This is a genomic window from Streptomyces sp. VRA16 Mangrove soil (assembly GCF_017377775.1).
Taxonomy (GTDB): domain Bacteria; phylum Actinomycetota; class Actinomycetes; order Streptomycetales; family Streptomycetaceae; genus Streptomyces.
In genome coordinates this window covers 115,344-346,029 of sequence record NZ_JAFVLN010000004.1, presented here as the reverse complement: position 1 = coordinate 346,029, position 230,686 = coordinate 115,344, and the positions used below count along the sequence as shown (strand labels likewise).

Below are 230,686 nucleotides of genomic sequence, written 5' to 3'. Positions count from 1 at the left end.
CATCGCTCTGCAGCTCGGCGGCCCCACGGTCTCCATCGGCACGCTCGTCGCGTTCGTCTCGCTCCAGCAGGGTCTGTTCCGGCCCACCGTGAGCCTGCTGCAGACCGGTGTGCAGATGCAGACCTCGCTCGCCCTGTTCCAGCGCATCTTCGAGTACCTCGACCTGCCGGTCGACATCACCGAGCGGCCGGACGCCGTCCACCTCGACACCGTCAAGGGCGAGGTCCGGTTCGAGGACGTCGAGTTCCGCTACGACGTCACCGACGACCGGCACGGCCCGATCCTCGACGGCATCGACCTCACCGTCCCCGCCGGCGGCAGCCTCGCCGTCGTCGGACCCACCGGCTCCGGCAAGTCCACGCTCAGTTACCTGGTGCCGCGGCTCTACGACGTCACGGGCGGCCGGGTCACGGTCGACGGGGTCGATGTGCGCGACCTGGACTTCGACACCCTCGCGCGGGCCGTCGGCGTCGTCTCCCAGGAGACGTACCTCTTCCACGCCTCGGTCGCGGACAACCTGCGGTTCGCCAAGCCCGACGCCACCGACGAGGAGATGCACGCCGCCGCGCGCGCCGCGCAGATCCACGACCACATAGCGTCGCTGCCCGACGGGTACGACACGGTGGTCGGCGAGCGCGGTCACCGGTTCTCCGGAGGCGAGAAGCAGCGCCTGGCCATCGCCCGCACCATCCTGCGCGACCCGCCGATCCTCATCCTGGACGAGGCGACCAGCGCCCTGGACACCCGCACCGAGCACGCGGTGCAGGAAGCCATCGACGCCCTCTCGGCCGACCGCACCACGCTCACCATCGCGCACCGCCTCTCCACGGTCCGCGGTGCCGATCAGATCGTGGTCCTGGACGGCGGCCGGACGGTCGAGCGCGGCACCCACGAGGAACTGCTGGAGCGCGACGGACGGTACGCGGCCCTGGTGCGGCGCGACGCCGAGATGGAGGAGACGGCGGCGTGAGCGGCGCCGCCCGCAGGCACTGGCCCACCCGGGGCCGGTGCGGGCCCCGGCGTGAAGATATGCCGTAAATGCCCAAAGATGCGGGTTACCGTTCCCGCATGCTGAACGAGACTCCGCGACGGAGCACGATCCGACTCACCCGCAGAGGGCGCATCGTCCTGCTCGCGACCGGGGCCGTCGTGGCGGCCGCCGCCGTCGCGGTGCCGCTGACCCTCTCCGGCGACGAAGGCCGCCCCGAGGCGCTGACCATCCCCGAGGGCTGGCGCGCAGGTCAGGTCTACGACGCCGTCGACCAGGCACTGGAGGTCCCGGCCGGTACCACGAGGAAGGCCGCGGCCAAGGCGAACCTCAAGCTGCCGAGCGACGCGAGCGGCAACCCGGAGGGCTACCTCTTCCCGGCGACGTATCCCCTCGACGACAAGTCGACACCGCAGTCCGTCCTGGCGTACATGGTCGCCACGGCCAACCAGAAGTTCAACGGGCCGAAGACCACGGCCGGCGCACCTCAGAACGCGACGAGCCAGTACCAGACCGTCACCATCGCGAGCATCGTCGAGGCCGAGGCCGACAACAAGGAGGACATGGGCAAGGTCGCCCGCGTCATCTACAACCGGCTCGACCACGGCATGCCGCTGCAGATGGACTCCACTCTCAACTACGGGCTCGGCCGCTCCACCCTGACCACCAGCAAGCAGGACCTGAAGAGCGACAGCCCGTACAACACGTACGCGCGCATGGGCCTGCCCCCGTCACCGATCGGCAACCCCGGCGAGCAGGCGATGAAGGCGGCGGCCAACCCGACGCCGGGCGAGTGGCTGTACTTCGTCACGGTCAAGCCGGGCGACACCCGCTTCACCGCGGACTACGCCGAGCAGCAGAAGAACGTCGCGGAGTTCAACAAGAGCCAGGCCGCCGCCAAGAGGGACGGCTGAGCCCGGTACGTCCCCGTTCCCCGCGACACGGCGGGCGCGGCTCACCCCGCCGCGCCCTCACAGGGCGTTCAGGCCGCGACGCCCGCGTCCCGGCTGAGCAGTCGCTGGATGTCCCGGACCGCGGCCCGCCCCGCACGGTTCGCGCCGATCGTGCTCGCCGACGGTCCGTACCCCACGAGATGGACCCGCTCGTCCAGTGCCGCCCGGGTGCCCTCCATCCGGATCCCGCCGCCCGGCTCGCGCAGCTTCAGCGGCGCCAGATGGTCGATCGCCGCCCGGAACCCGGTGGCCCACAGAATCACGTCGGCCGCCACCTCCCGCCCGTCGTCCCAGGCCACACCCGTCGGCGTGATCCGGTCGAACATCGGCAGCCGGTCCAGGACACCGTTCGCACGGGCCTCGCGGATCGCGTCGTTCAGCGGCAGCCCGGTCACCGACACCACACTCATCGGCGTGAGCCCCTGCCGCACCCGCTCCTCGACCAGGGCGACCGCGGCCCGGCCGCGCTCTTCGTCGAAGGGGCCCTCCCGGAAGACGGGTGGCCGCCGGGTCACCCAGGTCGTGGCGGCGGCGTACGGCGCGATCTCCATCAGATGCTGCGTCCCCGACGCGCCCCCGCCGACCACCACGACCCGCTGCCCGGCGAACGCCTCGGGCCCCGGGTACTGCGCGGTGTGCAACTGCCGCCCCTCGAACAACTCCTGCCCCGGGTAGCGCGGCCAGAACGGCCGGTCCCACGTCCCCGTCGCGTTGATCAGGGCCCGCGTCGCCCACACCCCGTCGGAGGTCTCGACGAGCAGCCGCCCCTCCGGCCCCTCCGTGACCCGCCGTACGTCCACGGGCCGCCGCACCCGCAGCTCGAAGGTCTTCTCGTACGTCTCGAAGTACTCGCCGATGACCTGCGACGAAGGCCGCGCGGGATCGGCGCCGGTCAGCTCCATGCCCGGCAGCGCGTGCATCCCGTGCACCTTGCCGTACGTGAGCGAGGGCCACCGGAACTGCCAGGCACCGCCCGGCCGGGGCGCGTGGTCGAGCACGACGAAGTCCCGCTCCGGCTCGAAGCCCACCCGGCGCAGATGAAAGGCGGCGGACAGCCCGGCCTGTCCCGCACCGATGACCACCACGTCGACATCGACGTGGTGGTCCGCGTCTCGTACCCCGATCTCGTTCACGTTTCTACCAACTCGACCGGGGCCCGGGATCTTCCCGCCTCGCGAGGATTCAGCGACCGCCCGCGACCAGCAGCGGCGCACCGCCCCCGGCCGGGACGGGCGCCACGAGGCCACGGGCGGCGAGCTCCGGGATGACGCCCTCGCCGAACCAGTACGCCTCCTCCAGATGCGGATAGCCGGAGAGCACGAAGTGCTCGATGCCGAGCGCGTGGTACTCCTCGATCCGGTCGGCGACCTCGGCGTGGCTGCCGACCAGCGCCGTGCCCGCCCCACCACGCACCAGACCGATGCCGGCCCACAGGTTCGGCGAGATCTCCAGGCCCTGCCGCTCGCCGCCGTGCAGGGCGAGCATCCGCTGCTGCCCCACCGACTCGCTGCGGCCGAGCGCGGCCTGCGCCGCCGCGACCGTCTCGGGGGAGAGGTCGTCGAGCAGGCGGTCGGCGGTGGTCCAGGCGTCGCGCGCCGAGTCGCGTGAGATCGTGTGCAGCCGGATCCCGAACCGCACCGTCCGCCCCTCCTCGGCGGCGAGCGCCCGGATCCAGTCGATCTTCTCCTTCACCTGCTGCGGCGGCTCGCCCCACGTCAGATAGACGTCCGTGTGCCGTGCGGCGACCGGGCCGGCCGCGGCCGACGAACCCCCGAAGAAGATCTCCGGCACCGGCTCGGGCGGCAGCGCCGAGAATCCGCCGTCGACACGGTAGTGCGCGCCCTCGAAGTCGTACGGACGCTGTGCGTCGGCGCCCCACACACCGCGGACGACGGAGAGGAACTCGTCGGTGCGGGCGTACCGCTGATCGTGGTCGAGGTGATCTCCGTAACGGCGCTGCTCCGTCGAATCGCCGCCGGTGACGACATTGAGCAAGAGCCGTCCCTGGGTGAGGCGTTGATACGTCGACGCCATCTGGGCGGCGAGCACCGGCGAGATCACGCCGGGCCGGAACGCGACGAGGAACTTCAGGCGCCGGGTGTGCTGGGCCAGCGCGACGGTCGTCAGCCAGGCGTCCTCGCACCAGGTGCCGGTGGGCGTCAGCACGGCCTCGAAGCCCAACTGCTCGGCTGCCATGGCTATCTGGACGAGGTAGCCGAGATCAGGAGCGCGTACCCCGGCGATCGCCCCGCCCGGAGTGCGGCCGAGCGCGCCGGCGCTGAAGGCGTGCCGGTCGACCAGGGTACGGCCGTCGCCACCGGTCGGCAGGAACCAGTGCAGAGATACGGTCATGGGGTCAGGACTCCTTGGCGTAGGTGCGCGGGGCGGTGGTCGATGCGGGCAGGTCGCCGTTGAACCGGGTGTCGACGAAGTCGGCGAAGTCGACCTTGCGGGGAATCAGCTTCAACGTGCTGAAGGTGTCGGCGATCTGCTGCTCCGAGGCGATCACGCCCTGGTCCACGGCGACGCTGACGCGCGTGCCGTTCGTCCGCCTCACCGCGTCGAGTGCGACGTCGTAGGGCAGTCCGGTGTCCTTCGCCCAGACCTTCGCCCAGGACTCGGGGTGCCGGTACACCCAGTTCTGGGCGCGCCGCAGCCGGTCCAGGTAGTCCTTGATGGCCGCGGACTTCTTCTTGTCGGAGAGCGCGGTGGGGGAGGCGACCTGGAACGCGAGCCCGTTGGTCACCCCGTCCCCGTCGGTGAGCACCCGCCCCTGCTTCGCACGCAGCACCTGCGAGGTGTACGGGTCCCAGACCGCCCACGCGTCGACCTTGCCGCTGGTGAACGCGGCCAGTGCGTCGGCCGGCTGGAGGTACTTCACCTTCACGTCCCCGAGTCCGAGCCCGGCCTTTTTCAGGGAGGCGACCAGCTGGTAGTGGGCGGACGAGCCCTGCGCGACCGCGACGGACTTTCCCTTCAGCTGGTCCGGGGTACGGAGCGTGGAGTCGTTCGGTACGAGGAGGGCGTCGCCCTTCGCCGTACCGTGACTGGCCGACACGACCTTGATCTTCGAATCGGCGCCGGCCGCGAAGACGGGCGGGGTGTTGCCGACGCCGCCGATGTCGACGGCCTTGGCGTTGACGGCTTCGAGCAGGGGCGGTCCCGAGGTGAAGGTGGACCAGCGGATCTTGTAGGGCAGGTCGTCGAGCTCGCCGGCGGCACGCAGCACGGCTTCCGAACCGCCCTTCTGGTCACCGACGTTGAGGGTGATCGATCCCTTGCCGTCGGTCCCGGACCCGCCTGAGCCCGCGGTGGACGTACTGGCGGACGAGGCACCGGAGCAGGCGGCGAGAAGCAGGGCGAGCGGGGTGAGCAGGGCGGGGAGGGGGAGGCGTCGCATGGGTGGGTGTCCGTTCGTGGGAGGCGGGAGGCGGGGGACGGGAGATGGGAGACGGGAGACGGGAGACGGGAGGGGGCGGGAATGGGATCGAGAGGGGGATGACGTAAGGGATCAGCCGTCGCCCCGTTGGCTGTCGCTGTCGCTGTCGCTGTCGCTGTCGTCGACGCCGAGGCGGTGGAGCAGCTCCGCGCGGAGTTCGGCGAAGCGGGGGTCGCTGATGTCCCGGGGCCGGTCCAGGTCGATCCGGGTCTCGTGCGCGATGACACCGTCGTCCATCACGAGAACCCGGTCGGCGAGCAGGACCGCTTCCTCGACGTCGTGCGTGACCAGCAGCACGGCGCAGCCCCGCTGCTGCCACAGGCGGCCGACCAGTCGCTGCGCCTTGATCCGGGTGAGCGCGTCGAGCGCCCCGAACGGCTCGTCGAGGAGCAGCAGTTCGGGCTCGCGGACCAGTGCGCGGGCGAGGGACGCGCGCTGGGCCTCGCCGCCGGAGAGCGTCTTGGGCCAGGCGTTCGCACGGTGCGTGAGACCGACCTCGTCCAACGCCCGCTCGGCGACCTCGCGGCGGGGCTTGCCGGGCAGCCCGAGCAGGACGTTGCGCCACACCCGCTTCCACGGCATCAGCCGGGGCGCCTGGAACGCGACGGCCTTGCGGCGCGGCACCAGGACGGTGCCGCGGACGTCACGGTCGAGCCCGGCGAGTATCCGCAGAAGCGTCGACTTGCCGCAGCCGCTGCGCCCGAGCAGGGCGACGAACTCGCCCTCGCGCACGTCGAGTTGCAGGTCGTCGATGACGTCCCGCCCGTCGAAGGCCCGGGTGAGCCCTGAGACGCGTACGGCGGAACGGGCGGTGGGTGCGGGCGGGGTCACCGGCCGGTGAACGTCGGTCGCCATTGCAGCAACAACCTTTCGAGGGTGCGGACGACGAAATCGGCGAGGAGGCCGAGGAAGGCGTAGACGATCAGGCAGACGACGATGACGTCGGTGCGCAGGAAGTCACGGGCCTGCACCATGAGGAATCCGATGCCGGCGTCGGCGTTGATCTGCTCGGCGAAGACCAGGGCCAGCCAGGCGATGCCGAGCGAGTAGCGCAGGCCGGTCATGGCACCGGGCAGCGCCCCCGGCAGCACGACATGGCGGACGAGTCCCCAGCGGCTCAGCCCCAACGACTCTCCTGCCTCGACGAGTTGGGAGTCGACACCGCGGATGCCGGCGTAGACGTTCAGATACAGCGGGAACGAGACGCCCAGCGCGATGATGGCGATCTTCGGTGCCTCACCGATCCCGAACCAGATGATGAACAGCGGGATGAGCCCCACGAACGGCACGGTCCGCAGCATCTGCACGCTCGCGTCGACGAGATCCTCGCCGATCCGGAACAGCCCCGACAGCAGGGCCAGACCGACGCCGGTGACCACACCGAAGAGCAGCCCCAGGGCGACGCGTTGCAGCGAGACTCCCATGGCCGTGGGCAGCGAGCCGTCGGCGAACAGGTCCCCGGCGACGCGGGCGATCGTCGCGGGCGGTGCCAGCACGTCGGGCGTCAACAACCGTGTGACGCTGAGGAGTTGCCACAGGGCGAGGAGCAGGAGGGGGCCGGAGGCGCGGCGCACCCACCGGGGGACGTGCGTGCGACGGTTGGAGGACGGGACGAGCTCTTCGAGTACGGGCCCGGACGATTCCGCATCGGCAGCGCTGTCCTGAGTGCCTGACTTACCGGAAATATCGCTCGAAGGTGGCTGGGGCGGGGCATGACTGATGCTCATGGCACTCCACGGCAGGGGAGGAGGCGCTCCGGTGGCGGCGGGCGTGCGTCAGCGACGCGTCGGCGCGTGCGCGGACCGAAGCGGAAAGGAGGAACGAAGACGAGAAATCGTCGAGGAGAGGCGAAGAAGGGCGTCAGCAGCCGCGGCGACACGCGGCGGAGGCCACCCGCAGCAGGTCGATGTGACCGCGCGTGGTGAGCAGGGCTGAACGCAACATGCGCCAGAACGTAGCCAGTTGTCGACGCACGGTCAATCGCGTCTCGGTGGGTGGACTCTGTGTCCCGAAGGTCGGGAACGGGCCGGTCGGGCGTCCGCCGTGCGCCGCCTCCGGTGGGCGACAATGGCCCGTATGTCCGATGCCTTCACGACCCGAGTCCTGAACGTCACCACCGGCTCCTCCGAGCGGGTCGTCGACCTCACCCGCGACTGCGAGTCCTTCCTGCGCGAGGTGGCCCGCGACCGGGACGGCCTCCTCAATATCTTCGTCCCGCACGCCACCGCGGGCATCGCCGTCATCGAGACGGGCGCCGGCAGCGACGACGACCTCCTGGCGGCCCTGCACACCCTCCTGCCGGCCGACGACCGCTGGCAGCACCGCCACGGCAGCCCCGGCCACGGCCGCGACCACGTCCTCCCGGCGTTCGTCCCGCCGCACGCCACGTTGCCCGTGGTCGGCGGCGGGCTCGAACTGGGGACGTGGCAGTCGGTGTGTCTGGTCGACACCAACGTTGACAACAACAACCGTCACGTTCGGCTGAGTTTCTTCGGCGGGTGAGCCGAGCCGGCTGCGGGACAGTTGGAGCGCCCGGCCGCACCGACCGGGTCATCGAGCCGCGTGCCCGAACCTGCCACCCACGCCTGCAGCAGCCCTGCTCGGGCGTTTCTCTGTCGGAGGCGGTCGAGGAGGTCTACCGGAAGCTGATCCGCCCGGTGATCCGGACCGGTGCGACCGTCGTGGACGGGATCTTCGGCACCCCGCCGACTCCGGCGTCACCCACACAGCCAAAGGGCGGGTACCCGATGGAGTGCCGTCCCTCTGACCTGTTGCGGAGCGGAAATGCGCGTGCGTAGGTCGTCCGCCGGGCCCGGACAGGTTCTTGACGGCTTCTTCATAGGTTCTTCAAAGGGGTGCTCGTACGGTCGTCGCGGTTCGGGCACACCGGGTCCGGGCCGCGACGACGGCTACGTGAGGAGCTCTTGGGGATGGGTGCACGCCAGAGGTTCGGGGGCCGGGTTCTGCTCGGAGTGGTGGCCGTGGTGGCGATGACCGCGACCGGATGCGGCGGTGGCGGCGACAAGAGTGACGAGGTCGCCTCTGCCGGGGGTGGCAGGACGAGCGCCGACACGTCGAAGCAGGCGTCGAGTGAGTTGTCCGCATACGTGGAGGGGCAGCGTAAGTGGGTCAAGTGCCTTCGCGATGCGGGGTTCGACGCCCCGGATCCGGACGCGAAGGGCAAGGTCGACCTCGGTGACGCGTCCAAGTGGAAGAAGGATCCGACGGCTCTGAAGGCGCAGGAGAAGTGCGCGGACCAGGTGCCGCCGCTGCCGGAGAGCGTGGAGAAGGGGCAGCAGCCCGAGCTGTCCAAGGCCGAGATCGCCAAGAACCAGACGTACGCGAAGTGCATGCAGGAGCACGGCGCCCCGGACTTCCCGGACACCGACGAGACCGGGCACTTCCGCGATGTCACGTGGGATTCCACCTCGGCCGGCGGCAAGCGGGCCACCCGGGAGTGCGCCTCCGTCATCGGGATCCCCGCGGACGCGCCGTCGCCCAAGGGCTGAGCGTACGGAGTCGGCCGGAGGAGGGACGAAAACGTGGGTGGGGTGCAGATGGCGGACGGTGACATCGAGGAAGGGGTGTACGCCGACGGCTCGGGGGCGCGGCGGCGCGGGCGAGGACCGCTCCTGATCGCCGGAGGATTCGTCCTGGTCGCTGCGGTCAGCGCGGTCGGTGCGCTCGGTCTCGGCGGTGGGGGCGGAACGGACCGCGACGACGGTGCGGCGCGGAGCCGCAGCGACCAGACGGTGGCGGTCCAGAGGGGCACATTGACCCGGCAGACGGAGATCGACGGCCGGCTCGGGCACGGCCAGGAAGTGCCGTTCCCCGTCAAAGCGGAGGGGACGGTCACCTGGCTGCCGCAGACCGGCACGACGGTGCGGCGTGGTGAGACGGTACTCCGCGTCGACGACCGGCCGGTGGTGCTGCTGTACGGCAGCCTGCCGATGTACCGGGAACTGGGGGTGCGCCGGCCCGAGACGGACCCCTCGTCCACGACGGGCGCGGGTCAGGAGTCCGACGCCAAGAGTACGGACGATGCCGGAGCGGACAGCTCGCCGACCGCGCGGCCGAGCACCGGCACTCAGGCGCCAACTCCGCTGCACGGTATGGATGTCAAGCAGTTCGAGAGCAACCTCAGCGCACTCGGCTACACGGGCTTCACCGTCGACGAGTCGTACACCCGGCTCACCGCGAACGCGGTCAAGCGGTGGCAGAAGGACCTGGGCCTGCCACAGACGGGGCGGGTCGCCGCAGGTGACATCGTGTATGCGCCCGGCGCCGTACGCATCGCCGGAACCAGCGTGCGGGTCGGCGCGGGGGCGTCGGGAAATTCGCTCACCTATACGAGTACGGCGCGCATGGTAACCATCAACGCACCTGCCGACGACATGAGTTGGGCCGCAACCGGTAGTGGTGTCACGGTCGATCTGCCCGACGGCCGCTCCGTCAAGGGCGAGGTCGCAGGCGTCGGCAAGGACGCCTCCGGCGGCGGAGCCCCGGGAGACGGTGCGGGAGAGGGCGGGGGCACGGATGGCGGCGGTGACGGGGGCACGGATGGCGGCGGTGCCGGAGGCGAGGGCAAGGCGGCCACGGTGGCTGTCGTCGTCACCTTCGACGATCAGGGCGCGCTCGGCACACTGCAGAGTGGCCCGGTGAGCGTCCGGTACGTCGAGAAGCGGCGCAAGGACGTACTCCATGTGCCGGTCGCCGCGCTCGTGGCCCTGGCGGAGGGCGGATACGGCCTTGAAGTGTCGGACGGTGAAGGTGACCGCGCCTCTGACGACGGCCGCTTCATCACGGTCAGGACCGGACTCTTCGCGAACGGGCAGGTCGAGGTGAGCGGGCCCGGTGTCCGTGAGGGCCTGAAGGTGAGGATCCCCCAGTGACCCACACAGCCCGAGGGCGCCAGTTGGGCCACATGCCCTCCCCTGTCGTCGAGTTCACTGAGGTGAGCAAGGCGTACCCGGGGCGCGTCACCGCGGTGAACCATGTCGATCTGACCATCCGCTACGGCGAGTTGGTGGCCATCGTGGGCCACTCCGGCTCCGGCAAGTCCACCATGCTGCACCTGATGGGCACGCTCGACCGCCCTTCCAGCGGCCGGATCGCGGTGGCGGGCCACGATGTCGCGGAGCTGTCCGACCGGGAGCTGTCGGCGTTGCGCGCGCAGCGCATCGGTTTCGTGTTCCAGCAGTTCCATCTGGCTGTCGGCGTCCCGGTGTTGGACGCGGTGGCGGACGGGCTGCTGTACGCCGGAGTGCCGATGCGGGAGCGGCGCCGTAGGGCGGCCCGCGCACTGCGGCGCGTAGGACTGGGGCCACGCATCCACCACCTGCCGCACCAGTTGTCCGGCGGTGAGCGGCAGCGTGTCGCCGTGGCACGGGCCGTGGTCGGCGAACCGCCGCTGCTGCTGGCCGACGAGCCGACCGGAAACCTCGACTCGACGTCCGGCGCCGCGGTGCTCGACCTGCTGAGGGAACTGCACGCTTCGGGCACGACGGTCGTGGTCATCACCCACGATCGCGAGATGGCCGCGGTGCTCGACCGGAGGGTGGAGATGCACGACGGCCGGATCGTCGCCGACAGCGGCCCGGCCCCTGCCGGTGTCGCCGGAGCGAGAACGGAGGCCCGTCGGTGAGCCGCACCCGGCACCGTGGAGCGCGTCGTGGACGGGACGCCGGACGCGGACTGCGCCCGGCCCGTCTGGGTCTCGCCGACATCGTGCGCCTGGGCGGCACGGGACTGCGTACCCGACCGCTTCGAGTCTTCCTCTCCGCGCTCGGCATCGCGATCGGTGTCGCCGCGATGGTCGCGGTCGTCGGCATCTCCAGTTCCAGCCGCGCCGAGGTGGACCGCCGCCTAGACAGCCTGGGAACCAACCTCCTGCGTGTCGCGCCGGGGCAGACTCCCGACGGCAAGAAGACGCGCCTGCCCAAGGAGGCTTTGGCGATGATCGGGCGGATCGGCCCGGTGGACCTAGTGGCGGAAGTCGGAACGGTGCAGGGCGCGGCGGTCTACCGCAACGAACACATCCCGGTCGGCCGCACCAGTAGCGTCGAAGTCGCGGCCGCGGGGCGGGAGTTGCTGCCCGCTGTCGGCGGCACGGTGCGCAGCGGCCGATGGCTGGAGGAGGCCACCGAGGAGTACCCGGCCGTGGTGCTCGGCGCCCAGGCGGCCCGCCGCCTCGACGTGTACACCCCCGGCACCCGGCTGTGGCTGGGCGGCCAGTGGTTCTCCCTGGTGGGTGTCCTGGACCCGGTTTTGCTCACCCCGGAGATCGACAGCATGGCACTCGTGGGCCGACGGGCCGCCGAGACGTACCTGCACTTCGACGGCCACCCCTCGACCGTGTACATCCGGGCACGCGACGACCGTGTCACCGCCGTACGAGACGTGCTGGCCGCCACCGCCAACCCCGAGAAACCGAGCGGTGTCCTGGTCTCCCGCCCCTCCGACGCCCTGGCCGCCCGTGAGGTCACCGAGTCCGCGCTCTCCGGGCTGCTGCTCGGCCTGGGTGGTGTCGCGCTCCTGGTCGGTGGCGTCGGCGTCGGCAACACCATGGTCATCTCGGTCCTCGAACGCCGCCCCGAGATCGGCCTGCGCCGGGCCCTGGGTGCCACCAGCGGTCAGATCCGCGGCCAGTTCGTCTCCGAGGCGCTGCTGCTCTCGGCCCTCGGCGGACTCGGCGGCACCGTCCTCGGGACGGTGATCACCGCCGGGTACGCGTACACCAGGGGCTGGCCGACCGAGGTGCCGGTGTGGGCGGCCGCTGCCGGCATCGCGGTGACCCTCGTCATCGGGATGCTGGCCGGTCTCTATCCCGCGGTACGGGCAGGCCGGCTGGCCCCGACGCAGGCGCTGGCGGGCACGTAGCGCCCCGCGCGGGGAGGGCGATGGTGAAGGTGGTGCCCACTTCGACGGTGCTCTCCACCTCGATCGTTCCGTCGTGGTCGGCGACGATCTGCCGGGCGATGGCGAGCCCGAGCCCGCTGCCGCCGGTGGCCCGCCCGCGCGCGGCATCGGCCCGCCAGAACCGGTCGAAGAGGTGCGGCAGATCCTCGGCCCGGATGCCCGTACCGGTGTCCCGGACCTCGACGACGGCACGGTCACGACGCGCGCCCAGGGCGAGGGTGACGGTTCCCCCGGGGGCGGTGGCCCGCAGCGCGTTGCGTACCAGGTTTCCGACGACCTGCCGCAACCGGTCCGCGTCACCGTCGACGTACGAGGGCTGTTCGATGGCCAACTCCAGTCGTACACCGCCTTCTTCGGCCCGGGGCAGATGCGCGGTGCGGCACGTGCGGAGCAGCTCGCGAAGATCGACGGGGGCCCGGTGGTAGGTGAGCGAACCGGCTTCCGCGAGCGCCAGATCCTGGAGGTCGTCCACGATGCGCTGCTGCAGCATCGCCTCACGGTGGAGGGAGTCGAGCAGTTCGGGTGTCGGCTCCACGACCCCGTCGCGCAGCGCCTCCAGGTATCCGCGCAGATTGGCCAGTGGAGTGCGCAGTTCATGGGCGATGTCGCTGGTCAGGCGGCGCTGTCGCGCTTCGGCCCGCTGCAGGGAGGTGGCCATGCCGTTGAACACCCGCCCCAGTTCGGCGATCTCGTCCCGCCCGAACTCCGGTACCCGGTAGGTGAGATCGCCCTGCCCGAGCCCGCGCGCGGCCGAGGTCAGTGCCCGGATCGGGCGCAGGACCGTGCGGCTCAGCAGGAAGCCGCCGAGGACGACCGCGACGGCGACTCCACCGGCGACGAGCACCGTGGGGGCGGCGGCCAAGGAAGGCGGGGACTCGTGGAGCACACCGATCCGGACCTGCAGCCGTGACGGAGCGAAGGCGGCGGCCCGTTCGGCGAAGGCGCGACGCAGGCAGGTCCGCAACTCCCGTTCCGTGCCGCACTTCGAGACTGCCTCGCTGTCCTGCGAGATCTGCTCACCCGCGTCTGCCGCGGCCTTGAGCTTCTCGCACTGCCCCACCTTGCGACCAGCGGTGATCCGGGGGACGCCGAAGCGGTTCGGCTCCGTGGTCACTTCGGCATCCGCATGGGTCAGACAGGTGGCATAGGAGACCGCGCCGCGGTACTCGCCCAGGGCGGTCACCGTCGCCTTGACCGAGGCCAGCGGCACCTTGCCGTCCGGAAACCGCAGGCGGGGGCGGGGGTCGACCAGAACGGGAGGCTGGTCGCTCACCGGGCGCACGGAACGTCCGGCCAGCGCGTCGGAGTCGGCGAGCAGGACGTCCGCGTCGGTGAGCACACGAATCCGCTGGCCGGTCTGCCGTGCCAGCTCGCCGACCAGAGCGGAAACTCCGTCCCACGTCCCGTGCGTATACCCGTACGTGTACAACTCGCCGGTGATCCGGGACGTCTCCGCCCTGCCCGCGCTCACCGACTCCCTCACCTGGCCCGTCGCTTGCCGCCACGTCAGCCACGCGGTGGCGACCGTGGCGGCGACGGCGACCAGCAGGAGCAGTCCGAGCGCCCGCAACCGGAAACTCACCGTGCCTCACCGGTCCGCTCGGTGAGGCGATAACCCCGCCCGTACACGGTCTCGACGTACGGCACCGTGTCATCGGTCCTGGCCAGTTTCCGCCGCAGATTCATCACATGGGCGTCGACGGTGCGTTCCATGACGTTCTGGTCGAAGCCGAAGACCCGGTCGATGATCTGGCTGCGCGTGAACACCCTCCCCGGCTCGCCCGCGAGCAGGCCGAGGATGGCGAACTCCTTCGCCGTGAGCGCGACTTCGCCGCCCGCAACCCGCACCACATAGCGGGCGAGATCGATCTCCAGGCCGTCGATCCTGAGGACGGTGGTCTCCTCCCGCCCGCTCGCCGCCTTGGCCCGTCGCAGCAGGGCCCTGACCCGGGTGGTCAACTCCCGTGGGCTGTAGGGCTTGGTCATGTAGTCGTCCGCGCCGAGGTCGAGTCCGAGCAGCATGTCCTCCTCGGTCGTTCGTGCGGTGAGCAGCAGGATCGGTACCTGTGACTCGGCACGCAGGATGCGGCAGACATCGAGCCCGTCGACGTGCGGCATCATCACGTCGAGCACGATGAGGTCGGGCCGCGCGACCCTGGCCCGGTCGATCGCGCTGCGACCGTCGGGGACGACCTGGACCTCGTTCCCCTCCCGTTCCAGGTAGATGCGTATCAACCTGGCCTGCATCTCGTCGTCCTCGGCGACCAAGATCCGTGCACCCACAGGGCCTCCTTCTGCCTGAGGCCCTCAAATTACTGGGGCTGCGGCGGAAGGAGACGGCAGCCCCCGGGGGAATCCGTGGCCTGACGTCGTCGAGGGGCGGTCTCTTCGCGCGTGAGACCGCCAGTGGTGGTCCAGCTTCCGCCCGGAGCGGGCGATGCCGTTGAGGGCACAGCCCGTGCCGGAACCGCTGCGCTCGTTGGCCCCGTCAGCCGCGGCTACACCATGCCCGTGGCCCGAGCGAGGCGTTCACCCTCCTTGAGGCGGGCATGCGCCTCCTCGCCGAGGGCCCGCACCAGCCCCGCCACCACCGTCTCGATCACGGCCATCGTCGGCACCAGGCTGTCGTACGGGGAAGGCGCGGTCACCTGGGTCGCCAGCACCACTTCGGAGTGGGCGGCGGCGGGCGACAGCCACGTGTCGGTGAAGAGGACGACCCGCCCGCCGCGTTCGCCGAGCAGCTCGGCGAACGCCGCCTTGTCCGGCTCGTAGCGCCGGTAGTCGAAGACGACCAGGACGTCACGGCGGCCCCAGCCGGTCAGGGCGGCGGTCCGCTCGACGGTGCGCTCGGACAGCACCGAGACGCCGTCGCGCAGCTGCATCAGATGGAGCGCCAGATACTGGGCGAGGTGGTGCGTGAAGCGGCCGCCCGTCAGGGTGATCCGGCGCTTGGGGTCGCCGAGCAGCTCGATCGCGCGCTCCAGGTCGTGCGGGGGCAGCTCGTCGTAGGTCTGCGCCAGTGCTGCCGTGAAGACCCGACGGCCCTGGTCGAGGAGGCTCTCGTCGCCCTCCTGCTCGCTCGCGCCGCGGTCCGAGGCCTCGTAGAGAGAAAGGGGAGAGGCGCTGCGTTCGTCGAGCTCCGCGCGCAGACCGGCCTGGAAGTCGGGAAAGCCGCGGAAGCCGAAGCGGCCCACGAACCGGAGCACCGTGGGGGCGCTGACGCGGGCACGTTCCGCGACGACGGCCACGGTCTCGAAGCCGGCGGCGGGGTAGTCGGCCAGGAGCACCCTGCCGACCCGGCGCTCCGCGGGGCTGAGTTCGCCCAGCTGCTGGCGGATGCGGTCGGCGAGGGTGCCCATGGCCATGAGACGGTTCCTTTGCGGGACGAGCGGTTTGTCGACCTTAGCGCTGTGCGGCGGAGTCCGGTCGGTCGGCGTCGATGTCCAGCCGCAGGTCCAGCAGCGTCTGCGGCGTGCGGCCGTCCGCGCTCAGCGGACGAAAGCCGCGCGGTTCGGTCAGGGTGACGGTGAACCGGGGGTCGTTCTCGTACGTCGTCGCTGTGGCGGTGCGCCGGGTGGACGCGGCCAGCGCGCGGGCTGTGCCGCGCAGACTGTACGGCGTGCCCTCGACGTTGGCGGGGGAGTAGAAGACGTCGGTGTTGGGCGGCACCGGAGCGTGGGACGTCGGGGCCAGGCGGTGCTTGTCCGGGGTGGCCGCTCTGCCGGTGCGCGGGTCGTAGCTGTCGCCCGAAGTCAGGTACGTGTAGCGGGCGTTGTGCAGGTGCCAGCCCGTGGGCCCGTCGCCCGCGTGGGCGCCGGACAGGTCCAGCACGCTGACGCCCTGGCTTCCGATGACCTTGACCCGCTCACGTGCGCTGCCCGCGTCGTCGACCACGAGGGCCGTGTCCTCGTCGAGGGCGTAGACGAGGTCGTGACCGGTGTCGGCGGCCAGGCGCAGGGAGCGGCCTTCACGTCCGTTGGTGCCGGTGTGGGTGTCGAGCAGCCCCGAGCGCAGGAAGCCGAAACCGCCCCGGGGGAGATAGCCGAGAACGGTCGGATCGTCGAAGTAGCCGGGTCTGCTGCCGTCGCGAAGGCCCGGGTAGGAGTCGCCGCCGGTGAGCATGTCGGGGCCGGAGGCGATCTGCGCGCCCGCGCTGGAGCCGGCGACGACGGCCCCCGCCTTCAGCTTGGCGCGGATCGCGGCGAGCACCTTGGAGTCGGTGTGCTGCTCGCCGTGCAGCAGGCTGGTGACGTACCGGTACTGGTCGCCGCCGCCGAAGAAGAACCCGGTCATCGAGTTGATCTGCGCGACCACCGCGTCGGAGTCGGCGTTGGCGATGTGGTCCAGGTCCACCGGGATCCACTGGGCGTCGGCGGCGCCGTGCCGCTTGAACAGGTCGGCGTAATAGGCCCCGTTGCACGCGGAGTTGCTGCACGTGTCGGGGTCGTCCGCGTTCGGGTCCTGGCTCGCCGGGACGGAGGCCGCGGTGAGGACGCCGATGCGGGCCTGTCCGGGGCCGCCCGCGCGGCGGATGATCTCGCCGTAGACCTGCGTGTTGTCGTCCTTGAGGCCGCCGCCGACCAGCACCAGTGACCCATGGCCGACGCCTGAGGGGGTGACGGAGGCGGGCGCCGGGGCGGCGCCGAGCACGGCGAGACACACGGCGATGCCCGCCGCGCCGGCGCCGCGCCGCATGCCGCGCGAGGGGCGAGGGGAGTGTGCGTGAGCGTTCATTGCGGGACTCCTGAAGGGGTGTCGACCTCGTGCCGCGCGTGGCGGCCGGAGACCATCCGGTGGTGCGAGGGGTACGCCTCGTCGTGGCGCGGCCGCGCCACGACGAGGGCAGGGATCACGCGGCCGAGGGGCCGTGGGTGTCGCCCGACTCCGCGATGAGGGCGGCCAGCAGGGCGATCCGCCCCGGCACGGAGGACACGTCCAGCCACTCGGCCGGGCTGTGATCGCCCCCTCCGACGGGACCGAGCCCGTCCAGGACCGGAATCCCGGCCCCGGCGATGATGTTCGCGTCGCCGACGCCGCCGGTCGCGGCCGCGCCCACGGACAGGCCCAGCCCGGCGCCCAGGCGCAGCGCGGTCGCGGCGAGCTGCCGGACCCGTTCGGTCTCCTCCATCGGCGGGCACACGTCCGTCACCTCGACCACGGCACGTGTACCGGCGACCCAGGGGGTGCGGGCCAGGTCCTCGACGGCCCGGCGGCAGTCGTCCAGGGAGCGCGCCTTCGAGGACCGGATCTCGACGTGCAGCTCCGCCTCCGCGGGCACGATGTTGGGCCGCGAACCGGCCCTGACCACACCGACGTTGACGCTCACGTCCGGGAACCGGCCGTTCAGGTTTTGCAGGGCGATGACGAGATGCGCCGCGGCCAGGGCGGCGTGGGAGCCCCGCTCGGGCTCGATCCCGGCGTGCGCGGCGCGCCCGGTGACGGTCACCCGCAGATCGGCCACGCCCTTGCGCGCGATGACCAGGTCGCCGTTCTCCCGGGCGCACTCCAGCGCGAGCGCGCAGTCGGCCGCGGCTGCGGTGGCCTCGGTCACCGGCCTGCTGACGGGGGAGCCGATCTCCTCGTCCGGCGTGGCCAGCAGGACGAGCTCGGCGTACTGGTCCCAGCCGAGCGCGTCGAGTGCCTCGATCGCGTGGATCCCGGCGAGGAGCCCGCCCTTGTCGTCGCTGACCCCGGGACCGTGGGCGCGGTCGCCCTCCATGGTGAAGGGCCGCAGGCGCGCGGTCCCGTCGTCGAAGACGGTGTCCATGTGGCCGGCCAGCAGGATCCGGCGGGCACCGTCCGCGGCGGCCAGAGCGCCCGTGCGGCGGGCCACGAGGATGTCGCCGGAGCGCTGTCCGGTCGGCAGCGTTCCTCCGGAGATCCGCTCGACGGTGAATCCGAGCCGGTGCATCCGGCCCTCGACCCAGTCCGCGACCCGGTTGATTCCGTCGGGACTGTATGAGCCCGAGTCCACGGAGACGAGCTGTTCCAGCTCGTCGAGGTAGCGGGGCAGTGCCGCGCGGGTGTGTGCCAGCAGACCGTCCGTCGCGGGACGGCCTGCCACCGGGGCGCTCACAGGACCTTCGACAGGAAGGCGCGGGTGCGCTCCTGCTGAGGCCGGGTCAGGACGTCGCGGGGGCTGCCCGCCTCCACCACGACGCCGTCGTCCATGAACACCGCGGTGTCGGCGACCTCGCGCGCGAAGCCGATCTCGTGGGTGACCACGACCATGGTCATCCCGTCCTCGGCGAGCGCACGCATGACGTCCAGGACATCGCCCACCAGCTCGGGGTCGAGGGCGGAGGTCGGCTCGTCGAACAGCATGAGGCGCGGCTTCATGGCCAGCGCACGGGCGATCGCGACGCGCTGCTGCTGGCCGCCGGACAACTGCGCGGGGTGGTGATGGGCCCGGTCGGCGAGACCGACCCGGTCGAGCAGCTCCATGGCCTCCTCGCGCACCTGGGCCCGCTGCCGCCGCGCCACCCGCACCGGTGCCTCGGTGACGTTCTCCAGAGCGGTCAGGTGCGGGAAGAGGTTGAAGCGCTGGAACACCATGCCGATGGAGCGCCGGTGCTCGGCGACCTCGCGTTCGCGCAACTCGTACAGGCGGCCGTCGCGTTCGCGGTAGCCGACCGGAACGCCGTCGACGGTCAGCCGTCCGCCGTCGATCTTCTCGAGGTGGTTGATGCAGCGCAGGAAGGTCGACTTCCCCGACCCCGAGGGGCCGAGCAGACAGCACACCTGACCGGCCTGGACGGTCAGGTCGATGCCCTTGAGCACCTCCAGACGGCCGAAGTTCTTGCGGACCGCCTCCGCGCGCACCATCGGCTCCGCCGTCGTGGACGCGGTGTCGGGGGCGGTCTGTGGAGCAGTGGTCATGCCGGGTCCTTCACGGTCTTGGACGGGTCGGCCTGGACGGTCGCCGGCTTGCGGATGAGGGCGCCGGCGGAGAACAGACGGGCCAGGGGCGAGGGACGTCCGCCGGACGAGCCGCGGCCGTAGCGGCGCTCCAGCCAGGCCTGCGGCAGGCTCAACAGGCTGACCAGGGCCAGGTACCAGATGCTGGCCACCATGAGCATGGGGATGACCTGGTAGTTCTGCGCGTACACGTCCTGGATGTTCGACATCAGGTCGTGGGCCGCGATCACCGAGACCAGCGCGGTCATCTTGAGCATGTTGATGGTCTCGTTGCCCATCGGCGGGATGATGACGCGCATCGCCTGCGGCAGCACGATCCGCCGCATGGTCAGGGCGGGACGCATCCCGAGCGAGTGGGCGGCCTCGGTCTGCCCCGTGTCGACGGACTGGATGCCGGCGCGCACGATCTCGCTCGCGTACGCGGCCTCGTTCAGGCCCAGGGCCAGCAGCGCGGCGACCGAGGGGGTCAGCAGGGAGTTGGTGTCCCCACTCAGGAAGGTGATGTGGGTGAACGGGATCCCGATGAGCACCTTCTTGTAGAGGGCGGCCGCGTATCCCCAGAAGATGATCTGGACGAGCAGCGGGGTGCCGCGGAAGACCCAGACGAACAGGGTCGAAAGGCCGTAGAGCACCGGGTTGTGCGACAGGCGCATCACGGCGAGCAGGGTGCCGAGGGCCAGACCGAGCGCCATCGCCGCGGCGGTGAGCCACAGCGTGGTGACCAGGCCGTCGAAGATGAGCCCCTCGAAGAGGTAGTCGCCGACGATGTCCCAGTGCAGGTTGGCGTTGCGGGCCAGCGAACCGATGAGGCCGCCGACGGCCAGCAGGGCGGCGAGCGCCGCGATCCAGCGGCCCCAGTGCCGGACCGGCACGATGCGCGGCTCGTCGGGGGGCGGGGCGTCGGCGCGGGACGTGCCCGCGGTGACGGATGCGGTGGTCATGCTCAGTCCACCGCCGCGTTCTTCGTGGCGCTCTCCACGGCGATGGAGGCGACCCCGTACTTGGCGAAGATCTTCTTGACGGTGCCGTCGTCGATCAGCGACTGCAGTGCCTTCTGCACGGCGTCGGTCAGCTGCGGCAGCTTCTTGGAGATCGCGATGCCGTTGGGGGAGGCGTTGTAACCGCCGGGCGCCTGGGCGTCCTCGACCAGGTCGAAGGTCTTGCCCGCGTCGGCGGTCTTCGCGGTCCAGCCGGCGGCCGGCTTCGTCAGGACCTCGGCGTCCACCTTGCCGGAACGCAGCGCCAGTTGGGCGTCGGAGTCCTTCGGGAACGTCTGGATGTCGATGTTCTTGCCGCCGCACTCCTTCTGGTGCGCCTTGAGCAGCTTCAGCTGGTTGGTCGCGGCCTGCACGGCGACCTTGCGGCCGCACAGACCGTCAAGGTTCGTGATCTTCTTCGGGTTGCCCTTCGCCACGAGGATGCCGGAGCCCGACTGCGAGTAGTCGACGAAGTCGACGACCTGCTGACGCTCCTTGTTGTCGGTGATGGCCGACATCGCCGCGTCGAACTTGCCGGCCTGGATCGCCGGCACGATGCCGTCGAACTTCTGCGGCGTGAAGGCGAACTTCACCCCGAGCCGGGCCCCCAGCGCCTGGCCCAAGTCGTAGTCCAGGCCGGTCAGTTCGCTCTCGCCCTCCTTCACGAACATCTCGAACGGCGCGTACGGGACGTCGGTCGCCACGCGGACCGTGCCGGACTTCTTGATGGCGTCCGGAAGCGCCGCGTGCAGCTCGGCGCTCTTCTTCACCGTGACCCCGGCGATCTTCAGGGATGCGGGGGTCTTGGCGTCGGCGGTGTCCGAGGCGCTGTCGCAGGCGCCGAGGAGGCAGACGAGCGCGGTACTCGCGGCGGCCACGACAAGGTGGCGTGATGCGGATCTGGGAGTCACGGGAGGGTTCCTCACGCTTGCGGCGGAGCTGATGGAGTGTTCGAGCAGGGAAATTACATCCAGAGCGTCTCTGTGCATAGATGTATCGCTCGTTACGTTCAGGTAACGCGAGGCGACGGCGCGTGCGAACGGCGAAAATCCATAACTTTCAGGGCATTGCGGGCTGCTCTGGGGCAGGCTCCAGGGGAACCTCGGATTACATATAGCGCTACCGATGAGCTACTTGTATGTTCCGAATCCGCCTCAAGGTGTGGCCGGCGTAACGACGCCGGGCCAAGAGGCCTGAGCGGAAGGAGACTTCGTGAAACCCCTCTCCCTCACCCGTGGTGGGCTGCGCTCGGCGCTGCTCGCCACGGTTCTCGCCCTGACGGTCGCCGGGCTGGCCGCCCCGCCCGCCGCGGCGCGGGCCGACCGGATCCGTCTGGGCAGTTCCAGCGACGTCAGCCGCAGTGCCTGGTCGGGCCCGGCCTTCACCATGAACGGCGACGGCGGTGTCGTGGCCGCGTCGATGGGGCGGGCGATCGACACCATCCGCGGCGCGAGCGGCAGCCTCGACGTCGTGGTCCTGGCGGGCTCGGCCCCCTCGTCCGGCAGCGCCACGCCCGAGTGCGACACCGTGATGCGGCTCGCGGGCGTCAACTCCTGTACGACCTGGACCCTCACCGCCGCGTCCGACGGCAACAACACCCAGGTCAACCAGGACATCCGCAACGCCGAGTTCGTCTACTTCGCCGGCGGCAACCAGTGCCGTTACGTGGCCTGGAAGGGCACCGCCCTCCAGGCGTCGGTGCAGTCCGTCGTCGCCAAGGGCGGCGGAGCCGGCGGCGGCAGCGCCGGCACCCACATCAACAGCTCTGTCGTCTACGACGCCTGCAAGGGCAGCATCACCAGCAGCGAGGCGCTCGCCGACCCCTACGACTCGTACGCCACCTTCACCACCGGCATGTTCTCCTGGCCCCACTACGGCGACACGATCAACGACTCCCACTTCGTCGCCCGCGACCGGATGGGCCGCCTGATGTCCTTCGCCGCGCGGGCCGTCAAGGACGGCCTGACGGCAGGGGGCAAGGCGTGGGGCGTCGGCGTGGACGAGGGCGGCGGATCCCTCTACCTCGACGCCCAGGGCAAGGCCACCCTCTACGGAGCCGACGCCTATGTCGTCCTCGCCGACCACCAGCCCGAGAAGGCCGTGGCAGGACAGCCCCTCACCTACAAGGGCTTCAAGATCTGGCATCTGAAGCCCGGCGCCACCTTCGACTTCGCCCAGCGCCCCACCTGCGGCTACTACCAGCGCAGCGTCACCGACGGCCGACCGGACACCGGCCTCTACGACGGAACACCGTCCGCCTGCTGAGCCCGGCCCATCGAGGAGCGGGCTCCCGTCGCGGGGCCCGCTCCCCAGGCGCGTCACACCGACCCCACTGCCCAGAAGGAAGCCCATGCTGAGACCCGCCGTGCTCCGGTACGCCGTCACGCTGCCTCTGGCCGCGCTCTGCTCGCTCGCGATGACCGCGTGCGGCGGCAGTGCGGACCCCGGGCCCGGGAAGGCCCCGGCCAAGGCCCAGAAGATCGCGTCAGGGGTGACCGTCAAGGCCGACCCCGCGCTGCACGCGGGCCTGAGCGAGAAAATCCGCTCACGCAAGGTGGTGCGGGTGGCGACGGATGTCCCGTACCCGCCGTTCGAGATGTTCACGAGCGTGGGAAGCCACGACATCACGGGCATCGACCACGACCTCGGGCGGGCCATCGGCGCTCGGCTCGGCGTCACGTTCACCTTCACCCCGCAGAAGTTCGACGGACTGCTCCCCGCCGTCCAGGCCGGAAAGTTCGACGTCGTGATGTCCGCCATGACCGACAAGAAGGAACGGCAGCAGGCGGTCGACTTCGTCGACTACCTCAACGCCGGGCCCGGCTGGCTGGTCAAGAAGGGAAACCCCATCGGACTGAGCAAGATCACTGATGTGTGCGGGCGGACAGTAGGGGTCCAGAGCGGTACCCACCATCAACAACTCCTGAAGGACCGTCAGGCCACGTGCGAAGAGGCAGGTCTGCCGCCCATCAAGGTGCTGGCCTTCGCCAAGGACTCCGAGGCCCAACTCGCGCTGCGCAGCGGCAAAGTCGTCGCCGACTTCCTCGACGAGGTGACCGCGGCATGGGTCGCCTCGACCACCGACCACGGGAAGACCTTCTCGACCGTCACGGGCGACGCCGCGGTCGGCCCCCACAGCCCCTCACCCATGGGCATCGCGGTCGCCAAGAACGACCCCCGGCTCTCGCGGTCGATCCAGCGAGCCCTGCAGTCCCTCATGGACGACGGCACCTACCTCAAGATCCTCAAGCACTACCACGTCCCGGGAATCGCGATCCCCAAGGCCACCGTCAACGCGGGGTGACGGCGGGCGGCCTCGCACGGACCAGCCGTGGCGCGCGGCCGGGCCATGCGGCCGAACCCGTGCGCCACGACCGGCCACCCGTGCGTGGCGCACAGGCGGGCGCCGATCCCTACACGCTCTCCAGCAGAAGCTGCGAGCCGGCACTGATCAGACCCGGCACGATGAACCGCAGCCGGACGTCGCGGCTGCCCCGCGGCGGGACGGACAGGGTGGCCAGGGTGTCGCGGGGCTCCGTCGGCCGTACGTAGCCGGTCACGATCTCTTCCGGCCCGTCGTCGACCGTCAGGCCGAGGGCTCCGTTCCAGGTGTCACCGGGAACGTCGGTGGCGGCGGTGATGTTGGAGCCGAACGTGACCCGCACCGTGCGGGGCTCGCAGGAGGTGTTGCGCAGGCGGAGCCCGATGTCGTACCAGGAGCCGTAGTTGCCCCAGCTGCGTTGCGAGGAGTCCGTGAGAGCGGCGGTCGCGGGCGCCGTCTGGTCGAGGGAGGGCACCTGGCGGCCCGTCACGTTCACCGCCAGACCCAGGTGGTGGCCGGCGGCCGGTACGTCGACGCGGCTGCGTCCCGCGTCCCAGAACGAGTGGGCGTAGACGCCCGACATGCGGCCGTACGTGGTGGGCGTCTGCGAGATGACGTTGCCCGGTGCGGTGGCCGTGTCGTCGAGGGCGTACCGCCGGGCGGAGTCCGTGCTGCCGTCGAGGGTGACCACGGTGTACGTGTGCACGCCGGAGGCGGCGGTCACCTCGAACAGGCCGTCCGTGATGGAGCCGGTCATCGGGATCCGTGCCGCCTCGATCAGCGCGCCGGGTTCGACGGCGGTCGAGGGGAGCCACTGGCGCAGGTTTCCGGTGAGCCAGTCCTCGGAGGTGGCGTAGCAGGGGCCGGTCCCCGCGCGCTGCGCCGGGTCCTGGATCAGGGGTTTGTCCTTGTTGGTCCACGCCGTGCCGCGCAGCGACACGCGGGTGCGCTCGGCGCCGGGGTTGGCGATCAGGATGTGGAGGTAGGCGGTCTGGCCCGTGCTGTTCTGGTGGTACAGGTACAGCGGGAAGCGGCCGGACAGGGCGCGGGCCGTGCCGCCGCGGGTGACGGTCGTCCGTGCGTGCTGCATGAGCCAGCCGGGGCCCGTGACGGTCTCCGGATTGTTCGAGACGACGATCTCCGGTCCGGCGTACGCGCCGGGCAGCGGGTGCAGCAGTTCGCGCACGACGGTGGGGCCGGGAGCGGTGGGCTCCCCGGCCGTCCAGACGTCCTCGCCGAACACACCTGTGGTCCGGTCCACTCCTTCTGATATCACCGAGTGGTCCGTAGCTCTTTCGGGGGATCGTGACGCCTGCGCGGAGGCGCGGCCTGCCGAGCCGCCGATCGCCAGACCCGCCGCCGCGAGCGGTGCGGCTGCGAGCAGGGTGCGGCGGGGGAGAGGGCGAACGCTGCCTGTTATGGCCTCAGTTTCGGTCATGACGGCCATGAAGACACGAAGTCGGGCCGAGGGCAAGAGGGTTGGACGAGACAAGTGGGCTCGTTGTGCCGCTCGTCGAAGGGGGCCTCGATGCGGAATCGAGACCTTCAAGGGTTGACGCCCCGGGGGTTCGTCGGGACACTCATGCCATCAAGTGGTACGGACCACTTGCTCAACTTCCGCCGTACCAGCCGGATTTCATCGGGCACCACGCATGCCCGGATCTTCCCTAGGAGCCTCATGCCCTCCTTCAGAGGTCTGCGCCTCGCCGCGGCCGTCGCCGTGGTCGGCTCGCTCACCGCCGCCTGCGGTCTCGGCGGTTCGTCGGACAGCGCGGACGGCTCGTCGTCCGCCGCCGGCAAGGGGCCCCTCAAGGGCACCATCACCTTCGAGACGCTGCAGCTGAAGCCGACCTTCACCAAGTACGTCAACGGCGTCATCGACGGCTTCGAGAAGAAGAACCCCGGCGTCAAGGTCAAGTGGATCGACATCCCCTTCCAGGGAGCCCAGGAGAAGCTGACCACCGACGCCACCGCGGGCACGCTGCCCGACGTGGTGAACCTCAACCCGCAGTTCGCGCAGCCGCTGGAGCAGAAGGGGCTGTTCGTCGACATGGACAGCGCCGCCGCGAAGATCAAGGGCGACTACATACCCGGCGCATGGCAGGCCTTCACGGTGCCCGGCAAGTCCGGCTCGTACGGCATCCCGTGGTACCTCACCTCCGAGGTCACCATGTACAACAAGAACCTCTTCAAGAAGGCCGGGCTCGACCCCCGGAAGCCGCCGGCCACGTTCGACGAGCTGCTGGCGGACGGCAAGAAGCTCTCCACCGCCGGCAAGGGTTCCTTCTACGGGATCCACCCCGCCCTGGAGAACCGCTTCATCACCGACCTTGCCAAGCAGGGCGTCCCGCTGCTCGACGACAGCGGGAAGAAGTGGATCTTCAACACCCCGGACGCAGCGGCCTACTTGGGCAAGCTCGTCAAGGCGTACAAGGGAGGTGTCTACCCGAAGGACTCGCTGACCCAGGACCACAGCAAGGAGACCGAGGCCTACCAGGCCGGAACCGTCGGCCTGCTGCCCTCCGGCCCCAACTTCCTGACGATCATCAAGCAGAACGCGCCGAAGGTCGCCAAGGCCACCGGTGTGGGACCGCAGATCACCGGCTCGGACGGCGTCACCAACATGTCCGTCATGGGGCTGCTGGTGCCCAAGTCGAGCAAGAACCAGCGCGCCGGCCTCGCGTTCGCGAGCTACATGGCCAACAGCGACAACCAGCTCGCCTTCAGCAAGATCGTCACCGTGCTGCCCAGCGTCACCGAGGCGCTCAAGGACCCCTACTTCACCGCCGACGGTGACGGATCGGTCGACGCACAGGCGCGCAAGATCTCGGCCGAACAGATCGCCAAGGCGCAGAACCTCGTCCCCGTGCAGTTCGACGACCGGGTCAAGCAGGCGGTCCTCGCCAAGATCCAGCTCGCCCTCCAGGGCAGGCTCAGCCCGCAGAAGGCGCTCGACCAGGCGGTCGAAGCCGCGAACGCGATCACGAACAGCTGATCCCTGCGGCCCGGGCTCCTCCTCCCCGGATCCCGGGCCCGCCTCCCCTCCCCTTCCTTCCCCATCCACCGACGTCCCAGAGGAGGACGCGTGACCGGCCGACGCTGGTACGTTCCCTGGCTGTTCCTGGCCCCGGCGCTCGCCGTCGCGATCACCTTCTTCATCGTGCCCTTCGGCAACACCGCCGTGCTCTCGCTCACGGACGCGAGCACCCTGGGCGGCGGCCACTTCACCGGATTCGCCAACTACCAACGCCTCGTCCACGACGGCCAGTTCTGGCTCTCGGTGCGCAACACCGCCCTCTACCTCGTGGTCGTCGTCCCGCTGATGGTGACGCTGCCGCTGCTGGTGGCGATGCTCGTGCAGCGTCGCGTCGCGGGTGTCGGCTTCTTCCGGGCCGTCTACTACTCGCCCGTCGTCGCCTCCATGGTCGTCGCCGGCCTCATCTGGTCCTGGCTGCTGTCCAGCGACGGTCTCGTCAACTCGGCGCTGCGCGGCCTGCACTTGATCAGCTCACCACTGCCGTTCCTCACCGACGCCCACTGGTTGCTCGCCGGCGCCATGGCGATGACCGTGTGGAAAGGACTCGGCTACTACATGGTGGTCTACCTCGCGGCCCTCGCCAACGTGCCGAAGTCGCTCCTGGAGGCCGCCGAAGTCGACGGCGCAGGCGCCGTGCGCCGCTTCTGGCACGTCACCGTACCGACCCTGCGGCCCACGATGATCCTCGTGGCGACGCTCGCCGCGATCGCCTCCGCCAAGGTGTTCGCGGAAGTCTTCACGCTCAGCAACGGCAGCGCGGGGCCCGGCGGCGAGGCCCGCACCCTCGTCTACACGATCCGCGAGACCGGCCTGGGCCTGGGCGGCGAGGCCGGCTACGCCTCCGCCATGAGCATCGCCCTGTTCGTCGGAACCCTCGGCCTGTCCGTCCTCGTCACCCGGCTCAACTCCCGCGAGGAGCAGGCATGAAGACCGCCACCGCCACCCCCGACCTCGCGCCCGGCTTCCCGGCGCCGCTTCCTGCACCGCCTGCCGCCGCACCACCGGGACGCTCACGCCGTGCCGTCGCCGGACTCGTCGTGCGCTACCTGCTGCTGCTCGCCGTCCTCGCGCTGACCGTCGGCCCGTTCCTGTGGCAGCTGTCCACCTCGCTGAAGGGAACCGGCGAGAAGGTCTTCGGCTACCCGCCCCAACTGCTGCCCCACCACCCGACGCTGTCCCACTACGCCGACGTGGTGCGCACCGTCCCGGTCTTCCGCTACGGCCTCAACTCCCTGCTGGTCGCCACCGGCAGCGCCGTGTCCAACTGCCTGCTCGGCTCACTGGCCGGATACGCCCTCGCCCGGATGCGGTTCCGCTTCCGTGGCGTCGCCGTGGCGGTCTTCCTCGCCACGATGATCATCCCGTTCGAGTCCATCATGGTCTCGGAGTTCTTGATGATGCGCTCCCTGCACCTGAACAACACCCTCCTCGGCGTCGCGCTGCCCACCGCCGTCACCGGCCTGTCCGTCCTGCTGTTCCGCAACGCGTTCCGCGGCCTGCCGCGCGAGATCGAGGAAGCCGCCGTCCTGGACGGGGCGGGGGAGTGGCAGCGGTTCACCCGCATCGCCCTTCCCGCGGTGCGCGGCACCCTGTCCGTCGTCGCCATCTTCAGTTTCGTCTTCTCCTGGGACGACTTCCTGTGGCCGCTGATCGTCCTGTCCGACCCCGGCCACTACACGCTCACCGTCGGTATCCAGTACCTGTCCGGCACCTTCACCAACGACCAGCGGGTGATCGCGGCGGGCACCATGATTGCCGTGATACCGCTGATGGCCCTCTTCTTCAGCCTCCAGCGGTTCTTCTTCCGGGGCGTGGGCGAAGGGGCGGTCAAGGGATGACGGCGATGCAGAGCGACGAGAGCACGGCGGGGCAGACGGCTGACGCGCTGCCGCAGACGGCTGACGCGCCGCCGCCGGGGCGCGGCGGCGAGGACGCCACGAGCGCACAGGAGCCCAAGCACGAGACACTCCGCGCCGAGCTGCTCACCCTCATCGAAGGGCTCACCCCGCACGAAGCGCTGCCCAGCGAACGAGAACTGATGCAGCACCACAACGTCAGCCGGATGACCGTGCGCAGGGCCATGGAACGCCTGGTGCAGGAGGGGCACGTCTACCGGGTCCAGGGCTCGGGCACCTTCGTCGCCGAACCCTCCACCATCAGCAAGTCGCTGCGCCTGACCTCGTTCTCCGAAGACATCCGCGGCCGCCGCATGGCGCCCGGCAGCAGGCTGCTCCTCCTGGAGCGGACCCAGGCCGACCTGGCCTGCGCCCGCGACCTCTTCGTGGCGCCCGGCACACCCGTCGTCCACCTGGAGCGGTTGCGCCTGGCCGACGATGAACCCATGTGCCTGGAGAACGTGTGGCTGCCCGAGCACCTCGTCCCCGGACTCGCCGACAGCGGCGAACCACACTCCCTGTACGACTGGCTGGACCGGGCCGGAGCCGCCCCCGACCGCGCCGACCAGACCATCAGGGCCACCGTCGTCGACAGCCGCCAGGCCGAACTCCTCGGCGTGCCGCCGCACTTCCCGGCACTGCACGTCGAGCGCGTCACCCGCGACGTACGCGGCCGCGCCGTCGAGCGCGCCGTCAGTCTCTACCGCGCCGACCGCTACGACTACCGGCTGACCATCCACAGGGAGCCACGACCGTGAACCCGGCACACGGAACCGACCGGCGTGACCCGGCCCCGAGCGATCCTTCGGCGCCGCGCACCGCACCGTACGGCACTGCACCGGGCGTCGGCAGCGGCACCCTGCCGCGCGGGACCGCGCTGCTCGGCGTCGACATCGGCGGCACCAAGGCCGCCGCCGTGCTCTTCGGCCCCGATCACACGGCACTGGCACGGCTCACCGCCCCCACACCGGCGGTCGACGGTCCCGACGCGGTCCTCGGTGGCGCGCTGCGTCTCGCCGGGCAGTTGCTGGCCCAGGCCCGTGAACGTGACCTGACCGTCCCCTGCCTCGGCATCGGCACGGCGGGGATCGTGGCCCCCGACGGCCGCCGCATCCTCGCCGCCACCGATGCCCTCCCCGGCTGGGCCGGCACCCCGCTTGCCGACATCGCCGAACGGCGCCTGGGTCTTCCGGTGCGGGCGCTGGGCGACGTACAGGCCTTCCTCGTCGGCGAGTCGGCGTCCGGCGCGGCGGCCGGGGCGGCCACCGCCGTCGCGGTGATGGCGGGCACCGGGATCGGCGGCGCCGTCGCCGTCGGCGGGCACACGCTGCTCGGCGCCAACGGTGCCGCGGGCAGCCTCGGACACATACCCGTCGCCGCCGCCCTCGGCCGGCGATGCCCGTGCGGGGCGCGCGGACACGTCGAGGCAGTGGCGGGCGGGCCCGCGATGGCGGCCCGGTTCGGAGCCTCTGACCTGCGCACCGTCGCCGCCGCGGCGCACGAGGGGCACGAAGCCGCCCGGGCCGTGCTGGCGGCCGGCGGCGCGGCCCTCGGCGAAGCGCTCGCGGGGGTGGTCGCCACACTCGACCCCGATGTCGTCGTCGTGGCGGGCGGCGTCCTGGACTCCGGGCCCTGGTACCTCGACGCCCTGCGCGCAGAGCTCGCCGCCCGCACCCTGCCCGCCCTGCGCCGCATACCGGTGCGTGCCGCCACGCTCGGCGCCGATGCCGTCGCCCTGGGCGCCGCCGTGCACGCCGGGCGGTGTGCGGCGGCGCCCGGGCCGGTGTGACCGGTCGCGCCTGCCGCACCGCGCTGCTGCCGCTGCCGCCTCCTTGTTCCCGGACCGCCCGTCCTGTCCGTCCCACCCGACCTGTCCGTCCCACTCGTCCCACCTGTCCTGCCCGTCCCACCCGTTCCATCCGCACCATTCAGAGGACCCATGCCGTGAGCACTCAGCGTGAACCTGCGACCGCCGCTCGCCGCGAGTCGGTCGCGGCCGTGGACGCGGGCCCGCTGCCGCAGCGCGCGCTCCCCGCAGCGGAGACCTCCGCGTCCGGCTCGGGGAGCGGCGTTCCTCGCGGCGATGCGACCGTCATCGCCCTCCTGCCCCTCGACGAGCGTCCCGCCTGCGCCGTGCTGCCCGCCCAGGTCGCCGCCGTCGCCGGTGTCACGGTCCGTACCCCGCCCGCGTCCCTCATGCCGCGGCTGCGTACCCCGGGCGACGCCGATGCTCTCGGCGCCTGGCTGGAGCAGGGCACCAAGGGCGTCGACGCGGCCGTCGTCAGCCTCGAAACCCTCGGCCACGGCGGCCTCATCGCCTCCCGTACGAGCGACACGACGAGCACCGACCTCGCGCGGATCACCGCCCGTCTGGATGTCCTGCGCCGCGTCGCCGTCCAGGGCGTCCCCTTGCACGCCGTCACCCTCGTCACCCGCACCCCGGACTCCGCCGACGCCATGGAGGAGCCCGTCTACTGGGATCCGCACGGGCCCGCCCTGCACCGCCTGTCCGCCGCCCTGCACCGCACCCAGAGCGGCGCGGAACCGGACCCCGGTGCACTCGCCGCCGCCCGCACCGCCCTGCCCACCGCCGTACGCGGCGATTTCCTGCGGCGCCGGCTGCGCAACCACAGCGCGAACCTCGCCGCCCTCGCCCTCTGTGCCGAAGGCGTCCTCGACACCCTCGTCGTGGGCGCCGACGACACCGCGCCCTGGGGCCTCGCCACCGCCGAGCTGACCGAACTGCGGCGCTGGGCCGACCGGTTGGAGTGCGGCGAGAGCGTCGCCGTGCGGCCCGGAGCCGACGAGGCGACCACGACCCTCGTCGCCCGCACCCTGACCGGCCTGTACGGGGCCCGCCACGGTACGGCGCCGGTCACCGTCCGTGTGGAGGCCGTCGTCGCGGACGGCCTCGCCCGCGTCGCCCCGTACGAGAACATGCCGGTCGACGACACCGCCTCCGGACAGATCGCGGCCTGCGGCGCCCGTCGCACCGAGCGGCCCGACGCCGACGTGGTGCTGCTCGTGCACACCCCGGACGGTGCCGGCGACTGGGCCATCGCGCCCCCGGCGCACCGCGCCCCGGACGCCGCGCCGACCGCGGCCGCCCTCGCGGAACGAGCCGCCCGGCTCCTCGACACCGGACATGCCGTGGCCGTCGCCGACTGCGCACAGCCCAACGGCGCCGACCCGCTGCTCGTCCGCGCCTTGCTCGAACGCGGTATCGCCCACCGGCTCATCGCGTACGCCGGATGGAACACGGCGGGCAACACGCTGGGCACCGTCATCGCCCATGCGGTCGCCGCCCGACTCGCCCAGGGCGTCGGTACGTTCGACGCCGCCGCCCACCGCGAGCTGCTCGCGCACCGGTTCACCGAGGACTGGGGCTACATGACGCAGGTCCGCCGGCGCGCCCGCGCCGCCCTCGCCACGGTGCCCGGCCGCCACGACCACGTACCCGAGGGGCACCCCGTGCTCACCGAGATCGCCGAAGGGCTCGCCGAACACCTCGCCGCCCTGCCGGAGTTCGGTCTCACGGTGGCACCGGACAGCGTCCGGCTGCCGTGGCACCGCACGTTCGAGGCGGACTTCCGACTCGAACCCGCCCCCGACACCCATCGGCCGTCAGCCGCCCGACGATCCACGGAGAACGCATGACCACGCCCCGCGACCGTATCGACGCCGATGTGGTGGTCGTCGGCTCAGGGCTCGGCGCCGTCGCCGCCACGCTCGCGGCCGCCCGCGCCGGCCGCCGCGTCGCCCTCGTCGCAGGCCGCGGCCGCCTCGGAGGGCAGGCCACGACGCAGCTGGTGCCCGCGCTCGACGAGCACCCGTACGTCGAGACCGGCGGCGTCTCCCGCTCCTACCGCACCTTCCGCGCCCTGGTCCGCGCGCGCTACGGGGGTCTCGCGAACCCGGGGGGCGGCTGGGTCAGCCGCCTGTGCTTCGAGCCCTACGCGGCGGAGGAGGCGCTGGAGGACATGCTCGCCGCGCACGTGGCCGAGGGCCGGCTCACCGTCCTGCGCGGGCTGTCACCCACCGCCGTCCACCTGAGCGATGAACGCGTCGACGCCATCACCTTCGTCCCTACGGGCTCACGGGAGACGGCCGCCGACGTCGTCCCGCGGCGCCGGTCCGACAACCCCGACGACCTGACCGCACGCGTCCGCGCGATCGTCGTCACCGGCCGCGTCTTCTGCGATGCCACCGAGGCCGGTGACCTCCTCCCGCTGGCCGACGTGCCCTGGGTGTGCGGATCGGAGGGGCAGGACGCCTTCGGTGAATCCCTCGCACTGCCCGGACCGGAACAGCCGGACGCCGTGCAGTCCTGCACCGTCGGCTTCCTCGTCCAACGCCTGCCCGACGACGTACCACCGCCCGCCCCGGGCGCCGCCCCCGAGGGCTACGAACGGTGGCGGGACGCCCAGCCGTTCACCCTGGACATCGCCGGCTGGGACGATCGCGCCCACCGGTACCGGATGTTCGAGAACGGCCCCGACGGTCACCTGCCGTTCTGGACCTACCGCCGACTCCGTGACGCCGCAGCCGTCGGCGGAACCGACGTCGCACTCATCAACTGGGCGGGCAACGACTACGCCGACCGCTCCGCCCTGGCCGACCCCGAGCATGCCTACGCCGAGGCGAAACGGTTGTCCGCGGCGTTCCTGCACTGGCTGCGCACCGAGTGCCCGCGCGACGACGGCGGCACCGGCTACCCCGAATTCGTCCTCGCCCCACAGATCGCGGGCACCGCCGACGGCTACGCGGAGGAGCCCTACCTGCGTGAGTCGCGCCGCCTGCGGACCCCGCAACCGGTACGCCAACAGGACCTCGAACCCGTACCCGGGCACGCCCGCGCCCGCGCCTTCACCGACTCGGGCGGGATCGCCCTCTACCACATGGACCTGCACAGCAGGGTCGGTCATCCACGCAGCGCGTACGCGCCGACCGCCCCGTTCCAGGTGCCGCTGTCCGCACTGGTCGCGCCCCGGCCCGGCAATCTGCTGGCCGCCGCCAAGAACCTCGGCGCCACCCAGGTTGCCGCGGCCGCGTACCGCGTCCACCACGGCGAGTGGGCCGTCGGCGAGGCCGCCGGAGCGCTTGCCGCGCAATCCTGCGAACGGAACATCGCTCCTGCCGCCGTCGTGGCCGAGCGGGCCGAACTGACCCTGCTCCAGGCCCGGTTGGCGCACCACGGTGTCCCGCTCGCCTGGGCCCTCGACGTGCCCGACGACCACGCCGACTTCGTCGGCGTCCAGTTGCTCGGCGCGGCAGGCGCGCTCGACGGCGACCGTGCGCACGACCTCGACGTCCGCCCCGACGAACAGGCCACCGAGGAGTCCGTACGCCCGCTGCGCGCCGCCGCCGAGCATCTCGCGGGCGGCCCGCTGCCCGCCCTGCCCGCGCGTCTGACCTGGGCGCAGTCCGCCACGGCGCTGTGGCACCACGTCGCCCGCACCCTGCCCGGTGCCCCGTGCGCCGCGCCCTCCGCAGCCGCTCCGGCGGTGAACGCATGACCGAAGAAAGGCCCGCCGTGCAGCCCGCACCCGTTCCGGTCGCCCCCGACGCCACCGCCGACGCCCTGACCCGGCTCGGCGGCGGTCTCGTCGTCTCCTGCCAGGCCCTGCACGGCGAAGCGCTGCACGGCGCCGACATCATGGCCCGCATGGCCCGCGCCGCCGTGGACGGTGGCGCGGTCGGCGTGCGGGTCAACACGCCCGTCGACGTGGCGGCCGTACGCGCCGCGGTCGGCGTGCCCGTGATCGGGCTGTGGAAAGACGGCGAGCGCGGCGTCTACATCACGCCCACGCTCGACCACGCCCGCCGCATCGCCGCGAGCGGCGCGGACATCGTGGCCCTCGACGCCACCGACCGGCCGCGCCCCGACGGCCGCAGTCTCGCTGACACGATCCGCGCGCTGCGCGCCGAGGGCATCGTCGTCCTCGCGGACGTCGCCACCGTGGAGCAAGGGATCGCCGCCGCACGCGCGGGAGCCGCCGCCGTGGCCACGACACTGTCCGGCTACACCGACGACGTCCCCGGTGACGGCGCCTGCGGCGCTCCCGGCCCGGGACCCGACTTCGCGCTCCTGGCCGCCCTCGTCGCGAGACTCGACGTGCCGGTCGTGGCCGAGGGCCGCATCTCCACGCCCGAACAGGCCGCGCACGCCCTGGCCCTCGGGGCGCACACGGTCGTCGTCGGCGGCGCCATCACCCGCCCGGCCAGCATCACCGAACGCTTCGTGGCGGCCCTGCCGTCGTCGCCCTCCGCCCACCGCACCGCCCGCGAGGAGTTCCCCGCATGACCACCTCCGCGACATCCGCCCCGCAGACGTCCGCCGCCCCGGAGACGTCCGCCGCCCCGGACGACCGTGCCATGCGCGCCGTGGGAACCACCGCCGTGGACGCCGCCGTCTGCCACGTCGTCACGCACGTCCACTGGGACCGCGAGTGGTACCGGCCCTTCGAGGCGTTCCGCGCCCGGCTCGTCGAACTCGCCGCCCGGGTCTGCGACGAGCTCGACGACGGCCGGATGGACACCTTCCACCTCGACGGTCAGACCATCGTCCTGGCTGACGTCGCCGCGCTGCGCCCCGACCTCGCCGACCGCCTGCGCGCGCACGCCGCGGCCGGGCGGCTCACCGTGGGGCCCTGGCACGTGCTCGCCGACAACCAGCTCGTCTCCGGCGAGAACCTGATCCGCAACCTCCTCGCCGCCCGCCGTCATGCCCCCGGCACGCCGGCCGGCGTCGGGTACTCCCCGGACGCGTTCGGCCACCCCGCCGACCTGCCCCGGCTGCTGAACGGATTCGGCATGGACACCGCGCTCGTGTGGCGCGGCGCCCCGGAGGGAGTGGCCCGCTTCCGCTGGCGCTCGCCCGACGGCAGCGAGGTGTTCGCCGTCAACCAGGGGTACCACGGCGCCGAAGTCCTCTGGGGCGACGACGCCGAGGCCGCCGCCGAGCGCCTGGCGGGCTTCCTGGCCACCGAACGCGACCGCCTGCCCGGCGGCCCCTGGCTGCTGATGAACGGCGGCGACCACCTCGCCCCCACCGACCCCGCCCGCCGCCTCGCTGAGATCGCCGCAACCGACGTCGTCCGTGCCACCACCGTGCGCCACAGCACGCTGGAAGAGTTCTTCACCCACGCCCGCGCGGCCGCCGACCCCGCGGACCTCCCCCTGCGCGAGGGTGAACTCAGAGATCCAGCGGGCTACTTGACGTTCATTCTGCCCGGCACGCTGTCCGCCCGCACCGACCTCAAGCAGGCCAACATCGCCGCACAGAACCTGCTCGAACGCTGGGCCGAACCGCTCCTCGCCCTGCACGCCCCCGACGACGCGACGCTGCGCGCCGACCTCGACCACGCCTGGGAGCTGCTGCTGCGCAACGCGCCCCACGACAGCATCTGCGGGTGCAGCGTCGACGAGGTCCACCGCGAGAACGCCGTCCGCTACGAACGCGTCACCCAACTCGGCGACCACGTCGTGACCCGCGCGCTGGCCGCCGCCGGCCTCGACGTACGCGCCTATGGGGATCGTTGCGAGGACATCACGCACCTGGTCGTCGTCAACCCGCACGGTGACACGGCCACCGACCTCGTCGAAGTGGACCTTCTCACCGCACCCGGCCGCCACCCTGTCGAGATCAGCACCGCCGACGGCACCCCGGTCGCCTTCGAGGCCGAGACGCTGGGCGAGGAGACGGCGTTCGAGGCGGACATCGACCTGCTGCCCGACTCCCGCCCTTCCCTGCGGCACCGCCTGCGCGTGGCCGCACCGCCGGTTCCGGGCCTGGGCCGCCGTGTCCTGACGGTCCGTCTCGAAGCCCTCGCGAACCAGGACACGGACACCCACCTCACCGCCGCGCGCGACGGCGTCACGCAGCACGGTGGCCCACCCGCTGCCGACGCCCTGCCGGGTTCGGACGCCCGGTCGGCCCCCGGCGGGCTGCCGCATGCGGGGAGCCGACCGGTTCCTGGCGGTGCCGCGGGCACTGTCGCGCTGCCGGGTTCCGGCGACACCGCTGCCCTCGACGGTCTGCCCGCACCCGTCCAGACCTCCGCATCCGTCGGCATCACCGCCCCCGACGGAGGCCGTCTCACCGCGGCCGCCGACGCCTCCCTCACCTGGCATCGCGCCGACGGCACGACACTGCTGGGCCTCGGCCTGCTCACCGACGGCGGCGACGCGGGGGACACCTACAACTACGACCCGCCCGTCGGTGACATGACCGTACGGCCCCGGCTCGTCCGGGTCCGAGCCCGCAGGTCATCCGTGCGCGAGGTACTGGAGATCGACGCGGTCCTCGACCTGCCGGCCGGCCTGACCCCGGACCGCACCCGCCGCACGCGCGACACCGTCGCCGTACCGGTCCGTGTCACCGTCTCGACGCGTCCCGGCGACCCGCTGCTGCGCTGGGACGTCGAGATCGACAACCGGGCCCGCGACCACCGCCTGCGCCTGCACCTGCCGACCGCGCACGGCGCCGACACCTGGACGGGCGACGGTCACTGGTCCCTGCTGGAACGGCCGGTGGCCGCCGACCTCGGCCCCCTCCCGGACGCACGCGGGCACGAGGCGGTCTGCGGCTCCGCCCCGGTGCAGAGTCTGGGCGCCGTGGGCCGCGGGGTCCATCGCAGTGCCCTGTTCGCTCCTGGCCTGCCCGAGATGCGGGCGCTCGGCGGCGCGGAGACGGCCACCGGCGCCGACCAGGAGATCGTGGTGACGCTGCTGCGCTGCGTGGGCTGGCTCTCCCGCTTCGACCTGCGCTCGCGGACCACCGGCGCCGGACCCATGCTGGCGACACCGGACGCCCAACTGCCCGGCGTGCACCGATTCCGGCTGGCCGCCGCGTTCGGGCACGCGGTTGCCGACGACACCGATCTCGCCCGCCTCGCCGCTGCGTACCGGACGCCGCTGCGTGCCTGGCAAGCCCGACCGGGCACAGTCCCTGCCGACGCCGACGCGGCGGTCCGCGTCGAAGGCGCGCTCCTGACCGCCCTCAAGCCGGCCGAACCCGGCGGCGCGGGCGTGGACGGCGGCGCGTTGATCCTGCGCCTCACCAACCCCACCGCCTCCCCGGCGCGGGCCCGCGTCCACGCCCCGCCCGGCGCTCTGCTCGTCCCGGCCCGCCTGGACGAGAGCCCGACCGGTGAACCCGCCGTCCGGGCGACGGCCGAGCCGAGCGTGTGGCCGCTGGCGCCGTACGCCGCCGTGACCGTGCGGATCAGCCGATGAGAGCGCCTCGGACGGGCCTGGACCGAAGCGACGAGCGGTCGTCAGCCGGAGCGATCCACTTCAACGGCCGCACCCTGTGACCGGCGAGCGCAGCGTGGAGGCCCCCGAGCCCGCTCGTCACCTCACCTACCGCTCCACCCGCACCCCGGCGTCATGCCCCCGCTCAGGCACTCGTCGGTGTGCTCACCACGTCCACCGACGCGTCCGCCGTCACGAAGATCAGCCGATCGAGATCGAGATCGGGCGCTGGGAGCCGGACAACCGTCACGTTCAGTTGAGTTTCGCCGGTGGGTGAGCCGAGCCTGCTAGACGATACTCGGGCGGCAGGTTCGGGCACACGGTTCGATTGTCCAGTGACCTCGACCGCCGTCGACGGCGGGGACCGGATGCGCCCGGCCGGCCTGGTTAATCCGTCCCGGACGAAGCAGAGGGTCCTGATGATGGGCGCCGTGGACTCCCGATCTGCGCGGGTTCATCGGACGCGTCGGCGACCCGTTGTCAGACGATCGTTTGCCGGCGGAAGATCTTGGGGCATGCCGCTACGTGGATTCTGGGGCGCTGTGCGGGCGCTGTGCGGGTGCGGTGAAGCGGCGCGATACTGAGGATCCAAGATCCAGCACTTTGCGAACGGGTGTCATCGCGATGAGCATCAAAACGGTCCTGATCACGGGAACGTCCTCGGGAATCGGTCTTGCCACCGCTGTCGCCGCAGCCCGCAGTGGCTGGCACGTGGTCGCCACCATGCGCGACACCGGGAAGTCCGGCCCCCTTCGAGCGGCGGCCCAGGATGCCGGTGTCTCCGTGGATGTCCGGGCGCTGGACGTGACCGACCCCGTCTCCGTCGAGGCGTGCCTGGCCGGCCTCGACCGGTTGGACGCTCTGGTCAACAACGCCGGTGCCGGGCACGTGGGCACTCTGGAGCAGGAGAGCGTCGAGGACGTACGTGCGGTGATGGAGGTCAACTTCTTCGGCGTGCTGCACGTCACCCGGGCAGCCCTGCCGCTCCTGCGTGAGAGCAAGGGGCGCGTGCTCACGGTGACCAGTGTCGGCGGCGTGGTCGGACAGCCCTTCAACGAGGCATACTGCGCGGCCAAGTTCGCGGTCGAGGGGTTCATGGAATCTCTGGCACCGGTTGCGGCGACCACCGGTGTATCCGTGAGCGTCGTCGAACCGGGCGCTGTGGCCAGCGAGTTCGTCAGCAATGTGGGTCTCGACGACAACATGCCGGACATGGGACCGTACGCCCCGGCCCTGTCCGCCTACCTCGAACGCACCCGCAACGCTTTCGCCAACGCGCAGACGCCGATGGATGTTGCTCAGACTCTGGTCGACCTGCTTGCCGTCGAGCAGCCCGCCTTCCGTGTGCTGACCTCGGACAGCGCGCGCGCATTCGCCGGCACGAAGATCAAGGACCTTGACGGCTCAGCAGTGCAGAACCTGACCGAAGCATGGGTGTCCTAGCCGGTCCTGCTTGCCGACGCCTTCTTCCGAGTCGGATTCCTCGACCGCAGCCTGTGGTGGGTGCGCGCGGCTGTCACGATCCATAGGGGGATTCGGGTCAGGGGACGACGATCAGTTTTCCGACGTGGCTGCGCCGGGCGAGTTGTGCCTGGGCCTCGCGTACCTGTCCGAGTGGGAAGGTCGCGGCGACGACGGGGCTGATGTCGCCGCGTCGGGCGATCTCCACCAGGTGGTCGAAGATCCGCGGTGTGTGCATGGTGGAGCCCACCAGCGAGAGATTGGCGAGGTAGAGCCGCCGCACGTCGATGGTGACGGCCCAGCCGTCGAGGGCACCGGCAACCACCCAGCGTCCCCCGGACCGCAGCAACCCCAGTCCGGGGCCGAGGACTGCGCCGGCGACGACGTCGATGACCGCGTCGTATCCCTCCGGTGCTGCCGCGACCGCGTCGGCGAGCACCTCGCCCCGTCGCCGGTCCACCACAGCGTCGGCGCCGGCGCTGCGGACGGCGTCTGCCTTGTCGCCGCTGCACACAGCGACGACCCGGGCCCCACGGGAGTGGGCCAACTGGACCGCGGCAAGACCGACACCGCCCGAGGCGCCCGTGACGAGCACGGTGTGGCCCTTCAACACGGACCCGCGATCGAGCATGCCCAGCGCGGTGCCATAGGCGATGGGAAGGGCAGCCAGTTCCACGTCCGTGAGGGGCGACCCCTCGACGGAATGGGCTCGGGCACTCGGCACCACGACGTACTCGGCGAACCCCCCGTCCCGCTCGCTGCCCAGCACGTCGGCCGGGCGCGCGTCCGGTCCCGGGCCGTCGTACTCGGCCGGGTCCACCAGCACCCGCTTCCCGACCAGTGCGGTGGCTTCCTCATCGCCGCAGGCCACCACCGTGCCGGCCACGTCGGCTCCCTGGATGCGCGGGAAGTCGAGCGGACCGAGCCATCCCGTCCTGACATCCGGGTCCTCAGCCGCACCGTAGGAGCCTTCGCGGGTCCACAGATCGGTGTTGTTGCACCCTGCCGCATGGACCCGGACCAGTACCTCGCCCGGCCCCGGACGCGGTACCGGCACCTCGCGCTCCTCGATCACATCGAGGTCTCCGTGGCCGGTGATGACGACGGCTCGCATGGTACGAGGAAGAGACGATGGTAGAGGAACGGATGCGGGCGGAGAAGTCGGTGACATGGACGCAGGATCCCATGCAGCCCCGCCTCCCCCGTGTGCACCGGCCCGGTTCCCGGCGTTTCGGTACTCGCAGGGTGAGAGCAATCTCTTTACGGGTCCTGCCTTGTCGTCGCCTTCGGTACCAGCAGCCTGCAACCGGATCCGCTCCCGCGCGGCCCTCCCCGCGTCGGTCAGCCCACCGCCCTACGCGCATCTCACTTCCCAGGAGCCACTGGGGCGAGCAAGCCGCTGTCAGGCGAACCGTCCCGACCTAACGGAGTTGCGCGGACACCAACGTCGGCAACGCCGACCGCCACGTCGGTTGGGTTTCTTCGGCGGGCAAGTCGCTCTGGCTGCGCCAGGGGGTCTCCCTCCCGCCCAGGTGGACGGTGTCCGGCGAGGCGGATCCTTCACAGCCAGCCGTTGCGCTGCGCGTGCAACGCCAGCTGGAAGCGGTTCGCGGCGCCGAGCCGGGCCATGAGGATCTGCAGGCGGCGGAAGAGGGTGCGTCGGCTGATGCCCAGTTCGCGGGCGATGGTCTCGTCGCTCGCGCCGCCCGCGAGGAGCCACAGCAGACGGCGGTCGGCGGGCGGTGGGCCGCCCGGGGTCGTGGTGCGGCCGTGGAACGGCAGAGCCTGGCGCCAGCACTGCTCGAACAGGGCCACCAGCGCGGACAGCAGCCCGCACGGCTGCACGACCAGCGTCGTGTGGTTCACGTCGGCCTCTTCGATGGCCAACGACACCAAGGCGTACGCGTCGTCGATGATCACGAGCTTCACCGGTACCGAGGGGAGTACTCGGGCCTGCTCGCCGGCGTTGATGCACGGTTCGATGGAATCCCTCAGGCGGCCTGGATGCTCCAGCGACTCGCGTGAATAGACGACCCGCTGGGTGACGCCGCGGGCGAGCGTGGCCAGCGCGTCGTCGGTGGACTCGGGCATGGGGGTGTACGGCGGGGACTCCAGCTGGCGGATCTGCTCGCGGGCACTCGCCCAGGCCTGTCGCGTCCGGGGGCCGACGGCATCGCCGGTGACGACCTCGACGAGCGTGTCCCGGTGCGTGGCGAGCCGTCGGCGCCGGAACGACTCGAAGGCACCGCCGACGGCGACCCGCGACTCCTCGACCTCCGCCGTCCGGTGCCGGGCGAGCACCTCCAGCGCGGCGGCCGGCGGCACCGGCGCCACCGGATCCCCGTCCGGCCCTGTGGCCATGGCAAGACCCAGGTCGACGAGCGCGCCGTACGCCGCGTCCGCGTCGTCGGCCCCGCCCAGGCCCGCCGCCGCGGCGATCTCGCCCAGCGGAGCGGGAGCCAGGTCGAGCAGCGCCGGATAGAGCCGGGCCGCCGCGTCGTCGAGGCCGAGCAGCCGGAGGGCCGCACCGAGTTTCGCGTTCGTCATGAAGCGCATTATCGGCGCCTTCCGGAGCTCGTGCGTGGCTGATCCGTGCCAGTGGCACTGCTGGGCACCACGGGGATGCCGAGCGGACTACGGTGCGCGACGACCGCTGCCGACAGCGGAACACCCCGAGCACCCACAGGATTGGAAGGCGTACGTCATGGCGGAAGGCCGCAGGAACGGGCTCTACTCCGGGATCTCCGAGGAACTGTCCACCCTGATGCGTACGCGCTGGGCGGACACCGAGCGGCGCGACCTGACGCTCGACGAGCAGGCCCCGTACGCGGCCGCCCGGCGCACCGCGCTCTCCGCGCGCTTCCCCGGAGAGCGCCTCGTCATCCCCTCGGGGAACCTCAAGGTACGGTCGAACGACGACACCTACCCGTTTCGTCCGTACTCGGCCTACGTGCATCTGACCGGGGACCAGGCCCGTGACGGCGCGCTGGTGCTGGAACCGCGCGCGGACGGCGGCCACGACGCGTACTGCTACCAGCTTCCGCGCGACAGCCGCGACGACGACGGGTTCTGGACGGGTGCCACCGCGGAGCTCTGGATGGGCCGCCGCCGTTCCCTCGCGGAGGCCCGGAGCGTACTCGGCATCGAGTGCCGGGACGTCCGTACGGCCGCTGCCGACCTGGCTGCCGGCGGTGCACCCACCCGCATCGTCCGCGGAGTGGATCCGGCGTTGGAGGCCGCCGTCACCACGGACGCCGCCCGTGACGCCGAACTGGTGACGGCGCTCGACGACCTGCGCCTCGTCAAGGACGCGTGGGAGATCGCCGAGATCCGTGGCGCGGTCGACTCGACCGTGCGGGGATTCACCGATGTGGTCGGGGAGTTGTCGAAGGCGGTCCAGACGTCCGAGCGGTGGATCGAGGGAACCTTCTTCCGCCGCGCCCGCCTCGAGGGCAACGCCGTCGGCTACGGCAGCATCTGCGCCGCCGGCGAACACGCCACGATCATGCACTGGACCGACAACGACGGCCCGGTGCGCCCCGGCGACCTGCTGCTCCTCGACGCCGGCGTGGAGTCACGGACCCTCTACACCGCCGACGTCACCCGCACGCTGCCGATCAGCGGCCGCTTCACGCCCGTCCAGCGTCAGGTGTACGACGCGGTGTACGAGGCCCAGGAGGCGGGCTTCGCGGCGGTGAAGCCCGGCGCCGCCTACCGGGACTTCCACGAGGCGGCGCAGCGCTGTCTCGCGGCCCGGCTCGTCGAGTGGGGCTTCATCGAGGGACCGGCCGAGCGCGCCTACGAACTCGGTCTCCAGCGGCGCTTCACCATGGCGGGCACCGGCCACATGCTGGGCCTCGACGTCCACGACTGCGCGCAGGCCCACACCGAGGAGTACGTCGACGGAGTCCTCGAACCGGGCATGGTGCTCACCGTCGAGCCCGGCCTGTACTTCCAGGCCGACGACCTGAGCGTGCCCGAGCAGTGGCGCGGCATCGGCGTGCGGATCGAGGACGACCTGCTCGTCACTGCCGAAGGCCACGAGAACCTGTCGGCGGGCCTGCCGCGCTCGGCGGACGAGGTCGAGGCGTGGATGGACCGGCACGCGGGCTGACCCGGCGGCAGGCGCCGACCAGGAGGCACCGGCCCTACGGCGCCGGCCAGCGGCTGGGGGCGCAGCCGAAACGGGCGCGGAACCAGCGGGAGAAGTTGCTCGGTGCCGAGAAGGAGAGGAGCTCGGCGATCTCGGTCTGCGAGTATCGCCGGCTCTCCAGCAGCCGGACCGCGAGCTCGGCCCTGGTGTCGTTGAGCACGGTCGTGAACGTCGCGCCGTGCTCGGCCAGTTGGCGGTGGACGGTCCTGCGGTCTACGCCGAGGCTGTGGGCGACCTGCTCCATCGGATCCGATCCGACCGGTGCCCGGTCGTCATGGTCAGGTGCGGTTCTCCAGCATCCACGTCGTGCGGACCCGCCGTCCGCGAACTGCCCGCCACGGAGCCGGACCGGACGGCACGGGACCCCTCATCAGGGTCTCCGACGCCACCTCTCGGGCCCGGAGGCCAGTGGTCCTCCTGCAAGTCCGTGAGACTGCGTGCTCCCGAGGGGAGTTGAGAGCGGCGGCCGTCGGCGTACCCCGGCGCAACGTCTAGACCGAGGCCGCGCCCCGGGGCGAGCGGAGTACGAGCAGGGTGATCTCGCTCGGGGCGAAGACGCGGAAGGGCGGGCCCCAGAAGCCGGTGCCGCGGCTGGTGTAGAGGAGGGTGCGGGCGCCGTGGCGGCTGAGGCCGGCGAGGGCCGGCTGGTCGATGCCGACGAGGTGGTGGAAGGGCCAGATCTGGCCGCCGTGGGTGTGCCCGGACAACTGGAGGTCGATGCCGTGGGCCGCCGCGCGGTCGACGAACTTGGGCTGGTGGGCGAGGAGCAGGACGGGCAGGTTCGGGTCGGCGCCGTCGAGGGCCCCGGCGAGGTGGGCGCCGTGGCCCGCGAGCCCGGAGGACTCGGCCGTGACGTCGTCCACGCCGGCCACCACGAGGGTGTCGCCGCCGCGTTCGAGCAGCAGATGGCGGTTGCGCAGCGGCTCCCAGCCGAGTTCGTCCATCAGGTCGACCCAGCCCTGGGCCTCGCTGTAGTACTCGTGGTTGCCCGTGACGTAGACCCGGGCCCGGGTGGCGCGCACGGTACCGAGCGGCGCGGCCTGCGCGCGACGGCGCTCTGCCGTGCCGTCCGCGATGTCGCCGGTGTGGCAGACCAGATCGGCCTCCAGGGCGTTCACCTGCTCGCAGACCCGCTCCGACCAGCGGGCGCGGTCGAGCGGACCGTAGTGGGTGTCGGTGATGAGGGCGACGCGGACGCCGTCCAACCCGGCGCCCAGGCGCGGGAGTTCGACGTCGAGCCGCCGAACCCGTGGCACCCGGCGGGCCTCGGCGTACCCCCAGCCGAGCAGCACGGCGGCCGTGCCGAGGATCGCCCAGGTGACGATCCGGGCCCGGTCCTGGCCGTCGCCGACGCCCGCCACGGTCAGGGCGAGGCGCAGCAGGACGCCCAGGATGACGGACCAGGTGAACAGCACCCAGATGGTGCCGAGCAGGCTGTCGCCGATGATGGCCGCGCGGTCCTGCTGCCTGCGGCCGTGCCCGCGCACCATCGCGAGCGGCATGCCGCACAGGCCCAGGACGAACAGACCGGTGCAGACCAGCGTGACGGGGAGCGGCCAGTGCTGGCCCGCGTACAGCAGCAGCCAGCACGGCACGGTCCACAGCAGGACGGGCGCGATCAGAGGGATGTAGCGCATCAGGCGCTGCAGGCGGCTCCGTGGCGCTCGTGGTGTCTCACCGGCGACGGGCCGGTCTTCGCTGGTCTCGGTGGTCTCGGTCACGTTTCCCCTCCTGAGGTCCGTCCGTCGATCGTGCCCTACGGCGGAGCGGGGTGACGACCGGATGCCGAAGGGTCACGAAGGCGGGGCCGGTGCTGGACCCAACGGCACGCTCCAGTCCAGCACCGTCCCCGACGGGCTCCCGTCGCAGACGGCGAACGTCCCGCCGAGGCTCTCGGCCCGGGTGGCCATGTTGGCCAGACCGCTGCGGCGGGTGGTCCCGGGTGCGAGACCGCGGCCGTTGTCCGCGACGCGCAGCCGCAGCCGGTCCCGGGTCGCCTCGGCCGAGACCTCCACGGCGGTGGCCCCCGCGTGCCGGGCGACGTTCGACAGCGCCTCGCGGACCACGGCGAGCAGGTGCTCGGCGTGCTGGTCGGGCACGGACGTGTCCAGCAGGCCGCTCATCCGCAGCGCCGGAGTGAAGCCGAGGGTCTCCGCCGCCCGGTTGATCTGGGTGACCAGGCGGGCGCGCAGGCCCGCGGAGTCCGCGTGGTCCGACTCGCGCAGCGCGTAGATCGTGGAGCGGACGACCTTGATCGTGTCGTCCAGGTCCTCCACCACGCGGCGTACCCGCTGCGCGGTCTCGGGCTGGTCGGAGAGGCGGTTGAGCACGGACTGCAGGCTCAGCCCGCTGGCGAACAGCCGCTGGATGGCCAGGTCGTGCAGGTCGCGGGCGATCCGGTCCCGGTCGTTGAGGACCAGCAACTGCTCGGCCTCGCGGCGGTGTTCGGCGATCTCCAGGGCGAGCGCGGCATGGTCGGCGAAGCCGGTGATCATGGCGACGGTCGCGTCGGGGAACGTCGGCCGGCCTTGGAGGTTGGCGACCTGGAGGACGCCGCGCACCCGGTCGCGGGTGCCCAGCGGCACGAGGAACGCGGAGCCGAGGCGCGGCGCCGAGGCGGGCGCCGGCTCGTCCCGGATCCGGTCGTCCAGGGCGGGGCTGACGATCGTCTCGCCCGAGCTGTACACCTTGGCGGCCAGGCTCGTGCCCCCGGGCAGGGCCAGGCCCAGCTGGTGCTCGGCGTCGACCCCGGCGGCGGCCTCCACGACGAGATCGCCCGCGTCGCCCACCGGGACCGCCAGCGTGACGAGGTCCGCGTCGGACAGCTCGCGGACGGTCGCCGTGAACGAGTGCAGCACCGCGCCCGGGTCCGCCCCCGACAGCAGGGTCCGGGTGAGTTCGCTGCTCGCCGCCAGCCAGCGTTCGCGGCGCCTCGCGTCGTCGTAGAGACGGGCGTTGGCGATCGCCACGCCGGCCGCGGTGCCCAGCGTGCGCAGGACCGCCTCGTCGTCGGCGTCGAACGGGCGGCCGCCGTGCTTCTCCGTGAGGTACAGATTGCCGAAGACCTCGTCGCGCACCTGCACGGGCGTGCCGAGGAACGTGGTCATCGGCGGGTGGCCCGAGGGGAAGCCCACGGAGTCCGGGTGCTCGCTCAGGTCCGCGAGGCGCAGCGCGCGCGGATCGCGGATGAGCAGCCCGAGGATGCCCTCGCCGTGCGGGTAGTGGCCGATCCGCTCGATGGTCTCGGCGTCGATCCCGACGGTGATGAACTGCTTGATGCCGCCTTCCTCACCGACCACGCCGAGCGCCCCGTAGCGGCAGTCGACCAGATGGATCGCCGACTCCACGATCTTGTTGAGCACCACGTCGAGGTCGAGATCGCTGCCGATGGCGAGCACCGCGTCGAGGAGCGTGTGCACACGGCTCTGGGTCACCCTGACCCGTTGCACCTGCTCCTGGAGCTCCTCCATGAGGGTGTCCAGACGCAGCTGGGGTGCCGACGAGGCGAAGCCCGCATTCTTGTCCGGACCGTGCGCGTGCTGCGCCATGCCTCTCCCTCGGTCGTCGGCTCAGGGGCCCATGATGCCCGATGGGCCGGGGCAGCCGTCGAGAGCGTGTGCAGGTGAGAGGCGGGTGCGGCGGCTGGGGCGGCCGCGTGACGGGTGGGCGGGGCGGCCCGCGCGGTGGGGCGGGCGCGGTGCGCGGGTTCAGGCGGGCCGGTGGCCGAGTTCGCGGCCGGTCAGCATCGCCGGCTCGATCCGTACGAGGACGCAGTCGTCCCCGACGGCCCAGGACCGGGGCCCGGCCTCGGACAGCCGCCCGGCCTCGGCGGGGTCGGTCACCACCGTGGCGTGACCGGTGACGACCACGCTCCAGCCCGACTCCCGCTCGGCGTCGAACTCGTCCACCTCGAAGGCGACCACGACACCGTCGACGACCTCGGCGAGTTCCGAGTCGGCCGACGTGCGGATCAGGACGGCGTGGTCCGTGTCGAGCGCGAAATTGACCGGGAGGACGGCGGGCAGCGCCTGCCGGGTGTACACCACCCGGCCCACCGGCACCTTGGCCAGCAGCCGCAGGCACTCCTCGCGGTCGAGGGCGCGGACTCTGTTGCTCTGGAACATACATCCATCGTTCCCCGACGGTCCCGAAGGATGTAGGGCCTTATGGCCCATCGCGCGCCACCAAACCCCCGCCCCGGAGATCCACCCGCGACGGGAAGCCTCCGTACGGCCCCCGACGGTCTGTACAGGTAGGGCCGACCGGCCCTGGACCTTGGTCCCGGAATGGCGAAAGATCGGGAGTGGGTCGAACATCCGACCGGCCCGGCGGGCGCCCGGTGGCCCGGTGCGCCACACCGACGACACAGGAAGAGGAGCCGTGTGATGGCGGACAGTGATCGGCGCGCATCCGGGACCCCGATCAGGGTCTTCCTGCTCGACGACCACGAGGTCGTCCGCCGGGGGGTGCACGATCTGCTGGAGGACCAGCCGGACATCACGGTCGTCGGCGAGGCCGCCAACGTGGCGCAGGCGCTGGTCCGCGTACCTGCGCTCCGCCCCGACGTCGCCGTCCTCGACGTGCGGCTGCCCGACGGCGACGGGGTGACGGTCTGCCGCGAGCTGCGCTCGACCCTGCCGGACCTGGCCTGTCTCATGCTGACCTCGTTCGACGACGAGGAGGCCCTGCTGGACTCGATCATGGCCGGCGCGTCCGGGTACGTACTGAAGCAGATCGAGGGATCGAACCTGGTCACAGCCGTGCGCACGGTCGCCTCCGGGCAGTCCCTGCTCGACCCGAGCGCCACGGCGAAGCTGATGGCCCGGCTGCGCGGCGAGGGGGCCGAGGAGGTGGAGCCGGACGCGCTGGCCGGCCTGACCGAGCGGGAGCGGCAGATCCTCGATCTCATCGGGGAGGGGCTCACCAACCGGCAGATCGGCGCGCGTCTCTACCTCGCGGAGAAGACGGTCAAGAACCACATCTCCCGGCTCCTGAACAAGCTGGGCGTCGAGCGGCGCATCCAGGCCGCCGTGATCGCCACCGAGTCCCGCGGACGGCAGGGAAGCTGACGGAGACCCGCACGGACCGGGTCAGTCCCGGTCCGCCGCCCGTGCGGTCAGCCGGCTGACCACCCCCAGTACTCCGTCGCACCGCCACGCCAGCCGGATCGCCAGCGGAATGTCGGTCCGGCGCGCCACCTGCCCCCGCAGGGTGACCACACCGTTGTCGACACCCACCGCCACCGACGCGGGAGTCAGGCCGAGCGTCCCGCGCACCACCTCGTCGGTCACGTCCCGCCGGATCTCCTCGTCGCCGCGGAGAAAGACCCGCAACAGGTCGCGGCGGGTGGCGATGCCGATCAGACGGTCCTCCTCGTCCACCACCGGCAGCCGCTCGATACGGTGCCGCTCCATGACCCGCGCCGCGTCCGCGACCCGGGCCTCGGGATGCACGGTGACGGCCGGGCTCGTCATCAGCAGGCCCGCCGTGCCGGGCTCCGTCCCGGCCGGACGCCGACGCGTCGCGTGCCTCCGCCCGCGGTGCCCGGAACCCCGCCGTGAGCACGCCGCCTGATGGCGTATCAGATCGCTGCCGGAGATCACCCCCTCGACCTTGTCGTCCAGGTCGACCACCGGCAGACCGCCGATCCCGTGCCGGTCCAGCAGCACGGCGACCTTCTTCAGCGACGTGTCCCGGTGCGCCGCGACGACCGGGGACGTCATCACCTCACCGACGATGCGGGATTCCACGGCGGCTCCTCTCCTCGTTCCGTTCCGTTCCGTTCTGTTCCGTGCCGTGCCGGCGGGCCCGGTCACAGCCTCCGCCCGGGGCGCGGGCGCGGTGCAGTGCCCCACGGCCCCGGCCGCCGGGCCACTCGTCCCCGATCCGCGCGGCGCCCCTCCTGATCAGGGCCTGCCGGAACCCCGAACAGGGCCGACCGGCCCATGCCCGGCACGACCGAGCGGCCGAGTCTGAAAGCAGGCATCGTCCGCCCACGCACGAGGAGGCGCGGTCATGACCACCACCACGACGTCCTGTACGTCGAGAACCCTGCCCGCGGACCAGCGGGACCGACTCATGAGCGCGGCCCGCCCGGTCAGCCTGGAACCGGGGGTCCGCCTGTTCGGCGAAGGCGGCCGCGCGGACCGTTTCTGGATCATCCGCAGCGGCTCGGTCACCCTCGACATGAAGATCCCCGGACGGCGGCCCGCCGTCATCGAGACGCTCGGCTCCGGTGACCTCGTCGGCTGGTCCTGGCTGTTCCCGCCGCACGTGTGGCACATGACCGCGCGCACGTCGAGCCGGGTGACCGCCTGGGAGTTCGACGCCGAGGCCGTCCGACGGATGTGCCGGGACGAGCGCGACCTGGGGGAGGCGGTGGCCCTCTGGGTCGGCCGGGTCCTCGCCCACCGGCTGCACGCGGCCCGCACCCGGCTGCTCGACCTGTACGCCCCGTACGGCAGCGGCAGTTGAGGACTCCGCACCCGGGAGCGGGGCCTTGGGCGTCCGAGCGGCCCAGGGCACATGGGGCCCAACAGCCCCTCCCGCAGGGGCTGTTCAACCCTCCGGGCGCGGCCCACGCGGCACACGCGCCCCCGGCGCACGGCCGCCAGAGTCGAGGATGCGGGGACGGGCGGTCGTCCCCGGCCGGGTCAGGTGCGGACCGTCCGTCCGCCACCTCCCGCACGCCACCCCGACCCTCCCGGAGGCGACACCATGTCCCGCACGATCACCGTGGGCCTCGACGGCTCTCCCGAGAGCCGCGCCGCAGCCGAATGGGCCGCTCACGAAGCCGAGTTGCGCGATCAGCCGCTGCACCTGGTGCACGTCCGGCAGCCCGTTCCCGAGCCCCTCGCCCAGGCACCCCTGGTCGGCCCCGAGGCATACGCGCACTGGACCGGACGCATCCTCGGCGAAGGCGCGCAGCGCCTCGCGGCGCACCACCCTCGGACGCCGGTCACCACCGAGCAGCGCACGGGCGTGCCGGCCCAGGAGCTGACCGCGGCCGCGCACGACGCCGGTCTGCTGGTCCTCGGCTCCCGCGGTCTCGGCCGCGTCGCCGGGTACGCCGTCGGTTCGGTGAGCCTGTCGGTCATCGCCCACACCCGCGTCCCTGTCGTCCTCGTCCGCACCGCGCAACAGCCCGTCCCCGCGGACGCCCAGCACCCCGTCGGCGGCGCCGGCGCGCCGCACCTGCCCGTGATCCTCGGCCTCGACCCCGAACGCGCCGACGACCGGCTGCTCGACTTCGCCTTCGACGAGGCCGCGCACCGCGACACCGCGCTCCGCGTCGTCCACTGCTGGGACCTCTCCCCGTACTACGTCTACGGGCTGCCCGCCGACCCGGCCCTGCGCAGGAAGCTGGGCGCACAGCAGGCAGCGGGGCTCGCCACGGCCCTGGAGCCGTGGCGCCGCAAGTATCCCCACGTCCCGGTCATCGAGGACTCCCGCTACGGCCGCCCGGTGCACCACCTGGTGGACATCGCGCGCGAGGGCTCGCTCCTGGTCGTGGGCCGCCGCGTCCACCGGCGCCCCTTCGGCACCCACATCGGCTCCGTCGTCCACGCGGTGCTGCACCACTCCACGGTCCCGGTGGCCGTGGTCGCCCACGGCGCGCAACCGGCGGGGTAGCGGACGGCGACGCGGCCACTCCCGGCCTCAGGAGTCCCAGGCGCCACCGTGCTCACGGGCGGTGGTGACAACGCCGTGCCGGGGCGGCGATGATGGTGCGGCCATGGCGACTTCGGCCCCCGTGCCCCGCCTGCGCCGCTCCGGCAGTGTGCCGGGCGCGGCGCGGTTCGTCGCTGGGCAGGCGGCTCTGTGGGCCCTGGTCAACACGGTGCTCGCGATCGTTGGCCGGCATGCCGCCTTCGGTGCGTCGCCGCAATGGTGTCTGCGCGGCGTCCTCGCCCTCGTCCTCCTGGTCCCGGCCGTGCCCCGCGACACCCGAGAGGGCGCGGAATCAACGGTGTCGACCCGGCTGGTGGCCGTCCAGGCGGCGGGCGCCTTCTGGTTCGGCGCGCAGACGGTGTCCGGCTCCGCGCTTGCCGCCGGCCTGCCCGGATCGTCCGGGCAGTGGATGCGGGGCGCGGCGCACGCCGTGGCCGCCGCCCTGCTCGTCCTCCTGCTGCACGCGCTGCGCCGGCCCGGCCGCACCCCCGCGCTCTGGGACGCCGCCCTCACCGAACTGCGCCGCGTGTGGGCCTGGTGGTGCCGGCTGCTCGGCCCGCGCGTGCCCGAGGAGCGGACCCGTGTCACCCCGCTCCCGATGGTCAGGTCCGGCGCCCCCGCACGGGCCTCACCGCGCCGGCTCCTGCTCGTGGACTGTGTCGTACGCCGGGGTCCCCCGCTCGGCGTGCCGCTCGCCGCCGCCTGACGTCCGACCTGACCGGGTGGTGGCCCGAGCGGCCCGCGCGCCGCACGTCACCGTCCGTCTCGCAGACAGCCCCGTCCCGCGCGTCGTCGCCGGATCCGGCTGTCGTCAGGGGGGAAAACATGTCCACGTCCGCCACGTCCGCCACGACCGTCACCAGGACGGTCGCCGTCATCGGGGCGGGCCCCTACGGCCTGTCCACCGCCGCGCACCTCAAGGCGCGCGGCCTGCACGTCAGGATCTTCGGCTCACCGATGGCCAGTTGGGCCGAGCACATGCCCGCGGGCATGCTGCTGAAGTCGCCGCCGGACGCCTCGGTGCTCTGTGCGCCGCGTCCCGGATTCACGCTCGCCGACCACGTCCGCGGCCTGGGGGAGACACCGCCGCGCGGCCACGACCCCGTGCCCGTCGAGATGTTCGTCCGCTACGGGCGCTGGTTCGCCGAGCAACTGGTGCCCGAGGTCGAGAACGTCCGTGTCCTGGGCGTCGTACGCGAGGCCGAGGGCTTCCGGGTCAAGCTGGCCAGCGGCGAGGAGCTGACCGCGGGCAGCGTGGTCGTCGCCAGCGGCATGGACGGCTTCGCGCACGTCCCCCGGCCGCTGGTCCCGTTCGTGGACGAGGGCGGCGAGGGACTGGTCTCGCACAGCTCGCACCACGCCGACCTGTCCCGCTTCGCCGGACGCGACGTGACGGTGATCGGCGCGGGCCAGTCGGCGCAGGAGAGCGCGGCCCTGCTCGCCGAGGCCGGGGCCCGGGTCCAACTCCTCGTCCGTGCCAAGGGCCTGGTGTTCGGCGCGGCGCCCGGCCGGCCGCCGCACTGGCGGCCCGACACCCCGCTGGGCCGCTCCTGGGGCCTGTACGCGGTCGTGCACCACGCGGCGGCCTTCCCGCGTCTGCCGGAACGCGCCAGGCTGCGCCTGGTCAAGCGGGTGCTCGGACCGTTCGGCTCCTGGTGGCTCGCACCCCGCCTCGAAGGCGTACCGGTCCGTGCCGGGCAGCACCTGACCGACGCCCGGCGCGCCGGCGACCGGCTGCTGCTCACCACCCGCGACGCCGCGGGACGCACCGCGACCCTCGACACCGGACACGTGCTGGCCGCCACCGGCTACCGGGTGCGCCTGGACGCGCTGGACTTCCTCGCCCCCGAGCTGATCGCCGCCCTCGGCCGCACCGCCGGCTACCCCGCGCTCGACGCAGGGTTCCGCTCCTCGGTGCCCGGCCTGTACTTCACGGGCATCCAGGCCGCGGCCACCTTCGGGCCGCTGATGCGGTTCACCTGCGGGACACGGTTCGCCGCGCCCCGGCTGGCCGCGGCGGTGGCGGCGCGCACCTGAGCGGCGGGAGTCCGCCGCCCCGCGCGCAGCGGCGGACTCCCGTACGGCCGGCCCGGACCACATGATCGGGTTTCCCCGACAACCGACCAATCCTTCGCGCGAACGGCTCCGGATCAGAGGTGACAGCCCTGATCCAGCTTCGCGGAGGAGACCATGACGCGCACGTCCCCGGCGGCGTCGCAACGGGCCAAACGCACCGCTGTGGTGGGGAGCGGGGTGGCGGGACTGACCGCCGCCCACATCCTCGCCCGCACCCGCGGCGTCACCCTCTACGAGGCCGACGACAGGCCGGGGGGACACGCGCACACGCACACACTGACCTCGGCGCACGACGGCCGCACCCGCCACGTCGACTCCGGTTTCATCGTGCACAACCGCCGTACGTACCCGCACCTGCTGCGCCTCTTCGACGAACTCGGCGTCGCCACGCAGGAGTCGGAGATGAGCATGTCGGTGCGGTGCGAGGGCTGCGGCCTGGAGTACGCGGGCGCACGCGGCCCCGCAGGGCTGTTCGCGCAGCCGAGCAACCTGCTGCGCGGACCCTATCTGCGGCTCCTGACGGAGGTTCCCGCCTTCCACCGGGCGGCCCGCCGACTGCTGGCGGCGGGCACCGACGACACGCTCACCCTCGGCGCGTTCCTCGACCGGGGAGGCTTCTCCCGCTACTTCCGCGCCCACTTCACGACACCGGTCGTGTCGGCCGTCTGGTCCTGTGACGCCGCCACCGCCGAGCAGTACCCGGCCGCCTACCTCTTCCGGTTCCTGGAGCACCACGGACTGCTGTCCGTCGGCGGCTCACCGGTGTGGCGCACGGTGCGCGGCGGTTCACGCACGTACGTGGACCGGATCGTCGACCGCGTCCACGACGTCCGCACCGGCACCCCCGTCCGCGCCGTGCGACGGCACGCCGACGGCGCCGAGATCACCACCGGGGACGGCACCACCGCCTCGTACGACTCCGTGGTGATCGCGGTCCACCCCGACCAGGCGCTGCGCCTGCTCCCCGACGCCACCCCGCTGGAGAAGGAAGTCCTCGGCGCGTTCCCGTACTCCCGCAACTCCACGCTCCTGCACACCGACACCGCCCTGCTGCCGCGCGCCCGCGGGGCACGCGCCTCCTGGAACTATCTGATGCCGTCGTGCGCGGCGGGCGCCGACCGGGTCCGGGTCAGCTACGACATGAACCGCCTCCAGCGCCTCGACGCCCCCGAGACGTACGTGGTCACCCTTGGCGGCGACGACCGCGTCGACCCCGCACGGGTGCTCGCCCGCATGGAGTACGAACACCCCGTCTACACCCCCGCGTCCGTCGCCGCCCAACGCCGCCTGCCCGAACTCACCGGCCCGGTCTGCGCGTTCGCGGGCGCCTACCACGGCTGGGGATTCCACGAGGACGGCTGCCGCTCCGGCGTCGAGGCCGCCGCCGCGCTGGGAGCGATCTGGTGAGCACCGCACCCGCCCTGTACGAGTCCACGGTCACGCACGTGCGGACCGCGCCCGAGCGGTACGCGCTGCGGCACCGCACCTACTACTGGCTCGTCGACGTCGACGCCCTGCCCCGACTGCCGTGGCCGCTGCGGCCGTTGGCCCGGTTCGACGCCCGCGACCACTTCAGCGGCGACCGGCCCACGATCCGCGCCGGACTCGACGCCTTCCTCACCGCGCACGGCGTCAGGCCCGACGGCGGACGCGTCCTGATGCTCACCCACGCGCGCGTGCTCGGCCACGTCTTCAACCCGCTCTCCCTGTACTGGTGCCACACCGAGAGCGGCGACCTGCGATGCGTCGTCGCCGAGGTGCACAACACCTACGGCGGACGCCACGCCTACCTGTTGCGCCCCGACGGGACCGGCACCGCCCGCACCGACAAGCGGTTCTACGTCTCGCCGTTCTTCCCCGTCGACGGCGGCTACCGCATGCGGCTGCCCCGGCCGGGACAGCGGCTCGACCTGACCGTGCACCTCGACCGCGAGGGCGGCCGGGCCCTGACCGCGACCGTTCGCGGCACGCGCCGCGCGGCGACCTGGCCGGCCCTGCTGCGGGCCGCGCTGCGCCATCCCGTGGCCCCGCTGGCCGCCTCGGCCGCGATCCGTTTCCACGGCGTCCGCCTCTACCTGCGCGGGCTGCCCGTCCAGCCCCGTCCCCACGACCACCGCACCCCGGAGAACGTGACATGACGACCGCACGGATCCCCACCGCGCCGCCCCGGCCGTCGGGCGGCGCCGCCGACCCCGCGCGCTGGCCCGACGTCGCCGCGGTGCCGCACGCCTCGTGGGCCCGCACCGCCGTGACCGAGGCCGTCGTCGGGCGCGCCCTGCGCGAACTGCCGCTGCGGGTCCGCCTCGCCGACGGGCGCACGCTCGGCCTGGGCGGACCACTGATCGAGGTGCACGACCCGCGGGCCTTCCACGCCCGGATCGGCCGGCACGGCCTGGTCGGCTTCGGCGAGTCCTACATGGCCCGCGAGTGGGACGCCCCCGACCTGGTGGGCGCGTTGACGGTGCTCGCCGCGCACGCCGGCGAACTGGTCCCGGTCCCGCTGCAGCGGCTGCGCCGCCTGTGGGCGCTGCGCCGGCCCCGGAACGAACGCAACACACCCGACGGGTCCCGTACCAACATCAGCCGCCACTACGACCTGTCCAACGACCTGTTCGCCGTCTTCCTCGACGACACCCTCACCTACTCCGCCGCGCTCTTCCGGGGCTTTCCGGCCGACCAGAGCCTGCTGGCCGCCGCCCAGCACCGCAAGATCGACCGGCTGCTCGACCTGGCGGAGGTCCGCGACGGCACCCGGCTCCTCGAAATCGGCACCGGATGGGGCGAGTTGGCGCTGCGGGCCGCCGCCCGCGGCGCCCACGTCACCTCCCTCACCCTGTCGCGGGAGCAACAGGACCTGGCGCGCGCCCGGGTGCGGGCCGCGGGCCTCGACGACCGGGTCTCGATCGAACTGTGCGACTACCGCGACGCGCGCGGCACGTACGACGCCGTCGTCAGCGTGGAGATGATCGAGGCGGTCGGCGACGAGTTCTGGCCGGTGTACTTCCGCACCCTCGACCAGCGCCTCGCTCCCGGCGGACGGGTGGCGCTGCAGGCCATCACCATGCCGCACGAGCGGATGCTCGCCACCCGCGCCACCTTCACCTGGATCAGCAAGTACGTCTTCCCCGGCGGCCTCATCCCGTCCGTGCGGGCCGTCGAGGCGAACGTACGCGACCACACCGGGCTCACCGTCACCCGCCGGGACGCCTACGGCGCGCACTACGCCGAGACGCTGCGGCTGTGGCGCGAGCGGTTCACCGAACGCGCCGCCGACGTGGACGCGCTCGGCTTCGACGAGACCTTCCGGCGCCTGTGGACCTTCTACCTCGCCTACTCGGAAGCCGGATTCCGCTCCGGCTACCTCGACGTCCAGCAGTACCTGTTCACCAAGGCCACCGCGGCCCCGCCGAAGGAGACCCCCCGATGAGCGCCCCGCAGACCGTGGCACCGCCCGGCGCCGCCCACCGCCTCGCCGCCCTCGCCGAGCGCGCCCTCGGCGGCCCGCTGCCCGTCCGGCTGCGCGCCTGGGACGGCAGCGAGTCGGGCCCCGCCGGCACCCCGGTGGTCGTCGTCCGGTCCCGGCGCGCCCTGCGCCGCCTGCTGTGGAACCCCGGCGAACTGGGCCTGGCCCAGGCGTACGTCACCGGTGAACTCGACGTCGAGGGCGACCTGCGGGACGGGCTGCGGGGCATGTGGGCCGCCGCGCGCGAACGGGGACTGCACGCGCCCCGGCTCACCCCGGCCGACCGGGCCCGCGCCCTCGCCACCGCCGTACGGCTCGGCGTCCTCGGGCCACCGCCCGCCGCGCCCGCGGCCCAGGCGCGACTCCGCGGCGGCCTGCACACCAGGGCCCGCGACCGGGCCGCCATCAGCCACCACTACGACCTGTCCAACGACTTCTACGCCCTGCTCCTCGACGAGACCATGGCCTACTCGTGCGGCTACTGGGCGAGCGGGAGACCGGACGTCGCGCCGGCCGACGCCCAGCGGGCCAAGCTGGAACTGATCTGCCGCAAGCTCGGTCTGCGGCCCGGTTCCCGGCTCCTCGACATCGGCTGCGGCTGGGGCTCGCTCACCCTGTACGCGGCGCGCCACCACGACGTACGGGTCACAGCCGTGACGCTGGCGAGCGAACAGGCCGCGTACGTCCGTGCACGGGTCCGCGAGTACGGCCTGGAGCAGCGGGTGGAGGTGCTGTGCCGGGACTACCGCGACATCGAGGGCGGCATGTACGACGCCGTCGCCACCGTCGAGATGGGCGAGCACGTCGGCGACGCCGAGTACCCCGCGTTCGCCGCGGCCCTGCACCGGCTCGTGCGGCCGCGCGGGAGGGTGCTGGTGCAACAGATGTCGCGCGGCCGCGACGCACCCGGCGGCGGCCCCTTCATCGAGGCGTACATCGCCCCCGACATGCACATGCGCCCGCTCGGCGAGACGACGGCCCTGCTGGAGGGGGCCGGCCTGGAGGTGCGGCACACGGAGTCGCTGCGCGAGCACTACGCCCGCACGATCGGGGCCTGGCACCGCACCCTGGAGGAGCGCAGGGACGCGTTCGTCCGGCTGGTGGGGGAGGAGACGGTACGGGTGTGGCGGCTGTACCTCGTCGGCGGTGCGCTGGCGTTCGAGGAGGGCCGCATGGGCGTCGACCAGATCCTGAGCGTCCGGCCGGGGCCGCGGGGCGACGCCGCGATGCCGCTGACCACCGCGCCCTGGTACGAGGGTTTGGACCGGCGGTGAACGGGTTCCCGTGGGGCGCGTTCGCCCTCAACCTCGGCTGGGCCGCATGCGCGGCGCTCGCCGTCGTGCTCGGCACGTTCGCGCTCGCCGTGCGCCGCGGAGTGCACCGGATCGTGGACATCGCGTGGGGCGTCGCCTTCACCGCCGTCGCCGCCACCACGTCGGTGGCCTCCGCCGGACACGGGGACCCCGCCCGCCGCGCCCTGGTCACGGCGCTGACGGCGCTCTGGGGGCTGCGGCTCGCCGTGCACATCGCGCGCCGGGGCCGCGGCCACGGCGAGGACCCGCGCTACGAGAAGATGCTGGCCAGGGCCCCCGGGAACCGGAACGCGTACGCCCTGCGAATGGTCTACCTGCTCCAGGGGGCCCTGGTGTGGCTCGTGTCCCTGCCCGTCCAGGCGGCGCAGTACGTGCCCGGCGCCATGGGGCCGTTCGCGGTCGCCGGGACGGCGCTGTGGGCGGTCGGCCTCGCCTTCGAGGCCGTCGGTGACGCGCAGCTCGCCCGGTTCAAGGGCGATCCGGCGAACCGCGGCCGGATCATGGACCGCGGCCTGTGGTCGTGGACCCGGCACCCCAACTACTTCGGCGACTTCTGCGTCTGGTGGGGCCTGTTCCTGTTCACCTGCGACGCTCCCGCGGCCGCCGCCGTGTCCGTCGTCTCCCCGGTGGTGATGACCCTGCTTCTGACCAGAGGCAGCGGAAAGCGCCTGCTGGAACAGCACATGCGTGACCGGCCCGGCTACGCCGCGTACGCGGCACGCACCAGCGGCTTCTTCCCGCGCCCGCCGGGGCGAGGATGAACGGATGAGCGCCCCACTGTTGTCCGTACGGGCCCCGGAGCGGCCCCGGGCCGCCGTGCTGATGCTGCACGGCGGACGCGAGGCCGACCTCGGTCCGTCCCGCCCCTGGCACCTCGCCGCCCTGCGCCTGCGCCCCTTCGAGCGGGCCATCACCGCCGAGCTCCCACGGGAGGACGTCCTGCTGGCCCGGGTGCGGTACCGGGTGCGCGGCTGGAACGGGGAGCGGGCCGACCCGGTCCGCGACACCCTCGCGGCGCTCGACGAACTCACCGCTCTGGCCGGGCCGTTGCCCACGGTGCTGGTCGGCCACTCCATGGGGGCCAGGGCCGCCCTGCACGCCGCCGGGCATCCGCAGGTGTACGGCCTGCTCGCGCTGGCCCCCTGGTGGCCCCGCACCGAGCCGACCCGCCAGTTGACGGGCCGTCACGTCGTGGTCCTGCACGGCACGTCGGACCGCGTCACCTCGGCCCCGGAGGCCGCCGTCTGCGTACGACGCGCACGCGGCACCGCCGCCGGCGCGGCGATGGCCCTGATCCGCGACGGTGATCACGCGATGCTCCGGCGCGCCCATGTGTGGCACCGCACGGCCGCGGCCGTCGTCGCCCATCTGGTCGACCCCGAGGAACACGGGGACCCGCTGCCGCCGGAGAGTTCGACGGCAGCGGGCGTTCCGGTGCTGTGAGGGGTGCGGGCCGTCTCAGGCCGGGAAGGGCATCAGGGCGACCGGCGCCGACGTGGGGTGGGCGGACCCACCGGCCGGTTCGACCGTGACCCCCATGCCCGAAGCGCCGTCGACGCGGCCCTTCAGCAGTACGGCCTGGTCGGACCTGCCGGGGTCCATCAGACCTGCCGGGCGCATCGTCCCGGCGTCGTCGAACCACAGCTGGTAGACCCGGCCCCGGGCGGGGCGCGCCATCCCGGAGACGACGAAGACGGCCCTGTCCCTGGTGCGGGACACGACGACCGTGCCCGTGGCGCCGTCCCCCAGCGAGGCGGCCCGCGTGGTGGCGTCCGGCGAGGCCAGCACCGCGGCGATGCCGTCCGCCGTGGCCTGTGCGCGCCGCGCCTCGCGCGCCGCGTCCCGGGCCTCCTGGTGCTGCTGCACGGCGGCGCCGCCCAGTACGGCGGCCCCGGCGAGGCAGGCGGCCAGCGTCCACCGGGACAGGAGGCGGGTGCGCAGCCGGGCCCGGCCGTGGTGCGACGCTCGCGCCGGGCCCGGGGGCTCCTGGCGCACCGCGGTCACACGGCGCAGTACCTGGTCGCGCATGGGCGCGGGCGGTGTCACGGTGGCGGCGAGCCCCAGCCGGGCGGCGGTCGCGGACAGCTCGGCGACCTCCCGGGCGCACGGGCCGCAGCCCGCCAGGTGGCGCTCGACGGCGACGCGCTCCTCGTCGGACAGCGCGTGCAGGGCGTAGGCCCCGGTCATCAGGTGCAGATCGGTGGTCGTCACGCGGTCACCCCCAGGCAGTCGCGCAGCCGGATCAGGCCGTCCCGCAGGCGGGTCTTCACCGTGCCCAGCGGAAGCGTCAGCGCCTCCGCCACCTGGCGGTGGGTGAGCCCGCGGTAGTAGGCGAGGGTGACGGCCTGGCGCTGGATCTCGGTGAGAGTGCGCAGACAGCGGCGTACCTGTTCGCGCTCCAGACGGGCCTCGACCTGTTCGGTCACCTCGTCGAACTCGGGTGTCCGGTCCAGCAGGGCCGCCTTGTGGTCGCGGGCGGCCGCCGCCTCGGCGGAGCGGACCCGGTCGACGGCACGACGGTGGGCCAGGGTGAGGATCCAGTTGATGGCCGTCCCGCGTTCGGGGCGATAGCGGGGAGCGGTGCGCCACACCTCCACCAGAACTTCCTGGGCGACCTCCTCGGACTGCGCGTGGTCGCGCAGAACGGCCCGTACGACGCCGAGGACGGAGCCCGCCACGGCGTCGTAGACCGCCCCGAACGCCTCTTCGTCGCCCAGCGCCACGCGGTCCACGAGCTCTTGCAGGCTCGGTCCGGACGAGGGCTTCGTGCCGATGTGCACGGCTTCTTTCACAACGCGGCCTCCGCGGTCGGTGATCTCGGAGGTAATCCGTTTCCGACCCGTCGACGGATTGGTCGATCACCGACGAAAAAAGTGTCCGGCGCCGTCCCTGCGGCCGCAGCCGGTACACCGTGCCCCTCGGTGGCCCGGCCATGCCGGAGGGCGGCCAGGACCGCGGGGACGGAGAAGTTGTCACTCGTTCGAAGGACGGACCAATCCATCAGGAGAACGGGCCCGGATTACCGGCGATGAGGGCAGAACGCCTTCACGAACCGAACGTTGAGGGATCGACATGCAGACTCGAGTCCGTCGTGCCGCCGTGGCCGTCGTAGCCGCCGCCCTGCTGCCCCTGGCCCTGACCGCCTGCTCCGACAGCGACACCAAGGACACCGCGTCCGGCAGCGCCTCCGCGTCGAAGGACACGGACAAGTCCAGCCCCGCGCAGGACGCGTCGACGGCGAGCGAGCCGTTCGGGCCGGCCTGCTCCTCGGTGCCCAAGGAGGGCGCGGGGTCGTTCGACGGCATGGCCAAGGACCCGGTCGCCACGGCCGCCTCGAACAATCCGGCCCTGTCCACCCTGGTGACCGCGGTGAAGAAGGCCGGCCTGGTCGACACGCTCAACAACGCCCAGGACATCACCGTGTTCGCCCCGACCAACGACGCCTTCGCCAAGATCCCGAAGGCCGACCTGGACAAGGTCCTCAACGACAAGGCCCAGCTCACCAAGATCCTCACGTACCACGTGGTGGGCCAGAAGCTGGCCCCGAAGGACCTGGAGAACGGCTCCTTCGACACCTTGGAGAAGTCCAAGCTCACCACGTCGGGCTCGGGCGAGTCGTACAAGGTGAACGACAGCGCGAACGTGGTCTGCGGCAACGTGAAGACGGCCAACGCGAACGTCTACATCATCGACACCGTGCTGATGCCCAAGAGCTGACCGGGCCGCGCCCGGTCTCCCGCGGGATCCGTCCTGCCGTGACCACCTCACGGCAGGACGGATCCCGCGGGGTGAGAGAATCACCCGAGTGACGGCAAGCAACAGTGATATCGAAAAGGCAGCCGATGTGCTGCGGGCCGGCGGTCTGGTGGCCCTGCCGACCGAAACCGTCTACGGCCTGGGCGCCGACGCCGAGAACCCGGCCGCGGTCGGCCGCATCTTCCAGGTCAAGGGGCGGCCCTCCAACCATCCGCTGATCGTCCACATCGGCAGTGCCGAGCTGCTGGACGACTGGGTCGCCGAGGTCTCCGACACCGCGCGCCTGCTGGCCGAGCGGTTCTGGCCGGGACCGCTGACGCTGGTGCTGCCGCGCGGCCCGCGCGTTCCCCTGGAGGCGACCGGCGGCCTGGAGACGGTGGCCGTGCGCGTGCCCGCGCACCCGGTGGCCCGGGCGCTCCTCACCGCCTTCGGCGGCGGGGTGACGGCCCCGTCCGCCAACCGGTTCGGCTCGGTCAGCCCCACGACGGCCGACCACGTCCGCACCGAGCTGGGCGACGCCGTCGACCACGTGCTCGACGGCGGCTCGTGCGACGTCGGCGTCGAGTCGACCATCGTCGACGTCACCGGCGACACCCCGAGCATCCTGCGGCCGGGCGGCGTGACCCGTGAGGAGCTCGAGGCGGCGCTCGGGCGCCCGCTCGCGGTGCCCGGGGCCAGCCCGATCCGGGTGCCCGGCCAGCACCCCTCGCACTACGCGCCGCGCGCGCGGGTCGTCCTCGTCGAGCCCGGCGAGGTCGTCGCCGAGGCGGAGCGCGCCCAGGACCAGGGTCTGCGGGTCGGCGTCTTCCTGCCCGCCGCCCTCTCCGGCACTCCGGTCAAGGCGCACGCCGTGGTGGAGGTCCCCGCCTCGGCCGCCGCCCACGCGCGCGGGCTCTACGGATTCCTCCGGGAGCTCGACGAGCAGGGCTGCGACCTCATCATCGCGTCGCTTCCGCAGGAGGAGGGCCTGGGCGTGGCGATCGCCAACCGCCTCGGCCGCGCCGCCGGACCCCGCCCCGCAGGGGACGACCGGTCCTGACGGCGCGGTCCCGCCACAGCGGCTGCGACGGCGCGGGTCCGCTCAGCCGAGCTTCTTGAGGAGCTCGGCCGCGAGCGGGCCCGAGGAGGCCGGGTTCTGGCCGGTGACCAGGTTCCGGTCGACGACGACGTGCGGCGCCCACGGCTCACCCACGACGACGTTCACCCCGGCCTCGGTCAGCCGGTCCTGGAGCAGCCACTTCGCCTTGTCGGCGAGGCCGCCCTGCGTCTCCTCCTCGTTGGTGAACGCGGCGACGTCGTAGCCCCGGAAGGTGTTCGCGCCGTCCTCACCGGTCGCGGCGAGCAGCGCGGCCGGGCCGTGGCACACCACACCCAGCGGCTTGCCGGAGGCGAGGGCGCGGGTCAGCAGCGCGCCGGACTCGGCGTCGACGGCGAGGTCCTCCATGGGGCCGTGGCCGCCCGGGTAGAACACGGCGGCGTAGTCGCCGAGATCCACCTCCTCCAGCTTCAGCGGGGACCGGAGCTCCGTCATCGCCGCGAGCGCGGCCGCGACCCGGTCGGCGCCCTCCTGCCCGCCGTTGAACTCGGGCGCGAGGCTGCCCCGGTCGGGGGTGGGGACGACGCCGCCGGGCGTGGCGACGGCGATCTCGTGGCCCGCGGCCCGGAACGCCTCGTACGGGACGACGGCCTCCTCGGCCCAGAAGCCGGAGGGGTGCCGGGTGCCGTCGGCGAGCGTCCAGTGGTCGGCTCCGGTGACGACGAAAAGAATCTTCGACATGAGGGCTCCGTGTTCCGCGATGGGGTGCTGGGTGCAGTGATCCCGACCGTAGAACCGGTGGGCACGCGGAATCCAATAGGCGCGGACATGTCGGCGATAGGGCATCCGATGGCACGCGGCGGACCGTCGCCGCGTCACATGCGTTCGGCGCCCGCCCTGATGGCCTCGCGGATCCGGACGTAGGTGCCGCAGCGGCAGACGTTGCGGATGCCGTCCAGGTCGTCGTCCGTGATCGTGCGGCCCTCCTCCTTCACCCGGCGGACCAGGGCGACGGCGGCCATGATCTGGCCGGGCTGGCAGTAGCCGCACTGCGCGACGTCCCGCTCCAGCCACGCCTCCTGCATGGGGTGCAGCTCGGCGCCCACCGTCGCGGGCAGCCCCTCGATGGTGGTGACCTCGTCGGTCTCCTTCAGGGCACCCACGGGGATGGAGCACGGGTTGGCGGCCTTGCCGTTGACATGGCTGGTGCACGCCTTGCAGACGTTGATGCCGCAGCCGTACTTGGGCCCGGTGATCCCCAGGATGTCGCGCAGCACCCACAGCAGACGCTCGTCGTCGTCGGCTTCGACGGTGACCTGCTCGCCGTTGACGCGGAAGGTGTGGTGAGGCAAGAGAAGACTCCAGAAGTCAGCGCAGGTGGTCGAGGCCGTCGGTGGGCGACGCGGGGACGGGCGGTACGGTCGGCTTGGGCTCGAAGGAGAGCGTGCCGTGATGGATCGGGAAGCTGGTCGGCGTCGTCCCGGTGGCCCGCCCGTAGGCACAGGCCACCGCCGCCATGGAGGCGGCCACCCCCAGCTCGCCCGCCCCGCCGGGCTCGCCCGTCGTCGTCGGCATCACGACGATGTCCAGGTCGGGCGGGGTGTTCCACTGCCGCGTGTAGAAGTAGTTGTCCCAGCTCGCTTCCAGGAACGCGCCGTCGCGCAGGTGCAGGCCGGCGGTGAGCGTCTGGGCGATGCCGTCCATCACACAGCCCATCATCTGGGCCTCCAGACCGCGCGGGTTCACCGCGAGGCCGACGTCGACGGCGAGCACCGCCTTGGTGACGCGCGGCCCGGTGATCCCGTCGCGCACCGGCCGGTTCACCGTCTCGGGGCGGCAGTCGATCTCCACCAGGACCGCGCTCGCCGCGTGGTACTCGCCGTGGAAGGCGATGCCCTGGGCCGTGCCGGAGGGCATCTCCCGGCCCCAGTTCCCCTTCTCGGCGACCGTGTCGAGCACGGCGACGGCCCGCTTGTCGCGCAGGAAGGAACGCCGGAACGCATACGGGTCCTTGCTCATCTTCCGCGCGAGCCGGTCGACGATCAGTTCCCGGGCGCAGGTCACGTCGGGGGAGTAGACGCCCCGCATGCTGCCGGTGTTGAAGCCCTTGTCGGTCTCGTTCAGCAGCCGGCTGTACGCGCCGAAGTCGTACGGCATCGACTGGGACAGCTGGAAGAACGTCTCCGCGAACCCGATGTCGCCGACCGGCAGCTGCGCCGCGAGCGCGGTCAGCACCTCGCCGAGCCCGTGCCCCAGGTCGGTGGCCACGCTCGTGTGCCGCTGCTTGTAGGAGAGCACCGAGCCGCCGAGATGCGTGGCGCGCACCCGGGACGTCGCCATGGGGTGGGCGCGGCCCTGCCGGGCGTCGTCCGCGCGGTGCCACATCAGCTTGACCGGCTTGCCCATCTTCTGCGAGATCTCGGCGGCCTCCAGCGCCGCGTCGAAGAACAGTTTCCGCCCGAACGAGCCGCCGCCCTCGGTGACATGGACGGTCACCGCACTCTGCGGCAGCCCGAGCCGTGCCGCGATGGCGCCCTGCGCGACGATCGGCGACTTCAGCCCCGACCAGACCTCGGCCCGGTCCGCGCGCACGTCGGCGACGGCGCAGTTGGTCTCCAGGGCGCTGTTCCCGCGGAAGTGGAAGGTGAACGTCTCCTCGACCGACGGCGTCAGCGGCGGCAGCAGCCCCATGGGCAGTTCGGCCTTGCGCAGCTCCTCGCGCACGCTGTCGTCGGACTTCCCCTCCGCGGTCCCCGCCCGCCACGCCACCTTCAGCGCGCGCACCGCGTCGATGCACCGCCCGAACGTCCGCGCCCGCACCGCCACCCCGGTGGAGACGACGGCGACATCGGTGACGCCCGGCATGGCACGCACCTCGTCGAGGTTGGCGACCGAGCCGACCTTCCCGTTGAGCGTCGGCGGCCGGCACACCATCGTCGGGCGGGCGCCCGGCACGTCGAGGTCCATCGCGAACTTCTTGCGTCCGGTGACGGCGGCGAGCGCGTCGATCCGGTTGCGCGGCGTGCCGATGACGGAGAACTCCGAGCGCTCCTTGAGCTCCACCGACACCTGCTGCGACGCGCCGCTCGCCGCCTTTCGCGCGAGCTCGCCGATGCCGATGGCGTTGCCGACCAGGTCCGTGACGACCCCGGCCCTGATCGTGAGGTTCTCGACCAGCGCGCCGAGTTCGATCGCCGCCGCGTCGAGCAGCCGCCCGCGCGCGACGGCGGCGGCGACCCGCACCGGGACGTACGTAGAGATCGTCGTGTTGGAGGCGCCGGTGAGCTGGTTGAACAGCAACTCGGGTCGCGCGTCGGCCAGTTCGACCCGCACCTGGTCCAGCGGGACGTCCAGCTCCTCCGCGATCAGCATCGCCGTGGAGGTCGTGATGCCCTGCCCGACCTCGGCGCGCGGCAACGCGAACGACACCGTGCCGTCGCCGTGGACCTCGACCTTCACCAGGTTCGCCGTCGGCTTCGCGGCCAGCGTCAGCACGTCGTTGAGGTCGACGATGTCGGTGACGTCCAGCGTCGGGACACCGTCCGCCGCGGCCGACTCCGCCGTACCGATCTCCGCGGCGGTCACCAGCGTCGGCGCCGCCACCACGTAGCCGAGGAACCGCCGACGTCCCACGACGCCCGTACGTCGCCCATCACTCGTCACCAACGCCCTGCCCACCCGCCCCGCTCGCCCGCCCTGTCTCACAGCTGTGCTCGGGCAGCATGCCATCCGGGCCGGTGGCGTTGATCGTGGACCGGTGAAGATTCGGGGTGGGGTGCGCGGCGGCGGAGGGTGCTACGCCTTGCCGCCGAACCGGGCCCGGCGCCGCAGCCTGGGCGGCCACTTCCTGGTGTCGCGGGGCTCCACATACGGTTCCTGGCCCTCGGGGAGACCGCCTGAGATGGCGCGCTGGCGGGCCAGTTCGGCGTCGAGCTCCAGGCCCAGCAGGATCGCCAGGTTCGACAGCCACAGCCAGATCAGAAAGATGACGACGCCCGCCAGCGCGCCGTACGTCTTGTTGTACGAGCCGAACCCGGCCACGTACAGGGCGAACCCGCCCGAGGCCACCAGCCACAGCAGCACCGCGACCACGCTGCCGGGGCTCAGCCACCGAAAGCCCGGACCGCGGACGTTGGGCGCCCGCCAGAACAGCAGGGCCACCATCAGCACCACCAGCACGAGCAGCACCGGCCACTTCGCGATGTTCCAGGTGGTGACCGCGGCGTCGCCGACGCCGATCGCGTCACCCGCGCGCCGCGCCAGCGGCCCCGTGAAGACCACGATCGTCGCGCTCGCGGCCAGCAGCGCCATCAGCCCGAGCGTCAACGCCAGGCGCAGCGGGGTGAGTTTCCACACCGGACGGCCCTCGGGCAGGTCGTACACGGCGTTCGCGGTGCGGATGAACGCCGCGACGTAGCCCGACGCCGACCACACCGCCGCCGCCAGGCTGACCCCGGCGACGACCCCGCTGGCGCCGCCGGTGCCCTGCAACTCCCGTACGGCGTCGCCCAGCAGATCACGTACGGGGCCCGGCGCCAGATGCCGCAGATTGTCGAGCACGGTCCGCGTCGCCGTCTCACCGATCACCCCGAGCATCGACACCAGCACCAGCAGCGCGGGGAACAAGGACAGCACCCCGTAGTAGGTGAGGGCGGCCGCCTTGTCGGGGAGGTCGTCGTCGAGGAACTCCTTGGCGGTGCGGCGCACCACGGCCGCCCAGGAACGCGCGGGCAGTTCGGTCGGATCCCGCGGCTCGGGGGCCGGCTCCGCCGCTGCGGTGTCGCGGTCCATGACGCCTCCTCGGCTGCTCGGGGACAGGCTCGTACGGACCGTCGAGTTCCCGCGAAAGCACTGTTCACGCAGCCCGTGCGCGTCACACCGACGCCTGGACGACCGGATGCGGATCCGGATGGCCGGCCGGTGCGAGACGGTGGTGCCCGAACCGGAGCACCCCGTCCGCCGGGTGGTGGACGACCCGCTCGCGCGAGCTGCACCCCTCGATGTCGTGGCCGAGCCACCCGTCACGGAACGGCGCACTCACCTCCAACAGGTGCTTCACCACAGGAGAGTCGGCGATGTCGTCCCGCCGGGGCCCGGCCTCCGCGCGGAACTCACGTCTCGCCCGAGGCGGCGGCCGGCGGACCGCTCGCGCTCGTCGAGGACGGCGCCCCGGTCACCTCGACATCGCCGCGCTCACCCTGCGCCTCGACGTCCCGGACGCGGTCCTGGAGGCCCGCCGGACCGCCCGCGACAAGGACGGCTGCCGCCCGCGGCGGCGCGAGCGCACCGTGTCGGTCGCCCTGCGCGCGTACGCGGGGTTCGCGCGGTCCGCGGACAAGGGGCGGTACGGGAGATCCCGTCAGAGCCCGGCGCGGGCCTCCGGATAGGCTGCCCGCCATGGCGGACTGGGAGATACGACCTGCTCAAGCGGCCGACGTCGAGCCGATCGTCGAGCTGCGGGCCGTGGTGATGCGGCCCGATCTGGAACGGCTCGGACGGTTCGACCCGCACCGGGTGCGGCAGCGGTTCCGGGACTCCTTCGTGCCCGCCTACGCGTGGGTGATCGAGGTCGGCGGCGTGTTCGCGGGCAGCGTGGCGCTGCGCCCGGACGGCGACTGCCGCTGGCTGGAGCACTTCTTCCTCTCGCCGGACCTTCAGGGCAGCGGCATCGGCACCGCCGTCCTGCGGCACCTCCTCGACCGGTCCGACCGGGACGGCGTCGTGGTCCGCCTGAACGTGCTGCAGGGCAGCCAGGCCCAACGCCTCTACGCACGGCACGGGTTCACCGTCGAGTCCGAGGACCCGGTCGACGTCTTCATGGTCCGAGCGGTGGGCGGCGATCAGGCCGCGTCCTGATCCCCAGGCTCCCCCAGGTGGATGCCGAGGCCGTCGCGGCCCGGCGCGAGCGCGGGCCGCAGCACGAGCTCCTCGTCGTACGCGTCGCCCGCCTCGGCGCGGTACGCCAGCGGCTCGGCGTCCGGCAGCGTGCGCAGCCGCTCCACCAGCGCCGCCGACGTCCGGGCGTACTCCGTCGCGTCGTGCCGGTCCGCGCCGTACACCACGAACGGCGCGAGCGGGGCCATCCCCGTGTACCAGGCCGTCCCGTGCAGCAGCGGGAACAGCACCTCGTCCATCCGTCCATGGATCCCGCGCGGCCCGAACCCGGAAGGCCGGGCCCCCACCGACGTGACGACCAGCGCGCGCTTGCCCGCGAGGCCGCCGTCGCCGTAGCGGCGGGTGTGCCCGTCCGGCGCCTTCACCCCGAACCCGAAGCCCTGCACCAGGACCCGGTCGAGCCAGCCCTTGAGGATCGCCGGCGGCCCGAACCACCACAGCGGGAAGTGGAACACCACGACATCGGCCCACACCAGCTTGTCGATCTCGGCGCGGATGTCGGCGCTCAACTCGCGCTCCGTGTACGCGCGTTCCTGCGCGGCCCCGACGAGCAGCCGCTCCCGCCCGGCCGGCGGGCGGCCGAAGTCGTCGGCGTCGAGCACCGCCTTCCACTTCATCAGGTACAGATCGGACACCCGATACGCGTGCCCGGACTCGTCCAAGGCGTGCAGCGCGTCTGTCATCAAGGATCCGTTGAGGGAACGCTGTTCGGGGTGGGCGAAGATCCAGAGGACGTTCATGCCCTCGATCGTCGGCTACCGGGCCCCGCCGGCGTCAGTGGCCGGATGGCCACGGTGCGAAAGGATCTGGCCGTACGTGTCGGATCAGGCGACCGGCTCGTCCGCCAGGTACGGCGGCGCCGGGTCGTACTGGAGGGCGCGGCGCACGGTACGGGCGTGGTCGCGGCCGTGCAGCCGTCCGACGAGCCACAGCGCACTGTCGATCCCGGCCGAAACGCCCTGACTCGTCAGCAGGTCGCCGTCGACGACGTATCGCGCGTCGCGCACGACGGTGACATCGCCCAGCGCCGCGAGCCGGTCCTCGTGCTGCCGGTGCGTGGCGACCCGGCGGCCCCGGGCGACCCCGGCCGCGTGCAGCAGGAAGGCGCCGGTGCACACGCTGTGCGTCCACCGCGCGGTCGCCGCGTTCTTCGCGATCCAGCCGGTGACCGCGGCGTTGTCCCGCTGCACGGTGCGGGCGCCGACGCCGCCGGGCACCAGCACCACGTCCAGCGGCGGATGGTCGTCGAGCGTGTGGTCGGGCAGCAGCCGCAGCCCCTTCGCGCACCGCACGGGGCCCGGCCGCTCGGCGACGAGCACCGCGCTGTCCACGCCGTCCCGCAGCTGCGCGGAGGTCGCGAACACCTGCCACGGTCCCACGACGTCCAGGTCCTCGGCGTCGTCGAAGACCAGAAGCCCGTACACGGTCATGATGAACTCCCTTGTGCAGAAGGTCGGTCGAATCCCTCGGCGGACGCCGAGGTGGAGCGGAACCGGGCCCGGTACTCGGACGGCGCCACCGCGAGCCGCCGGTGGAACGTGCGCCGCAGCGTCTCCGCCGTGCCGAAGCCGTGCCGCCGCGCGATCGCCTCCACCGGCTCGTCCCCCTCGGCGAGCGACCGCTGCGCCGCCTCCACCCGCACCCGCTCCACGTACGCGGCCGGCGTCACGCCCACCTCGGCGGTGAAGCGGCGCTGGAGATGGCGCGGACTGAGCGCGGCATGGGTGGCGAGGTCGGAGACCGTGTGCGGCGCGCCCGGGTCCGCGTGGATCGCGGCGACCGCCGCCCGCACCGGATCGGTGTCCGGCGCGCGCGTCGCCAGGGCCACGCTGAACTGCGCCTGATTGCCCGGCCGGCGCAGAAAGAGCACCAGCTCGCGGGCGACGGCATGGGCGACGTCCCGGCCCAGGTCGTCCTCGACGAGGGCGAGCGCCAGATCCATTCCGGCCGTCACCCCGGCCGACGTCCAGATGTGCCCGTCGCGGATGAAGATGGGCCCGCAGTCCGCCTCGATCTCCGGATGCTCGGCGACGAGCTGCCGCTCGCGGGCCCAGTGCGTGGTGACCCGCCGCCCTTCGAGCAGCCCGGCCGCCGCGAGCAGGAAGACCCCGCTGCACACCGAGGCGACGCGCCGGGCCCCGGCCGCCGCCTCGCGGACCCAGCCGACCAGCTCGGGGTCCTCGCGGGCCTGGTCCACGCCCCGGCCGCCTGCCACGACGAGCGTGTCCACGCCCGCCGGGTCCCGCCCGGCCACCGCGTGATCGGCGACGAGGTGCAGCCCGCTGCGCGAGCGGACCCTGCCGGCCGCGGGGGCGACGACCTCGCAGGCGTAACCGCCGCCGAGCCGCGACGCGTACTGGAACACCTCGTACGGGCCGACGAGGTCGAGCGACTGGAACCCGTCGAAGATCACGAAAGCGATGCGGCGCTGTGTCACCCCTCAACCATCCGTCCGGGGCGCGGATGGCGTCAACGACACGCATCCCACGGATCGTGCCATCGGCCCGTCTCGCGCAAGCGGACGGACCGATGGGGGAGGGGGCGTGCGTCACGGGGTGGCGCGGACTCCGCCGAAGGTCACGGCCAGCGTGCCGTCGGACGCGAACGACCAGCCCAGGGCGCCCGTGTACGAGGAGCAGCGGGAACCGTTCGTCCCGGACCAGAACTGGTTCGAGCTGTCGGAGTCACCGATGATCCGGTCGTTGGTGCCGCTGGCGGTGGTGCGGCAGGAGGTGTTGTCGCGGAACACCGAGGTGCCGCCGTCGAAGCTGAAGTTGCGCTCCGTGTTGTCGACGGCGACGTTGTTCGAGACCGCCAGCGTGCCCGGGTTGCTGTTCCAGGTGAAGCCGTGCTTGCCGTTCTTCACCGCGAAGCTGCGCCGCACGATGTGATCGACCGCGATGTCCTCACCGCCCAGCTTGAAGCCGTTGCGGTCGCCGTTGCCGGCCTGCGAACCGTCGCTGAGCGTGCCGTTGTCGTACGACAGCGAGTCCTCGATGGTCACCGGGCCGATCGCCCCGGTGTCCGACTTCGTGTACAGGTCCCAGCCGTCGTCGATGTTGTTGTGCGAGACGGCGTAGCGGAACACGTTCCCGGTGCCGGTGGTGAGCTTCGCGGCGAACCCGTCCGCGTCCTCGCCGTCGGAGTCGGCGTTGTCGTGGGACTCGGCGCTCAGGATCAGGTTGTCCGACGGCCAGTCGGACGCGGGCGTGGACGACGCGGTTCTGCCGAGTTGCAGGCCGGTGTCGCGGTTGAAGCGGGTCTCGGTGCGCTCGATGACGTTGTGGCTGCCGCCGACGTAGATGCCGTTGTCCCCGGCGTGCTCGACGGTGATCCCGTAGACGTGCCAGTAGTCGCCGAACAGCTGGAGCCCGCGGTTGGACGAGCTCTCGCTCTGCGCCGAGAAGTTGAGCACCGGCTTCTCGCCCTGGTAGGCGGAGAGCGTGGTGCGGGCACCGGACGTCCCGTCCTTGCCGTCGGGGACGGTGACGGTCGAGGAGAAGGCGTAGGTGCCGCCGCGCAGGTAGATCGTGCCGCCCGCGGTGACCCGGCTGATCGCGGAGGCCAGCGTGGTCGGCGCGTCGACGGTGCCGGCCGCGCCGTCCGTGCCGCTCGGCGCGACATAGATCGCACCGCTCGCGGGCGGGGTGGTGGAGTCGCCGGACGTCTCCACGTCGACGGCGTCCACGTTGGGCAGCCCGTCGGCGGTGGTGGGGTCGAGGCGGATCGTGTTGCTGCCCGCGCGCACCGGCACGGTCAGCGTCTTGGTGGCCCAGGTGGTCCAGGCGCCGGTGCCCCCGAACGAGGCGGTCGTGACGGTCGTGCCGTTGACCACGACGTTCGCCGGGCGCGCCGTGGTGGTGCCGTTGGCGAAGCGCACGGTCAGGGTCGCCGTGCCCGATGCGGGTGCGGACACGGTGACCTGGGCGTACGCGCCGACGGCGTTGGTGGTGTTGCAGTACCCGCTGCCCGAGTAGCCGGACCACTCGGTCTCGACCACGCCGGTGCAGACCGCGGGGGAGGTCTCGGTCTCGTAGCGGGTGGTCGCCGCCTGGGCGGCGGTGCCCAAGACGGCGACCAGCGCACCGGCGACGAGGCTCGCGGAGGCGAGGGCGGGAAGGAGGCGTAACGTCATCGTTCATCTCCAGATGCGTGAACATGGCTGGTTCGGATCCATGAACAAGGCGGCACGAGGCCGCCATAATCTCGGGGGAAAGCCCTTTCTTCGGACGGTAGAGCGGCTGCCATGTTCACGTCAATGACTACGTATGTGATCGTTGTTCATAGACATGGACAAGCGATGGGGTGGCGCGGACCGCGTGAACGAGGGGTTCGGTGCCTTCCCGGCTACTCCGCGGGCGGCCGCGCCGGAGCCGGCTGCGGCGCGGCCTCCTCGCGGCGCGCGATCAGCTGACGCTCCAGCTCGCCGCGGACCGGCTGAGGGATCGGGCCGGTGCGCGGATGGTCGACGAGCATCCGGGCCACCTGCTGCACCGGGATGTCGGTGCGCATGGAGACCTCCCGCAGCACGTCCCAGGCCTCGGCGGGCGTCATCCGGCCCAGCGCGAGGATCACCCCCACGGCCTGGTCGATCACGGCGCGGGCGTGCAGTGCGGCGCGCAGCCGGGCAACCTCGGCCTCCAGCTCCGCCAGCTGCCGCGCGGGTGAGTGCGGAGCGTCGGATCCGGGTTCGGGATCACGGGCGTCGGGCTGCACTGCGCTACCTCCGGGGACCAGGGGGGGTGGGCGTCGAGACGGTGTCAGGGAACTGTCCGGTGCTCTGATGCTCGCTGCACGGCCGTTTCATGCACCGGAGCACCGGAGCACCGGAGCCCGGGCCGTGCGACGCGCGTCAGCGGCCGGTCAGGGTGTGGTGCGGCGGCCGGCCGTAGGTGTCACGGTAGAGCGTCGCGAACCGGCCGGGATGGTAGAAACCCCAGCGTGCGGCCACCGAGGTCACCGTCACTCCCGTGCCCGGATCGGCGTCCCGCAGCTCGGCGTGGGCCCGTGCGAGGCGGACCCGCCGCAGATGCGCGAGCGGCGTGGTGTCCATGTGCCGGCGGAACGCGTACTGCAGGGCTCGTACGGTGACATGCGCCGCCGCGGCGATCTCCGCCACGGTGAGCGGCTCGTGCGCGTGGTCCTCGATGTGGTCGACGGCGCGGCGCAGGGTGCCCGAGTGGGAGTCGTGGCGGTCGGTGCCGGTGGGTTCGGTGAACGCCGTGTTCGGGAAGGCGGCCAGCACGCTCGCGGCCAGGTGCTGCGCGGCGGTCGACACGATCAACGGCTCGGCGGCCACGGCCGGATCGGCCAGCACGTGATCGCGTACGTGGATGATGGTCCGCTGCAGATGGCCGGCCGCGGCGGCCGATGTCGGCCGGTGCCCGAGAAGCCGGACCGGTCCCGGCTCGGCCCGCGGATCGGTGGCGGCGACCCGGGTCAGCAGCTCCGGATCCAGCATCGTGATGTTGTAGCGGGCACCGCAGATCCGCCCCTGGTACGGCAGTTCGGGCGGGGCGAACGAGACCATGTCGCCGGGCCCGAAGGCGTCCTCGACATCTGAGAACGTGTGGTCCCTGATGGTGCCTTCGTGAACCAGGCACAGACAGATCTTGCCCAGCGGTGTCACCGAGTAGCTCATGTCGAGGTCGAGCTCGTCGACCGTCACGCCCGGCAGCGCGTCACGCCTGATCCGGGCCCGGCTGCTGCCCGGCGTCCCGTTGCCGATGCGCATCCGGGCGTAGGAGCGGGAGAGGAAGTCCTCCGTCACCTCGAGATCGCTGCTGTCGAAGAGCAGGGTGTCCATGTCGCCTCGCCTTGTGCGTTCACCGCAGTGTCTCCGCAGGCAGAGTAAGGCTGACGGCCCCCGCGCCGCCACGGAACAAGTCCCTGAGCCCGTCAGCGGATTCGTCGTGCGGACAGCCGCGGCTCGCGGTGTTCGTCTGCCGTGTCGTGGCGGCGGCCGGGGGCGGAGCACAGTGAGAGGTGGGCCGCGGGCCGGGGCGACGCCGATGCGTGCCGCGGACCCCGCCGACCCGCTCGACGCCCGCCGCCGTCCCCGGGAACAGGCCCGGCAGCAGGGGCGCGGACCCGGCGGCGGCGAGCCCGCGCACAAGCGCCTTGCGAGTCAGGGGGCGTGGACGGTTCCCGCGGGGCGGGACCGGCGCGGGGCGTCACCTCTGCGCGCGGGCGCACGGGTGCGCCAAGGGGTGGAATGCGCTCCCCGGGGCGCGGCTCAGTCCAACTGCCGCCGCATCAGGGTGAGATCGAGCCACCGCCCGAACTTCGTGCCCACCTCGCGCACCGTCCCCGCGTGCTCGAACCCGTGCCGCTCGTGCAGCCGGACCGACGCCCCGTTGCCCGCCTCGATCCCGGCGATCATCACGTGCAGGCCCGTCGCCGACGCCGAGGCGACGAGCGTGCCGAGCAGCGCGGAGCCGATACCGCGGCCGTGGTGGCCCTCGGCGACGTAGACCGAGTTCTCGACCGTGTGCCGGAACCCCGAGTAGTCCTTCCAGGGGCCGTAGACGCCGAACCCGACGACCGTTCCGTCCCCCGTGTCCTCGGCCACGTACGCCGAGCCGCGCCCGAGGTGCGCGCCGAGCCACGCCGCGCCCTCGTCACGGGTCTGCGGGGTGTCCGTCCACAGCGCCGTGCCGTGCTCGATGGCGTGGTTGCGGATGGCGAGAATCGTGTCCAGGTCGCCCTCGTGCGCCGCGCGGACCTTCACGGACCCCGGCGGCGTCTCATATCGTAGATCCATGTCCAATATCGTAGACCCGCTGGTGGCGCGGATCGGCGCCCGGATCCGCGCCGAGCGGGACCGGCGCCGCTGGACGCTCGCGGAGCTGGCCGAGGAGTCGGGCGTCTCGCGCGCCATGATCCACCGGATCGAGCGGGGCGAGAGCAATCCGACCGCGGTGGTGCTGGGCAAGCTCTCGGCGGCGTTCCGGCTCAGCGTCGCCACGCTCCTCGACCCGGACGGGACGGGGCGGGCGGAGGCGGAGCGCGTCCGGCGCGCCGAGGAGGCGCCGCGCTGGCTCGACCCGGAGACCGGGTACACGCGCCGGCAGGTCTCCACGCCGGGATTCCCGGCGGAGGTGGCCGAGATCCGGCTGCCCGCAGGGGCCCGAGTGCCGTACCCCGCCGCCGCGTTCGCGTTCCACCGGCAGATCATCTGGGTGCTCGACGGGCAGCTCACCTTCCACGAGGGCGCCACGGTGCACGAGCTGGAGGCCGGGGACACCGTCGAGCTGGGCGCCCCAGCACCGTGCGTCTTCGTCAACTCCACCGAACGGGAATGCCGTTACGCGGTCGTCCTCGTGCGCGGGGAGGCGCCGTGAGCCCGGCCCGCGGCGGCGTCCCGCTGCTCGCCTGCACGGCGGGGATCGCCCTGGCCAACAACTACGCCGTGCAGCCCGCCCTCGGCGACCTCGCCCGCGACACCGGGACCTCGGCCGCCGCCATCGGCCTCGTCACGACCGCCGCGCTCGCCGGATGCATAGCCGGCTTCGCCTTCCTGCTGCCGCTCGTCGACCGCGCGGCGCCGCGCAGGCTCGTCACCGGCCAGCTCGCGCTGTTGGCCGGCGGGCTCCTGCTGGCCGCGAGCGCGCACGGCCTCGGGCAGCTGCTCGTCGCGTACGTCGTCGTCGGCGCCGGAGCGAGCGTCAGCGCGATGGCCTCGGCGATCGCGGGCCGCGGCGTCCCGGGGGAGCGCCGCGGCGCCGCCGTCTCGCTGGTGGCCGCGGGCATGTCGGCGGGGATCCTGCTCAGCCGGCTCGTCGGCGGCGCGCTGGCCGGGGCGCTGGGCTGGCGCGGCATGCTGCTTGTCTTCGCCGCCGCGGTGCTGGTCTGCGCGGCCGGGGCGTGGTGGCGGCTGCCCCGGGAGCGGCCCGCGCCGCAGGGCGGCTACCTCGGCACGCTCGCGGCGCTGCCCGGTTTGCTGCGCCGCCATCGCACCCTGCGCCGGGCCGTGGCACAGGGCAGCCTGTGGTACTTCGCCTTCAGCCTCGTCTGGGTCGCGCTCACCGTGCGGCTCGCGCAGCCCCCGTACGGCCTCGACGCCGCCGCCATCGGCCTCTACAGCCTGGCCGGGGCGCTCGGCTTCGCCGCGCTGCCGGTGGCCGGGCGGCTGGGGGACCGGTACTCGCCGCGGGCCGTGATCCGCGTCAGCATGGTCGTCGCGGCAGTGGGCGCGGCGCTGCTCTGCACGGGGTTGTCACGGCCCGTGATCACCGCGGTGGGGCTGGCTCTCGTCGACGCGGGGTGCTTCACGGCGCAGGCCGCGAACCAGGCGCGCATCCTCGGGATCGACCCGCTGCGGGCCGGGAGCCTCAGCGGGGTCTACCTGCTGCTGTACTTCGTCGCCGGTGCCGTGGGCGCCGGCGTGGCCGCGCCGCTCGTCGCCGGCGGCGGGTGGGGGGCCGCTTCCGCTGTGGTGCTGGGGGCGCTGCTGACGGCCGGGGGCGCGGGGCTGCTGCCGGGCCGCGGACGCGTGGCCGGGCGCGGGTGGCTCGTGGCCTGCTGTGCCCGCGCGGCGCAACCGCACGGTGAGAGGGCCCCGCGCCCCTGAGGGCCTGGGTCCGAACCCCCGTCCGCGCCCCGGCGTCCGGCACGCACGCTCGGGGTTCTCACGCAGGCGCTGAGACGCGCACCTCCGGCGCGGCATCTCAGCGGTCCTGGACCGGCACCCGGCGACGGATCAGTCCTGGTCCCGGCGGGCCCGCTTCTCCGCCTGCTCGGCGTGGAGCTTCTTCACGCGGACGTTCTCCTTGCGGACGTCGGCCTGCGTGGCGCGCTCCTGCCGCAGCCACTCGGGGTTCTCGGCCTTGAGCGCCTCGATCTGCTCGGTGGTCAGCGCCTCCGTGACGCCGCCGCGGGCCAGGCCCGCGATGGAGACGCCCAGCTTCTGCGCGACGACCGGGCGCGGGTGCGGGCCGTCGGTGCGCAGGGCGACGAGCCACTGCGGCGGGTCGGCCTGCAGCGCGGCCAGCTCGGCGCGCGAGACGACGCCGTCCCGGAACTCGGCGGGCGTGGCATCGAGGTACACACCCAGCTTCTTCGCCGCGGTGGCGGGCTTCATGGTCTGGGCGCTCTGGTGCGAACTCATGAGGTCAAGGGTATCCAGCCGAACGGAGAGGTCCGACCACGCCGGGTAGCCTGGCGGCGTGACAGGCACGGAAGAAACCCCCGCACCGACGCCCGCGGCCCCCGGGTTCAGGCTCGCCTACGTTCCCGGAGCGACCCCCGCCAAGTGGGTGCGGATCTGGCACGAGCGGCTGCCCGACGTCCCGCTGACCCTCGTCCCCGTGCCCGCCGACGAGGTGTCCGACGTCCTGCGGCGCACGGACGCCGACGCGGGCCTGGTCCGGCTGCCCGTGGACCGTACGTTCTTCAGCGCGATCCCGCTGTACACGGAGACCACCGTCGTCGTGGTCCCCAAGGACCATGTCGTCGCCGCGGTCGAGCAGGTCACCCTCGCCGATCTGGCCGAGGAGATCGTGCAGCACCCGCTGGACGACGTGCTGGAGTGGCCCGAGGGGCAGCCGCCCGGGCAGGCCGCCTTCGAACGGCCCGCCACCACCGCCGACGCCGTCGAGCTGGTCGCGGCCGGAGTGGGGCTGCTGATCGTGCCGCAGTCGCTCGCCCGGCTGCACCACCGGCGTGATCTCACCTACCGGACGGTGACCGACGGGCCGGAGTCGAGTGTCGCGCTCGCCTGGCCCGAGGAGCGCACCACCGACGCGGTCGAGGACTTCATCGGCATCGTGCGCGGCCGCACCGTCAACAGCTCGCGGGGCCGCACCAAGCCCGCCGACGAGAAGGCCGGCAAGCGGGCCCCCACCAAGAAGGCCGCGGGGCAGGGCGGCAAGGGCGGATCGGGTCGGCCGAAGACCGGCGGGGCCGGAGCGCGCAAGCAGGGCGGCAAGCCGCAGGGTGCCAAGCAGCAGGGCGGCAAGCAGCAGGGCGGTAAGCGGGGCAAACCCCGGAAGCGGTCGTAGCGGTCGTAGCGGTCGTAGCGGTCCTGCGGCGGACCCCGGTCAGCGGGGCGCGCCCGCGCGCAGGCCCGCCGTCACCAGGTCCAAAAGCCGGCCCGCGCGGGACTGCCAGTCGCTGCGCGGGTCGATCTGCCACAGGCCCGCGATCGCCAGCATGAAGTCGTCGGGGGTCACACCGGGGCGGATCGTGCCCGCTCTCTCGTTCGCTTCGAGCAGCTGCGTGACCGCGCCCACGAGGAGATCGTGGGCGATGCTCTTGAACGTGCCGGGCGCCGTCGTCGCCTCGCGCAGTGCGTTCGCCAGCCCTGCCTTCGCCATCGCGTACTGGGCGAGCCGGTCCATCCACTCGCGCAGTGCCACCTCCGGCGGGCGGCTGCGCAGCAACTGGGCCGCCGTGTCGGCGACTTGCCGCACCTCGTACCGGTACACCTCCAGGACGAGCGCCTCGCGGCTGGGGAAGTTGCGGTAGAACGTGCCCTGGCCGACCCCGGCCTTCTTCGCGATCGCGCTCAGCGGCGCGTCGGCGGACCGGGTCAGCTCGGCCAGGGCCACCTCCAGGATCCGCTCGCGGTTGCGCTGGGCGTCCGAGCGGAGCGGGGCCTGCTTGTCCGGGTGCCGCACACGTCCTCCTCCGGCCGTGGCTCGGAAACGTCCTTGATGGGCGGACAGTTGTCCACTACGGTCGAGGACCGTAGAACGGACAGGTGTCCGCTTCGGCCCCACCCTAGTGGGCACGCGGCGTACCCGAACCGGAACGTACGCCGACCGCCCCACCTTCCTGCGTACAACGCCGATTCTCCTCGCACCAGAGCAACGCATCTGCGAAAGAAGGCTGTTCATGGCTTCGGCCGACCACCTCGCCACCTCGGCGTCCAGCACTGTCACTCTGCACGTGAACGGGGAGAAGCACACCCTCCCCGTCGACCATCGCACCACACTGCTCGACGCCCTGCGCGAGCGGCTCGATCTGACCGGCACGAAGAAAGGCTGCGACCAGGGGCAGTGCGGTGCCTGCACGGTGCTCGTGGACGGCCGCCGCGCCGTGTCCTGCCTGACTCTCGCCGTCGCCTCCGAGGGCCGCGAGATCACCACCATCGAGGGGATCGCCGAGGGCGACCGGCTCCACCCGGTGCAGCAGGCGTTCCTCGATCTCGACGGATTCCAGTGCGGCTACTGCACGCCCGGCCAGATCTGTTCGGCGCTCGCCGTGCTCGACGAGCACGCGGCGGGCTGGCCCAGCGCCGCGACCGAGGACGTGCGCCCGGACGCCGGACCGCCACCGCTGACCCCGGAGGAGATCAGGGAGCGGATGAGCGGCAACCTGTGCCGCTGCGGCGCGTACGGTTCGATCGTGCGTGCCGTGACGCAGGCCGCCGCGCAGTCGGCCGACGGGTCGAAGGAGGTTGTGGCATGAGGGAGTTCGGATACGAGCGGGCGCTCGACGTCTCCGGTGCCGTGGCGGTCCTCGGCGCCGACCCCGAGGCGCGCTACCTCGGCGGCGGCACCAACCTCGTCGACCTGATGAAGGCGGGCATCGAGCGCCCCGCACGCCTGGTCGACGTACGGGAACTGCCGCTGGACCGCATCGAGGCGACCCCCGAGGGCGGCCTGCGGATCGGGGCCACCGTCACCAACAGCGACCTCGCCGCCCACCCCGAAGTACGCCTGCGCTACCCGGCGTTGAGCCAGGCCGTGCTCGCGGGCGCCTCCGGGCAGCTGCGGAACATGGCGACCGTCGGCGGCAATCTGCTGCAGCGCACCCGCTGCGGCTACTTCACCGACATCAGCAAGCCGTGCAACAAGCGCGAGCCGGGCAGCGGCTGCCCCGCCGTCGACGGCGAGCACCGCAACCACGCCGTGCTCGGCGCGAGCGCGCACTGTGTGGCCGTGCACCCCTCCGACATGGGTGTGGCGCTGGCCGCTTTCGACGCCGTCGTCACCTACGAAACCGCCGACGGGCCGGGGGAGTTGGCGCTCGCCGACTTCTATCTGCCGGTCGGTGACACCCCGCACCTGGAGACCGCGCTGCCCGCCGGCGCGCTCATCACCGGTGTCGTGCTGCCGCCCGCGCCCGTCGCCGCGCACTCCCGCTACCGCAAGGTGCGCGAGCGCGCCTCGTACGCCTTCGCCATCGGCTCGGTGGCCGCCGCGCTTCAGGTGCGGGACGGTGTCGTCGTGGACGCGCGGCTGGCCCTCGGGGCGGTCGCGTCCCGGCCCTGGCGGGCCCACGCCGCCGAACGGGCGCTGATCGGCGGGCCCGCGAGCGGCGAGGCGTTCGCCGCCGCGGCCGACGCCGAACTCGCGGCGGCGGCCCCGCTGCCGCAGAACGCGTACAAGGTGCCGCTGCTGCGCAACCTCGTGGTGGCCGTGCTCACCGAACTGAGCGAGGAGACCGGTCGATGACCACCACTGTCAGGCACGACGCGGTGGGTGTCGCGCGCACCCGCATCGAGGGCGTCGAGAAGGTCACCGGTGCGGCGCGCTACGCGAGCGAGCTGCCGTTCACCGAACTCGCCCACGGCTGGCTGGTGTTGTCGACCGTGGCGCGCGGTCGCGTCCGGTCGGTCGGCGACGCCGCGGTGCGCGGGATGCCCGGCGTCCTCGCCGTGCTGCACCATGGCAACGCACCCCGGGTGACCATCGACTACATCGGCCAGCTCGGCGCGCCCGACCCGATCCTCGGCGTCTTCCAGGGCGACCGGGTGCCGCACGCGGGCTGGCCCGTCGCGCTCGTCGTCGCCGAGACGTCCGAGCAGGCCAGGGAGGCGGCGGAGGCGCTCGTCGTCGAGTACGACACCGAGCCGCACGACAGCGTCTTCCGCGCCGACCACCCCGCCGCGTACGCACCCGAGGGACTCACCCAGACCAAGGGCGACCTGGAGGCCGAACTCGCGGCGTCCGCCGTGGTGCTTGACGCGACGTACACGACGCCGGAGCAGCACCACAGCGCCATGGAGCCGCACGCCTGCACCGCGCGCTGGGAGGACGGCCGCCTGGAGGTCGTCGACTCCAACCAGGGCAGCATGTGGGTCGCCGACGAGCTGGCCAAGCTGTTCTCGCTCGACCTGTCGGCCGTCCGCGTCCGCTCCGAGCACGTCGGCGGCGCCTTCGGCTCCAAGGGAGTACGGCCCCACCACGTCGCCGCCGTGATGGCCGCGACCCAGCTCCAGCGCCCGGTCCGGATCTCCATGACGCGCCGTCAGGTCTTCGCGGCGACCGGCTACCGCAGCCCCACCGAGCAGCGCGTCCGGCTCGGCGCCGAGCCCGACGGCAGGCTGCGGGCCTTCGGCCACGAGGCGAGCTCCGCCACCTCGAACCTGAAGGAGTTCGTCGAGTCCAGCGCCGGTTACGGGCGCGCCATGTACGCGGCCGACGCGCACCACACCGCGCACCGCGTGGTGCCGGTGGACGTGCCGACGCCGACGTTCATGCGGGCGCCGGGCGAGGCACCCGGCTCCTTCGCCGTGGAGTGTGCGCTCGACGAACTCGCCGAGCGGCTCGGCCTGGACCCGATCGCGCTGCGCGTGCGCAACGAACCGACGGTGGGCCCGGTCTCGGGGCTGCCGTTCAGCAGCCGCAACCTGGTGGCCTGCTTCGAGGAGGGTGCCCGCAGGTTCGGCTGGGACGACCGTGACCCGCGGCCCCGGACGCGCCGCGAGGGCCGCTGGCTCATCGGCACCGGGGTGGCCGCGTCCACGTTCCCGTCCGGAGTCGCGCCGTCCACGGCCTCGGTCACCGCCGAGCAGGACGGCACGTTCACGGTCCGGATCACCGCGTCCGACGTCGGCACGGGGGCCCGCACCGCCCTGTCGTCGATCGCCGCCGACGCGCTGGACGTCACCGTCGACCGGGTCCATGTCCGCATCGCCGACAGCGACTTCGGGCCCGCCTGGGTCTCCGGTGGCTCCATGGGCACCCGCTCCTGGGGCTGGGCCGTCATGGCGGCCGCCCGCGAACTGCGCGAGAAGCTGCCGCTGGCGCCGGGCGAGATCCCGGAGGGCGGCATCACGGCCCGCACGGACACCGCCGGGCTCGTGGCCGAACTCGCCCAGAAGGAACGGCACTCGTTCGGTGCGCAGTTCGCCGAGGTCGCCGTCGACGTCGCCACCGGAGAGGTGCGGGTACGCCGCCTCCTCGGGATCTTCGCGGCGGGCCGCATCGTCAACCCCCTCACCGCGCGCGGCCAGTTGACCGGCGGCATGACGTGGGGCATCTCCATGGCGCTGCACGAGGAGGCGGTGCGCGACGAGGCGTCCGGCGGGCACGTCGGCGCGGACTTCGCGGGCTACCACTTCTCGGCCAACGCCGACATCCCCGCCGTCGAGGCCGACTGGGTCGCGGACCCCGACCCGGACGACCCCGTCGGCATCAAGGGCATCGGCGAGATCGGCATCGTCGGCACGGCCGCCGCGATCGCCAACGCGGTGTGGCACGCGACCGGCGTCCGCCACCGCGATCTGCCGATCAGGCCCGACCGGGTGATCCTGGCCGAGCAAGAGACGGAGCGGCATGCTTGATCTGGCCGCCGAACTGGCCCGATGGGCCGCGCAGGGCAGGGAGTTCGCCGTCGCCACCGTCGTCTCGGTGAGCGGCAGCGCGCCCCGGCCGCCCGGCGCGGCCCTGGCCGTCGACACCGCGGGCGAGGTCATCGGCTCGGTCTCCGGCGGCTGTGTCGAAGGTGCGGTCTACGAGCTGTGCGAGCAGGCCCTCGCCGACGGGACGCCGGTCCGCGAGAGCTTCGGCTACAGCGACGACGACGCGTTCGCGGTGGGCCTGTCGTGCGGCGGCGTCGTCGAGGTCCACGTCGTGCCCGTGCGGGCCGACTCCCCGTCCCGTACGACGGTGGAGACGGCCCTCGCGCTGGCGGCGCGCGGCGAGGCGGTGGCCCTGGCCCGGGTGCTCGACGGACCGGGTGAACTCGCCGGTGCGGGCGGGCTGTTGCTGGTCCGCCCGGACGGGACGCACGACGGCGCGCTCGGCTCCGCCGACGACGCCGGGCTCGCCGCGCAGGCCGGCGCCCTGCTCGACCTCGGGCACACCGGGGTCTGCGCGGTGCCGGAGGGCTCGGCCCGCTGCGGCGCCGACGTCACGCTCTTCGTCGAGTCGAGCGTGCCGCCCGCCCGGATGATCGTGTTCGGCGCGGTCGACTTCGCCGGGGCGCTGGTCCGCGTCGGCAAGCTGCTCGGGTTCCACGTCACGCTGTGCGACGCGCGCGCGGTGTTCGCGACCCCGGCCCGTTTCCCGGAGGCCGACGAGGTCGTCGTGGAGTGGCCCGACCGGTATCTGCGGGCCACGGAGACGGACGCCCGCACGGTCCTGTGCGTCCTGACGCACGACGCCAAGTTCGACGTGCCGCTGCTGGAGGTCGCACTGCGGCTTCCGGCGGCGTACGTCGGGGCGATGGGCTCGCGGCGCACCCACGACGACCGGATGAACCGGCTGCGCGAGGCGGGCCTCGGGGAGCGGGAACTGTCCCGCCTCCGCTCGCCGATCGGCCTCGACCTGGGCGGCCGGACACCCGAGGAGACCGCCGTGTCGATCGGGGCTGAGATCGTGGCCGTGCTGCGCGGCGGGAGCGGCGTGCCGTTGCGGGACGGGGACGGGGCGGTGCACGCTCGCCGCCGAAGCCGGACCGAGCGGCTCGACCCCTGAGCGCCTGTGTCCGACGAGGGAGCGGGAGAACACCATGGGACCCACGGAATCCGGGGAGCGGCACGCCGACGACGGTGTCCCGCTCGCCCGGTTCGCCGACACGATCCTCGTGGTGTGCCCGCGCTGCGGCGGCCGCGCGTCGGTCGTGCAGCGCCCAGGGCTGCCCGAACTCCGTTACGCCACCGACCTGTTGGTGTGGTCGCGGCGACTGGTGTGCGCCGGGTGCGGGCGCACCGACGACTGGCGGGCCGGACGCCGCGGCTCGGGCGCGGTGGGTGTGGTCCTCGGCGGTACCGAGGAACCCTTCTTCGGTCGCCCGCTGTGGCTGCAAGTGCCCTGTGCGGGCCGGGTGCTGTGGGCGTACAACGACCGGCACGTGACCGCGCTGGAGGAGTACGTGGCCGCCCGCCTGCGTGAACACGGCGCCCCGTACTCGTCGACCCGGGCGATGTTCCCCCGGCTGCCCGCCTGGGTGAAGTCGGCGGCCCACCGCCCCGCCGTCCTCAAGGGCCTGGCGGAGCTGCACACCCTGGCGGGACGCTCGGCTCCCGCCGACCGCTCGGCGGCGGCCCACGCGCACGGCGACCGGCCGCGCCCGTACGGCAGCCTGCACTTCGTGCGCGGGACCGACTGACACCGGCTCTCAGGCGCCCACGGTCCCGTCGACGCCCTCGCGCAGGAAGTCCGCGTGGCCGTTGTGCCGCCCGTACTCCAGCAGCACGTGCACCATCACCATGCGCAGCGACACGTCCTCGCCCCACCGCGGCTGATGGCCCAGCACATCCAGGGATTCGGCCTCCCGCTCGATGCGCCGCGCGATCTCCACCTCCGCCTCCCACGCGGCGAAGGCCTCGGCGCGGGTCGAGGCGCTCGCGTCGTACGCCACCTGGAAGTCCATCGCGTCCGACCAGACCAGGGGGATCTCCTGATCCTCGAAACAGCGGCGGAACCAGGTGCGTTCGACTTCCGCCATGTGCCGGACCAGGCCGAGAAGCGACAGCGTCGACGGCGGCATGGAGCGCTGCCGCAGCTCCTCGTCCGTCAGCCCCTCGCACTTCATGGCGAGCGTCGCCCGGTGGTAGTCGAGAAACGCCCGCAGCGTCTCGCGTTCCTGGCCGACGAGCGGCGGGCCCGTGCGCGGGTCAGTGGTCATGAGCAGCCTTTCGGGGGAGGCGGACCCCGTGACCGTACAGGGTGGTGACCCGCGCCGCGGCGGCCGCTACCCGAGCGCGAGCATCGCCCCCGCGACCTCGTCGGCCGCCGTGCGCGGCAGCGCGGTGGCGGCCTCCTCCAGGACCAGCAGCCGGGCGCCGGGGATCTCGCGCGCGAGCGCCTCGCCGTTGCCGACGGGGAAGAACCTGTCGCGGCGGCCGTGCACGACGAGCGTGGGCACCTTGATCGCGGGCAGCCGCTCCCGCCAGCGGGGCGCGCAGTCGAGCCGGGAGAACACCAGGCCCAGCTGGTTCGCCAGCTGCACCGGCGGCGTGGTGCCGGGTGTGCGGTCCCAGACGCGGGCGGCGGTGGCACGCGCGGCGGCCGGGTCGTCCCCGCGGATCTCGGCGGCGGCCGCGGCGAACTCCGCGACCGCCGCCCGGTCCGCCCAGTCGGGCATCGGACGCGAGAACAGCCGCAGCATCGTCTCCTGGTCGTGGTCGGGGAGATCGTCGTCGGGCGGACCGGGCGCGACCGCTCGGGTGCCGACCAGGGTGAGCGCCGAGAACGCGTCCGGATGGTCGAGCACGGCGACCTGGGCGACCATCCCGCCGACGCCGATCCCCGCGAGGTGCGCCGGGCGCCCGCCCAGCACATCGGCGAGGGCCGCCGCGTCGGCGGCGAGGTCGCGCAGCGTGTAGCCGGGCGCCTGCGGGTCCGCCGTCGTCGACTCCCCGCTGTCGCGCAGGTCGTAGCGGACGACGCGGCGCCCGCCGGCGGCGAGCCGCTCGCACAGCGCGTCCGGCCAGGACAGCATCGTCGTCCCGCCGACGAGCAGGACGAGGGGCGCGTCGTCGGCCCCGAACGATTCGATGCCCAGGTCGGTGCCGTGGGCGTGCACTGTGGTCATCGGCTCACCTGGTGATGTCGTAGGTCAGATGGGTGGCGGTCGAGGTCGCGACGAGGCTCCGCCGCACCAGTGTGCGCGGCGGCCCGCCCGTGAACAGGGGCGTTCCGGACCCGAACAGGACGGGGGCCAGGGCCTGTCTCCCAGATCCCTCCGTCGCCCGGAGGGCGGCCCCGCGGCGTCCGGTGCGTGCTCCCAGGGGGTCCCCCGGCCGGAGGCTGGGGGAGTGCCAGGTGCAAGGCTGCGCCGATGGCCCGGATGTACTTGGCCTTACGCTTGGTGCGGCGAAGGGGGTCCCTCCCGCCCGAGCCTGGCGAAGCCTGGTTCGAGGGTGGGGGCGCGTGCCAGGCGTCGTGGGGCAGGAGGGAACGGCGAGACAGGCCCTAAGTGCAGCGACAGTACGTCGACCAGCCCGGCGGCGAGCGCCGAGCCGACCGTGGCGCCGCCGCCCATGAGGACGACGTCCAGGTCCTTCCCGGCGGCGGACGACGCGGCCTCGGCGCGCCTGCGCGCGGTCGTGACCGCGTCGGACAGGCCGGTGGTGACGAACGTCCGGTCGAGGCCGGTGGTGACGAACGTCCGGTCGAGGCCGGTGAGCCGCAGCGACTGAGGCGGCGTGCCCGTCACGACGACGAACGCGGGTTCGCCGACCTCACCGGCCCCGTACCCGGTCGTCCCGTTCCAGCCCTTCGCCCCGTCGACCAGGTCGAAGAGCCGGCGGCCCAGGACCACGGCGCCGGAGCGCTCGGTCCCCTCGCGCAGGATCCCGCGGTCGTCGGGATCGTCGGAGAACGCCCAGGAGTGCAGAGCCTCGCCGCCGGTGCCCGGACCGCTGTCCGGGCCGGGGTCGGGTCCGGTGACGAAGCCGTCGAGCGAGACCGAGACGTCAGCGATGATCCGTGTCATACGAGGGCAGACTCGCCCCGCGGTGCGAACTCATCGCACGCCGTGGACCGCGGCCTCGACCGGCTCCACCCGCTCCGGTCCGCGCGCCGTCCCCGGGCGCCCCGTCCCGACGCCGTTGAACGCCAGATTCAGCCCGAACGCCAGCAGGGTCGCGCTCGTCACCGGCGACCCGAGCACGATCCCCACGCCCTCCGGGAACCGTGAGTACAGATCGGGCGCCACCTCGGGCGCCATCCCCACCCCGATCGACACCGCCACGATCAGCAGGTTGTGCGTACCGTCGAAGTCGACCTTGCGCAGCGTGTTGATCCCCACCGTGGCGACGGTCGCGAACATCACCAGGCCTGCCGCGCCGACCACCGGCTGCGGCAGCCCGGCGACCAGCGCGCCCAGCTTCGGGATCAGGCCGAGGACGACGAGCAGGCCGCCCGCGACCGTCGCGACATGCCGGCTGCGCACCTTCGTCATGGTCACCAGGCCCACGTTCTGCGCGAAGACCGTGTCCAGGAAGGCGTTCATGACGCCGCCCAGCACCCCGGAGAGCCCGTCGGCGGCGAGGCCGCGCGCCATGTCCGCGGTCGTCAGCTTCTTCCCGGTCAGCTCCGCGACGGCGATGAGGTCCGCCGTCGACTCGGCGAACAGGACCAGCATCACCACGCACATGGACAGCACGGCCACCGCCGGGAACTGCGGCGCCCCGAAGTGGAACGGCGCGCTCACCCCGAACCAGTCCGCGGTCCGTACGGCCGAGAGGTCGACGAGCCCGAACGGCACCGCCACCGCCGTCCCCGCAAGCAGCCCGAGCAGCACCCCGGTCTGCGCGAGGAACCCGCGCCCGAACCGGGCCACGAGCAGGATCACCACGACCACGAACGCGGCGAGCGCGAGCCGCGACGGGGCGGCGTGGTCGGCGGCCTTCGGATCGTTGCCGACGACCAGGTTCACGCCGACACCGATCAGCGCGAGCCCGACGACCGTGATCACCACCCCGCTGACCAGCGGCGGGAAGAACCGCACCGCCTTCGCGAACGGGTAGGCGACGAGCAGTCCGAAGACCCCGGCCGCCAGCATCGACCCGTACACCGCCTGGATGCCGTACTCCCCGGCGATCAGGATCATCGGCGTCACCGCGGTGAACGCGGCCCCCGCCATCACCGGCATCCGTACCCCGAGGATCCGGCCGACCCCGGCTCCCTGGATCATCGTGACGACGCCCGCGACGAGCAGATCGGCGTTGATCAGCACCCCGATCGTGGCCGCGTCGAGCCCGGCCGCCGCACCGAACACCAGCGGCACGGTCACACACCCCGTGTACATCACGAGCACATGCTGCAGTCCGAGCACGGCGAGCCGTCCGAAACCGGACCGCGCGGCCGTCGCCTTCGCGGGCATCGTCACGTCAACACCCTTTCTAGCGAGCGAAGTTGGCAGCGATGCGCTGCTGGATGTAGTCGGCCGCGGTGATCGGCGGGTAGCGCCGCTCAGGGCCCTCGATCACCACGTCACGGTCGGCCTGCGCGAAGAACGCGATGCTGTGCCGCGCCGACCGGTCGTCGTCCGGGCCCGGCGACTTCACCCGGTGGAAGTTCGACGGCAGCCGGTCGTCGCTCCACCGCATCAGCATGTCGCCGATGTTGCAGGTGATGGCGTCGTCGGCCGGCTCGACCGGCGTCCACTCCTGCGCCTCGGCCTCCTTGCCGGGGCAGACCTGGAGCCCGCCCTGCCCGTCGCGCTGGAACAGCAGCGTCAGACAGTCGAAGTCGGTGTGCGCCCCGGCCCGCCACACGTCCGCGGGGATCTCCGCCTCCTGCGGCACGGCGAAGTAGTGCAGCATCCGCAGCGTCGACTGGTACTGCGCGCTCTCCGGGTCGTGGGCCCGCGCGAAGAACCCTTCCGGCATCCCCAGCCTGTCGGCGAAGCAGCCCAGGACGCGCATCGCGAGGTCCCGGCAGCGCGCCTCGAAGGCGAGCGTGCGCGCCCGGAACCCGGGCAGCGCGTCGTCGGGCCACAGCCCGTCCATGTGCGGCCGGGTGACCTGGTACGACTCCTTCTGGTCCGGCGTGCCGACGGACGGCCGCACCTGGGTCATCGACTCCCAGCCGGAGTTGAGTCCCTTCTTCAGCGCGTGCCGCGCCTTGGTCTCGTCCGGCAGCGCGAAGAACCGGGCGGCGTCCGCGAACGCCCCGTCGACGAGGGGCTGTTCGATGCCGTGGTTCACGAGCTGGAAGAAGCCGATGTCGGTCGCGGCCGCCCACAGCTCCTCGGTGATCTCGGCCCGGCGGGTGTCGAAGTCGGTGAGGTCGATCCGGCGGATCTCCCGGGCGGAGGTCTCCGTCCCGGCCCCGCCCATCCGGGTCTCCTTGTCCAGCTCGGCCAGTTGGTACGCGGTGTTCGTCATCGCGGCTTTCGCTCCTGTGGTGAGGGAGGAGTGAGGTCTACGGGATGCAGTCACCGCCCCTGCGATCCCCACCGCGGACGCACAGAGGTCCGCGGGCACGGTCACGGCGGACCCCGTCCGGGCCCGGCGCCGTGGGCTGGCACGGACCCCGGTCGCCCGGGGCCGTACGCGATGACCTCACCCTGCCCGGCGTGTGTTTCGTCCCGGGATCACGGCGTTAAGCGGGGGTAACGGATGCGGTGGAACGCAGCCCGTCCGCCAACTCCGCTCCGGGCAGCCGGACATGCTCCCCGCCCTGGACCAGCAGCTCGCCGCCGACCAGGACCGCCGCCACGGTCCTGCTGCCCGCGCACGTCAGCAGGGTCGCCCCCGGATCGCGTACGGGAAGGCAGGCGTAGTCCTGGTCGAACCGGTGCAGCACCAGGTCCGCCTGGACGCCCGGCTGCACACCGTCGGGGCGCTCCTCCAGGCCGAGGACGCGGTTGGCGCCGTTCGAGGCCAGCGCGAACATCTCGGGGAAACCGAGGAGATCGGCCTCGCGGCGGGCGGCCCGCTGCAGATACGCGCCGATGCGCAGCGCCTCCAGCATGTCCTGGGTGTCGTTGCTCGCGGCCCCGTCCACGCCGAGCCCGACCCGCAGGCCGGCCGCCAGCATCTCGGGTACGGGGGCGATGCCGCTGCCCAGACGCATGTTGCTGAGCGGGTTGTAGGAGACGCCGACCCCGTGCCGGGCCAGCGTCGCACGGCCCGCCGCGTCCAGCTCCACACAGTGCACGGCCAGCAGTCGCTCCCACAGGAACCCGGCCCGCTCCAGATAGGCCACGGCGCCGACACTGGCGTGCTGCCGGCACATCGTCTCGTCGGTCGTCGTCTCCAACAGATGCAGCGAGACCGGCAGTTGACGCTCGTCGGCGTACGCGCGCACCGCCTCCATGCCCTCCGGCGTCAGGCACCGCGGGTTGGGCACGGCCAGCCCGACGCCGACCCGGCTGCCGCGCGCGGCCCCGATCAGTTCGTCGGTGTGCGCGAGCGCCTCCTTCAGCGGCTGCATCAGCCGCGGATCGAAGCCCCACTTGCGGCTGCGGTCGGCCCGGTCGGCGACCCCGCGGCCTAGCACGGCCCGCACCCCGCTGTCGCGCAGCGCCCGCAGCACCGCGTCGTGCACCTCGGGGGAGGGATGCGGCCACATGTGCTCGACGAGGGTCGTCGTACCGCTGCGCAGCGCCTCGGCCGCCGCGGCGGCGGCGGTCCAGTACGCCCGCTCGGGGGTGAGCGCCACCGCCTCCTCGCCGACGGCGCTCAGCCACGACAGCAGCGGCAACCCCTCGCCGATCCCGCGCAGACCGGCCTGGAAGAGATGCGTGTGCGTGTTCACGAGACCGGGGGTGAGATGCGCCCCGGAACCGTCCAGCACCCGCGCCCCGTGCGGCAGTTGACCCTTCGGTACGAGGGCCTGCACCCGGCCGTCGACGAGGTGGACGTCCGTCCCCGTCCGCCAGGAACCGCCGCTGTACACGGTGACATCGGTGATCGTGTCGACGAGGTGGGGCAGCGGGCGGGTCATCGGGCGGGTCATCGGGCGGCTTCCTTCCGGACGCGGAGGCGGAGGGGGAGGGAGACGGACGGGGTGTGGTGGAACAGCAGGTTGAGGAGGAAGGCGACGATGCCGGTGACGGCGATGCCGCTGTCCAGGACTGTGCGCGCGTACGAGGGCAGCGGCGCGTAGAAGTCCGGGGCCCCGACCGGGATCATGCCGAGTCCGAAGGCGAGCGCCACGGTCAGCAGATTGCGGGAGTCGCTCAGATCGGCGCGGGCCAGAATGCGCAGTCCGACCGCGCCGACCGTGCCGAACATGACGAGCGACACCCCGCCGAGCACCGGCCCCGGCACGGCGGCGACGGCGGCCCCGAGCACCGGCACGAAGGCGAGGACCACCATCAACGCCCCCGACAGGGCGACGACATGACGGCTGCGCACCCGGGTCACGCTCACCAGGCCCACCGACTGCCCGAACGTCACGATGGGGAAGGAGGCCAGGGCGCCGGAGACCACGGTGGCGGCGCCGTCGGCGCGCAGCGCCCGCACGACCGTCGGAGCGTCGTCGCCGCGCTCCACGATCTGCCCGACGGCCAGGGTGTCGCCGACCGACTCGACCATGTTCACGAGCTGCACGACGAGCATGGCGACGATCGCGGGCACGACGAACGTGGGCGCCCCGAACGCGGTCGGGTCCGGCACGGTCGCGGCGTCCGCCTCGGTCACTCCCGACCCGTCGAACAGGCCCATCGGCACGGCCAGTACGGTTCCCGCGGCCATCGCGACGAGCACCGAGAAGCGGGCGACGGCGGGCGGGGCGAGCCGCTCGACCAGCACGACGAGGGCGACCGTGACGGCGGCGAGCGCGAGCCCGCGTCCGCCGCCCTTCCCGCCGCTCACGAGCCCGGCCGCGGACGGCACGAGCGAGAATCCGATGACGGCGATCACCGTCCCCGTCACCAGCGGCGGGAACAGATGCAGACACCGGCCGAACCACGGCGCGACCGCCACCGTGACGAGGCCCGACACGATCGTGGCCCCGAACACGGCGGCGAGGCCGTGCTCCTGTCCGATGAGGATCGCCGGGGTGATCGCGGTGAACGTCGAGCCCATCACCAGGGGCAGCCGCGCCCCCACGAACCCCTTCACGCCCAGCGTCTGCAGCAGCGTGGCGAGCCCGCTCACCAGCAGATTGGCGCTGATGAGGATCCGTATCCGCTCCTCGGGCAGATGCAGCGCGGTGCCCACGAGCAGCGGCATCGTGGCCATGCCCGCGTACGCGACGAGCAGATGCTGCAGGCTCAGCGGCACGAGCCGGCGCAGCGGCGGCCGTACGTCGACGGGGTGCGGGTCCTGTGCGGGTGCGACGGCATCCGCATCGGGGTGCGCGGCGACAGCCATCGTTCCTCCCTGAAAGCTCGGTGGAAGACGGCTGGTTCGCGCCGGGGCGGCATGCGGCCCCGCGCCCACCGGCCGTTGCAGCCATGACCGGTGTGCGGGTGACCGTAGGCAGCGGGTGTTTCGGGCGCGTTGCCGTCAGGAAACCGCGGCGGAACCCGTCCGCGGCCCTCGGTGCCGCATTGGTCCAGACCCATTGACGAAAGGTCTGGGCCTCCCTACCGTGCGACATGCTCGCGACAACTCAGGTCCTCCACCCCACGGGAGCCCCCATGTCTCGCCGCAGCCGCACCCCCCGCCTCCTCGCCGCCGCCCTCACGGCGGCCGCCACCGTCACCACGCTCCTGGTCACGGCCCCTTCCGCGCCCGCCGCCGACACCTGCGCGACGAAGCCGCGGCCGTCGGACAAGGTCCTGCAGGGCTACTGGGAGAACTGGGACGGCGCTGCCAACGGGGTCCACCCGCCCTTCGGCTGGACCCCGATCACCAACCCCGAGATCGCCCAGCACGGCTACAACGTCATCAACGCCGCCTTCCCCGTGATCCGCTCCGACGGCACGGCCCTGTGGGAGGACGGTATGGACACCGGCGTGAAGGTCGCCACCCCGGCCGAGATGTGCCAGGCCAAGGACGCGGGCGCGACCCTCCTGATGTCCATCGGCGGCGCCGCGGCCGGCATCGACCTCAACTCCACGGCCGTCGCCGACCGGTTCGTCGAGACGATCGTGCCGATCCTGAAGCGGTACAACTTCGACGGCATCGACATCGACATCGAGACGGGCCTGACCGGCAGCGGGAACATCTCCCAACTCTCCACCTCACAAGCCAACTTGATCCGCATCATCGACGGAATCCTGGCGCAGATGCCGGCCGGGTTCGGCCTGACGATGGCGCCCGAGACGGCGTACGTCACCGGCGGCAGCGTCACGTACGGCTCGATCTGGGGCGCGTACCTCCCGATCATCAAGAAGTACGCCGACAACGGCCGCCTGTGGTGGCTCAACATGCAGTACTACAACGGCAGCATGTACGGATGCTCGGGCGACTCCTACTCCGCCGGCACCGTCAAGGGCTTCACCGCGCAGACGGACTGTCTGAACAAGGGGCTCGTCGTCCAGGGCGCCACGATCAAGGTGCCCTATGACCGGCAGGTGCCGGGGCTTCCCGCCCAACCGGGGGCCGGTGGCGGCTATATGACGACGGATCAGGTCGCGGAGGCGTGGCACACGTACGGCGGGGCGCTCAAGGGCCTGATGACCTGGTCGGTCAACTGGGACGGGTCGAAGGGGTGGACCTTCGGGGACAATGTGAAGGGGCTGTTCCAGGGCTGAGGGAGGTCCTCTCAACGGCGTCGACGCGGATCGGCGGACCGTACTTCACGGCACCGCCTGGAAGGCGAGGAACCCGCCGGTGGGACTGACGGCGAGCCGGCGGTCTCAGGATGTCCAACGTCCGTGTCATCTCGGCGGCCGGGGCCCCCTCCACTGTGTACGCGTTCGAGATCAGCACCCGCACCCGGCCGTGGGCAGGGGCGGCGTCGAGGACGCGCTCCCGGTCCCCGGCCTCCGCCACGTCCGCCCGGACCAACACGGTGGCCGCGCCGATCCCGGCCGCGGCGCCCGTCACGACGCCGACCGGGTCGGTGGAACGCTGCCTGGCACCGTCGTGCACCGGCCCTGGCGTTGAGCCTGCGGCAAGCCCGAAATAAAGTCACCGGCTCGGAGCGTGGAGAGGAGTCGGTCATGGTGTCCTACGCCGGGCGCGGAGTGCACGGGGATGTCGTGGAGGCGCTCGGCTCCCGGGTCGTCGGGGGCGCGGCGCCGGTCGGCGCCACCCTCGATCCGCGCGACCTCGGCGCGGAGTTCGACGTCAGCCTCACCGTCATCCGCGAGGCGCTGAAGGTCCTCGCGGGCAAGGGGCTCGTCGCTTCCCGCCAGAAGCGGGGCACCTTCGTGCGCCCGCGCGCCGACTGGAACGTCCTCGACGCGGACGTCATCCGCTGGCGCGTCGAGGGCGGCGAGGCACGGGCCGTGCTGCGCGACCTCGCCGAGATGCGCGCCATCGTGGAACCCGCGGCGGTGCGCCGGGCCGCCGAGTGGCGCACCGGGCGGCACCTCGCGGATCTCGAAGCGGCGCTGGAGCGTATGGCGCGGGCCGGGGACGACGCGGCCGAGGCGGTGGCCGCGGACTCCGATTTCCACCGTGCGCTTCTCGCGGCCTCCGGCAACGAGATGCTGGCCATGCTGCACGCCCTGACGGCCCCGGCCCTGCGGGCCCGCGACAGCATCGTGCACGGCCCGCACGGCAGCGCCGACGACCCGGTGCCCAGCCACCGGGCGGTGTTGGACGCGATCAGGGACGGCGCCGCCGAGCGCGCCGGCGCGGCCATGGCCCGGCTGCTCGCGCAGGCGGACCGGGACGCGCACGCGGCCGTGCGCGAACGGGCCTGAGCCGTCAGGCCGCCGGTGCGGGGTAGGTGTCGCCCGCGGGTCCGTCGGTGCCGGGGTCGGTGTCCGCGGGGCCCAGCGGCTCGCCCTCCCACAGCAGCACCCGCCAGCCCTCCTCGGGCGACCCGTCCAGGACGACCACGCCCGTGTTGCTGAGCGGGTGGGACGCCGCGAACGGCACATCGACGTTCGTGGCCCGCGCGGCGACCCAGGTGCGGATCGCGGCGCCATGGCTGACCAGCGCCACCGTCGCCCCCGACGCGGCGGCCTCGGCGACGACGGCGTCGTACCGGCCGAGCGCCTCCACCCCGTTCTCCCCGCCCGGCATCCGGCGCGCGGTGTCGCCCGCCGCCCAGGCGAACGCGGTCTCCATGTAGAGCGCGGCTGCCTCGCTGTCGCCCCGCATCTCCAGATCCCCGGCGATCAGCTCCCGGATGCCGTCACGGACCCGGACGTCGAGCCCGGTGGCGGCGGCCAGCGGCGCGGCGGTCAGCTGGGTGCGCAGCAGCGTCGAGACGTACAGCGCGTCGATCGCCTCCCGCCCCAGCGCCTCCGGCAGCGCGGCGGCCTGCTCCAGCCCGAGCGGCGTCAGACCGGGCCCCGGTTCCCCGGTGTCCAGCAGGTGCTTGACGTTGGACGGGGTCTGTCCGTGCCGGATGAGGATCAGACGCATACGGGAAGCCTCCGAGGTGCGTGTAGGGGACATCGTCATCGGCTCCACTGTGCCACCCGGAGCCGCACAGGCTTGTGACGTGCGTCATCTCACCGAACAGTTCCTCCTCGGAGCCCTCCACCGGGGACGGACGGTGGAACAGTTCCTCGGGCCGTGCGGCGGACCGGACCGCCCCAAAGTCGCGTACGTCGAGATCCGGCCCGCCGAGGGCCGCTTCGAGGTGTAGAGGTGTACCTGCACGAGTTGCTCGACTCGGATCCCGTGACCTGGGACCTGGACGCGCTGCCGCCGCTGCACGACACGGACGAAGAGGACTTCGGGCTTCCGGTGGCCGTGGCGGACGACCCGGCCGGGGCGCTCGGCGCGGCGGCCGGCCGGACCGCCGCCGTGCCCCGTCGGTGGGCGAACCAGGGCATGGCCGGTGACGAGTACCGGGACTTCGTCGTGGCGGGGCGGCCGGCGGACGGCCCGTGAGCACCGGGGGCCCCGCCGTCCCAGGACGGCGGGGCCCATCACGACGCGGGGCGTCGGGAAGCGGCGGTGTGGGTCAGTGGATCATTTCTTCCGCCGTGACGGTGTCCTTCGTCTCCGGGGCCCACAGGAGGCTGCCGACGGTGCCGATGGCCAGGACGCCGGTCATCCACGCCATCGACCAGCCCATTCCCCAGGCGCTCAGGCTGACCGGCAGCACGAAGGTGCCGACGGCGGAGGCGATGCGGCTGGTGCCGTTGAGGAAGCCGACGCCCGAACCACGCAGGGGCGTTGGGAACAGCTCGGCCGGATAGACCTGGGTGATGTTGGAGGCCGCCGCCATGATGAAGGTGTAGAGCAGGAACGGCACCATCAGCCACCAGCCGGAGGCGCCGGACAGCACCGCCATCAGACCGAGGCACACGGTCATCACGAGGAAGGTCCAGGTGGTGAACGGGCGCCGTCCCATCCGGTAGACCGGCCAGAGGCCGAGTACACCGCCGGCCAGCAGGAACAGGTTGAGCAGCAGATAGCCGACGTCCTCGTTGCCTATCTGAAGCGCGTCGAGGATCGCGGGCACGAACGTGTAGATCGCGAAGTAGGGCAGTACCTGGGCGCTGTAGAAGAGCACGCCGAACCAGGTGTTACGGGCCTGACCGCGGGCGAACAGCTCCCGGTACCGCGCCTTGGGCGGCTCGGCCGCGACCGCCGTCGCGGGCTGCGCGTCGGTCTGGCCCAGGTAGTCGCGGCGGATCCGGGCGGCCTCCTCGTGGCGGCCGACGCTGTCCAGCCAGGACGGCGACTCCGGCGTGCCGATGCGCATCAGCAGGACCAGCGCGGAGGGAATCGCCCCCGAGGCGAGCAGCCAATGGGCCGCCGAGTCGGACAGCGGAATGAAGGTGCCCAGCACGTTCGCGACGACGTAGCCGACGGTCCACAGCACGGTCAGCGAGCCGAGCAGCAGCCCGCGCAGCCGGTGCGGCGCGAACTCCGAGAGCAGGGTGGGGCCGACCGCGTAGTCGGCCCCGAGCCCGAAGCCGATCAGCAGCCGAAGCACGAACAGCGTCGTCGGGTCGTGGGCCCACAGCTGCGCCGCCGACGCGATCGTGATGAGGATGAAGTTCGCGACGTAGAGCTTCTGCCGGCCGATCCGGTCGGCGAGCCCGCCCAGCAGGATCGAGCCGAAGAAGAGACCGATCAGCGCGGACGCCCCGAGCAGGCCCTGCCAGACGCCCGACAGATGCATCGTGTCGGTCAGGACGGGCAGCGCCGCGCCGATGATGCCGAGCGCGTAGCCGTCGGAGAAGTTCGCGCCGAACGTCGTCGCGGTGACGCGCCAGTGGAACTTCGTGACGGGTTCGTCGTGGGAGCTGGAGGCGGAGGCTCTGGGGGAGCCGCCCGACGCCGGTTCTCGGGTCGTGCCGTCGGTGTCGAGCTGCTGCGAGAGTGCCATGCATGCACCTCCAGGTGGAGCGGAAGGACGGGGGGACAGGGGGAAAGGCTGGGAAGGGTGGGGCGGCGGCCGTGAGGGCGGCCGCCGCCCCGGAACGGGAGCCGGACTCAGGGCTTGAGCGGCTCCCACAGCAGTGCCGTGCGGTGCACGAGACGGGCGGCCGCGCGGGCGGTGCGCGCGTCCACGTCGTACGCCGGGTTGAGCTCGGCCACATCGGTGAGCGCGAGCTTCCCGGAGGCGGCGACGCGGGTGCAGACCCGCTCGATCACCGGTGTCGGGACGCCGTACGCGGCCGGGGCGGACACCCCGGGCGCCTCGGCGGCCGGCAGCACGTCCAGGTCGACCGTGAGATGCACGAGGTCACAGCCGTCGAGGAAGGCGTCGACGAAACCGTCCACGCCCGCAAGGTTGTCGACCCCGCACGCGGAGTCCGGCAGATGCCGCACCCCGAGGTCGCGCGCGGTGGCGAAAAGGCGTTCCGTGTTGGCGGGCTGGCTGATGCCGAGCACCGCGTAGTGGAACGGCCGCCCGGCCGCCTGTTCGTCCCGCGCGATCTGCAGGAACGGCGTGCCGGAGCTCGGCACCGCGTCGTCGCGCAGATCGAAGTGGGCGTCCAGATTGAGAATGCCGAGCCGCCGACCACCGTCGAGCAGCCCGCTGCGCACGAGCGCCCGGTAGCTCGCGTACCCCACGGCGTGGCCGCCGCCGAGCACGAACGTGCGGCGGCCCGCGGCCAGTTGCGGGGCGATCAGCGCGGCGAGCCGCTCCTGCCCCGCGGCGAGATCGCCGTCGGCGACGACCACGTCACCGGCGTCGACGGCGGTCGGCGCGTCACCGGGCAGGGCGAGCCCGCCGAGGGCGGCCCGCAGCGCGGCCGGTCCCTGGGCGGCGCCGACGCGGCCCTTGTTGCGGCGCACCCCCTCGTCGGAGGCGAACCCCGCGAACACGACGTCCGACCAGCTCTCCGCGGGAGTCGTACGGACGACGTGGTGCCAGCGGCGCAGCTCCGCGTCGGGGCCGTCGTCGCGGCCCGTCCACGGAGCGGCCGCACGGTCGGGAACCGTCACGCGTCGTCGCCCTCGCGCATCGGCACCCGCACACCGCGCTCGGCGGCGACGTCGGCCGCGTGCTCGTACCCGGCGTCGACGTGGCGGATGACACCCATCGCCGGGTCGTTGGTGAGCACGCGCTCGATCTTGCGGGCGGCGAGCTCGGTGCCGTCGGCGACACAGACCTGACCGGCGTGGATGGAGCGGCCCATGCCGACGCCGCCACCGTGGTGCAGGGAGACCCACGTGGCGCCCGAGGAGGTGTTGACCAGGGCGTTCAGCAGCGGCCAGTCGGCGATCGCGTCCGAGCCGTCCTTCATGGCCTCGGTCTCGCGGTACGGGGACGCGACCGAGCCCGAGTCGAGGTGGTCGCGGCCGATGGCGACCGGGGCGGAGAGCTCGCCGCTGGCGACCATCTCGTTGAACTTGAGACCCGCGAGGTGGCGCTCGCCGTAGCCCAGCCAGCAGATACGGGCCGGCAGACCCTCGAAGGAGATGCGCTCGGCGGCCATGTCCAGCCAGCGGTGCAGGTGCTTGTTCTCCGGGAACAGCTCCTTGATCGCCTTGTCCGTCTTGGCGATGTCCTCCGGGTCGCCGGAGAGGGCGGCCCAGCGGAACGGGCCGAGGCCCTCCTCGAACAGCGGCCGGATGTGCGCCGGGACGAAGCCGGGGAAGTCGAAGGCGCGGTCGTAGCCGGCCTTGCGGGCCTCGTCACGGATCGAGTTGCCGTAGTCGAAGACCTCCTTGCCCTGGTCGAGGAAGCCGACCATGGCCTCGACGTGCAGGCGCATCGAGTGGCGGGCCTTCTCGGTGAAGCCGGCCGGGTCCGCCTCGCGCTCCTTGTCCCAGTCCTCGACCGAGATGCCGACCGGCAGGTAGGCCAGCGGGTCGTGGGCCGAGGTCTGGTCGGTCACGATGTCGATCGGGGCACCGCGGCGCAGCAGCTCCGGGAAGATCTCGGCGGCGTTGCCGACGACACCGATGGACAGGCCGCGGCGCTCGTCACGGGCCTTGACCGCCAGCTCCAGGGCGTGGTCCAGGTTGTCGGCCTTGACGTCGAGGTAGCGGGTGCCGATGCGGCGGTCGACGCGCGTCTCGTCGACGTCGACACAGATCGCGACGCCCTCGTTCATGGTCACGGCCAGCGGCTGGGCACCACCCATGCCGCCGAGACCGGCGGTCAGGGTGATGGTCCCGGCGAGCGTCCCGTCGAACTTCTTGCGGGCGACGGCGCCGAAGGTCTCGTACGTGCCCTGGACGATGCCCTGCGAACCGATGTAGATCCACGAACCGGCCGTCATCTGGCCGTACATCGTCAGACCCTCGGCCTCCAGCTTGCGGAACTCCTCCCAGTTCGCCCAGTCACCGACGAGGTTGGAGTTGGCGAGCAGCACGCGCGGCGCCCACTCGTTGGTGCGCAGCACGCCGACCGGCTTGCCGGACTGGACGAGCAGCGTCTCGTCGTCCTTGAGCGTCTTCAGCGTGCGCACGATCGCGTCGTACGCCTCCCAGGACCGGGCCGCCTTGCCGGTGCCGCCGTACACGACCAGCTTGTCCGGGTGCTCGGCGACCTCGGCGTCGAGGTTGTTCATGAGCATCCGCAGGGCGCCCTCCTGCTGCCACCCCAGGGTGTTGAGCTCGGTGCCGCGCGGGGCGCGGACGGGGCGGGGAGCGGAGCTGGTCATGAGACCTCCAGATGACGCAGAGCGGGGTGGATCACCGTCCCGGCGCGGGACGGCTCGTGCTCCGACATCACAGAAGACGAGACAGACCCGGACCAGTACAGCGGTGAACATGTCTCGGATCCGAGACGGATTGTGGTCGGCGTGCGCAGGAACGAAAGGCTTCCGGCGGAGAAGGTCGGCACGTCAGGACGGGGAGTGCCCGAGCATCGCGGCGGTCAGGCGGGCGGCGGCGCGCTGCAGCCGCTCCGCGATCTCCTCCACGCCGTGCCGTCCGGCGGACCGCCGCCACGTCGTGGACAGGGCCGCGACCGGCTGCCCGAGGTGGTCGAAGGCGGGCGCGGCCAGCGACCGCATCCCCTCCGACACCAGCTCGACCTCCTCCGACCAGCCGCGCTCCCGCTCCACGGCGAGCCCGCGGCGCAGCTCGGCCGGGGTGCGCGGCCCGCGCCCCGTCCTGGTGAGCAGCGGCCCCGCGGGGAACAGCGCGCGCACCTGAGCGGGCGACGAGTGGGCCAGGAGGGCGCGGCCGTTCGCGGTGAGATGGGCGGGCAGCCGCACCCCGACGTCGGTGACGAGCTCGGGCGCGGGTTCCGGCGCGTGCGAGGCGGACGGCAGTTCCTTCAGCAGATAGACGCTCTCCGTCCCGTGCAGCACGCCCAGGTGCACGGGCTGCCCCAGCTGCTGGGCGAGCGCGCGCACCAGCGGCCGGGCGAGCCGTTCGAGCGGCTCGTGCCGCAGATAGGCCGAGCCGACCTCGAAGGCGGAGACCCCGAGCCCGTACAGCTGCCCCTCCGGGATGTACGTGACGAATCCGCGGTCCACCAGAACGGTGAGGATGTGATAGATGCTGGACCGCGGAATCCCCAGGTCGGCGGCGAGCGCGGGGGCGCGCACCGGGCCGGGGCGGCTGGACAGGTGGAGCAGGATGTCCAGGGCGCGGCCGACGGCCGGTGAAGCGCTGGTGGGCATGGGGGACGGCACCGCCTTTCACGAAGGGTGCTGCCTGCGGACCCTACGTCGATCCGTTGCGATCGCGAAAACCGTGAGGGACACGTCGGGCCGCGACCCGTGCCCGCCGGGCCGATCGCGCCGGGTCGACACGCCGTACGAGCTTCGGCTCCGCCGCGCCGGTCACCAGGTGCGCGATCAGCCGCCCCGTGGCCGTGGCCGTGGCCGGGCCGGCAGCAGGCCGAGCATGTTGTGCCCGGTGGCGAGGTGTTCCCGGGCGGCGAGGACGTGGCGGGCGAGATCGCCGCGGGTCGGTACGGGGTGCTGCACGTGGCCCGCGGCGCGGACGGCGAACCCGCCGAGCGCGGCGCCCTGTTGACCGACCTGATCGCCGGGCGCCACGGGGCCGTGTCCCGGGTGGCACTGGGCGAACCGGGCGCCGGTGTCGCCGGACTGCACGACGCGTACCGGGGCGCGCTCGCGGCGCTCGGCATCGGCCCGGTGCTCGACCCCGCGGCCCGCGTGCACACCGTGCGCGAGCTGCGGTTCCCGCACCGGGTGGCCGCGGCCACCCGGTGCGAGCGCGCCCGGCACGCCGCCGCCCGCTCTCCTCGGCGGGCCGCGCGAGCGCCCGACTGGAGCGACACCCGGGCGAGGCTGATCGCCTGGGCGGAGTGCGGCTGCCACCTGGTGCGCACCGCCGAGCGGCTGCGCATCCACCGGAACACGCTGCCGCACCGCCTGGGCAGGACCGCCGCGCTCTCGGCCCACGACGTACGGGATCCGCGAACGGCGATCGCGCTCCATCCGGCCTGCCTGGCGGACGCCCCGGACGCCCTGGACGCGCGGGGAGCATGAGGGACCGGCCGCCGCGCGCCCGTCCGCGTAGCGTGCTCGCGTGGATCTCTTCTCACGTACATGGAGCGAACTGCTGGCCACCGTGGAGAACCTGGCGGACGCGGACTTCGCGCGGCCGTCCGGGTGCGCCGGATGGCTCGTCCGGGACCTGGTGTGCCACCTCGTCATCGACGCGCAGGACGTGCTGATCACCCTCGTCACGCCCGCGGACACCGAGCCGACCCGGGACGCGGTGACGTACTGGACCATCGACGAGCACCGGCCCGGCGACGAGGACCCGCTCGCCGCGCTCACGGTGCGGCTCGCCGCTGCCTACCAGGACCCGGCACTGCTCAAGTTCCACCTCGACGACGTCGGCTCCGCCGCGGGGCGCGCGGCGCGGCTCGCGGATCCGGCACTGCGGGTCGGTACGCAGGGCGAGGTGCTGACGGCGGGCGACTACCTCGACGCGTACGTCCTCGAATGGACCCTGCACCACCTCGACCTCGTCGCCGGACTCCCGGCCGCGGCCCGTCCTTCGGCCGAAGGTCTTGGCAGGGCACGGGAGTTGCTGGAGGCGATCGCGGGCGCGCCGTTCCCCGCCGCGTTCTCCGACACGGACGCGCTGCTCGTCGGAACGGGGCGGCGCGCACCCGACGCGGCGGAGCGGGCGGCACTGGGGAAGGTGGCGGAGCGGATCCCCATGACGCTCGGGTGAGCCGCGCGGCCGGCCGGGGCAGGTGTGGCTCACCGGCATCAAGGCCGCGTAAAGATTGCCGGAACACGGCAATGCGCCGGACAGCGGCGCCGCGTCACGATGAGCGCGGCAGAAACGGGGGCCAAGCCCCGGTGCCGGTCTTCGGAAGCGAGGGCCGGTGCCGGGGTGGAGCCGGGCGCAGCGGTGAGGGGGGGCGGAGGAATGGGGGAGTTCCCCGCGAACGGCGCGGTCGAGGACGCCGTCGACAACGGCCCGGTCGAGGATGCCATCGACGCCACGGGCAGCAGGAACACCAGGAACACCAGGGGCATCAGGAGGTACGGCTCGTATCCGGCGGCGTGCCCCTCGGACCTGCGCGCTCCCGACGAACCCGGGCCGTCGTCGCACGGCACCGGCACCTCTTCCACGGTCCGCACAGCAGGCGGTCCCGGGCACCGGTAGGCGTGTGCGGCGCGGCCGCCTCCGTCCCGAGCCCGTTCTCTCATCTTCTTCTCGGGGTGCCAACTGCCCCCGTATCCAAAGGATTTCAGCATGGATGCCACCACCGTGGGCATCGGCGTGTCCGCCGTCGTTGTCCTGCTCGCTCTCGCCGTCATGTTGCTCGTGTTCACCAGGCTGTTCCGCAAGGTGGAGCAGGGCAAGGCGCTGATCGTCTCGAAGATGCGCAAGGTGGACGTCACCTTCACCGGTCAGGTCGTCCTCCCGGTGCTGCACAAGGCCGAGGTCATGGACATCTCGGTGAAGGCCATCGAGATCACCCGCACCGGCCGCGACGGCCTGATCTGCCGGGACAACATCCGGGCCGACATCCGCATCTCGTTCTTCGTGAAGGTCAACAAGACCGTCGACGACGTGATCCGGGTCGCCCAGTCGGTCGGCACCGCACGCGCCAGTGACCAGAAGACGCTCCAGGAACTGTTCCACGCGAAGTTCTCCGAGGCGCTGAAGACCGTCGGCAAGCAGATGGACTTCACCGACCTCTACACCAAGCGCGAGGAACTCCGCTTCAAGATCATCGAGGTCATCGGGGTCGACCTGAGCGGCTACCACCTGGAGGACGCGGCGATCGACTACCTGGAGCAGACGCCGCTCTCCCAGCTCGACCCGCACAACGTCCTCGACGCCCAGGGCATCCGCAAGATCACCGAGCTGACGGCGATCGAGCACGTGAAGACCAACGAGTTCCAGCGCACCGAGGAGAAGGAGATCACCCGGCAGAACGTCGACGCCCGGGAGACCATCCTCGAACTGGAGCGCCGCCAGGCCGACGCCGAGATCAAGCAGAAGCGCGAGATCGACACCGTGCGGGCCCGCGAGGAGGCCGAGACGGCGCGCGTCGTGGAGGAGGAGCGGCTGCGGTCTCAGGGCGCGTTCCTCGCCACCGAGGAGAAGCTCGGGGTGCAGCGCGAGAACCAGGCCCGCGAGGTCGCCGTCGCCCAGAAGAACCGCGAGCGCGTCATCGCCGTCGAGAACGAGCGCATCGAGAAGGACCGCCTCCTCGAAGTCATCGCCCGCGAGCGGGAGACCCAGCTGACGAAGATCGCCGCCGACAAGGAGGTCGAGGCGGAGAAGCGGGAGATCGCCGAGGTCGTCCGCGAGCGCGTCGCCGTCGACCGGACGGTCGCCGAGCAGGAGGAGTCCATCAAGAAGCTGCGCGCGGTCGAGGCGGCCGAGCGCGACCGGCAGGCCATCGTCATCGCGGCGGAGGCCGAGGCGCAGGAGAAGCTGGTCAAGGACATCAAGGCCGCGGAGGCCGCCGAGCAGGCCGCCACCCACCGCGCGGCCGAGCAACTCACTCTTGCCGAGGCCGAGTTGAAGGCGGCCGACCTGACGGCGCAGGCCAAGTTGAAGCTGGCCCCCGGAATCCAGGCGGAGGCGGCGGCTGTGGGCCTGGCCGAGGTGAAGGTGCGCGACCGGCAGGCCGACGTCGCCCAGAAGGCCGGGAAGATCGAGGCCGAGAACACCGAGGCACGGCTGCGCGCCGAGGCCGAGGGCGCCCGCGCCAAGGCGCTGGCCGAGGCCACCGCGATCGGCGAGAAGCTCAAGGCGGAGGCCGAGGGCATCAGCCAGAAGGCCGTCGCCATGGCCGCCCTCGACGAGGCGTCCCGCGGCCACGAGGAGTACCGGCTGCGGCTCCAGGCCGAGAAGGAGATCCGGCTCGCGGGCATCGACGTGCAGCGGCAGGTCGCCGAGGCACAGGCCACCGTCATCGCGACCGGCCTGGAGAACGCCGACATCAACATCGTCGGCGGCGAGACCGTCTTCTTCGACCGGCTCGTGTCCTCCATCGCGCTCGGCAAGGGCGTCGACAGCTTCGTGCAGAACTCGCAGACCGCCCAGACCCTCGCCGGGCCGTGGCTGGACGGCTCGGCGAGCTTCACCGAGGACATCGGCAAGATCCTCGGCTCGGTCTCCACGGCCGACGTGCAGCACCTCACCGTCTCCGCGCTGCTGATGAAGATGATGAACAACGGCGCGGCCGACCAGGCCGGACAGCTGCGTGAACTCCTCGACAAGGCAGGTCAGTTGGGCGTCGCCGACCTGCCGCTCGGCCAGCTGAACGGCGCAGTCCGCAGCTGACCGCACAGACCGGCCGGGGTTGCCGTACGGGGGTCGGCGGCCCCGGCCACATCGTCGTACCACCATCAGCACGAGAGGGATCCCGCACATGGACACGGGCGTGGACGAGGGCACGTACGAGGTGCTGCGCGACCGGCTCGCCGCGCAGTCCCGCGAACTGGCGGCCCGCGCGGGCGAGTTGAACGACCGGCGCAGCGCCGCGTTCGGCTCCACCGGGCTGACGCTCACCGCCACCGGCGCCGTCCGCACCGACGCGCCCCGCCTGGCCCGCGACGTCGTCGCCGTCGGCGGCGCCCTGCTCGTCGGCCAGCGCGACGTGCTCGGCACCGGCACGCCCGAGGTCGGCGACATCTTCACCCTGCACACCCCGGACCCGGACCGGGACCTGGAGCGGCTGCCCGACGACGCCGTCCCCGGGCTCCTCGACGACCCGTCCTTCCGCTCCGAGTTCGCCACCCTCTTCCGCTACTACCGCGACAGCCGCCTCCTCGAACTCCGGCTGATCGACGGCAAGTTGCTCGCCGTCTTCCAGACCGGCGACAAGGCCGACGACATCCGCGTGCTGCGCTGGGAGCTCGACGCGCGCGACGGCGCCCGGTTTCTCGACGCGCGCGGCGACCGCGACGACGTACGGCCGCCCGCCCACGACGTCACCTGGCGGGAGACCACCCGTGAGGACCACGTCCTCGGCCGCCACCCGCACGTCCGCGTCGAGGGCGAGATCTTCGTCGCCACCGTCGGCGGCAGCCTCACCGTCAAGACCGAGGACGACACCGAGACGGCCGGCGGCATCCACTCCGAGCCCGTCGACGAACCGCTCCAGTCGCTCGCCGACGCCGCCGTCGCGTACGCCCGCGTTGGCCCGCTGATCCTGCTGCGGGTGCGCCCCTACAAGGAGAGCGCCGACCGGCACCTGGTCTTCAACACCCTCACCAAGTCCGTCGTCCGCCTCGACGGCATCGGGCAGGCGTGCCGGGTGCTGCCCGACGCACAGGGCGTCGTCTTCCCCGGCGGCTACTGCCTGGCCGCCGGCGCCCACAAGACGTTCGACGCCGTCGACACCACGGACCTCGTCTACGAGCGCACCGTCCGCGCCCCCGGCGGCGAGGACGTCCTCTACGTCTTCCGGGCCCGCGCCGCGGGCCGCACCCTGCTGCTGCCCTACCACCTCATCCGCAAGGAGATCGCCACCCCGCTCACCGGCCGCGGCCACGCCCTCTTCGACGACGGCACCCTCGTCCTGCTGCGCACGGACCCGTCCGGCGAACCCACCCGCACCCACGCGGTGCAGACCTGGGCGACACCGTTCACCGCCGACACGTACGAGACCCGAGCGGGCGAGGGGGACCCGGAGCTGGCCCGCATCGGCAACGCCGAGCTGGTGCGCGGTATCGCCGACTGCCTCTCCCTCGTCCGCACGGTCCAGGAAGCCGCCGCAACCCCCACCACCACCGCCTACGAAGCCCTCGCCGCGGCCTGCGAGCGCGTCACCGACACCTACCCGTGGCTGGACGAACTGCGCGGCCCGGTCACGGAGTTGCGGACGACCGCCGCCCAGATCGTCACCGAGTACGCGACCGTGCGCGCCCTCACCCGCAAGGCCGCCGACGCCCTCGACGAGGCCGCCGCACGCGTCACCGCGCTCGTCCGCCGGATCCGCGGCGAGGCGCCGCGCAGCGCGCACGAATGGGTCGAACGGCTCACCGAACTGCGCCGCGCCCAGGGGCAGTTGCTCACTCTCAAGGAGCTGCGGTACGCCGACGTCGAGCGCATCGACGCCCTCGACGAGCAGCTCACCGGCGATCTCGCGTCCGCGGGCGCCCGCGCCGTCGCCTTCCTGGCCAGGCCCGACGCCCTCGCCGACCACCACGCGGAGCTCGACGGACTCACCGGGCAGGCGGAGCAGCTCGCCACCACCGCACAGGCCGCGCCGCTCGCCGAGCGCGTCACCGAACTCGCCGAGCAGCTGCGGACCGTCACCGACGTCGTCGGCGGCCTCGACGTCGACGACGCCACCGTCCGCGCCGACGTCCTGGAACGCATCGCCGAAGCCCTCGCCGGCGTCAACCGGGCCCGCGCCACCCTCGACGCCCGCCGCCGCGAACTCGCCGTCCACGAAGGGCGCGCCGAGTTCGCCGCCGAGTTCTCGCTGCTCGGCCAGGCCGTCACCGGAGCCCTCGCCGCGGCCACCACCCCCGAGGCGTGCGACGACCAACTGGCGCGCGTGCTGCTTCAGTTGGAGAACCTGGATGGCCGCTTCGCCGAGAGCGACGACTTCCTCGCCGACCTCGACGCCAAGCGCGTCGAGATCCGCGAGGCGTTCGCCGCCCGCAAGCAGACCCTCGCCGACGCCCGCGCCCGGCACACCGAACGCCTCGCCACGTCCGCGTACCGCATCCTGGAGACGGTCGCCCGGCGCCTCGCCGACCTCGGCTCGTTCGAGGAGATCAGCACGTTCCTGGCCTCCGACCCGATGGTCGCCAAGGTACGCCGTACGATCGACGCCCTGCGCGACCGTGACGACCAGGTCCGCGCCGACGAACTCGACGGCCGGCTCGCCGTCGCCCGCCAGGACGCCCTGCGCGCCCTGCGCGACCGCACCGAGCTGTACGCCGACGGCGGCACCACGCTGCGCCTCGGCCGCCACCGCATCGCGGTCAACACCCGGCAGCCCGAACTCGCCCTCGTCCCGCACGGCGCCGACGGCATGGCGTACGCGCTCACCGGCACCGACTACCGCGCCCCCGTCGACGACCCGGAGTTCGCCGGGCTCCGCGCCTACTGGGGCCAGTCGCTGCCCTCCGAGAACAGCGACGTCTACCGCGCCGAACACCTCGCCGCCCGGCTGCTCGCCGAGCACGGCGCCGAGGACCTGCTCGCCCGCGACGACCTCGCCGCCCTGGTGCGCGCCGCCGCCGAGGACGCGTACGACGAGGGCTACGAACGCGGCGTCCACGACCACGACGCCACCACGATCCTCACCGCGCTGCTGCGCCTGCACGCCGGCGCGGGACTGCTCCGCCACGCCCCGGCCGTGCGCGCCGCCGCCCAGCTCTTCTGGGCGCACGGGACGACCGCGGACGAGCGTGAAGCCTGGGCCAGGCGCGCCGTCTCCCTGGCCCGCGCCCGCGACACGTTCGGGCTCGCGCCCGCCATCGACGACTGGTGCGCGGAGCTCGCGGTGCGGATCGGATCCCTCGACGACACGGCGCCGGGGGAGCGGCGCGGGCCCGGCCCGGGCGCCGACGACGCGGCGGCCGGGGCCCGTTCCGTCCGCTGCGGCGCGGCACACGCCGCCCCGGACTCCCGCGACATCGCCACCTACCTCTTCGAGGAGCTCACCACAGGACCCGCCGGATTCGTCACCTCCGCCGGCGCCCGCACCTTCCTCGACAAGTTCCGCCGCGCCGTGGACAGTTCGGCCTACGAGGACGATCTCGCCGCCGTCCCCGACCTCGCAACCCGCCGCTCCCTCGTCGAGGCATGGCTGAGCGCGTACGCGGCCGCCGCGGGGGACGACGCGGGGGACCTCCCGGAGGCCGTGGCGCTCGAACTCTGCCCCGACCTCCCCCGGCACGACGCCGACGCCCCGCTCACCGCCACCGTCGAAGGACTCCTCGGCACCCACGCCCGCGTCGAGGGCCGCCGCCTCACCTTCCGCCTCGACGAACTCCTCGCCCGCACCCGGGACTTCCGGGAGCGGATCGTCCCCGGCTTCCGCGCCTACCAGCGGCTGCGCACCTCGCTCGTCGCCGCCGAGCACGAGCGGCTGCGGCTCGCCGAGCACCGGCCGCACGTGCTGCCCACCTTCGTGCGCAGCCGCCTCGTCGACGAGGTGTACCTCCCGCTGATCGGCGACAGCCTCGCCAAGCAGCTCGGCACCGCCGGCGGCCTGTTGCTGCTGATCTCGCCGCCCGGCTACGGCAAGACGACCCTCGTCGAGTACGTCGCCGACCGGCTCGGCATGCTCCTCGTGAAGGTCGACGGCCCCGCCCTGGGCCACGACGTCACCTCGCTCGACCCCGCGCAGGCCCCGAACGTCACCGCCCGCCAGGAGATCGAGAAGGTCAACTTCGCCCTGGAGGCCGGCAACAACGTCCTGCTGTACCTCGACGACATCCAGCACACCTCGCCCGAACTGCTCCAGAAGTTCATCGCCCTGTGCGACGGACAGCGCCGCATGGACGGCGTGTGGCAGGGCGAGCCGCGCAGCCACGACCTGCGCGGGAAGCGGTTCGCGGTGTGCATGGCCGGCAACCCGTACACCGAGTCCGGGCAGCGCTTCCGCATCCCCGACATGCTCGCCAACCGCGCCGACGTGTGGAACCTCGGCGACGTGCTCACCGGCAAGGAGGACGTCTTCGCGCTGAGCTTCGTCGAGAACGCGCTCACCGCCAACCCGCACCTCGCCCCGCTCGCCGGCCGGGACCGCGCCGATCTGGAGATCCTCCTGCGGCTCGCCCAGGACGACCCGGACGCCCGCGCCGACCGCCTCGCCCACCCCTACGAGCCCGCCGAGACCGAACGTATCGTCGCCGTGCTGCGCCACCTACTCGCCGCCCGGGACACGGTCCTCGCCGTCAACGCCGCCTACATCGCCTCGGCCGCGCAGTCCGACGACGCCCGTACCGAGCCGCCGTTCCTGCTCCAGGGCTCGTACCGCAACATGAACAAGATCGCCGCCCGGATCGACCCCGCACTGAACGCCGCGGAGCTGGCCGCCGTCCTCGACGACCACTACGCGGGCGAGGCCCAGACGCTCACCACCGGCGCCGAGGCCAACCTCCTCAAGCTCGCCGAGCTCCGCGGCCGGCTCGGCGCGGCGCAGGCCGAGCGGTGGCGCGAGGTGAAGGCCGGGTACGTCCGCACCCACACCCTCGGCGGCGCCGACGGCGACCCCGTGGTGCGCGCCGTCGCCGCCCTCGGGCTGCTCGCCGACCGGGTCGCCGCCGTCGAGTCCGCCATCAGCCGCGCCACCGACCCCCGCCACACCCTCGCCAACTCCGTGGCACGCCACGCACAACGCCCGTGAACAGGCGAACCGAGGGCCCCCGCACGATCGTCCCCGTCAACGGTGCGTTAAAAAGACGGGGCCGACACAGCACGACAGCGAGGGCGCTCATGGCCGAGAACGACATACCCGACCGCTTCCTGGACGGGTACGCCGCCCTGCTCGCCGACGCCTCCGCCACCGGCCGCCGCCTCACCCGCGACGAGCTCGCCGGACGCCGCGCGCTCGGCGAGCAGGCCGCCGACGCCGGCTGTGCGCTGCGCACCCTGGTCGCCGCGCACCTCGCCGACGCCCGGACGAACTGGCCGTCGGGCGCCGTCGCCCCGGCCGGGGTGATGGCCGCCGTCGAACAGGCCCTGGACGCCTTCGTCGAAGGCTATGAGCGCGCCCAGCGCCAGGCCATGCGGCAGGAGGAGGCGGCCCGCCGCGAGTTCATCGACGACCTGCTCTACGGCCGCAGCGACGTCGGCCAGCTCGCCGAGCGCGCCGAACGGTTCGGCCTGCGGCTCTCCCACGAGCACGCCGTCGCGGTCGCCGAGGGCGAGTTCGCGTACGACGAGGGCGACAGCGTGGCCCGCGCCGTGGAGCAGGCCATGATCAGCCGGTTCGGCGACCGCGACATCCTGCTCACCACCAAGGACGGCCGGCTCGTCTGCGTGGCCCCCGGCGACCAGGACGAGATCCTCGCCTTCTTCGCCAAGCAGGCCTACGCCGCCACCGACGGCGGACACGTCGCGATCGGCCGGCCCCAGCACGGGCCCGGCGGTGTCGTGCAGTCCTACGAGGAAGCCCTCAGCACCCTCGAACTCGCCGAACGCCTGGAGTTCGACGACCCGGTGCTGCGCGCTGCCGACCTCCTCGTCTACCCGGTGCTCACGCGGGACCGGCAGGCGATGGCGGACCTGGTGAGCACCGCGCTCGGCCCGCTGCAGCGGGCCCGCGGCGGCGCCCAGCCCCTCATCGACACGCTCACCGCGTACTTCGACTCGGGGTGCGTCGCCGCCGAGGCGGCCCGGCGGCTCGCGCTGAGCGTGCGCGCGCTCACCTACCGCCTGGACCGCATCCACAAACTGACCGGCGCCGACCCGGCCGACCCGGTCTCCCGCTACACCCTGCAGACCGCGGTGATCGGCGCCCGACTCCTGGACTGGCCGAACCGCCCCCTGTAGCCGTCCGTCATACCGGCAACAGGCGTCCCACCAGAGCGCTCAACTGCCGTGCGTTGCGGCACTCGTACATCTCCACGACCTCGCCGTACACCCCGGCCGCCGAGTCACCGGTGTCCCACTGGGCGCGCGACTCCGGGTTCAGCCAGTACGTGCGGCGGGCGGCGCGCGTGATGCGGCGCAGCGCGGGCAGGTTCGGGTCCTGCTGGTTGTTGCGGGCGTCGCCGAGGACGAACACGGAGGTGCGCGGGGTGATCGCCGCCTCGTAGCGCTCCACGAACTCGCCGAGCGACGTCCCGTAGTCGCTGCTGCCGTGCCAGCCGGTCAGCGCCGCCTCGGCCGTGATCCGTGCGCTCAGGCCCTCCGGGTCGGCGGCGCCCTGCGCGATGAGGCCGGTGACCTCGTCGATCCGGTTGACGAAGGCGAAGACGCGGATCTTGCTGAACTGGTCGTGCAGCGCCTGCACCAGCAGCATCGTGAAGTTCGCGAACCCCGCCACCGACCCCGACACGTCGCAGAGCAGCACCAGTTCGGGGCGCGACGGGCGCCGCTTGCGCAGCACGGGGCGCATCGGCACGCCGCCGGTCGACAGCGAGCCGCGCAGTGTGCGCCGCAGGTCGATGTGCCCGCGCGCCGCACGCCGCCGCCGGGCCGCGAGCCGCGTGGCGAGTATCCGGGCCAGCGGGTGAACGGTCCTTCTCAGCTCGGCCAGTTGGTCCTTGCCCGCGTAGAGGAACAGGGTCCGGTCCGGGGTCTGTACGGGCATCCGGCGGGCGATCTCGTCGCGGTCGCGCGCCTCGGCGACCCGGCGCCGGGCCTCCCCGCGCACCTGCGCACGGAACTCCTCGATGCGGCGGCGGATCTCGTCGGCCTCGATCCGGTCGGTGAACGCACCCGCCCGGCCGCCGCCCGCCCGGATCCCGGACATGATCCGCGCCAGCAGCGTCTGCGGCCGCAGACGGTCGAGGGTCTGCTGCGAGGACCAGCCGGAGCCGCCGTCGTAGCCGCCGAAGGCGTCCACCGCCTCGGCGGCCAACTGGCGCATCGCGGCGCGGTCGTTGGCGGCCAGCGCCTCAGCGAGCCGCTCGCGCAGCTCGTCACGGTCGACGGGACCGGTGTCGCGGCCGGGCGCCCCGATGCCGCGCGGGAAGTACAGATCGAAGACCGGGTCGAAGACGGCCCGCTGCCCCTGGTCGTGCAGGAGCGCGGCGGCGAGCCCCTCGCGCATGTGCTCCCGGTTGTCGAGGCCGAGCGCCGCCACCGCGCGGGCGGCGTCCACGCTCTCGCCGGTGCCGATCCGCACGCCGTGCGCGCGCAACGCCCGTACGAGGGACGTCACCCGGTCCGCGGTGGCGTTCACACGGCGTCCAGATCGAGCTTGGCCGCGGCGGTCCGCACGTCCTCCTGGTGCTTGAGGACGACGCCGAGCGAGGCCCGCACGACCTCCTCGTCGAGCCGGTCCGCGCCGAGCGCGAGCAGCGTGCGCGCCCAGTCGACGGTCTCCGCGACCGACGGCACCTTGCGCAGGTCCATGGCGCGCAGCGCGCCCACGACCCGGACGAGGGACTGCGCGAGCACCTCGTCGAGCTCGGGCACCTTCAGCGCGACGATCCGCCGCTCCAACTCCTCCTCGGGGAAGCCGATGTGGAGGAAGAGGCAGCGGCGGCGCAGCGCCTCGGACAGCTCGCGCGACGCGTTCGAGGTCAGGACGACGAACGGCCGACGGGTCGCCTCGATCGTGCCCAGCTCCGGCACCGTCACCTGGAAGTCGGAGAGCACCTCGAGCAGCAGCCCCTCCACCTCGACGTCGGCCTTGTCCATCTCGTCGATCAGCAGGACCTTCGCGTCGTCGCCGCGGATCGCGCTGAGCAGCGGACGCGACAGCAGGAACTCCTCGCTGAAGATGTCCGTGCGCGTCTGGTCCCACGTCTCGTCGCGCCCCGCGGTGATCCGCAGCAACTGCTTGGCGTGGTTCCACTCGTAGAGCGCCCGGGACTCGTCCACGCCCTCGTAGCACTGCAGCCGGATGAGCCGGGCGTCGCTGATCGCGGCGACGGCCTTGGCGAGCTCGGTCTTGCCGACGCCCGCGGGTCCCTCCACGAGGAGCGGCTTGCCGAGCCTGGCGGCCAGGAAGACGGTGGTCGCGACGGCCGGTGAGGCCAGATAGCCGGTCTCGGCCAGACGTGCGGTGACATCGTCCACGGACGTGAACAACAGGGCCTCCCAAGCGGTGCGTCGCGGACTGCCAGCTGATCAGTTCACGGGGCGGCCGACAAGCGGGTCCGGAGGTTTCATGGCGCACATCACGTGCTGGGTCTCGTACAGGGACCTACTGAGGCGCGCTCCGTATCCTGGCCCCATGAGGCGCACATCCTTTGCCGACTGGCCCTGCTCCATCGCCCGCACCATGGACCTCCTGGGTGACTGGTGGACGCCGCTCGTGCTGCGCGAGGCGTTCTACGGCATCACCCGCTTCGACGTCTTCCAGCAGGAGCTCGGGATCGCCCGCACCACGCTCGCGGAGCGGCTGCGGCGCCTCGTCGACGAGGGCCTGATGGAGAAGCGCGTCTACGACACGGCGCCGGTCCGCCACGACTACGTGCTCACCGAGAAGGGCCGCGACTTCTTCGGCGTGCTCGCCGCGATGAACGCGTGGGGCAACCGCTGGCTCTCCGGGGAGGACGGACCGCCCGTCGTCTTCGAGCACGACCGCTGCGGGCACGTCGCCGAGGCGGCGGTGGTTTGCGCGGACTGCGGCGAGCCGATGACGGCGGCGGACACCCGCCCGCGGATGGGCCCCGGCTACCCGGAGCGGCTCGCGCGGCGCCCCGACGTGGCGGCCCGCTTCACGCGCTGACCGCAACCGGGTCACCTGGTGGGTCCCCCCTTGACGGAGTGAGTCCATCTACGAAACTCTCGTGGTCAGAGCCGGTACGGTACACAGAGAGGTGGGCCACCATGGAGTGGACGGGCGCGCGCTACGCGGACACGCCGACCGTCGAGGTGCGGCGCAGGATCGGGGCGCCGGCGCGGCGGGTGTGGGAGCTGGTCACGGACGTCTCCCTGATGCCCCGCCTCAGTGACGAACTGCAGGCCGCCGCGTGGGTGGGGGAGCCGGGCGGGCCCGAGGTCGGGGCGCGGTTCGTCGGCCGCAACAGGCACGAGGCGTTCGGCGAGTGGGAGACGACGTCGTACGTGGTCGAATGCGTTCCGCTGAAGACCTTCGCCTGGGCCGTCGCGGACCCCGAACTGCCCAGTGCCACCTGGCGGTTCACGCTCGACGAGCAGCCCGACGGCTCGACGGAACTCACACAGTGGGCCCGGCTGGGCCCCGGGCGCTCCGGGCTCTCGCACGCCATCGACCGGATGCCGGAGAAGGAACAGAAGATCGTGCACGTACGACTGGGCGAGTTCGAGCGGAACATGGGCGCGACGCTCGACGCGCTGAAGGCGCTCGCGGAGGGTGAGCTGTGATGCGTACCTCCACGACGATCGAGGCGTCCGGCGGGAACTGGCGCGAGACGGTCGACTTCGTCACCGAGGCCGAGAAGCTCGGTATGGACATCTGCTGGGTCGCGGAGGCGTGGGGCTCCGAAGCGCCGTCCCCGCTGGGCTACTTGGCGGCCCGTACCGAACGGATGCTGCTCGGCTCGGGCATCATCCAGCTCGCCACCCGCACCCCGGCGGCCATCGCCCGCGCCGCCATCACCCTCTCCAACATCTCCGAGGGCCGCTTCCTGCTGGGCCTCGGCCCGTCGGGCCCGCAGGTGATCGAGGGCCTGCACGGCGTCCCGTTCGCCCGCCCGCTGACCCGGATGAGGGAGACGGTGGAGATCATCCGGATGGCGGCCACGGGCGAGAAACTCACCTACGAGGGCCTCGAGTTCACGCTGCCCCTCCCCGGAGGTGAAGCGCGCCCGATGCGCCTCTCGATGCGCGCGGAGCACGAACTCCCGGTCTATCTGGCCACGTTGTCGCCGAAGATGCTGCGCCTGACGGGTGAGGTGGCGGACGGCTGGCTCGGCACGAGTTTCGTCCCCGAGGGCGCGAAGGAGGCCTACTTCGACCACCTCGACGCCGGCCTCGCCGGGGCCGGGCGCTCCCGCGCGGACCTGGACATCTGCCAGGGCGCCGAGGTGAACTTCGCCGACGACGAGGAGACGCTGCGCTCGTTGCTGGCCGGCCGCAAGAAGGAACTGGCCTTCAGCCTCGGCGGCATGGGCTCCGCCGCCACCAACTTCTACAACCAGGCCTACAGCAGGCAGGGCTGGGCCGAGGGCGCCGCGGCCGTCCGCGACCGCTGGCAGTCGGGCGACCGAGACGGAGCGGCTTCCTTGATCACCGACGACATGGTCCTGGCCACGACCCTCATCGGCACGGAGGACATGGTCAGGGCCCGCCTCAAGGTCTGGCAGGACGCCGGCGTGAACACGGTCCGCTTCTACCCGTCGGGCGACACGTTGGAGGCCCGGCTGACGACGCTGGGCAGGGCGATCGACCTGGTGCGCGACATCGAGGAGGAGTAGCGCGAGGCCCCCGCCAGAGGGCCCAACTACGGTCCCCGCGCCCAGGGGGCACGGGGCCCGGCGCACCCGGCCGCGATGCACGCGCACTTGCCTGCCTTGCAGCCGAGGCAGTCGAGTGGGCGCGGCCTGTGTCCAGGTGGCGCGGCGGCTGGGTCTCCGCCAGGGGCGCGGGGAACTGCGCGACCGGCCACGATGCACGCGCACTCGCCCGAATCGCAGCTGAGGCAGTCGAGTGGGCGCGGCCCGAGTCCAGGTGGCCCAACTACCGGTCCCGCGCTCAGGGGCGCGGGGAACTGCGTGACCGGCCGCGATGCACGCGCACTCGCCCGAATCGCAGCTGAGGCAGTTGAGTGGGCGCGGCCCGAGTCCAGGTGGCCCAACTACCGGTCCCGCGCCCAGGGGCGCGGGGGAACGGCGTGACCGGCCACGACGGACGCGCACTCGCCCGACAGCAGGCCGTGGCAGGCGAAAGGGCGGGTGCCCGGCGATAGAGGGCCGGCACCCGCCGCGGTTACCGGCGCCCCGCCACCCGCAAGGCCCGCTGCCCGCCCGGGACCCGGGGCGCCGCGGGCTCGGTCCACCACTCGGTGTCGCCCTCGATGCGGCGCAGCAGGATGCCCTCCCGGATCGCCCACGGGGAGATCGTCAGCCGGCGGATGCCCATGAGCTTCATCGCGGTGTGCCCGACCAGCGCCCCGGCCAGGGACTGCGCCGCGCGCGGGGCCGAGATGCCCGGCAGCTCGGCGCGGCGGGACACCGGCAGCTCGGCCAGCGACGACACCGCGCAGCGCAGGTCGGCCCGGTGCAACTCCCGCCGGACGAAGGGCCCGTGGCGCCCCGGCGGGGCCCCGCACAACCGGGCCAGCTGCGTGAACGTACGGGACGTGGCCGCCGCCGTCAGCGGCCCCTCCCAGCGGATCCGGGCCGCCACGTCCCGGAGCTGGTGCCGCACATGACGGCGCAGCGCACGCAACGACGCGTCGTCGGGCTGCTCGGCGTCACCGAGGTGCTCGCGGGTCAGCCGCCGCGCCCCGAGCGGCAGCGACACCGCGAAGTCCGGCAACCGGCCCCGCCCGAAAGCGACTTCGAGGGAACCGCCCCCGATGTCGAGGACCCCGAGCGGCCCGGCCCGCCAGCCCATCCAGCGGCGCGCGGCCAGGAACGTCAGCTCGGCCTCCACCTCCCCCGGCAGCACCCGCATCCGCACCCCCGTGCCGTCCGTGACCGCGGCGAGCACCTCGTCCCGGTTGGGCGCGTCGCGCACGATGGCGGTGGCAAAGACGAACGGCTCGTCGCTTCCCCACCGTTCGGCCTCCGCGCAGGCGTCCGCGACCGCGTCGGCGATCCGCCGGATCGCCCGCGGGCCCAGTCTTCGGTCCCCGTCGACCTCTTCCGACAGCCGTAGCCGGCGTTTGGACGTGTGCACCGGCAGCGGCGCTCCGTCGCGTGCGTCCGCGATCGCGAGCCGCACCGTGTTCGAGCCGACGTCCACCACACTGATTCGCATGATCATGCGAGTACCCCCCGCGTGCTCCGGTCAAGCCGCGGCGGGTGCTCGATCGTCCTCGTCGGGACTCAGGCGTGCTCCTCGACCGAGTGCGAGTCGGTGAGGGTGACGGCGCCGCCGGCCGCGATCAGACCGACGATCACCGCCAGCACGGCGTAGGTGATCCGCTCGCCGTGGAAGAACGACTGCACGAGGTCGCTGCTCCAGACCCCCGCGGGCAGCTGCGTGGTGACCAGCGCGGCGATCATGGTGCCGACGACGGCGGTGCCGATGCTGGTCCCGACCTCCTGGGCGGTGTCGTTGAGCGCCGTGCCGATCGAGGTGCGGTTCTCCGGCATCGCCTCGACGAGGGCGATGGCGCAGATCGTCATGACGGTGCGCAGCCCGATGGTCATCACGACCATGCAGACGGCGATGGCTGCGTACCCGTGCTCCACGCCCCACGCGAGACCGGCCAGCGCGCCGGCCAGGCAGGCCGCGCCGACCAGACAGGCGACCCGGTGGCCGAACCGCTTCGCGAGCCACTCCGACAGCGGAGTCGCGAAGATCATGGTCACGATGATCGGCAGGTTCGCAAGCCCGGCCCGCACGGGGCTCCACCCGTAGGCGTACTGGAAGTGGAGGATGAGCCCGAACATCACGCCGGCCATCGCGATGGACGTGCCGATCTGGGCGATGGCCGCGCCGCGGACGGTCCCGCCGGAGAAGATCTTGAGGTCCAGCATGGGGGCCTTGCTGCGGTGCTCGTGCCACACGAACGCGAGACCGGCGGCCAGGGCGCCGAGGACCGAGCCGATCGTGGCCGCGGAGAGCCAGCCGTGCTCGACGCCGCTGGTCAGCGCGTAGCAGGCCAGGCCGATGGTGAGCACGCTCAGGGCCGCGCCCGGCAGGTCGAGCCGGTCCTTGGTGAGGTCCTCGGGCCGGTCCGCCGCGACGCCGAGCCGCACGCCGACGGCCGCGATCACCGCGATCGGCGCGTTGACGAGCAGCAGCCACTGCCAGCTCACGTGGGCGAGCGCGGTGCCGCCCAGCAGCGGGCCGAGGACGAACCCGGACATGCCGACGACGATCATCAGCGTCATGGCGCGCATCCGCAGCGCCTGGTCGTCGAAGAGCCGGAAGACGAGCGAATTGGTGATCGGGGCCATGGCCGCGGCGGCGATGCCGAGCCCGGCCCTCAGGGCGATGAGCTGGCCGGCCGATTCGACGCCGATGACACACAGGCTCAGCAGGCCGAACGCGGCGAGGCCGATCAGCAGCACACGCCGCCGCCCGAAGCGGTCGGCCATCGAGCCGGCGGTCAGCAGGAGACCGCCGAAGGTCAGCGAATAGGCGCCGGTGACCCACTGCAGGGCGGTCGTGCCGCTGCCCAGGTCGCGGCCGATCGTGGGCAGCGCGATCGACAGCAGCGTGTTGTCGACCATCTCGACGAAGAAGGCCAGGCAGAGCGCGGCCAGCGGGATCCACGCCGCGCGCAGCGACGGATAGGTACGGGATATGGCGGGCTCGGTGGTGGTGGTCGTGCTCATGGCCGCCTCCTCTCTGAACGCCGCCTGACATCGAACGACGCTCTACGTGGAACACGATTCGATGAACGAACGTTGTTCGATGATGGAACGTGGTTCGAGAGTAGAACAACGTTCGATGTTGCGCAAACTGTGATTGGATGAGTGACATGACGCCCCCGCGAACCCGCCCCGCCGAAGCACCCGCCCGCGGACGCAGGCGTGCTTCGCACTCCATGGAGGCCGTGCTCGGCGCGGCCGTCGCCCTGCTCGACGAGGCCGGAGGCTCGGCACTGACCTTCCGGGCCCTGGCCGCCCGGCTCGGCACGGGCGTCGGCACCATCTACTGGTACGTCTCGAACAAGGACGAACTGCTCGACCGCGCCACCGATCACGCGGTCGGCGCCATCCTGGACGCCGTCGACGAGCAGCCCACCAGCGACGACCCGATCGACGACCTCCGCGCGATGGCCGTCACGCTCTTCGACGGGATCGTGGTCCGGCCCTGGCTGGTCGGGTACTTCATGCGCAACACCGACGTCCAGGGCAACTCGCTGCGGTTGTACGAGAAGCTCGGCGAGCAGACGCTCCGCCTCGACCTCACACCCCGTCAGCGGTTCCACGCCGTCTCGGCGATCACGGGCGTCGTCGTCGGCACCGCCGCCGACCTGGGCGTGGAGATCCCGCAGGACCTGCTCGACGGCAGCGTGGACCGCGACGCGTTCCTCGACCGTTTCGCCGACACGTGGCGCTCGCTGGACGCCGACGACTTCCCGTTCGTGCGCCAGATCGCCGACGAGTTCGCGGGCCACGACGACCGGGACCAGTTCCTCGCCGCGCTGGACCTCACCCTGGCGGGCCTGCGCCTCCAAGCCGGGGCATGAGCGCGGCGGCCCGCCGCGGCCGACCGCCGGTCGTGGCTCTGCGCGGACGCGCCTCTGTCAGCGCTCGCGGGGCGTCGCGGCCGTGCCGAGTGCCGCGAGCAGCCACCCGCGCGACTGCGCCGGATCGATGACCGCGTCGATCTCCAGGGCCGCCGCCGCGTTCACCGCCCTGCCGTGCTCGTACAGCTCGGCGACCCGGGTTCGGAAGGCCCGCTCCCGTTCGGCCGGGTCGGCGATGGCCGCCAGCTCGCGCCGGTAGCCGAGGCGGACCGCGCCCTCCAGCCCCATCCCGCCGAACTCCCCGCTCGGCCAGGCCGCCGTCGCGAGCGGCGCCTGCGTCGAACCGCCCATCATGGCCATCGCCCCGAGCCCGTACGCCTTGCGCAGCACGAGGCACACCAGCGGCACGCTCAGCCCCGCGCCCGCGATGAACAGCTCCGCGAACTGCCGTACCGTCGCCGTCCGTTCGGCGTCCGGGCCGACCATGAACCCGGGGGTGTCGCAGAGGGAGACGACCGGGAGTCCGGACGCCTCGCACCGCCGCAGGAAGCGGGCCGCCTTGTCCGCGGCGTCCCGGTCGATCGCGCCCCCCAGGTGCGCCGGGTCGTTCGCGATCAGGCCCAGCGGCCTGCCCTCGACGCGCACCAGCGCCGTGATGACGCCGACGCCGAAGCCGCGGCGCAGTTCGAGGACCGAGCCGGTGTCGGCCAGCCCCTCGATCGCGGCGCGCATGTCGTAGGCCCGTCGCCGGTTCTCGGGGACGGCGTGCCGCAGCAGCCGCTGGTCCGGCGCCTCCCAGCTCGCCCGCGGGCCCTGGAAGTACGAGAGATAGGCGCGGGCCGCGCGCACCGCCTCCGCCTCGTCGGCGACCGGCAGATCCACCACCCCGTTCGGCACCTGCACCGACATCGGGCCGACCTCCTCCGGCCGGTACACGCCGAGCCCGCCGCCCTCGATCATCGCGGGGCCGCCCATGCCGATGTTCGCCTCCGGCGTCGCGATGATCACGTCGCAGCAGCCGAGCAGCGCCGCGTTGCCCGCGAAGCAGCGGCCCGACGCGATGCCGACCAGCGGCACCCGGCCGCTGAGCCGCGCCATCCGCTGGAACGTCGGCACGTTCAGCCCCGCGATCACGGCCGTGTCCGTGTCGCCCGGCCGGCCGCCGCCGCCCTCCGCGAACAGCACGACGGGCAGCCCGCGCTCCTGCGCGACGTGCAGCATCCGGTCGGTCTTGCGGTGATTGTTGTGACCCTGCGTCCCGGCGAGGACCGTGTAGTCGTACGACATCACGACGGCGGGCGCGCCCCCGACCCGCCCGGTGCCGGTGACCATGCCGTCCGCGGGCGTCGTCCTGATCAGCTCGTCCAGCGGCCTGCGCTGCCGCTGCGCCGCCACCGCGAGCGCCCCGAACTCGGTGAACGTGCCCGGGTCGCACAGCTCCTCGATGTTCTCGCGGGCGGTGCGCCGCCCGGCCGCGTGCCGCTTGGCGACGGCCTCGGGCCGGTTCGCGTCCAGGCCGAACGCGTGCCGCTCCAGCGCCGCGGCGAGATCGGGCCTGATGGCGTCGGGGTCGACGGCCTCCGCCGACTCGTGCCGCGCCGGCCCCTCCTCCGTCACGTCGAGGAGCACCAGTGCGGCGCCCTCCGCGACCGTCTCCCCGACCTCCGCGTGCACGGCCCGTACGACACCGGAGCACTCGGCGCGCACCACGTGCTCCATCTTCATCGCTTCCAGGATCAGCAACGGGGCACCGGACGCCACGAGTTGACCCGGGACGGCCTCGACGGCCGTCACCGCCCCGCTCATCGGGGCCACGACCGTCCCCGGCGCCGCCTGCGGGGCCTCTGCCACCGCCGCCGGTGCCAGATCGGCGAGATGCCGCTGCACGAACCCGGTGTCGAAGCCGCCCTCGGTGAATCCGGGATGCTCAAGGAGCCGCCTCAGCAGGGGGATTCCGGTCCGCACCCCCTCCACCGCGAACTCGTCGAGCGCCCGGCCCGCCCGTGCGCACGCCGCCGCGAATCCGCCCCGCGGGGCGTGCGCGACGACCTTGGCGAGCAGCGAGTCGTAGCGCGCCCCGATCTCCGTTCCGGTCCGGGCGGCCGTGTCGACCCGGATCCCCGGGCCCGTCGGCACGTCGTAGCGGGTGATCCGGCCCGCCGACGGACGCACCGCCCCGTCCGGCGCCGTCACCTCCGCGTTCACCCGCACCTGCACCGCGACCCCCCGCACCGGGGACGGCACGTCGAGTCCCAGATCGGCCAGCGAGTCACCCGCCGCCAGCCGCAACTGCGCGGCGACGAGGTCGACACCGGTCACCTCCTCCGTCACCGTGTGCTCCACCTGCAGCCGCGGATTGGCCTCGATGAACACGAACTCCTCGCCCCTGACGAGGAATTCGACCGTGCCGAGCCCTTGGCAGCGGGCGGCTGCGGCCAGCCGCAGCGCCGCGTCGAGGAGCCGGTCGCGTACCGCCGGGTCCAGGGCGGGCGCCGGGGCGACCTCGACCAGCTTCTGGTGGCGGCGCTGCGCACTGCAGTCCCGCTCCCACAGATGCCCGACCGCCCCGGCGGAGTCGGCGACGACCTGCACCTCGATGTGGCGCGCCCGCTCCCACAGCCGCTCCACGTACAACTCTCCCCGCCCGAAAGCCTGTTGGGCGTCCGAACTGCACCGCTCCCATGCCTCCGTCAGTTCGGCGTCCGTGCGCGCGACCCGCATGCCGCGGCCGCCGCCCCCGCCCACGGCCTTCACCATCACCGGCCCGCCTGCGAGGAACTCCCGCGCCCGTACCAGGTCCGTCGCGCCGTCCGTGCCCGCGAGCACCGGCACCCCTGCCTCGACGGCGAGCGCGCGGGCCCGCGCCTTGTCGCCGAAGAGCTCCAGCGCCTGCGGCGACGGCCCCACGAACACGACGCCCGCCTCGGCGCACGCCCGCGCCAGGGCGGCCGACTCGCTGAGGAACCCGTACCCCGGATGCAGATATCCGCAGCCCGAGCGGCGGGCCGCGGCCACCAGCGCCGCCGCGTCCAGGTAGCCGCCCGCTGCCAGCGGCACGGCCTCGTCGGCGCACCGGACGTGCGCGTCGTCCCCCGGCTCGTGCACCGCGACCGCCCGCATCCCCAGATCGGTGGCGGCGCGCAGCACCCGTACGGCGATCTCGCCCCGATTGGCGACGAGGACAGCGGCAGACCCCATGGAACCCTCCGGGAGGTGAGGTGGTGCGGACGGGTTCCGTCATGCTCATTGACACTGACGTCAACGTCAATACTCTGGCGCTGTGGCAGCACGCAGACGGCAGACGACACAGGAATGGGCGACCCGCACCGCCCGCGACCGCACGGACGCACCGGCGCGCGCCCGGCTCCTCGACGCGGCGGAGACGGTGTTCGCACGGCTCGGGTACGGGCCCGCGACCATCGCCGACATCACCGCGGAGGCCGATGTCTCGCGGGCCGGCTTCTACGTGTACTTCGCCTCGAAGGACGAGGTGTTCCGGGTGCTGGCGGCGCGGGTGCGGGACGCGTTCCTCGCCGCGCAGGACGTGCCGGGCGTGGACACCGACGACGTGGCGGCGGTCGCGGAGGCGTCCACGGGAGCGTTCATCGCCGCGTACGCCCGCCATCTGCCGCTGCTCGGACTGCTCGAACAGCAGGCGCGCGGCGATGCGGAGGTGCGCGCCCTGTGGGAGGAGATCCGCGAGCGCCCGGTGCGCCGCGCGGCCCGCTACGTGCGCCGCGTCGCCGAGGAGGGGCGGGCCCGCCCCGTCGTCGACCCGCTCACCCTCTCGCGGGCCGTCGGCGGCATGAGCGTGGAGTTCGCGCGCATCGTGGCCGCGGACCCGGCCGCGTACGAGTCGGCGGTACGCGACGTCACCACCATGTACCGGCACCTTCTCGGCATCGGAGCACCACCCCGGCAGCAGTGACACACAGCAGGGAGCCGCACCTTGTCCCACGGCACAGCCATCGACGCGTACCTGAGTGACCTCCGCGCCCGCCGGACGAAAGCGCGGCAAGGACGCCAGCCGTCCGAAACAGCCCATCCCGCAGGGGAGTTGACGCTCCCCGGACACGTCGAGCGCTGGGCCGGGCTGAAGCCCGACCAGCCCGCGCTCGTCACCGCGGACGAGACCCTCTCGTACCGGCAACTCGACGATCAGGCGGCCCGGTTGGCGGGATGGCTCGCCGGGCACGGCGTACGGGCGGGCGACCGCGTCGGCGTCCACCTGCCCAACGGTGCCCGGTTCGTGGTCACGATGCTCGCGGTGTTGCGGCTCGGCGCCGTGCACGTCCCGGTCAACCCGATGTTCCGCGCCGCCGAACTGCGGCACGAACTCACCGACGCGGCACCCGAGGTGGTCGTCACCCAGGACGCCCTGCTGCCCGTACTGGACGAGGTGCGCGAGGCGACGCCCGTACGCACCGTGCTCGCCGACCGCGACTGGCCCGACGCCGTCGCCCACGCCCGCCACGAGCCGATCGCCGACGACCTCGACGCGCTCGCCGCCCTCAACTACACCGGCGGCACCACCGGACTGCCCAAGGGGTGCGAACACACCCAGCGGCACATGGTCTACACGGCCACCGCCATCGACAACGGCCGCATGCCGGACGCCCGCGAACAGGCCCGCGGCATCGTCTCGGTCTGCTACCTGCCGGTCTTCTGGATAGCCGGCGAGAACCTCGGCATTCTCGCCCCGCTCGTCTCCGGCGGCACCAGCGTGCTGCTCGCCCGCTGGGACGCGGCCGCCGTCCTCGACGCCGTCGACACCCACGGCGCGACCACCATGGCGGGCACCGTGGAGAACTACCTCGAACTCCTCGACCACCCCGAGCTCGCACGCCGCGACCTGTCGTCGCTGACCGCCCCGCTCACCGTCTCCTTCGTCCGCAAGCTCACCCCCGCGCTGCGCGCCCGCTGGAAGGCGGCCGTCGGCGCGCACAGCGTGCTGCGCGAAGCCTCGTACGGGATGACGGAGACCCACACCAGCGACACCAACACCCTCGGCTTCCAGGACGCCGACCAGGACCTCACGACCGACCCCGTCTTCTGCGGACTGCCCGTCCCCGGCACGGACTTCATGGTCGTCGACTTCGTCACCGGCGCCCCGCTGCCGCTCGGCGAGCGCGGCGAGATCGTGGTGCGCGGCCCCTCCGTCCTCACCCGCTACTGGCGCGCCCCCGAGGCCACCGCGAGCGCGCTGCGCGACGGCTGGCTGCACACCGGCGACATCGGCACCCTCGACGAGGAGGGCTGTCTGCACTACCTCGGCCGGGACAAGGACATGATCAAGGTCAAGGGGATGAGCGTCTTCCCCACCGAGGTGGAGACCCTGCTCGCGCAACACCCGGACGTCGTCGCCGCCGCGGTCGTCGCCGTGCCGGACACCGACAGCGGGGAGCGGCCCTACGCGTTCGTCCGCACCGTCCCCGGCGCGCGAGCGACGGGGGAGGGGCTGCGGGAATGGGCGGCCGCGGCCATGGCCACGTACAAGGTCCCGGCCGTCGTCGAGATCGTCGACGCGCTCCCGCTCACCCCCACCGGGAAGATCAGGAAGACGGAGCTGACCGTTCGAGCCACTCGCACGCGGCCCGCGCCGTGAACTCCTCCTGACCGCCCTTGAACAGCAGATCCGCCGCGGTGAACGCCGGGTCGTCCGACTGCGCCGCCACATACGGCACCGCGATACAGCGCATGCCCGCCGCGTGCGCCGCACGGGCACCCGGCGCCGCGTCCTCCAGGACCACGCACCGCGCCGGGACGACGCCCAGCCGGCGGGCCGCCTCCAGGAACACGTCGGGCTCCGGCTTGCCGCGCGCGACCTCGTCAGCGGAGACGTACCGCGGCAACTGCTCGATCAGGCGCGTGCCGGTGAGGATCGCCTCGATCGCCTCGGGCGACGAACCCGACGCCACGATCATCGGTACCCCGGCCGCGTGCAGCCGCTCGACGAACAGCCGCATCTGCGGGAAGACCCGGGTCTGCGTGCGGGCGATGTCGAGATAGCGGGAGTTGAGGTCGTCGAGGAGCTCCCCGGCGGGCGCGGTGATCCCGAACCGCCGCTTCCACAGGCCGATCGTCTCCGCGGTGGAGATGCCGACGTACGACTCGTTGTCCTCCCAGGTGAACCCGGTGACGCCGTAGCGGCCGAGGGTGCCCAGGGTCGCCTGGAAGTAGTTGGGCTCGCTGTCGACGAGGGTGCCGTCGAGGTCGAAGACGACAGCGGTCTCACGGAAGGGGCGGCGGGGGTCGTTCATGCCTCCCAGCATGCAGGAAACCCGCCCCGGACGATCACTTGCGGTCCGCGGCGGCGGCCCTGCCGATCGACTCCACGAGCGGCAGCAGCCGGTGCGGGACCCGCTCGCGCAGTGCCACCTCGGTGCGGGTGCGGACCACTCCCGGGAGCCGGTTGAGCTGCTGCACGACGTCCTCCAGGTGCTCCGCGTCGCGGGCCGCGACCCGGGCGAGGAGATCGCCGCCGCCGGTGATCGAGTGCGCCTCGACGATCTCGGGGACCCCGGCCAGTTCGTCGGCGACGTCGGCCAGGTGGCCCTGTGTGACCTCGATGTGCACGAAGGCGAGCACCGGGTGGCCGAGCGCGGCGGGGGAGAGGGTGGGGGCCGAGCCGGTGATCACCCCGTCCCGTTCGAGCCGGTCCAGGCGGGCCTGCAGCGTGCCGCGGGCCACGCCGAGGATCCGGGCGTACTCGCGGACACTCGTGCGCGGCTGCTCGAGCAGGAGCCGCAGGATGCGGGTGTCGAGGTGGTCCACGGCCATCGGCGACGGGCTCCTTCGGGAAGGGCGGGACGATCTTCGCCGACTGTACCAATGGGTCAGTGCGGCCCGCTCATGGTGACCGGCAGACCGATGAATTCCCCGTCATGGTGGACCAGCGGCCCCGCGTCCGTGACCCGGGCCGCCCGCACCACGAGCCCGATCACCAGCGCGTGGTCGCCGACCGGCCGGAAGCTGACCGGCGTCAGCACGAACCGGGCGAGGACCCCCTCAAGGGCGGGAAGGCCCAGCGGGTCCGGGTGCCAGCGCGTCGCGGGGCCGAACCGGGACGCTCCCGGCCCCGCGAAGACCCGCGCCACCTCCGCCTGCCCCTCGGCGAGCAGCTGCACCATCACCCAGGTCGCGTCCCGCACCGCGCCCCACGACGCGGAGCGCAGCCCGACCGTGAACGACATCAGCGGCGGTTCGAGGGAGAGCGAGGCCAGCGACGTCACACAGAACCCGACGGGGCGCTCCCCGCCGACCGTGACCACGGCGACACCCTTGGCGTGCCGCCGCAGCACGGACCGGACGAGGTCGGCGCGGGCCGGTTCGAGCAGCCGCACGGCGGGGGCGGCGGTCCGCGCCGTCGCCGTGTCCGGCTCGTCGGTCGTGCTCACGCCGCCCCCTCCCGCAGCGCGGCCCCGGCACGCTCGTGGATCTCCGCGGCGTGCGGGGAGGCGTCGACGGACGCGTACGCGGCCAGATGGGCGCGCCAGTCCGTCAGCGCCGCGGTCTCCTCGCCGAGGGCGTGGCGGCTGAGGCCGCGCAGAAAGAGGAGTTCGGGGTCGGGGGCACCGGACGCGGAGTGCACCGCCCGGTCCAGGTCGTCGGCGGCCCGCCGGTGCTCGCCGAGCGCCTGCAGCGCCACGGCCCGGTTGACCCGCAGCTCCGTGTCGTCGGCCAGCGCGAGCGCCGCGTCCAGGTCGTCGACCGCCTGCCCCGGCTGCCCGGCCTCGAAAGCGAGGACGGCACGGTTGGCCCAGGCCGCCACGCACGCCGGGTCGGCCCGCAGCGCCGCCGAGTAACTGTCGTACGCGGTCTCCGTGTCGCCCCGATCGGCCGCCAACGCGCCCCGGGCGGCCAGGAGTTGTGGATGGTCCGGGGCGAGTACGAGACCGCGGTCGATGTCGGCCGCCGCCCGGTCGAGGTCACCGCGCCCCAGATACAGGTCCGCCCGGTGGACCAGTGAATCGACATGCTCGGGTTCCAGGTCGAGGGCGTGGTCCAGGTCGCGCAGCGCGCCCGCCTCGTCGCCGAGCTCCCGCAGCAGGTCGGCCCGGTTGAAGTGCGCCTCGTAGAACGGCGGCGAGAGCCGGATCGCCGACGCGTAGTCGGTGAGCGCCTCCCGGTGCCGGCCCAGCGCCCGGTGCTGTGCGGCCCGCTCGAAGTAGTAGTCGCCGTAGTCGGGGTCGCGGCCGATCACCTCGTCGTAGTCGCGCAACGAGTCCACGTGGTCGTGCCGGGCCCCGCGCACCTGCGCCCGGTTGTACAACAGGACGCTGCGGTGCAGGAGTTGCTCGTCGGGCCCGAACTCCTCGTCGGTGATGGCCATCGCCTCGTCGACGAGCGCGAGCGACCTGTCGACGTCGCCGCGGTGCAGTTCGACGAGGGCGCGCGCGTTGCGCATGAACGCCCGGACCAGGATCCGCTTGCGCGGCTCGGGGTGCACGTCCGCGATCGAGATCGCCGTGTTCACCCAGGCCAGCGCGAGATCCTCGTCGTGGTCGTCCTTGGGCAGGAACCGCGTGTACAGCATCGCCATCAGATACGCCGTGCCCATGTGGACGTCCGGCGACGTCGACCCGCGCCGCATCTCCTCGAAGTACGCGAACGCGTCGTGCCCGCGCCCCAGATAGCACAGGCACGCCCCGATCTTGTGCGTGAGATTCCAGTACGTGCGTGACGTGTCGCCGGGGCCGAGCAGCGCGCGCCCGCGCTCGGCGAGGTCGATCACCGCCTCGTAGAACCCCTTGTCGAAGCAGGCGGTGACCGCCTCGACCAGTGCCGCGACGCCCGCGCCGCGCGGATCGGTGCCGCGCTCCAGGTGGTACGGGATCGCGCCGAGCCGCAGCGTCGGCTCGTTCCGGCCGGCGAGCAGTGCGGCCCGTGCGGAGTGCCGGCGGGCCCGCTCGTCGGCCGGCAGTGCGTCGTAGGCGCGGCGCAGCCGGGGGGCGTCACTGGTGCCGTCGGCGTCGACGTACTGCTGCGCCGGGTCGCCGTCGGGCAGCAACTCACCGTCCGAGAAGGGGAGTCGGGGCGCGCGGTGGGCGTGCGCGGACAATGCCTTGCCGAGCAGATCGTCGGCGGCCCCCGCGCCGTCCACGACCACGGTCAAGGCGGCGGGATCGCAGCGGCGCAGCAGCGCGGCCACCAGATCACGGTCCGTGGGGTCGGCGTCGTCGAGGCCGCGGAAGGCGAGGGTCACGCCCTTGGGGTGCGCGGACCGTGCCCAGTCCATGAGGAGTTCGGCGACTCCGTGGGCGATGCGCAGGGCGCGGGTCGCCGGATAGAAGCGGGTGCGCTCCTTCGCGACGGCGAGATTGGTGAGCGTCTGCGGCGGCGTCGGCACCAGACCCATCAGTTCGGGTGCGATCGACTCCACCTCCAGGGCGCGCGCCGCCGCGACCAACTCACTGTCCCGCTCGACCAGTTGGGGTACCGCCTGATGGAGCAGGAAGTGCGCGCCGGTGAACGGGCCGCGCAACCGCCGGTGACAGCGGACGGTCAGGGTGGCGGCGGGCGGGGGCTCACCGTCGGTGGTCCGTGCGGCGGCGTCGAGCCACCAGTGCCGTGCCGGGTGTGTCGTGGAGGTCATGCCGGGTCTCCTTGAGGTTGAGGTTCGGGCGTGGTGGCGCGCGCGGTGCGGCGGCCGCGCCGGTCCCGCAGCGTCACGTGGACGAGCAGCCCGAGCTGCAGCCCGGACAGCGCGATGAACACGGCCGCGTCGAACAGGTCCCAGAACGGCACGTCGGTGCCGCCGAGCCGCCCCGCGACCGTCGACCAGAAGTGCACCGCCGTGGGCAGTCCCGCCCAGGCCAGCGAGGCCAGCGAGAACCCGTATCCGGCGACGAGCAGCGGCGCGTACCAGCGGGCCACCGCACGGTCGCGCTCGGTCCACTCGAAGTCGGCGACGGGCGCCGGGCGGCGCAGCAACCGCCGTACCCCGCCACGGATCCGGAACCGCGTCGCGTTCTGCAGATCCGTACAGCGGGCCGCGGTCGTCACCACGTAATAGAGATCGGTCTCCAAATAGAACAGGAATTGCCAGATGAGCCGGAGCACACAGGTGAATGCGACAGCGAGACACAGTTTGTGCACCCATGCGGGAAATCCGAGTGCTTCGAGGGCGAGCGACAGCAATGTCAGCGAACTCAGCAGTACGACATCGGCCACCATGCCCGCGCAGAACGGCAGATAGCGTTTCCGGCGCGCCACGCTCAGCAGTGAATCGAGCCGGGTCTCGGCGACCAGGTAGTAGAGCCTGCGGCCGATCCCGAGCGTCGACGGAAGACCGAGCCGCCGTCCCGCGAGCGCGTGCGCGCCCTCGTGGATCACGATGCACGGGATGGCGAGCGCGAAGACGGTGAGCGGGATCAGCGACACGTAGTGCGTGAAGAACATCTGGTGGTACGAGGGCCGAAGCCCCGGGTCGCGCACCATCACGGCCGCCGCGGCCACCGCCACAACGCCGTACGCGATCCAGGCCGGCCACGAGAACGCCAGCTGCCCGAGCCGCTGCCAGCGCACCCGGGTCTCCTCCACGGCCGCCTCGCCGGTGCGCAGAAACCCCAGCTCCGCAAGGGTTTCCATCAAGTCTTCCAGGTCCAGCGGCGCGCCGCAGGCCCGCTCGTACCAGTCGGTGACGTCCTCGACGCGCGCCCCTTCGGCGAACATCCGCAGCACCTGTGCCCCCTCCTCGGGGAACACGGCGTACGAACCGATGTCGGGCCGGCCGATCATCACTCCGTCGTCCTCGGCGACCATCGTGAGCCGGTGCAGACGAACGGTTGCGCCCATCCGGCGTACCTCCCTGCGCTCTCTCGGAAGGGGAGATCGGAGCCGGTCCCGGAGGTGGCCCGGCTCCGATCCGTGGGCAGGACCTACGCGGCGTCGCCGCAGAGGTAGTAGCAGGACGTGGTCAGACGGATCGGACCGGCCTTGCGGACGGAAATCTTCTTCATGGCGTTCCTCCTCTCGAACCGATTGGAGTTCTGCGAATTCCCGGAATCGCTGGTGACGTGCCCAGCATTGGCGCCCCGGAACGGCCCTGTCAACGAGGAACGAAAACATCCGGAAATAATTCTCCGAGCCGCTTTTCGGCCTGTTTTCGGGCAGGCGTGAGCGCAACTCCGAGCGCAGTAAAAGGAATGGATTGATATCCAGAGAAATGCGATGCGTGATCAACGGTCGGCACACCACGGCCGAACCGCCCGCCTCAGCGGTGCGTTCTGCGCACCATCCGTACCTCCCGCACGGCCCCCGTCGTCGTCCGCCCCGTACGACGCGCGTCCTGAAGACGCCGTCGTGAGGAGTACGGACTCACAGCAGCATACGGATTGCCGCGCCCGCGCGTTCAAGGCCCACCGGCGTCCGGCTTCTTCTACCTTGTCCGGATGAGCCCGCACTCCGTGGAACCGTCATGCCTGTCCGCCACCGCGACCCGCGAAGCCTCCGACTGGTGGCGGGACGCCGTCATCTACCAGGTCTACCCGCGCAGTTTCGCCGACAGCGACGGCGACGGCACCGGCGATCTGGAAGGCGTCCGCCGCCGTCTGCCGTATCTGAAGGAGCTCGGGGTGGACGCGGTCTGGCTGTCGCCGTTCTACGCGTCGCCGCAGGCGGACGGCGGTTACGACGTCGCGGACTACCGTGCGGTCGACCCGATGTACGGCACGCTGCTGGACGCGGACGCGGTGATCCGTGACGCGCACGCGCTGGGTCTGCGGATCATCGTGGACCTGGTGCCGAACCATTCCTCGGACCAGCACGAGTGGTTCAGGCGCGCGGTCGCGGAGGGTCCGGGTTCGCCGCTGCGCGACCGCTACCACTTCCGTCCCGGTAAGGGCGAGAACGGTGAATTGCCGCCCAACGACTGGGAGTCGATCTTCGGCGGTCCGGCGTGGACGCGGCTGCCGGACGGGGACTGGTATCTGCATCTGTTCGCGCCGGAGCAGCCGGACCTGAACTGGGAGCACCCGGCGGTCGCCGACGAGTTCCGTTCCATCCTGCGGTTCTGGCTGGACATGGGTGTCGACGGCTTCCGTATCGACGTCGCGCACGGCCTGGTCAAGGCCGGGGGCCTGCCGGACCTCGGCGGCGCGGAGCAGTCGCGACTCCTCCACGGAGACGTGATGCCGTTCTTCGACCAGGACGGCGTGCACGACATCTACCGTTCGTGGCGGAAGATCCTCGACGAGTATGACGGCGAGCGCATCTTCGTCGCCGAGGCGTGGACGCCGACGGTCGAGCGGACCGCGAACTACGTCCGCCCCGACGAACTGCACCAGGCCTTCAACTTCCAGTACCTGACGACCTGTTGGGACAGCGGCGAACTGCGTACGGTCATCGATCGCTCCCTCGAAGCCATGCGTCCGGTGGGCGCGCCGGCGACGTGGGTGCTGTCCAACCACGACGTCACCCGGCACGCGACGCGCTACGCCAACCCGCCCGGTCTCGGTACGCAGATCCGCACGCCGGGCGACCGGGAACTGGGGCTGCGCCGGGCCCGTGCGGCGGCGCTGCTGATGCTGGCGCTGCCCGGATCCGCGTATGTCTACCAGGGCGAGGAGCTCGGCCTGCCGGACGTCACGGATCTGCCGGACGAGGTGCGCCAGGACCCCTCGTTCTTCCGGGCGCAGGGCCAGGACGGGTTCCGTGACGGGTGCCGGGTGCCGATCCCGTGGACCCGCGCCGGATCCTCGTACGGCTTCGGTGACGGCGGCAGCTGGCTGCCGCAGCCGGAGGGCTGGGGCGAACTGAGCGTCGAGGCGCAGACCGGGCAGGACGGCTCGACGCTGGAGATGTACCGCTCCGCGCTGGCCGTGCGGCGCACGCAGGCCGGACTCGGCGCCGGGGACAGCGTCACCTGGCACGACGACGCTCCGGCCGGGCTGCTGCACTTCGAGCGCCCCGGATTCGCCTGCACCGTCAACACCACCGGCGTCCCGGTGCGGATCGCGGCGCCGGGCACCGTGCTGCTCGCGTCGAGCCCGGTCACCGTCGAGGACGGCGAGGTCGAACTGCCCGCCGACTGCACGGTCTGGTGGGAGACCGTCTGATTCCTATCGCAGCAGTTCGAGCGGGAACGCCGCCGCCATCGCCGCCATCCCCGCGTCGTTCGGGTGCAGGCCGTCGCCGCTGTCGTACGCGGACAACAGCCGCTCGGGGCACGCGGGATCGCGCAAGGCCGCGTCGAAGTCCACGACCCCGTCGTAGGCGCCGCTCGTGCGGATCCACTCGTTCACGGCCCGCCGGGCGGCCTCCCGCTCGGGGGTGCGGAAGCCGAGCGTGTCGCTCCCGAACGGGAGGATCGTCGCGCCCAGCATGCGCAGCCCACGGTCGTGCCCGCGACGAATCAACTGCTCGTGCCCGGCGATGAGTTCGGCGGCCGAGACCTCCTCGTCGGCGGGCGCCGTGGTGCCCGGGTGGCCCAGGTCGTTGACGCCCAGCAGCACCACGGCCGCCCGCACCCCAGGCCGGCTCACGACGTCACGGTCGAACCGCTTCAGGCCGCTCTCGCCGAAGCACGTGGCGTATGCCTCGGCTTCGGAGCCCGTCGGCGGGTTCGGGCCGCGCAGCAGCCGGTTGCCGCCGATCCCGGCGTTGAGGACCCCGGTGTCCGCCCACCGGCCGTCGGCGCGCAGCCGTTCGGCGAGCAGGTCGGGCCAGCGGTGATCCGCGTCGATCTGCGTGCTGGAGCCGTCGGTGATGGAGTCCCCGAACGCGACGAGCGCCGCGCCCGCCGTGCCCGGCCGCCGGTCGACGGCGACACCGGACAGGAAGTGCCAACTGGTGAACGTCGCGGTCGGCGTGATGTCAGGCTTGCCCGTCACATTGCCCGCGGCCACATAGTTGTGCCGGAAAGCGGAGGGGTGAACGGTGTCGGCGGGTGTGCGGACCGGCAGGTGGACGCTGATCACGAGATCGCCGCCCGCCGTCGTCGACAGGGCCACCGGGTCGCTCCAGCGTCGGGTACCAGGGGCGAGCGACGTCGACGTGTCGCCGTCGAAGCGCAGCAGCCGGTCGGAGGCCGGATCGACGGCCGTCGCCGGTCCTCCGGCAGCGCGGAGCGCGACCCGCGCCTCGCCGATCGTGAGCGGGGCCGTGCCGAACTCGTTGGTGAAGCAGACGCGCAGGGTGCGCCCGGCGACGCTGGTGTGCACGATCTGCCGCAACGTCTGGTCCTCGTACGCCGTCGAGTCCGTGGCGGGGACACCGGTCGGCGCGGTCGCCCACGTGCCGGTCCAGGCGGTCGACGGCGTGCCGGGCGCGGGCAGGGCGGTCGCGGCGAGCAGTCCCACCAGGGGCACGGCCAGGAGGGGCGCGGGCGGACGTCCGTGGCGCATGGGAGGCGTTCCTTCTGTCTGGGGCGGAGGCGGGGCGGCGCGAGGACCGTACGGGCGGGAAAGCGGCACGTCAATGGGGCCAAGGAGGCGGCGAGGCAGGAAGGCGATGATGGAGCCGGGCCGCGCCTTGACCCTGACACCGTGTGAGCCCGTGGAGTGGGAGACGTCATGTTCACCATCGGAGACTTCGCCCGCCACGGCCGCGTGTCGGTCCGCATGCTGCGTCACTACGACGCGCTCGGACTGCTGCGCCCGGCCCACGTCGACCCTGCCACCGGCTACCGCCACTACACCGCCGCCCAGCTCGCCCGGCTCAACCGCATCATCGCGCTCAAGGACCTCGGCCTCACCCTCCAGCAGGTCGGGGAGATCCTCGACGAGAAGGTGGACGCCGAGCAACTGCGCGCCATGCTGCGCCTGCGCCGCGCCGACCTGGAGGCGGAGATGGCGGCGGCCAGGGCCCGGCTGACCCAGGTGGAGGCGCGGCTCCGGTCCATCGAGAACGAGGGACACATGCCCACCGAAGACGTCGTCGTCAAGAACCTGCCGCGCGTGCGCGTGGCCGAACTCACCGCTGTCGCACCGGACTTCGAGCCGTCCAGCATCAGCGCCGTCATCCAGCCCCTGTACGAGGAGCTGTTCCGGCGGCTCGACGAGGCCGGCATCCGGCCGACGGGACCCGGTGTCGCCCGGTACGAGGACGCGCCCGGCGGCGGCATCCTCGTCCACGCGGGCATCGAGGTGTCCGCCGCACCCCGCGACGGCGGCCGCGACGGGCTGAGCGTCCTCGACCTGCCGCCCGTCGAACGCGCGGCGACGATCGTGCACCGCGGGTCGATGGACGCCGTGCTGCCGTCGGAGCAGGCCCTCGCCACGTGGATCGACGCCCACGGCCACCGCTCCGCCGGGTACCCCAGGGAGATCAGCCTGGAGTGCCCCGAGGACCGCGAGGCCTGGGTGACCGAACTGCAGGAGCCGCTGGCCTAGCCGGCCTGGCAGGACGGGACCAGCCGCCGCTCACTCGACAGCCCAGACTGTGCAGCCTTAGTTGTGCAGTCTGGGCTGTCGATTTACGGTAGGGGTATGACCGAGAAGCAAGAACCCGCCTCCGAGGCCGCCGTGCAGGCGGCCGCCGACGTGTGGGTGGTGGTCGGCAGGCTCCGGCGCAAGCTCCGCGCCCAGCTCGGCGGCACGGACGGGGAGATCGAGCTCTCCCCGGCGCAGGCCTCCGTCCTCGCCCGCCTCGACAAGACAGGACCCGCGTCCGCGAGCGACCTCGCCACGATCGAGGGTGTCCGCCCGCAGTCCATGGCCAAGGTCGTGATCGCCCTCGAAGAGGTCGGGTTCGTCGTGCGCACCCCCGACCCCGGCGACCGGCGGCGCCAGCTCGTCACGCTCACCGAGAGCGGCCTCGCGCGGCGCAAGGGCGACCGAGAGGCCCGCCGCGCCTGGCTCGCCCGCGCCCTGGACGAGCACGGCACCGAGGAACAGATCCAAGCGGTGATCACCGCCATGGCCCTCCTCGACGAGGTGGCGCAGGCGTGATCAGCCTTGCCGAGCGGCTGCGCCGTGCGCGCTCGGCCGAACCCGGTGGGTTCGACCGGCGCCTCGTCGCGCCGATGATCCTGGGTTCGGTCCTGAACCCGATCAACTCCTCCATGCTCGCGGTGGCGCTGATCCCGATCGGCCGGGCCTTCGGGGCACCGCCGTCCCAGACCGCCTGGCTGGTGTCCGGGCTCTACCTCGCCACGGCCGTCGGCCAGCCGGTCATCGGCCGGCTCGTCGACTCGTACGGGCCGCGGCTGCTCTATCTGACAGGCACCGCGCTCGTCGGTGTCGCCGGACTCCTCGGCGTGCTCGCGCCCAGCCTGTGGGTGCTCGTCCTGTCCCGGGTGCTGCTCGGCTTCGGTACCTCCGCCGCGTACCCGGCGTCGATGTCCCTGCTGCGCACCGAGGCCGAGCGCACCGGCCTGAAGAGTCCCAGCGGCATCCTCGCCGCACTGACCGCCTCCGCACAGGTCATCGCCGTCGTCGGACCGACGCTCGGCGGCGTCCTGATCGGCCTGGGCGGCTGGCACCTGATCTTCGCCGTGAACGTCCCGCTGTCGGTGATCTGCCTCTTCCTCGGCGTGCGCCGACTGCCCAAGGGCGCCCCCAAGGGTGCGCCGGGCCGCACCGACGTGCCGGGCATGCTGCTCTTCGCGGCCTCGCTCACCGCGTTCATGTTGTTCCTGATGGAGCCGGGCCTCGCCCAGTGGTACCTGCCCGTGCTCGGCCTCGCCGCCGGCGCCTGGTTCGTACGGCGCGAGCACGACGTCGCCGAACCCTTCATCGACCTGCGCGTGCTGCGCGGCAACGCCCCGCTCCTGGCCACCTACGGCCGTCAACTCCTCGCGTACACCACCTCGTACGCCTTCCTGTACGGCTACGGACAGTGGCTGCAGGAAGGGCGCGGCCTGAGCGCATCGCAGGCCGGACTGCTCCTGCTGCCGATGTCCGCCATGGGCATCCTCGTCACCGTCCTCACCGGACGCCGCCCCGAGATCCGCGCCAAGCTCGCGGTCGGCTCGGTCGTCCAGCTCCTGGGGTGCGCGGCCATGCTGCTGCTCGGCGCGGACACCCCGATCTGGGTCCTGGTCCTGATCGGCATCGGCTTCGGCATTCCGCAGGGCCTCATCGGACTCGCCAACCAGAACGCCCTGTACGCACAGGCCGACCCGGCCCGGATGGGCTCCTCCTCCGGTCTGCTGCGCACCTTCACCTACCTCGGCGCCCTGCTCGCCTCCGCCGCCAACGCGGCGTTCTTCCGCGACGGGGCCACCAGCGCCGGACTGCACGGGATGGCCTGGCTGCTGATCGGCGTGGCCGCGCTGTTCCTCGTGATGAGCGTCGTCGACCGCTCACTGGGCCGCGTCGGCCGCGACACCTGAGACCACCCCCCAACCTGCCCCTCAATTCCCCAAACCCTTTGTGTGGAAAGCGAGTTCAGCATGCCTGTCACCACTCTCGACCCCCGTACCGCGCTCGTCGTGATCGACCTGCAGAACGGCACCGCCGAGGTTCCGGGCGCCCCGCACGCCACGGCCGACGTCGTGGAGCGCAATGTCGCCCTCGCCGACGCCTTCCGTGCCGCCGGTCTCCCGGTCGTCCTGGTCCGCGTCTCCTTCGCCGCGGACGGCGGCGACATGGTCCCCGGCCGCACCGAGCGGGCGGCGCGCACCGCGACCCCGCCGGCCGGCTGGGACCGGATCGTCGACGCGCTCGCCGGGCACCCGGAGGACGTCGTCGTGACCAAGCGCAACTGGTCCGCGTTCTTCGGCACCGACCTCGATCTGCAACTGCGCCGCCGCGGCATCACCCAGATCGTGCTGACCGGTGTCGCGACCAGCATCGGTGTGGAGTCCACGGCCCGGGCCGCCCACGAGCACGGCTACCACGTCACCCTCGCCACGGACGCCATGACGGACCTCGACGCGCAGGCCCACCGCGGCAGCGTCGAGCGGATCTTCCCGCGCCTCGGCGAGACCGGCACCACCGAGGACGTCCTGAAGCTCGTCAGCGCCCTACGTGTGGGGTGATCACACACGCAAGACCCGTGCAGTATGGCGTTTCTCACCAAGTGATCACCGCCGGGAATCTGTTGACCTGCGGAAAGTCCCGCCCGTAACGTCCACTCCGCAATACCGGAAGTGCGATTTCGCATAGTGGAACGTAGTGCAACGGGAGGGGTCCTCGATGGCCACTGCTCAGCAACGGACCCCGTCCCCGGCGCCGGAGCCGCCCACCGTGGCGGGCATGGACATCAGTCCGCGCCTGTACCACCGTGATCTGGCCCCGACCAAGATCCAGGGCCGCAGCTGGGGCGCGTACAACGTCTTCACCCTCTGGGGCAACGACGTGCACAGCCTCGGCAACTACGCCTTCGCCATCGGGCTCTTCGCCCTCGGCATGAGCGTGTGGGACATCCTCATCGCGTTCGCCATCGCCTCGGCGCTGCTGTTCGGGCTGCTCACCCTCTCCGGACGGATGGGACACCGCACGGGTGTCCCGTTCCCGGTGATGAGCCGGATCGCCTTCGGGGTGCGCGGCTCCCAACTCCCCGCCGTGGTCCGGGGATCGGTGGCCATCGCCTGGTTCGGCATCCAGACCTATCTCGCCTCCCAGGTGCTGCGCACCCTGCTCAAGGCGATCTGGCCGGGCTCGGCCGCGTACGACACGAACTCCTTCCTCGGGCTGTCCACGCTCGGCTGGGTCACCTTCCTGTTCCTGTGGCTGGTGCAGGTCCTCATCGTCAGCTTCGGCATGCAGGTCATCCGCCGCTACATGGCGATCGCCGCGCCCACCGTCCTGGTCACCATGCTGGCGCTCGCGGTGTGGATGTTCGTCAAGGCCGACGGGGCGATCGCGCTCAGCGGCGCCACCCACTTCACCGGCGGCGCCCAGTGGCTGCACATCTTCGAGGCCGCCGCGCTGTGGGTCGTCGTCTACGGCACGTTCGTCCTCAACTTCTGTGACTTCACGCGCTCCGCGACCTCAAACCGGGCCATCGTCCGCGGCAACCTCATCGGCATCCCAGTGAACATGCTGTTCTTCGCGGCCATCGCCGCGGTGCTCAGCGGCGCCCAGTTCCGGATCGACGGCGAGGTCATCACCAGCCCCACCGACATCGTGCGGACCATCCCCAGCACGGCGCTGCTGGCCCTCGCCTGTCTCGCCCTGCTGATGCTGACGGTCGCGGTGAACCTCCTCGCGAACTTCGTCGCCCCCGTCTACATGCTGGTCAACCTCTTCCCGCAGCGGCTCACCTTCCGCAGCGCGGGCGTCGTCAGCGCCGTCGTCGGACTCGTGATCCTGCCCTGGAACCTGTACGACAGCCCGGTCGCCGTCACCTACTTCCTCGGCGGACTCGGCGCGCTGCTCGGCCCCGTCTTCGGTGTCGTCATGGCCGACTACTGGCTGCTGCGCAAGGCGCAGATCAACGTCCCGCACCTGTACACCGAGGACCCGGCCGGCGCCTACCACTACCGCAGCGGCGTCAATCCGAAGGCGGTCGGCGCCTTCGTCCCCGCCGCCGGCTGCGCCGTGGTCGTCGCGCTCGTGCCCGCCTTCTCCGGCATCTCGGGCTTCTCGTGGTTCATCGGCGCGCTGCTCGCCGCCGCGCTGTACTGGCTCGTGAGCGACCGCACCCAGACCTACGAGCACGTCGACGGCGAACCCATTGCCGTCGCCGCCGAGTGACACCCCCGCAGTTCCCGCTGTTCAGGAGACCCCTCATGCGCATCCTCGTCGCGAACGTCAACACCACCGAGACGATGACGAAGAGCATCGCCCAGCAGGCCGAGGCCGTCGCCGCACCCGGCACCGAGATCGTCCCGCTCACCCCGGACTTCGGCCCCGAGTCCTGCGAGGGCAACTACGAGAGCTATCTCGCCGCCATCGCCGTCATGGAGAAGGTGCGCGCCTACAAGGAGCCGTACGACGCCGTCATCCAGGCCGGTTACGGCGAGCACGGCCGCGAGGGGCTCCAGGAACTCCTCGACGTGCCGGTCGTCGACATCACCGAGGCCGCGGCGAGCACCGCCCAGTTCCTCGGCCACAAGTACTCCGTCGTCACCACCCTCGACCGGGCCGTGCCGCTCATCGAGGACCGCCTCAAACTCGCGGGTCTCACCGACCGGCTCGCCTCGGTGCGGGCCAGCGGGCTGCCCGTGCTCGCCCTGGAGGAGGACCCGGACGCCGCCGTCGCCGCGATCGTCGAACAGGCCGTCGCCGCCGTCGAGTCGGACCGCGCCGAGGTCATCTGCCTGGGCTGCGGCGGTATGGCCGGGCTGACGGAACAGGTCGTCGCGCGCACCGGCGTGCCCGTCGTCGACGGGGTGGCCGCCGCCGTGACCATCGCCGAGTCCCTGGTACGGATGGGCCTGACCACGTCGAAGGTGCGCACGTACGCGCCGCCCCGGCCCAAGGAGATCCGCAACTGGCCACCGAACACCCGGGCCTGAGGCCATGTCAGTCGGTGACGTCGCGCATCCTGCGCAGCGGTGAGAAGAACACGAACCAGCCCGCCGCCCAGGACCCGATCAGCGAGATCACCAGGGTGGGGCGCACCCCGATCAGCGAGCCGAGCAGTCCGCCGAGGACGCCGCCGAGCGGCAGGGTGCCCCACACCACCCAGCGCACCGCCGCGTTCATCCGGCCCATCAGCTCCGGCGGCGTCACCGACTGCCGGTAGCTGAGCTGCGCCACGTTGTAGACCATGCCCGAGAAGTACGTCATGCCGTAGCCCAGCACGAACAGCAGCACGCCCCAGCCGCGCGACGCGAACGCCGTGGCGATGTGCGGAGCGCAGAACACCAACGTCGACACCCACATGATCCGCGCCGAACCGATCCGCGCGGCGAGCCGCCCCGCGAACACGCCGCCCAGGACGCCGCCGACCGCCGACGCCGCCATGACCAGACCGGTCAGCGCGGGGCTGACGTCCAACTCCCGGACGAGGAAGACCACTTCGAGCGCCGTGGCCATGCCGCCGAAGAAGTTCGCCGTACCGGTGCACGCCACGACCTTGCGCAGCACCTCGTGGTGCAGCACGAACCGCAGCCCCTCCGCGATGCGGCCGCGCAGCGTCTCGTCCTCGCGCCGGGCGGGCGGCGGCTCCTCGCGGGTCCTGATCCCGGAGAGGGTCACGATCGACACCGCGTACGAGAGCGCGTCGGCCGTCATGGCCCCGGCCGCCCCGAACGCGGCGACGAGCCCGCCGCCCACGCCAGGACCGCCGAGCAGCGCGAACGCCTGGGTCGTGCCCAGCTTGCTGTTGGCGTCCATTCGCTGGCCGGCGCCGACCAGCGTCGGCACGTAACTCTGGTACGAGACGTCGAAGAACACCGTGCACACCCCGGCCGTGACCGCGACGACGTACAGCTGCGTCATCGTCAGCGCGCCGAGGGCGGCCGCCACCGGTACGGAACCGATGATCAGCAGCCGCAGCACGTTGCAGACGGTCATCACGGACCGCTTGGAGCGGCCGTCGACCACCGCTCCTGCGGGCAGCGCGATCAACGCGAATGCCACCGTGGCCGCCGCCGTGAGCAGCCCCACCTCGAACGTGCTCGCGTCCAGGACGGCGACCGCGACCAGCGGCAGGGCGAGCTGGGTGACCGCCGAGCCCATCTCGCTCACCGTCTGCCCGCTCCACAGCAGCAGGAAGTCCCGGTGCCGCCACAGGCTCCGCGGCTCGGCCGGTGCCTTCGAGCCCTGCTCCTGCCGGTCCTTCGCCGTGTCCTTCACAACGCCCCTTCCGTCCCGGTCCCGGGCTACGTGCGGTGCGCGGCCCGACGGGAAGTGTGACCGCGTCCGAGGAGTTCGGCCAGGCCCTGCCGGGTCGCGGCGAGCACGACCCGGTCCTGCGGGCGCAGGACATAGCCGTCGTGCAGGTTCCAGACCAGCCCGGTCGGCCGGTGCGTACTGGTGCCCTCGGCCGGGGAGGCGGCGAGGTCCGGGCGGCGCTCCGCCGGGGCGGTCGCGTCCAGGGCGAGGACCCGCCAGTGCCCCGCACGGAACGACTCCGCGATCGTGCGGCCCTCCAGCTGCGGATGACCGGCCACCTCCAGCGCCGCGAAGAGCAGCACACCGCGCTCGACCGGGATGGCGCCCAGGATCTGCCGGCCCATCATCGCCCCGGCGAAGGCCGGCGCGGCCAGCGTCGACACACTGCGGCTGCGGGTGAGCGCGCGGGGGTGGGCGGCGCGCAGGGTGCGGTACACGGCGGCGGCGAACGCGTCGTCGTACAGGCGGAGCACCACCCGCAGGTCCGGGTTGAGTGCGCGGGCCGACAGGGCCGCCTCCAGATTGGTGGTGTCGGCGCTGGTCAGGGCGAGCAGGGCGTGTGCGCGGTGGATCTTCGCGGCCTCCAGGACCGCGTCCGACGTGGCGTCACCGATCACCGTGGGCACGCGCAGGCCGCGGGCCAGCGGGATGCCGCGCGCCTCCGGGTCCTCCTCCACGCACACCACCGGGATGCCGAGTTCACCGAGCCGGGACAGGACGCGGGTGCCCACCTTGCCGAGGCCGAGCAGCACGATGTGCCCGGACAGGCCGCGCGGCGGGCGGCGCAGCGCACCCGTGCCGCGGAACGTGCCCAGCGCCTCCAGGACCGCGGCCAGCAGCACCGGGAGCAGCAGCAACCCGGCGAACCCGGTGAGGAGTTGAAGCACCTTGCGGGAGGCCGGCTCGCCGATCGCCGGGTCGTCGATGGCGAACAGGTCGAGCAGGGTGAGGTACCCGGCGTGCAGCGGGGGCACGCCGCTGGTGGCCCAGGTGGCGATCGCGAGGCCGAGGACGCTGGCGGCCAGACCGAACAGGGACCAGCGCAGGCGACGCGAGAACAGGGAGCCGAGCGGCATGCCGCGGGTGGCCGACGACCAGGCGGGGGTGGCCCGTTCAGCGGGCGTGACCGCCTCCAGGACCACGGTGCCGCGGCCGGTGGCGGCGGCGACGGTGAGGTCGTCGGGCAGCAGCAGCGGCCCCTCACGCCCGTCGTCCGCGTCCGAACCCTCCGCTCCCGCCGGGTCGTTGGTGGTCGCCGAGAGCAGCGCGAGCGTCGCGAGCCCCGGGTCCGGCACCTCGCCGCGCCCCGGCGGGTTCCGCTCGACGGCGCGCAGCAGCAGCCCGTCGGCCTGGACGACCTTGCTGGTCCCCGCGACCGCGCTGGCCGCGAGCGCCGGGGCCGCGGTGTCGGCGTCCGACAGGACCGTCGTGGACGTGTCCAGGGCCTCCGGATCGAGTCCTGGCGTGGACAGCGCGGCCGCCTGGTCGAGCAGATCGGCCAGATGCCGGCCGAGGCTGCGGTTGTACAGGCGGATGACCAGGCGCAGTTGAGGGTTGAGCCGGCGGGCGGCCAGCGCGGCACGGATGTTCGTCTCGTCGTCGTCATGCACCAGCGCGAGCGCCGTCGCCCCGGTCACGCCCGCGTCCGAGAGGGCCTGCTCGTCGAGCACGGTGGCCTGCTGCACCTGCGGCGGCGCCACCGGGTGACCGTTCTCGGGCGTGCTGCGGTTGATCACGGACTGCATGCGCGCCAGCAGCGCGGTGGCACGGACGCGGGCCGCGGGGGCGGTGCGCCCGCTGGGGTCGGGCGGCGCGGTGGGAACGACGACGGTGACCTGCTCCCCGTACAGACTCCGCAACTCGGCGGCCAGCCGCTCGGCGAGCGCGTCCCCACCACAGACGATCATGTGTCCCTGGGGTGGGGGCGGTTGAGAAGCGGGGGGTTGGTGGGGCACCGTGTTCATGGGCCCAGTCAACCGGGTGAGCGGTGATCATGGGCGGGTTTCGGGGCGCTCATCGTCAGGGCGTGGGCCGGTTCCCCCGGGCCCGCTGCATACCCCGTGGTACGTGGCCGACATCTGCCGGGCCGTCGCCGTCGCCCCCGCGGTCGTCGTCGTCCTCGCGGCGCGTCGGCTCCGACGTGCGACGATGCGGGGATGACCGACGCATCGCGGGCCCGCGCCTTCGACCGGGCCGCCGCACGGTACGCGGCACACCGGCCCTCCTATCCGCCCGCCGTCCTCGACGCGGCCGAGGAGTTCCTCGGGCGGTCGCTGGCCGGTGCGCGGGTCGCCGATGTCGGGGCGGGGACCGGGATCGCCGCCGCCCTGCTGCGCGAGCGCGGCGCCCAGGTGGTCGCCGTGGAGCCGGGCGAGGGCATGGCGGCGCAGTTCCGGCGCGACCACCCCGGGCTGCCCGTCGTGCGCGGGGACGGCAACGCCCTTCCCCTGCGAGGGGATCGCATGGACCTCGTCACCTATGCGCAGGCCTGGCAGTGGACCGACACCGCCCGCTCCGTACCGGAGGCGCTGCGCGTGCTGCGGCCCGGCGGCGCGCTCGCGATCTGGTGGAACACCACGGCCCTCGACGTGCCGTGGATCGCCGCGCAGCACGCCCGTATCGCGGCGTACTGCGGCGTCGAGGCCCGCACCGCGCCGCCCCTCGACGACGCCGAGGCGGTGGCGGCCGCCGGACTCACCGGGCTGCGGACCCGGCGGCACCGGCTGCCCTGGACCCGGACCGTCCCCCTCGACACCCACCTCGCCAACCTCGGCAGCCGCTCGGCTCTCCTCGTCCTCGGCGAGGAGCGGGTGAACGCCTTCCTCGCGGAGGAGCGGGAGCGGCTGCGGCGGAGGGCCCCGGGCGGCGAGGAGACGGTCGAGGAGTGCTACGTCGTGGACCTGTTCCTGGCGTCGGGATCCTGAGGGAGGCACCGCCCGCCGGGATCACGTGCGGAACGGCATGCTCCGCCACGGGCTCTCCGGATGCGTCGTCAGAATCTCGTGCGGCCGCACCGCCGAGCCGTACATGTGGCCGAACGACTCGTCGTCGAAGCGGAGTACGCGGCCGAGGACATAGCCCGCGGAGAACTCCGCCCAGGACCCGTACACCTCCCGCGCCAGCTCCCCGGCCCGCACCACCGCGTCCTCCGTCTCCCGCTGCCCCGCGAACCGCGCGCCCAGGCCCCAGCGGGCGAAGTTGACGGCGCGCCCGTAGTCGTAGGCGAGGGCGGAGACGACGACCGAACCGGGGCCGTCGGCGGCGAGCAGTCCGTCGGCGCGGAACCGGGACTCGTAGCGCAGGATGCGCCCGACGACGTCCCGGACCGCGGCCGCGTCGCGCGCGTCGTCGCTGATCCGGCGCACCTCGGCGACGGCGAGCTCGCGCCACCGCTCGGGATCGACCCGGCCGCCGGGCAGGGCTCGGCGTACGCGCAGGGCGAGTTCGGGGTGCCGCGGGCTGTTCTCGCCGCGCAGCAGATACGTGAGCTGTTCCAGCCAGCCGCGCCGGTCCGTGACGTCCCACGACTCCCGCAACACCTCCACGTCCTGCTCGTAGTCGTGGTAGACGGGGCCGACCTCGTTCCACGGAACCCGGTTGTGCACGGCGAGATGCGTGCCGCAGGCGAGCCCGTGCGCCAGGGGCCCTGCCTGCGGGCCGGTGAACATCGTGACCAGCTCGTCGTCGTCATGGCCGCGCCGCTCGGCCCGGTGCATGAGCGCCCGCCAGGCGCGGAACCGCGCGGCGTCGAACGGGACATGGACCGAGCACGGGCTGCCCGGGTTCACGTACACCCCGGCGTACGAACCGTCGTCCGCCTCCGTCTCCTCGATGGGGAACGGGATCCGGCACAGGACGAGATCGTCGTGGCGGGGCAGCATGCCGCGGGTGTAGAGCGGAACGGAGCGGCCGCCGCACGAAGAACGAGCCGCTCAGGCCGCCGCGTCGAGGTCCTTGCGCTGCTTCACGTACCCGGCCAGGGCCAGCGCGCCCACCAGGATCGCCGAGACGAACAGCTGGTCGCGGCCGGAGGACGTGGTGGCCATCGCGACGAACACACAGACGATCGCGGCGAGCGCCAGCCACGTCAGATACGGGAAGCCCCACATCCGCACGGTCAGCAGCTCGGGCGCCTCGCGCTCCAGGCGGCGGCGCATCCTCAGCTGCGTGAGGCAGATGAAGACCCAGCCGACCAGGACCGCGACACCGGTGGTGTTCATCAGCCAGGTGAAGACGGTGTCCGGCCACCAGATCCCGGCGAAGACCGCGAAGAAGCCGAAGGCGCAGGAGGCGAGGACCGCGGCCATCGGGACGCCGTTGGTCACCTTGCCGATGAAGCGCGGGCCGAGGCCCCGGCTCACCAGGGAGTACGCCATGCGCGATGAGCCGTAGATGTTGGCGTTCATCGCGGACAGCAGGGCGACCAGGATGACGACCTGCATGATCGTGCCGGCCGCCGGGATGCCCAGGCGGTCCAGGACGGTGACGTACGGGCCGTCGGCGGCGACGGACGGGTCGTTCCACGGGACGAGGACGACGACCAGGGCCATCGAGCCGACGTAGAAGAGGGCGATGCGCCACACGGCGGTGCGCACGGCACGCGCCACGTTCTCCCGGGGCTTGTCCGACTCGGCGGCGGCGATGGTGACGGTCTCCAGACCGCCGTACGCGAACACGGCCGTCAGCAGACCGGCGATCAGACCTGTGGTGCCGGTCGGGAAGAAGCCGCCGTCTCCAGTGAGGTTCGCGGTGCCGGGCGCGTCGCCGAAGACACCGAGGATGCCGAGCACGCACAGCACGAGGAACGCGCAGATCGCGGCGACCTTCAGTGCGGAGAACACGAACTCGAACTCGCCGAAGTTCCGCACGGCCAGCAGGTTGCTGGCGCAGAAGAACACCATGAAGACGGCGACCCAGCCGTACGCGGGCAGGAACGGCACCCAGTGGTGCATGATCTGCCCGGCCGCGGTGGCCTCCGCGGCGACACCGCAGCAGAGCATCGTCCAGTACGTCCAGCCCGAGGTGGCCCCGGCCCAGGCGCCCAGCTCCTTCTCGGCGTGGACCGAGAACGAGCCGGTGGCCGGGCGGGCGGCCGACATCTCGCCGAGCATCCGCATGATCAGCATGACGACCGCGCCGGCCGCGGCGAAGAGCAGCACGATGGCCGGACCCGCCGCCGCGATGCCGGCGCCGGACCCTACGAAGAGACCGGCACCGATCACGCCGCCGAGGGCGATCATCGAGAGGTGGCGCTGCTTGAGGCCGTGGGTGAGGCCGTTGCCGGTCCCGGGGTCCGGGGCCTGCGCGGTCTCCTGCCGCCGTTCGGCGACGGGGGTGGGGGTGCTGGTCAAGATCGTGCCCGTTCTGCTGTTCCCGGACCTATTTCCCTGGCGGATGGTCCGTGATGTGAGACGAAGTCGGCTCAGTATGCGGGCACTGTCCGAAGGCCATGGGGGGTGTTCGTTATTCGGACATGGTCGTCACGGAGTGTGCCGGGATGATTCCCGCGGTCCGGTCGGACCCCCTCTGACGTGCGGAAACTCCGCTCAGGAGAGGCGACCGCCGCGGGCCATCCGCCGCCGCTACGGCAGTCAGGGCCAGCGCCGTCGCACCGTCGAGCACCGCCCGGTCGGCGCCCGGCGACGTGCCGTACGCGGCGAACGCGGCCGTGTGCTGAAGGGCGCCCCCGGTGTCGTAGCCGATGGTCGGATGGATGGCGGGCAGCAGCCGCGAGACGTTGCCCATGTCCGTGGACGCCATCGTGTCGCCGTGCCGCGAGCGCGGGGTCCGGCCAAGGCCCCTGGCCGCTTCCGTGTAGGCCGCCGTGAGGTAGGGGTCCTGCACCAGATCCGCGAAGTCCCGCCCATGGGGCTCCAGACGGAGCTCCGCGCCCGTGGCGAGCGCGCCCGCCTCGAAGCAGGCCCTGACCCGGCCCTGCACCGACCGCAGCTGCTCCAGCGTGGGGGCCCGCACCTCGTACCTGGCCCGGGTGAGGTCGGGTACGACATTGGGCGCGCTGCCGCCGTCGGTGACGATGCCGTGCACGAGCGAACCCTGCGGCAGGTGCTGGCGCAGCAGGCCGAGCGCGGTCTGCGCCACCGTCAGGGCGTCGAGCGCGTTGATCCCCTCCCACGGGGCGAGCGCCGCGTGCGCGGGCCGGCCCCGGTAGCTGATGTCCCAGGCGCCGATCGCCAGGGAGGAGGCGCCGACGCTGTCCTCGGCGGCCGCGTGCACCATCAGCGCCGCAGCCACGTCGTCGAAGACCCCGGCCTCGATCAGCAGCGCCTTGCCGCCGATGTCCTCCTCCGCGGGGGTGCCGATCAGGCGCACGGTGACGCCCAGGTCGTCGGCGACCGCGGCGAGGCCCAGCGCGGCGCCGACCGCGGCGGCGCCGTTCACGTTGTGCCCGCAGGCGTGCCCGATGCCGGGCAGCGCGTCGTACTCGGCGCAGAACGCGATCACCAGCTCGCCCGTCCCGTACGTCGCGTCGAGCGCGGTCGGCAGCGCGTCGAGCGGGCGGGTCACCGTGAACCCGGCCGCGTCGAGCAACCCGGCGATCTTCGCCGCCGAGCGGTGCTCGTCGAGGGCGGTCTCGGGTTCGGCGTGCAGGCTGTGGCTGAGCGCGATCAGACGGTCGGCGTGACGGCGGACGGCGCAGGCCGCTTCGGTACGCGGCGCGGTGCGGGGGGTGGTCATGCGAGGCCCTTCTCGACGGTGACGGGTGGTGCGGTGCGCGGTGCGGCCGGGGCGCCGCCGCGGTAGGCCAGGGCGAGGGCCGAGCCGACGAGGGCGACGGCCGCGCAGACGCCCCAGCTCCACATGTAGCCGGACAGCGCGATCACACCGGCCGAGCGCTGGTGGGCGGCGAACAGACCGCCGATCACCGCGGCGCCGATCGCCGCGCCGAGCGACAGGGCCAGTTCGTTGAGGCCCACCGCGAGCGCGGTCTGCCGCTCGGGCACGATCTCGGCCGAGAGCGTCCGCGTGATCGACTCGAAGAGGCCGGTGGCCAGCCCCACGACCAGCGCCGACGCCAGGTACTGGGGGAGCGTGGCATGGGCCAGGACCATGCCGAGGAAGCCGAGCGCGATCAGCGCGCCACCGGTCGCGAGCTCCGCGCGGTCACCGATCCTGCGGGCCAGGCTCGGTGTCGCCGTGGACCCCGCGAACCCCGCGACGACCATCGCGAGCGACACCGTCGCGATGGACTGCGGGCCGAGCCCCATGCCGTAGCCGGTGCGCTCCGGGTCGGCGCCCAGGAACAGCGCGTTGGCGCCGAGGAAGCCGATCGCGCCGAACGCCGCGCAGAACGTGTGGGCGCTCACCGCCGCCAGTCGCCGGTCGCTCAGCATCCGTACGCTCACCAGCGGATGCGCGGTCCGCCGCTCCACCGTCACCCACACCGCGAGCACGACGACCGCGAGTGCCCCGGTGCCCACGGAGCGCGCCGACGCCCAGCCCCAGGCCGCGCCCTGCGCGAGCACCAGGACGAGCGCCACCAGGCCGACCGTCAGCAGGGCCGCCGCTCCGAAGTGGAAGCGGCCGCCGCGCGCGGTGTCGCTGTCCGGCAGCAGCAGGCCCGCGACGAGCGCGAGGACCGCCACCGGGACCGCCGCCCACAGCCCGGCCGCCGCGTGCCGTTCGCTGAGCGCGCCCGCGACCAGACCGCCGACGCCGATGGCGATGAGCAGCGCGCCGACCAGGAGTGACATCCCGGTCCGGCCGCGCTCCGGGGCGCGCGAGCGCAGGATCCCCGCGAGCAGGGGGAAGAACCCGACCACGGCGCCCTGCAGCACCATGCCGACGGCGAGCGTCGCCACCGTCGGCCGCACCGCCATCAGCAGCGAACCGGCGGCCGCCATCGTCAGCGCCACCCGCAGCAGCCTGCGATGCCCGTACAGGTCGCCGAGGCGGGACAGCAGCGGTGTGAGCACCGCGAACGCGCACTGCGACAGCAGATACAGGTTGTTCTGGCCGACACCGCTGATGCCGAGCCGGTCGCCCAGCTCGGGGAGCAGCGGCGTCAGACAGCCCTGGACGACACCGCTGAACACCACGACCGTCGCCATCGCGGCGAGCATGGCGCGCCCGGTGCCGAGACGTCCGACGGGCAGGGCGGCGCCCCCGGTGGATTCCCTGGTGCCCGCGGCAGATCCCTTTGTGCCCACAGCAGATCCCTTCTGGTGCTCTGGTGGCCGGAACCGAAAGTGGTGGCTACTGTGCGGGCGGCGGCCGAACCGGGCCGGAAAATCATCGGAAACGTTCGTGAAGTGGGCCAGCAATGTCAGAAACGGTCACCGTCAGCGAGCTGGACCTCGCGCTCGTCAACGCCCTCCAGCTGCGCCCGCGCGCCTCCTGGACCGAGCTGGCATCGCCGCTCGGCGTCACCGCGAGCACGCTGGCCCGCCGCTGGGAGCGCCTCACCGAACTGGGCCTGGCCTGGGTCTACGCGGCACCCGGCCGCGAGTTCTCCCGGACCCGCTGCACCGCGTTCGTGCTGCTGCGCTGCCGCCCCGGCAGCAGGGCCGACCTCGCGGACCGGCTCTGCGCCTTCGACGAGGTCGTCACCGTCGAACTGACCGGGCCGGGCAGCGCCGATCTGCTCCTGGACGTCCTCGCGTCCGACCTGCCCGCGCTGACCCGCTTCCTGACCGCGCGGCTCGAACCGCTGCCGGGCCTCGTCTCGGTCGACTGCCTCTTCGCGACGTCCCTGTTCGTCGAGGGCAGTCGATGGCGCCTCAGATCGCTCGCGCCGACGCAGCTGACCGCGCTCGGCACCGCGGGCGCGGGCGCGCCCGAACCGACACCGACCCTCGAACTCGACGCCGTGGACCGGGCGTTGCTCGACGCCCTCGTGCGCGACGGCCGCCTCGGCCTCGCCGCGCTCGCGGAGCGGTCCGCCAGCAGCCCGGCGACCGTCCGCCGCAGACTGCGCCGCCTCACCGACTCCGGCGTCCTCACCTTCCGCTGCGACATGGCCACGGAACTGGCCGGCCGACCGCTCCCCGTGTCCCTGCTCGGCCGGGCGCCCGCCCGTGACATCCCCACCGTCCACCGCACGCTCGCCGCGCTGCCCGAGTGCCGCCTGGTCGCCGCCGTCACCGGCACCGCGAACATCTTCACCACGCTGTGGGTGCACGACCTGGGGGACGTCCAGCGCAGGGAGGCCGCGCTGTGCGCGCGGCTGCCGACGCTCACGGTGACCGACCGGATCGTGGGCCTGCACACCGTCAAGCGCATGGGGCATCTGCTGGACGCGGACGGCAGAAGGACCGGCGTACGGCCCATCCGCCCCTGGTGACGCGAGGCGCCGACTACGGCGCCACGGCCTCCAGTTCGGCCACCGTCCCCGACATGATCGTGCGGACGTGCGCCGTGATGTGCTCCACCGGCCAGTCCCACCAGGCCACCGCGAGCAGCCGGGCCACGTCGTCCGCGGCGTAGCGGGTGCGGATCAGCCGGGCCGGGTTGCCGCCCACGATCCCGTAGTCCGGCACGTCCGAGGTGACGACGGAGCCCGCGCCGATGATCGCGCCGTGCCCGATGGTGACCCCCGGCATGACCGTCGCCCCGTGACCGAACCACACGTCGTTGCCGACCACCGTGTCTCCGCGCACCGGCAACCCCGTGAGCAGGTCGAAGTGGTCGGCCCAGGAACCGCCCAGGGTCGGGAACGGGAACGTCGAGGGCCCGTCCATCCGGTGATTGGCCCCGTTCATCAGGAACCGCACCCCGGTGCCGAGCGCACAGAACCGGCCGATGACCAGCTTCTCGGGGCCGTAGTGGTACAGCACGTTGCGGGTCTCGAACGCGGTCGCGTCGTCCGGGTCGTCGTAGTACGAGAAGTCGCCGACCTCGATCAACGGCGAGGTGACCAGCGGCTTGAGCTGCACCACCCGGGGCTGGCCCGGCATCGGGTGCAGCACGGTCGGGTCGGCGGGGGTGAGGGGCATCGACGAGGGCCTTCTTCCGGTCCGGGCGGTCCTGTCACCGCTCTTATTGCTACAGGTGATGCATTAAGATGCTCGCATGTCATCGGCCGCCGATCAACCGTCCGCCGCGGAACCGGCCCGCCGGCCGGGCGGCCGCACCGCCCGCGTCCGCGCCCAGGTCCTCGCGGCGGTCCGCGCCGAACTCGCCGAGCGCGGCTACGACGGGCTCACGGTGGAGAGCGTCGCGACCCGCGCCGGAGTCCACCGCACCACCGTCCACCGGCGCTGGCACGACATCGGGGGCCTGCTCGCGGACGTCCTGGACGCGGCGGGCGAGGACGACTGGCGGGCCCCCGACACCGGTTCGCTGCTCGGTGATCTGACGGCCCTGAACGGCGAGATCCAGGACGCGCTGACGGTGCGGCCCTCCCTCATGGAGGCGCTCGTCGCCGCCTCGTTCCGCTCGGGAGCGGCCGCCCGCGCGCAGCGTCGCCTCTGGGAGCACCGCTACGCACGCTGCGCGGACATCGTCGAACGGGCGACGGCCCGCGGCGAACTCACCGAACACGTCGACGCCCGGGCGCTGCTGGTCGCCGCCACCGCGCCCGTCTACCACGAACTGCTGCTCCTGCGCTCGGACCCCGATCCCGGGCTGCCGCGGCGGGCGGCGGCGGCAGCGGAGGCGGCGGCGCGGGGCGGGGTCTTCGACCGGTCCGCGTAGGCGGCCGTGCGGCGCGCGGGTTCGGGCGCCGGCCACCTGCGGCCACGGTCCGTCGGCGGCGCCCTCGACCACGTACCGGCCGATCGCGCGCTGCCACTCCTGCTCGGAGCCGTCCTCGTCGCGCCAGGACCGCGGCCGGGGCGTGGCGAGGGGCTGCGGACTCAGCTCGGTGAAGCCGATCGCGCCGTGCCACCGGTGGGCGATCCGGGTGATCGCGCCGACCGAGGCGGCGGTCTGCGCGGCGGCGGCCCACGCGGCGAACGCGGCACGGTCCGGCTCGGCGAGCGAGGCGCCCGCCGCCTCCACGGCCGCAAGGACCAGCGCGGCCTCCTCGGCCCTGAGCGCCACCTCCTGCTCGGCCGCCTGGAATCGGTTCAGGGGCCGCCCGAACTGCACGCGGGAGGCGGCGTGCGCCACGGTCGGCTCCACGCGGCGCCGCGCCGCGCCCCGCGAACGTCTCGCCGTGGCCCTCCCCGAGGCCCACGTGCTCGCCGCCGGGCCCGACCTCGACCTGGGCGACCTCGCCGAGCAGCCGTTCGGGGCACCCAGGCCCGGAGCGCGGCCCGGCCCCTCCCGGCAGGTCACCCAGGGCCCGGGGCGCGGCCCGGCCTCTCCCGGCAGGTCACCCTGGCGTCAGGTGGTGCGGGCGCTGCCGGAGCCGGGCACGGAGCCGGGCGCCGCGTCGAGGCCCTGTACCGCGTACGCCCGGAAGGGGAGCCCGCCGGGCCGAACCCGTCAACCGGACGCACCCCGGCCGCGCGCTCCGGGCTGGCCCGGCATCGTGGGGCGCCGGTAGGACAGATGCAGGAACGGGCCCGGCACCCTGAAGGAGCGCGCACATGGACGGCACGGACTACTACGACCTCGGCGGCCACACGCGCCCCGTGACCACGTCGTCGGCACCCGCGCAGACCTGGTTCGACCGCGGGCTGAACTGGACGTACGCCTTCAACCACGAAGAAGCCGTCCGGTGCTTCGAGGCCGCCGCCGCGGCCGATCCGCGCTGCGCCATGGCCGAGTGGGGGATCGCCTACGCCCTGGGCCCCCACTACAACAAGCCCTGGGAGTTCTTCGACGAGCAGGAGCTGGCCGAGACCGTGGAACGCACGTACGCCGCCGTGCAACGTGCCCTCGTGAAGGCCGGGGAACGTGAAGTGACGCCGGTGGAGCGGGAGTTGATCGGTGCACTGCGGGACCGCTATCCGCAGGCCACCGCCCCGTCCGCCGAGTCCTGCGCGGTCTGGAACGAGGATTACGCCGAGCGTATGCGCGCCGTCCACCGCCTCGCCCCGGACGACGCCGACGTGGCCGCCCTGTACGCCGACGCCCTGATGAACCTCACGCCCTGGCAGCTGTGGGACATCCGCACCGGGCGGCCGGCACCCGGCGCGCGCACCACCGACGCCAAGGACGTCATCGAGCGGGCCCTCGCGACCGAGGCGGGAGCCCGCCATCCGGGGCTGCTGCACTCCTACGTCCACCTGATGGAGATGTCCCCGACGCCCGAACAGGCCCTGGCGGCAGGGGAGACGCTGCGCGGCCTCGTGCCCGACGCGGGGCATCTGCGGCACATGCCGTCCCACCTGGAAGTGCTGTGCGGCGACTATCGCCGAGTGCTCGACGACAACACCGCGGCGGTCGTGGCCGACGAGAAGTACCGTTCCAGGGAAGGGGAGTTGAACTTCTACACCCTGTACCGCTGCCACAACCTGCACTTCAAGATCTACGGAGCGATGTTCCTCGGCCGCTTCCGGGACGCGATGGACGCGGTGCGCGCGCTCGAACGGGCCGTCCCCGAGAAGCTGTTGCGCGTGCAGAGCCCGCCGATGGCGGACTGGCTCGAGGGCTTCGTCGCGATGCGCGTGCACGCCCTCGTCCGGTTCGGACGATGGGACGAGCTCATCGGACTGCCGCTGCCCGCCGACCCGGAGCTGTACTGCGTGACCACGGCGATGCTGCACTATGCGCGCGGCGTCGCCTACGCCGCCACCGGCCGCGTCGAGCAGGCCGAGGCCGAGCGCGACCGCTTCCGTGCGGCGGCCGCCGCGGTCCCGGACTCGCGGATGCTGTTCAACAACACCTGCCCCGACATCCTGGCCATCGCCGCCGAGATGCTCGACGGTGAACTCGCCTACCGCAAGGGTGAGTTCGACGCGGCGTTCGTGGCGCTGCGGCGCTCCGTCGAACTGGACGACACCCTGCCCTACGACGAACCCTGGGGCTGGATGCAGCCCACTCGGCACGCCCTCGGCGCGCTCCTGCTCGAACAGGACAGGGTCGCGGAGGCCGAGGCCGTCTACCGCGCCGATCTGGGCCTCGACGACACGCTGCCGCGCGCCCAGCAGCACCCGGGCAACGTCTGGGCGCTGCACGGGTTCCACGAATGCCTGGTGCGGCTCGGCCGCGACGGCGAAGCGCGCATCGTGGCCCAGCAGTTGAAGATCGCCGCCGCCCTGGCGGACGTACCGGTCGAGGCGTCGTGCTTCTGCCGCGGGGCGACCGAGGCCGCCCAGGGCTGCTGCTCGGGCCGGGAGTGATCAGAGGGATCTGCGGGGAGCGGGGGCTCGGGCGGTTCAGGCGGTGACCTTCGCGACGAACGCCGCGACGTTCGCCAGGGTGCGCTCGATCTTCTCCTCCAGCGTGAGCGTCTCGTGCATCCGCGACCCGGAACCGGCGTCCTTCAGTCCGCGCACATAGAGGGAGCAGGCCAGGTCGCTGCAGATGTACGCGCCGACCGAGTCGCCCTGCTTCCCGGCCTTGCCCGCCTTCGGGGCGACCAGCAGCGCGACGCCCCCGGTGTGCGTGGTGACGCACATCGAGCACATGCTGCGCCGCGTCTGCCAGGACGTCGCCGACTGCGCGCCGCGCAGCGCGACGCCCTGGAGGCGTCCGTCGAGCTCCGCGACCAGGTAGGCGCGGTCCGGTGCCTGCGGGTCGCGCCAGCCGAAGAAGTCGAGGTCCTCCCATGGCTGCTCGGCCAGATCGCGCGGCACGGACAGGCGCTTCGCCTCGCCCTTGCTGCAGTTCACGAAGGCGCCGCGGATGTCTGTCTCGGTCAATGGCTTCATAAGCATGAGGCTAAGTTGCCTAAAGGGTTTAGGCAAATGCATAATCATCATGGTCGAACGGGAGGATGGTTATGGCACGTGTGGGGCTCAACACGGAACGGCTGGCGCAGGCCGGGGCCGAGCTGGCCGACGAGGTCGGCTTCGAGCAGGTGACCGTCTCGGCGCTCGCCCGCCGCTTCGACGTGAAGGTCGCGAGCCTGTACTCGCACGTCAGGAACTCGCACGACCTGAAGACCCGGATCGCGCTCATCGCCCTCCAGGAACTCGCCGACCGGGCCGCCGACGCGCTCGCCGGCCGGTCCGGCAAGGACGCCCTGACCGCGCTCGCGAACGTGTACCGGGACTACGCCCGTGAACACCCGGGCCGCTACACCGCCGCGCAGTTCCGCCTCGACCCCGAGACCGCGGCCGCCAGCGCCGGACCGCGCCACTCGCAGATGACCCGCGCCCTGCTGCGCGGCTACGACCTGGCAGAACCCGACCAGACCCATGCGGTCCGGCTGCTCGGCAGCGTCTTCCACGGCTACGTGAGCCTGGAGGCGGCCGGTGGCTTCAGCCACAGCGCACCCGACTCCGACGTGAGCTGGGCCCGCACCCTCGACGCACTCGACGCCCTGCTGCGCAGCTGGCCTGAGGAGAACCCGAAGTGACCACCGCACTGACCGCCACCCCGCTCACCGCCGACCTGATCCGCGGCGCCCTCGACCTGGAGCGCACCGCGAGCGGAAGCCTGCTGCCGCACCGGCTGCCCGCGAGCGCCCGCGCCCAGAACACCGACGGGCAACTCGCGATGGCCGAGTCCCAGCCCTCGGGCGTCCGCGTCGTGCTGCGCACCCGCGCCACCGTGATCGAGCTGGACACCGTGCCGACCAAGCGCGTCTACGTGGGCGCGCCGCCGCGCCCCGAGGGCCTGTACGACCTCGTCGTCGACGGCCGCCCCGCCGGGCAGGGCAGCGTGCAGGGCGGGCACACGCTCACCATCGACATGGCGGCGGGCACCTTCGAGCACACCCCGGGCGCCCCCGGCACCCTCCGCTTCGACGGCCTGTCCGGCTCCCTCAAGGACGTGGAGATCTGGCTGCCGCACACCGAGACCACCGAGCTCGTCGCCCTGCGCACCGACGCCCCCGTCGAAGCCGCAGGCGACTCGGGCCGCCCCGTCTGGCTGCACCACGGCAGCTCCATCAGCCACGGCTCGGACGCCGCGAGCCCGTCCACCACCTGGCCCGCGCTCGCCGCGTCCCGCATGGGCACCGACCTGATCAATCTCGGCTTCGGCGGCGGGGCTCTCCTCGACCCGTTCACCGCCCGCGCGATGCGTGACACCCCCGCCGACCTGATCAGCGTCAAGATCGGCATCAACGTCGTCAACTACGACCTGATGCGGATGCGCGCCTTCACTCCGGCCGTGCACGGCTTCCTCGACACGATCCGCGAGGGGCACCCCACCGCTCCGCTGCTCGTCGTCTCGCCGATCCTGTGCCCGATCCACGAGGACACCCCGGGCCCGGGCGCCGCCGACTTCCGGGACGCCGCCGACGGGCGCATCCGGTTCAAGGCGACGGGCGACCCGGCGGACGTCGCCCAGGGCCGGCTCACCCTGCGCACCATCCGTGCCGAACTGGCCCGCATCGTGGAGCGGCGCGCCGCCGACGACCCGCACCTGTACTACCTGGACGGCCGCGACCTCTACGGCGAGAGCGACTACGCGGAGCTGCCGCTGCCCGACGAGGTGCACCCCGACGCGGCCACCCACCGGCGCATCGGCGAGCGGTTCGCCGAGCACGTCACGAGCACGGCGCCGGGCGCTTCTCCGACCTGGGGATCAAGCCTGTGAGCGGGCGGGTTAGCATATGAGCGCCAACTAGCTCGAAAGAGATGATCGTGACTGTCAACGACGACTCGTTCACCAATTGGAAGCACCGCGAGGAGACCGCGGAGGCGATGATCCCGATCATCGGGAAGCTGCACCGCGAGCGGGACGTGAACGTCCTGCTGCACAGCCGCTCCTTGGTGAACAAGTCGGTGGTGAGCATTCTCAAGACCCACCGATTCGCCCGGCAGATAGCCGGTGAAGAGCTCTCGGTCACCGAGACGATGCCGTTCCTGCGGGCGCTCGCCGCCCTCGACCTCGGTCCCTCGCAGATCGATCTCGGGATGCTCGCCGCGACGTACAAGAGCGACGAGCGCGGCCTGAGCGTCGAGGAGTTCACCGCCGAGGCCGTCGCGGGCGCCGTCGGCACCGGCAACATCGAGGCGGGCGCGGGCCGCGACGTCGTCCTGTACGGCTTCGGCCGCATCGGCCGCCTCGTCGCCCGCCTCCTCATCGAGAAGGCCGGCTCCGGCAACGGGCTGCGGCTGCGCGCCATCGTCGTGCGCGGCGGCGGCGAGGCCGACCTCGTGAAGCGCGCCTCGCTGCTGCGCCGCGACTCGATCCACGGCCCGTTCCAGGGCACGATCACCGTCGACGAGGCGAACAGCACCATCGTCGCCAACGGCAACGCGATCAAGGTGATCTACGCGAACGACCCGTCCGAGGTCGACTACACCGCGTACGGCATCGACAACGCGATCCTCATCGACAACACCGGCAAGTGGCGCGACCGCGAGGGCCTCTCGACGCACCTGCGCCCCGGCATCGACAAGGTCGTCCTCACCGCGCCCGGCAAGGGCGACGTCCCGAACATCGTGCACGGCGTCAACCACGACACGATCAAGCCGGACGAGCAGATCCTGTCCTGCGCCTCCTGCACCACCAACGCGATCGTGCCGCCGCTCAAGGCGATGGCCGACGAGTACGGGGTGCTGCGCGGCCACGTGGAGACCGTCCACTCGTTCACCAACGACCAGAACCTGCTGGACAACTACCACAAGGCCGACCGCCGCGGCCGTTCCGCGCCGCTCAACATGGTGATCACCGAGACCGGTGCCGCCTCCGCCGTCGCCAAGGCGCTGCCGGACCTCAAGGCGCCCATCACCGGCTCCTCGATCCGTGTCCCCGTCCCGGACGTCTCGATCGCCATCCTCAGCCTGCGCCTGGGCCGCGAGACCGACCGCGACGAGGTCCTGGAGTACCTGCGCGACGTCTCGCTGACCTCGCCGCTGCGCCGCCAGATCGACTTCACCGACTCGCCCGACGCGGTCTCCAGCGACTTCATCGGCTCGCGGCACGCCTCGATCGTCGACGCCGGCGCCACCAAGGTCGACGGCGACAACGCGATCCTCTACCTCTGGTACGACAACGAGTTCGGCTACTCGTGCCAGGTGATCCGGGTCGTGCAGCACGTCTCCGGCGTGGAATACCCGACGTTCCCGGCGCCCGTCGCCTGACAGGGGAACGCTTTCCGCCCGTGACCAGGGGCCTCATGTGTGACACATGAGGCCCCTGGTGCGCTGGCCCATTGTCGAGATCACCTCGGCACGAGTCACGCACACGAACAGGACGTACGGGTATGAGCGCGAGCCGGGGGGCGACCCAGCGGAGCGGTGGAACGGGCAGACGGCGGCTGCGGCCCCGACGATGGCGGACGATCGCGGTGCCGTCGCTCGCCACCGCGGTCATCGGTTCCGGGGTCCTCGCGGCCCTGGCGATCGGCGTCACCGACCACGAACCCGGGGGAGCGGCGGGGCAGGCCAGGGCCGCCGCCGTGCACACCCTCGCCATCGACGGCGCGTCCGGCGCACAGCGGTCCCGCGGGCGCACCGACACCGGCCCGTTCTCGATGGTCGGCGTCAGCTGGCCCGCCGCGGCGCAGCGCCTGACCGGCACCGTCGAGGTCCGCACCCGCGGCGCCGCCGACGGACGGTGGAGCGACTGGCGCACCCTCGAACTCCCGGACACCCCACCGGACCTGGGCCGCGACGGCTCGGGCACCGGGCTGCGCGGCGCCACCGAGCCGCTGTGGGTCGGCCCGTCCGACGCCGTCGAGGCGCGCGTCGACGGCAAGCGCAAGCTGCCCGCCTCGCTCCGCCTCGACCTGGTCGACCCCGGCGTGCGGCAGCCGCACGGCGGCATCGGACCGGTGGCGTACGCGGCAGACAGCACGTCGCCCTCCCCGTCCCCGACCTCCGTGACCGGGCCGCGCTGTCTCGACGGCCTGAGCACCCCGCCCAGCACCCCCGCGTCGGGCCCGGTGCCCAAGCCAGCGATCATCTCCCGTGCGCAGTGGGGCGCCGACGAGTCGATCGTGCAGTGCCCGACCGTGTACAGCCCCAGCGTCAAGGCCGTCGTCGTGCACCACGAGGCGGGCAGCAACTCCTACAGCTGCGCGCAGTCCGCCGCGCTGGTCCGCTCCATCCAGGCGTACCACGTCAAGACGCAGGGCTGGGGCGACATCGGCTACAACTTCGTCGTCGACAAGTGCGGGCAGATCTTCGAGGGCAGCAAGGGCGGCGCCGGCCTGCCGGTCAAGGCGCGCCACACGCTCGGCTTCAACCCCGACACCGTCGGCGTCTCACTGCTCGGCAACATGGAGACGGCCAAGCCGACGAAGGCCGCGCTCGCCGCCATCTCCCGGATCGCGGGCTGGAAGCTCGGTCTGTACGGCGAGAAGCCGACGGAGACGGCCACGCTCACCGCCGAGTTCGACAACGGGCGCTACACCGCGGGCCAGCAGGCGACGGTGCCGCGCGTCACCAGCCACCAGGACCTGATGGCCACCGCCTGCCCCGGCGCGAACCTGCACGACCGCCTCGCCGACGTGCGCGCCCTGGCCGGCGGCCCCACGGCGTCCGCGGCCAGGCCCGGGGCCGACACCAACCGGGACGGCGTCGACGACCTCGTCACCGGCATGCCCAAGGGAACGAGCGGCGGCCAGATCGCCGTCGTGCCCGGCGGGACGAACGGCCCCGTGACGGGCGCCAAGAACCTGCTCTCGCAGTCGAGTTCGGGTGTTCCGGGCGCGGGGGAGCCGGGTGACGAGTTCGGCGCGGCCACCGCGACCGGTGACGTCAACGGCGACGGATACGCGGACGTCGTCGTCGGCCAGCCCGGCGAGGACGACACGACCGGTCACGCCGACCGCGGCGCCGTCACCGTCCTCGACGGTCCCGGCCTCGACTCCGGCTCCACGTACACCACTTCGGGCGTCACGGCGTCCGGGGCCCGGCTCGGCTCCGCGCTCGCCGTCGGCGACTTCGACGCCGACGGCAAGGCGGACGTCTTCGCCGCGGGCACCGGCAACGGCGGCTCCTGGAACGTCCGGCTCACCGGCGGTTCCACCCGGTACGGCACGCTCACCACCTCCGGCACCCTCGCCTACGAGGACGCCACCACCGGCGACTTCGACGCCGACGGGTACGCGGACGTCGCCCTCAGCTACCGCGACAGCGGCGGCACCGGGCGGGCCGTCTGGTTCAAGGGCGGTGCGAGCGGCCTCACCAAGGTCGGCGTGCTGTCGGTGAAGGGTGGGCGTTCCGTCGCCGCCGGTGACCTCGACGGCGACGGCGCCGACGACCTCGCGATCGGGCAGCCCTACACCGCCGAGTCCGGCGCGGCCGCGGGCGGCCAGGTCACCGCCGTGTACGGGGCGGCCGGCACCGGCCTGACCGCGACCGGCGCGAAGGCGATCAGCCAGGCGACCTCCGGGGTGCCGGGCGCCGCCGAGTCCGGCGACGCGATGGGCGCCTCGGTGGCGGTCGGCGACGTCGACTCCGACGGGTACGCCGACGTCCTCGCCGGAGCCCCGAACGAGGACATCACCCGCGACGGCACCAACCGCTCCAACGCCGGAACGACCTTGCTCCTCAAGGGCGGTTCGACCGGTCTGACGGGTTCGGGTGCGGTGGCGATCTCCGAGGACACCGCCGGTGTCCCCGGCGCCACGGAGACGAACGACACCCTCGGCTCCGCCGTCGCCCTCACCGACCTGTCCGGCTACGGCCGCACCGACCTGGTCCTCGGCGCGGCGGGCGAGGACGCGGGCGACGGCACGTTCCTGTACGTCCCGGCCAACAGCACGGGTCTCGGCCTGAGTTCGACGACGTACAACGGCCGCACACTGCTCGGCACGGCGGCCGGGGCGCGGCTCGGTGGGGTGTTCTCCCGGTAGGGTCACCCCCTCACCCCGCCGGCAGGGAGGCCCGTCCATCGTGCGCACCGTCCACGTCGTCACCCACCCCGAGGCCACGCACCACGTCGAGGGCGTGGTCGGCGGCTGGTACGACTCGGTGCTCACGGCGGCCGGGCTGCGGGCCGCGTCGGCCGCAGCCGACGCGCTGCGCGCCGAGGTCCCGGCGGACGCGCGCGCGGAGGTGATCACGTCGGACCTGAAGCGCGCCGCGCAGACGGCCGACGCGATCGCCGAACGGCTGGGCGTGTGGCCCGAGTCGGATCCCCGGCTGCGTGAGAAGTCGTACGGCGAGGCGGAGGGCCGCCCGCAGGAGTGGCTCGACCGGCGCTTCGTCCCGCCGCCCGCCGACGGCGACCGGATGAACCACCACGAGGGCGTCCCCGGCGCCGAGACCCGCGGGCAGCTCGCCGCGCGGATCTACTCCGCCATGGACGACATCCTCGCCCGCCCGGCCGTCCACCAGGTGATCGTCACCCACGGGTTCGCCCTCACCTTCGTCGTGGCGGCCTGGATCGGCATGCCGTACGGCGCCCTGGGCCCGGTGAGCTTCCGGGCGCCGTCCGGCAGTATCACCGTCCTCCACGAGGACGACTTCTTCCACAACCGGCAGGTGGTGCGCCTCGGCGACATGCGCCACCTGGCGTGACCGGCCCGGCCCCCCACCGGAGATCCTGCGAGCCGTCGCCACCCTCCCCGACTTAGGGCCCTGCCTCGGCCGACGGCCGGGCCCGATCGTGCCCCTCACCCGCGGCCCTGGAGATCGGTCCCGGCCTCACCCCCAGCCGTCGTCCCGACCGGTACGGGCCGCGTGAGACGGAGGCCGAACCGGTGGCGGAACGTGAGGCGGTCGGCGGACGCGACGTACGGCCCCCCGCGAGCGTGCGTCAGCGACAACTCCCCACGTCCCCGACGATCGCGCGGTCGCATCCCTGAAGTACGCGAGCGCGCACCCCGCCGCCGTCCGCACGATCCTCACCACGTACCCGAAGACCCCCCAGGCGACCCCCGACCCACCCGTGCGCGCACGTACCAGAACGCAAAGCGTGGGCGACCGGTTTACGCTCCGTACCCTCGCATGGCTTACGGTGTGGCGCGTGGACAGTCAGGGTGAGCGCACGCTACGGCTGCGCCTGACCGGGGCCGCGGCCCTCGCCGTCGTATCGGCGGCAGCGGGGTCATGGGCGTACGCCCGCACCGGTGCGTCCGCGTCCGACCTGGTCCGCGATCTCGCCGTCGGCGGCGGTTACGTCGTCGCGGGCATCATGGCCTGGCGGCGCAGGCCCGCCAACAACACCGGCCGGCTGATGACGGCCGAGGGCATCACCTGGTTCTTCGGCAACCTGCAGGGCACGTCCGTGCCGGCCCTGTTCACCTTCGGCGCCTGGTGGGAAGCGCTGAACATGGCGGTGCTGCTGCACCTCGTGCTCTCGTTCCCCGAAGGACGCCTCACCACCGTTCTCACCCGGCGGCTCGTGCAGTGCGGATACGGGCTCGTCGCCGTCGGCGGACTCGTACGCACCCTGATGTTCGACCCCGCGTCCGACACCGGCGCTACCTATCTGGACTGCCGCGACTGCGGGCCGAACCTCTTCTCCGTCCCCGGCTGGCACCGTTACTTCGAGACCTTCGACGTCGTCTACCACGCGGCGGGATGGGTGCTCTCCGCCTTCGCCGCGTACGCGATCGTGCAGCGCTGGCGGCACGCCTCCGCCGCCCGGCGCCGCGCGCTGCTCCCCGCCTGGTTCGGCATCGGCGTCGCCGTCGCCTTCCTGATGTGGGACATGCTGTTCTACGTCGTGCCGTGGTTCGGCGAGGCCGGCTCGCTCGCCGAGCAGGCCGTCTATCTGATGTCGGACCTCGCCCAGGTCGCCGTCCCCTTCGCCTTTCTCGGCGGACTGCTCCGCATGCACCTGCAGCGCGCGGAGGTCAGCGGCCTGGTCATCGACGTCGGCACCGACCCCGACCCGGGCCGGGTGCGCGAGGCCCTCGTCCGGGTCCTCGGCGACGCGACGCTCCGGCTCGGTCTGTGGCGCGAGGAGAAGGCGGCCTACGTCGACGGGTCGGGCCGCGAGGTCGCGGTCGACGGACCCGGACGCACCCCGGTGCGCGCCTCCGACGGCCGGCCGCTCGCCCTGCTCCACCACGACCCGGCCCTCTCCGACGACCCGGAACTCCTCGAATCCGTCGCCGCAGCGCTCCGCCTCGCCCTGGAGAACGTCTGGCTGCGCACCCGCGCCAAGGACGTCGCCACCCGCATCGTCCAGGCCGCCGACGCCGAACGCGGCCGCCTGGAGCGTGACCTGCACGACGGGGCGCAGGCCCGCCTCGTCTTCGCCCTGATGTCGGTACGGCGCGTGCAGCGCGGCCTCGCCGACCACCCCGATGAGACGCTGCGCGAGGCCGCCGACGAGGCCGAGTCGAGCCTGCGCCTGGCCATCGAGGAACTGCGCGGCATCGCCCAGGGCATCCACCCGGCCGTCCTCACCCGCGAAGGGCTCGCGCCGGCCCTGGCCGCCCTCGCGAAGGAGGCCGCCATGCCGGTCGTCGTCGCCGCCGAACCGCGCCGCTACGACCCGCTCGTCGAGTCCACCGCCTACTTCACCGTCTGCGAGGCCCTCACCAACGCGGCCAAGCACGCCAAGGCCCGCGCCGTCAGCGTCTCGGCCCGGCACGAGGGCGGCCGCCTCGTCGTCGAGACCGTCGACGACGGCGTCGGCGGCGTCGACACCGCGCGCGGCACCGGCCTGCGCGGCCTCGCCGACCGGCTCGCCGCCGTCGACGGCGTACTGCACATCGTCAGTCCCGCGGGCGGCGGGACCAGGATCAGGGCGGAGCTCCCGTGCGTGTGATCGTGGCCGAGGACTCGGCACTCCTGCGGCAGGGGATCGTACGGCTCCTCACCGACGAGGGCATCGACGTGGCCGCCGAGTGCGGCGACACCGTGCCGCTGCTCGCGCTCGTCGCCGAGCACAGGCCCGACGCCGTGCTCCTCGACATCCGGATGCCGCCCACGCACACCGACGAGGGCCTGCTCGCCGCGGCCGGGATCCGCCGCGCCCACCCCGGCACGGGCGTGCTGCTGCTGTCCCAGTACGTGGAGACGACCTCGACCGTGCAGGCCCTGGTCGAGCACCCCGAGGGCTTCGGCTATCTGCTCAAGGAACGGGTCGCCGACGCCGACGAGCTGAGCGGCGCCCTCAAGCGGGTCGCGGCGGGGGAGACGGTCCTCGACCCGCTGGTGGTGGCCCGGCTCATCGACGCGCCGCGGCTGCCGGGACCGCTCGACGAACTCACCGGACGCGAACGCGATGTGCTGGCGCTGATGGCCGAGGGCCGCTCGAACGAGGCCATCGCACAGAAGCTGGTCATCGGCGGCAAGACGGTCGAGACGCACGTCAGGAACATCTTCACCAAGCTGCGCCTCGAACCCGACCTGCTCGAACACCGTCGCGTCATGGCCGTGCTCACGTATCTGCGCGGCTGAGTCTCGCCCGCGCGGATCAAGAGGTTCCGGCTGTCCGCTCCGGAGACGACGCCCGTTCCCCCGTTCCCCCGTGGTCCCCCGTGCGTCGTCCGCGGAGCGGTGCCGGACCTCCACAGTAGGCGGGCCGGAAGCGCGGGACATCAGGGCCAGCCCTGAGATGTGGAACCCCACTCACCGCTTTGATCACGTCATGCCCCCTTTTGATCACCGAGGGGCTCTTCCCAGCTGCCGCGGCACAGGTCTATAGTCCAAAACTAGCAGTGCTAATTAATCGTGTTCCGGCTGTTCACTGGAGTTGACCGTGCGCCCCGTTCACTTCGCCGCCGCCCGCCGCACCCCGATCGGAAAGCTGCGCGGCGCGCTGTCCTCCGTACGCCCCGACGACCTCGCGGCGACCGTCGTCAAGGGCCTGATCGCCGACGCGCCCGCCCTCGACCCGGCCCGCGTCGACGACATCTACTGGGGCGCCGCCAACCAGGCCGGCGAGGACAACCGCAACGTCGCACGGATGGCCGCCCTGCTCGCGGGCCTGCCCGAGACCGTGCCCGGCGCCACCGTGAACCGGCTGTGCGCCTCCGGTCTGGAGGCCGTCACCACCGCGGCCCGCGCCATCGCCTCCGGCGAGGCCGACGTCGTGCTCGCCGGCGGCTCCGAGTCGATGAGCCGCGCCCCGTTCGTGCTGCCCCGCCCCGACGAGGCGCTGCCGCACCAGATGCAGACGTACGACACCCGGCTCGGCTGGCGGCTGACCAACCCGAGGATGAAGGAGCTGCACGGCGTCCTCGCGATGGGCGAGACCGCCGAGGAGGTCGCCGACCGGTACGCGATCTCGCGCGAGCGCCAGGACGCGTTCGCGCTCCGCAGCCACCAGAAGGCCGCCGCCGCTCGCAAGGACGGCCTCTTCGACGCCGAGATCCTGCCCGTCACCCGCCGCGACGGCGTGATCGTCGACGCCGACGAGTGCATCCGCCCCGACACCTCCCTGGAGCAGCTCGGCGGCCTCAAGCCCGTGTTCCGCAAGGGCGGTTCGGTGACGGCGGGCAATGCCTCGCCGATGAACGACGGCGCCGCGGGCCTGCTCCTGGTCAGCGAGGAGGCCCTGGAGGAGTTCGGCCTCGTCTCCCTCGGCCGTTACGTCGCCGGCGCCTCGGCGGGCGTCCACCCCGACATCATGGGCATCGGCCCGGTCCCCGCCACGCAGAAGGCCCTGAACCGCGTCGGCTGGTCGATCACCGACATCGAGGAGGCCGAGTTCAACGAGGCGTTCGCCGCCCAGGCGCTCGCCTGCGTCGACGGCCTCGGCATCGACCCCGACCGCGTCAACCCGACTGGCGGCGCCATCGCCCTCGGCCACCCGCTGGGCTGCTCCGGCGCCCGCATCCTCACCACGCTCCTGCACCGGCTGCGCCGCACCGGCGCGGCCCGCGGCCTCGCCACCCTGTGCGTCGGCGTCGGCCAGGGCAGCGCCGTCCTCGTCGAGCGCGCCTGAACCCCGTACGGAAACCGGAGATCGAGTCCACCATGAGCAGCAGATTCACCGGCCGCGTCGCCGTCGTCACCGGAGCCGCCCAGGGCATCGGCGCCGCCACCGCCCAGCGGCTCGCCGACGAGGGCGCGGCCGTCGCCGTCGTCGACCTCACCGCCGAGCGCGCGCAGGCCACCGTCGACGCCATCGAGGCCACGGGCGGCACCGCCCGCGCCTACGGCTGCGACGTCACCGACCAGGACGCCGTCGAGACGACGTTCGCACAGATCAACGACGACCTCGGCGGACTGCACATCCTGGTCAACAACGCGGGCATCACCCGCGACGGCATGTTCTTCAAGATGCCCAGGTCCGACTGGGACGCGGTCATCAACGTCAACCTGAACAGCGTCTACACCTGTTCGCAGGCCGCGCAGAAGTACATGTCGCGGCAGAGGTACGGCAAGATCGTCTCGCTCTCCTCGCGCTCCGCGCTCGGCAACCGCGGCCAGGCGAACTACGCCGCCGCCAAGGCCGGCATCCAGGGCTTCACCGCGACCCTCGCCATCGAGCTCGGCCGCTTCGACATCAACGTCAACGCGGTCGCCCCCGGCTACATCGCCACCGCGATGACCGCCGCCACCGCCGAACGCGTCGGCTCCACCGCCGACGAGCACCAGAAGCTGGCGGCCGAGCGCACCCCGCTCGGCCGCGTCGGCCGGCCCGAGGACATCGCGTCGGTCGTCGCCTTCCTCGCCAGCGACGACGCCTCCTACGTCAGCGGCCAGACGCTGTACGTCAACGGAGGCGCCCGCTGAGGACGTTCACCCACCCGGTTCACGGTCTTCGACCTGGTCCACCGCAGTACCAGCAGTCAGCACGGAACGGAGCACCACCCGCCATGGCAACCCTGTCCCTCGCCGCGATCCTCGCCGAGAACGCCCGCCGACGGCCGACCAAGACCGGTCTCGTCGAGGGTGAACTCCGGCTCACCTTCGAGGAGTTGTGGCTCCAGGCCCGCCAGCAGGCCGCGGCCCTCACCGGCCTCGGCGTCCGCCCGGGGGACAGGGTCGCCCTGATGGCGCCGAACACCGCCGAGTTCCCGCGCGCCTACTACGCGGCGCTCGCGGCCGGCGCGGCCGTCGTCCCCGTCCACCTGCTCCTGTCGGCCGAAGAGGTCCAGCACGTCCTCAAGGACAGCGGCGCGACGCTGCTGCTGTGCCACCCCGCGCAGGCCGCGGTCGGCGCGGCCGCCGCGGCGGCGACCGGCGTCCGCATGGTCCTCCTCGGCGCGGGCGGCGAACTGGAGCAACTCACCGCCGCCGCCGAGCCGTTGGCGTCCTACGTCACCCGCGAGGCCGACGACCCGGCCGTCATCTTCTACACGAGCGGCACGACCGGCGTCCCCAAGGGCGCCGAGCTCAGCCACTTCAACCTCGTCATGAACGCCACCGTCTCCGCCTTCGACGCACACGACGTCCACCAGGACGACATCGCGCTCGGCGCGCTGCCGCTCTTCCACGCGTTCGGCCAGACCGTGTCGATGAACGCGACCTGGCGCGCGGGCGCCACGCTGGTCCTCCTCCCGCGCTTCGACGCGTCCCGCGCGATCGAGCTGATGGTCGCGGAGAACGTGAACACGTTCCACGGCGTCCCGACGATGTACGTGAACCTGCTCGCCGCCGCCCCGGACGCCGCGAAGCTCCCGGACCTGACGATCTGCATCTCCGGCGGTGCCTCGCTGCCCGTCGTCGTCCTGGAAGGCTTCGAGAAGGCCTTCGGCGCCACGATCTACGAGGGCTACGGCCTCTCCGAGACGTCCCCGGCCGCCGCCGCCAACCAGCCGGTCTTCGGCGCCCGCCCCGGCACCATCGGCCAGCCCCTGTGGGGCGTGGACGTGGAGATCGCGCGCCCCGAGATCGAGGACCGTGTCGAACTGCTCCCCGAGGGCGAACTCGGCGAGGTTGTCGTCCGCGGCCACTGCGTCTTCACCGGCTACCTGGGCCGCCCCGAGGCCACGGCCGAGGCCCTCGTCGACGGCTGGTTCCGCACCGGCGACCTCGGCACCAAGGACGAGGACGGCTATCTGCGCATCGTCGACCGCAAGAAGGACATCATCATCCGCGGCGGCTACAACGTGTACCCGCGCGAGGTCGAAGAGGTCCTCATGCGCCACCCCGGCATCGGCCAGGTCGCTGTCATCGGCCTCCCGGACGACATCCACGGCGAGGAGGTCTGCGCCGTGATCATCCCCAAGCCGGACACCGCTCTCGACGCGGCCGAGATCACCGAGTGGTCCAAGAACCACCTCGGCAAGCACAAGTACCCCCGCCGCATCGAACTCACGGACCAGCTCCCCCTGGGCCCGAGCATGAAGATCCTCAAGCGAGAACTCCGCGCGACGTACGCGCGTTGAGGGGCGCGGGGAACCGCGCGCGATCACGAACGACCCGCAGTCGCGAAGCCCGCAGAAGTCCCCCGGCCCATAGCCGCACAGAGGACCGGGGCCGGCACCTCCCAGTGCCGGCCCCGGTCCTCTTCGCGAAACCGACGTCAGTCCGTTCCGAACTCCATCGCGGCCCGGTCCAGCGCCTCGTCCTCGTCGACCTCGCCGCGGGACGCGATCGCCTGGGCGCCGCCCTCCGGCATGGCCCCGATCAGCCCGGCGGCCGTGGCCTGCGAGCCGCCCAGCAGGCCGAGGCCCGCGTACTGCTCCAGCTTCGCGCGGGAGTCGGCGATGTCCAGGTTCCGCATGGTCAGCTGACCGATCCGGTCGACCGGGCCGAACGCCGAGTCCTCGGTGCGCTCCATGGAGAGCTTGTCCGGGTGGTACGAGAACGACGGGCCCGTGGTGTCGAGGACCGAGTAGTCCTCCCCGCGCCGCAGCCGCAGCGTGACCTCACCGGTGATCGCCGCGCCGACCCAGCGCTGCAGCGACTCACGCACCATCAGCGCCTGCGGGTCCAGCCAGCGGCCCTCGTACATGAGCCGGCCGAGCCGACGGCCCTCGTTGTGGTACTGGGCGAGGGTGTCCTCGTTGTGGATCGCGTTCACGAGGCGCTCGTACGCCGCGTGCAGCAGCGCCATGCCCGGGGCCTCGTAGATGCCACGGCTCTTGGCCTCGATGATCCGGTTCTCGATCTGGTCGGACATGCCGAGCCCGTGGCGGCCACCGATCGCGTTGGCCTCCATCACCAGGTCGACGGCGGAGCCGAACTCCTTGCCGTTGATGGTGACCGGGCGGCCCTGCTCGAAGCCGATGGTGACGTCCTCGGTGGGGATCTCCACCGACGGGTCCCAGAACTTCACGCCCATGATCGGCTCGACCGTCTCCAGCGAGACGTTCAGGTGCTCCAGGGTCTTCGCCTCGTGCGTGGCACCCCAGATGTTGGCGTCCGTGGAGTACGCCTTCTCGGCGGAGTCCCGGTAGGGCAGGCCGTGCGCGACCAGCCACTCGGACATCTCCTGCCGGCCGCCCAGCTCGGTGACGAAGTCGGCGTCGAGCCACGGCTTGTAGATCCGCAGGTTCGGGTTCGCGAGCAGGCCGTAGCGGTAGAACCGCTCGATGTCGTTGCCCTTGTACGTCGAGCCGTCGCCCCAGATCTGGACGTTGTCCTCGAGCATCGCCTTGACCAGCATGGTGCCGGTGACGGCGCGGCCCAGCGGCGTCGTGTTGAAGTACGCGCGGCCGCCCGAGCGGATGTGGAACGCGCCGCAGGTCAGCGCGGCCAGGCCCTCCTCGACCAGCGCCGCGCGGCAGTCGACCAGACGGGCGATCTCGGCGCCGTAGGCCTGGGCGCGGCCGGGCACCGAGTCGATGTCGGGCTCGTCGTACTGGCCGATGTTCGCGGTGTAGGTGCACGGGACAGCGCCCTTGTCGCGCATCCACGCGACCGCGACGGACGTGTCGAGGCCGCCCGAGAAGGCGATGCCGACGCGCTCGCCGGCGGGAAGGGAAGTGAGGACCTTGGACATAGGAAGATTATGCATCACCTCTCATGGTTATGCAAAGCCCCTGGAAGTCCTGAAGGAAAGCTTCCGCGAAGGGGCCCTGGCGGAGCGAGATCGCGACGGACGTACCACTCCGTCGACAGCAGCCGTGCCCGCTCCCGGGGCGGGAGCGCCGCCACCCGGCCCGGCAGGGCGCCGCGGCGCACCTCGGTCCTGTGGGCCATGATCGCGGCGGTCTTCCGGTCCAGCCACGGGGTGACGTCGACGGCCGCGCCGACCCATTCGTCCGGGACGCTGTACATCGTCCGGCCGGGCCGCATCAGGGACCGGCCCAGCTCGCGCGCCGCCGAGTCGGGGTGCGTCGCCAGGCAGAGGGCGCCCGGACGCCACGGATCACCGGCCCCGGGGTGGAGCGGCGCGAGCCCGGCGGCCTCCGCCGCGAGCAGCGTCACCCGGTGGGTGTGGACGTGGTCGGGGTGGCCGGTCAGCCCGCCGTACGCGTCGTGCGTGACGACGACGTCCGGCCGGAACTCCCTGATGTGCGCGACGAGTCGGCCCACCGCCTCGTCCAACGGGGCGTGCTGGAAGGGGAGTTGACCCGGCGCCGAGTGCGGCGCCCCGCCGTCGGCGTAGCCGAGCATCCGCGGCTCGCCCGCGCCCAGGATCCCCAGCGCCTCGGCCAGCTCCCCGGCCCGCGCGCTGTCCCGCGCCCAGGTCGCCGTCACGACCGCCGTGCGCGCCCCCGCCGCCGCATGCCGGGCCAGCAGCCCGCCCGCCGACAGCGACTCGTCGTCGGGGTGGGCGAAGACCGCGAGGACGCTCGCGGTGGGATCGGGGGCGGCGGACATGTCCGGGGAGCCTTCCGGTGCGGGGCGTGGTTCTTCGGGAGACAGATGTAGTGCGAAAGTGTCCGCGCAGGCGCGGCGCGCGGCAACCGCGGCACCCTCCTGCGCCCCGACGCACCCCGATACACGCGGAGATGGACCACATGCACGAGATATTCGGCGTCACCCCGTGGGGCTTCACCGCGCTGGCCGCCGCGGCCCTGCTGGTGGGCTTCTCCAAGACCGCCGTCAGCGGGGCCAACACCGTCAGCCTCGCCATCTTCGCCGCGATCCTGCCTGCCCGCGCCTCCACCGGGGTGCTGCTGCCCATCCTGATCTGCGGCGACATCCTCGCCGTGCTCACCTACCGGCGCCACGCCCACTGGCCGACCCTGTGGCGGCTGTTCCCGGCCGTCGCCGGGGGAGTGGTGATCGGCACCGTCTTTCTGGCCTTCGCCGACGACGCCGTCGTCCGTACGTCCCTCGGCGCCATCCTGCTCCTGATGGCGGGCGTCACGATCTGGCGGCGCAGGAGGACCGAGGCGCCCGAGGCCGAGGAGACGGCCACCCGCACGGCCCGGGTCAAGGCCGGTTCGTACGGGGTGCTCGGCGGATTCACCACGATGGTCGCCAACGCGGGCGGCCCCGTGATGTCGATGTATCTGCTCTCCGCCGGGTTCAAGAAGCTGGGCTTCCTCGGCACCTCCGCTTGGTTCTTCCTCATCGTGAACTCCGCGAAGCTGCCCTTCAGCGCGGGCCTCGGCCTCATCGACGGCCGCTCGCTCCTGCTGGACGCCGCGCTCGCCGTGTTCGTCGTGCCGGGCGCGTTCATCGGCAAGGCGGCCGTGAACCGGATCAACCAGAAACTCTTCGAGCAACTGGTCATCGCCGCAACGGTCGTCGGCGGCCTGCAGCTGCTGCTGCGCTGAACGACAGGTCAGGAAGCCGCGGACGCCGGCTCGGGGGAGGGCTGGTGCGGCAGCCCCTGCGCGAGGTCCTCGACCAGCAGCCGCTTCGCGATCGAGTCGACCGCGGCCCGCAGTTCGTTCCCGGGCGGCCGGCCGAGATCCGCCTCGACCTGCTTGCTCAGCCAGTCGCCCCAGGCCCGGTTGAGGACGTCCGCCTCGCGCCGGCCCGCCGCCGTGTGCGAGAAGTACGAGCCCGTACGCGTCAGATAGCCCTCGTCGACCATCCGCTGGAACACCGGCACCAGCACCTCCGGCGGCACCCTGCGCCGCGCAGCGATCATGCCGAGCGAGGCGTGCCCGACCATCCGCGTGAAGAACTCCACCTGCATCACGGCCCAGGAACCGGCCATGTCCAGACGGCTGTCGGAGGAGTTCAGGATCATCCGAGCGGTCTCCAGGTTCGACTTCTTCACGAGATTGCCCACCGCCCGCTCCAGGAGCAGCGCCGAGTCACCGCCCGACGGCTGCGCGAAACCCTCACCCATGTCCGTCGAACCCGCGCGCGCGGTGTCGCGCAACTGCACCTGCTTGAGGAAGAGCGCCACCACGAAGCCGATCAGCGCCACCGGCACCGTCCACAGGAACACCGTGTGCAGCGAGTCCGCGTACGCCTGCGCGATGGGCTCGCGCGCCGCCGCCGGCAGCGAGTGCAGCCCCTCCGGGCTCTGCGCGGCCTTGGCGAGCGTCGCCGGATCGATCCCGGTGCCGGCCCGCGCCGCCTCCTCGACGCCCTGCGTCAGGTTCGGCTTCAGGGAGTTGGCGTAGATCGTGCCGAACACGGCGGTCCCGAAGGAACTGCCGAGGGTACGGAAGAACGTCACACCGGAGGTGGCGGTGCCCAGGTCCGCGTACTCGACGGTGTTCTGCACCGCGATGGTGAGCACCTGCATGCACAGGCCGATACCGAGGCCGAGCACGAACATGTACAGCGACTCCAGCCAGGCCCCGGAATCCGTCCCCATCAGGGACAGCAGATACAGCCCGACGCCCATCACCAGCGAGCCGACGATCGGAAAGATCCGGTACTTGCCCGTCTTGCTGACCACGTTGCCGGAGAAGATCGACGCGATCAGCAGACCGATCACCATCGGCAGCGTGCGGACACCGGAGATCGTGGCCGAGTCCCCGTCCACGTACTGCAGGAACGTCGGCAGGAACGTCATCGCGCCCAGCATCGCGAAGCCCACGATGAAGCTGAGGATCGAGCACACCGTGAAGACCGGGTTCGAGAAGAGCCGCATCGGCAGCATCGGCTCGGCCGCCCGGGTCTCCACCCAGCAGAACAGGGCGAGCGCGATGATGCCGCCCGCGAACAGGCCGATGATGACACCGGAGCCCCACGCGTACTCGTTGCCGCCCCAACTCGTCGCCAGGATCAGGGCGGAGGCGCCGACCGCGACCAGCCCGATGCCGAGATAGTCGATGATCGGCTTCGTCGCCGACTTCACCACCGGGATGGTGCGGGCGGCGGCGATGACCACCAGGATCGCGATCGGCACATTGACGTAGAACGCCCAGCGCCACGTCAGATGGTCCGTGAACAGGCCGCCGAGCAGCGGGCCGATGACCGTCGAGACGCCGAAGACCGCGCCGATCGCCCCCTGGTACTTGCCGCGTTCGCGCAGTGGGATGACGTCGGCGATGAGCGCCATCGCCGTGACCATCAGACCGCCCGCGCCGATGCCCTGCATCGCCCGCCAGGCGATGAGCAGCGACATGTTCGTGGCGAGCCCGCACAGGAACGACCCCGTGATGAAGATGATCGCCGACAGCTGGAAGACGACCTTCCGGCCGAACAGGTCACCGAACTTGCCGACCAGCGCCGTGGCGACCGTCTCCGCCAGCAGATATGAGGTGACCACCCACGACATGTGCGCCGCGCCGCCCAGGTCCGACACGATCGTCGGCAGCGCCGTGCCCACGATCGTCTGGTCCAGGGCCGCGAGCAGCATGCCGAGCATGATCGTCCCGAAGACGACGTTCCGGCGGCGCTTGTCGAGTACCGGTGGGGCCGGGGCGACGGCTTCAGCCGTGGTGGTGGTCACCCTCGCAGGGTCACACCAGGCATGGGAACGCGCATGCGGGTGGGGTCCGGACCGGTGACGCCGGGGCCTGTCTTCCCGCTCCCTCCCGCCGCGCGACGCCTGGCAGGCTCCGTCACCCTCGCATCAGGCTTCGCCGGGCTCGGGCGGGAGGCACCCCCTTCGCCGCACCGGGCGTCAGGCCGAGTACATCCCGGCCATCGACACTGCCTCGCACCCGGCACCCCCCGGCCTCCGGCCGGGGGAACCCCTGAGAGCACGCACCGGACGCCGCGCGGCCCGCCCTCCGGGCGGACGGAGGGAGAGGGAAGACCGTCCCTAGCGCAGCCTGGGCGCGCAGGACGCGGCGTCCACCGGCGACGGCTCCGCCTCCACCCGGTCCGCCAGGCCCCTGGCCCACGCCACGATGCCCGCGCCGTCCAGGCCCGCCGGGGCCGGGCCCGTCCAGCCGGCCAGCGCGTCCGCGCCCCGGCGCAGCAGCCGCGCCCCGCCCGTCGCGTTGCCGCGCGCCGCGTGGGTGAGGCCCACCGCCAGCTGGGCCAGGCCGCGCCACAACTCCCGCTCCTCGTCCGGGCCCGACTTCCAGGCGTCCTCGAACACCTCGTGGGCGTGGAACGGCCGCCCCGCGTCGAGCAGGGCCTGGGCCTGCGCGACGCTCTCCTGCGGGGTGCGCACGACGCCCTCCGGCTGCCGGGCGACCCCCGGGGAGCCGTAGGGCAGCGGTCGCCCCAGGCCGTCGCGGGGGCGGGCGTTGCGCGCCCGTCCCTGCTCGTCGCGGTCCCTTCCGGTGCTGCGCTCGGTACTCATGCTCCCGATTCTCGCCCGGCGCGCGGTGCGGTCGCCGAACCTGTTTCAAACCACCCGTGAGCTTGGGGTATTGTTCTTCCTGTCGCCGCCGGAAGAGCCCAGCGAAAAAGGGCCGGAAGGCAGTCGACATCGGGACGTGGCGCAGCTTGGTAGCGCACTTGACTGGGGGTCAAGGGGTCGCAGGTTCAAATCCTGTCGTCCCGACTGTTCGAACTATCGAACGTCGCAGATGAGGGACCGTTCTTGAACGGTCCCTTTTTTGTGTTCGGGGGTGGCTGGGGGCGGCGTTGCTCCCCTGTCGGGGGGCTGGGGATCCAGCGGACGTCGCGTCAGCATGGAGCCCGCTTCTGCTCCCGGCGACGGGCTCGTTCGTGGCGCGTCGCAGATACGCGCGGATTCCGGGGGTGTCGCTCCCGGCGGCGCCGTCCTGGTGGCCGTGGACGAACGCGCTCAGGGTCCCGGACGGCACGATCTGGGGTACGGATGTCGGCCTCGCGGGCGATGGCGTCCGTGTCCGAGTCCGACTGGCGATCATGAGCGGCGACTTGATCAAGGCCAACTTCCTTTCCCTGCCGGAACACCAGACCCGGAAGGCCTGCGGCCATACGTTCAGCGTGCGACAGCTGGGACTCGTCCCGCCGCACCTGCCCGGGCCGGCTCAGTGGTGCGGGGAACGCAGCACCGAGCGGGTCCGCTCCCGTCCCGGGCGCGCCCAGCCGGAGCGGCGGCACGCCCACCGGTCCGCCAGGACCGCGGCCGACACCGCGACGATTCCGATGACTGCCACGACCGCGACGACGGTCAGGTCACTCAGCACAGCACCTGCCCCCTTCCCTGGTCAGTTCCGTTCCGGTCGGCCCGCGGACGCTGCGACCTCGCGGAAGCGGTCCCACTGCACCCGGGGGCGCGGCAGCTCCCGGCGGCGCAGGTAGCGGTCGGTGGCCCGCCGTGTGCTGCGCAGGACCCGCAGCGCGTCGCTCGGCCGTCCGGCGCCCATCGGTTCCAGGACCCTGTCCGGGACGAGCAGCCAGCCGTCGTCGGAGCGGTCGAGGACGCCGCGGACGAGCGTGTTGCGCATGCGGTTGAGCCGGTCGTCGTGACGGTGCACCAGCAGCGAGGCAGGCCCCGGCACCACCGCGTGGTCCGCCGGCGGGCACACCGTGAAACCGCCGTCCGCGGGCGCCGTCCCGGTCCGGGCCAGGACCGGCGCCCCGGACGCGTCGCGCGCGGCGAGGACCGCGGTGGCGTGGGCGGCGAGCCGCTCGGCCCCGAGGGGCTGTGGGACGGACGTGCTCCGCGGCGGCAGCGGCGGTAGCGGCGGCGTCTCGGCGGGGCGCACGAGCACCTGTTCGGGCGCGACGGTGATGACGAGCCGCAGGTAGTACCAGTCCATCAGCCGCCTCATGGGGCGCGCGAGGTAGGACCTGCTGTGCGGCTGCCGCTCGAAGAGCATCCGCCAGTACGACTCCAGGCCCTGCGGGCCCGTCCTGATCTCGTCGGGGCACGTGGCCCGGCCGCGGACGAAGATCTGCGGGCCGTCGGCGAGCCCGCTGCCGGTGGGGTCGGAGAAGAGGAGCGCGACCCGGCCGTCGCGGCGCACGTTCAGGGCCTTCTGCGCGAACGCGAGGGACGTCGTCAGCACCAGCGTCCCGTCCGTGCGCCGCTGCGCCGCCGTCGGCCAGGCCAGCGGTGTGCCGTCCCGGCCCAGTGTGACGAACTCGCAGGTGCGGTAGGCGTCGAGGACCTCCAGCGGGGCGGCGCGGAGAGCGGTCATCGGGCCGCCTCCCCGACGCCCACGAGCAGGGAGCGCCGGAACGCCGCGTACTGCCGACGCCCCACGAGCTGCCACACCAGGCGCCCCAACAGCGGGGCCCGGCCCAGGAAGTAGGCGCGCTCCTGTGGTGTGGCCTCCTCCAGGATGGCGCCGAGGGCCAGCATCACCTTGTCCTTCGGCAGCGGGTCCAGGCCCCGGCGGCCGATCTCGTCCCACTCGGCGACGGTCAGATGCTCGGCGACCAGCGGCAGGATCAGGCGCTCCTCGTCGTCGAGGTGCTCCTCCAGCGCGGCCCGGTGCTCGTCGAGTGCCTCGGCGAGTGCCTCCCCAGTGGCGCTGTCGGCCGAGCGCTGCCAGCGCGGAGCCCGTTCACCGACAGTGGCCAGGGTGCGGTCGATGCGCTCGTGCTGCTCCTCCATGCGAGCCGTCAGTTCCTTGTCGGCGCTGTCGGCGGAACGCTCCCGCAGGCGCGGCCAGATCAACTCGTCCTCAAGGGTGTGGTGGTGATGGAGTCCGCCCACGTAGTCGGTCAGATACGCCACGACCTCGCCGGCCCGCCGCGTGCCGCCGTGCGGCACGGCACGGACCAGGCGCGGCAGCAGCGCCGACTCGCGCCGGAAGACGCGGTGCACCACGACCATCTCGTGGGTGTAGGGACGGTCGTCGGCGGGCGGACCGGACGCTGTGCTGTTGGGGGTCACGCTCGTGTCCTCACAAGACTCGGTCGGTCAGGAACGCCCAGGCTGCGGTCTGCCACTTGGCGTCGGCTTGGCGTCCCTCTCGGCGCCCCTCGTTGCGTCGCGGCGAGCACGAAGGGCCGGGCGTTTAGCGGCTGTTGAGCAGATGCGTAGATCCTTCGGCTACATTCCGATGGCGTGCTGCGCATCAGAGTGCTGGGGCCCTTGGGCGCCGACGTGTCGGGGACGCCGCTGCGCCTCGGTACGCCGCGGCAGCGGGCGGTGCTCGCGCTGCTGCTCGCGGCCCGGGGCGCGACGGTGTCCGTGGACCGGCTCGCGGACGAGCTGTGGCGCGGGACGCCGCCGTCCAAGGCCACCGTCTCCCTCCAGGCGTACGTGTCGAACCTGCGCCGTCTGCTCGAACCGCGGCGCCCGCCCCGCGCCCCCGCGTCCCTCCTGGTCTCCGCGCCGCCCGGGTACGCCCTGCGGCTGCCCGAGGACGCCGTGGACGCCTGGCGGTTCGAGACCCGGGTACGGCGCGCCCGGCACCTGCCCGCCGCGCAGGCGCGCCGCACGCTGGACGAGGCGCTGGGCTGGTGGCAGGGGCCCGCGTTCCAGGAGTACGCGGACGAGACCTGGGCGGAGCCCGAAGCGGCCCGGCTCGACGCACTGCGCGCCGAGGCCCGCGAACTCGCCGTCGCCGCTGATCTGCGTACCGGACATGTCGCGGACGCCGCGTCGGCGGCCGAGGCCATGGTGCGCGACGCCCCGCTGCGGGAGGAGGGCTGGCGGCTGCTCGCGCTCGCCCACTGGGCCGCGGGCCGGCGCGGGGACGCCCTGGACGCGCTGGGCCGCGCCCGGTCCGTGTTCCGCGACGAACTGGACGGCGATCCGGGTCCCGCACTGGCCGAGCTCGAACGAGCCGTCCGCGCCCAGCGCCTCGCCGTGCTGCGCACCGCCGTACCGCAGCCGCCGATCACCGCGACCGCGCCGGTCGGGCCGCCCGGTGACGAGCGTGACCTGTTCGTCGGCAGGGGCGAGGAACTCGCGGCCCTGGACGCCGTCGCGCGGGCGGCACGTCGCACGGGCGGCACGGCCCTGGTGGCCGGGGAGCCGGGCGCGGGCAAGAGCGCGCTGCTGCGCCGGTTCGCCGACCGGCTGCGCGGCCAGGGCTGGACGGTGGTCGTCGGCCGCTGCCCGCAGGACGAGGGCGCCCCTTCGGCCTGGGCCTGGGTGGAGGCGCTCGGCGCCCTGGCCCGTGAGGTGCCGCCGGCCCGCCCGCAGGAGCTGGCCGCCCTGCTGCACGAACCGGAGAGCGCCCCCGTCGCGACGACGCGCGACGAGGCGACCGCGGGCCGCTTCCGGCTGCACCGCGCCTTCGCCGACTGGCTCCGGGACGCGGCCGCCGGACGCCCGGTCGCCGTCCTCGTCGACGATCTGCACCGGGCCGACGGACCGACCCTGGCGCTGCTGGAGGCGGCGGCCGCGATCACCGGCGTACCGCTGCTGACCCTCGCCGGTTACCGCCCGGCCGAAGCGGGCGAACCGCTCGCCACCACGCTCGCCCGGCTCGCCGCGAGGCTGCCGCACCGGGTCGTCCTCGGCGGCCTGTCGCGGCAGGACGTCGCCGCCGTGGCCGACACCGTCTGCGGCGCGCCGGTGGACGAGGACACGGTGGCCGCGCTCGCCGAGCGCACCGGCGGCAATCCGTTCTACGTGTGGGAGAGCGCCCGCCTGCTCGCCAAGGAGGGCGCGCTGGTGGCTGTCTCGGAGGTCCCGCAAGGGGTGCGGGACGTGCTGCGCAGACGCCTCGCGCTGCTGACCGAGCCCGCGCGCGTGGCGCTGCGGCTCGCGGCGGTCGCGGGCGTGGAGAGCGATGTCGCGCTTCTGGTGGACGCCGCCGACACGGACGAGGAGAGCGTGCTCGCGGGCCTGGACGCCGCCGTCGCCGCGGACCTGCTGACCGAGCCCGGCCCCGGACGCGTCCGCTTCGTGCACGCGCTCGTCCGCGACACCGTGTACACGGACCTGTCAGGCATCCGCAGGGCCCGCCTGCACGACCGGATCGCGCAAGAACTGCGCCGCCACCGCCCCGACGGCCTGGCCGCGCTCGCCCACCACTTCGCCCGCTCGGGCCGCACCGCGAACGCCGCGCAGGCCGTCGACTACGGGCTGCGCGCCGCCGAACGGGCCGAACGCCGCTACGCCCATGACGTCGCCGTCGGTCTCATCGAACAGGCTCTGGACGCGCACGTCACGGCGACCGACGACCCCGAGGCGCACCCCGACGCCACGGTCGCGCTGCTGGTACGGCTGCTCGGCGCGCAGATGCGGGCCGGTGCCACGGACGCGGCCCGGCGCACCCGGCAGCGTGCCGTAGCGCTCGCCGTGCGGGCGGGCCGCGACGACCTGGCCGCCCGGGTCTACGGCGCCTGGACCGAGCCCTCACCCTGGCGCAGCCGCCTGGAGGGCTTCGTCGACCGCGGCGCACTGGCCCACCTGGAGCGGCTCGCGGACGACGACACGCTGGGCGGTCCGACGCGGGCACGGGTGCTGCAGGTACTGGCGGACGCGGTGGCGGGCGAGGACGCCCCACGCGCGCGTGCGGCGGCGCGGGACCAGCTGGCACTCGCCCGCGCCGACGGCGAACCGCGCCTGCTGGCCTCGGCCTTGATGACCTCGGCCCGGCTGCTGCCGCACGAGGCGCAGGGCACGGCCCGTACCGGGCTGGTCGCCGAACTGCGCGAACTGGCCCTGGCCCACGACATGCCGGCCCACCGCTGGGTGTGCGAGCACCTCGACGGCCTGACCGCGGCGACCGAGAACGACCCGGAGGCGGTCCGCCGGCACACCGACGCGGGCCTCGCCCTCGCCCACCGCTACCGGATGCGCTGGGCGAGGGGCATCAACACCGCCACGTACGCCATGCTGGCCGCGGTCGCCGGGCGCTTCGAGGAGGCGGAGGAACGGTACGCGGCGGCGGACGGGCTGTTCCAGCGGGTCGGCGCGCACCACGCCACGGGCCCGCGCACGCTCGGCCTGTGGACCATCCGGTTCACCCAGGGCCGGGAGGCGGAGATCGAGCGGACGGTCCGCGAGGTGCACGCGGCGGTCGGCGCCCCCGTCGCCGTGGCCCACGCCCTGGTCCTGGCCCGGCTGGGCCGCCTCGACCAGGCCCGAGCGGTGTCCTTCCCGCCCCGGCCGGTCACGGACCACCTCTACGGCATCGAACTCGACTACCGCTGCGAACTCGCCGTCCGCTTCGGCGACACGGACACCGCGGCCGCGCTGATCGGCCATCTGCGCCCGCTGCGCGAGCAGTTCGCGGGCACGGCGGGTGGTGCGTACGCCACCCGCCCCCTCGCGCACGCCCTCGCGGACGCGTACCGGCTCGTCGGCGAGGACCGGGCCGCGGCCGACACGTACGCGCTGGCCGAGCGGGTCGCCGCAGCCTGGGGCTCACCGCACCATGTGACCGCCGCGCGCCGCGCCGCCGCCCGGCAGGCGCGGAACCACGCGCGCAGGCGGACGTTCGGGGCGTGACGACGGTCGACACGTCAGGCGATGGTGCACCTGCGCCCGCGACGTCACGGTGTGCGCGCCACTGACGCCGACGTCCCACCCGGAACGGCAGCCGTCACCGACACCCTGACCCTTCTCACGTCGCGCTGCGTTCGCTGGCCTCGTGGTACTCGCGTGCCATGTCACGCTTCTCCTGCGGGCCTCCTGCGCGCAGCAGTTCACGCCACTGCTCGATGCTCCAGTCGCCGGGCGTGGTGGTGGCGATGAAGTCCTCCAGGACCCGGATGAACCGTGCGGGATCGGCGTGGTGCGGGAAGTGCCCGGCGCCGGAGAAGATCTCCAGCCGGCTGCCGGGCATCGCCCGGTGGGCGATGTGGGCGTGCGCCACCGGCAGCACGCTGTCGCGGTCGCCCCACACGAGGAGCGTGGGTATGCCCTGGGTCAGATAGCAGCGGTCCAGCATGGTGACCACTTGTCCGCGCCAGTCCACGACGGCCCGCAGCGTCCGCGTGAAGGCGGCGCGGGAGCTCTGGTCCGGCAGGGCGTCGACCACGTCGACGAGGTCGGCCGCGTCCACGCCGAGCCCGGTGTCCAGGAGCTGGAGGGCGCGGATGAACGCGCGGATCTGCCAGTGCGCGCCGGGCACCTTCAGCAGACCGAGCGCGAGCCCTGCGCCGGGCAGCGTCGCGGCCCGCAGGACGGGGGTGACCTGGCGTCCGACCCCGCCGGTCGAGACGAGGACGAGCCGGTCCACGCGCTCGGGGAACTGGTACGCGAACTGCATGGCGACCCCGCCACCGAGCGAGTGCCCGACGAGCGTGACGCGTTCGATGTCGAGTACACCGAGGAGGTCGCGGAGCCCGTTCGCGTAAGCGGCGACCGAGTAGTCGGCGCGGGGCTTCGCGGAATCGCCGTGCCCGAGCAGGTCAGGTGCGAGGACGGTGTGCCGGCGCGCGAGAGCCGCGATGCAGTCCTCCCAGTGCGCGGAGGTGGCCCCGACGCCGTGGATGAGCAGTACGGCGGGTCCTTCGCCGGCGATCCGGTAGGCGCGGCGGTAGCCGTGGACGGTGGAAAAGGTGAGCGTGCTGCCCCCTTGCGGCGCCCATGCGGCCGGGGTGCGGATCGGAACGATGTGCGCCAACTCCGTTCTCCTCGTGAGCGGTTGCCCGCAGGCGCGTCCGGGATCCCGTGGTCCGGGATGCGTAGGCCGAGTGTATGAAGCACAGTGCGGCGCGGGGTTTCGTACGGGTTGCGGCTGGATTCCGTTCCCCTGGTGGCCTGGTGGCCTGGTGGCCTCGTGGCCTCGTGGCCTGGTGGCGTGGCGACGTGCCGTGCTTCGCGGGCGACGCCCACGACGGCGCGGGCGGCCCGGATGGCCAGATCTTTCCAGTCGATCATGACTGAATTCCCACTGGCGATTGCCAGGTGGCCCAGGTATTGGATTTCCGGAATCCTTCACCCCGGCCATAGGAAATACCGCAATGGAAAAGACTGACCAAGGCGACATGGGCCCCATTGACAACGGGCGTCGTCTACGGCTTCACTTCGGAAAGGGCATGCGTGCCGGCCCTGTTCACCATCATCCGAACACGAAGGAGGGGGGAATATTCATGTCGAAGTTCCTCACCGCTCTGCGGTCCGCCAAAAAGAACCAGCCGAGTCTCAAGAAGAGCGCCTGGTATTTCTGGTACTAAACCGGTAGTGCCAGCACCGGGCCCGAACCCGGCCGAGCCTCATGACCGACTGGCCCCGCCGAGTTCGGGCCCTCTGCCATTCTCCGGAGAAATTCTGTGCCCGTCATTTCCCGCTCGATTTATCGCGCGCGACGTACGACCGTATTCGCCCCGCGCCTCCAGGCACTCATCGACGACCATCTCGGGAAGGACCTCGTCAGGCTGGAACCCGACACGATAGGTGTCGCGGGCGCGGAACTCTCCGACCGCATTCTCGCCGCCCGGAAAGCCACCGAGACCGAGCGGCCGACATTCAAACCGCTGCACGGGCGGTCCATCGCCAAGGCCGAGGCGTCGTCCGTGATCCGGACCATCGGCAAGGACGTGCGCCAGGCGCTGGAGCAGCCGCTGCCGACGGGTGCACGGGGTGCGGATCTCTCGGGGCCGTGGCCTCTCACCGGGCACCTCTTCCTGCGCGACCTCGTCCTGCGTGACGATCCGTACCGGCTGCGCATCCTGATGTCCCGCAAGCTGGAGATCGACCCCCGGCTGACGTGGTCGACGATCGTCGCGGGCGCCGCCCTGCCGTTCCGTCCCGAGCCCGGCCCGCATCTGACACACATCGGCAACCTGTTCGCCGAAGCACGCGGCTACCACGACCGCCGCTACGCGATGGGCATGTACCGGCGCGCGGCCGCGCCCGTCTGCTTCACCGTCTCCACGCTCGTCGCCAACGCCCTCTGGCTCGGCTCGCCCTTCGACGAGGAGACCTCGAACCGGAACATCCTGTATGAGGCGATGCGGCTGCTCCCGCCGTCCTGGAACCTGCTGCGCAACCGCAGCCCCGAGTATCCGGCGATCGATCCCCGGATCGGGCCCGGCGACGACATCCTCATGCTGCCGCTGCTCACCCACCGCGACCCCGCCCTGTGGGAGGCCCCGGACGAGTTCCGCCCCGAGCGGTGGGACACCCTCGACCCGGACAGCACGCCCGGGTACATGCCGTTCGGGCACGTCAGTGAGCGCTGCTGGGGACGCCACATGGTGCTGCCACTGGCGGAGCTGCTCCTGGACCGCGTCCGGCGGGACGGCCTCGTCGTGGCACCCGGGCAGCGGACCGCCGAGGTGCCGCTCGTCGGGCTCCTGGGAGTGCGGACCGTCCATGTCGGGCACCGCGACCGCGTACGCCATGCCCGCTGACGGCGGCACCGTCCTCGGTGAGGGCTGGCAGGACCGGGTGCACGACCTCTACCGCGAGGTGCGCGAGGACGGCGGGATCCGTCACGTCCGCTATCCGGGCGGCGCACCGGTCGAGGGCTGGGTGGTGACCGGCTACGCCGAGGCGAAGGCGCTGCTCGCCGACCCGCGGCTGTCGAAGAATCAGGCGGTGCAGCGGCTCGGGCGGCGGACCGGGGCCGACCAGGGGCCGGGCAGCGGCCTGTTCTCGCACATGCTCAACGCGGATCCACCGGACCACACCCGGCTGCGGCGGCTCGTCCAGCAGGCGTTCACCGCGCGCCGCACCGCGGTCCTGCGCCCCTCGATCGAGCGGCATGTCGACCGGCTCCTCGACGCCCTCGACGCAGGGACCGAGGCGGAACTGATCGCCGACTTCGCGCTGCCGCTGCCGCTGCCGGTCGCGGTCGTCTTCGATCTCTTCGGGGCCTCGGACGCGGACCACGAGAAGTTGCGGGTACGGGGCAACACCTTCGACGGCGGGCCGGGCGACGGGGAGGTCTCCGTCCTCACCGCCGAGAGCATGCACGCCTACCTGCGCGCACTGATGGCCCTCAAACGCGAACAGCCCGACGACGGCCTGCTGTCGGCGCTGCTCACGGCCCGGGAGGACGACCGGCTGACCGAGGACGAGATCACCTCGATGGCGTTCCTGCTGGTGATCGCCGGCCACCAGACCACCGTCAACCTGATCGCCAACGCCCTCCACTCCCTCCTCACCCACCCCGCCGAACTCGCCGCACTGCGCGCCGACCCGTCGCTGGTGCGCGGCGCGGTCGAAGAGGCGCTGCGTTACGAATCGCCGTCCGGACTGGCGTCGCTCCGGTACGCCACCGAGCCGGTCAGGATCGGTGAAGTGACCGTGCAGGAGGGTGAGTTCGTACACATATCGCTGCTCGGCGCGGACCGCGACCCCGCGGTGTTCCCCGACCCGGACCGGTTCGACATCCGGCGCGCCGACGTGTCGCGGCACCTCGCGTTCGGCCACGGCATCCATCACTGCCTCGGCGCCTCGCTGGCCCGCCTCCAGGCGGAGATCGCGCTCGCCCGGATCGTGGAGCGCTTCCCCGGCCTCCGCCCGCACGAGCAGCACGAGGCCCGCTGGCAGCCGAACCCCCGCCACCGGGGACTGCTCAGCCTGCCCGTGCACCTGCGGCGGAACTGACCACGGTCCTGTCGGACCGGTCTCGCGGCCTGGCACCGTCGATGTCACCCCATCCCACGACAAGTGGACCCGAGCCAGGCGTACTCTCGTACGCTGCATGACGCCTGGACGCCGCCCGAGGTCGCCCTGCAGTCGGAGGGCAGCGGACGGAGGACAGCAGTCGGAGGGCAGCGGACGGAGGACAGCAGTCGGAGGGCAGCGGACGGAGGACAGCTATCGCCTGCGGCGTCCAAGCCTGCGCCCGTTACTGCACCCCCGGCCCTGCCGATCCCCGCCGCCGCGGGCGTGACGGCACGGGGGCGTCCCGGTCGTCTCCCGGGCTCCGGCGCGCGGGAGTTCAGGGATGCGCCCCGCGCCACGCCGCCATCGACGCGTCCCACTCGTCGCCCGAGAGCGCGGTCAGCGACGCGGGGAACAGGCCGTCCTCCTCCTTGGCGATGTGCCGGTGCAGCTCGTGGACCGCCTCGGTGAACGTGGCGACGTCGGTGCGGGACGTGAGGTCCAACGCCGGTAGCAGCGCGGCGAGTCCGCGGTGCTCGGACTCCAGGGCCGCGATGTAGTCCGCGTACTCCGGGTCCTCGCTCATCACCCGGAACAGGCCGTCCTCCTCGCCCTTCCAGTGCGCCGCGAGGTCCACGGCCATCCGGTCCACGAGGGCGCGCGCCGCCGCCGGATCGCCGCGGTCCAGGGCGCGCAGCGCGTCGCCCGCCGTGTCCGTGACCCGCTCGTGCTCGGCGATGAACTCCTTGATGAGGGGGATGTCGCGGCAACCGCAGTAGTGGCACATGCGGGTCAGTCTCCCCCCGCGTGGCCGGTCACCGCGGCATGGCCGCGCCGCAGCGCCAGCAGGCACGAGTCGTCCTCGTGCGGCACGGGCAGCAGCTCCGCGCTGACCCGGTCCACCAGCTGCTGCGGCGAGAGTTCCGCGTATCGCTCGGCCGCGCTCAGCAGCGCCGCGAGGCCCTCGGATATGTCCTGGTCGCGCCGCTCCACCAGGCCGTCCGTGCACATCAGGACCGTGTCGCCCTCGCGCAGCGCCAGCTCGGATGCCGTGTACGTCACGTCGGGCAGCACCCCGAGCATCAGCCCCCTGTGCTCGTCCAGCAGGTGGGCCCTGCCGTCGCGCAGCAGGACCGGCGGGAGGTGCCCCGCGCGCACCCAGCGCAGCAGCTCGCGGTCCGGGTGGTACCGGCTGACGATCGCGGTGGCGGTGCCGTCCATGCCCTCGTCGCAGGTGATCAGGTTCAGCCAGGCGGTCAGCTCCTCGACGGGCCGGCCCGTGTGGGCGAGCCCGGCGAGGCCGCCGCGCAGGGACGCCATCCGGGCCACCGCGTCGAGGCCGTGGCCCGCCGCGTCGCCGAGCGCGTACAGGACCCGGCCGTCGGGCAGCGGTTGCACGTTGTACCAGTCGCCGCCGATCGACGGACGGGTCTCGGCGGGCCGGTACGCGACCGCCGACGTCACGCCCTGAACCGTGATCTCCGGCGGGTGCGAGGGCAGCACCGCCTCCCGCAGCCGGGCCGCGACCCGGGCCTCCGCGTCCGCCTGCTGCCCGCTCCGCTCGGCGGCGTCCACCGCCGCGTTCAGCTGCACCCGGCGCAGATACGACTTCGACACGTCCCGTACGAGGGCCTGGACGCCCCACACCGGGCCGCGCACCCCCCGTTGCGGCTCCAGGGCGAAGCGCAGGTGACGCACGTGACCGGTGAGGCGCAGCCGGAGGTCCTGTTCGACGGGCAGCCCGGACATCACGTGCTCCAGGGCCACCCGGAACGCGGTGCGGTCCTGCGGCACCAGACAGCGGGACAGCTCACCGAGGGTGAGCGGCGCGGAACCGGGGCCCCGGTCGAAGATCACGTACAGGCCGGGTGACCAGTCGCAGTGCCCGGAGGCCAGTTCCCACTCGCCCCAGCCGATGAGGCCCTGCTCCTGGACGCGGTCGCTGATCAGCTCGTGGCGGCGGGCCGTGTCGTCGAAGGTCACCACGACATGGCCGCGGTAGCGCGTCGCCGTGATCCGCAGCCGCCGGTGCAGGGGCGCGCCGTCGGCCATCAGCGTGGCGTCCCAGTCCCGGCCGGTCAGCGGCTCGCCGCTGACCAGGACCTGCCGCATCGCGGGGAAAAGACCGGACGCCACCGCCGTCGGCTGGGTCACGGTCAGGCGCTGGCCGAGCCCCGGCGCCGAGCGCGGGGCCAGCACCCGGGCCGCGGTGTTCGCCGCCACGTCCACGAAGTCCACGATCCGCCCCGCCGGGTCCGTGAGCGGGCCGAACACCACCGTCGGCTCGGCCGCCGCGTCCGCCACCGCCTGCGCCCAGTCCGGTGGGTCCACCGGCAGCTCGGGCGCGCTCACGGCGGCCGCGCGCGCCGCGTCGCCGCCCAGGAGCTGGAAGGAGTGCCGCAGCGCCTGCCCGGCCTGCCGGGCCAGAAGGGCGTCGATCGCGGTGAGCTCCGGCGGGTCGGGCGCCTGCGGTGGCTCGGGGGCCGCGTGGGCCATGGCGGGATCCTTCGGGAGTCCGTGGGGCTCGTCCCTCCAGTGGACCCCGCGCGGTGGCCGGGCGCACACCGGCGCGGCGCCCCACGGGAAAACCGCGTGCCCGGCGCGGGGCCGCTCGGTATCGTCGCCCGCCGGATCACCGGCCTCCCGGAAGGCGACGATGACGTCCCCGCGCAAGCTGCACGACGACGAACCCGACATCGACCAGGCGCTCGTCGAGGCGCTGCTCGCCGACCGTTTCCCCGACCGGGCCGGGCTGCCCGTGCGCCACGTCGCCTCCGACGGCACCTCGAACATGCTCTTCCGGCTCGGCGACGACCTGGTCGTCCGGATGCCGCGCACCCCGGGCGCCGCCGCCGATGTGGCGGGGGAGCAGCACTGGATGCGGCGGCTCGGCCCGGAGCTGCCCGTCCCCGTCCCGACGCCGGTCGGCGAGGGCGCGCCCGGGCACGGTTATCCCTGGCCGTGGGCGGTCTACCGGTGGATCCCCGGCACCCTCCCCGCCGTCGGTGCCGAGAGCCAGCCCGAGGCCTTCGCGCGGGACGTGGCAGGGTTCGTACGGGCCCTGCGCCGCGTCGACACCACCGGCGCCCCGGCGGCCGACCGCGGCAAGCCGCTCGCACCGCGCGACGCCTCGACCCGCAACGCCGTGGCACGGCTCGGCGACGTCCTCGACCCGAAAGCGGCGATCGCCCTGTGGGAGGCCGCCCTGGCCGCGCCCGGCTGGGCCGGCCCCGACGTCTGGGTGCACGGCGACCTGGAGCCGGGCAATCTCCTCGTCGACCCGGACACCGGCCGCCTGGCCGCCGTCCTCGACTTCGCCTGCATGGGCGTCGGCGACCCCGCGGTGGACCTGATCGTCGCCTGGTACGTCCTCGACGACCGGCTGCGCGACACCTTCCGCGAGGCCGTCGGCTGCGACGAGGCGACCTGGACGCGCGGCCGCGGCTGGGCGCTCACCATCGCCGTGCACGAACTCGACTACTACCGCGACCGCAACGCCTTCATGTACGAGACAGCCGCCCGCGTCGTGGGGCGGCTGCTCGGCTGACCGGCCTCAGCCGGCCTGCGGGGCGGTGTGCTCCGCGCCGTCCCGCTGCTGCGGGATCACGATCTGCTGGCTGCCCGGCGCGATCGCCACCTGCCGCACCGGCGAGGGGATCCGGATGCCCTCGGCACGGAAGCGCTGGTGCAGCCGCTTGATGAACTCGTGCTTGATCCGGTACTGGTCGCTGAACTCACCGACGCCCAGGATCACGTTGAAGCTGATCCGTGAGTCGCCGAACGTGTGGAAGCGCACCAGCGGCTCGTGGTCGGGGACCGCGCCCTCGACGTCCTTCATGACCTCGGTGACGACCTCGACGGTCACGCGCTCGACGTGCTCCAGGTCGCTGTCGTAGCCGACGCCCGCGAGCACGGTCAGGGTCATCTGCTGTTCCGGGCGGCTGAAGTTGGTCATGTTCGTGCCCGACAGCTGGGTGTTCGGGATGATCACCAGATTGTTGGAGAGCTGCCGCACCACCGTGTTGCGCCAGTTGATGTCGACGACATAGCCCTCCTCGCCACTGCTCAGACGGATGTAGTCGCCGGGCTGCACCGTCTTCGAGGCGAGGATGTGCACACCGGCGAAGAGGTTGGCGAGGGTGTCCTGGAGGGCGAGCGCCACCGCCAGGCCGCCGACGCCGAGGGCGGTCAGCAGAGGAGCGATGGAGATACCGAGCGTCTGCAGGACGACCAGGAAGCCCATCGCGAGGACGACGACCCGGGTGATGTTCACGAAGATCGTCGCCGACCCCGCCACCGCCGCACGGGACTGCGCCACCGTGCGGACCAGGCCGGTGATGACACGGGCCGCCGTCAGCGTCGCCGCGACGATCACGAACGCGGTCAGCGACATGTTCACATTGCGTCCGGTGCGCGCCGTCAGCGGCAGCACCTCGGCCGCCACCGCCGCGCCCGCGGCGACCGCCGCCCACGGGACGAGGGTGCGCAGCGCGTCGACGATCACATCGTCCCCGCCCCAGCGGGTCCGGCTCGCGCGGACGCCGAGCCAGCGCAGCAGCATCCGCAGCAGCAGGCCCGCCAGGAGCCCGCCGAACAGCGCGACACCGGCGAAGATCAGGTCGTGGAGATCGACGGCGCGGGTCATCGGACACCTCCGCACGGGCGGAACACGGCTGCGGAGACTGTTATGTGATGTTTCGTCACGTGGTACCTGCTCGTTCGGGGATGTGAAGGGCGCGTGCCGACGACGTGGCGATCCGCGCGCCGGGCCATCCTGCCGCACCGACCCGAACGCCGTGTCGGGCGGGCCCGCGATCAGGTCACCCCGGCAGTCCCTCCCACCCCGCAAGCACCTCCCGCGCCCACCGGTCCCAGGTCGCCGCGCCGCCCGGCAACGGCCAGGCCCAGGTGGGCCGGTGGCCGGTGCGCGCGGTGTGCAGGGCGCGGGCCAGCACCGGGCCCATCAGCGCGGCGCCGTCCGGGACCCGGTCGCCGTGCGCGGCCCGCAGTGTCCGGAAACGGGCCATCTCCGCGGTGTACGACGTCACGGCCGCGGCCGAGTCCCGCGCCGCCTCGTCCGGCGGTGCCAGCCGGGTGAGTTCGAGCACGGCGGGCTCCCGCTCCTCGGCCAGGGCCGCGACCAGGCGGGCGTGCCCGTCGAGCACGAGATGGGCGTCGAGGCCGCTGAACCACCAGAGCAGGACGGGCGGCAGCGTGCCGTCACGGGCCTGCTTGCGGTACGCCTTCACGCGGGCGTCCGCCGCCTCGGGCCAGGCCCGTAGCGGCAGGATCTCGCCCGCGCCGTTGAAGCGGAACCAGTCCAGGTAACCGTCCGGATCCCCGGTGACCAGACGCTCGCGCCACCGGTCGAGCACCGGCGCGAGTTCGGGTCCCCAGCGCTGGAAGCGGGTACTGCTCCGCAGCGCCCAACGGCCGTCGTGCAGCGGGCTGTCGGGCGCAGCGGCCAGCGCGTCGGCGCACCGGTGCGCCCAGCGGGCGGCGTCGCCTCCCCGCTGCCGGGCCTCGTCGGCGCGCGGCGGCGGCAGCGGGGACCGGTGCCGGCCGGTGCGCAGCACATCGACTCCGCACTCGTCGTCCTCGACGCGCGCCAGCAGCACCGGAGCCCCGTCGCCCCGCCGCACCACAAGCCGCCCGCCCTCGGCGACGTACGGGCACAGGCGGGGGCGCGGACGGCCCGTCACCTCCAGCTCCAGGCCCGCCCAGGCCCCGTCCCCACCGGTCAGTTCGGATCTGCGCATCCGCCGACGCTATCCGACGGGCACGGCCCGCCCCGTCCGCGCCGACTCGTAGGCCGCCGCCACGATCCGCAGCGCGCGCAGGCCCGCCGCGCCGTCGGTGACGTCCACGGGGCCCTCGCCCGGTCCGAACAGGAACGCGCGCAGCATCAGACCGTCCAGGTCGACGCCGTACGGGAGTTCCACGGGGCGGCGCGCCGTCTCGTCGAAGCCGAACACCTTCTGGTCGAAGGCGTCCATCTCCAGGATCGCCCGCTCCCCGACGACCTGCATCGACAGGCCGCCCCACGCCGGGTGGTGCCGCGGCTGGCTCCAGCTGCAGTCCAGGGTGAGCACCGCCCCGTTCGCGTACGTGAGGGTGAGCAGGCCCGCCGTCTCGACGGGGACGTCGCCCGCGGCCTCGTACAGGAGGTTGTTCGTCTGCGCGTACACCGACGTCACCGGGCTCGCCTCGAAGAGGTCGTCGAGCAGGTCCACGACGTGCACGGTGTGGTCCGTCAGGGCGCCGCCGCCCGCGAGCGCCGGGTCCACGAACCAGCGGCGGCGCGCGCCCGGCATGTAGCCGTTGTTGGCCGCGGACACCGTGAGCACCTCGCCCGCCGTCCCGGCCCGCACCGCCTCGCGCACCGCCAGATAGGCGGGGCTGAACCGCACCGGATGCGCCACCGCGAGGCGCACCCCCGCCGCCCGGCACGCCTCGACCATGGCCGCGCCGTCCTCGGGCGTCGTGGCGAGCGGCTTCTCGCACAGCACGTCGACGCCGTGCGACGCGGCGAGCTCGACCAGCGGGCGGTGGCGCACGTTCTCCGCGCAGACCACGACCTTGTCGGGGCCCCACGCGAACAACTCCTCGTACGTGTCGACGTAGTTGACGCCGATCCGGGCCGCGAACTCCTTGCCGCGCAGCTCGCCCGGCACCCCGGGACCGGTGTCCGGGTCGGCGGTCAGCACCTCCACGCCGTCCAGGCCGGCGAGCCCGCGCGCGAACCCGCCCGCGTGGACGTGCGCGAACGACAGCACTCCCACCTTGATGGTCTTCACAGGCCCGCCTCCTCGGTCGGCTTCAGTTCGACGGGTTCGCCGGTGCGGGCCGACTCGGCCGCGGCCACCGCGATCCGGACCGCCTCGACACCGTCGCGCGCCGACACCCGGGGCGCGGGCCCACCGGCCACCGCGGCGGCGAACTCGCGCAGTTCGGTCAGGTACGGGCTCTCCGTCATCGGGCTGCCGGGGATGCCCTCGCCGAGCGGCCGCCGCCCCTGGGCGAGCACCCGGAAGCCGGTCTGGGCCGTCGAGTCGTGCTCCAGGATGCCGCCGGGCCCGGCGACCCGGAACGTCGTACGGAACGGGAGGTCGGGCGGCCCCCACACGCCGAGCACATGACTGATCGCGCCGGACGCGTGGGTGAGGACGGCCGTGCCGGTCGTCACGTCGCCGTTCTGGGCGCCGGGGCCCTGGTGACCGCGGACCCGCGCGTGCACCCGGACCACCTCCCCGGCGAGCAACCGGGCGAAGTCCAGGTCGTGGATCATCTGGTCCACCAGAATGCCGCCCGACAGGGCCGGATCGGCGAACCAGGGCGCCCACACCGGGAAGCGGCCCGAGCGGGAGAAGCGCAGCACCGCGGGGGTGCCGACCCGGCCGGCCGCCACGTCGTCGGCGAGCGCCGCGTACGCCGGGAAATAGCGGACGACGTGCGCCGGGAAGAGCAGTACCCCGGCGGTTTCGGCGGCGTCCGCCATCTCGCGCGCCTCGGCGACGCTCAGCGCGAGCGGCTTCTCGCACACCACGTGCTTGCCCGCGGCGATCGCGTCGAGCGTCAGTTCCCGGTGGGTGAAGGTCGGGGTGCACACGTCGGCGACGGTGCAGCGGTCGAGGAGTTCGGGGAGCGAGTCCGTCGCGGTGACACCGAAGTCGCGGTGCTCCGCGGCGAGTCGCTCCGCGTTGCCGTCGGTCGACAGGATCGTGACGCGTGCGCCGAGCGCGGTCCAGGCGGGCAGATGCGCGCGGGCGATGCCGCCCGCGCCGATCAGGCCCACGTCGAGGCGTGCCATGAACGTCCTTTCGCTGTGCGTGGTCCCGGTTGCGTGGCTCGGTTCAGCCCTTCGTGCCGCTCTGGGCGATGCCCTGCACGAAGTGCCGCTGGAGGAAGAGATAGAGCAGGATCATCGGCAGGCTCGCGATCAGCGAACCGGCCATCATCACCGGGTAGTTGGTCTCGAACTGGCCCTCCAGCGAGGTCAGCCCGGCGCTGATCGGCATCTTCGCCGGGTCGGTGTTCACGACCAGCGGCCACAGCAGGTCGTTCCACGACCACATCGCCGTGATGACGGCGAGCGCGGCGAGCGCGGGCCGGATCAGCGGCAGCATGATCGACCAGAAGATCCGGAACGGCCCCGCGCCGTCGATGCGCGCCGCCTCCTCCAGGTCCCGCGGCAGCGCGAGGAAGAACTGCCGCAGCATGAACGTGCCGAACGCGCTGAACATGCCCGGAAGGAACAGCGCCGGCGGTGTGTTGAGCAGACCGAGCCGCTGGATGATGTCGTACTGCGGCAGGATCAGCAGGGACGAGGGGACCAGGAGCACCGACAGGAAGAGGGCGAACAGCACGTTCTTGCCGCGGAACCGCATCCGCGCGAAGGCGTACGCGGCGAGCGAGCAGAACACGAGCTGACCCGCCGTCCTGCCCACCGTGTTGATGACGCTGTTGCCGAGCATCCTCCCGTACGGCAGTGCGGTGAAGACCTCCTTGAACGCGGACCAGTTCCACTCCTGCGGCAGGAACGTCGTCGGGACGTGCACGGCCTCCGGCAGGGTCTTCAGCGCCGTGAGCAGCTGCCACAGGAACGGGAAGACCATCACGAGCGCGCCGAGCGAGAGCAGGATGTGCGTGGCGACGGTACCGCCGTCCACGCGGCGCAGCCGGTCACGCATAGTGCACCCACCTCTTCTGGAGCCGGAACTGAAGGTACGTCAGGGACGCGGTGAGCAGCATCAGGACGAAGGCGAGCGCGGCCGCCGCGCCCTGGTTGTTCTGCTGGAACGCCCACTGGTAGAAGAGGCTCACCACGGACTGGGTGGAGCCGAGCGCCGGGTTGGTCGGGCTCATCATCACGTAGATCAGGTCGAACATCTGGAGCGAGTTGATCACGCAGATGACCGCGGCGAAGAAGATGCTGGGCGACAGCAGCGGCAGGGTGATCCGGAAGAAGCGGCGCACCGGGCCCGCGCCGTCCAGCTCCGCGGCCTCGTAGTAGTCCTGGGGGATCCCCTTGATCCCCGCGATGAAGATGACGAGGTAGTAGCCGACGCTCTGCCAGACGGCGACGACACCGATCGCCCACAGCGCCGACGAGGGGTCGGAGGCCCAGAAGTGCCGGGACATCCCGAACCATGACAACACCTCGTTGAGCAGGCCGAAGTTGCCGTTGTACAGCCAGTTCCAGACCAGGCCCACGGCGACCGGCAGGGTCACGAACGGGATGAAGTACAGGGCGCGGTAGACGGTGACCCCGCGCAGCCCGCGCCGGTTGAGCAGCGCCGCCACCACGATCGACAGCGGCAGCGTCACCAGGCCGATCGCCCCGTACAGCAGCGTGTTGCCGACGGCCCGCCACACCGTGACGTCCTGCACCACACGGGCGTAGTTGTCGCCGCCCACCCAGGTGTTGCCGCCGAACGGGCCGAACGCGGTGAAGCTGTACCCGAACGTCTGCAGCATCGGCCAGATGTAGAACACCAGGAAGCCGATGCCGATCGGCGCGATGAAGAGATAGGCGGCCTTCTGCGTGGCGGAGTTGGGGCCTCGGCTCGTGGCGCCGGGCGCCCCCGGCCGTGACCGCGGCCTCCTGATCCGGCCCTCCGCCTCCGCGGCGGCCGTCGACGGGAACACGGCCATCACTTGCCCTCCTCGTCGAGCGCCCGGTCCATCTGCCTCGCCAGCGTCCTGGCCGCCTGCTCGATGCCGCCCTTGCCGCTGAACGGGGCCCCGAGCAGCAGGTACTCCTGGTCCTCCCACACGGCTGTGTTCCGTGAACTCGGGTACGGCACCGCATAGTCGAGCATGTCGATGAAGTGCTTCAGGTCGAACTCGGGCATCGACTTCATCCAGGCGTCCTGCGTGCCCTCGTACGAAGAGATGGTGACGCCACCCTTCGCCTGGATCTCGGCGGCCGGGCGGCGCGCCATGAAGTCGACGAACTTCCAAGCCGCCTGTTTGTTACGGGACTTGGCGCTGATCACATTGGCGAGGCCGTGGATGACGGTGGCCCGCTCCCGGCCCTTCGGCAGTACCGTCACCCCGCCGTGGTCCTTGATGGCGGGGGTGCCGTACATGAACGATGCCATCGCGGAGAGGTCGTAGTTCATCGCCACCTGCTCCGACAGGAACAGATTCCGCGACCGCACCTCCGCCATCGCGCTCTGCGGCGGCGACCAGCCCCGGTCGACGAGGTCCGTCCACAGCCGCAGCCCCTCGATCGAGCGCGGATCGGCGAAGCCCGACTTCCCGTCGCGCAGCACGTAGCCGCCCGCGCCGAAGACCGTCGGATAGAACTTGGCCTGCCGGTCCATCTCGGCGGCGATCCCGTAGACCCGGTTCCCGCGGTCGGTCAGCTCGCGCGCCGCGTTCCGCAGGTCGTCCCAGGTCCAGTCGGCGTCGGGGTACGGGACGCCCGCCTTGTCGAAGAGCCGCTTGTTGTACCAGAGGCCGACGGTGTCGAAGTCCTTCGGCAGGCCGTACTGCCGGCCGTCGTACGCGTAGATGTCGGCCAGCGCCTTCGGGTGCTTGCCGACCGGCGTGCGGTCGCGGGCGATGTGCGCGTCGAGCGGTTCCAGGACCCCGTTCGACGCGTACAGCTGGATGTTCACGGCGTTCATCCAGAACACGTCAGGGGCGGTGCCGCCCCGCATCGACGTGCGCAGCGTCGTCCAGTACGAGCTCCACGGCGTCAGCTGGATCTCCACGGAGATGTCCGGGTTCTCCCGCTCGAACGCCTTGATGATCTGTTGCATCCCGGGTTCCTGGGCGACGTCCCAGATGCCGTACGAGACCGTGGTGCGGCCGCGCGACGAGGCGGTGTCCGAAGCGTCGCCGCCGTTGCTGCACGCCGCGGCGAGCGGGCTCGCCGCGAGCGCACCGGCGAGCAGTGTTCTCCTGCGCATACGCGTCTCCGGTGGGTGGGGAGAGGGGGAGAGGGGGGAGAAGGGGTGTGCGGGGCTGAGGTGTGGTGCGTGCGGGTGGCTCAGCGTGCGGGCGGGGACGGGCTCGACGGGGGGTGCCGCTGGGGGAGCCGGACCTCCACCGCGTCCAGTGCGCGGCGCACGGCGCCCAGGGCCACGCCCTCGCGGCCGAGCGTGCTGACGGTGACGCGCGGCACGTGCAGGGTGAGCGGCGCGAGCCGCTCGGCCAGCAGCGGGCCCAGCGGATCGCCGATCGGTGCCAACGCGCCTGCCAGTACGACGAGTTCGGGATCGAGGGCGAGCACGAGCGCGGCGACGGCCGGGGCGACGCCGGTCAGGAAGCGGTCGAGGACGGCGAGCGCCGCCGGGTCCCCGGCCCGCACGGCGCGGGCGAGTGCGTCCGTCTCCGACTCGCCGGGCAGCCGTGCGCCGGTCCAGGCGAAGCCCTTCTCCGCCTCGTCCACACCGAGCTGGGGCAGGATGCCGAGCTCGCCCGCGCCGCCGCGCCGTCCCCGGTGCAGCCGTCCGTCGATCAGCACGCCGCAGGAGATCCGCGGTCCCAGCAGCACGCACGCCACGTCGTCCGCGAGCCGTGCCGCGCCGCGCCAGTGCTCGGCGAGCACCGCGAGGTTCACATCGTTCTCGACGAGCACGCGGCCGGTGCCGGGGAAGTCGTCGGCGAGCCGTCGTGCCAGATCCAGATCGGTCCAGTCCGGCACGATCACGGACCGGATCCGCCCGGTCTCGTCGACCATGCCGGGCACGCCGATGCCCAGCGACCACACGTCGTGCGGGCCGAGCCCCTGCCCGGCGAGGAAGCGGCGCAGCCGGGCGCGCAGCAGCGCGATGCGCTCGGCGCCCGACAACTGCGGTGCGAAGTCCTCCCGTTGCCGGGCCACGATCTCGCCGTCGAGCCGGGCCAGCAGCAGCACGATCTTCTTCAGCCCGATGTCGACGCCGACGACGTGCCCGGCCTCGGCCCGGAACCGGTAGCGCCGCGCGGGCCGGCCCGGCGCCCGCCCCGTCGCCGGGATGTCCGCCTCGGCGATCCAGCCCTGCCCGGTCAGCTCCTCGACGAGCGCCTCCACCGTCGGCCGGGAGAGCCCCGTCGCACCGGCGAGCCCGCTCACCGTCTGCGGGCTCTCCTGGCGCAACGCCCGCAGCACCACAGCGGTGTTGAGGCCGCGCAGCGCCGCGAGGTCGTGCCCGCGCGCCCTGTCGTGCACCGTCACGGAATCTCCCTCCGGCCGAGCGGCCACGCGCGTTCGATTGCGCAGGACTGTTGCAGAACCGTCCGGGCTTGGGAACCCCACCGGCGCGGAAATTACGCAGAACTCCTGCGAATCCGCGGGGCGTTGTCAGCGCGAGGCGGGCGGCGAATCGTCACACATGACCCATTGACGCCCGTTCGGCCCGGCGTTGACGCTGGGACCATGACCCAACTGTCCGAGCACTTGCGTCAGGCCACCCCCGTCGTCGCGCAGCGCGGGGAGGGCGTCCATCTCTACGGCATCGACGGCCGCCGGTATCTGGACTTCACAGCGGGGATCGGGGTGACGAGCACCGGGCACTGCCATCCACGGGTGGTGGCGGCCGCGCAGGAGCAGGTGGCCACGCTCATCCACGGCCAGTACACGACCGTGCTGCACCAGCCGCTGCAACGCCTGGTGGAGAAGCTGGGCGACGTGCTGCCCGAGGGCCTGGACAGTCTGTTCTTCGTGAACTCGGGCAGCGAGGCGGTGGAGGCGGCGCTGCGCCTGGCCCGGCAGGCGACCGGCCGGCCGAACATCGTCGTCGCGCACGGCGGCTTCCACGGCAGGACCGTGGCGGCCGCCTCCCTGACCACCTCGGGGACGAAGATCCGCACCGGGTTCGGGCCCCTGATGGCAGGTGTGGCGATCACGCCGTTCCCGAACGCGTATCACTACGGGTGGGACGAGGAGACGGCGACCCGGTTCGCGCTGCGGGAGCTCGACCATCTGCTCGCCACGGTGTCGGACCCGGACGACACGGCGGCGATCCTCGTCGAACCGGTCCTCGGCGAGGGCGGCTACGTGCCGGCCAACTCGGCCTTTCTGCACGGGCTTCGGGAGCGCGCCGACCGGCACGGGATCCTGCTGATCCTCGACGAGATCCAGACCGGCGTCGGCCGCACCGGCCGCTTCTGGGGCCACGACCACTTCGGCGTCCGCCCCGACGTGCTGATCACGGCGAAGGGGCTCGCGTCCGGGTTCCCGCTGTCCGGGATCGCGGCGTCGGCCGAGCTGATGCACAAGGTCAGGCCCGGTTCCCAGGGCGGCACCTACGGCGGCAACGCGGTCGCCTGCGCCGCGGCCTGCGCGACGCTCGACGTGATCGAGGAGGAGGGGCTCGTCGCCAACGCGGCGGCGATGGGCGCACGGCTGCGGACCGGCCTGGAGGACGTCGCCGCGAAGACCCCGGCCATCGGTGACGTACGCGGTCTCGGCCTGATGCTGGCGAGCGAGTTCACGACGCCGGACGGCGAGCCCGACGCGGCGACGGCCCTCCGGGCGCAGCAGGCCGCCGCGGACGCGGGGCTGTTGCTGCTGACCTGCGGCCCTTGGGGCAACGTGGTGCGGATGATTCCGGCGCTCGTCGTGTCGGAGACGCAGGTGGACGAGGCCCTGGGGATGTGGGGAGCGGCCGTTTCGGCGGCGACGGCACCCGTCGGTTAGCCGGTCCGGTGGGCGGGTGCGGTCCGGTGGGGGCTGGTCGCGCCGCGCGGCGGAGCCGCGGACGGTTACGGCCCCGCGCCCCTGAAGGCATGCGCTGCGCGCATCTCCAGGGGCGCGGGGAACGGCGCGAGCAGCCCACGACGACGCGCACTCGCCCACCCCTGCCCGAACATCCCCCCGACGAAGACGGAGCCCACCATGACCACCACCGAAGTCGTCGCAGCCGTACAGAAGAACCTCCACGTCAACGGCGCCTGGCAACCCGCGACGGCGCACCGCACCATGCCCGTGGAGAACCCCGCCACCGGCGCCACCCTCTGCCACGTCGCCGACGCGGGCCCCGAGGACGGCGCCCTCGCCCTCGCCGCGGCGTCGCAGGCGCAACGCGCCTGGGCCGCCACCGCGCCCAGGGAACGCTCGGAGATCCTGCGCCGCGCCTACGAGATCATCCTCGCCCGCACCGAGGAACTCGCCCTTCTGATGACCCTGGAGATGGGCAAACCGCTGGCGGAGGCCCGTGGCGAGGTCGCCTACGCGGCGGAGTTCTTCCGCTGGTTCTCCGAGGAGGCGGTCCGCGTCGACGGCGGCTACGCGCTCAGCCCCGACGGCCGCAACCGCCACCTGGTGCTGCGCCAACCCGTCGGCCCCTGTCTGCTGATCACGCCCTGGAACTTCCCGCTCGCCATGGGCACCCGCAAGATCGGCCCGGCCGTCGCGGCGGGCTGCACCATGATCCTCAAACCGGCGCCGCAGACCCCGCTGTCCACGCTCGCGCTGACCGGCATTCTCACCGAGGCGGGCCTGCCGCCGGGCGTCCTGAACGTGCTGACCACGTCGGACGCGGCGGGCGTGGTCGAGCCCCTGCTGCGCGGCGGCGGCATCCGCAAGCTCTCCTTCACCGGGTCCACGCAGGTCGGCCGCATCCTGCTCGCCCAGTGCGCCGACACCGTCGTCCGCACCTCGCTCGAACTCGGCGGCAACGCCCCGCTGATCGTGTTCGAGGACGCCGACCTCGACGCGGCCGTGAACGGCGCCATGGTCGCCAAGATGCGCAACATGGGCGAGGCGTGCACCGCCGCCAACCGGATCTATGTGCACGCCTCCGTCGCCGAGGAGTTCGCCACCCGCCTCACGGCCCGGATGGCGGCGCTGACCGTCGGCGACGGCACCGCACCGGGCACGGACGTCGGACCGCTCATCGACGGCGCCGGACGCGACAAGGTCGTCCGGCTCGTGCGGGACGCCGTGGAGCGCGGGGCGAAGGTGCTCACCGGGGGTGAACCGGCGGCCGGGGAGGGGAACTTCTACCCGCCGACCGTGCTCGCCCAGGTGCCGCGCGAGGCCGACCTCGCCACGACGGAGATCTTCGGCCCGGTCGCCGCGCTCTTCACCTTCGAGGACGAGGACGACGTCGTGCGCGTCGCCAACGACACCGAGTGGGGCCTCGTCTCGTACGTCTTCACCCGGGACCTCGACCGGGCGCTGCGCGTCGGCGAACGGCTGGAGACCGGCATGGTCGGGCTCAACACGGGTCTGGTCTCCAACCCGGCCGCGCCCTTCGGCGGCGTCAAACAGTCCGGGCTCGGCCGCGAGGGAGGGCGGGTCGGCATCGAGGAGTTCCTGGAGTACAAGTACCTGGCGATCCCGGTGAACTGAGGGAGGCGGGGACGCCGGGCGTCACAGGCGTTCGACCGCCCGGAAGCCGGAGAGCCGGGACATCAACGACCGTGCGGGTGGGGTGAGTTCACCCACCTGTACCGGCTCGCCGGAATTCAACAGGCCGAGGACGGCGGAGAGTTCGGGCGCGGACAGGTCCGTCTCCAGCACGTGCCCGCACGCCGCGACCAGCCGCCGCCCGCCGACCGCGGACCACAGCACACGCTCGGTCGCCCGTACCGCGTCGTCGTCCGTGAAATAGCCGGGCCGGGCCGGCGGCGGCACGGGCCCCAGACCGCCGTTCGTGGCCTGGCGCAGCGCCTCGCGCGCCACCCAGCCGTGCGCCGCCGCGGGCCGGGCCGCCTGCCGGAAGTGGTCGAGCGCCGCCGCGAACACCGGCGGCAGCCCGGCCGGCAGGTCGTCGGGCGGTTCGCCGTCCGGTACGTGGATGCCGTCGCCGCCCCAACCGCCCTGCGGAGAGAGGGGGTTGGGGCCCGGCGCGAGGATCGTCCGGAGGCCGCTGCCGGGGCGGGCCGGGGCGCGCGGGACGCCGATGCGGACCTGCGTCGCCGGTTCGGGGCCCGGCTCCGTCGTGTGCCGGTGACCGGCCGGCCAGTAGACCAGGTCGCCGGGGGTCGCGTCGGCCACCGACCAGCGCCCGTCGCGGCCGATCCACAGCCGCCGCGGGCCCGCCACCAGGTAGAGGAACGTCGCGCCTTGGTGGGTGCGGGACGCGGTGGGCTCGCCCGCGCCGTGGCAGAGCGTCGTGGTCGCGCACGGGCCCGGCTGGCCCACCCGGCGCCACAGACCGGAGAGGAACGCGCGTTCGCGCGCCCAGAGCGGATGGTGCACGGAGTGCAGCCCGCGGACCTCCAGGGAGAACGATTCTCCGGTCAGTTGGCCCGCCAGCCGCCGGTCATAGGCGTCGAAGGAGCCGTCCTCGGGGCGCGGCAGCAGATCCCCGGGGTCGACGAGACGGCGCTGCCCCGCGGTGAAGCGGATCCGGTCCGGGGTGTGGGCGCGGTGGGCGGCGACGACCGCCGTCTCGAACACCTCGTTGAGGTCGAAGGGCGCGTGCGGGACACCGGACCCGCGGATCAGCACAGGGCGCCGGTCCCAGTGCTCGGCGGCGAAGCGCCGCCAGTCGAGCGTCTCCGCGATGTCGATGTGCGGGGCGCCGCGGTGCCGGGACTCTTCGGCCCGGGCCGTGCCACCGGCGCTCATGCCCGCCGCTCCGGGCCCGTCGCGGTCAGGGCGCGCGCACGGTACAGCTCGCCGAGCAGGTCGAGGAGGGCGGGATCGTCGGCGCCTGTCGCGGCCGTGTCCGCGAGGTCCGCCACGGTGAGCTCCCCGGGCGCCGTGCGCAGCCGGGGCAGGATCAGGTCGGCGGTGGCCCGCGGCACCGGCCAGGCGTGTCCGTTCGCCGCCCAGATCGCGCTGGATCCGTCGCCGGGCAGGCGGACGATCTCAGCGGTGCGCCTTAATCGGTGCCCCGGGGTGAGCCGGACGCCGGGGCGCCGGGGCGGCACCGGGTCGAGCCCGGCCGCCGAGCGCAGCCCCGCCCAGCGCAGCAGCAGCGCCCGCTCGGGCTCCGGGCCCGCCATCGTGTCCGTGAACACGGCTGCGGCGTCGGCGAGTTGACCCGGCGGATCGAGCCGCCCGTCGGGGGCGGCCGGGACGGGATGCCGGTAGGTGATCTGCTCGCTCACGTACGCGGGGCTGCGCCGCATCAGGTCCGCGACGACGTCCGCCACGAACGGCAGCGCGGCAGTGGTCCGCGCGGGGACGCTGAGCCGCAGCGTGGTGCAGGGCCCCGGCCGGTGTTCGAGATGGCTGCTTCCGGCCGGCCAGTGGACCAGGTCGCCGGCCCGGGCCCGCAGCTCGTACTCGGTGCCGGTGTGCTCGGGCCGTACCCGTACGGTCAGCTCGCCGTGCAGCACCCAGGTCAGCGCCGCGGAGTCCGGACGGGCGGCCGTCTCCTCCACGGTGTGGTGCCGGTCGCCGACGGTCAGCTCCGCGGTGATCGGCAGCGGGGCCCGGCCGACGTGGCGCCACAGCTCCGCGAGGCAGTCCCGCACCCGCGACCACAGCCGGAAGTCGTGGCTCAGCGGATCGGCGACCGTCAGCAGCCAGCCGTCACCGGCCAGGGCGGGGTCCGCGGCGAGGCGGTCGGCGTAGGCGGCGGGGTCCCGGTCGCCGGGACCCGGCAGCAGCGGCCCCGGATGTCGCAGCCAGCCGTCGGTCGTGGCGAGCCGCACCCGGCCGGGCGCCGCCGCAGCGACCGCGGCCCGCAGCAGCGTGTGCGCCCGGTCCCGGCCGAGACCGAGCGGGCAGACCCCGGGGATCACAACCGGTTCCCTGGCCCAGTGCTCCCGCGCGAAGTGCTGCCAGTCCTGGCGTGGTGCGGGGCCGGACGGGTCGGGGGCGGGTACGGGGCTGACGTTCATCGGGTCTGGAACTCCTCGGTCCGTCACCGGGGGGTGGCGGTACGGCCCCGTGACCTTGTCAGGTCATTTCCCGCGCCGTCAACGGCTTCCGGAGAAGCTGTGAACATCTGGCGCAGAACATGCGGCACGCCCCGCGCCACCCCTCGGCACCGCGCGCCTCAGACGGCGCTGCCCGCCTTCCAGTCCGACCAAGACAGGTTCCAGCCATTGAGGCCGTTGGACGGATCGACGGTGTCCTCGCCGGAGCGGCGCACCTCCACCACGTCGCCGACCATCGAGCTCTTGTAGAACTTCGCTCCCGGCGTCGAAGGATCGTCCGCGCCCTGGGCGTCGCGCAGGCCGATACAGCCGTGACTGGTGTTGCTGGTGCCGAAGATCGACGAGGCCGCCCAGTAGTTGCCGTGGATGAACGTGCCGGACGTGGTGAGCCGCTGCGCGTGCGGCACGTCGTCGATGTCGTACTCGTCGCCGAGCCCCACGGTCGTCGAGTCCATCCGGGTCTCCTTGAAGCGCTCGGAGATCACCATCTTCCCGGCCCAGGTCTCGTACCCGGAGCCGCCGCCCGTGACGTCGTACGTGGCGATCTCCTTGCCGTCCCGCGAGACGGTCATCGACTTCTTGCTCAGGTCGACGACGCTGATCTGCTCGCGTCCGATGTGGAAGGTGACGTCCTTGTCCTGGGTGCCGTACACCCCGTCCGCGCCCTGGACGTCCTTCAGCCGCAGCTTCAGGGTGATCTTCGTGCCGGCGGCCCAGTACGAGGCGGGCCGGAAGTCGAGGCGGGTGTCGCCGAACCAGTGCCCGGCGATCTCCACGCCCGGATCGGCGGTCACGGTGATCGCCTTCTGGACGGCGGCCCGGTCGCTGACGGCGTGCGTGAAGTTGATCGAGACGGGCATGCCGACGCCCGACGTGGAGCCGTCCTCGGGGGTGAAGTACCCGACGAAGGTCGCGTCCGGCTTCTTGGTCGTGAAGCGGGAGGTGTGCGCCGATTCGGCCCCTTCGACCCGGGCGGTGACGGTGTAGTCCGTGTCCGACAGGGGGTTCCCGCTGGACGTCCACGTGGTGCGGGCGTCGTTGAAGGCGCCCTTGAGCCCGTCGCCGCCGTCACCGGCGGTGACCGTCACGCTCGCCAGGGTGGCGCCGGACACCCGTACGGTGACGGGGCTGGTGAAGTCGGCGGCGGTCGCGCCGCTCGCCGGGGTCACGGTCACCTCGGCCTTGCTCGCCGCTGCGCTCGCACCGGCCCCGCCCGAGCCGGTCCTCGCCCCGGCGGTGCCCGCGCAGCCCGCCACGGTGGCCAGCGAGGCCACGCCGAAGGCAGTCAGCACTCCCCTCCGTGACCAGCGGTCCGATCGCGCCTGCCGCGTCCGGTCCGCCTCGTCCGTTGTCCGATCCCGAGAGTCGCCCACACCCCAGCCTTCCTGATCCATGGCTCCTGCGATGGGGAATGCTGCCGCTGCGACCTGGGCGAATCCTTGGAAAACGGGCCTCTTGCCTTAATTTTCCCTTTGAGGGTGTGCCGGGGGTGCCGGCCGGCCGGATCGCGGGCGCGTGGGCCCTGTGGAAGGGTGGGGAAAAATGGGCTGAATGCCCTTAATGACCGCTATCCCAAGAGGAGGCCGCCCATGTCCTCGAAGCGTCGCCGCAAGAAGAAGGCCCGCCGCAAGCACGCGGCGAACCACGGAAGCCGTCCCCAGTCCTGACGGCGGGGTGGGGCGGAGCGAGGTGGGGTGCGACCGGAGGGAGCCCGCGGGCTCAGACCTCCTGCACGACTCCTTCACCCACCGCTACCGCCCACTCCGTCACCAGCGCCTCGTACTCCGCGCGGTCCTCGGCGGTCAACTGCCCACCGGTGCGCGCCCACAGGTCACGAATCTGTTCGTTGACCACGTCGGCCGATCGTGCGGAGCGCGGAGCGGGGGTGGAGGACATGTGAACGAGCCTAGGGGATCGGTACTACTTTTCGCTCCGTTCGGTGACGTGGGTATCGCCATGTGTGATGTTCGCCATGGTCGTCAACCCCGCCCGTACGATTCCGGCCTCCGCCGTCGCACCCGGCCACAGCCGCCTCGGCAACTCCCTTGACGCGCTCGGGAGATGCGAGGATCTCCGGCGACCCGAGCACGGTGAACCGGAGGAACAGGCATGAGCGACGTCCCCCAGCGTCTCGACATCTCCCGCGCCACACCAGACGACTGGTCGGTGGTGTGCGACTGGGCGGCCCGGGAGGGCTGGAATCCCGGCCGCGCGGACACGGCCGGCTTCTTCGCGCAGGACCCCGACGGCTTCTTCCTCGGCCGGATCGACGGCGAACCGGTGTCGGCGGTCTCGGTCGTCAACTACGGCGCCGACTACGCCTTCCTCGGCTTCTATCTGGTCCGCCCCGATCTGCGCGGCCGGGGACTCGGCATCGCCACCTGGCGGACGGGCCTCGCGCACGCGGGCGAACGCACCGTCGGCCTCGACGGAGTCGTCGCCCAGCAGGACAACTACCGGAAGTCGGGCTTCCGGCCGGCCCACCGCACCGCCCGCTACACCGGCACGGCGACCGGCGCGGACCCGCGGCCCGACGCCACCGTCGTGCCGGTCGGCGGTGACCTCGCACCCGTGCTCGCCTACGACCGCGCCTGTTGTCCGGCCGACCGGCCCCGCTTCCTGGAGACCTGGCTCACCACGGACGGGCACACGGCCGTGGCCCGGATCACCGGCGGACGCCTGACCGGGTACGCCGTGCTGCGGCCGGGCCACGACATGCCCCGCATCGGCCCGCTGTTCGCGGACACGGCGGGCGACGCCCGCGCCCTGTTCGACGCCCTCGCGCCCGCCGACGGGCCGGTGTGCATCGACGTACCGCTCACCAACCCGGAGGCCGTCGCCCTCGTCGAGGCCCGCGGGCTCACCCCCGGGTTCGACACGGCGCGGATGTACACCGGGCCCGTACGGGAGTACGCGACGGAGCGGGTGTTCGGGGTGACGACGCTCGAACTCGGCTGAAATGGCGGGGTGTTGTTGTCGGGGATGCCGTTCTTGACGCCGGTCGGCCGGGTGGCGCAGGCTGGCCGCGGAGATCGCGGACCGGACCGGGGGAGAGGTGACGGCGGCATGGTGAGCGGGCCCGTGCTCGCGGTCGACCAGGGCACCTCCGGCACCAAGGCGCTGGTCGTCTGCCCGGAGCGCGGCGTGCTCGCCGCGGCGACCGCCCCCGTGCGGCCCCGGTATCTGCCCGGTGGCCGCGTCGAGGTCGACCCCGGCGAACTGCTCGGCTCCGTGCTCGACGCGGGCGGGCGCGCCCTGGCCGAGGCGGGCGAACCGGTCGTCGCGCTCGGCCTCGCCAACCAGGGCGAGACCGTCCTGGCCTGGGACCCCGCCACCGGCATCCCGCTCACCGACGCGCTCGTCTGGCAGGACCGCCGCGCGCAGAGCGTGTGCGCCGAACTCGCCCCGTACGCGGCCGAGTTGCAGGCCACGACCGGGCTGCCGCTCGACCCGTACTTCGCCGCGCCGAAGATGGCATGGATCCGCCGCCACCTGACCCGCGACGGCGTCGTGACGACCAGCGACGCCTGGCTCGTGCACCGCCTCACCGGCGCGTTCGTCACCGACGCGGCCACCGCGAGCCGTACCCAGCTGCTCGACCTCGACACCGCCGACTGGTCGCCGCGCGCCCTGGAGCTGTACGGCCTCGACGACGAGCGGATGCCCGAAGTCGTCGACGTGGCGGGGCGGTTCGGGCTCGTGCGGGCCTTCGGCGGGCCGCCGATCCCGCTGACCGGGCTGCTCGTCGACCAGCAGGCGTCGCTGCTCGCGCACGGCGTCACCGCGGCGGGCGCCGCCAAGTGCACCTACGGCACCGGCGCGTTCCTCCTCGCGCACACCGGCGACCGGCCGCGCCGCGGCTCCTCGGGGCTCGTGTCGTGCGTGGCCCGGCGGCTGCCGGGACAGCCCACCGACTACTGCCTCGACGGGCAGGTGTACGCCGCCGCGTCCGCCGTCCGCTGGCTCACCGACCTCGGCGTCATCGCGGGCCCGGACGCCCTGGACACCGTCGGCGCGGCCGTGCCCGACAGCGGCGGCGTCACCTTCGTGCCCGCACTGTCCGGGCTCGCCGCGCCCTGGTGGCGCGGCGACGCCCGCGGCACCCTCGGCGGACTCGGCCTGGAGACCGGACCCGGCCACCTCGTGCGCGCCCTGTGCGAAGGGATCGCCGCACAGGTCGTCGCGCTCGCCGAAGCGGCGGCCGACGACCTCGGCGCACCGCTCGCCCCGCTGCGTGTCGACGGCGGCCTGACCCGCTCCGCACTCCTCATGCAGACACAGGCGGATCTGCTCCAACTCCCCGTCGAGGTATCGGCGTTGCCCGACACAACGGCGCTCGGAGCCGCCGCCGCTGCCCGCATCGGCCTGGACCCGTCCCTGTCCGTCCGGGACGCGGTGGGGGAGCGGCCCCCGGCCCGCGTGCACGAACCGCGCATCGGCGCGGCGCAGGCGGCCGAGCGGCTCGCCGTGTTCCGGGCCGCCGTGGACCGGGCGTCGTGACGGTCACCCGCACCGGGCCGCTGCCCACGCTCACGTACGACATCGCGGTCGTCGGCGCGGGAGTCGTCGGCTGCGCACTCGCCCGGGAACTGGTGCGCAGGGCGCCGGGCGCGCGGATCGCGCTGCTCGACGCGGCGGACGACATCGGCGAGGGCACCTCCAAGGCCAACACGGCGATCCTGCACACCGGCTTCGACGCCGTGCCCGGCTCCCTGGAGGCGCGGCTGGTCCGCGAGGGCGGCAGGATGCTCGCCGACTACGCGGCGCAGTCCGGCATCCCGCTCGAACCTCTCGGCGCCCTGCTGATCGCCTGGGACGCCGACCAGCTGGCCGCGCTGCCCGGCCTCGCCGCCAAGGCCGCACGCAACGGCCACCACGCCACCCGCCCGCTCCCGCCGGACGAACTCCGCGCCCGCGAACCCCACTTGGGCCCCGGCGCCCTCGGCGCGCTGGACGTCCCCGGGGAGAGCATCATCTGCCCCTGGACGACCACGCTCGCGTACGCCGAACAGGCCGTCAGGGCAGGCGTCGACCTGCACCTCAACTCCCCGGTGCGGCGCGTCAGATCGGGCACCGGGACCCACCGCCTCACCGTCACCGGACGCGGCACGCTCACCACCCGGTGGCTGGTCAACGCGGCCGGACTGCACGCCGACACCGTCGACCGGATGCTCGGCCACGACACCTTCACCGTCACCCCGCGGCGCGGCCAGCTCATCGTCTACGACACCTTCGCCCGCGACCTCGTCCAGCACATCCTGCTGCCCGTGCCCACCGCGCTCGGCAAGGGCGTCCTGGTCACCCCGACGGTCCACGGGCACGTCCTGCTCGGCCCGACGGCGGAGGACCTGCACGGTGACGACGCGAAAGATGCCACGCACACCACGGCCGACGCCCTCGACCGGCTGCGCGCCCAGGGCCGGCGGATCCTGCCGCGGCTGACCGACGAGGAACCCGTCGCCGCCTACGCGGGACTGCGCGCCGCCACCGGACAGGACGACTACCGCATCACCGCCCGCCCCCGGCAGCACTACGTCACCGTCGGCGGCATCCGCTCCACGGGGCTCACCGCGTCGATGGGCATCGCCGTGCACGTCGCCGACCTGCTCGCCGACAGCGGCTGCGGCGCGCTGGGCGCGCCGCGCGATCTGCCGCCCGTGACGATGCCGAACCTGGGCGAGGCGTTCCCCCGCCCCTACCAGCGGCCCGAACTGATCGCCCGTGACCCGGAGTTCGGTGTGCTGCTCTGCCACTGCGAGCGCGTCACCCGTGCCGAGATCCGTGCCGCCCTCACCACCACGATCCCCCCGGCCTCGCTCGCCGGCCTGCGCCGCAGGACCCGCGCGGGCGCCGGCCGCTGCCAGGGCGCGGCGTGCGGGGCCGCGGTCCGGGAACTGTTCGGGCGCGGGGGCGGGATGCGCGGATGACACGGACGGTCGATGTACTGGTCGTCGGTGGCGGACCGGCCGGGCTCGGCGCCGCCGCGTGGCTCGCCGCCGCCGGGGCCGGGACCGTCGAGGTCCTGGAACGGGAGCAGGCCGCCGGCGGCACCCCGCGGTACTGCCCGCACGGCGGATTCGGCCCGCGACTGCGGCCGCTGAACGGGCCCGCGTACGCGAGCCGCGCGGTGCGCGCCGCCGAGGACGCGGGCGCCGAGGTCCGCCCCGGCGTCACCGCGCTCGGCTGGGCCGACGCCATGACGCCCGCCCTCGACACGGTCGGCGCCCACGGCCACGAGCGGATCGAGGCCCGCGCCGTGCTGCTCGCGACGGGCGCGCGCGAACGCCCCCGGGCGGCCCGGCTGATCCCCGGCACCCGGCCCACCGGCATTCTCACCACCGGTGAACTCCAGCACTCCGTCCACCTGCACGGCCAGCACGTGGGGACACGCGCGGTCGTCGTCGGCGGGGAACCGTTCGGGCAGGCCGCCCTGGCCACCCTGCGCCGCGCGGGCGTCACCGTCACCGCCGTCGTCACCGGACGGGCCGCGACCCCGCGCGACGCCGACGCCCGGTTGCGGCACCGCGTCCCGGTCCTCACCCGCACCACCCTCACCGAGATCCTCGGCCGCCCGCGCGTCACCGGCGTCCGGGTCCGGCACGCGGACGGGCGGGCGACGGTCCTGCCCTGCGACACGCTCGTCCTCACCGGCGACTTCGTCCCGGAGCACGAACTGGCGCGCAGGGGCGGCCTGTTGCTCGACCCGGACACACGGGCCCCGGCGGTCGACGGAGCGTGGCGCAGCTCCCGTCCCGGCGTGTACGCGCTCGGCAACCTCGTCCGGCTGACCGGGACGGCGCGCGCCGCCGCTGCGGAAGGCCGCCGGGCGGCCGCGGCCGTGCTGCGGGATCTCGGGGCCGCCGGTTCAGGGGCGCTCTGAACCGCCGTGCGCGGCGCGGAGTTTCGCGGCCCGCTCGCGCGGGTCGTAGTCCGCGCCCACGCCCTCGACGAGCACCAGGTCCCCGTCGATGTGATCGGCCCGCAGCGGCAGGATCTCCTGGTACGCGGGCGACGCGTACCAGGCGCGGGCCGTGGCCAGATCGGGGAACTCGATCAGCACCATGCTGCCGGGCCACTCGCCCTCCATGACCTCGGCGGGCGGACCATGGACGACGAAGCGGCCGTGGAAGGGATCCAGCGTGGCCTGGATGCGCTCCAGGTACTCCAGGACGTCCGGGTGGTGGCGGCGGCCGCGCAGATGCGCGAATCCGTAGGCGGGCATGGCGGGCTCCCTCGTCGACGGGCTGTCCGGCGTCCGGCTGTCCGGCGGTCCGGCTGTTCTCGAACGTAGCCACGGCCGCCGGGCGCCGCGATGACCCCCGAGGTAAGGGCGGGTCAGCGACCGTCGCCGAACGACCCGTGCCGGCCCGCCCCGGCGGCGAACCGGCCGGCGCCCTCCAGGCCTTCCTTCAACACGCCGATTCCGTACCGGAGTTCGGCGCGCATCGCGGTCTCCTCGTCCGCGCCGTGCTGCTCCCGCACCGACGCCCGGTCGCTGCGCAGACACGCCTGGGGGAGATCCGCGAGCCGCGCCGCCAGTGCCTCGGCCTCGGCGCGCGCCCGTCCCGGCGGGACCAGACGGTTGGCGAGACCCATCGCATGCGCCTCGGGGGCCGGGACCGGGCGGCCGGTCAGGATCAGGTCCATGGCGCGGCTCTCGCCGATCAGGCGCGGCAGCCGCACCGTGCCGCCGTCGATCAGCGGCACCCCCCAGCGGCGGCAGAACACCCCGAACACGGCGTCCTCCTCCGCGACCCTCAGATCGCACCAGAGCGCCAGCTCCAGACCGCCCGCCACCGCGTGCCCGCTGACCGCCGCGATCACCGGCTTGGACAGGTGGAGCCGGGTCGGGCCCATCGGCCCGTCCCCGTCCTCCGCCACCCGGTTGCCGCGCTCCGTGCCGACCGCCTTGAGATCCGCGCCCGAACAGAACGTGCCGCCCTCGCCCCACAGCACCGCCACCCGCGCCGTGTCGTCCGCCTCGAACGCCCGGAACGCGTCCGCCAGTTGGGCCGCCGTGGCGCCGTCGACCGCGTTGCGGGCCGCGGGGCGGGACAGGATCACGGTGCTGACGGGACCGGAGCGCTCGACACGGACGGCAGACATACGGATGCTCCTCTTGGGGCCGGGCGACGGGCGGGCGACGGTCAGGTGACCGTCAGGGTGAGCTCGGCGTCGGCCGTCGAACTCGTCCCGACGTACAGCTTGAAGGTCCCCTCCTCCAGACGGAACTCGCCGTTCGGATCGTTCGTCCAGAACCCGAGGTCCTCCGCCCCCAGCGGGAAGCGCACCGTCGCCGACCTCCCCGCGTCGAGCGTCACCCGCTTGAACCCCCGCAGCCTGCGCACGGGTTGCGTGATGCTCGCCGCCACGTCCCGCACATACAGCTGCACGACCTCGTCACCGGTGTGGTCGCCCGTGTTCCGCACGGACACCGACACCTCGACCGTGTCGCCCTTGCGCAGCGCGCCCGCCGGGACGTTCGCGCGGCTCAGCTTCGGCGTCCCGAGGTCGAACGTCGTGTAGCTCAGGCCGAAGCCGAACGGGAACTGCGGGGTCGGCGGCAGGTCCAGATACTTCGACGTGTACTTGTTGTTCGCGTCGTAGGGGCGGCCCGTCGACTCGTGGTTGTAGTGGATCGGGATCTGGCCGACCGTCCGCGGGAACGACACCGGCAGCTTCCCGCCCGGGTTCACCGCGCCGAACAGCACGTCCGCCACCGCGTTGCCCGCCTCGGTGCCCGGGTGCCACGCCTCCAGGACGGCCGGCGCCCGCTCCAGCCAGTCGCCGATCGTCAGCGGGCGGCCGTTGACCAGGACGACCACGAACGGTTTGCCGGTCGCGGCGATCGCCGTGACGAGCTTCTCCTGTGCACCCGGCAGCGAGATGTCGCTGCGCGCCGACGCCTCGCCGCTCATCGCCGTCGGCTCGCCCACGACCACGACCGTCACGTCCGCCGCCTTCGCCGCGGCCACCGCCTCGTCGATCCCGCCGGTGTCCGCGCCCTCCGGGTCGACCCCGCGCGCGTACGTCACCTTCGCGTCCGGTGCGGCCCGCTTCACCGCGTCCAGGATCTTTACCGCGGGGAACTTCTCCGCCGACGCCGGCACCACCCACGTACCGAGCAGATCGGCCGAGTCGGCGAACGGGCCCACCACCGCGAGCGAGCCCACCGACCTGCTCAGGGGCAGCACGCCGGCGTCGTTCTTCAGGAGCACCATCGAGCGCGCGGCCGCCGCGCGCGCCGCCTTCCGCGCGTTCGCCGACGGTTCCGTGATCGCCGCGGACTCGTCCACGTACGGATCGTCGAAGAGCCCGAGCGCGTACTTGAGGCCCAGCACGCGCGCCACCGCGTCGTCGATCCGCTTCTCGGTGATCTTCCCGGAGCGCAGCAGCTTCCTGCCGTTGGTGAGCAGGTTGGTGCTGGTCATCTCCATGTCGACGCCCGCGTTCAGCGCGAGGCGCGCCGCGTCCGCGCCGTCCTCGGCGAAACCGTGCGCGATCAGCTCCTGGACCCCCGTCCAGTCGCTGACCACCATCCCCTCGAAACCCCACTCCTTCTTGAGGATGCCGGTGAGAGTGTGCGCGTTGCCGTGCGCGGGGACGCCGGAGATCGTGTTGAACGAAGCCATGACGGTGGCCACGCCCGCGTCCAGCGCGGCCTTGAACGGCGGGAGGTAGAGATTGCGCAGCCGGGACTCCGACACGTCGACCGTGTTGTAGTCCCGGCCGCCCTCGGCGCCGCCGTACGCGACGAAGTGCTTGGCGCACGCGGCGAGCCGGTCCTTCGTGCGGTACCCCGAGCCCTGGTAGCCCTCGACCTTCGCCGCCGCGAGCCGCGAGGTCAGACAGGGGTCCTCGCCGTTGCCCTCGGCGATCCGGCCCCAGCGCGGCTCGTGCGTGACGTCCATCATCGGCGCGAACGTCCAGTGCACCCCGTTGGAGCGGGCCTCCTTCGCCGACACCTCGGCGTCCGAGCGGGCCACGTCCGGGTCGAAGGCGGCGGCCTGCGCGAGCGGGATCGGGAAGTTCGTCCAGAAGCCGTGGATCACGTCCAGGCCGAACAGCAGCGGAATACCCAGGCGGGACTCCTCGACGGCCAGCTTCTGCAGCGCATTTGTGGTCCTCGCGCCGAAGATGCTGAGCACCGAGCCGAGCCGGCCCGAGCGCGCCGCGTCCTCGACCTCCTTCGTCGAACCCGAACCCGGATTGAGGTCGTACGCCCAGGGGAGCTGCTGAAGCTGCCCCAGCTTCTCTTCGAGAGTCATACGCGAGAGCAGGGAGCGCACCTCGCTCTCGTACGGTGCCTCACGGCCGCCGTCCGCCGCGTGTGCGACCGTCGCCTGGCTGGTCGCGACGGATCCCGCGGCGGCGGTGACGCCGATCGCGGACAGCAGAGTACGCCTTCGTAGCTCCGGCATGTCTTCGCTTCCCGATAGTCCGAGACCCACAACTTGTGTGGTGGGCACAAGAATTGAAGCGAAGCTACGTTCCTGTGACAGACGGGTCAAGGGATGCGGCAGGGGTGTCGACCCGTTCGGGGCGGACTTGGCCGAAGTGTTGACCTCAAGTTTGCTTGAGGTCCTACCGTCTTCGACATGAGCATGGAGACCACAGCCTGGACGCAGCTGCACAGCGTCATGAACGCCCAGAACGGGGGGCCCGACAACCGCCCCTTCGCCCGCGCGACCCTGCGCCGTATCGCCGCTTTCGCACGGCCGCACCGGCGGCGCATCGTCCAGTTCGTGCTGCTGAGCATCGTGACGGCGCTGCTCGCCGTCGCCACCCCGGTCCTGGCGGGGAGCGTCGTCAACGCCATCGTCGGCGGCGACGACCAGGACGTCGTCGTCCGGCTCGCCGTCCTCATCGCGGTCATCGCGTTCGCCGAGGCGGGCCTCGGGCTGCTGGCCCGCTGGCTCTCCGCGAACCTCGGCGAGGGCCTGATCCTGGATCTGCGCACCGCCGTCTTCGACCATGTCCAGAAAATGCCCGTCGCGTTCTTCACCCGCACCCGCACCGGGGCGCTCGTCAGCCGGCTCAACAACGACGTGATCGGCGCGCAGCGCGCCTTCAGCAACACCCTGTCGGGCGTCGTCGGCAACGTGGTGACCCTGATCCTCACCCTGGCCGTCATGCTCACCCTGTCCTGGCAGATCACCCTGCTGGCCCTGCTCCTGCTGCCGGTCTTCGTCATCCCCGCACGGCGTACCGGCTCCCGGATGGCCCGGCTCCAGCGGGAGGCCGCCGCGCACAACGCGGCGATGGGCACCCGGATGACCGAGCGGTTCTCCGCCCCCGGCGCCACCCTCGTCAAGCTCTTCGGACGCCCCGAGGAGGAGTCCGAGGAGTTCGCCGCCCGCGCCCGCCGGGTGCGCGACATCGGGGTGCGCACGGCGATGGCGCAGTCGACGTTCATCACCGCGCTCACCCTCGTCTCTGCGCTCGCCCTCGCTCTCGTCTACGGCCTCGGCGGCTACCTCGCGCTCGACGGCAGCCTGAAGGCCGGAGCCGTGGTCTCCCTCGCCCTGCTCCTCACCCGGCTGTACGCGCCGCTGACCTCGCTGGCCGGCGCCCGCGTCGAGGTCATGAGCGCCCTGGTCAGCTTCGAGCGGGTCTTCGAGGTGCTCGACCTGAAGCCGCTGATCGAGGAGAAGCCGGACGCGAAGGCCGTCCCGGACGGCCCGGTCGCCGTCGAGTTCGACGACGTCCGCTTCGGCTACCCGTCGGCCGACAAGGTCTCCCTGGCCTCGCTGGAGGAGGTCGCCTCGCTCGACACCCGCGGCGGCGCCGAGGTCCTGCACGGCGTCTCGTTCCGCGCCGAACCCGGCCAGACCGTCGCTCTCGTCGGCTCCTCGGGGGCGGGCAAGTCGACCATCGCGCAACTGCTGCCCCGCCTGTACGACACCGAGGCGGGCGCCGTGCGCATCGGCGGCGTCGACGTACGCGACCTGAGCGCCCCGTCGATGCGGGCCACCCTCGGCATGGTCACCCAGGACGGGCACCTCTTCCACGACAGCGTCCGCGCCAACCTGCTGCTCGCCCGGCCCGGCGCGAGCGAGGACGAGCTGTGGGACGTGCTGCGCCGGGCCCGCCTGGAGACCCTGGTGCGCGAGCTGCCCGACGGGCTCGACACGGTCGTCGGCGAACGCGGCTACCGCCTCTCCGGCGGCGAGCGCCAGCGGATGACCATCGCCCGCCTCCTCCTCGCCCGCCAGCGCGTCGTCATCCTCGACGAGGCCACAGCCCATCTCGACAACACCTCGGAGGCCGCCGTCCAGGAGGCCCTCGCGGAGGCCCTGGAAGGCCGCACCGCCGTCGTCATCGCGCACCGGCTGTCGACGGTCCGCTCCGCCGACCAGATCCTGGTGGTCGAGGAGGGCCGGATCGTGGAGCGCGGCACGCACGAGGAACTGGTGGACGCCGGCGGACGGTACGCGGAGCTGTACCGGACCCAGTTCGCGCAGGGGGAGAGCGCGGCGGTGGCCGAGGTCGCCTGACCCCGGTCACGGCGCCGCGCGTGCAGGCCGGTTCCGTGGCGATGCCTTCACCGTCGCCACGGGACCGCCCCAACTTCGTGTGACAAAGCACAAGTTGACGGGCTGCCGCCGTCCGTGACCGCCGGTTACCCTGGCCGCATGCTGCTGGGTCGGACAGCGGAGTGCGCACGCCTCGAAGACCTCGTCGACGAGGCGCGCGCGGGACGCAGCGGGGCCCTCGTCGTGCGCGGCGAGGCGGGAATCGGCAAGTCGAGTCTGCTCGCGTTCGCCGAGTCCGTCGCCGGGGACCTGACCCTGTTGCGCACCCATGGCATCGAGTCCGAGACCGGACTGCCCTACGTCGGACTCGCGGACCTGTTCCGGCCGGTCACCGACCACCTGGAGCGGATCCCGGGACGGCAGGCCGCCGCCCTCACCGGCGCCCTCGCCCTCGGCCCCGCCGTCGCCCAGGACCGGTTCGCCGTCGCCGCGGGGACGCTCAGCCTGCTCGGCGCGGTCAGCGAGGCCGGGCCCGTCCTGATGGTCGTCGACGACGCGCAGTGGCTCGACCGGTACTCCCTGGACGCCCTCGCGTTCGCCACCCGCAGGCTCAGCAGGGAAGGCGTCGCGGCCCTCTTCGCCGTCCGTGACAGCGACGAGGCGGTCTCCCGGCTCGCCCCCGTCGAGACCCTCACCCTGAGCGGGCTCGACACCGACTCCGCGCGCCGGCTCGTCGCCGGTGAACCGCTCTCCTCGCACGACGTCAACTGGCTGCTGGCCGAGGCCCGCGGCAACCCCCTGGCCCTCGTCGAACTCCCGGCGCTGCTCGCCCGCGGCGGTCACCACTTCGACACCGGCGCCCCGCTGCCCATCGGCGAGATGCTCTCCCGCACCTTCCACAGCGCCGTCGCCCGCCTCCCGGACGACACCCAGGACGCCATGCTGCTGCTCGCCGTCCTCGGCCCGCGCCCCCTCGCCGGAACCGAACGGGTACTGCGCGCCCACGAGTTGAACTACTCCGCCCTCGAACCGGCCGAGCGGGCCGGGCTGATGACCGTGGAGGAAGGCGCGTACGTCTTCCGGCATCCGCTGGTGCGCTCCAGCGTCTATCACGGGGCGAGCGCGGTGCGCCGCTGGCGGGCCCACCGCACGGTGGCCCACGCCCTGCGGGACGCCAAGGCGCCCACCGCGCTCGAACGGTACGCCTGGCATCTGGCCGAGTCCGGCGCCGACCCCGACGAACAGATCGCCGCCGCACTGGAACACGCCGCGTCCGGCGGGCCCGGCAGCCTCACCTTTCCGCTCGCCGCCCGCCTGTACGCCCACGCCGCCCGCTTCACCCCCGAGGACGAGGACAAGGCGCGCCGCCTGCTCGCCGCCGCCCGCGCCGCCCAGGCCGCAGGCTCCCTCGACGAGGCCGCGGAGCTGCTCGACCGCGCCCTCGGGCACGCCGCGCAGGAACGCACCCGCCTCGACATCCGCCAACTCCGCTGCTACCTCGACATCCAGCGCGGCCGGCCCGCGGTCGCCCGCGAGCAGCTGCGCTCCGCCGTCGACGAGGCCCGGCGCGTCGATCCCGCGCTCGCCGCCGTCATGCTCGGCGGCATCACCCTCACCGAACTCGCCATCGGCGACCTCACCGCGGCGCGTGCCACCTCCGCCGAGTCCATGCAGATCGCCGAGGCGTTCGGCGACCCGGCCGCCGCACTGCCCGTACGCCTCCTGCACGCGCTCGTCGAACTCCTCGGCGGCGACGCGGTGGCCGGCGGCGCCCTCCTCCACGACCTCGAAAAGCCGCTCGCGATACCGGATCTGGCGTTCCCCTACCCCGTCTCCGGTGTCGGCGGCCTGTGCTACCTGGCCGCGGAGGAACTCGACGCGGGACACGCCCTGCTCGACCGCGCCGTGCACGCCGCGCGCGCCTCCAGCACCGTGGGGCTCCTCGCCCATCTGCTCGGCACGTTCTCCGTGATCGAGTTCTGGAGCGGGCGGTGGAACGCGTCGCTCGCCCACGCCGACGAGTCCGTGCGGCTCGGCGAGGACACCGGCCGCGTCATCGAGGTGTGCCGCGCGCTCGCCGCCCAGGCCAGGACCGAGGCGGCCCGCGGCAAGGAGGCGGACTGCCGGCGGCACGCGGCGCAGGCCTGGTCGCTCGCCGCGGCCGTCGAACTCCCCATGGACGCGGCGCGCGCCCACGGCGCCATCGGCCTGCTCGAACTCGGCCTCGGCCGCTTCGAGGAGGCCGCCCGGCAGCTGGAGAAGGTCCGGGCGTTCTCGGTCGCCAACGGCCGTGGCGACGGCCTCTATCTCTCCTGGGCCGCGGACCTCGCCGACGCCTACGTCCATCTCCACCGCACCGACGAGGCGTTCGAGGTGCTGCGCGTCCTGGACCACGAGGCCGGGCGCGGCCACCGGCCCGTCACCGCGGCGGCGGCCGCCCGGGTGCGCGGCATGCTCCATCCGGCGGGCGCCGACGTCCACATGGAGCACGCGCTGGCTCAACTGGCCGACGTCGGCGCCCCGTTCGAGCGCGGTCGCACCGAGTTCGCGCGCGGCGAGATGCTGCGCAGGCAGGGGCGGCGCGGTGAGGCCAGGCGTTCGCTGCAGCGCGCCCTCGGCACCTTCGAGCGGCTCGGCGCGAGCGGCTGGGCGGCCCGCGCCGCCGATGAACTCCAGGCCGCGGGTGGCGGCGGTGAGCCCCTCGGCAGCGCGGGCCGCACCCCGCTCGACGGTCTCACCCCGCAGGAACTGCGCGTCGCGCTCGCCGTCGGACGCGGAGTCACCAACCATGAGGCCGCCGAGCAGCTCTTCCTCAGCGTCAAGACGGTGGAGTTCCATCTCGGCAACATCTACCGCAAGCTCGACGGGGTGCACCGCAGGGCGCAACTCGTCCGGCTGATCAGCCAGTTCGCCGAGCCGTGACGCCGTACGGGCAGGGGCGGAGCCGATGGCGGGCACGACAGCGGGGGTGCCCGCAGTGGGCACCCCCGTCCCCCGTGTTCCCCCGGTTCGATCCGCCGTGTGCGAAAGCCCCGTGAACTTCCGTGCTCTCCACGATGGACCCGGGGCGCCGCCGCGGCCACGGTGAAAACCCTGGGATCGCGGCCCAGGGGGGTACGGCGCCTGGTGTAGTCGGGATGCGGCCCGGTGCGGGGCCGACCGGCCCCGCGGGTGAGGGCCGAACGGCCCCTCGCGCGGGGTTCCCGGCCGCACGACGGTGTCCGTCCGCCGGGCTCAGGGGGGTGGGACGCCCATGACATGGACTCCCGTGGCGCGGCTGCGCCGCCGGACGCGCAGGTGGGGGCGTGCGAGGGTGGTACCGCCGCCGGTGGTGGTGCGCTGCGTCGCCGGCTGTCTGGTGATCGAGGTGTGCGGCGAGCTCGGACCGGCCGCCGAGGCGCCGGTCGGCAGGCTGCTGCACGGGGCGATCCGGCCCGGCGGTACGGGCGTTCTCGTCGACCTGCGCGGTGCCGTGCGGCTCGGCGCCACCGGCGTCAGCGTGCTCTGGCTCGCCCGCACGCTCGCGGACCGCAACGGTCTGCCGTTCGGCCTGCTCGGTCCCGCCGGTGAACTCACCGCGTCCTGCGCCGAGTCGACCCCGCCGGACGCCTCACCCCGCGGCCTCCTGGCCGCCCCGGTCCAAGGCGTCCTGAACGGACGGCACCGGGGCGAACCGCTCCATCAGACCGCCCGCGCGGAGCAGTTTGAGGATGTTGCCGTGGTCGCAGACGAGGATGAGCCGGCCGCCGAGCGCGACGACGCGGTCCTGCACCCGGCACAGCAGCCGCAGGGCGTAGATGTCGAAGAACCCGACCGGCCCGAGATCGAGCACCACGGTCCGGCCTGCGGTGACCGTGGCGGCGTCGAGCGTCGGCAGGACGTGCAGTGCGGTGGCGATGTCGATCTCACCATGGAACTCGATCACGGTCAGTCCGCGGATCTCGTGAACCCGGACGTACCCGCCGAGCCATGCGCTTCCATCATGCATGGCGACTTCCCCTGCACGGATCGGCTTCCGCAGGAAACCCGGGAAGCGGGACGACGGGGATCGACCGCCGGGATCAGGGGCGGCCGGGACGACCAGATTACTGTCCGGCGCCGCCGCTGGGGCAGGATGACGACGCGTCACCGCCCCGAATCCGCCGCCGCCCCCGACACCGGCCGCCCCCGCCGCCGACTCACCCGCGGCGGATGATGCCCACGGCCGCGGCCCCTGCTGCGGTCTCCGGATGACGCATGAATACACGAACGCCCTCACCCACTTCGTCACACGACGTGTACGGGGTGCGCGTGAGGCGATGGAGTCGGTGACGGGGGCGGTGGTGCGCGCCGCGGTGGGGTTCGTCCTGGACCGGGTGGACCTGGATGCGGTCGCGTCCCGCGTGGATGTGGGGGCGATCGTGGACCGGGTGGACGTGGATGCGGTCGCGTCTCGTGTGGATGTGGCGCGCATCGTCGAGCGGGTGGATGTGGACGAGATTGCGGCGCGCGTCGATGTTGGTCGGATCGTTGACCAGGTCGATGTGGACGCCGTGGCCGCCCGTGTTGATGTGGCGCGGATCGTGGACCGGGTGGATGTGGATGCGGTCGCGTCCCGCGTGGATGTGGGGGCGATCGTGGACCGGGTGGATGTGGATGAGATCGCGGCGCGCGTCGATGTCGGTCGGATCGTCGACCAGGTCGATGTGGACGCCGTGGCCGCCCGTGTTGATGTGGCGCGGATCGTGGACCGGGTGGACGTGGATGCGGTCGCGTCTCGTGTGGATGTGGCGCGCATCGTCGAGCGGGTGGACGTGGACGAGATCGCCTCCCGTGTCGACGTCGGAGCGATCGTGGACCGCGTGGACGTCGACCTCGTCGCCTCCCGGGTCGACGTGGCAGGCATCGTGTCCCGCGTCGACGTGAACGCCGTCGCGGCCGGTGTGGACGTGGACGCGATCGTGGACCGGGTGGATGTGGATGCGATCGTGGACCGGGTCGACGTCGACGCGATCGTCCAGCGGGTGGACATCGACGCCATCGCCTCTCAGGTGGACGTGAACGCGATAGCCGCCCGTATCGATGTGAATGCGATTGCCGCCCGTGTCGACGTGAACGCCATCGCAGCCCGTGTCGACGCCAACGCCATAGCCGCCCGCATCGACGTCAACTCCATTGCGTCCCGCGTCGACGTGAACGAGATCGCCGCCCGTGTCGATGTGAACGCCATCGCCTCCGGCGTCGACGTGGACGCCGTGGCTGCCCGGGTCGACATCGACGCGATCGTGGAACGGGTCGACGTCGACGCCATCGCCGACCGGATCGACATCGACAGGATCATCGCCCGTATCGACCTCGTCGGTCTCACCCGCGACGTCCTGCGGGAGATCGACCTCGGGCGGATCGTGCGGGAGACCGGGGGCGGGATGGCCGCCGAGACCGGGGCCGCCGTGCGGGAGATCGGGCGGCGGGGGGACCTCGGGGTGAGCCGGTTCGCCGATCGGGTGCTGGGGCGATGAGCGGGCCGGAGGGCAGAGACGCGGGGGAGGACGCGGCCGGGATCGTCACGCGGGGGATCGCCGGGCTCGTCGACGTGTCGCTGGTGGCGCTGACGGGGGTCGCCGTGCGACTCGGGGCTGGGGGTGCCCGGTTGCTGGTGAGCGGGCCGCCGTTCCGGGTGCCCGAATGGGACGGGTGGGTCTCCGCCGTGGTGAGCTGGGTGTTCGCCGTGTGCTATCTCGGCGGGGCCTGGATCATGACGGGGCAGAGCGTCGGCGGACGGCTGATGGGCGTACGGGTCGGCGACCGGGCGGGGCGGCGGCTCGGACCGGCGCGTGCGCTGCTCCGGGCGGCCCTCGGCGTGACGTTCCCGCTGGGGCTGCTCTGGATCCTGTTCAGCCGGCGCCGGGCCGCCCTGCAGGACCTCCTGGTCGGCTCCTGCGTGCGCTACGACGGACGGTGAGCACCGGCGCCCCGGGCCGCGGCCGAAGTCGTCACGCCTGCCGTTCCCGCCCCCGCGGCAGCAGCGCCGCCGTCACCAGACCGCCGAGCCCGATGACCGCGAGCACGATGAGCGCCACCGCGTACGGCCCCACCGCCGGATCCGCGACCAGGATCGTGCCCGCGATCGCGGTGCCCACCGACGAGCCGAGGTTGGAGATGCTGCGGGAGAGGCCGGAGATCTCGCCCTGGAGTTCCTCCGGGAAGCTCGACTGCACCACGTTCACCGACGGGGTGAGCATCAGCCCGAGCCCGAGCCCGATCAGCAGCAGCCCGGGCGTGAACGTCCAGGCGTGCGGTGAGCCGTGGGCCAGGCCGATGAGTACGCCGATCCCGCACACCGTCGTCGCGAACCCGGCCATCACGAGCGTGCGCTGCTCGCGGCGCCGGGCGAACCGCTCGGCGCCCAGGGACGACACCAGCAGCCCCACGGTGGACGCCGTGAAGATGACGCCGGTGCCGATCGCGTCGTAGCCGCGTACGACCTGGAGATACGTGGCCACCACGAACGAGATGCCCATCAGCAGCAGCCACTGGATGTGCTGCGTGATCAGGCCGAGGTTCGAGGTGTGGTTGGAGAAGAGCACCGTGGGGAGAAGCGGTTGCGCGCCCCGGCGTTCCTTGGCCCGCACCCAGCGGAAGAACCCCGTCAGGACCAGTGCCCCGGCCAGCAACAGCCCCAGCATGAGCCAGCCGTTGTCGTCGGCCGCGAGGATGCCGAGAACGACCAGGACCAGGCCCGACGCGGACAGCACCGCGCCCCCGGTGTCGAAGTCGCGCTCCGGGTCCGGCGGCAGCGGATCGTGGAGCCGGCGGCTCAGCACGATGATCACTACGACGACCAGCGCCTGGAAGACGAACGCCGCCCGCCAGCTGATCGCCGTCGTGATGAGCCCGCCGATCAGCGGACCCGCCGCCGCGCCGATCCCGGCCATCGCCATGATCGCCCCGAACGCCCTAGCCCGGTCCGTGACCTGGGTGAACAGCAGCGTGATGAGGATGTACACCGGCGGGATCAGCAGCGCCGTCCCGACGCCCTCCAGGATCGAGTTGCCGAGGATCAGCACCCCGAGACCGGGCGCCGCCGCACTGAGCAGCGCACCCACCCCGTAGATCGCGAGACCCACGACGAGACAGCGCTTGCGGCCGTAGCGGTCGGTGAGGATGCCGCCCGGGATCATCAGGGCCGCCATGACCAGCAGGAAGACCGTGATCGCGGTCTGCACGCCCTGCACGGTCGTGTGCAGGTCCTTGCTGATGTCCTGGATCATCACCGTCATGTTCGACCCGGCGAAGCTGCACACGAACTGGGCCAGGGCGAGCGGCGCGAGCACCTCACGCGGCCAGGGGGCCGACTTGTTCGGGGCCGGCTGCACGGTCATCGGCTCGTCTCCGATCGCGGGCGGGGCGCAACGACGGCCAGCGTCCCGGGCGGCCCCCGCCCGGTCGTCACCCCCGGAGGGTGACGACCGGCACCCGGGACCGGGAGCAACACTCGGGACACAGCGGTGCACCGGGCACCGGCACCCAACACGGAGGTTGTGTCATGGCCACCTCGGCGGGTTCGCACCCACGTTCCGACGTCAAAATGGCCGCGGCCGGCGGGCTGACCATCTTCGCCGCCGTGATGCTGTTCATCTCCGGATCCCTGGACTTCTGCCGCGGCCTGATGGCCGTACTGGAGGACAAGGTCTTCCTGTCCACGCCCAACTACGTCTTCGAGTTCGACCTGACGAGCTGGGGCTGGATCCACATCGTCCTCGGCGCGATCGCGGTCATCGTCAGCTTCGGGCTCTTCGTCGCCATGAAGTGGGCCCGGATCCTCGGCGTGATCCTGGCCGGACTGCTGATCATCGCCAACTTCCTCTCCATCCCCTATCACCCGCTGTGGTCCCTGACCCTCATCGCCATGGACGGGTTCATCATCTGGGCGCTGTGCGTCGTGCAGCGCGACACCCTCTACTGAAACCGAGCGGCCGAGGTGACGTATGCGCGAAGGACCTGCACGGACGACGGACGAACAGGCCGAGCGGATCGCCGAGTTCATCGCTCCGCTGAAGGTGCGGCCCGGCGCGAAGGTGCACCTGGCCGATGACTTCGACCCGGCCTACAAGGCGGGCGTGAAGAACAAGAAGGCCGGCGAGGAGCTGCTGCGCACCGGCGTCGCGCTCCTCGCCGAGTACCAGCAGCGCCTGGCCGCCGACGGATCGACCGGCGTGCTGATGTGTCTGCAGGCGCTCGACGCCGGGGGCAAGGACGGCACCATCCGCCATGTGATGAGCGGCGTGAACCCGCAGGGCGTCCACGTCGCGGGCTTCCGGGTGCCGTCCGCCGACGAGCTGAGCCACGACTTCCTGTGGCGCTACTCGCGCGGTCTGCCGCGCCGCGGCGAGATCGGCATCTTCAACCGGTCGCACTACGAGGAGGTGCTCGTGGTGCGGGTGCATCCCGAACTCCTCACCCGCCAGGGGCTGCCGGAAGGACCGACCGGCGGAAAGCTGTGGCGGCGCCGCTACCGGGAGATCAACGACTGGGAGCGGTACCTCACCGAGAACGGGTTCCGTGTCGTGAAGCTGTTCCTCAACCTGTCCAAGGAGGAACAGCGCACCCGTTTCCTGAAGCGGATCGACCTGCCCGACCACAACTGGAAGTTCTCCGCGGCCGACGTCCGCGAACGCGCCTGCTGGGACTCCTACCAGCACGCGTTCTCCGAGATGCTCTCCGCGACCAGCACCTCCTGGGCGCCCTGGTACGTGATCCCCGCCGACCGCAAGTGGTTCGCCCGGATCTGCGCGGCCGCCGTCCTCGTCCACACCCTCATCGACATCGACCCGCGCCCGCCCGAGATCGACGACAAGAGCCGGCACGAACTGGAGCGCGAGAAGCGGAAGCTGGAGCGTGAGGCGCCGGCCGGGGCGGCGCCCGACCCGTACGCCGCCGGGCACGGCCACCGGAAGGAACGGAGGCGGAAGCGGTGACGGCGCACACGGAGCCGGAACTCTGGTACACCCGGCCCGCCGAGGCGGTGGCCGGGCAGCTCGGTGTCGACCCGACGCTCGGCCTCAGCGCGGCGCGGGCCGCCGCCCGGCTCGCCGACGACGGGCCCAACGCGCTCCCGCAGGAACGCACGCGCGGCCCCCTCGCCCGGTTCCTCGGCCAGTACACCTCGTACATGCAGCTGATCCTCGTCGCGTCCGCCGTGGTGTCCCTCGCCGTCCAGGAGTGGGGCACCGCCGTGGTCCTCGCCGCCCTGACCGTCCTCAACGCGGTCATCGGGATCCGCCAGGAGGGCAAGGCGGAGAGCGCCATGAACGCGCTGAAGGAGATGTCGAAGGCCACCGCCCGGGTGCGCCGCGACGGGAACGTGGCCCAGATCCCCGCCGAGGACGTGGTCGTCGGCGACGTCGTGCTGATCTCCGCGGGGGACGAAGTCCCGGCCGACGGACGCCTGTTGGCGGCGAGCTCGCTGCAGATCGACGAGTCCGCGCTGACCGGCGAGAGCGTCCCCGCGGCGAAGGATCCGGCGCCGGTGCCGGGGAGCGGCCTCGGTCCCGCCGACCAGACCGACATGGCGTTCATGAACACCCCGGTCACCCACGGCAGCGGCGTCCTGCTCGTCACCGCCACCGGCTCCGGCACCGAACTCGGCCGGATCGCCGGCATGCTGACCGCGACCAAGCCCGAACCCTCGCCCCTGACACGGGAGTTGAACCGGCTCACGCTGTGGATCGTCGGCGCCGCCGGGATCACCATGGTCGTGATGTTCGGCCTCGGACGCGGCCGCGGCGAGTCCTGGGACGCCCTCTTCGTCAGCGCCGTCTCGCTCGCCATCGCCGCGATCCCCGAGGCCCTGCCCACCGTCACCCAGACGATCCTGTCCATGGGCGGCCTCGAACTCGCCCACCGGGGCGCCATCGTCAAGGACCTGCCGTCGGTGGAGACCCTCGGCTTCACCTCCGCCGTCAACTCCGACAAGACCGGCACGCTGACGATGAACCAGATGACGGTCGTCGAGGTCGTCGACGCCTTCGACCGGTACACCGTCTCCGGCACCGGCTACGGCCTGGAGGGCCGCATCCATCACGCGGCCGGGTCCACCGCGAGCATCGAGGACGCGATCCTGCCCTACCTGCTCGCCAGCGACGCCGCACTCGTCGACGGGCAGGTGGTCGGCGACCCGACGGAGGGCGCGCTGCTCGTCCTCGGCCACAAGGCCGGGCTCGACATCGACGCCACGCGCGAGCGGCTGCCCCGCCTCGCCACGCTGCCGTTCGACCCGGCCCACAAGCTCATGGCGACCTTCCACGAGGCCCGGGACGCGCAGGGGCACACCGTCGTGCGCTGCTTCGTCAAAGGGGCGGCGCCCGCCGTCCTCGCCCGTGCCACCACGGCCCTCTCGGAGGGGACGCCGATCCCGTTCGACGCCGCGCTGCGCGAACGGGCCCAGGGCGCGGTCGAGCGCATGGAGCGGGAGGGGCGCCGGGTCATGGCCGCCGCCGTCCGCGACCTCGACCCCGCCGCGTTCTCGCCGAGCGGCGACCTCCTCTCCCTCGTCAGGGAGTTGAGCATCACGAGCCTCGTCGGCATGGTCGACCCGCCGCGCGACGAGTCGAAGGCCGCCGTGGCCGCGGCGCAGGCCGCCCACATCCGCGTACGGATGGTGACCGGCGACGACGTGATCACCGGCGCGGCCGTCGCCCGGCAGGTCGGCATCGACGGCGAGGCCATCCTCGGCACCGACTTCGCCGCGCTGACGGAGGCCGAACGCCTGCGCCGCATCGAACGGATCGGCGTCGTCGGCCGGGTGGCCCCCGAGCACAAGGTGCTGCTCGCCGACACCCTGAAGAAGCGCGGGGACGTGGTCGCCATGACCGGCGACGGCGTCAACGACGCCCCCGCCATCAAGGCCGCCGACATCGGCATCGCCATGGGCTCGGGCACCGAGGTCGCCAAGAACGCCGGACGGATGATCCTCTCCGACGACAACTTCGCGACGATCGTGCACGCCGTCGAGCAGGGCCGGAAGATCTACGACAACCTCACCAAGTACATCCGGTTCGTCCTGGTGCTCCTGGTCGTCTTCGTCCTCACCTTCCTCGGCGCGACTCTCTTCGACATCGCCGACGGGGAACCCTTCACGCCCGCCCAGGTGCTGTGGATCCACTTCTTCGTCAACGCCGCCTTCGGCTTCTCGCTCGGCTTCGACCGGGTCCGCCCCGGGCTGATGAGCCGCCGACCGCGCCCGCGCGGCGAACCCGTGATGACCGGCGGCCTGATGCTCACCGTCGGGCTCGTCGGCACCGGCGTCGCCGCCGCGCTCCTCGGCATGATCAAGATCGGTCAGGTGCGCTACGACAGCACGGCCGTCGGCAACTCCATCGCCTTCACCGCGTTCACGTTCTGCCTGATCGTGGCCGCGCTGGAGTGCCGCGACCAGACCGGCACCGCCCTGACCGTCGAGACCTTCGACAGCAAGCAGCTCAACTGGACCGTGTTCGGCGAGTTCCTGCTCGCCGTGCTCGTCACCCAGGCCGACGTCTTCAACCGGCTGCTCGACACGACACCGCTGCACATCGGCCAGTTCGGCTGGGCCCTGCTGCCCGCCCTCGCCCTGCTCGGCCTGTGGGAGCTGGGCAAACTCCTGGCCCGCCGCCGGTCACGGGGGTGAGCGCCCATGGGCTGGGTGCCGCCCGGAACGCAGACGCTGCGCGGGTACCGACGCGCGTGGCTGCTCAAGGACGTGGTCGCCGGCATCGTGCTGACGACCCTGCTGGTACCGCAGGGCATGGCCTACGCGGAACTCGCCGGGCTGCCGCCCATCACCGGCCTGTACACGTCCGTGCTCTGCCTGCTCGCGTACGCGGTCCTCGGCCCGTCCCGCATCCTCGTGCTCGGGCCCGACTCGTCGCTCGGGCCGATGATCGCCGGGACGGTGCTGCCGCTGGTCGCGTCGGACGGCGACCCGGAGCGGGCGGTCGCGCTCGCCTCCGTACTCGCCCTGATGGTCGGCGGGATCATCCTGCTGGCCGGGGTGGCACGGCTCGGGTTCATCGCCGACCTCATCTCCAAGCCGACGATGATCGGATACATGAACGGCCTCGCCCTGACGATCCTCGTCGGGCAGCTGCCGAAACTGTTCGGGTTCTCCACGGACGCGGACGGCATCGTCGCCGAGGCCGACGCGTTCGTACGGGCGGTGGCCGACGGGAAGACCGTGCCGGCCGCCGTCACCGTCGGGCTGTGCTGCGTCGCGCTGATCCTGCTCCTCCAGCGCTTCCTGCCGAAGGTGCCGGCCGTCCTCGTGATGGTTGTGCTCGCCATCACCGCCAGCGTCGTCCTCGACCTCGCCGGGCACGGCGTGCGGATGGTCGGACGGCTCCCCGAAGGGCTGCCGCCGTTCACGCTCCCGCACGTGGGACGGGACGATCTCGGGCCGCTGTTCGCCGGCGCGCTCGGCATCGCCCTGGTCTCGCTCGCCGACGCCATCTCCAACGCCACCGCCTTCGCGTCCCGCAGCGGGCAGGAGGTCCGCGGCAACGACGAGATGATCGCCATCGGCGGCGCGAACATCGCCGTCGGACTCTTCCAGGGCTTCCCGCTCAGCACCAGCGGCTCACGCACCGCCGTCGCCGAACGGGCCGGTGCCAAAACCCAGTTGGCCGGGGTCGTCGGCGCCGCGCTGATCCTGCTCATGCTCGTCCTGCTGCCCGGCCTCTTCCGCAACCTGCCGCAGCCCGCGCTCGCCGCGGTCGTCATCACCGCGTCGCTCTCCCTCGCCGACCTGCCCGCCACCCGCCGGCTGTGGCGGCAGCGCAAGGCGGAGTTCTGGCTGACCATCGCCGCGTTCCTCGGGGTCGCGCTGTTCGGCGTGCTGCCCGGGATCGGCATCGCGGTGGGCCTGTCGATCCTGAACGTGTTCCGGCGCGCCTGGTGGCCGTACAGCACGGTGCTCGGCCGGGTGCCGGGCCTGGAGGGCTACCACGACGTACGCTCCCACCCGACCGCCGAACACCTGCCGGGCCTGGTCATCCTGCGCTTCGACGCCCCGCTGTTCTTCGCCAACGCCAAGTCGTTCCGCGACGAGGTGCTGCGGACGGTGCGCACCACCACCCCGCCGCCGCGCGAGGTGCTGCTCGCGGCCGAGCCGATGACCGACGTCGACACCACGGCCGCCGACATCCTGGAGGAACTCGACGCCGCGCTCCAGGAGCGGGGGGTGCGTCTCGTCTTCGCCGAGCTGAAGGACCCCGTGCGGCGCAAGATCGAGCGGTACGGGCTGACCCGCACGTTCGACCCGGAACGCTTCCACCCCACCGTGGAGGGTGCGGTGGCCGTGTTCCGGGCCGAGAGCGGGGCGCACTGGGCCGCGGCCCACGACGACGGGGCTCAGTGACGGCTCGCCCGTACCGCCAGCACATGCGTGCCCCAGCCCGGCAGGTCCACGTACAGGCCGCTCCCGAGCAGTTCCGCGCCGGAGCGCCCGTAGCGGTCGTCGGAGAAGACGAGCTCCGTCAACTCCCAGGTGTCCGGTCCGAGTTCGGGCCACGGCAGCGGGATGCGGGCCTGCGCCGGACGGCCGGACAGATTGACCACCGTCAGGAAGCGGCCCGCGTCGCCGGTCCAGCAGGAGGCGATCAGGTCGCGCCCCGAATCGTTGTCCGGCCAGACCTCGCACTCCAGCAGCCGCCAGCGCCCGGTGCGCATGCCGCTGCGGTGGACGCGGGCCAGCAGCCGCTCGTGGAACGCGCGCAGGCCCGGGTCGGGCGTCTCGGCGGCGCGCCGGTCGAGGAACACCGGCAGATGGATGCGGCGCCCCGTGAACTGGCCCTCGTGCCACAGCGTCGCGCCGGGCAGCGTCGCGATCAGCACCGCCGCCGCGCACTCCTTGTCCGCGGGCAGGGTGTGCGCGGCCCGCGGCTCGTCGTGGTTCTCCAGGAAGCGCACGAGACCGCGCTGATAGCCCTCGTCGGCCCGCAGGTGGTCGCGGACGGACGTGGCGCTCTCGTGCAGGATCCGGTCGTAGAGGCGCTTGTCGTAGCAGAAGTCGAACCCCTGGCGCTGCAGGGCCCATTCGAGGTCCCAGTACGCCTCGGCCGCGAAGACCATGTGCGGGTGACGCTCGCGGACCGCGGCCACCACCTCCGTCCAGAAGTTCCGCTCGGGCGGCGTGCCCGCACGCTCGCCCCAGGTCCGCGCGAACACGTCGTTCATCAGGAGCATCGCCATGTCGCAGCGCACTCCGTCGCAGGCCTCGCCGATGTCGGTCAGCACCTTGGCGGTCGCCCGGCGCAACTGCGGTGAGAACGCGTTGAGTTGGACGACGTCCGGCCAGGGAGGGAAGAACGGGTCGCGGCCGCGCGCGAGCACGGCCCGCCCCGTGTCGAGGAACGCCGCCGGGTCCCGGCGCAGGTCCTCGGCGTCCCCGCGCACGAAGTACTCCGGGTGTTCCGCGACCCAGGGACTGTCCGGCGCCACGTGGTTCGGTACATAGTCGAGGAGCAACCCGACGCCCCTGCGGGCGAGTTCGGCGCGGGCGGCGGCGAGCCCCGCGGGCCCGCCGAGCGCCTCGTCCACCACGTAGCGGCGGATGCAGTACGGCGATCCGGCGATGTCCTGGTCCCCGATGCCCGGCACCGCCGACTCGAACGCGGCCCGCAGCGTCGCGTTCTTCAGGGCGATGGAACGCCCCAGCGGGCTGCGCTCCCACACCCCCATCAGCCACACGGCGTCGACCCCGGCGGGCGTCAGCTCGTCCCAGGCGCCCTTCGGTACGTCGCCGAGGCCGGTGCTCGGGCCCAACTCGCGCAGCCAGACACGGGTGTTGACCTCATGGATGACGGGCTGCGCGGGTATCGCGGTCATCGGGTGCGCCTCCTCGCGGAGTCGGTGCGGAACGCCTCGGGTCCCAGCGTGCCGAAGATCTTCATCAGCGGCGCGATCAGACCGGTCCACCCGGTCTGGTGGGAGGCGCCGATCCCGGCGCCGTTGTCCCCGTGGAAGTACTCGTAGAACGACACCAGATCACGCCAGTGCGGATCGTCGCGGAACTTCGGCTGCCCGCCGTAGACCGGCCGGTGTCCGTCCTCGTCGCGCAGGAAGATCCGGGTCAGCCGCGCCGAGATCTCCTCGGCGACCTCGAAGAGGTTCTTGTGCACGCCCGAGCCCGTCGGGCACTCCACGGTCAGGTCGTCGCCGTAGAAGCCGTACAGATTGAGCAGGGCGCGCACCACCAGCGCGTTCATCGGCAGCCACACCGGGCCCCGCCAGTTCGAGTTCCCGCCGAACATCCCCGTGTCCGACTCGGCCGGCAGATACCCGACCCGGAACTCCTGGCCGCCCGCCCAGAACGTGTACGGGTGCTCCCCGTGATGCCGCGACAGCGCCCGGATCCCGTACGGGCTCAGGAACTCGTCCTCGGAGAGCAGATGCCCGAGGACCCGGACGAGCTTCTTCTCGTCCAGGACCGAGAGCA

197 protein-coding genes, 1 tRNA gene and 2 pseudogenes (2 of these 200 only partly in view) are annotated in these 230,686 nt (G+C 72.7%); 100 read left to right on the top strand and 100 right to left on the bottom strand.

The window, feature by feature from the left end:
- Together J3486_RS13790 and mltG are read left to right on the top strand one after the other, a co-directional pair.
- On the top strand, positions 1 to 970 hold the 3' portion of the coding sequence (locus J3486_RS13790; RefSeq protein ID WP_207820565.1) for an ABC transporter ATP-binding protein. It extends 848 nt beyond the left edge of the window; 970 of the gene's 1,818 nt are visible here — the last part of the coding sequence; its start codon lies off the left edge, out of view; the stop codon is at positions 968 to 970.
- Between the two features lie 98 nt (positions 971 to 1,068).
- Positions 1,069 to 1,902: an endolytic transglycosylase MltG gene (gene mltG / locus J3486_RS13785; protein ID WP_207820564.1), complete on the top strand. Its 834-nt coding sequence runs from the start codon at positions 1,069 to 1,071 to the stop codon at positions 1,900 to 1,902.
- A 68-nt stretch (positions 1,903 to 1,970) separates the two neighbouring features.
- On the opposite strand, the gene J3486_RS13780 is transcribed toward mltG, so the two are convergent.
- The 5 genes from J3486_RS13780 to J3486_RS13760 all read right to left on the bottom strand — a co-directional run bounded on the left by J3486_RS13780 (position 1,971) and on the right by J3486_RS13760 (position 7,107).
- Positions 1,971 to 3,074, bottom strand: coding sequence for an NAD(P)-binding domain-containing protein (locus tag J3486_RS13780; RefSeq protein WP_207820563.1), 1,104 nt, complete (start codon positions 3,072 to 3,074; stop codon positions 1,971 to 1,973).
- A gap of 49 nt (positions 3,075 to 3,123) precedes the next feature.
- Positions 3,124 to 4,293, bottom strand: coding sequence for an LLM class flavin-dependent oxidoreductase (locus tag J3486_RS13775; RefSeq protein ID WP_207820562.1), 1,170 nt, complete (start codon positions 4,291 to 4,293; stop codon positions 3,124 to 3,126).
- Between the two features lie 4 nt (positions 4,294 to 4,297).
- Positions 4,298 to 5,341 carry an ABC transporter substrate-binding protein gene (locus J3486_RS13770; RefSeq protein WP_207820561.1) on the bottom strand — a complete coding sequence of 348 codons (1,044 nt, stop codon included), beginning with the start codon at positions 5,339 to 5,341 and terminating at the stop codon, positions 4,298 to 4,300.
- Positions 5,342 to 5,452: 111 nt separating this feature from the next.
- Positions 5,453 to 6,235, bottom strand: a complete 783-nt coding sequence (locus J3486_RS13765) for an ABC transporter ATP-binding protein (protein ID WP_207820560.1) — start codon at positions 6,233 to 6,235, stop codon at positions 5,453 to 5,455.
- Positions 6,208 to 7,107: an ABC transporter permease gene (locus J3486_RS13760; RefSeq protein ID WP_207820559.1), complete on the bottom strand. Its 900-nt coding sequence runs from the start codon at positions 7,105 to 7,107 to the stop codon at positions 6,208 to 6,210. Before J3486_RS13760 ends, J3486_RS13765 begins: the two co-directional genes overlap by 28 nt.
- A gap of 349 nt (positions 7,108 to 7,456) precedes the next feature.
- Between J3486_RS13760 and J3486_RS13755 the strand changes: the two genes are divergently transcribed.
- The 5 genes from J3486_RS13755 to J3486_RS13735 all read left to right on the top strand — a co-directional run bounded on the left by J3486_RS13755 (position 7,457) and on the right by J3486_RS13735 (position 12,259).
- Positions 7,457 to 7,882, top strand: coding sequence for a YjbQ family protein (locus J3486_RS13755; protein ID WP_207820558.1), 426 nt, complete (start codon positions 7,457 to 7,459; stop codon positions 7,880 to 7,882).
- 428 nt (positions 7,883 to 8,310) lie between these two features.
- On the top strand, positions 8,311 to 8,889 hold the full coding sequence (locus J3486_RS13750; protein WP_207820557.1) for a hypothetical protein: 579 nt from the start codon (positions 8,311 to 8,313) through the stop codon (positions 8,887 to 8,889).
- A gap of 33 nt (positions 8,890 to 8,922) precedes the next feature.
- Positions 8,923 to 10,272 carry a peptidoglycan-binding domain-containing protein gene (locus J3486_RS13745; RefSeq protein WP_307804802.1) on the top strand — a complete coding sequence of 450 codons (1,350 nt, stop codon included), beginning with the start codon at positions 8,923 to 8,925 and terminating at the stop codon, positions 10,270 to 10,272.
- A gap of 32 nt (positions 10,273 to 10,304) precedes the next feature.
- Positions 10,305 to 11,024, top strand: a complete 720-nt coding sequence (locus J3486_RS13740) for an ABC transporter ATP-binding protein (protein ID WP_207820793.1) — start codon at positions 10,305 to 10,307, stop codon at positions 11,022 to 11,024.
- A complete protein-coding gene (locus J3486_RS13735) occupies positions 11,021 to 12,259 on the top strand; it encodes an ABC transporter permease (protein WP_207820556.1) in 1,239 nt (412 codons plus the stop codon). Before J3486_RS13740 ends, J3486_RS13735 begins: the two co-directional genes overlap by 4 nt.
- Here the strand turns inward: J3486_RS13735 and J3486_RS13730 are convergent.
- The 9 genes from J3486_RS13730 to J3486_RS13695 form a co-directional block, all read right to left on the bottom strand.
- Positions 12,180 to 13,880, bottom strand: coding sequence for a cell wall metabolism sensor histidine kinase WalK (locus J3486_RS13730; protein WP_207820555.1), 1,701 nt, complete (start codon positions 13,878 to 13,880; stop codon positions 12,180 to 12,182). The genes J3486_RS13735 and J3486_RS13730 overlap by 80 nt on opposite strands.
- Positions 13,877 to 14,581 (bottom strand): response regulator transcription factor, encoded by a 705-nt coding sequence (locus J3486_RS13725; RefSeq protein WP_207820554.1) that lies wholly within the window; start codon positions 14,579 to 14,581, stop codon positions 13,877 to 13,879. The genes J3486_RS13730 and J3486_RS13725 overlap by 4 nt, the downstream gene beginning before the upstream one ends.
- Positions 14,582 to 14,796: 215 nt before the next feature.
- Positions 14,797 to 15,663 (bottom strand): MurR/RpiR family transcriptional regulator, encoded by an 867-nt coding sequence (locus J3486_RS13720; RefSeq protein ID WP_207820553.1) that lies wholly within the window; start codon positions 15,661 to 15,663, stop codon positions 14,797 to 14,799.
- Positions 15,664 to 15,700: 37 nt separating this feature from the next.
- Positions 15,701 to 17,032 carry a cyanophycinase gene (locus J3486_RS13715; RefSeq protein ID WP_229377973.1) on the bottom strand — a complete coding sequence of 444 codons (1,332 nt, stop codon included), beginning with the start codon at positions 17,030 to 17,032 and terminating at the stop codon, positions 15,701 to 15,703.
- Positions 17,029 to 17,151, bottom strand: coding sequence for a hypothetical protein (locus J3486_RS44675; RefSeq protein WP_267878189.1), 123 nt, complete (start codon positions 17,149 to 17,151; stop codon positions 17,029 to 17,031). The genes J3486_RS13715 and J3486_RS44675 overlap by 4 nt, the downstream gene beginning before the upstream one ends.
- Positions 17,148 to 18,362 (bottom strand): M20 family metallopeptidase, encoded by a 1,215-nt coding sequence (locus J3486_RS13710; protein WP_307804801.1) that lies wholly within the window; start codon positions 18,360 to 18,362, stop codon positions 17,148 to 17,150. Before J3486_RS13710 ends, J3486_RS44675 begins: the two co-directional genes overlap by 4 nt.
- A gap of 8 nt (positions 18,363 to 18,370) precedes the next feature.
- Positions 18,371 to 19,177, bottom strand: coding sequence for an amino acid ABC transporter ATP-binding protein (locus J3486_RS13705; RefSeq protein ID WP_374194721.1), 807 nt, complete (start codon positions 19,175 to 19,177; stop codon positions 18,371 to 18,373).
- Positions 19,174 to 20,157, bottom strand: a complete 984-nt coding sequence (locus J3486_RS13700) for an amino acid ABC transporter permease (RefSeq protein ID WP_207820551.1) — start codon at positions 20,155 to 20,157, stop codon at positions 19,174 to 19,176. Before J3486_RS13700 ends, J3486_RS13705 begins: the two co-directional genes overlap by 4 nt.
- A 2-nt stretch (positions 20,158 to 20,159) precedes the next feature.
- Positions 20,160 to 21,071, bottom strand: coding sequence for an ABC transporter substrate-binding protein (locus J3486_RS13695; protein WP_307804800.1), 912 nt, complete (start codon positions 21,069 to 21,071; stop codon positions 20,160 to 20,162).
- Positions 21,072 to 21,405: 334 nt separating this feature from the next.
- On the opposite strand from J3486_RS13695, the gene J3486_RS13690 reads away from it, so the two are divergent.
- Both J3486_RS13690 and J3486_RS13685 read left to right on the top strand, forming a co-directional pair.
- Entirely contained in the window at positions 21,406 to 22,458 is a 1,053-nt protein-coding gene (locus J3486_RS13690; protein WP_207820549.1) for a hypothetical protein, read from the top strand.
- Between the two features lie 85 nt (positions 22,459 to 22,543).
- Positions 22,544 to 23,497 carry an ABC transporter substrate-binding protein gene (locus J3486_RS13685; RefSeq protein WP_207820548.1) on the top strand — a complete coding sequence of 318 codons (954 nt, stop codon included), beginning with the start codon at positions 22,544 to 22,546 and terminating at the stop codon, positions 23,495 to 23,497.
- Positions 23,498 to 23,606: 109 nt separating this feature from the next.
- Here the strand turns inward: J3486_RS13685 and J3486_RS13680 are convergent, their stop codons facing one another.
- Positions 23,607 to 24,776, bottom strand: a complete 1,170-nt coding sequence (locus tag J3486_RS13680) for a DUF3370 family protein (protein ID WP_207820547.1) — start codon at positions 24,774 to 24,776, stop codon at positions 23,607 to 23,609.
- Positions 24,777 to 25,193: 417 nt separating this feature from the next.
- On the opposite strand from J3486_RS13680, the gene J3486_RS13675 reads away from it, so the two are divergent.
- The 10 genes from J3486_RS13675 to J3486_RS13630 all read left to right on the top strand — a co-directional run bounded on the left by J3486_RS13675 (position 25,194) and on the right by J3486_RS13630 (position 39,145).
- Complete coding sequence (locus J3486_RS13675; RefSeq protein WP_207820546.1) at positions 25,194 to 26,510, top strand: sugar ABC transporter substrate-binding protein; 1,317 nt, start codon at positions 25,194 to 25,196, stop codon at positions 26,508 to 26,510.
- A 90-nt stretch (positions 26,511 to 26,600) separates the two neighbouring features.
- On the top strand, positions 26,601 to 27,479 hold the full coding sequence (locus J3486_RS13670; protein ID WP_207820545.1) for a carbohydrate ABC transporter permease: 879 nt from the start codon (positions 26,601 to 26,603) through the stop codon (positions 27,477 to 27,479).
- Complete coding sequence (locus J3486_RS13665; RefSeq protein ID WP_207820544.1) at positions 27,476 to 28,390, top strand: carbohydrate ABC transporter permease; 915 nt, start codon at positions 27,476 to 27,478, stop codon at positions 28,388 to 28,390. Before J3486_RS13670 ends, J3486_RS13665 begins: the two co-directional genes overlap by 4 nt.
- Positions 28,387 to 29,205 (top strand): GntR family transcriptional regulator, encoded by an 819-nt coding sequence (locus J3486_RS13660; RefSeq protein ID WP_229377972.1) that lies wholly within the window; start codon positions 28,387 to 28,389, stop codon positions 29,203 to 29,205. The genes J3486_RS13665 and J3486_RS13660 overlap by 4 nt, the downstream gene beginning before the upstream one ends.
- The gene (locus J3486_RS13655) at positions 29,202 to 30,236 is read left to right on the top strand and encodes an ROK family protein (protein WP_207820543.1); all 1,035 of its coding nucleotides are present in this window, start codon (positions 29,202 to 29,204) and stop codon (positions 30,234 to 30,236) included. Before J3486_RS13660 ends, J3486_RS13655 begins: the two co-directional genes overlap by 4 nt.
- A 155-nt stretch (positions 30,237 to 30,391) precedes the next feature.
- A complete protein-coding gene (locus J3486_RS13650) occupies positions 30,392 to 32,104 on the top strand; it encodes a DUF4127 family protein (protein ID WP_207820542.1) in 1,713 nt (570 codons plus the stop codon).
- Positions 32,101 to 33,963, top strand: coding sequence for an FAD-dependent oxidoreductase (locus J3486_RS13645; RefSeq protein WP_207820541.1), 1,863 nt, complete (start codon positions 32,101 to 32,103; stop codon positions 33,961 to 33,963). The genes J3486_RS13650 and J3486_RS13645 overlap by 4 nt, the downstream gene beginning before the upstream one ends.
- Complete coding sequence (locus J3486_RS13640; RefSeq protein WP_207820540.1) at positions 33,960 to 34,751, top strand: N-acetylmannosamine-6-phosphate 2-epimerase; 792 nt, start codon at positions 33,960 to 33,962, stop codon at positions 34,749 to 34,751. The genes J3486_RS13645 and J3486_RS13640 overlap by 4 nt, the downstream gene beginning before the upstream one ends.
- Positions 34,748 to 37,684, top strand: coding sequence for a hypothetical protein (locus J3486_RS13635; protein ID WP_207820539.1), 2,937 nt, complete (start codon positions 34,748 to 34,750; stop codon positions 37,682 to 37,684). The genes J3486_RS13640 and J3486_RS13635 overlap by 4 nt, the downstream gene beginning before the upstream one ends.
- Before the next feature lie 642 nt (positions 37,685 to 38,326).
- Positions 38,327 to 39,145 (top strand): SDR family oxidoreductase, encoded by an 819-nt coding sequence (locus J3486_RS13630; RefSeq protein ID WP_207820538.1) that lies wholly within the window; start codon positions 38,327 to 38,329, stop codon positions 39,143 to 39,145.
- Between the two features lie 97 nt (positions 39,146 to 39,242).
- On the opposite strand, the gene J3486_RS13625 is transcribed toward J3486_RS13630, so the two are convergent.
- Both J3486_RS13625 and J3486_RS13620 read right to left on the bottom strand, forming a co-directional pair.
- Positions 39,243 to 40,277: a zinc-binding dehydrogenase gene (locus tag J3486_RS13625; RefSeq protein WP_229377971.1), complete on the bottom strand. Its 1,035-nt coding sequence runs from the start codon at positions 40,275 to 40,277 to the stop codon at positions 39,243 to 39,245.
- Positions 40,278 to 40,723: 446 nt separating this feature from the next.
- Positions 40,724 to 41,710: a LuxR C-terminal-related transcriptional regulator gene (locus J3486_RS13620; protein ID WP_207820536.1), complete on the bottom strand. Its 987-nt coding sequence runs from the start codon at positions 41,708 to 41,710 to the stop codon at positions 40,724 to 40,726.
- A gap of 157 nt (positions 41,711 to 41,867) precedes the next feature.
- On the opposite strand from J3486_RS13620, the gene J3486_RS13615 reads away from it, so the two are divergent.
- Complete coding sequence (locus J3486_RS13615) at positions 41,868 to 43,277, top strand: aminopeptidase P family protein (RefSeq protein WP_207820535.1); 1,410 nt, start codon at positions 41,868 to 41,870, stop codon at positions 43,275 to 43,277.
- A 34-nt stretch (positions 43,278 to 43,311) separates the two neighbouring features.
- On the opposite strand, the gene J3486_RS13610 is transcribed toward J3486_RS13615, so the two are convergent.
- The 4 genes from J3486_RS13610 to J3486_RS13595 all read right to left on the bottom strand — a co-directional run bounded on the left by J3486_RS13610 (position 43,312) and on the right by J3486_RS13595 (position 47,440).
- Positions 43,312 to 43,560: a helix-turn-helix transcriptional regulator gene (locus tag J3486_RS13610; RefSeq protein WP_207820534.1), complete on the bottom strand. Its 249-nt coding sequence runs from the start codon at positions 43,558 to 43,560 to the stop codon at positions 43,312 to 43,314.
- Between the two features lie 247 nt (positions 43,561 to 43,807).
- Positions 43,808 to 45,037, bottom strand: a complete 1,230-nt coding sequence (locus J3486_RS13605; RefSeq protein WP_207820533.1) for a metallophosphoesterase — start codon at positions 45,035 to 45,037, stop codon at positions 43,808 to 43,810.
- Positions 45,038 to 45,109: 72 nt separating this feature from the next.
- A complete protein-coding gene (locus tag J3486_RS13600) occupies positions 45,110 to 46,864 on the bottom strand; it encodes a GAF domain-containing sensor histidine kinase (protein ID WP_207820532.1) in 1,755 nt (584 codons plus the stop codon).
- 159 nt (positions 46,865 to 47,023) lie between these two features.
- Positions 47,024 to 47,440 carry a pyridoxamine 5'-phosphate oxidase family protein gene (locus tag J3486_RS13595; RefSeq protein ID WP_207820531.1) on the bottom strand — a complete coding sequence of 139 codons (417 nt, stop codon included), beginning with the start codon at positions 47,438 to 47,440 and terminating at the stop codon, positions 47,024 to 47,026.
- 261 nt (positions 47,441 to 47,701) lie between these two features.
- Here J3486_RS13595 and J3486_RS13590 point away from each other — a divergent pair, with 261 nt between their 5' ends.
- Entirely contained in the window at positions 47,702 to 48,385 is a 684-nt protein-coding gene (locus tag J3486_RS13590; RefSeq protein WP_207820530.1) for a response regulator transcription factor, read from the top strand.
- Positions 48,386 to 48,406: 21 nt separating this feature from the next.
- Here J3486_RS13590 and J3486_RS13585 read toward each other — a convergent pair whose 3' ends face one another.
- Complete coding sequence (locus tag J3486_RS13585; protein WP_307804799.1) at positions 48,407 to 49,066, bottom strand: CBS domain-containing protein; 660 nt, start codon at positions 49,064 to 49,066, stop codon at positions 48,407 to 48,409.
- 265 nt (positions 49,067 to 49,331) lie between these two features.
- On the opposite strand from J3486_RS13585, the gene J3486_RS13580 reads away from it, so the two are divergent.
- The 10 genes from J3486_RS13580 to J3486_RS13535 all read left to right on the top strand — a co-directional run bounded on the left by J3486_RS13580 (position 49,332) and on the right by J3486_RS13535 (position 59,282).
- The gene (locus J3486_RS13580) at positions 49,332 to 49,790 is read left to right on the top strand and encodes a cyclic nucleotide-binding domain-containing protein (protein ID WP_207820529.1); all 459 of its coding nucleotides are present in this window, start codon (positions 49,332 to 49,334) and stop codon (positions 49,788 to 49,790) included.
- Between the two features lie 243 nt (positions 49,791 to 50,033).
- Positions 50,034 to 50,948 (top strand): universal stress protein, encoded by a 915-nt coding sequence (locus tag J3486_RS13575; protein WP_207820528.1) that lies wholly within the window; start codon positions 50,034 to 50,036, stop codon positions 50,946 to 50,948.
- A 103-nt stretch (positions 50,949 to 51,051) separates the two neighbouring features.
- A complete protein-coding gene (locus J3486_RS13570; RefSeq protein ID WP_207820527.1) occupies positions 51,052 to 51,693 on the top strand; it encodes a hypothetical protein in 642 nt (213 codons plus the stop codon).
- 119 nt (positions 51,694 to 51,812) lie between these two features.
- Complete coding sequence (locus tag J3486_RS13565) at positions 51,813 to 53,024, top strand: NAD(P)-binding domain-containing protein (RefSeq protein ID WP_207820526.1); 1,212 nt, start codon at positions 51,813 to 51,815, stop codon at positions 53,022 to 53,024.
- 153 nt (positions 53,025 to 53,177) lie between these two features.
- Entirely contained in the window at positions 53,178 to 54,470 is a 1,293-nt protein-coding gene (locus tag J3486_RS13560) for an NAD(P)/FAD-dependent oxidoreductase (protein WP_207820525.1), read from the top strand.
- Positions 54,467 to 55,201, top strand: coding sequence for a DUF1365 domain-containing protein (locus J3486_RS13555; RefSeq protein ID WP_207820524.1), 735 nt, complete (start codon positions 54,467 to 54,469; stop codon positions 55,199 to 55,201). Before J3486_RS13560 ends, J3486_RS13555 begins: the two co-directional genes overlap by 4 nt.
- Complete coding sequence (locus J3486_RS13550; protein ID WP_207820523.1) at positions 55,198 to 56,490, top strand: class I SAM-dependent methyltransferase; 1,293 nt, start codon at positions 55,198 to 55,200, stop codon at positions 56,488 to 56,490. Before J3486_RS13555 ends, J3486_RS13550 begins: the two co-directional genes overlap by 4 nt.
- Positions 56,487 to 57,800: a cyclopropane-fatty-acyl-phospholipid synthase family protein gene (locus J3486_RS13545; protein ID WP_207820522.1), complete on the top strand. Its 1,314-nt coding sequence runs from the start codon at positions 56,487 to 56,489 to the stop codon at positions 57,798 to 57,800. Before J3486_RS13550 ends, J3486_RS13545 begins: the two co-directional genes overlap by 4 nt.
- Positions 57,797 to 58,600 carry a DUF1295 domain-containing protein gene (locus tag J3486_RS13540; protein WP_207820521.1) on the top strand — a complete coding sequence of 268 codons (804 nt, stop codon included), beginning with the start codon at positions 57,797 to 57,799 and terminating at the stop codon, positions 58,598 to 58,600. Before J3486_RS13545 ends, J3486_RS13540 begins: the two co-directional genes overlap by 4 nt.
- A 4-nt stretch (positions 58,601 to 58,604) precedes the next feature.
- The gene (locus J3486_RS13535; protein WP_207820520.1) at positions 58,605 to 59,282 is read left to right on the top strand and encodes an alpha/beta fold hydrolase; all 678 of its coding nucleotides are present in this window, start codon (positions 58,605 to 58,607) and stop codon (positions 59,280 to 59,282) included.
- A gap of 15 nt (positions 59,283 to 59,297) precedes the next feature.
- Here J3486_RS13535 and J3486_RS13530 read toward each other — a convergent pair whose 3' ends face one another.
- Together J3486_RS13530 and J3486_RS13525 are read right to left on the bottom strand one after the other, a co-directional pair.
- Positions 59,298 to 60,050 carry an anti-sigma factor domain-containing protein gene (locus tag J3486_RS13530; RefSeq protein WP_207820519.1) on the bottom strand — a complete coding sequence of 251 codons (753 nt, stop codon included), beginning with the start codon at positions 60,048 to 60,050 and terminating at the stop codon, positions 59,298 to 59,300.
- Positions 60,047 to 60,631 carry a sigma-70 family RNA polymerase sigma factor gene (locus J3486_RS13525; RefSeq protein ID WP_207820518.1) on the bottom strand — a complete coding sequence of 195 codons (585 nt, stop codon included), beginning with the start codon at positions 60,629 to 60,631 and terminating at the stop codon, positions 60,047 to 60,049. The genes J3486_RS13530 and J3486_RS13525 overlap by 4 nt, the downstream gene beginning before the upstream one ends.
- Before the next feature lie 280 nt (positions 60,632 to 60,911).
- On the opposite strand from J3486_RS13525, the gene J3486_RS13520 reads away from it, so the two are divergent.
- On the top strand, positions 60,912 to 61,556 hold the full coding sequence (locus J3486_RS13520) for a fasciclin domain-containing protein (protein WP_207820517.1): 645 nt from the start codon (positions 60,912 to 60,914) through the stop codon (positions 61,554 to 61,556).
- Between the two features lie 88 nt (positions 61,557 to 61,644).
- Positions 61,645 to 62,634, top strand: coding sequence for an L-threonylcarbamoyladenylate synthase (locus J3486_RS13515; protein ID WP_207820516.1), 990 nt, complete (start codon positions 61,645 to 61,647; stop codon positions 62,632 to 62,634).
- Positions 62,635 to 62,676: 42 nt separating this feature from the next.
- On the opposite strand, the gene J3486_RS13510 is transcribed toward J3486_RS13515, so the two are convergent.
- From J3486_RS13510 to J3486_RS13490, 5 genes are all read right to left on the bottom strand, one after another.
- Positions 62,677 to 63,372, bottom strand: a complete 696-nt coding sequence (locus J3486_RS13510) for a type 1 glutamine amidotransferase domain-containing protein (RefSeq protein ID WP_207820515.1) — start codon at positions 63,370 to 63,372, stop codon at positions 62,677 to 62,679.
- A gap of 134 nt (positions 63,373 to 63,506) precedes the next feature.
- On the bottom strand, positions 63,507 to 63,983 hold the full coding sequence (locus tag J3486_RS13505) for a (2Fe-2S)-binding protein (protein WP_207820514.1): 477 nt from the start codon (positions 63,981 to 63,983) through the stop codon (positions 63,507 to 63,509).
- Positions 63,984 to 63,999: 16 nt separating this feature from the next.
- Positions 64,000 to 66,360 carry a molybdopterin cofactor-binding domain-containing protein gene (locus tag J3486_RS13500; RefSeq protein WP_207820513.1) on the bottom strand — a complete coding sequence of 787 codons (2,361 nt, stop codon included), beginning with the start codon at positions 66,358 to 66,360 and terminating at the stop codon, positions 64,000 to 64,002.
- A 66-nt stretch (positions 66,361 to 66,426) separates the two neighbouring features.
- Positions 66,427 to 67,422 (bottom strand): YihY/virulence factor BrkB family protein, encoded by a 996-nt coding sequence (locus J3486_RS13495; RefSeq protein WP_207820512.1) that lies wholly within the window; start codon positions 67,420 to 67,422, stop codon positions 66,427 to 66,429.
- Between the two features lie 82 nt (positions 67,423 to 67,504).
- Positions 67,505 to 67,690, bottom strand: coding sequence for a hypothetical protein (locus J3486_RS13490; protein WP_307804797.1), 186 nt, complete (start codon positions 67,688 to 67,690; stop codon positions 67,505 to 67,507).
- Positions 67,691 to 67,706: 16 nt separating this feature from the next.
- Here J3486_RS13490 and J3486_RS13485 point away from each other — a divergent pair, with 16 nt between their 5' ends.
- Positions 67,707 to 68,018, top strand: coding sequence for a hypothetical protein (locus tag J3486_RS13485; RefSeq protein ID WP_207820511.1), 312 nt, complete (start codon positions 67,707 to 67,709; stop codon positions 68,016 to 68,018).
- Between the two features lie 10 nt (positions 68,019 to 68,028).
- Positions 68,029 to 68,487 (top strand): GNAT family N-acetyltransferase, encoded by a 459-nt coding sequence (locus tag J3486_RS13480; protein WP_207820510.1) that lies wholly within the window; start codon positions 68,029 to 68,031, stop codon positions 68,485 to 68,487.
- Here J3486_RS13480 and J3486_RS13475 read toward each other — a convergent pair.
- The 7 genes from J3486_RS13475 to J3486_RS13445 form a co-directional block, all read right to left on the bottom strand.
- Complete coding sequence (locus J3486_RS13475; protein WP_207820509.1) at positions 68,472 to 69,266, bottom strand: NAD(P)H-dependent oxidoreductase; 795 nt, start codon at positions 69,264 to 69,266, stop codon at positions 68,472 to 68,474. The genes J3486_RS13480 and J3486_RS13475 overlap by 16 nt on opposite strands.
- Before the next feature lie 84 nt (positions 69,267 to 69,350).
- The gene (locus tag J3486_RS13470) at positions 69,351 to 69,956 is read right to left on the bottom strand and encodes a DJ-1/PfpI family protein (protein WP_207820508.1); all 606 of its coding nucleotides are present in this window, start codon (positions 69,954 to 69,956) and stop codon (positions 69,351 to 69,353) included.
- On the bottom strand, positions 69,953 to 70,963 hold the full coding sequence (locus tag J3486_RS13465; protein ID WP_207820507.1) for a GlxA family transcriptional regulator: 1,011 nt from the start codon (positions 70,961 to 70,963) through the stop codon (positions 69,953 to 69,955). The genes J3486_RS13470 and J3486_RS13465 overlap by 4 nt, the downstream gene beginning before the upstream one ends.
- 111 nt (positions 70,964 to 71,074) lie before the next feature.
- Positions 71,075 to 72,661 carry a carbohydrate-binding protein gene (locus J3486_RS13460; RefSeq protein ID WP_207820506.1) on the bottom strand — a complete coding sequence of 529 codons (1,587 nt, stop codon included), beginning with the start codon at positions 72,659 to 72,661 and terminating at the stop codon, positions 71,075 to 71,077.
- A 212-nt stretch (positions 72,662 to 72,873) separates the two neighbouring features.
- The gene (locus J3486_RS13455) at positions 72,874 to 73,242 is read right to left on the bottom strand and encodes an ANTAR domain-containing protein (protein ID WP_207820505.1); all 369 of its coding nucleotides are present in this window, start codon (positions 73,240 to 73,242) and stop codon (positions 72,874 to 72,876) included.
- A gap of 136 nt (positions 73,243 to 73,378) precedes the next feature.
- On the bottom strand, positions 73,379 to 74,332 hold the full coding sequence (locus J3486_RS13450) for a helix-turn-helix transcriptional regulator (protein ID WP_207820504.1): 954 nt from the start codon (positions 74,330 to 74,332) through the stop codon (positions 73,379 to 73,381).
- A gap of 429 nt (positions 74,333 to 74,761) precedes the next feature.
- Entirely contained in the window at positions 74,762 to 75,289 is a 528-nt protein-coding gene (locus J3486_RS13445; RefSeq protein ID WP_207820503.1) for a GNAT family N-acetyltransferase, read from the bottom strand.
- Here J3486_RS13445 and J3486_RS13440 point away from each other — a divergent pair.
- Positions 75,288 to 75,869 (top strand): XRE family transcriptional regulator, encoded by a 582-nt coding sequence (locus tag J3486_RS13440; RefSeq protein WP_207820502.1) that lies wholly within the window; start codon positions 75,288 to 75,290, stop codon positions 75,867 to 75,869. The two genes, J3486_RS13445 and J3486_RS13440, sit on opposite strands and share 2 nt — an antisense overlap.
- Entirely contained in the window at positions 75,866 to 77,098 is a 1,233-nt protein-coding gene (locus J3486_RS13435; protein WP_307804796.1) for an MFS transporter, read from the top strand. Before J3486_RS13440 ends, J3486_RS13435 begins: the two co-directional genes overlap by 4 nt.
- Positions 77,099 to 77,227: 129 nt before the next feature.
- Here J3486_RS13435 and J3486_RS13430 read toward each other — a convergent pair whose 3' ends face one another.
- On the bottom strand, positions 77,228 to 77,635 hold the full coding sequence (locus tag J3486_RS13430; protein WP_207820501.1) for a DUF5997 family protein: 408 nt from the start codon (positions 77,633 to 77,635) through the stop codon (positions 77,228 to 77,230).
- Positions 77,636 to 77,693: 58 nt separating this feature from the next.
- On the opposite strand from J3486_RS13430, the gene J3486_RS13425 reads away from it, so the two are divergent.
- Positions 77,694 to 78,527, top strand: a complete 834-nt coding sequence (locus tag J3486_RS13425) for a LysR substrate-binding domain-containing protein (RefSeq protein ID WP_207820500.1) — start codon at positions 77,694 to 77,696, stop codon at positions 78,525 to 78,527.
- Between the two features lie 39 nt (positions 78,528 to 78,566).
- Here J3486_RS13425 and J3486_RS13420 read toward each other — a convergent pair whose 3' ends face one another.
- Positions 78,567 to 79,145: a TetR/AcrR family transcriptional regulator gene (locus tag J3486_RS13420; RefSeq protein WP_207820499.1), complete on the bottom strand. Its 579-nt coding sequence runs from the start codon at positions 79,143 to 79,145 to the stop codon at positions 78,567 to 78,569.
- 217 nt (positions 79,146 to 79,362) lie between these two features.
- Between J3486_RS13420 and J3486_RS13415 the strand changes: the two genes are divergently transcribed.
- From J3486_RS13415 to J3486_RS13395, 5 genes are read left to right on the top strand one after another with little or no spacing between them, the layout of a single operon-like run.
- The gene (locus J3486_RS13415; RefSeq protein WP_207820498.1) at positions 79,363 to 79,938 is read left to right on the top strand and encodes a 2Fe-2S iron-sulfur cluster-binding protein; all 576 of its coding nucleotides are present in this window, start codon (positions 79,363 to 79,365) and stop codon (positions 79,936 to 79,938) included.
- The gene (locus J3486_RS13410) at positions 79,935 to 80,927 is read left to right on the top strand and encodes a xanthine dehydrogenase family protein subunit M (RefSeq protein ID WP_207820497.1); all 993 of its coding nucleotides are present in this window, start codon (positions 79,935 to 79,937) and stop codon (positions 80,925 to 80,927) included. Before J3486_RS13415 ends, J3486_RS13410 begins: the two co-directional genes overlap by 4 nt.
- Positions 80,924 to 83,041 (top strand): xanthine dehydrogenase family protein molybdopterin-binding subunit, encoded by a 2,118-nt coding sequence (locus J3486_RS13405; RefSeq protein ID WP_207820496.1) that lies wholly within the window; start codon positions 80,924 to 80,926, stop codon positions 83,039 to 83,041. The genes J3486_RS13410 and J3486_RS13405 overlap by 4 nt, the downstream gene beginning before the upstream one ends.
- Positions 83,034 to 84,176: an XdhC family protein gene (locus J3486_RS13400; protein WP_229377969.1), complete on the top strand. Its 1,143-nt coding sequence runs from the start codon at positions 83,034 to 83,036 to the stop codon at positions 84,174 to 84,176. The genes J3486_RS13405 and J3486_RS13400 overlap by 8 nt, the downstream gene beginning before the upstream one ends.
- A 34-nt stretch (positions 84,177 to 84,210) precedes the next feature.
- Positions 84,211 to 84,810 (top strand): hypothetical protein, encoded by a 600-nt coding sequence (locus J3486_RS13395; protein WP_207820495.1) that lies wholly within the window; start codon positions 84,211 to 84,213, stop codon positions 84,808 to 84,810.
- Positions 84,811 to 84,819: 9 nt separating this feature from the next.
- Here the strand turns inward: J3486_RS13395 and J3486_RS13390 are convergent, their stop codons facing one another.
- The 8 genes and pseudogenes from J3486_RS13390 to J3486_RS13360 all read right to left on the bottom strand — a co-directional run bounded on the left by J3486_RS13390 (position 84,820) and on the right by J3486_RS13360 (position 92,476).
- Positions 84,820 to 85,329: a DinB family protein gene (locus J3486_RS13390; protein ID WP_207820494.1), complete on the bottom strand. Its 510-nt coding sequence runs from the start codon at positions 85,327 to 85,329 to the stop codon at positions 84,820 to 84,822.
- A 66-nt stretch (positions 85,330 to 85,395) separates the two neighbouring features.
- A complete protein-coding gene (locus J3486_RS13385; RefSeq protein WP_207820493.1) occupies positions 85,396 to 86,238 on the bottom strand; it encodes an alpha/beta fold hydrolase in 843 nt (280 codons plus the stop codon).
- Positions 86,239 to 86,242: 4 nt separating this feature from the next.
- A pseudogene (locus tag J3486_RS44020) lies at positions 86,243 to 86,368 on the bottom strand (dihydrofolate reductase); the annotation flags it as partial.
- A gap of 137 nt (positions 86,369 to 86,505) precedes the next feature.
- Positions 86,506 to 87,141, bottom strand: coding sequence for a dihydrofolate reductase family protein (locus J3486_RS13380; protein WP_207820492.1), 636 nt, complete (start codon positions 87,139 to 87,141; stop codon positions 86,506 to 86,508).
- Between the two features lie 30 nt (positions 87,142 to 87,171).
- Entirely contained in the window at positions 87,172 to 88,533 is a 1,362-nt protein-coding gene (locus J3486_RS13375) for a nucleobase:cation symporter-2 family protein (RefSeq protein WP_207820787.1), read from the bottom strand.
- Between the two features lie 19 nt (positions 88,534 to 88,552).
- Entirely contained in the window at positions 88,553 to 89,539 is a 987-nt protein-coding gene (locus J3486_RS13370) for an isopenicillin N synthase family oxygenase (RefSeq protein ID WP_207820491.1), read from the bottom strand.
- Between the two features lie 217 nt (positions 89,540 to 89,756).
- The gene (locus J3486_RS13365; protein ID WP_229377968.1) at positions 89,757 to 91,115 is read right to left on the bottom strand and encodes an amidohydrolase family protein; all 1,359 of its coding nucleotides are present in this window, start codon (positions 91,113 to 91,115) and stop codon (positions 89,757 to 89,759) included.
- Positions 91,112 to 92,476: a uracil-xanthine permease family protein gene (locus J3486_RS13360; RefSeq protein WP_207820490.1), complete on the bottom strand. Its 1,365-nt coding sequence runs from the start codon at positions 92,474 to 92,476 to the stop codon at positions 91,112 to 91,114. Before J3486_RS13360 ends, J3486_RS13365 begins: the two co-directional genes overlap by 4 nt.
- A 269-nt stretch (positions 92,477 to 92,745) precedes the next feature.
- Between J3486_RS13360 and J3486_RS13355 the strand changes: the two genes are divergently transcribed.
- Together J3486_RS13355 and J3486_RS13350 are read left to right on the top strand one after the other, a co-directional pair.
- Positions 92,746 to 93,804, top strand: a complete 1,059-nt coding sequence (locus J3486_RS13355; protein WP_207820489.1) for a chitinase — start codon at positions 92,746 to 92,748, stop codon at positions 93,802 to 93,804.
- 411 nt (positions 93,805 to 94,215) lie between these two features.
- The gene (locus J3486_RS13350) at positions 94,216 to 94,923 is read left to right on the top strand and encodes a FadR/GntR family transcriptional regulator (protein WP_207820488.1); all 708 of its coding nucleotides are present in this window, start codon (positions 94,216 to 94,218) and stop codon (positions 94,921 to 94,923) included.
- Between the two features lie 4 nt (positions 94,924 to 94,927).
- Here the strand turns inward: J3486_RS13350 and J3486_RS13345 are convergent, their stop codons facing one another.
- Positions 94,928 to 95,593: a histidine phosphatase family protein gene (locus tag J3486_RS13345; protein ID WP_207820487.1), complete on the bottom strand. Its 666-nt coding sequence runs from the start codon at positions 95,591 to 95,593 to the stop codon at positions 94,928 to 94,930.
- 79 nt (positions 95,594 to 95,672) lie between these two features.
- Here J3486_RS13345 and J3486_RS13340 point away from each other — a divergent pair, with 79 nt between their 5' ends.
- Both J3486_RS13340 and J3486_RS13335 read left to right on the top strand, forming a co-directional pair.
- A complete protein-coding gene (locus J3486_RS13340; RefSeq protein WP_207820486.1) occupies positions 95,673 to 95,819 on the top strand; it encodes a hypothetical protein in 147 nt (48 codons plus the stop codon).
- Between the two features lie 2 nt (positions 95,820 to 95,821).
- Positions 95,822 to 96,067, top strand: a complete 246-nt coding sequence (locus J3486_RS13335) for a hypothetical protein (RefSeq protein ID WP_207820485.1) — start codon at positions 95,822 to 95,824, stop codon at positions 96,065 to 96,067.
- A 73-nt stretch (positions 96,068 to 96,140) separates the two neighbouring features.
- On the opposite strand, the gene J3486_RS13330 is transcribed toward J3486_RS13335, so the two are convergent.
- From J3486_RS13330 to J3486_RS13315, 4 genes are all read right to left on the bottom strand, one after another.
- A complete protein-coding gene (locus J3486_RS13330) occupies positions 96,141 to 97,517 on the bottom strand; it encodes an MFS transporter (RefSeq protein WP_207820484.1) in 1,377 nt (458 codons plus the stop codon).
- Positions 97,518 to 97,624: 107 nt separating this feature from the next.
- A complete protein-coding gene (gene hutG / locus J3486_RS13325; RefSeq protein WP_207820483.1) occupies positions 97,625 to 98,584 on the bottom strand; it encodes a formimidoylglutamase in 960 nt (319 codons plus the stop codon).
- Positions 98,581 to 100,251: a urocanate hydratase gene (hutU, locus tag J3486_RS13320; RefSeq protein ID WP_207820482.1), complete on the bottom strand. Its 1,671-nt coding sequence runs from the start codon at positions 100,249 to 100,251 to the stop codon at positions 98,581 to 98,583. Before hutU ends, hutG begins: the two co-directional genes overlap by 4 nt.
- 183 nt (positions 100,252 to 100,434) lie before the next feature.
- The gene (locus J3486_RS13315; protein ID WP_229377967.1) at positions 100,435 to 101,220 is read right to left on the bottom strand and encodes an IclR family transcriptional regulator; all 786 of its coding nucleotides are present in this window, start codon (positions 101,218 to 101,220) and stop codon (positions 100,435 to 100,437) included.
- Positions 101,221 to 101,451: 231 nt separating this feature from the next.
- Here J3486_RS13315 and J3486_RS13310 point away from each other — a divergent pair, with 231 nt between their 5' ends.
- From J3486_RS13310 to J3486_RS13285, 6 genes are all read left to right on the top strand, one after another.
- Positions 101,452 to 102,057, top strand: a complete 606-nt coding sequence (locus tag J3486_RS13310; RefSeq protein WP_207820480.1) for a CdaR family transcriptional regulator — start codon at positions 101,452 to 101,454, stop codon at positions 102,055 to 102,057.
- Positions 102,058 to 102,097: 40 nt separating this feature from the next.
- Complete coding sequence (locus tag J3486_RS13305; protein ID WP_207820479.1) at positions 102,098 to 102,754, top strand: maleylpyruvate isomerase N-terminal domain-containing protein; 657 nt, start codon at positions 102,098 to 102,100, stop codon at positions 102,752 to 102,754.
- 201 nt (positions 102,755 to 102,955) lie between these two features.
- Entirely contained in the window at positions 102,956 to 103,195 is a 240-nt protein-coding gene (locus tag J3486_RS13300; RefSeq protein ID WP_207820478.1) for a hypothetical protein, read from the top strand.
- 90 nt (positions 103,196 to 103,285) lie between these two features.
- Positions 103,286 to 105,334 carry a flotillin family protein gene (locus J3486_RS13295; RefSeq protein WP_207820477.1) on the top strand — a complete coding sequence of 683 codons (2,049 nt, stop codon included), beginning with the start codon at positions 103,286 to 103,288 and terminating at the stop codon, positions 105,332 to 105,334.
- 88 nt (positions 105,335 to 105,422) lie between these two features.
- On the top strand, positions 105,423 to 110,366 hold the full coding sequence (locus J3486_RS13290) for a DNA repair ATPase (RefSeq protein WP_207820476.1): 4,944 nt from the start codon (positions 105,423 to 105,425) through the stop codon (positions 110,364 to 110,366).
- Positions 110,367 to 110,455: 89 nt separating this feature from the next.
- Complete coding sequence (locus J3486_RS13285; RefSeq protein WP_207820475.1) at positions 110,456 to 111,514, top strand: CdaR family transcriptional regulator; 1,059 nt, start codon at positions 110,456 to 110,458, stop codon at positions 111,512 to 111,514.
- A 7-nt stretch (positions 111,515 to 111,521) separates the two neighbouring features.
- Here the strand turns inward: J3486_RS13285 and J3486_RS13280 are convergent, their stop codons facing one another.
- Both J3486_RS13280 and J3486_RS13275 read right to left on the bottom strand, forming a co-directional pair.
- On the bottom strand, positions 111,522 to 112,871 hold the full coding sequence (locus J3486_RS13280; RefSeq protein ID WP_207820474.1) for a VWA domain-containing protein: 1,350 nt from the start codon (positions 112,869 to 112,871) through the stop codon (positions 111,522 to 111,524).
- Positions 112,868 to 113,725, bottom strand: a complete 858-nt coding sequence (locus J3486_RS13275) for a MoxR family ATPase (protein ID WP_207820473.1) — start codon at positions 113,723 to 113,725, stop codon at positions 112,868 to 112,870. Before J3486_RS13275 ends, J3486_RS13280 begins: the two co-directional genes overlap by 4 nt.
- 145 nt (positions 113,726 to 113,870) lie before the next feature.
- On the opposite strand from J3486_RS13275, the gene J3486_RS13270 reads away from it, so the two are divergent.
- From J3486_RS13270 to J3486_RS13260, 3 genes are all read left to right on the top strand, one after another.
- Positions 113,871 to 114,368, top strand: coding sequence for a helix-turn-helix domain-containing protein (locus tag J3486_RS13270; protein WP_207820472.1), 498 nt, complete (start codon positions 113,871 to 113,873; stop codon positions 114,366 to 114,368).
- A 101-nt stretch (positions 114,369 to 114,469) separates the two neighbouring features.
- Positions 114,470 to 114,985, top strand: a complete 516-nt coding sequence (locus tag J3486_RS13265; RefSeq protein ID WP_207820471.1) for an SRPBCC family protein — start codon at positions 114,470 to 114,472, stop codon at positions 114,983 to 114,985.
- A complete protein-coding gene (locus tag J3486_RS13260) occupies positions 114,985 to 116,037 on the top strand; it encodes an LLM class flavin-dependent oxidoreductase (protein ID WP_207820470.1) in 1,053 nt (350 codons plus the stop codon). The genes J3486_RS13265 and J3486_RS13260 overlap by 1 nt, the downstream gene beginning before the upstream one ends.
- Before the next feature lie 511 nt (positions 116,038 to 116,548).
- Here the strand turns inward: J3486_RS13260 and J3486_RS13255 are convergent.
- Together J3486_RS13255 and J3486_RS13250 are read right to left on the bottom strand one after the other, a co-directional pair.
- Positions 116,549 to 117,544, bottom strand: a complete 996-nt coding sequence (locus tag J3486_RS13255; protein ID WP_207820785.1) for a Ppx/GppA family phosphatase — start codon at positions 117,542 to 117,544, stop codon at positions 116,549 to 116,551.
- 68 nt (positions 117,545 to 117,612) lie between these two features.
- On the bottom strand, positions 117,613 to 119,073 hold the full coding sequence (locus J3486_RS13250; protein WP_207820469.1) for an MFS transporter: 1,461 nt from the start codon (positions 119,071 to 119,073) through the stop codon (positions 117,613 to 117,615).
- A gap of 212 nt (positions 119,074 to 119,285) precedes the next feature.
- Here J3486_RS13250 and J3486_RS13245 point away from each other — a divergent pair, with 212 nt between their 5' ends.
- Positions 119,286 to 119,933: a TetR/AcrR family transcriptional regulator gene (locus tag J3486_RS13245; protein WP_207820784.1), complete on the top strand. Its 648-nt coding sequence runs from the start codon at positions 119,286 to 119,288 to the stop codon at positions 119,931 to 119,933.
- A 57-nt stretch (positions 119,934 to 119,990) separates the two neighbouring features.
- Here the strand turns inward: J3486_RS13245 and J3486_RS13240 are convergent, their stop codons facing one another.
- Positions 119,991 to 123,131, bottom strand: coding sequence for a carboxyl transferase domain-containing protein (locus tag J3486_RS13240; RefSeq protein WP_207820468.1), 3,141 nt, complete (start codon positions 123,129 to 123,131; stop codon positions 119,991 to 119,993).
- 82 nt (positions 123,132 to 123,213) lie between these two features.
- On the opposite strand from J3486_RS13240, the gene J3486_RS13235 reads away from it, so the two are divergent.
- Positions 123,214 to 123,861 carry a TetR/AcrR family transcriptional regulator gene (locus tag J3486_RS13235; RefSeq protein WP_207820467.1) on the top strand — a complete coding sequence of 216 codons (648 nt, stop codon included), beginning with the start codon at positions 123,214 to 123,216 and terminating at the stop codon, positions 123,859 to 123,861.
- A 21-nt stretch (positions 123,862 to 123,882) separates the two neighbouring features.
- A complete protein-coding gene (locus J3486_RS13230; protein ID WP_207820466.1) occupies positions 123,883 to 125,538 on the top strand; it encodes an AMP-binding protein in 1,656 nt (551 codons plus the stop codon).
- On the opposite strand, the gene J3486_RS13225 is transcribed toward J3486_RS13230, so the two are convergent.
- From J3486_RS13225 to J3486_RS13205, 5 genes are read right to left on the bottom strand one after another with little or no spacing between them, the layout of a single operon-like run.
- Complete coding sequence (locus J3486_RS13225) at positions 125,486 to 126,193, bottom strand: HAD family phosphatase (protein WP_207820465.1); 708 nt, start codon at positions 126,191 to 126,193, stop codon at positions 125,486 to 125,488. The genes J3486_RS13230 and J3486_RS13225 overlap by 53 nt on opposite strands.
- Before the next feature lie 34 nt (positions 126,194 to 126,227).
- Positions 126,228 to 126,713, bottom strand: a complete 486-nt coding sequence (locus J3486_RS13220; RefSeq protein ID WP_207820464.1) for an Lrp/AsnC family transcriptional regulator — start codon at positions 126,711 to 126,713, stop codon at positions 126,228 to 126,230.
- 56 nt (positions 126,714 to 126,769) lie between these two features.
- Positions 126,770 to 127,330 (bottom strand): flavin reductase family protein, encoded by a 561-nt coding sequence (locus J3486_RS13215; protein WP_207820463.1) that lies wholly within the window; start codon positions 127,328 to 127,330, stop codon positions 126,770 to 126,772.
- The gene (locus tag J3486_RS13210; protein WP_207820462.1) at positions 127,327 to 129,528 is read right to left on the bottom strand and encodes a tetratricopeptide repeat protein; all 2,202 of its coding nucleotides are present in this window, start codon (positions 129,526 to 129,528) and stop codon (positions 127,327 to 127,329) included. The genes J3486_RS13215 and J3486_RS13210 overlap by 4 nt, the downstream gene beginning before the upstream one ends.
- Complete coding sequence (locus J3486_RS13205; RefSeq protein WP_207820461.1) at positions 129,525 to 130,730, bottom strand: hypothetical protein; 1,206 nt, start codon at positions 130,728 to 130,730, stop codon at positions 129,525 to 129,527. Before J3486_RS13205 ends, J3486_RS13210 begins: the two co-directional genes overlap by 4 nt.
- A 596-nt stretch (positions 130,731 to 131,326) precedes the next feature.
- Here J3486_RS13205 and J3486_RS13200 point away from each other — a divergent pair.
- Entirely contained in the window at positions 131,327 to 132,991 is a 1,665-nt protein-coding gene (locus tag J3486_RS13200; protein ID WP_207820460.1) for a glycoside hydrolase family 13 protein, read from the top strand.
- Between the two features lie 3 nt (positions 132,992 to 132,994).
- Here J3486_RS13200 and J3486_RS13195 read toward each other — a convergent pair whose 3' ends face one another.
- Complete coding sequence (locus tag J3486_RS13195) at positions 132,995 to 134,278, bottom strand: SGNH/GDSL hydrolase family protein (protein WP_207820459.1); 1,284 nt, start codon at positions 134,276 to 134,278, stop codon at positions 132,995 to 132,997.
- A 168-nt stretch (positions 134,279 to 134,446) separates the two neighbouring features.
- Here J3486_RS13195 and J3486_RS13190 point away from each other — a divergent pair, with 168 nt between their 5' ends.
- The 6 genes from J3486_RS13190 to J3486_RS13165 all read left to right on the top strand — a co-directional run bounded on the left by J3486_RS13190 (position 134,447) and on the right by J3486_RS13165 (position 140,280).
- Positions 134,447 to 135,265, top strand: a complete 819-nt coding sequence (locus tag J3486_RS13190; protein ID WP_207820458.1) for a MerR family transcriptional regulator — start codon at positions 134,447 to 134,449, stop codon at positions 135,263 to 135,265.
- A gap of 96 nt (positions 135,266 to 135,361) precedes the next feature.
- Positions 135,362 to 135,823 (top strand): MarR family winged helix-turn-helix transcriptional regulator, encoded by a 462-nt coding sequence (locus tag J3486_RS13185; protein WP_207820457.1) that lies wholly within the window; start codon positions 135,362 to 135,364, stop codon positions 135,821 to 135,823.
- Positions 135,820 to 137,208, top strand: coding sequence for an MFS transporter (locus J3486_RS13180; protein ID WP_307804794.1), 1,389 nt, complete (start codon positions 135,820 to 135,822; stop codon positions 137,206 to 137,208). The genes J3486_RS13185 and J3486_RS13180 overlap by 4 nt, the downstream gene beginning before the upstream one ends.
- 60 nt (positions 137,209 to 137,268) lie before the next feature.
- Positions 137,269 to 137,856: an isochorismatase family protein gene (locus J3486_RS13175; RefSeq protein WP_207820456.1), complete on the top strand. Its 588-nt coding sequence runs from the start codon at positions 137,269 to 137,271 to the stop codon at positions 137,854 to 137,856.
- A 217-nt stretch (positions 137,857 to 138,073) separates the two neighbouring features.
- Complete coding sequence (locus J3486_RS13170; RefSeq protein ID WP_207820455.1) at positions 138,074 to 139,516, top strand: NCS1 family nucleobase:cation symporter-1; 1,443 nt, start codon at positions 138,074 to 138,076, stop codon at positions 139,514 to 139,516.
- Positions 139,517 to 139,551: 35 nt separating this feature from the next.
- The gene (locus J3486_RS13165) at positions 139,552 to 140,280 is read left to right on the top strand and encodes an aspartate/glutamate racemase family protein (RefSeq protein WP_207820454.1); all 729 of its coding nucleotides are present in this window, start codon (positions 139,552 to 139,554) and stop codon (positions 140,278 to 140,280) included.
- A 7-nt stretch (positions 140,281 to 140,287) separates the two neighbouring features.
- Here J3486_RS13165 and J3486_RS13160 read toward each other — a convergent pair whose 3' ends face one another.
- On the bottom strand, positions 140,288 to 141,565 hold the full coding sequence (locus tag J3486_RS13160) for an MFS transporter (RefSeq protein ID WP_207820453.1): 1,278 nt from the start codon (positions 141,563 to 141,565) through the stop codon (positions 140,288 to 140,290).
- Positions 141,566 to 141,591: 26 nt separating this feature from the next.
- Complete coding sequence (locus J3486_RS13155; protein WP_207820452.1) at positions 141,592 to 143,511, bottom strand: NAD-binding protein; 1,920 nt, start codon at positions 143,509 to 143,511, stop codon at positions 141,592 to 141,594.
- A 249-nt stretch (positions 143,512 to 143,760) separates the two neighbouring features.
- Here J3486_RS13155 and J3486_RS13150 point away from each other — a divergent pair, with 249 nt between their 5' ends.
- The gene (locus J3486_RS13150) at positions 143,761 to 144,528 is read left to right on the top strand and encodes a class I SAM-dependent methyltransferase (RefSeq protein WP_207820451.1); all 768 of its coding nucleotides are present in this window, start codon (positions 143,761 to 143,763) and stop codon (positions 144,526 to 144,528) included.
- Between the two features lie 21 nt (positions 144,529 to 144,549).
- Here the strand turns inward: J3486_RS13150 and J3486_RS13145 are convergent, their stop codons facing one another.
- The 4 genes from J3486_RS13145 to J3486_RS13130 all read right to left on the bottom strand — a co-directional run bounded on the left by J3486_RS13145 (position 144,550) and on the right by J3486_RS13130 (position 149,772).
- Positions 144,550 to 145,485, bottom strand: coding sequence for a DUF1266 domain-containing protein (locus J3486_RS13145; protein WP_207820450.1), 936 nt, complete (start codon positions 145,483 to 145,485; stop codon positions 144,550 to 144,552).
- A gap of 51 nt (positions 145,486 to 145,536) precedes the next feature.
- Positions 145,537 to 146,844, bottom strand: coding sequence for an amino acid permease (locus tag J3486_RS13140; RefSeq protein ID WP_229378018.1), 1,308 nt, complete (start codon positions 146,842 to 146,844; stop codon positions 145,537 to 145,539).
- 223 nt (positions 146,845 to 147,067) lie between these two features.
- Positions 147,068 to 148,300 carry an amidohydrolase gene (locus J3486_RS13135; RefSeq protein WP_207820448.1) on the bottom strand — a complete coding sequence of 411 codons (1,233 nt, stop codon included), beginning with the start codon at positions 148,298 to 148,300 and terminating at the stop codon, positions 147,068 to 147,070.
- Positions 148,297 to 149,772, bottom strand: a complete 1,476-nt coding sequence (locus J3486_RS13130) for an MFS transporter (protein WP_307804793.1) — start codon at positions 149,770 to 149,772, stop codon at positions 148,297 to 148,299. Before J3486_RS13130 ends, J3486_RS13135 begins: the two co-directional genes overlap by 4 nt.
- 113 nt (positions 149,773 to 149,885) lie before the next feature.
- Here J3486_RS13130 and J3486_RS44670 point away from each other — a divergent pair, with 113 nt between their 5' ends.
- On the top strand, positions 149,886 to 150,905 hold the full coding sequence (locus J3486_RS44670) for an Lrp/AsnC family transcriptional regulator (RefSeq protein WP_207820447.1): 1,020 nt from the start codon (positions 149,886 to 149,888) through the stop codon (positions 150,903 to 150,905).
- A gap of 13 nt (positions 150,906 to 150,918) precedes the next feature.
- On the opposite strand, the gene J3486_RS13120 is transcribed toward J3486_RS44670, so the two are convergent.
- Positions 150,919 to 151,557 carry a CatB-related O-acetyltransferase gene (locus J3486_RS13120; protein WP_207820446.1) on the bottom strand — a complete coding sequence of 213 codons (639 nt, stop codon included), beginning with the start codon at positions 151,555 to 151,557 and terminating at the stop codon, positions 150,919 to 150,921.
- A gap of 76 nt (positions 151,558 to 151,633) precedes the next feature.
- Between J3486_RS13120 and J3486_RS13115 the strand changes: the two genes are divergently transcribed.
- A complete protein-coding gene (locus J3486_RS13115; RefSeq protein ID WP_207820445.1) occupies positions 151,634 to 152,257 on the top strand; it encodes a TetR/AcrR family transcriptional regulator in 624 nt (207 codons plus the stop codon).
- A 216-nt stretch (positions 152,258 to 152,473) separates the two neighbouring features.
- Here J3486_RS13115 and J3486_RS45175 read toward each other — a convergent pair.
- A pseudogene (locus J3486_RS45175) lies at positions 152,474 to 152,674 on the bottom strand (acyl-CoA dehydrogenase); the annotation flags it as partial.
- A 422-nt stretch (positions 152,675 to 153,096) separates the two neighbouring features.
- Here J3486_RS45175 and J3486_RS13105 point away from each other — a divergent pair.
- A complete protein-coding gene (locus tag J3486_RS13105) occupies positions 153,097 to 154,794 on the top strand; it encodes a hypothetical protein (RefSeq protein ID WP_207820444.1) in 1,698 nt (565 codons plus the stop codon).
- 36 nt (positions 154,795 to 154,830) lie between these two features.
- On the opposite strand, the gene J3486_RS13100 is transcribed toward J3486_RS13105, so the two are convergent.
- Positions 154,831 to 155,325 (bottom strand): FBP domain-containing protein, encoded by a 495-nt coding sequence (locus tag J3486_RS13100; RefSeq protein ID WP_207820443.1) that lies wholly within the window; start codon positions 155,323 to 155,325, stop codon positions 154,831 to 154,833.
- A gap of 71 nt (positions 155,326 to 155,396) precedes the next feature.
- On the opposite strand from J3486_RS13100, the gene J3486_RS13095 reads away from it, so the two are divergent.
- The 10 genes from J3486_RS13095 to J3486_RS13050 all read left to right on the top strand — a co-directional run bounded on the left by J3486_RS13095 (position 155,397) and on the right by J3486_RS13050 (position 168,761).
- Positions 155,397 to 155,975, top strand: coding sequence for a TetR/AcrR family transcriptional regulator (locus J3486_RS13095; protein WP_207820442.1), 579 nt, complete (start codon positions 155,397 to 155,399; stop codon positions 155,973 to 155,975).
- Complete coding sequence (locus J3486_RS13090) at positions 155,972 to 157,162, top strand: GDSL-type esterase/lipase family protein (protein WP_207820441.1); 1,191 nt, start codon at positions 155,972 to 155,974, stop codon at positions 157,160 to 157,162. Before J3486_RS13095 ends, J3486_RS13090 begins: the two co-directional genes overlap by 4 nt.
- 47 nt (positions 157,163 to 157,209) lie before the next feature.
- Positions 157,210 to 158,655, top strand: a complete 1,446-nt coding sequence (locus J3486_RS13085; protein WP_207820440.1) for a glyceraldehyde-3-phosphate dehydrogenase — start codon at positions 157,210 to 157,212, stop codon at positions 158,653 to 158,655.
- Positions 158,656 to 158,777: 122 nt separating this feature from the next.
- On the top strand, positions 158,778 to 161,375 hold the full coding sequence (locus tag J3486_RS13080; RefSeq protein ID WP_207820439.1) for an FG-GAP-like repeat-containing protein: 2,598 nt from the start codon (positions 158,778 to 158,780) through the stop codon (positions 161,373 to 161,375).
- A 40-nt stretch (positions 161,376 to 161,415) separates the two neighbouring features.
- On the top strand, positions 161,416 to 162,042 hold the full coding sequence (locus J3486_RS13075) for a histidine phosphatase family protein (protein WP_207820438.1): 627 nt from the start codon (positions 161,416 to 161,418) through the stop codon (positions 162,040 to 162,042).
- Positions 162,043 to 162,490: 448 nt separating this feature from the next.
- A complete protein-coding gene (locus tag J3486_RS13070; protein ID WP_207820437.1) occupies positions 162,491 to 164,245 on the top strand; it encodes a sensor histidine kinase in 1,755 nt (584 codons plus the stop codon).
- Positions 164,242 to 164,880, top strand: coding sequence for a response regulator transcription factor (locus tag J3486_RS13065; RefSeq protein WP_207820781.1), 639 nt, complete (start codon positions 164,242 to 164,244; stop codon positions 164,878 to 164,880). The genes J3486_RS13070 and J3486_RS13065 overlap by 4 nt, the downstream gene beginning before the upstream one ends.
- Positions 164,881 to 165,181: 301 nt before the next feature.
- Positions 165,182 to 166,369 (top strand): acetyl-CoA C-acyltransferase, encoded by a 1,188-nt coding sequence (locus tag J3486_RS13060; protein ID WP_207820436.1) that lies wholly within the window; start codon positions 165,182 to 165,184, stop codon positions 166,367 to 166,369.
- Between the two features lie 32 nt (positions 166,370 to 166,401).
- The gene (gene fabG / locus J3486_RS13055; protein WP_207820435.1) at positions 166,402 to 167,163 is read left to right on the top strand and encodes a 3-oxoacyl-ACP reductase FabG; all 762 of its coding nucleotides are present in this window, start codon (positions 166,402 to 166,404) and stop codon (positions 167,161 to 167,163) included.
- Positions 167,164 to 167,246: 83 nt separating this feature from the next.
- Positions 167,247 to 168,761 (top strand): long-chain fatty acid--CoA ligase, encoded by a 1,515-nt coding sequence (locus tag J3486_RS13050; protein WP_207820434.1) that lies wholly within the window; start codon positions 167,247 to 167,249, stop codon positions 168,759 to 168,761.
- 137 nt (positions 168,762 to 168,898) lie between these two features.
- On the opposite strand, the gene argG is transcribed toward J3486_RS13050, so the two are convergent.
- Both argG and J3486_RS13040 read right to left on the bottom strand, forming a co-directional pair.
- Positions 168,899 to 170,320 carry an argininosuccinate synthase gene (argG, locus tag J3486_RS13045; RefSeq protein WP_207820433.1) on the bottom strand — a complete coding sequence of 474 codons (1,422 nt, stop codon included), beginning with the start codon at positions 170,318 to 170,320 and terminating at the stop codon, positions 168,899 to 168,901.
- A 14-nt stretch (positions 170,321 to 170,334) separates the two neighbouring features.
- A complete protein-coding gene (locus tag J3486_RS13040) occupies positions 170,335 to 171,144 on the bottom strand; it encodes a PIG-L deacetylase family protein (RefSeq protein ID WP_207820432.1) in 810 nt (269 codons plus the stop codon).
- 140 nt (positions 171,145 to 171,284) lie between these two features.
- Here J3486_RS13040 and J3486_RS13035 point away from each other — a divergent pair, with 140 nt between their 5' ends.
- Complete coding sequence (locus J3486_RS13035) at positions 171,285 to 172,049, top strand: sulfite exporter TauE/SafE family protein (protein ID WP_374194720.1); 765 nt, start codon at positions 171,285 to 171,287, stop codon at positions 172,047 to 172,049.
- Between the two features lie 8 nt (positions 172,050 to 172,057).
- On the opposite strand, the gene J3486_RS13030 is transcribed toward J3486_RS13035, so the two are convergent.
- Together J3486_RS13030 and J3486_RS13025 are read right to left on the bottom strand one after the other, a co-directional pair.
- Positions 172,058 to 174,133, bottom strand: coding sequence for an MDR family MFS transporter (locus J3486_RS13030; RefSeq protein ID WP_374194719.1), 2,076 nt, complete (start codon positions 174,131 to 174,133; stop codon positions 172,058 to 172,060).
- Between the two features lie 315 nt (positions 174,134 to 174,448).
- Positions 174,449 to 174,937 (bottom strand): DUF309 domain-containing protein, encoded by a 489-nt coding sequence (locus J3486_RS13025; protein ID WP_207820430.1) that lies wholly within the window; start codon positions 174,935 to 174,937, stop codon positions 174,449 to 174,451.
- A gap of 130 nt (positions 174,938 to 175,067) precedes the next feature.
- Here J3486_RS13025 and J3486_RS13020 point away from each other — a divergent pair.
- Positions 175,068 to 175,141, top strand: a tRNA-Pro gene (locus J3486_RS13020).
- 454 nt (positions 175,142 to 175,595) lie between these two features.
- Here the strand turns inward: J3486_RS13020 and J3486_RS13015 are convergent.
- Genes J3486_RS13015 through J3486_RS13005 form a run of 3 tightly spaced genes read right to left on the bottom strand, consistent with a single transcriptional unit; the run spans position 175,596 to position 177,412 of the window.
- On the bottom strand, positions 175,596 to 175,754 hold the full coding sequence (locus J3486_RS13015; RefSeq protein ID WP_207820429.1) for a hypothetical protein: 159 nt from the start codon (positions 175,752 to 175,754) through the stop codon (positions 175,596 to 175,598).
- A 21-nt stretch (positions 175,755 to 175,775) separates the two neighbouring features.
- Positions 175,776 to 176,711 carry a pyridoxamine 5'-phosphate oxidase family protein gene (locus J3486_RS13010; protein WP_207820428.1) on the bottom strand — a complete coding sequence of 312 codons (936 nt, stop codon included), beginning with the start codon at positions 176,709 to 176,711 and terminating at the stop codon, positions 175,776 to 175,778.
- A complete protein-coding gene (locus J3486_RS13005) occupies positions 176,708 to 177,412 on the bottom strand; it encodes a hemerythrin domain-containing protein (RefSeq protein WP_307804792.1) in 705 nt (234 codons plus the stop codon). Before J3486_RS13005 ends, J3486_RS13010 begins: the two co-directional genes overlap by 4 nt.
- Positions 177,413 to 177,586: 174 nt before the next feature.
- Between J3486_RS13005 and J3486_RS13000 the strand changes: the two genes are divergently transcribed.
- Positions 177,587 to 180,931: a BTAD domain-containing putative transcriptional regulator gene (locus tag J3486_RS13000; RefSeq protein ID WP_307804791.1), complete on the top strand. Its 3,345-nt coding sequence runs from the start codon at positions 177,587 to 177,589 to the stop codon at positions 180,929 to 180,931.
- 115 nt (positions 180,932 to 181,046) lie between these two features.
- Here J3486_RS13000 and J3486_RS12995 read toward each other — a convergent pair whose 3' ends face one another.
- A complete protein-coding gene (locus J3486_RS12995) occupies positions 181,047 to 182,051 on the bottom strand; it encodes an alpha/beta fold hydrolase (RefSeq protein WP_207820427.1) in 1,005 nt (334 codons plus the stop codon).
- Between the two features lie 658 nt (positions 182,052 to 182,709).
- On the opposite strand from J3486_RS12995, the gene J3486_RS12990 reads away from it, so the two are divergent.
- Together J3486_RS12990 and J3486_RS12985 are read left to right on the top strand one after the other, a co-directional pair.
- Complete coding sequence (locus J3486_RS12990; RefSeq protein WP_207820777.1) at positions 182,710 to 183,783, top strand: cytochrome P450; 1,074 nt, start codon at positions 182,710 to 182,712, stop codon at positions 183,781 to 183,783.
- On the top strand, positions 183,746 to 184,984 hold the full coding sequence (locus J3486_RS12985) for a cytochrome P450 (protein ID WP_207820426.1): 1,239 nt from the start codon (positions 183,746 to 183,748) through the stop codon (positions 184,982 to 184,984). The genes J3486_RS12990 and J3486_RS12985 overlap by 38 nt, the downstream gene beginning before the upstream one ends.
- A gap of 337 nt (positions 184,985 to 185,321) precedes the next feature.
- Here the strand turns inward: J3486_RS12985 and J3486_RS12980 are convergent, their stop codons facing one another.
- Positions 185,322 to 185,771: a hemerythrin domain-containing protein gene (locus J3486_RS12980; RefSeq protein WP_207820425.1), complete on the bottom strand. Its 450-nt coding sequence runs from the start codon at positions 185,769 to 185,771 to the stop codon at positions 185,322 to 185,324.
- 5 nt (positions 185,772 to 185,776) lie between these two features.
- Positions 185,777 to 187,480, bottom strand: a complete 1,704-nt coding sequence (locus tag J3486_RS12975; RefSeq protein ID WP_207820424.1) for a PP2C family protein-serine/threonine phosphatase — start codon at positions 187,478 to 187,480, stop codon at positions 185,777 to 185,779.
- A 160-nt stretch (positions 187,481 to 187,640) separates the two neighbouring features.
- Between J3486_RS12975 and J3486_RS12970 the strand changes: the two genes are divergently transcribed.
- Positions 187,641 to 188,531: an aminoglycoside phosphotransferase family protein gene (locus J3486_RS12970; RefSeq protein ID WP_207820423.1), complete on the top strand. Its 891-nt coding sequence runs from the start codon at positions 187,641 to 187,643 to the stop codon at positions 188,529 to 188,531.
- Positions 188,532 to 188,537: 6 nt separating this feature from the next.
- Here the strand turns inward: J3486_RS12970 and J3486_RS12965 are convergent, their stop codons facing one another.
- The 8 genes from J3486_RS12965 to J3486_RS12930 form a co-directional block, all read right to left on the bottom strand.
- Positions 188,538 to 189,629, bottom strand: a complete 1,092-nt coding sequence (locus tag J3486_RS12965; RefSeq protein ID WP_207820422.1) for a mechanosensitive ion channel family protein — start codon at positions 189,627 to 189,629, stop codon at positions 188,538 to 188,540.
- 175 nt (positions 189,630 to 189,804) lie between these two features.
- Positions 189,805 to 190,743: a hypothetical protein gene (locus J3486_RS12960; protein WP_207820421.1), complete on the bottom strand. Its 939-nt coding sequence runs from the start codon at positions 190,741 to 190,743 to the stop codon at positions 189,805 to 189,807.
- A gap of 9 nt (positions 190,744 to 190,752) precedes the next feature.
- Positions 190,753 to 191,781, bottom strand: coding sequence for a Gfo/Idh/MocA family protein (locus J3486_RS12955; protein WP_207820420.1), 1,029 nt, complete (start codon positions 191,779 to 191,781; stop codon positions 190,753 to 190,755).
- Complete coding sequence (locus J3486_RS12950) at positions 191,778 to 192,794, bottom strand: Gfo/Idh/MocA family protein (RefSeq protein WP_207820419.1); 1,017 nt, start codon at positions 192,792 to 192,794, stop codon at positions 191,778 to 191,780. The genes J3486_RS12955 and J3486_RS12950 overlap by 4 nt, the downstream gene beginning before the upstream one ends.
- Before the next feature lie 43 nt (positions 192,795 to 192,837).
- On the bottom strand, positions 192,838 to 193,674 hold the full coding sequence (locus tag J3486_RS12945; protein ID WP_207820418.1) for a carbohydrate ABC transporter permease: 837 nt from the start codon (positions 193,672 to 193,674) through the stop codon (positions 192,838 to 192,840).
- A complete protein-coding gene (locus tag J3486_RS12940; protein WP_207820417.1) occupies positions 193,667 to 194,638 on the bottom strand; it encodes a carbohydrate ABC transporter permease in 972 nt (323 codons plus the stop codon). Before J3486_RS12940 ends, J3486_RS12945 begins: the two co-directional genes overlap by 8 nt.
- Positions 194,638 to 195,903, bottom strand: a complete 1,266-nt coding sequence (locus tag J3486_RS12935) for a sugar ABC transporter substrate-binding protein (protein WP_207820416.1) — start codon at positions 195,901 to 195,903, stop codon at positions 194,638 to 194,640. Before J3486_RS12935 ends, J3486_RS12940 begins: the two co-directional genes overlap by 1 nt.
- Positions 195,904 to 195,983: 80 nt before the next feature.
- Positions 195,984 to 197,153 (bottom strand): ROK family transcriptional regulator, encoded by a 1,170-nt coding sequence (locus tag J3486_RS12930; protein ID WP_207820415.1) that lies wholly within the window; start codon positions 197,151 to 197,153, stop codon positions 195,984 to 195,986.
- Between the two features lie 201 nt (positions 197,154 to 197,354).
- Between J3486_RS12930 and J3486_RS12925 the strand changes: the two genes are divergently transcribed.
- Together J3486_RS12925 and J3486_RS12920 are read left to right on the top strand one after the other, a co-directional pair.
- Complete coding sequence (locus tag J3486_RS12925; RefSeq protein WP_207820414.1) at positions 197,355 to 198,617, top strand: aspartate aminotransferase family protein; 1,263 nt, start codon at positions 197,355 to 197,357, stop codon at positions 198,615 to 198,617.
- A 198-nt stretch (positions 198,618 to 198,815) separates the two neighbouring features.
- Entirely contained in the window at positions 198,816 to 200,273 is a 1,458-nt protein-coding gene (locus J3486_RS12920) for an NAD-dependent succinate-semialdehyde dehydrogenase (RefSeq protein ID WP_207820413.1), read from the top strand.
- 21 nt (positions 200,274 to 200,294) lie between these two features.
- Here the strand turns inward: J3486_RS12920 and J3486_RS12915 are convergent, their stop codons facing one another.
- From J3486_RS12915 to J3486_RS12900, 4 genes are all read right to left on the bottom strand, one after another.
- Entirely contained in the window at positions 200,295 to 201,497 is a 1,203-nt protein-coding gene (locus tag J3486_RS12915; protein WP_207820412.1) for a hypothetical protein, read from the bottom strand.
- The gene (locus J3486_RS12910; RefSeq protein ID WP_207820411.1) at positions 201,494 to 202,720 is read right to left on the bottom strand and encodes a hypothetical protein; all 1,227 of its coding nucleotides are present in this window, start codon (positions 202,718 to 202,720) and stop codon (positions 201,494 to 201,496) included. Before J3486_RS12910 ends, J3486_RS12915 begins: the two co-directional genes overlap by 4 nt.
- 158 nt (positions 202,721 to 202,878) lie before the next feature.
- Positions 202,879 to 204,051: an Ig-like domain-containing protein gene (locus J3486_RS12905; RefSeq protein ID WP_307804790.1), complete on the bottom strand. Its 1,173-nt coding sequence runs from the start codon at positions 204,049 to 204,051 to the stop codon at positions 202,879 to 202,881.
- 427 nt (positions 204,052 to 204,478) lie between these two features.
- A complete protein-coding gene (locus J3486_RS12900; RefSeq protein ID WP_207820409.1) occupies positions 204,479 to 204,655 on the bottom strand; it encodes a hypothetical protein in 177 nt (58 codons plus the stop codon).
- A gap of 213 nt (positions 204,656 to 204,868) precedes the next feature.
- Between J3486_RS12900 and J3486_RS12895 the strand changes: the two genes are divergently transcribed.
- From J3486_RS12895 to J3486_RS12880, 4 genes are all read left to right on the top strand, one after another.
- Positions 204,869 to 205,717 carry a GNAT family N-acetyltransferase gene (locus J3486_RS12895; RefSeq protein WP_207820408.1) on the top strand — a complete coding sequence of 283 codons (849 nt, stop codon included), beginning with the start codon at positions 204,869 to 204,871 and terminating at the stop codon, positions 205,715 to 205,717.
- Positions 205,718 to 205,828: 111 nt separating this feature from the next.
- Positions 205,829 to 207,259, top strand: coding sequence for an FGGY family carbohydrate kinase (locus tag J3486_RS12890; RefSeq protein ID WP_207820776.1), 1,431 nt, complete (start codon positions 205,829 to 205,831; stop codon positions 207,257 to 207,259).
- Positions 207,256 to 208,686: an FAD-dependent oxidoreductase gene (locus J3486_RS12885; protein WP_207820407.1), complete on the top strand. Its 1,431-nt coding sequence runs from the start codon at positions 207,256 to 207,258 to the stop codon at positions 208,684 to 208,686. Before J3486_RS12890 ends, J3486_RS12885 begins: the two co-directional genes overlap by 4 nt.
- Positions 208,683 to 209,639 carry an FAD/NAD(P)-binding oxidoreductase gene (locus J3486_RS12880; protein WP_207820406.1) on the top strand — a complete coding sequence of 319 codons (957 nt, stop codon included), beginning with the start codon at positions 208,683 to 208,685 and terminating at the stop codon, positions 209,637 to 209,639. Before J3486_RS12885 ends, J3486_RS12880 begins: the two co-directional genes overlap by 4 nt.
- On the opposite strand, the gene J3486_RS12875 is transcribed toward J3486_RS12880, so the two are convergent.
- The 3 genes from J3486_RS12875 to J3486_RS12865 all read right to left on the bottom strand — a co-directional run bounded on the left by J3486_RS12875 (position 209,625) and on the right by J3486_RS12865 (position 213,180).
- A complete protein-coding gene (locus J3486_RS12875) occupies positions 209,625 to 209,981 on the bottom strand; it encodes a DUF1330 domain-containing protein (RefSeq protein ID WP_207820405.1) in 357 nt (118 codons plus the stop codon). The genes J3486_RS12880 and J3486_RS12875 overlap by 15 nt on opposite strands.
- Before the next feature lie 113 nt (positions 209,982 to 210,094).
- Complete coding sequence (locus J3486_RS12870) at positions 210,095 to 210,865, bottom strand: crotonase/enoyl-CoA hydratase family protein (RefSeq protein ID WP_207820404.1); 771 nt, start codon at positions 210,863 to 210,865, stop codon at positions 210,095 to 210,097.
- Positions 210,866 to 210,906: 41 nt separating this feature from the next.
- On the bottom strand, positions 210,907 to 213,180 hold the full coding sequence (locus J3486_RS12865; RefSeq protein ID WP_207820403.1) for a glycoside hydrolase family 3 N-terminal domain-containing protein: 2,274 nt from the start codon (positions 213,178 to 213,180) through the stop codon (positions 210,907 to 210,909).
- A gap of 183 nt (positions 213,181 to 213,363) precedes the next feature.
- Between J3486_RS12865 and J3486_RS12860 the strand changes: the two genes are divergently transcribed.
- Both J3486_RS12860 and J3486_RS12855 read left to right on the top strand, forming a co-directional pair.
- A complete protein-coding gene (locus J3486_RS12860; protein WP_207820775.1) occupies positions 213,364 to 215,256 on the top strand; it encodes an ABC transporter ATP-binding protein in 1,893 nt (630 codons plus the stop codon).
- Positions 215,257 to 215,394: 138 nt separating this feature from the next.
- The gene (locus tag J3486_RS12855; protein ID WP_207820402.1) at positions 215,395 to 218,157 is read left to right on the top strand and encodes a LuxR family transcriptional regulator; all 2,763 of its coding nucleotides are present in this window, start codon (positions 215,395 to 215,397) and stop codon (positions 218,155 to 218,157) included.
- Positions 218,158 to 218,845: 688 nt separating this feature from the next.
- Here J3486_RS12855 and J3486_RS12850 read toward each other — a convergent pair.
- The gene (locus J3486_RS12850; protein ID WP_207820401.1) at positions 218,846 to 219,223 is read right to left on the bottom strand and encodes an STAS domain-containing protein; all 378 of its coding nucleotides are present in this window, start codon (positions 219,221 to 219,223) and stop codon (positions 218,846 to 218,848) included.
- A gap of 241 nt (positions 219,224 to 219,464) precedes the next feature.
- On the opposite strand from J3486_RS12850, the gene J3486_RS12845 reads away from it, so the two are divergent.
- A complete protein-coding gene (locus J3486_RS12845) occupies positions 219,465 to 220,733 on the top strand; it encodes a hypothetical protein (RefSeq protein WP_207820400.1) in 1,269 nt (422 codons plus the stop codon).
- The gene (locus tag J3486_RS12840) at positions 220,730 to 221,176 is read left to right on the top strand and encodes an RDD family protein (protein WP_207820399.1); all 447 of its coding nucleotides are present in this window, start codon (positions 220,730 to 220,732) and stop codon (positions 221,174 to 221,176) included. Before J3486_RS12845 ends, J3486_RS12840 begins: the two co-directional genes overlap by 4 nt.
- Positions 221,177 to 221,207: 31 nt before the next feature.
- Here the strand turns inward: J3486_RS12840 and J3486_RS12835 are convergent, their stop codons facing one another.
- On the bottom strand, positions 221,208 to 222,596 hold the full coding sequence (locus tag J3486_RS12835; RefSeq protein ID WP_207820398.1) for an MFS transporter: 1,389 nt from the start codon (positions 222,594 to 222,596) through the stop codon (positions 221,208 to 221,210).
- Between the two features lie 164 nt (positions 222,597 to 222,760).
- Here J3486_RS12835 and J3486_RS12830 point away from each other — a divergent pair, with 164 nt between their 5' ends.
- From J3486_RS12830 to J3486_RS12815, 4 genes are read left to right on the top strand one after another with little or no spacing between them, the layout of a single operon-like run.
- Entirely contained in the window at positions 222,761 to 223,180 is a 420-nt protein-coding gene (locus J3486_RS12830) for a hypothetical protein (RefSeq protein ID WP_207820397.1), read from the top strand.
- A gap of 22 nt (positions 223,181 to 223,202) precedes the next feature.
- On the top strand, positions 223,203 to 224,192 hold the full coding sequence (locus J3486_RS12825; RefSeq protein ID WP_207820396.1) for a polyphosphate kinase 2 family protein: 990 nt from the start codon (positions 223,203 to 223,205) through the stop codon (positions 224,190 to 224,192).
- Positions 224,189 to 226,882: an HAD-IC family P-type ATPase gene (locus tag J3486_RS12820; protein WP_207820395.1), complete on the top strand. Its 2,694-nt coding sequence runs from the start codon at positions 224,189 to 224,191 to the stop codon at positions 226,880 to 226,882. The genes J3486_RS12825 and J3486_RS12820 overlap by 4 nt, the downstream gene beginning before the upstream one ends.
- Before the next feature lie 6 nt (positions 226,883 to 226,888).
- Positions 226,889 to 228,607: a SulP family inorganic anion transporter gene (locus J3486_RS12815; protein WP_207820394.1), complete on the top strand. Its 1,719-nt coding sequence runs from the start codon at positions 226,889 to 226,891 to the stop codon at positions 228,605 to 228,607.
- On the opposite strand, the gene J3486_RS12810 is transcribed toward J3486_RS12815, so the two are convergent.
- Positions 228,601 to 230,076 carry an alpha-amylase gene (locus J3486_RS12810; RefSeq protein WP_207820393.1) on the bottom strand — a complete coding sequence of 492 codons (1,476 nt, stop codon included), beginning with the start codon at positions 230,074 to 230,076 and terminating at the stop codon, positions 228,601 to 228,603. The genes J3486_RS12815 and J3486_RS12810 overlap by 7 nt on opposite strands.
- A protein-coding gene (locus J3486_RS12805) for a glucosidase (protein ID WP_207820392.1) crosses the window boundary here: on the bottom strand, positions 230,073 to 230,686 show its 3' portion. Its footprint extends 2,086 nt past the window's final position; 614 of the gene's 2,700 nt are visible here — the last part of the coding sequence; the start codon falls outside the window, past its right edge; the stop codon is at positions 230,073 to 230,075. Before J3486_RS12805 ends, J3486_RS12810 begins: the two co-directional genes overlap by 4 nt.

Coding starts and splice junctions, on each gene's coding strand:
- mltG (WP_207820564.1), top strand. CDS start 1,069: ATGCTGAACGAGACTCCGCGACGGAGCACGATCCGACTCACCCGCAGA.
- J3486_RS13775 (WP_207820562.1), bottom strand. CDS start 4,293: ATGACCGTATCTCTGCACTGGTTCCTGCCGACCGGTGGCGACGGCCGT.
- J3486_RS13770 (WP_207820561.1), bottom strand. CDS start 5,341: ATGCGACGCCTCCCCCTCCCCGCCCTGCTCACCCCGCTCGCCCTGCTT.
- J3486_RS13765 (WP_207820560.1), bottom strand. CDS start 6,235: ATGGCGACCGACGTTCACCGGCCGGTGACCCCGCCCGCACCCACCGCC.
- J3486_RS13760 (WP_207820559.1), bottom strand. CDS start 7,107: ATGAGCATCAGTCATGCCCCGCCCCAGCCACCTTCGAGCGATATTTCC.
- J3486_RS13755 (WP_207820558.1), top strand. CDS start 7,457: ATGTCCGATGCCTTCACGACCCGAGTCCTGAACGTCACCACCGGCTCC.
- J3486_RS13750 (WP_207820557.1), top strand. CDS start 8,311: ATGGGTGCACGCCAGAGGTTCGGGGGCCGGGTTCTGCTCGGAGTGGTG.
- J3486_RS13740 (WP_207820793.1), top strand. CDS start 10,305: ATGCCCTCCCCTGTCGTCGAGTTCACTGAGGTGAGCAAGGCGTACCCG.
- J3486_RS13720 (WP_207820553.1), bottom strand. CDS start 15,663: ATGGCCATGGGCACCCTCGCCGACCGCATCCGCCAGCAGCTGGGCGAA.
- J3486_RS13715 (WP_229377973.1), bottom strand. CDS start 17,032: ATGAACGCTCACGCACACTCCCCTCGCCCCTCGCGCGGCATGCGGCGC.
- J3486_RS13705 (WP_374194721.1), bottom strand. CDS start 19,177: ATGACCACTGCTCCACAGACCGCCCCCGACACCGCGTCCACGACGGCG.
- J3486_RS13700 (WP_207820551.1), bottom strand. CDS start 20,157: ATGACCACCGCATCCGTCACCGCGGGCACGTCCCGCGCCGACGCCCCG.
- J3486_RS13685 (WP_207820548.1), top strand. CDS start 22,544: ATGCTGAGACCCGCCGTGCTCCGGTACGCCGTCACGCTGCCTCTGGCC.
- J3486_RS13675 (WP_207820546.1), top strand. CDS start 25,194: ATGCCCTCCTTCAGAGGTCTGCGCCTCGCCGCGGCCGTCGCCGTGGTC.
- J3486_RS13665 (WP_207820544.1), top strand. CDS start 27,476: ATGAAGACCGCCACCGCCACCCCCGACCTCGCGCCCGGCTTCCCGGCG.
- J3486_RS13660 (WP_229377972.1), top strand. CDS start 28,387: ATGACGGCGATGCAGAGCGACGAGAGCACGGCGGGGCAGACGGCTGAC.
- J3486_RS13645 (WP_207820541.1), top strand. CDS start 32,101: ATGACCACGCCCCGCGACCGTATCGACGCCGATGTGGTGGTCGTCGGC.
- J3486_RS13640 (WP_207820540.1), top strand. CDS start 33,960: ATGACCGAAGAAAGGCCCGCCGTGCAGCCCGCACCCGTTCCGGTCGCC.
- J3486_RS13635 (WP_207820539.1), top strand. CDS start 34,748: ATGACCACCTCCGCGACATCCGCCCCGCAGACGTCCGCCGCCCCGGAG.
- J3486_RS13630 (WP_207820538.1), top strand. CDS start 38,327: ATGAGCATCAAAACGGTCCTGATCACGGGAACGTCCTCGGGAATCGGT.
- J3486_RS13625 (WP_229377971.1), bottom strand. CDS start 40,277: ATGCGAGCCGTCGTCATCACCGGCCACGGAGACCTCGATGTGATCGAG.
- J3486_RS13620 (WP_207820536.1), bottom strand. CDS start 41,710: ATGACGAACGCGAAACTCGGTGCGGCCCTCCGGCTGCTCGGCCTCGAC.
- J3486_RS13615 (WP_207820535.1), top strand. CDS start 41,868: ATGGCGGAAGGCCGCAGGAACGGGCTCTACTCCGGGATCTCCGAGGAA.
- J3486_RS13610 (WP_207820534.1), bottom strand. CDS start 43,560: ATGGAGCAGGTCGCCCACAGCCTCGGCGTAGACCGCAGGACCGTCCAC.
- J3486_RS13600 (WP_207820532.1), bottom strand. CDS start 46,864: ATGGCGCAGCACGCGCACGGTCCGGACAAGAATGCGGGCTTCGCCTCG.
- J3486_RS13595 (WP_207820531.1), bottom strand. CDS start 47,440: ATGTTCCAGAGCAACAGAGTCCGCGCCCTCGACCGCGAGGAGTGCCTG.
- J3486_RS13590 (WP_207820530.1), top strand. CDS start 47,702: ATGGCGGACAGTGATCGGCGCGCATCCGGGACCCCGATCAGGGTCTTC.
- J3486_RS13580 (WP_207820529.1), top strand. CDS start 49,332: ATGACCACCACCACGACGTCCTGTACGTCGAGAACCCTGCCCGCGGAC.
- J3486_RS13575 (WP_207820528.1), top strand. CDS start 50,034: ATGTCCCGCACGATCACCGTGGGCCTCGACGGCTCTCCCGAGAGCCGC.
- J3486_RS13570 (WP_207820527.1), top strand. CDS start 51,052: ATGGCGACTTCGGCCCCCGTGCCCCGCCTGCGCCGCTCCGGCAGTGTG.
- J3486_RS13565 (WP_207820526.1), top strand. CDS start 51,813: ATGTCCACGTCCGCCACGTCCGCCACGACCGTCACCAGGACGGTCGCC.
- J3486_RS13560 (WP_207820525.1), top strand. CDS start 53,178: ATGACGCGCACGTCCCCGGCGGCGTCGCAACGGGCCAAACGCACCGCT.
- J3486_RS13550 (WP_207820523.1), top strand. CDS start 55,198: ATGACGACCGCACGGATCCCCACCGCGCCGCCCCGGCCGTCGGGCGGC.
- J3486_RS13545 (WP_207820522.1), top strand. CDS start 56,487: ATGAGCGCCCCGCAGACCGTGGCACCGCCCGGCGCCGCCCACCGCCTC.
- J3486_RS13535 (WP_207820520.1), top strand. CDS start 58,605: ATGAGCGCCCCACTGTTGTCCGTACGGGCCCCGGAGCGGCCCCGGGCC.
- J3486_RS13520 (WP_207820517.1), top strand. CDS start 60,912: ATGCAGACTCGAGTCCGTCGTGCCGCCGTGGCCGTCGTAGCCGCCGCC.
- J3486_RS13510 (WP_207820515.1), bottom strand. CDS start 63,372: ATGTCGAAGATTCTTTTCGTCGTCACCGGAGCCGACCACTGGACGCTC.
- J3486_RS13500 (WP_207820513.1), bottom strand. CDS start 66,360: ATGGCATGCTGCCCGAGCACAGCTGTGAGACAGGGCGGGCGAGCGGGG.
- J3486_RS13495 (WP_207820512.1), bottom strand. CDS start 67,422: ATGGACCGCGACACCGCAGCGGCGGAGCCGGCCCCCGAGCCGCGGGAT.
- J3486_RS13485 (WP_207820511.1), top strand. CDS start 67,707: ATGTCGTCCCGCCGGGGCCCGGCCTCCGCGCGGAACTCACGTCTCGCC.
- J3486_RS13480 (WP_207820510.1), top strand. CDS start 68,029: ATGGCGGACTGGGAGATACGACCTGCTCAAGCGGCCGACGTCGAGCCG.
- J3486_RS13475 (WP_207820509.1), bottom strand. CDS start 69,266: ATGAACGTCCTCTGGATCTTCGCCCACCCCGAACAGCGTTCCCTCAAC.
- J3486_RS13470 (WP_207820508.1), bottom strand. CDS start 69,956: ATGACCGTGTACGGGCTTCTGGTCTTCGACGACGCCGAGGACCTGGAC.
- J3486_RS13460 (WP_207820506.1), bottom strand. CDS start 72,661: ATGACGTTACGCCTCCTTCCCGCCCTCGCCTCCGCGAGCCTCGTCGCC.
- J3486_RS13450 (WP_207820504.1), bottom strand. CDS start 74,332: ATGGACACCCTGCTCTTCGACAGCAGCGATCTCGAGGTGACGGAGGAC.
- J3486_RS13440 (WP_207820502.1), top strand. CDS start 75,288: ATGTCCAATATCGTAGACCCGCTGGTGGCGCGGATCGGCGCCCGGATC.
- J3486_RS13445 (WP_207820503.1), bottom strand. CDS start 75,289: ATGGATCTACGATATGAGACGCCGCCGGGGTCCGTGAAGGTCCGCGCG.
- J3486_RS13430 (WP_207820501.1), bottom strand. CDS start 77,635: ATGAGTTCGCACCAGAGCGCCCAGACCATGAAGCCCGCCACCGCGGCG.
- J3486_RS13415 (WP_207820498.1), top strand. CDS start 79,363: ATGGCTTCGGCCGACCACCTCGCCACCTCGGCGTCCAGCACTGTCACT.
- J3486_RS13410 (WP_207820497.1), top strand. CDS start 79,935: ATGAGGGAGTTCGGATACGAGCGGGCGCTCGACGTCTCCGGTGCCGTG.
- J3486_RS13405 (WP_207820496.1), top strand. CDS start 80,924: ATGACCACCACTGTCAGGCACGACGCGGTGGGTGTCGCGCGCACCCGC.
- J3486_RS13400 (WP_229377969.1), top strand. CDS start 83,034: ATGCTTGATCTGGCCGCCGAACTGGCCCGATGGGCCGCGCAGGGCAGG.
- J3486_RS13395 (WP_207820495.1), top strand. CDS start 84,211: ATGGGACCCACGGAATCCGGGGAGCGGCACGCCGACGACGGTGTCCCG.
- J3486_RS13390 (WP_207820494.1), bottom strand. CDS start 85,329: ATGACCACTGACCCGCGCACGGGCCCGCCGCTCGTCGGCCAGGAACGC.
- J3486_RS13385 (WP_207820493.1), bottom strand. CDS start 86,238: ATGACCACAGTGCACGCCCACGGCACCGACCTGGGCATCGAATCGTTC.
- J3486_RS13380 (WP_207820492.1), bottom strand. CDS start 87,141: ATGACACGGATCATCGCTGACGTCTCGGTCTCGCTCGACGGCTTCGTC.
- J3486_RS13375 (WP_207820787.1), bottom strand. CDS start 88,533: ATGCCCGCGAAGGCGACGGCCGCGCGGTCCGGTTTCGGACGGCTCGCC.
- J3486_RS13370 (WP_207820491.1), bottom strand. CDS start 89,539: ATGACGAACACCGCGTACCAACTGGCCGAGCTGGACAAGGAGACCCGG.
- J3486_RS13365 (WP_229377968.1), bottom strand. CDS start 91,115: ATGACCCGCCCGATGACCCGCCCGCTGCCCCACCTCGTCGACACGATC.
- J3486_RS13360 (WP_207820490.1), bottom strand. CDS start 92,476: ATGGCTGTCGCCGCGCACCCCGATGCGGATGCCGTCGCACCCGCACAG.
- J3486_RS13355 (WP_207820489.1), top strand. CDS start 92,746: ATGTCTCGCCGCAGCCGCACCCCCCGCCTCCTCGCCGCCGCCCTCACG.
- J3486_RS13350 (WP_207820488.1), top strand. CDS start 94,216: ATGGTGTCCTACGCCGGGCGCGGAGTGCACGGGGATGTCGTGGAGGCG.
- J3486_RS13345 (WP_207820487.1), bottom strand. CDS start 95,593: ATGCGTCTGATCCTCATCCGGCACGGACAGACCCCGTCCAACGTCAAG.
- J3486_RS13330 (WP_207820484.1), bottom strand. CDS start 97,517: ATGGCACTCTCGCAGCAGCTCGACACCGACGGCACGACCCGAGAACCG.
- hutU (WP_207820482.1), bottom strand. CDS start 100,251: ATGACCAGCTCCGCTCCCCGCCCCGTCCGCGCCCCGCGCGGCACCGAG.
- J3486_RS13315 (WP_229377967.1), bottom strand. CDS start 101,220: ATGCCCACCAGCGCTTCACCGGCCGTCGGCCGCGCCCTGGACATCCTG.
- J3486_RS13300 (WP_207820478.1), top strand. CDS start 102,956: ATGGGGGAGTTCCCCGCGAACGGCGCGGTCGAGGACGCCGTCGACAAC.
- J3486_RS13295 (WP_207820477.1), top strand. CDS start 103,286: ATGGATGCCACCACCGTGGGCATCGGCGTGTCCGCCGTCGTTGTCCTG.
- J3486_RS13290 (WP_207820476.1), top strand. CDS start 105,423: ATGGACACGGGCGTGGACGAGGGCACGTACGAGGTGCTGCGCGACCGG.
- J3486_RS13285 (WP_207820475.1), top strand. CDS start 110,456: ATGGCCGAGAACGACATACCCGACCGCTTCCTGGACGGGTACGCCGCC.
- J3486_RS13270 (WP_207820472.1), top strand. CDS start 113,871: ATGAGGCGCACATCCTTTGCCGACTGGCCCTGCTCCATCGCCCGCACC.
- J3486_RS13265 (WP_207820471.1), top strand. CDS start 114,470: ATGGAGTGGACGGGCGCGCGCTACGCGGACACGCCGACCGTCGAGGTG.
- J3486_RS13260 (WP_207820470.1), top strand. CDS start 114,985: ATGCGTACCTCCACGACGATCGAGGCGTCCGGCGGGAACTGGCGCGAG.
- J3486_RS13255 (WP_207820785.1), bottom strand. CDS start 117,544: ATGCGAATCAGTGTGGTGGACGTCGGCTCGAACACGGTGCGGCTCGCG.
- J3486_RS13250 (WP_207820469.1), bottom strand. CDS start 119,073: ATGAGCACGACCACCACCACCGAGCCCGCCATATCCCGTACCTATCCG.
- J3486_RS13245 (WP_207820784.1), top strand. CDS start 119,286: ATGGAGGCCGTGCTCGGCGCGGCCGTCGCCCTGCTCGACGAGGCCGGA.
- J3486_RS13240 (WP_207820468.1), bottom strand. CDS start 123,131: ATGGGGTCTGCCGCTGTCCTCGTCGCCAATCGGGGCGAGATCGCCGTA.
- J3486_RS13225 (WP_207820465.1), bottom strand. CDS start 126,193: ATGAACGACCCCCGCCGCCCCTTCCGTGAGACCGCTGTCGTCTTCGAC.
- J3486_RS13220 (WP_207820464.1), bottom strand. CDS start 126,713: ATGGCCGTGGACCACCTCGACACCCGCATCCTGCGGCTCCTGCTCGAG.
- J3486_RS13210 (WP_207820462.1), bottom strand. CDS start 129,528: ATGACCTCCACGACACACCCGGCACGGCACTGGTGGCTCGACGCCGCC.
- J3486_RS13205 (WP_207820461.1), bottom strand. CDS start 130,730: ATGGGCGCAACCGTTCGTCTGCACCGGCTCACGATGGTCGCCGAGGAC.
- J3486_RS13200 (WP_207820460.1), top strand. CDS start 131,327: ATGAGCCCGCACTCCGTGGAACCGTCATGCCTGTCCGCCACCGCGACC.
- J3486_RS13195 (WP_207820459.1), bottom strand. CDS start 134,278: ATGCGCCACGGACGTCCGCCCGCGCCCCTCCTGGCCGTGCCCCTGGTG.
- J3486_RS13190 (WP_207820458.1), top strand. CDS start 134,447: ATGTTCACCATCGGAGACTTCGCCCGCCACGGCCGCGTGTCGGTCCGC.
- J3486_RS13185 (WP_207820457.1), top strand. CDS start 135,362: ATGACCGAGAAGCAAGAACCCGCCTCCGAGGCCGCCGTGCAGGCGGCC.
- J3486_RS13175 (WP_207820456.1), top strand. CDS start 137,269: ATGCCTGTCACCACTCTCGACCCCCGTACCGCGCTCGTCGTGATCGAC.
- J3486_RS13170 (WP_207820455.1), top strand. CDS start 138,074: ATGGACATCAGTCCGCGCCTGTACCACCGTGATCTGGCCCCGACCAAG.
- J3486_RS13165 (WP_207820454.1), top strand. CDS start 139,552: ATGCGCATCCTCGTCGCGAACGTCAACACCACCGAGACGATGACGAAG.
- J3486_RS13155 (WP_207820452.1), bottom strand. CDS start 143,511: ATGATCGTCTGTGGTGGGGACGCGCTCGCCGAGCGGCTGGCCGCCGAG.
- J3486_RS13150 (WP_207820451.1), top strand. CDS start 143,761: ATGACCGACGCATCGCGGGCCCGCGCCTTCGACCGGGCCGCCGCACGG.
- J3486_RS13145 (WP_207820450.1), bottom strand. CDS start 145,485: ATGCTGCCCCGCCACGACGATCTCGTCCTGTGCCGGATCCCGTTCCCC.
- J3486_RS13140 (WP_229378018.1), bottom strand. CDS start 146,844: ATGATCGCCCTCGGCGGCGTGATCGGTGCCGGTCTCTTCGTAGGGTCC.
- J3486_RS13135 (WP_207820448.1), bottom strand. CDS start 148,300: ATGACCACCCCCCGCACCGCGCCGCGTACCGAAGCGGCCTGCGCCGTC.
- J3486_RS44670 (WP_207820447.1), top strand. CDS start 149,886: ATGTCAGAAACGGTCACCGTCAGCGAGCTGGACCTCGCGCTCGTCAAC.
- J3486_RS13120 (WP_207820446.1), bottom strand. CDS start 151,557: ATGCCCCTCACCCCCGCCGACCCGACCGTGCTGCACCCGATGCCGGGC.
- J3486_RS13115 (WP_207820445.1), top strand. CDS start 151,634: ATGTCATCGGCCGCCGATCAACCGTCCGCCGCGGAACCGGCCCGCCGG.
- J3486_RS13105 (WP_207820444.1), top strand. CDS start 153,097: ATGGACGGCACGGACTACTACGACCTCGGCGGCCACACGCGCCCCGTG.
- J3486_RS13100 (WP_207820443.1), bottom strand. CDS start 155,325: ATGAAGCCATTGACCGAGACAGACATCCGCGGCGCCTTCGTGAACTGC.
- J3486_RS13095 (WP_207820442.1), top strand. CDS start 155,397: ATGGCACGTGTGGGGCTCAACACGGAACGGCTGGCGCAGGCCGGGGCC.
- J3486_RS13080 (WP_207820439.1), top strand. CDS start 158,778: ATGAGCGCGAGCCGGGGGGCGACCCAGCGGAGCGGTGGAACGGGCAGA.
- fabG (WP_207820435.1), top strand. CDS start 166,402: ATGAGCAGCAGATTCACCGGCCGCGTCGCCGTCGTCACCGGAGCCGCC.
- J3486_RS13050 (WP_207820434.1), top strand. CDS start 167,247: ATGGCAACCCTGTCCCTCGCCGCGATCCTCGCCGAGAACGCCCGCCGA.
- argG (WP_207820433.1), bottom strand. CDS start 170,320: ATGTCCAAGGTCCTCACTTCCCTTCCCGCCGGCGAGCGCGTCGGCATC.
- J3486_RS13040 (WP_207820432.1), bottom strand. CDS start 171,144: ATGTCCGCCGCCCCCGATCCCACCGCGAGCGTCCTCGCGGTCTTCGCC.
- J3486_RS13035 (WP_374194720.1), top strand. CDS start 171,285: ATGCACGAGATATTCGGCGTCACCCCGTGGGGCTTCACCGCGCTGGCC.
- J3486_RS13025 (WP_207820430.1), bottom strand. CDS start 174,937: ATGAGTACCGAGCGCAGCACCGGAAGGGACCGCGACGAGCAGGGACGG.
- J3486_RS13010 (WP_207820428.1), bottom strand. CDS start 176,711: ATGACCGCTCTCCGCGCCGCCCCGCTGGAGGTCCTCGACGCCTACCGC.
- J3486_RS12985 (WP_207820426.1), top strand. CDS start 183,746: ATGTCGGGCACCGCGACCGCGTACGCCATGCCCGCTGACGGCGGCACC.
- J3486_RS12980 (WP_207820425.1), bottom strand. CDS start 185,771: ATGTGCCACTACTGCGGTTGCCGCGACATCCCCCTCATCAAGGAGTTC.
- J3486_RS12975 (WP_207820424.1), bottom strand. CDS start 187,480: ATGGCCCACGCGGCCCCCGAGCCACCGCAGGCGCCCGACCCGCCGGAG.
- J3486_RS12970 (WP_207820423.1), top strand. CDS start 187,641: ATGACGTCCCCGCGCAAGCTGCACGACGACGAACCCGACATCGACCAG.
- J3486_RS12965 (WP_207820422.1), bottom strand. CDS start 189,629: ATGACCCGCGCCGTCGATCTCCACGACCTGATCTTCGCCGGTGTCGCG.
- J3486_RS12960 (WP_207820421.1), bottom strand. CDS start 190,743: ATGCGCAGATCCGAACTGACCGGTGGGGACGGGGCCTGGGCGGGCCTG.
- J3486_RS12950 (WP_207820419.1), bottom strand. CDS start 192,794: ATGGCACGCCTCGACGTGGGCCTGATCGGCGCGGGCGGCATCGCCCGC.
- J3486_RS12945 (WP_207820418.1), bottom strand. CDS start 193,674: ATGCGTGACCGGCTGCGCCGCGTGGACGGCGGTACCGTCGCCACGCAC.
- J3486_RS12940 (WP_207820417.1), bottom strand. CDS start 194,638: ATGGCCGTGTTCCCGTCGACGGCCGCCGCGGAGGCGGAGGGCCGGATC.
- J3486_RS12935 (WP_207820416.1), bottom strand. CDS start 195,903: ATGCGCAGGAGAACACTGCTCGCCGGTGCGCTCGCGGCGAGCCCGCTC.
- J3486_RS12925 (WP_207820414.1), top strand. CDS start 197,355: ATGACCCAACTGTCCGAGCACTTGCGTCAGGCCACCCCCGTCGTCGCG.
- J3486_RS12920 (WP_207820413.1), top strand. CDS start 198,816: ATGACCACCACCGAAGTCGTCGCAGCCGTACAGAAGAACCTCCACGTC.
- J3486_RS12915 (WP_207820412.1), bottom strand. CDS start 201,497: ATGAGCGCCGGTGGCACGGCCCGGGCCGAAGAGTCCCGGCACCGCGGC.
- J3486_RS12910 (WP_207820411.1), bottom strand. CDS start 202,720: ATGAACGTCAGCCCCGTACCCGCCCCCGACCCGTCCGGCCCCGCACCA.
- J3486_RS12900 (WP_207820409.1), bottom strand. CDS start 204,655: ATGTCCTCCACCCCCGCTCCGCGCTCCGCACGATCGGCCGACGTGGTC.
- J3486_RS12895 (WP_207820408.1), top strand. CDS start 204,869: ATGAGCGACGTCCCCCAGCGTCTCGACATCTCCCGCGCCACACCAGAC.
- J3486_RS12880 (WP_207820406.1), top strand. CDS start 208,683: ATGACACGGACGGTCGATGTACTGGTCGTCGGTGGCGGACCGGCCGGG.
- J3486_RS12875 (WP_207820405.1), bottom strand. CDS start 209,981: ATGCCCGCCTACGGATTCGCGCATCTGCGCGGCCGCCGCCACCACCCG.
- J3486_RS12870 (WP_207820404.1), bottom strand. CDS start 210,865: ATGTCTGCCGTCCGTGTCGAGCGCTCCGGTCCCGTCAGCACCGTGATC.
- J3486_RS12865 (WP_207820403.1), bottom strand. CDS start 213,180: ATGCCGGAGCTACGAAGGCGTACTCTGCTGTCCGCGATCGGCGTCACC.
- J3486_RS12860 (WP_207820775.1), top strand. CDS start 213,364: ATGGAGACCACAGCCTGGACGCAGCTGCACAGCGTCATGAACGCCCAG.
- J3486_RS12855 (WP_207820402.1), top strand. CDS start 215,395: ATGCTGCTGGGTCGGACAGCGGAGTGCGCACGCCTCGAAGACCTCGTC.
- J3486_RS12850 (WP_207820401.1), bottom strand. CDS start 219,223: ATGCATGATGGAAGCGCATGGCTCGGCGGGTACGTCCGGGTTCACGAG.
- J3486_RS12845 (WP_207820400.1), top strand. CDS start 219,465: ATGACGCATGAATACACGAACGCCCTCACCCACTTCGTCACACGACGT.
- J3486_RS12840 (WP_207820399.1), top strand. CDS start 220,730: ATGAGCGGGCCGGAGGGCAGAGACGCGGGGGAGGACGCGGCCGGGATC.
- J3486_RS12835 (WP_207820398.1), bottom strand. CDS start 222,596: ATGACCGTGCAGCCGGCCCCGAACAAGTCGGCCCCCTGGCCGCGTGAG.
- J3486_RS12830 (WP_207820397.1), top strand. CDS start 222,761: ATGGCCACCTCGGCGGGTTCGCACCCACGTTCCGACGTCAAAATGGCC.
- J3486_RS12825 (WP_207820396.1), top strand. CDS start 223,203: ATGCGCGAAGGACCTGCACGGACGACGGACGAACAGGCCGAGCGGATC.
- J3486_RS12815 (WP_207820394.1), top strand. CDS start 226,889: ATGGGCTGGGTGCCGCCCGGAACGCAGACGCTGCGCGGGTACCGACGC.
- J3486_RS12810 (WP_207820393.1), bottom strand. CDS start 230,076: ATGACCGCGATACCCGCGCAGCCCGTCATCCATGAGGTCAACACCCGT.